This window comes from Sporosarcina sp. FSL K6-1508, from assembly GCF_038007465.1.
Taxonomy (GTDB): Bacteria; Bacillota; Bacilli; order Bacillales_A; family Planococcaceae; genus Sporosarcina; species Sporosarcina psychrophila_B.
In genome coordinates this window covers 2,860,072-3,090,757 of the sequence record NZ_JBBOXF010000001.1, presented here as the reverse complement: position 1 = coordinate 3,090,757, position 230,686 = coordinate 2,860,072, and the positions used below count along the sequence as shown (strand labels likewise).

General features: G+C 39.7%; 258 protein-coding genes, 7 pseudogenes and 1 riboswitch (2 of these 266 running past the window's edge). Of the genes and pseudogenes, 36 read left to right on the top strand and 229 right to left on the bottom strand.

The genetic code is table 11. The features are described 5' to 3' along the window. The 7 genes from MKZ11_RS15540 to MKZ11_RS15510 all read right to left on the bottom strand — a co-directional run. Positions 1 to 429, bottom strand: partial view of a YesL family protein gene (locus MKZ11_RS15540; protein WP_340795294.1) — the 5' portion only. 126 nt of this gene lie to the left of the window's left edge; 429 of the gene's 555 nt are visible here — the first part of the coding sequence; its start codon is at positions 427 to 429; its stop codon lies off the left edge, out of view. A gap of 61 nt (positions 430 to 490) precedes the next feature. Beyond that, entirely contained in the window at positions 491 to 1,675 is a 1,185-nt protein-coding gene (locus tag MKZ11_RS15535; RefSeq protein WP_340792598.1) for an IS256 family transposase, read from the bottom strand. Positions 1,676 to 1,768: 93 nt separating this feature from the next. Next, complete coding sequence (locus tag MKZ11_RS15530) at positions 1,769 to 1,927, bottom strand: hypothetical protein (RefSeq protein WP_340795293.1); 159 nt, start codon at positions 1,925 to 1,927, stop codon at positions 1,769 to 1,771. Between the two features lie 258 nt (positions 1,928 to 2,185). Next, positions 2,186 to 3,085: an ROK family protein gene (locus tag MKZ11_RS15525; protein ID WP_340795292.1), complete on the bottom strand. Its 900-nt coding sequence runs from the start codon at positions 3,083 to 3,085 to the stop codon at positions 2,186 to 2,188. Between the two features lie 199 nt (positions 3,086 to 3,284). Continuing rightward, on the bottom strand, positions 3,285 to 4,037 hold the full coding sequence (locus tag MKZ11_RS15520; RefSeq protein WP_340795291.1) for a hypothetical protein: 753 nt from the start codon (positions 4,035 to 4,037) through the stop codon (positions 3,285 to 3,287). Positions 4,038 to 4,057: 20 nt separating this feature from the next. After that, entirely contained in the window at positions 4,058 to 7,918 is a 3,861-nt protein-coding gene (locus MKZ11_RS15515; protein WP_340795290.1) for an AAA domain-containing protein, read from the bottom strand. A 262-nt stretch (positions 7,919 to 8,180) separates the two neighbouring features. Beyond that, a complete protein-coding gene (locus MKZ11_RS15510) occupies positions 8,181 to 8,582 on the bottom strand; it encodes a hypothetical protein (protein ID WP_340795289.1) in 402 nt (133 codons plus the stop codon). A 174-nt stretch (positions 8,583 to 8,756) separates the two neighbouring features. Here MKZ11_RS15510 and MKZ11_RS15505 point away from each other — a divergent pair, with 174 nt between their 5' ends. From MKZ11_RS15505 to MKZ11_RS15495, 3 genes are all read left to right on the top strand, one after another. Beyond that, positions 8,757 to 9,698 (top strand): urea transporter, encoded by a 942-nt coding sequence (locus tag MKZ11_RS15505; protein WP_340795288.1) that lies wholly within the window; start codon positions 8,757 to 8,759, stop codon positions 9,696 to 9,698. 169 nt (positions 9,699 to 9,867) lie between these two features. Continuing rightward, positions 9,868 to 10,560 carry a YjjG family noncanonical pyrimidine nucleotidase gene (locus tag MKZ11_RS15500; RefSeq protein WP_340795287.1) on the top strand — a complete coding sequence of 231 codons (693 nt, stop codon included), beginning with the start codon at positions 9,868 to 9,870 and terminating at the stop codon, positions 10,558 to 10,560. Between the two features lie 254 nt (positions 10,561 to 10,814). Beyond that, positions 10,815 to 12,188: an amino acid permease gene (locus tag MKZ11_RS15495; RefSeq protein ID WP_340795286.1), complete on the top strand. Its 1,374-nt coding sequence runs from the start codon at positions 10,815 to 10,817 to the stop codon at positions 12,186 to 12,188. A gap of 91 nt (positions 12,189 to 12,279) precedes the next feature. On the opposite strand, the gene sspL is transcribed toward MKZ11_RS15495, so the two are convergent. The 4 genes from sspL to MKZ11_RS15475 all read right to left on the bottom strand — a co-directional run bounded on the left by sspL (position 12,280) and on the right by MKZ11_RS15475 (position 15,489). After that, the gene (sspL, locus tag MKZ11_RS15490; RefSeq protein ID WP_340795285.1) at positions 12,280 to 12,426 is read right to left on the bottom strand and encodes a small, acid-soluble spore protein L; all 147 of its coding nucleotides are present in this window, start codon (positions 12,424 to 12,426) and stop codon (positions 12,280 to 12,282) included. Between the two features lie 208 nt (positions 12,427 to 12,634). Continuing rightward, entirely contained in the window at positions 12,635 to 12,802 is a 168-nt protein-coding gene (locus MKZ11_RS15485; protein ID WP_340795284.1) for a hypothetical protein, read from the bottom strand. Between the two features lie 154 nt (positions 12,803 to 12,956). Then, the gene (locus tag MKZ11_RS15480; protein ID WP_340795283.1) at positions 12,957 to 14,747 is read right to left on the bottom strand and encodes a S9 family peptidase; all 1,791 of its coding nucleotides are present in this window, start codon (positions 14,745 to 14,747) and stop codon (positions 12,957 to 12,959) included. A gap of 133 nt (positions 14,748 to 14,880) precedes the next feature. Continuing rightward, complete coding sequence (locus MKZ11_RS15475; RefSeq protein WP_340795282.1) at positions 14,881 to 15,489, bottom strand: zinc dependent phospholipase C family protein; 609 nt, start codon at positions 15,487 to 15,489, stop codon at positions 14,881 to 14,883. Positions 15,490 to 15,831: 342 nt separating this feature from the next. On the opposite strand from MKZ11_RS15475, the gene MKZ11_RS15470 reads away from it, so the two are divergent. Continuing rightward, positions 15,832 to 16,539: a BclA C-terminal domain-containing protein gene (locus MKZ11_RS15470; protein WP_340797020.1), complete on the top strand. Its 708-nt coding sequence runs from the start codon at positions 15,832 to 15,834 to the stop codon at positions 16,537 to 16,539. Between the two features lie 115 nt (positions 16,540 to 16,654). On the opposite strand, the gene MKZ11_RS15465 is transcribed toward MKZ11_RS15470, so the two are convergent. The 11 genes and pseudogenes from MKZ11_RS15465 to MKZ11_RS15415 all read right to left on the bottom strand — a co-directional run bounded on the left by MKZ11_RS15465 (position 16,655) and on the right by MKZ11_RS15415 (position 27,693). Beyond that, a complete protein-coding gene (locus tag MKZ11_RS15465; protein WP_340795281.1) occupies positions 16,655 to 16,993 on the bottom strand; it encodes a DUF3992 domain-containing protein in 339 nt (112 codons plus the stop codon). 91 nt (positions 16,994 to 17,084) lie between these two features. Beyond that, on the bottom strand, positions 17,085 to 17,738 hold the full coding sequence (locus MKZ11_RS15460) for a CotZ-related putative spore coat protein (RefSeq protein WP_340795280.1): 654 nt from the start codon (positions 17,736 to 17,738) through the stop codon (positions 17,085 to 17,087). Positions 17,739 to 18,235: 497 nt separating this feature from the next. Further along, entirely contained in the window at positions 18,236 to 19,498 is a 1,263-nt protein-coding gene (locus MKZ11_RS15455) for a PTS ascorbate transporter subunit IIC (protein ID WP_340795279.1), read from the bottom strand. Between the two features lies 1 nt (position 19,499). Beyond that, entirely contained in the window at positions 19,500 to 19,775 is a 276-nt protein-coding gene (locus MKZ11_RS15450; protein WP_340795278.1) for a PTS sugar transporter subunit IIB, read from the bottom strand. 68 nt (positions 19,776 to 19,843) lie between these two features. After that, positions 19,844 to 21,892, bottom strand: a complete 2,049-nt coding sequence (locus MKZ11_RS15445) for a BglG family transcription antiterminator (RefSeq protein ID WP_340795277.1) — start codon at positions 21,890 to 21,892, stop codon at positions 19,844 to 19,846. Positions 21,893 to 22,395: 503 nt separating this feature from the next. Next, positions 22,396 to 22,689, bottom strand: coding sequence for a hypothetical protein (locus MKZ11_RS15440; RefSeq protein ID WP_340795276.1), 294 nt, complete (start codon positions 22,687 to 22,689; stop codon positions 22,396 to 22,398). Between the two features lie 320 nt (positions 22,690 to 23,009). After that, entirely contained in the window at positions 23,010 to 24,452 is a 1,443-nt protein-coding gene (locus MKZ11_RS15435) for a vWA domain-containing protein (RefSeq protein ID WP_340795275.1), read from the bottom strand. Positions 24,453 to 24,467: 15 nt separating this feature from the next. Next, entirely contained in the window at positions 24,468 to 25,652 is a 1,185-nt protein-coding gene (locus MKZ11_RS15430) for an AAA family ATPase (RefSeq protein WP_340795274.1), read from the bottom strand. Then, positions 25,618 to 25,965: pseudogene (locus MKZ11_RS15425) on the bottom strand (DUF6744 family protein); the annotation flags it as partial. The pseudogene MKZ11_RS15425 and the gene MKZ11_RS15430, both read right to left, overlap by 35 nt. 443 nt (positions 25,966 to 26,408) lie before the next feature. After that, positions 26,409 to 26,912: a hypothetical protein gene (locus MKZ11_RS15420; RefSeq protein WP_340795273.1), complete on the bottom strand. Its 504-nt coding sequence runs from the start codon at positions 26,910 to 26,912 to the stop codon at positions 26,409 to 26,411. 151 nt (positions 26,913 to 27,063) lie between these two features. Then, complete coding sequence (locus MKZ11_RS15415) at positions 27,064 to 27,693, bottom strand: alpha/beta hydrolase (protein WP_340795272.1); 630 nt, start codon at positions 27,691 to 27,693, stop codon at positions 27,064 to 27,066. A 349-nt stretch (positions 27,694 to 28,042) separates the two neighbouring features. Between MKZ11_RS15415 and MKZ11_RS15410 the strand changes: the two genes are divergently transcribed. From MKZ11_RS15410 to MKZ11_RS15385, 6 genes are all read left to right on the top strand, one after another. Beyond that, positions 28,043 to 28,483, top strand: a complete 441-nt coding sequence (locus MKZ11_RS15410; protein WP_340795271.1) for a hypothetical protein — start codon at positions 28,043 to 28,045, stop codon at positions 28,481 to 28,483. Then, complete coding sequence (locus MKZ11_RS15405) at positions 28,471 to 28,761, top strand: YxcD family protein (RefSeq protein ID WP_340795270.1); 291 nt, start codon at positions 28,471 to 28,473, stop codon at positions 28,759 to 28,761. Before MKZ11_RS15410 ends, MKZ11_RS15405 begins: the two co-directional genes overlap by 13 nt. 257 nt (positions 28,762 to 29,018) lie before the next feature. Further along, positions 29,019 to 29,062: riboswitch (PreQ1 riboswitch) on the top strand. A 7-nt stretch (positions 29,063 to 29,069) separates the two neighbouring features. Next, positions 29,070 to 29,735: a 7-cyano-7-deazaguanine synthase QueC gene (gene queC, locus MKZ11_RS15400; protein ID WP_340795269.1), complete on the top strand. Its 666-nt coding sequence runs from the start codon at positions 29,070 to 29,072 to the stop codon at positions 29,733 to 29,735. Next, on the top strand, positions 29,732 to 30,157 hold the full coding sequence (gene queD / locus MKZ11_RS15395; protein ID WP_340795268.1) for a 6-carboxytetrahydropterin synthase QueD: 426 nt from the start codon (positions 29,732 to 29,734) through the stop codon (positions 30,155 to 30,157). The genes queC and queD overlap by 4 nt, the downstream gene beginning before the upstream one ends. Further along, the gene (gene queE, locus MKZ11_RS15390; RefSeq protein ID WP_340795267.1) at positions 30,154 to 30,861 is read left to right on the top strand and encodes a 7-carboxy-7-deazaguanine synthase QueE; all 708 of its coding nucleotides are present in this window, start codon (positions 30,154 to 30,156) and stop codon (positions 30,859 to 30,861) included. The genes queD and queE overlap by 4 nt, the downstream gene beginning before the upstream one ends. 248 nt (positions 30,862 to 31,109) lie before the next feature. Next, on the top strand, positions 31,110 to 31,670 hold the full coding sequence (locus MKZ11_RS15385) for an integrase (protein WP_340795266.1): 561 nt from the start codon (positions 31,110 to 31,112) through the stop codon (positions 31,668 to 31,670). A gap of 8 nt (positions 31,671 to 31,678) precedes the next feature. Here the strand turns inward: MKZ11_RS15385 and MKZ11_RS15380 are convergent, their stop codons facing one another. The 17 genes from MKZ11_RS15380 to MKZ11_RS15300 form a co-directional block, all read right to left on the bottom strand. Next, the gene (locus MKZ11_RS15380; protein ID WP_340795265.1) at positions 31,679 to 31,825 is read right to left on the bottom strand and encodes a hypothetical protein; all 147 of its coding nucleotides are present in this window, start codon (positions 31,823 to 31,825) and stop codon (positions 31,679 to 31,681) included. Positions 31,826 to 31,842: 17 nt separating this feature from the next. After that, on the bottom strand, positions 31,843 to 32,169 hold the full coding sequence (locus MKZ11_RS15375) for a KGG domain-containing protein (protein WP_445327003.1): 327 nt from the start codon (positions 32,167 to 32,169) through the stop codon (positions 31,843 to 31,845). Between the two features lie 98 nt (positions 32,170 to 32,267). Next, positions 32,268 to 32,522 carry a KGG domain-containing protein gene (locus MKZ11_RS15370; RefSeq protein WP_340795264.1) on the bottom strand — a complete coding sequence of 85 codons (255 nt, stop codon included), beginning with the start codon at positions 32,520 to 32,522 and terminating at the stop codon, positions 32,268 to 32,270. 97 nt (positions 32,523 to 32,619) lie between these two features. Further along, positions 32,620 to 33,003 carry a general stress protein gene (locus MKZ11_RS15365; protein ID WP_340795263.1) on the bottom strand — a complete coding sequence of 128 codons (384 nt, stop codon included), beginning with the start codon at positions 33,001 to 33,003 and terminating at the stop codon, positions 32,620 to 32,622. 455 nt (positions 33,004 to 33,458) lie between these two features. Further along, on the bottom strand, positions 33,459 to 34,298 hold the full coding sequence (locus tag MKZ11_RS15360; protein ID WP_340795262.1) for a hypothetical protein: 840 nt from the start codon (positions 34,296 to 34,298) through the stop codon (positions 33,459 to 33,461). Between the two features lie 266 nt (positions 34,299 to 34,564). Next, positions 34,565 to 34,927: a DUF378 domain-containing protein gene (locus tag MKZ11_RS15355; RefSeq protein WP_340795261.1), complete on the bottom strand. Its 363-nt coding sequence runs from the start codon at positions 34,925 to 34,927 to the stop codon at positions 34,565 to 34,567. A 599-nt stretch (positions 34,928 to 35,526) separates the two neighbouring features. Continuing rightward, on the bottom strand, positions 35,527 to 36,477 hold the full coding sequence (locus MKZ11_RS15350) for a GNAT family N-acetyltransferase (RefSeq protein ID WP_340795260.1): 951 nt from the start codon (positions 36,475 to 36,477) through the stop codon (positions 35,527 to 35,529). 28 nt (positions 36,478 to 36,505) lie between these two features. Continuing rightward, positions 36,506 to 38,098, bottom strand: coding sequence for an FAD-dependent oxidoreductase (locus MKZ11_RS15345; RefSeq protein WP_340795259.1), 1,593 nt, complete (start codon positions 38,096 to 38,098; stop codon positions 36,506 to 36,508). A 30-nt stretch (positions 38,099 to 38,128) separates the two neighbouring features. Continuing rightward, positions 38,129 to 39,829: an alpha-glucuronidase family glycosyl hydrolase gene (locus MKZ11_RS15340; RefSeq protein ID WP_340795258.1), complete on the bottom strand. Its 1,701-nt coding sequence runs from the start codon at positions 39,827 to 39,829 to the stop codon at positions 38,129 to 38,131. A gap of 258 nt (positions 39,830 to 40,087) precedes the next feature. Further along, on the bottom strand, positions 40,088 to 41,062 hold the full coding sequence (locus MKZ11_RS15335) for a Gfo/Idh/MocA family protein (protein WP_340795257.1): 975 nt from the start codon (positions 41,060 to 41,062) through the stop codon (positions 40,088 to 40,090). Continuing rightward, positions 41,059 to 41,778 (bottom strand): hypothetical protein, encoded by a 720-nt coding sequence (locus MKZ11_RS15330; protein WP_340795256.1) that lies wholly within the window; start codon positions 41,776 to 41,778, stop codon positions 41,059 to 41,061. The genes MKZ11_RS15335 and MKZ11_RS15330 overlap by 4 nt, the downstream gene beginning before the upstream one ends. A gap of 21 nt (positions 41,779 to 41,799) precedes the next feature. Continuing rightward, positions 41,800 to 42,636, bottom strand: a complete 837-nt coding sequence (locus tag MKZ11_RS15325) for a sugar phosphate isomerase/epimerase family protein (RefSeq protein ID WP_340795255.1) — start codon at positions 42,634 to 42,636, stop codon at positions 41,800 to 41,802. A 28-nt stretch (positions 42,637 to 42,664) separates the two neighbouring features. Then, entirely contained in the window at positions 42,665 to 44,221 is a 1,557-nt protein-coding gene (locus tag MKZ11_RS15320) for an FAD-dependent oxidoreductase (RefSeq protein WP_340795254.1), read from the bottom strand. Next, positions 44,222 to 45,274 (bottom strand): Gfo/Idh/MocA family protein, encoded by a 1,053-nt coding sequence (locus MKZ11_RS15315; protein ID WP_340795253.1) that lies wholly within the window; start codon positions 45,272 to 45,274, stop codon positions 44,222 to 44,224. Positions 45,275 to 45,424: 150 nt separating this feature from the next. Next, the gene (locus tag MKZ11_RS15310) at positions 45,425 to 46,429 is read right to left on the bottom strand and encodes a zinc-dependent alcohol dehydrogenase (protein ID WP_340795252.1); all 1,005 of its coding nucleotides are present in this window, start codon (positions 46,427 to 46,429) and stop codon (positions 45,425 to 45,427) included. A 12-nt stretch (positions 46,430 to 46,441) separates the two neighbouring features. After that, positions 46,442 to 47,497 (bottom strand): dihydrodipicolinate synthase family protein, encoded by a 1,056-nt coding sequence (locus MKZ11_RS15305; protein ID WP_340795251.1) that lies wholly within the window; start codon positions 47,495 to 47,497, stop codon positions 46,442 to 46,444. After that, positions 47,498 to 48,514, bottom strand: a complete 1,017-nt coding sequence (locus MKZ11_RS15300) for an NAD-dependent epimerase/dehydratase family protein (RefSeq protein ID WP_340797018.1) — start codon at positions 48,512 to 48,514, stop codon at positions 47,498 to 47,500. It abuts the gene before it with no gap. 261 nt (positions 48,515 to 48,775) lie between these two features. Between MKZ11_RS15300 and MKZ11_RS15295 the strand changes: the two genes are divergently transcribed. Then, entirely contained in the window at positions 48,776 to 50,131 is a 1,356-nt protein-coding gene (locus MKZ11_RS15295) for a hypothetical protein (protein WP_340795250.1), read from the top strand. A gap of 103 nt (positions 50,132 to 50,234) precedes the next feature. Here the strand turns inward: MKZ11_RS15295 and MKZ11_RS15290 are convergent, their stop codons facing one another. The 4 genes from MKZ11_RS15290 to MKZ11_RS15275 all read right to left on the bottom strand — a co-directional run bounded on the left by MKZ11_RS15290 (position 50,235) and on the right by MKZ11_RS15275 (position 54,437). Next, on the bottom strand, positions 50,235 to 51,149 hold the full coding sequence (locus tag MKZ11_RS15290; protein WP_340795249.1) for a Gfo/Idh/MocA family protein: 915 nt from the start codon (positions 51,147 to 51,149) through the stop codon (positions 50,235 to 50,237). 140 nt (positions 51,150 to 51,289) lie between these two features. Further along, positions 51,290 to 52,093, bottom strand: a complete 804-nt coding sequence (locus MKZ11_RS15285; protein WP_340797017.1) for a carbohydrate ABC transporter permease — start codon at positions 52,091 to 52,093, stop codon at positions 51,290 to 51,292. 36 nt (positions 52,094 to 52,129) lie between these two features. Then, complete coding sequence (locus MKZ11_RS15280) at positions 52,130 to 53,047, bottom strand: carbohydrate ABC transporter permease (protein WP_340795248.1); 918 nt, start codon at positions 53,045 to 53,047, stop codon at positions 52,130 to 52,132. 94 nt (positions 53,048 to 53,141) lie between these two features. Beyond that, entirely contained in the window at positions 53,142 to 54,437 is a 1,296-nt protein-coding gene (locus tag MKZ11_RS15275) for a sugar ABC transporter substrate-binding protein (RefSeq protein ID WP_340795247.1), read from the bottom strand. Positions 54,438 to 54,874: 437 nt separating this feature from the next. On the opposite strand from MKZ11_RS15275, the gene MKZ11_RS15270 reads away from it, so the two are divergent. Then, the gene (locus MKZ11_RS15270; RefSeq protein WP_340795246.1) at positions 54,875 to 55,492 is read left to right on the top strand and encodes a YesL family protein; all 618 of its coding nucleotides are present in this window, start codon (positions 54,875 to 54,877) and stop codon (positions 55,490 to 55,492) included. A 255-nt stretch (positions 55,493 to 55,747) separates the two neighbouring features. Here MKZ11_RS15270 and MKZ11_RS15265 read toward each other — a convergent pair whose 3' ends face one another. Both MKZ11_RS15265 and ltrA read right to left on the bottom strand, forming a co-directional pair. After that, on the bottom strand, positions 55,748 to 57,535 hold the full coding sequence (locus MKZ11_RS15265) for a sulfatase-like hydrolase/transferase (RefSeq protein ID WP_340795245.1): 1,788 nt from the start codon (positions 57,533 to 57,535) through the stop codon (positions 55,748 to 55,750). A gap of 172 nt (positions 57,536 to 57,707) precedes the next feature. Continuing rightward, positions 57,708 to 58,970: a group II intron reverse transcriptase/maturase gene (ltrA, locus tag MKZ11_RS15260; protein WP_340792415.1), complete on the bottom strand. Its 1,263-nt coding sequence runs from the start codon at positions 58,968 to 58,970 to the stop codon at positions 57,708 to 57,710. Positions 58,971 to 59,352: 382 nt separating this feature from the next. On the opposite strand from ltrA, the gene istA (MKZ11_RS15255) reads away from it, so the two are divergent. After that, entirely contained in the window at positions 59,353 to 60,648 is a 1,296-nt protein-coding gene (istA, locus tag MKZ11_RS15255; RefSeq protein ID WP_340796980.1) for an IS21 family transposase, read from the top strand. Further along, positions 60,638 to 61,390: an IS21-like element helper ATPase IstB gene (gene istB, locus MKZ11_RS15250; protein ID WP_340794546.1), complete on the top strand. Its 753-nt coding sequence runs from the start codon at positions 60,638 to 60,640 to the stop codon at positions 61,388 to 61,390. The genes istA (MKZ11_RS15255) and istB (MKZ11_RS15250) overlap by 11 nt, the downstream gene beginning before the upstream one ends. A 388-nt stretch (positions 61,391 to 61,778) precedes the next feature. On the opposite strand, the gene MKZ11_RS15245 is transcribed toward istB (MKZ11_RS15250), so the two are convergent. Further along, positions 61,779 to 62,657: a patatin-like phospholipase family protein gene (locus MKZ11_RS15245; protein ID WP_340795244.1), complete on the bottom strand. Its 879-nt coding sequence runs from the start codon at positions 62,655 to 62,657 to the stop codon at positions 61,779 to 61,781. A gap of 331 nt (positions 62,658 to 62,988) precedes the next feature. Then, positions 62,989 to 64,707: an AAA family ATPase gene (locus MKZ11_RS15240; RefSeq protein ID WP_340795243.1), complete on the bottom strand. Its 1,719-nt coding sequence runs from the start codon at positions 64,705 to 64,707 to the stop codon at positions 62,989 to 62,991. A gap of 214 nt (positions 64,708 to 64,921) precedes the next feature. Here MKZ11_RS15240 and MKZ11_RS15235 point away from each other — a divergent pair, with 214 nt between their 5' ends. From MKZ11_RS15235 to MKZ11_RS15225, 3 genes are all read left to right on the top strand, one after another. After that, positions 64,922 to 66,169, top strand: coding sequence for an MBL fold metallo-hydrolase (locus MKZ11_RS15235; protein ID WP_340795242.1), 1,248 nt, complete (start codon positions 64,922 to 64,924; stop codon positions 66,167 to 66,169). A gap of 2 nt (positions 66,170 to 66,171) precedes the next feature. Beyond that, positions 66,172 to 66,435: a DUF3006 family protein gene (locus MKZ11_RS15230; RefSeq protein WP_340795241.1), complete on the top strand. Its 264-nt coding sequence runs from the start codon at positions 66,172 to 66,174 to the stop codon at positions 66,433 to 66,435. A gap of 116 nt (positions 66,436 to 66,551) precedes the next feature. Then, positions 66,552 to 67,484: an LCP family glycopolymer transferase gene (locus MKZ11_RS15225; RefSeq protein ID WP_340795240.1), complete on the top strand. Its 933-nt coding sequence runs from the start codon at positions 66,552 to 66,554 to the stop codon at positions 67,482 to 67,484. Between the two features lie 102 nt (positions 67,485 to 67,586). Here the strand turns inward: MKZ11_RS15225 and MKZ11_RS15220 are convergent, their stop codons facing one another. The 7 genes from MKZ11_RS15220 to MKZ11_RS15190 all read right to left on the bottom strand — a co-directional run bounded on the left by MKZ11_RS15220 (position 67,587) and on the right by MKZ11_RS15190 (position 75,484). Continuing rightward, positions 67,587 to 68,834, bottom strand: coding sequence for a glutamate-5-semialdehyde dehydrogenase (locus tag MKZ11_RS15220; RefSeq protein WP_340795239.1), 1,248 nt, complete (start codon positions 68,832 to 68,834; stop codon positions 67,587 to 67,589). Positions 68,835 to 68,851: 17 nt separating this feature from the next. Then, positions 68,852 to 69,952, bottom strand: coding sequence for a glutamate 5-kinase (gene proB, locus MKZ11_RS15215; protein ID WP_340795238.1), 1,101 nt, complete (start codon positions 69,950 to 69,952; stop codon positions 68,852 to 68,854). A 370-nt stretch (positions 69,953 to 70,322) separates the two neighbouring features. Continuing rightward, positions 70,323 to 71,393: a YkvI family membrane protein gene (locus MKZ11_RS15210; protein WP_340795237.1), complete on the bottom strand. Its 1,071-nt coding sequence runs from the start codon at positions 71,391 to 71,393 to the stop codon at positions 70,323 to 70,325. Positions 71,394 to 71,533: 140 nt separating this feature from the next. After that, positions 71,534 to 72,646: an o-succinylbenzoate synthase gene (menC, locus tag MKZ11_RS15205; RefSeq protein WP_340795236.1), complete on the bottom strand. Its 1,113-nt coding sequence runs from the start codon at positions 72,644 to 72,646 to the stop codon at positions 71,534 to 71,536. Continuing rightward, entirely contained in the window at positions 72,643 to 73,485 is an 843-nt protein-coding gene (locus MKZ11_RS15200; protein WP_340795235.1) for a GNAT family N-acetyltransferase, read from the bottom strand. The genes menC and MKZ11_RS15200 overlap by 4 nt, the downstream gene beginning before the upstream one ends. A gap of 5 nt (positions 73,486 to 73,490) precedes the next feature. After that, a complete protein-coding gene (locus MKZ11_RS15195; RefSeq protein ID WP_340795234.1) occupies positions 73,491 to 74,627 on the bottom strand; it encodes a M20 peptidase aminoacylase family protein in 1,137 nt (378 codons plus the stop codon). A 2-nt stretch (positions 74,628 to 74,629) separates the two neighbouring features. Next, positions 74,630 to 75,484, bottom strand: coding sequence for a MurR/RpiR family transcriptional regulator (locus MKZ11_RS15190; RefSeq protein ID WP_340795233.1), 855 nt, complete (start codon positions 75,482 to 75,484; stop codon positions 74,630 to 74,632). A 777-nt stretch (positions 75,485 to 76,261) separates the two neighbouring features. Between MKZ11_RS15190 and MKZ11_RS15185 the strand changes: the two genes are divergently transcribed. Then, positions 76,262 to 76,801, top strand: coding sequence for a transcription repressor NadR (locus MKZ11_RS15185; protein ID WP_340795232.1), 540 nt, complete (start codon positions 76,262 to 76,264; stop codon positions 76,799 to 76,801). 426 nt (positions 76,802 to 77,227) lie between these two features. On the opposite strand, the gene MKZ11_RS15180 is transcribed toward MKZ11_RS15185, so the two are convergent. The 8 genes from MKZ11_RS15180 to MKZ11_RS15145 all read right to left on the bottom strand — a co-directional run bounded on the left by MKZ11_RS15180 (position 77,228) and on the right by MKZ11_RS15145 (position 82,403). Further along, positions 77,228 to 77,836, bottom strand: coding sequence for a hypothetical protein (locus MKZ11_RS15180; RefSeq protein ID WP_340795231.1), 609 nt, complete (start codon positions 77,834 to 77,836; stop codon positions 77,228 to 77,230). A gap of 857 nt (positions 77,837 to 78,693) precedes the next feature. Next, a complete protein-coding gene (locus MKZ11_RS15175) occupies positions 78,694 to 78,912 on the bottom strand; it encodes a hypothetical protein (RefSeq protein ID WP_340795230.1) in 219 nt (72 codons plus the stop codon). Between the two features lie 122 nt (positions 78,913 to 79,034). Continuing rightward, the gene (locus MKZ11_RS15170) at positions 79,035 to 79,487 is read right to left on the bottom strand and encodes a hypothetical protein (RefSeq protein ID WP_340795229.1); all 453 of its coding nucleotides are present in this window, start codon (positions 79,485 to 79,487) and stop codon (positions 79,035 to 79,037) included. A 130-nt stretch (positions 79,488 to 79,617) separates the two neighbouring features. Beyond that, positions 79,618 to 80,082, bottom strand: a complete 465-nt coding sequence (locus MKZ11_RS15165; RefSeq protein WP_340795228.1) for a GNAT family N-acetyltransferase — start codon at positions 80,080 to 80,082, stop codon at positions 79,618 to 79,620. 161 nt (positions 80,083 to 80,243) lie between these two features. Further along, complete coding sequence (locus tag MKZ11_RS15160; protein ID WP_340795227.1) at positions 80,244 to 80,618, bottom strand: hypothetical protein; 375 nt, start codon at positions 80,616 to 80,618, stop codon at positions 80,244 to 80,246. A gap of 28 nt (positions 80,619 to 80,646) precedes the next feature. Continuing rightward, positions 80,647 to 81,117, bottom strand: a complete 471-nt coding sequence (locus tag MKZ11_RS15155) for a GNAT family N-acetyltransferase (protein ID WP_340795226.1) — start codon at positions 81,115 to 81,117, stop codon at positions 80,647 to 80,649. 376 nt (positions 81,118 to 81,493) lie between these two features. Beyond that, positions 81,494 to 81,985, bottom strand: coding sequence for a hypothetical protein (locus MKZ11_RS15150; RefSeq protein WP_340795225.1), 492 nt, complete (start codon positions 81,983 to 81,985; stop codon positions 81,494 to 81,496). A 139-nt stretch (positions 81,986 to 82,124) separates the two neighbouring features. After that, positions 82,125 to 82,403 carry a hypothetical protein gene (locus MKZ11_RS15145; RefSeq protein WP_340795224.1) on the bottom strand — a complete coding sequence of 93 codons (279 nt, stop codon included), beginning with the start codon at positions 82,401 to 82,403 and terminating at the stop codon, positions 82,125 to 82,127. A gap of 187 nt (positions 82,404 to 82,590) precedes the next feature. On the opposite strand from MKZ11_RS15145, the gene MKZ11_RS15140 reads away from it, so the two are divergent. Beyond that, positions 82,591 to 83,949 (top strand): IS1182 family transposase, encoded by a 1,359-nt coding sequence (locus tag MKZ11_RS15140; RefSeq protein WP_340792672.1) that lies wholly within the window; start codon positions 82,591 to 82,593, stop codon positions 83,947 to 83,949. 391 nt (positions 83,950 to 84,340) lie between these two features. Here MKZ11_RS15140 and MKZ11_RS15135 read toward each other — a convergent pair. The 9 genes and pseudogenes from MKZ11_RS15135 to MKZ11_RS15095 all read right to left on the bottom strand — a co-directional run. Beyond that, positions 84,341 to 84,474 (bottom strand): annotated as a pseudogene (locus tag MKZ11_RS15135) (enoyl-CoA hydratase); the annotation flags it as partial. A 220-nt stretch (positions 84,475 to 84,694) separates the two neighbouring features. Continuing rightward, on the bottom strand, positions 84,695 to 85,219 hold the full coding sequence (locus MKZ11_RS15130) for an AAA family ATPase (protein WP_340795223.1): 525 nt from the start codon (positions 85,217 to 85,219) through the stop codon (positions 84,695 to 84,697). A gap of 206 nt (positions 85,220 to 85,425) precedes the next feature. Then, positions 85,426 to 87,027, bottom strand: a complete 1,602-nt coding sequence (gene tnpC, locus MKZ11_RS15125; RefSeq protein ID WP_445327036.1) for an IS66 family transposase — start codon at positions 87,025 to 87,027, stop codon at positions 85,426 to 85,428. A 27-nt stretch (positions 87,028 to 87,054) separates the two neighbouring features. Further along, complete coding sequence (tnpB, locus tag MKZ11_RS15120; RefSeq protein ID WP_340793818.1) at positions 87,055 to 87,411, bottom strand: IS66 family insertion sequence element accessory protein TnpB; 357 nt, start codon at positions 87,409 to 87,411, stop codon at positions 87,055 to 87,057. Continuing rightward, complete coding sequence (gene tnpA / locus MKZ11_RS15115) at positions 87,401 to 87,724, bottom strand: IS66 family insertion sequence element accessory protein TnpA (protein ID WP_340793820.1); 324 nt, start codon at positions 87,722 to 87,724, stop codon at positions 87,401 to 87,403. The genes tnpB and tnpA overlap by 11 nt, the downstream gene beginning before the upstream one ends. Before the next feature lie 79 nt (positions 87,725 to 87,803). Further along, positions 87,804 to 88,193, bottom strand: a pseudogene (locus tag MKZ11_RS15110) (VOC family protein); the annotation flags it as partial. Positions 88,194 to 88,241: 48 nt separating this feature from the next. Further along, entirely contained in the window at positions 88,242 to 88,631 is a 390-nt protein-coding gene (locus tag MKZ11_RS15105) for an NUDIX hydrolase (protein ID WP_340795222.1), read from the bottom strand. 33 nt (positions 88,632 to 88,664) lie between these two features. Continuing rightward, positions 88,665 to 89,354, bottom strand: coding sequence for an LrgB family protein (locus MKZ11_RS15100; RefSeq protein WP_340795221.1), 690 nt, complete (start codon positions 89,352 to 89,354; stop codon positions 88,665 to 88,667). After that, entirely contained in the window at positions 89,345 to 89,728 is a 384-nt protein-coding gene (locus MKZ11_RS15095) for a CidA/LrgA family protein (RefSeq protein ID WP_340795220.1), read from the bottom strand. Before MKZ11_RS15095 ends, MKZ11_RS15100 begins: the two co-directional genes overlap by 10 nt. Before the next feature lie 134 nt (positions 89,729 to 89,862). On the opposite strand from MKZ11_RS15095, the gene MKZ11_RS15090 reads away from it, so the two are divergent. Beyond that, on the top strand, positions 89,863 to 90,231 hold the full coding sequence (locus tag MKZ11_RS15090) for a DUF2500 domain-containing protein (RefSeq protein WP_340795219.1): 369 nt from the start codon (positions 89,863 to 89,865) through the stop codon (positions 90,229 to 90,231). A gap of 183 nt (positions 90,232 to 90,414) precedes the next feature. Here MKZ11_RS15090 and recO read toward each other — a convergent pair whose 3' ends face one another. The 15 genes from recO to mtaB form a co-directional block, all read right to left on the bottom strand. Further along, a complete protein-coding gene (gene recO / locus MKZ11_RS15085; protein WP_340795218.1) occupies positions 90,415 to 91,209 on the bottom strand; it encodes a DNA repair protein RecO in 795 nt (264 codons plus the stop codon). A gap of 131 nt (positions 91,210 to 91,340) precedes the next feature. Further along, on the bottom strand, positions 91,341 to 92,255 hold the full coding sequence (gene era, locus MKZ11_RS15080; protein ID WP_340795217.1) for a GTPase Era: 915 nt from the start codon (positions 92,253 to 92,255) through the stop codon (positions 91,341 to 91,343). Next, positions 92,239 to 92,649 carry a cytidine deaminase gene (locus MKZ11_RS15075; protein ID WP_340795216.1) on the bottom strand — a complete coding sequence of 137 codons (411 nt, stop codon included), beginning with the start codon at positions 92,647 to 92,649 and terminating at the stop codon, positions 92,239 to 92,241. Before MKZ11_RS15075 ends, era begins: the two co-directional genes overlap by 17 nt. Before the next feature lie 17 nt (positions 92,650 to 92,666). Then, complete coding sequence (locus MKZ11_RS15070) at positions 92,667 to 93,017, bottom strand: diacylglycerol kinase family protein (RefSeq protein WP_340795215.1); 351 nt, start codon at positions 93,015 to 93,017, stop codon at positions 92,667 to 92,669. A 6-nt stretch (positions 93,018 to 93,023) separates the two neighbouring features. Continuing rightward, positions 93,024 to 93,494, bottom strand: coding sequence for an rRNA maturation RNase YbeY (gene ybeY, locus MKZ11_RS15065; RefSeq protein ID WP_340795214.1), 471 nt, complete (start codon positions 93,492 to 93,494; stop codon positions 93,024 to 93,026). Between the two features lie 22 nt (positions 93,495 to 93,516). After that, the gene (locus tag MKZ11_RS15060; protein ID WP_340795213.1) at positions 93,517 to 95,643 is read right to left on the bottom strand and encodes an HD family phosphohydrolase; all 2,127 of its coding nucleotides are present in this window, start codon (positions 95,641 to 95,643) and stop codon (positions 93,517 to 93,519) included. Positions 95,644 to 95,712: 69 nt separating this feature from the next. Further along, complete coding sequence (locus MKZ11_RS15055; RefSeq protein WP_445327051.1) at positions 95,713 to 96,657, bottom strand: PhoH family protein; 945 nt, start codon at positions 96,655 to 96,657, stop codon at positions 95,713 to 95,715. 4 nt (positions 96,658 to 96,661) lie between these two features. After that, positions 96,662 to 97,762 carry a sporulation protein YqfD gene (locus tag MKZ11_RS15050; protein ID WP_340795211.1) on the bottom strand — a complete coding sequence of 367 codons (1,101 nt, stop codon included), beginning with the start codon at positions 97,760 to 97,762 and terminating at the stop codon, positions 96,662 to 96,664. Continuing rightward, positions 97,752 to 98,009 carry a hypothetical protein gene (locus MKZ11_RS15045; protein ID WP_340795210.1) on the bottom strand — a complete coding sequence of 86 codons (258 nt, stop codon included), beginning with the start codon at positions 98,007 to 98,009 and terminating at the stop codon, positions 97,752 to 97,754. Before MKZ11_RS15045 ends, MKZ11_RS15050 begins: the two co-directional genes overlap by 11 nt. Before the next feature lie 50 nt (positions 98,010 to 98,059). Further along, the gene (locus MKZ11_RS15040) at positions 98,060 to 98,569 is read right to left on the bottom strand and encodes a hypothetical protein (RefSeq protein ID WP_340795209.1); all 510 of its coding nucleotides are present in this window, start codon (positions 98,567 to 98,569) and stop codon (positions 98,060 to 98,062) included. 37 nt (positions 98,570 to 98,606) lie between these two features. Next, complete coding sequence (floA, locus tag MKZ11_RS15035) at positions 98,607 to 99,620, bottom strand: flotillin-like protein FloA (RefSeq protein WP_340795208.1); 1,014 nt, start codon at positions 99,618 to 99,620, stop codon at positions 98,607 to 98,609. Next, a complete protein-coding gene (locus MKZ11_RS15030; protein WP_340795207.1) occupies positions 99,620 to 100,951 on the bottom strand; it encodes an NfeD family protein in 1,332 nt (443 codons plus the stop codon). Before MKZ11_RS15030 ends, floA begins: the two co-directional genes overlap by 1 nt. 188 nt (positions 100,952 to 101,139) lie before the next feature. Then, positions 101,140 to 101,313 carry a 30S ribosomal protein S21 gene (gene rpsU, locus MKZ11_RS15025; protein ID WP_067208368.1) on the bottom strand — a complete coding sequence of 58 codons (174 nt, stop codon included), beginning with the start codon at positions 101,311 to 101,313 and terminating at the stop codon, positions 101,140 to 101,142. A gap of 105 nt (positions 101,314 to 101,418) precedes the next feature. Continuing rightward, entirely contained in the window at positions 101,419 to 102,090 is a 672-nt protein-coding gene (deoC, locus tag MKZ11_RS15020) for a deoxyribose-phosphate aldolase (RefSeq protein ID WP_340795206.1), read from the bottom strand. A 117-nt stretch (positions 102,091 to 102,207) separates the two neighbouring features. After that, the gene (gene mtaB / locus MKZ11_RS15015) at positions 102,208 to 103,563 is read right to left on the bottom strand and encodes a tRNA (N(6)-L-threonylcarbamoyladenosine(37)-C(2))-methylthiotransferase MtaB (RefSeq protein WP_340795205.1); all 1,356 of its coding nucleotides are present in this window, start codon (positions 103,561 to 103,563) and stop codon (positions 102,208 to 102,210) included. A gap of 212 nt (positions 103,564 to 103,775) precedes the next feature. Between mtaB and MKZ11_RS15010 the strand changes: the two genes are divergently transcribed. Next, on the top strand, positions 103,776 to 104,303 hold the full coding sequence (locus tag MKZ11_RS15010) for a DUF4352 domain-containing protein (RefSeq protein WP_340795204.1): 528 nt from the start codon (positions 103,776 to 103,778) through the stop codon (positions 104,301 to 104,303). A 120-nt stretch (positions 104,304 to 104,423) separates the two neighbouring features. Here MKZ11_RS15010 and MKZ11_RS15005 read toward each other — a convergent pair whose 3' ends face one another. From MKZ11_RS15005 to MKZ11_RS14715, 59 genes are all read right to left on the bottom strand, one after another. Then, the gene (locus MKZ11_RS15005; protein ID WP_340795203.1) at positions 104,424 to 105,707 is read right to left on the bottom strand and encodes an N-acetylmuramoyl-L-alanine amidase; all 1,284 of its coding nucleotides are present in this window, start codon (positions 105,705 to 105,707) and stop codon (positions 104,424 to 104,426) included. Then, a complete protein-coding gene (locus MKZ11_RS15000; RefSeq protein ID WP_340795202.1) occupies positions 105,707 to 105,973 on the bottom strand; it encodes a holin in 267 nt (88 codons plus the stop codon). The genes MKZ11_RS15005 and MKZ11_RS15000 overlap by 1 nt, the downstream gene beginning before the upstream one ends. A gap of 14 nt (positions 105,974 to 105,987) precedes the next feature. After that, complete coding sequence (locus MKZ11_RS14995) at positions 105,988 to 106,392, bottom strand: hypothetical protein (RefSeq protein ID WP_340795201.1); 405 nt, start codon at positions 106,390 to 106,392, stop codon at positions 105,988 to 105,990. Between the two features lie 53 nt (positions 106,393 to 106,445). Then, the gene (locus MKZ11_RS14990) at positions 106,446 to 106,643 is read right to left on the bottom strand and encodes a hypothetical protein (RefSeq protein WP_340795200.1); all 198 of its coding nucleotides are present in this window, start codon (positions 106,641 to 106,643) and stop codon (positions 106,446 to 106,448) included. A 3-nt stretch (positions 106,644 to 106,646) separates the two neighbouring features. Further along, a complete protein-coding gene (locus MKZ11_RS14985) occupies positions 106,647 to 106,805 on the bottom strand; it encodes an XkdX family protein (protein ID WP_340795199.1) in 159 nt (52 codons plus the stop codon). Beyond that, the gene (locus MKZ11_RS14980; RefSeq protein ID WP_445327002.1) at positions 106,802 to 107,023 is read right to left on the bottom strand and encodes a hypothetical protein; all 222 of its coding nucleotides are present in this window, start codon (positions 107,021 to 107,023) and stop codon (positions 106,802 to 106,804) included. The genes MKZ11_RS14985 and MKZ11_RS14980 overlap by 4 nt, the downstream gene beginning before the upstream one ends. 6 nt (positions 107,024 to 107,029) lie before the next feature. Continuing rightward, positions 107,030 to 109,315: a glycoside hydrolase family 78 protein gene (locus MKZ11_RS14975; protein ID WP_340795198.1), complete on the bottom strand. Its 2,286-nt coding sequence runs from the start codon at positions 109,313 to 109,315 to the stop codon at positions 107,030 to 107,032. After that, positions 109,302 to 110,366, bottom strand: a complete 1,065-nt coding sequence (locus tag MKZ11_RS14970; RefSeq protein WP_340795197.1) for an RNA-directed DNA polymerase — start codon at positions 110,364 to 110,366, stop codon at positions 109,302 to 109,304. Before MKZ11_RS14970 ends, MKZ11_RS14975 begins: the two co-directional genes overlap by 14 nt. A 128-nt stretch (positions 110,367 to 110,494) precedes the next feature. Then, entirely contained in the window at positions 110,495 to 110,623 is a 129-nt protein-coding gene (locus MKZ11_RS14965) for a hypothetical protein (protein WP_340795196.1), read from the bottom strand. Continuing rightward, positions 110,624 to 110,974 (bottom strand): diversity-generating retroelement protein Avd, encoded by a 351-nt coding sequence (gene avd, locus MKZ11_RS14960; protein WP_340795195.1) that lies wholly within the window; start codon positions 110,972 to 110,974, stop codon positions 110,624 to 110,626. 20 nt (positions 110,975 to 110,994) lie between these two features. After that, positions 110,995 to 111,369: a hypothetical protein gene (locus MKZ11_RS14955; protein WP_340795194.1), complete on the bottom strand. Its 375-nt coding sequence runs from the start codon at positions 111,367 to 111,369 to the stop codon at positions 110,995 to 110,997. Then, complete coding sequence (locus MKZ11_RS14950) at positions 111,356 to 111,691, bottom strand: hypothetical protein (protein ID WP_340795193.1); 336 nt, start codon at positions 111,689 to 111,691, stop codon at positions 111,356 to 111,358. The genes MKZ11_RS14955 and MKZ11_RS14950 overlap by 14 nt, the downstream gene beginning before the upstream one ends. Before the next feature lie 4 nt (positions 111,692 to 111,695). After that, entirely contained in the window at positions 111,696 to 112,553 is an 858-nt protein-coding gene (locus MKZ11_RS14945; protein WP_340795192.1) for a phage tail protein, read from the bottom strand. Further along, positions 112,546 to 113,679: a baseplate assembly protein gene (locus tag MKZ11_RS14940; RefSeq protein WP_340795191.1), complete on the bottom strand. Its 1,134-nt coding sequence runs from the start codon at positions 113,677 to 113,679 to the stop codon at positions 112,546 to 112,548. The genes MKZ11_RS14945 and MKZ11_RS14940 overlap by 8 nt, the downstream gene beginning before the upstream one ends. Continuing rightward, the gene (locus MKZ11_RS14935; RefSeq protein ID WP_340795190.1) at positions 113,666 to 113,974 is read right to left on the bottom strand and encodes a GPW/gp25 family protein; all 309 of its coding nucleotides are present in this window, start codon (positions 113,972 to 113,974) and stop codon (positions 113,666 to 113,668) included. Before MKZ11_RS14935 ends, MKZ11_RS14940 begins: the two co-directional genes overlap by 14 nt. Continuing rightward, positions 113,974 to 114,381, bottom strand: coding sequence for a phage tail protein (locus tag MKZ11_RS14930; RefSeq protein ID WP_340795189.1), 408 nt, complete (start codon positions 114,379 to 114,381; stop codon positions 113,974 to 113,976). The genes MKZ11_RS14935 and MKZ11_RS14930 overlap by 1 nt, the downstream gene beginning before the upstream one ends. Further along, positions 114,378 to 114,764, bottom strand: a complete 387-nt coding sequence (locus MKZ11_RS14925) for a hypothetical protein (protein ID WP_340795188.1) — start codon at positions 114,762 to 114,764, stop codon at positions 114,378 to 114,380. The genes MKZ11_RS14930 and MKZ11_RS14925 overlap by 4 nt, the downstream gene beginning before the upstream one ends. A gap of 1 nt (position 114,765) precedes the next feature. Further along, positions 114,766 to 115,788 carry a phage late control D family protein gene (locus MKZ11_RS14920; RefSeq protein WP_340795187.1) on the bottom strand — a complete coding sequence of 341 codons (1,023 nt, stop codon included), beginning with the start codon at positions 115,786 to 115,788 and terminating at the stop codon, positions 114,766 to 114,768. Continuing rightward, positions 115,785 to 115,985 carry a tail protein X gene (locus MKZ11_RS14915; RefSeq protein ID WP_340797015.1) on the bottom strand — a complete coding sequence of 67 codons (201 nt, stop codon included), beginning with the start codon at positions 115,983 to 115,985 and terminating at the stop codon, positions 115,785 to 115,787. Before MKZ11_RS14915 ends, MKZ11_RS14920 begins: the two co-directional genes overlap by 4 nt. A gap of 14 nt (positions 115,986 to 115,999) precedes the next feature. Next, positions 116,000 to 118,576 carry a phage tail protein gene (locus MKZ11_RS14910; protein ID WP_340795186.1) on the bottom strand — a complete coding sequence of 859 codons (2,577 nt, stop codon included), beginning with the start codon at positions 118,574 to 118,576 and terminating at the stop codon, positions 116,000 to 116,002. A 175-nt stretch (positions 118,577 to 118,751) separates the two neighbouring features. Continuing rightward, positions 118,752 to 119,051: a phage tail assembly protein gene (locus tag MKZ11_RS14905; RefSeq protein ID WP_340795185.1), complete on the bottom strand. Its 300-nt coding sequence runs from the start codon at positions 119,049 to 119,051 to the stop codon at positions 118,752 to 118,754. Between the two features lie 24 nt (positions 119,052 to 119,075). Then, positions 119,076 to 119,591: a phage major tail tube protein gene (locus MKZ11_RS14900; RefSeq protein WP_340795184.1), complete on the bottom strand. Its 516-nt coding sequence runs from the start codon at positions 119,589 to 119,591 to the stop codon at positions 119,076 to 119,078. 2 nt (positions 119,592 to 119,593) lie between these two features. Beyond that, entirely contained in the window at positions 119,594 to 121,048 is a 1,455-nt protein-coding gene (locus MKZ11_RS14895; RefSeq protein WP_340795183.1) for a phage tail sheath family protein, read from the bottom strand. Positions 121,049 to 121,051: 3 nt separating this feature from the next. Further along, positions 121,052 to 121,372 (bottom strand): hypothetical protein, encoded by a 321-nt coding sequence (locus MKZ11_RS14890; protein ID WP_340795182.1) that lies wholly within the window; start codon positions 121,370 to 121,372, stop codon positions 121,052 to 121,054. Then, positions 121,369 to 121,833 carry a hypothetical protein gene (locus tag MKZ11_RS14885; protein WP_340795181.1) on the bottom strand — a complete coding sequence of 155 codons (465 nt, stop codon included), beginning with the start codon at positions 121,831 to 121,833 and terminating at the stop codon, positions 121,369 to 121,371. Before MKZ11_RS14885 ends, MKZ11_RS14890 begins: the two co-directional genes overlap by 4 nt. After that, the gene (locus tag MKZ11_RS14880; RefSeq protein WP_340795180.1) at positions 121,830 to 122,399 is read right to left on the bottom strand and encodes a phage tail protein; all 570 of its coding nucleotides are present in this window, start codon (positions 122,397 to 122,399) and stop codon (positions 121,830 to 121,832) included. Before MKZ11_RS14880 ends, MKZ11_RS14885 begins: the two co-directional genes overlap by 4 nt. After that, positions 122,396 to 122,710, bottom strand: coding sequence for a hypothetical protein (locus MKZ11_RS14875; RefSeq protein WP_340795179.1), 315 nt, complete (start codon positions 122,708 to 122,710; stop codon positions 122,396 to 122,398). The genes MKZ11_RS14880 and MKZ11_RS14875 overlap by 4 nt, the downstream gene beginning before the upstream one ends. Then, positions 122,697 to 123,014 (bottom strand): hypothetical protein, encoded by a 318-nt coding sequence (locus MKZ11_RS14870; RefSeq protein ID WP_340795178.1) that lies wholly within the window; start codon positions 123,012 to 123,014, stop codon positions 122,697 to 122,699. Before MKZ11_RS14870 ends, MKZ11_RS14875 begins: the two co-directional genes overlap by 14 nt. A 15-nt stretch (positions 123,015 to 123,029) precedes the next feature. Beyond that, positions 123,030 to 123,356: a DUF2190 family protein gene (locus MKZ11_RS14865; RefSeq protein WP_340795177.1), complete on the bottom strand. Its 327-nt coding sequence runs from the start codon at positions 123,354 to 123,356 to the stop codon at positions 123,030 to 123,032. 18 nt (positions 123,357 to 123,374) lie between these two features. Beyond that, positions 123,375 to 124,829, bottom strand: a complete 1,455-nt coding sequence (locus MKZ11_RS14860; RefSeq protein WP_340795176.1) for a phage major capsid protein — start codon at positions 124,827 to 124,829, stop codon at positions 123,375 to 123,377. After that, a complete protein-coding gene (locus MKZ11_RS14855) occupies positions 124,826 to 125,419 on the bottom strand; it encodes an HK97 family phage prohead protease (RefSeq protein ID WP_340795175.1) in 594 nt (197 codons plus the stop codon). Before MKZ11_RS14855 ends, MKZ11_RS14860 begins: the two co-directional genes overlap by 4 nt. Next, positions 125,391 to 126,881: a phage portal protein gene (locus tag MKZ11_RS14850; RefSeq protein ID WP_340795174.1), complete on the bottom strand. Its 1,491-nt coding sequence runs from the start codon at positions 126,879 to 126,881 to the stop codon at positions 125,391 to 125,393. The genes MKZ11_RS14855 and MKZ11_RS14850 overlap by 29 nt, the downstream gene beginning before the upstream one ends. Before the next feature lie 4 nt (positions 126,882 to 126,885). After that, complete coding sequence (locus tag MKZ11_RS14845) at positions 126,886 to 127,101, bottom strand: peptidylprolyl isomerase (protein ID WP_340795173.1); 216 nt, start codon at positions 127,099 to 127,101, stop codon at positions 126,886 to 126,888. A 12-nt stretch (positions 127,102 to 127,113) separates the two neighbouring features. Beyond that, a complete protein-coding gene (locus MKZ11_RS14840) occupies positions 127,114 to 128,946 on the bottom strand; it encodes a phage terminase large subunit family protein (protein WP_340795172.1) in 1,833 nt (610 codons plus the stop codon). Next, on the bottom strand, positions 128,924 to 129,448 hold the full coding sequence (locus MKZ11_RS14835; protein WP_340795171.1) for a hypothetical protein: 525 nt from the start codon (positions 129,446 to 129,448) through the stop codon (positions 128,924 to 128,926). Before MKZ11_RS14835 ends, MKZ11_RS14840 begins: the two co-directional genes overlap by 23 nt. 380 nt (positions 129,449 to 129,828) lie before the next feature. Continuing rightward, positions 129,829 to 130,374, bottom strand: coding sequence for a site-specific integrase (locus tag MKZ11_RS14830; RefSeq protein WP_340795170.1), 546 nt, complete (start codon positions 130,372 to 130,374; stop codon positions 129,829 to 129,831). Next, entirely contained in the window at positions 130,374 to 131,003 is a 630-nt protein-coding gene (locus tag MKZ11_RS14825) for an HTH domain-containing protein (RefSeq protein ID WP_340795169.1), read from the bottom strand. Before MKZ11_RS14825 ends, MKZ11_RS14830 begins: the two co-directional genes overlap by 1 nt. 16 nt (positions 131,004 to 131,019) lie before the next feature. After that, positions 131,020 to 131,355: a hypothetical protein gene (locus tag MKZ11_RS14820; protein WP_340795168.1), complete on the bottom strand. Its 336-nt coding sequence runs from the start codon at positions 131,353 to 131,355 to the stop codon at positions 131,020 to 131,022. A gap of 307 nt (positions 131,356 to 131,662) precedes the next feature. After that, a complete protein-coding gene (locus MKZ11_RS14815) occupies positions 131,663 to 132,184 on the bottom strand; it encodes a hypothetical protein (RefSeq protein WP_340795167.1) in 522 nt (173 codons plus the stop codon). Positions 132,185 to 132,356: 172 nt separating this feature from the next. Continuing rightward, the gene (locus tag MKZ11_RS14810; protein WP_340795166.1) at positions 132,357 to 132,704 is read right to left on the bottom strand and encodes a hypothetical protein; all 348 of its coding nucleotides are present in this window, start codon (positions 132,702 to 132,704) and stop codon (positions 132,357 to 132,359) included. After that, positions 132,704 to 132,985, bottom strand: a complete 282-nt coding sequence (locus tag MKZ11_RS14805; protein WP_340795165.1) for a hypothetical protein — start codon at positions 132,983 to 132,985, stop codon at positions 132,704 to 132,706. Before MKZ11_RS14805 ends, MKZ11_RS14810 begins: the two co-directional genes overlap by 1 nt. Before the next feature lie 169 nt (positions 132,986 to 133,154). Further along, positions 133,155 to 133,364, bottom strand: a complete 210-nt coding sequence (locus MKZ11_RS14800) for a hypothetical protein (RefSeq protein WP_340795164.1) — start codon at positions 133,362 to 133,364, stop codon at positions 133,155 to 133,157. 29 nt (positions 133,365 to 133,393) lie between these two features. Continuing rightward, positions 133,394 to 133,813, bottom strand: a complete 420-nt coding sequence (locus MKZ11_RS14795; RefSeq protein WP_340795163.1) for a YopX family protein — start codon at positions 133,811 to 133,813, stop codon at positions 133,394 to 133,396. A gap of 29 nt (positions 133,814 to 133,842) precedes the next feature. Continuing rightward, entirely contained in the window at positions 133,843 to 133,971 is a 129-nt protein-coding gene (locus MKZ11_RS14790; protein ID WP_340795162.1) for a hypothetical protein, read from the bottom strand. A 33-nt stretch (positions 133,972 to 134,004) separates the two neighbouring features. Beyond that, positions 134,005 to 135,006 carry a DNA cytosine methyltransferase gene (locus tag MKZ11_RS14785; RefSeq protein WP_340795161.1) on the bottom strand — a complete coding sequence of 334 codons (1,002 nt, stop codon included), beginning with the start codon at positions 135,004 to 135,006 and terminating at the stop codon, positions 134,005 to 134,007. Between the two features lie 73 nt (positions 135,007 to 135,079). Continuing rightward, the gene (locus tag MKZ11_RS14780) at positions 135,080 to 135,394 is read right to left on the bottom strand and encodes a hypothetical protein (RefSeq protein ID WP_340795160.1); all 315 of its coding nucleotides are present in this window, start codon (positions 135,392 to 135,394) and stop codon (positions 135,080 to 135,082) included. 46 nt (positions 135,395 to 135,440) lie between these two features. Further along, positions 135,441 to 136,145, bottom strand: coding sequence for a hypothetical protein (locus MKZ11_RS14775; protein ID WP_340795159.1), 705 nt, complete (start codon positions 136,143 to 136,145; stop codon positions 135,441 to 135,443). A 15-nt stretch (positions 136,146 to 136,160) separates the two neighbouring features. Then, entirely contained in the window at positions 136,161 to 136,409 is a 249-nt protein-coding gene (locus tag MKZ11_RS14770) for a hypothetical protein (RefSeq protein WP_340795158.1), read from the bottom strand. Next, positions 136,406 to 136,747, bottom strand: coding sequence for a hypothetical protein (locus MKZ11_RS14765; RefSeq protein ID WP_340795157.1), 342 nt, complete (start codon positions 136,745 to 136,747; stop codon positions 136,406 to 136,408). Before MKZ11_RS14765 ends, MKZ11_RS14770 begins: the two co-directional genes overlap by 4 nt. A 2-nt stretch (positions 136,748 to 136,749) precedes the next feature. After that, positions 136,750 to 137,277, bottom strand: a complete 528-nt coding sequence (locus tag MKZ11_RS14760) for a Holliday junction resolvase RecU (RefSeq protein ID WP_340795156.1) — start codon at positions 137,275 to 137,277, stop codon at positions 136,750 to 136,752. A 14-nt stretch (positions 137,278 to 137,291) separates the two neighbouring features. Further along, on the bottom strand, positions 137,292 to 138,275 hold the full coding sequence (locus tag MKZ11_RS14755; protein WP_340795155.1) for a ParB/RepB/Spo0J family partition protein: 984 nt from the start codon (positions 138,273 to 138,275) through the stop codon (positions 137,292 to 137,294). Further along, the gene (locus MKZ11_RS14750; RefSeq protein ID WP_340795154.1) at positions 138,262 to 139,062 is read right to left on the bottom strand and encodes a ParA family protein; all 801 of its coding nucleotides are present in this window, start codon (positions 139,060 to 139,062) and stop codon (positions 138,262 to 138,264) included. Before MKZ11_RS14750 ends, MKZ11_RS14755 begins: the two co-directional genes overlap by 14 nt. Beyond that, complete coding sequence (locus MKZ11_RS14745) at positions 139,040 to 139,960, bottom strand: rolling circle replication-associated protein (protein ID WP_340795153.1); 921 nt, start codon at positions 139,958 to 139,960, stop codon at positions 139,040 to 139,042. The genes MKZ11_RS14750 and MKZ11_RS14745 overlap by 23 nt, the downstream gene beginning before the upstream one ends. A gap of 361 nt (positions 139,961 to 140,321) precedes the next feature. Beyond that, the gene (locus MKZ11_RS14740) at positions 140,322 to 140,528 is read right to left on the bottom strand and encodes a hypothetical protein (protein WP_340795152.1); all 207 of its coding nucleotides are present in this window, start codon (positions 140,526 to 140,528) and stop codon (positions 140,322 to 140,324) included. Positions 140,529 to 140,543: 15 nt separating this feature from the next. Then, on the bottom strand, positions 140,544 to 140,807 hold the full coding sequence (locus MKZ11_RS14735) for a hypothetical protein (RefSeq protein ID WP_340795151.1): 264 nt from the start codon (positions 140,805 to 140,807) through the stop codon (positions 140,544 to 140,546). Between the two features lie 11 nt (positions 140,808 to 140,818). Continuing rightward, positions 140,819 to 141,061 carry a hypothetical protein gene (locus tag MKZ11_RS14730; protein ID WP_340795150.1) on the bottom strand — a complete coding sequence of 81 codons (243 nt, stop codon included), beginning with the start codon at positions 141,059 to 141,061 and terminating at the stop codon, positions 140,819 to 140,821. 49 nt (positions 141,062 to 141,110) lie between these two features. Then, entirely contained in the window at positions 141,111 to 141,281 is a 171-nt protein-coding gene (locus MKZ11_RS14725; protein WP_340795149.1) for a hypothetical protein, read from the bottom strand. A gap of 5 nt (positions 141,282 to 141,286) precedes the next feature. Then, on the bottom strand, positions 141,287 to 142,171 hold the full coding sequence (locus MKZ11_RS14720) for a hypothetical protein (protein ID WP_340795148.1): 885 nt from the start codon (positions 142,169 to 142,171) through the stop codon (positions 141,287 to 141,289). Between the two features lie 56 nt (positions 142,172 to 142,227). Continuing rightward, the gene (locus MKZ11_RS14715) at positions 142,228 to 142,401 is read right to left on the bottom strand and encodes a hypothetical protein (protein ID WP_340795147.1); all 174 of its coding nucleotides are present in this window, start codon (positions 142,399 to 142,401) and stop codon (positions 142,228 to 142,230) included. Positions 142,402 to 142,645: 244 nt separating this feature from the next. On the opposite strand from MKZ11_RS14715, the gene MKZ11_RS14710 reads away from it, so the two are divergent. Beyond that, positions 142,646 to 143,125, top strand: a complete 480-nt coding sequence (locus MKZ11_RS14710) for a helix-turn-helix transcriptional regulator (RefSeq protein ID WP_340795146.1) — start codon at positions 142,646 to 142,648, stop codon at positions 143,123 to 143,125. Positions 143,126 to 143,191: 66 nt separating this feature from the next. Next, complete coding sequence (locus MKZ11_RS14705) at positions 143,192 to 145,138, top strand: recombinase family protein (RefSeq protein ID WP_340795145.1); 1,947 nt, start codon at positions 143,192 to 143,194, stop codon at positions 145,136 to 145,138. 135 nt (positions 145,139 to 145,273) lie between these two features. Here MKZ11_RS14705 and MKZ11_RS14700 read toward each other — a convergent pair whose 3' ends face one another. From MKZ11_RS14700 to hemW, 7 genes are all read right to left on the bottom strand, one after another. Then, positions 145,274 to 146,014 (bottom strand): 16S rRNA (uracil(1498)-N(3))-methyltransferase, encoded by a 741-nt coding sequence (locus tag MKZ11_RS14700; protein WP_340795144.1) that lies wholly within the window; start codon positions 146,012 to 146,014, stop codon positions 145,274 to 145,276. A gap of 4 nt (positions 146,015 to 146,018) precedes the next feature. After that, a complete protein-coding gene (prmA, locus tag MKZ11_RS14695; RefSeq protein WP_340795143.1) occupies positions 146,019 to 146,963 on the bottom strand; it encodes a 50S ribosomal protein L11 methyltransferase in 945 nt (314 codons plus the stop codon). A gap of 15 nt (positions 146,964 to 146,978) precedes the next feature. Further along, complete coding sequence (gene dnaJ, locus MKZ11_RS14690) at positions 146,979 to 148,103, bottom strand: molecular chaperone DnaJ (RefSeq protein WP_340795142.1); 1,125 nt, start codon at positions 148,101 to 148,103, stop codon at positions 146,979 to 146,981. Positions 148,104 to 148,330: 227 nt separating this feature from the next. Further along, the gene (dnaK, locus tag MKZ11_RS14685) at positions 148,331 to 150,151 is read right to left on the bottom strand and encodes a molecular chaperone DnaK (protein ID WP_340795141.1); all 1,821 of its coding nucleotides are present in this window, start codon (positions 150,149 to 150,151) and stop codon (positions 148,331 to 148,333) included. Positions 150,152 to 150,183: 32 nt separating this feature from the next. Beyond that, the gene (gene grpE / locus MKZ11_RS14680; RefSeq protein ID WP_340795140.1) at positions 150,184 to 150,759 is read right to left on the bottom strand and encodes a nucleotide exchange factor GrpE; all 576 of its coding nucleotides are present in this window, start codon (positions 150,757 to 150,759) and stop codon (positions 150,184 to 150,186) included. Next, the gene (gene hrcA, locus MKZ11_RS14675; protein WP_340795139.1) at positions 150,759 to 151,811 is read right to left on the bottom strand and encodes a heat-inducible transcriptional repressor HrcA; all 1,053 of its coding nucleotides are present in this window, start codon (positions 151,809 to 151,811) and stop codon (positions 150,759 to 150,761) included. The genes grpE and hrcA overlap by 1 nt, the downstream gene beginning before the upstream one ends. A 95-nt stretch (positions 151,812 to 151,906) precedes the next feature. Continuing rightward, positions 151,907 to 153,040: a radical SAM family heme chaperone HemW gene (gene hemW, locus MKZ11_RS14670; RefSeq protein WP_340795138.1), complete on the bottom strand. Its 1,134-nt coding sequence runs from the start codon at positions 153,038 to 153,040 to the stop codon at positions 151,907 to 151,909. A gap of 553 nt (positions 153,041 to 153,593) precedes the next feature. Between hemW and norA the strand changes: the two genes are divergently transcribed. After that, the gene (gene norA / locus MKZ11_RS14665) at positions 153,594 to 154,757 is read left to right on the top strand and encodes a multidrug efflux MFS transporter NorA (RefSeq protein WP_340795137.1); all 1,164 of its coding nucleotides are present in this window, start codon (positions 153,594 to 153,596) and stop codon (positions 154,755 to 154,757) included. A 170-nt stretch (positions 154,758 to 154,927) separates the two neighbouring features. Here norA and MKZ11_RS14660 read toward each other — a convergent pair whose 3' ends face one another. The 12 genes from MKZ11_RS14660 to MKZ11_RS14605 form a co-directional block, all read right to left on the bottom strand. Continuing rightward, a complete protein-coding gene (locus tag MKZ11_RS14660) occupies positions 154,928 to 155,479 on the bottom strand; it encodes a GNAT family N-acetyltransferase (protein ID WP_340795136.1) in 552 nt (183 codons plus the stop codon). 396 nt (positions 155,480 to 155,875) lie between these two features. Next, positions 155,876 to 156,643: a nucleotidyltransferase domain-containing protein gene (locus MKZ11_RS14655; protein WP_340795135.1), complete on the bottom strand. Its 768-nt coding sequence runs from the start codon at positions 156,641 to 156,643 to the stop codon at positions 155,876 to 155,878. Positions 156,644 to 156,837: 194 nt separating this feature from the next. Then, complete coding sequence (locus MKZ11_RS14650; protein WP_340795134.1) at positions 156,838 to 157,461, bottom strand: hypothetical protein; 624 nt, start codon at positions 157,459 to 157,461, stop codon at positions 156,838 to 156,840. A 648-nt stretch (positions 157,462 to 158,109) separates the two neighbouring features. After that, positions 158,110 to 158,352 carry a hypothetical protein gene (locus MKZ11_RS14645; RefSeq protein ID WP_340795133.1) on the bottom strand — a complete coding sequence of 81 codons (243 nt, stop codon included), beginning with the start codon at positions 158,350 to 158,352 and terminating at the stop codon, positions 158,110 to 158,112. Between the two features lie 241 nt (positions 158,353 to 158,593). After that, positions 158,594 to 159,151, bottom strand: coding sequence for an isochorismatase family protein (locus tag MKZ11_RS14640; protein ID WP_340795132.1), 558 nt, complete (start codon positions 159,149 to 159,151; stop codon positions 158,594 to 158,596). 934 nt (positions 159,152 to 160,085) lie between these two features. Beyond that, entirely contained in the window at positions 160,086 to 160,400 is a 315-nt protein-coding gene (locus MKZ11_RS14635) for a hypothetical protein (RefSeq protein WP_340795131.1), read from the bottom strand. A gap of 514 nt (positions 160,401 to 160,914) precedes the next feature. Then, positions 160,915 to 161,181, bottom strand: coding sequence for a hypothetical protein (locus MKZ11_RS14630; protein ID WP_340795130.1), 267 nt, complete (start codon positions 161,179 to 161,181; stop codon positions 160,915 to 160,917). Next, positions 161,178 to 161,681, bottom strand: a complete 504-nt coding sequence (locus tag MKZ11_RS14625) for a helix-turn-helix domain-containing protein (protein ID WP_340795129.1) — start codon at positions 161,679 to 161,681, stop codon at positions 161,178 to 161,180. Before MKZ11_RS14625 ends, MKZ11_RS14630 begins: the two co-directional genes overlap by 4 nt. A 316-nt stretch (positions 161,682 to 161,997) precedes the next feature. Continuing rightward, a complete protein-coding gene (locus MKZ11_RS14620; protein WP_340795128.1) occupies positions 161,998 to 162,363 on the bottom strand; it encodes a hypothetical protein in 366 nt (121 codons plus the stop codon). Positions 162,364 to 162,509: 146 nt separating this feature from the next. Next, the gene (locus MKZ11_RS14615) at positions 162,510 to 162,665 is read right to left on the bottom strand and encodes a hypothetical protein (RefSeq protein WP_340795127.1); all 156 of its coding nucleotides are present in this window, start codon (positions 162,663 to 162,665) and stop codon (positions 162,510 to 162,512) included. 344 nt (positions 162,666 to 163,009) lie between these two features. Continuing rightward, a complete protein-coding gene (locus MKZ11_RS14610) occupies positions 163,010 to 163,252 on the bottom strand; it encodes a hypothetical protein (protein ID WP_340795126.1) in 243 nt (80 codons plus the stop codon). Between the two features lie 126 nt (positions 163,253 to 163,378). Continuing rightward, entirely contained in the window at positions 163,379 to 163,537 is a 159-nt protein-coding gene (locus tag MKZ11_RS14605; protein ID WP_340795125.1) for a hypothetical protein, read from the bottom strand. 276 nt (positions 163,538 to 163,813) lie between these two features. Between MKZ11_RS14605 and MKZ11_RS14600 the strand changes: the two genes are divergently transcribed. Next, positions 163,814 to 164,254 carry a helix-turn-helix domain-containing protein gene (locus MKZ11_RS14600; RefSeq protein ID WP_340795124.1) on the top strand — a complete coding sequence of 147 codons (441 nt, stop codon included), beginning with the start codon at positions 163,814 to 163,816 and terminating at the stop codon, positions 164,252 to 164,254. A 31-nt stretch (positions 164,255 to 164,285) separates the two neighbouring features. Here MKZ11_RS14600 and MKZ11_RS14595 read toward each other — a convergent pair whose 3' ends face one another. From MKZ11_RS14595 to MKZ11_RS14570, 6 genes are all read right to left on the bottom strand, one after another. After that, complete coding sequence (locus MKZ11_RS14595) at positions 164,286 to 164,441, bottom strand: hypothetical protein (RefSeq protein WP_340795123.1); 156 nt, start codon at positions 164,439 to 164,441, stop codon at positions 164,286 to 164,288. A gap of 70 nt (positions 164,442 to 164,511) precedes the next feature. Further along, complete coding sequence (locus MKZ11_RS14590; protein WP_340795122.1) at positions 164,512 to 164,643, bottom strand: hypothetical protein; 132 nt, start codon at positions 164,641 to 164,643, stop codon at positions 164,512 to 164,514. A gap of 5 nt (positions 164,644 to 164,648) precedes the next feature. Beyond that, positions 164,649 to 165,197, bottom strand: a complete 549-nt coding sequence (locus MKZ11_RS14585) for a hypothetical protein (RefSeq protein WP_340795121.1) — start codon at positions 165,195 to 165,197, stop codon at positions 164,649 to 164,651. A 76-nt stretch (positions 165,198 to 165,273) separates the two neighbouring features. Next, on the bottom strand, positions 165,274 to 165,471 hold the full coding sequence (locus tag MKZ11_RS14580) for an XtrA/YqaO family protein (protein ID WP_340795120.1): 198 nt from the start codon (positions 165,469 to 165,471) through the stop codon (positions 165,274 to 165,276). 134 nt (positions 165,472 to 165,605) lie between these two features. Beyond that, the gene (locus MKZ11_RS14575; RefSeq protein ID WP_340795119.1) at positions 165,606 to 166,190 is read right to left on the bottom strand and encodes a hypothetical protein; all 585 of its coding nucleotides are present in this window, start codon (positions 166,188 to 166,190) and stop codon (positions 165,606 to 165,608) included. A gap of 285 nt (positions 166,191 to 166,475) precedes the next feature. After that, positions 166,476 to 167,690: an ISL3 family transposase gene (locus MKZ11_RS14570; RefSeq protein WP_340795118.1), complete on the bottom strand. Its 1,215-nt coding sequence runs from the start codon at positions 167,688 to 167,690 to the stop codon at positions 166,476 to 166,478. A 227-nt stretch (positions 167,691 to 167,917) separates the two neighbouring features. Between MKZ11_RS14570 and MKZ11_RS14565 the strand changes: the two genes are divergently transcribed. Next, positions 167,918 to 169,033, top strand: a complete 1,116-nt coding sequence (locus MKZ11_RS14565; protein ID WP_340792764.1) for an IS4 family transposase — start codon at positions 167,918 to 167,920, stop codon at positions 169,031 to 169,033. A gap of 145 nt (positions 169,034 to 169,178) precedes the next feature. On the opposite strand, the pseudogene MKZ11_RS14560 reads toward MKZ11_RS14565, so the two are convergent. The 6 genes and pseudogenes from MKZ11_RS14560 to MKZ11_RS25090 all read right to left on the bottom strand — a co-directional run. Next, positions 169,179 to 169,391: pseudogene (locus MKZ11_RS14560) on the bottom strand (GNAT family N-acetyltransferase); the annotation flags it as partial. 154 nt (positions 169,392 to 169,545) lie between these two features. After that, positions 169,546 to 170,118 carry a GNAT family N-acetyltransferase gene (locus tag MKZ11_RS14555; RefSeq protein ID WP_340797014.1) on the bottom strand — a complete coding sequence of 191 codons (573 nt, stop codon included), beginning with the start codon at positions 170,116 to 170,118 and terminating at the stop codon, positions 169,546 to 169,548. 258 nt (positions 170,119 to 170,376) lie between these two features. Continuing rightward, on the bottom strand, positions 170,377 to 170,655 hold the full coding sequence (locus tag MKZ11_RS14550; protein ID WP_340795117.1) for a CD3324 family protein: 279 nt from the start codon (positions 170,653 to 170,655) through the stop codon (positions 170,377 to 170,379). A gap of 524 nt (positions 170,656 to 171,179) precedes the next feature. Continuing rightward, positions 171,180 to 172,166 (bottom strand): S-layer homology domain-containing protein, encoded by a 987-nt coding sequence (locus MKZ11_RS14545; RefSeq protein ID WP_340795116.1) that lies wholly within the window; start codon positions 172,164 to 172,166, stop codon positions 171,180 to 171,182. Positions 172,167 to 172,454: 288 nt separating this feature from the next. Continuing rightward, a pseudogene (locus MKZ11_RS25095) lies at positions 172,455 to 172,562 on the bottom strand (class A beta-lactamase); the annotation flags it as partial. A gap of 176 nt (positions 172,563 to 172,738) precedes the next feature. Beyond that, complete coding sequence (locus tag MKZ11_RS25090; protein WP_445327001.1) at positions 172,739 to 173,026, bottom strand: hypothetical protein; 288 nt, start codon at positions 173,024 to 173,026, stop codon at positions 172,739 to 172,741. Positions 173,027 to 173,543: 517 nt separating this feature from the next. On the opposite strand from MKZ11_RS25090, the gene MKZ11_RS14535 reads away from it, so the two are divergent. From MKZ11_RS14535 to MKZ11_RS14520, 5 genes are all read left to right on the top strand, one after another. After that, complete coding sequence (locus MKZ11_RS14535) at positions 173,544 to 173,801, top strand: hypothetical protein (protein ID WP_340795115.1); 258 nt, start codon at positions 173,544 to 173,546, stop codon at positions 173,799 to 173,801. Next, complete coding sequence (locus MKZ11_RS25085) at positions 173,768 to 174,010, top strand: N-terminal phage integrase SAM-like domain-containing protein (protein WP_445327000.1); 243 nt, start codon at positions 173,768 to 173,770, stop codon at positions 174,008 to 174,010. The genes MKZ11_RS14535 and MKZ11_RS25085 overlap by 34 nt, the downstream gene beginning before the upstream one ends. A 151-nt stretch (positions 174,011 to 174,161) precedes the next feature. Next, on the top strand, positions 174,162 to 175,448 hold the full coding sequence (gene istA, locus MKZ11_RS14530) for an IS21 family transposase (protein WP_340792502.1): 1,287 nt from the start codon (positions 174,162 to 174,164) through the stop codon (positions 175,446 to 175,448). Beyond that, positions 175,445 to 176,203: an IS21-like element helper ATPase IstB gene (istB, locus tag MKZ11_RS14525; RefSeq protein WP_340792503.1), complete on the top strand. Its 759-nt coding sequence runs from the start codon at positions 175,445 to 175,447 to the stop codon at positions 176,201 to 176,203. The genes istA (MKZ11_RS14530) and istB (MKZ11_RS14525) overlap by 4 nt, the downstream gene beginning before the upstream one ends. A 92-nt stretch (positions 176,204 to 176,295) precedes the next feature. Next, positions 176,296 to 176,901 carry a site-specific integrase gene (locus MKZ11_RS14520; RefSeq protein ID WP_340795114.1) on the top strand — a complete coding sequence of 202 codons (606 nt, stop codon included), beginning with the start codon at positions 176,296 to 176,298 and terminating at the stop codon, positions 176,899 to 176,901. 92 nt (positions 176,902 to 176,993) lie between these two features. Here the strand turns inward: MKZ11_RS14520 and lepA are convergent, their stop codons facing one another. The 21 genes and pseudogenes from lepA to MKZ11_RS14420 all read right to left on the bottom strand — a co-directional run bounded on the left by lepA (position 176,994) and on the right by MKZ11_RS14420 (position 196,334). After that, positions 176,994 to 178,817 (bottom strand): translation elongation factor 4, encoded by a 1,824-nt coding sequence (lepA, locus tag MKZ11_RS14515; protein ID WP_340795113.1) that lies wholly within the window; start codon positions 178,815 to 178,817, stop codon positions 176,994 to 176,996. Between the two features lie 482 nt (positions 178,818 to 179,299). Beyond that, complete coding sequence (locus tag MKZ11_RS25080) at positions 179,300 to 179,443, bottom strand: terminase small subunit (protein WP_445327050.1); 144 nt, start codon at positions 179,441 to 179,443, stop codon at positions 179,300 to 179,302. Positions 179,444 to 179,565: 122 nt separating this feature from the next. Beyond that, positions 179,566 to 179,691: a hypothetical protein gene (locus MKZ11_RS14510; RefSeq protein ID WP_340795112.1), complete on the bottom strand. Its 126-nt coding sequence runs from the start codon at positions 179,689 to 179,691 to the stop codon at positions 179,566 to 179,568. An 86-nt stretch (positions 179,692 to 179,777) separates the two neighbouring features. Beyond that, the gene (locus MKZ11_RS14505; protein WP_340795111.1) at positions 179,778 to 180,008 is read right to left on the bottom strand and encodes a hypothetical protein; all 231 of its coding nucleotides are present in this window, start codon (positions 180,006 to 180,008) and stop codon (positions 179,778 to 179,780) included. Between the two features lie 92 nt (positions 180,009 to 180,100). Beyond that, positions 180,101 to 180,751, bottom strand: a complete 651-nt coding sequence (locus MKZ11_RS14500; RefSeq protein WP_340795110.1) for a hypothetical protein — start codon at positions 180,749 to 180,751, stop codon at positions 180,101 to 180,103. A gap of 345 nt (positions 180,752 to 181,096) precedes the next feature. Then, the gene (locus MKZ11_RS14495; RefSeq protein ID WP_340795109.1) at positions 181,097 to 181,345 is read right to left on the bottom strand and encodes a hypothetical protein; all 249 of its coding nucleotides are present in this window, start codon (positions 181,343 to 181,345) and stop codon (positions 181,097 to 181,099) included. Between the two features lie 192 nt (positions 181,346 to 181,537). Then, complete coding sequence (locus MKZ11_RS14490; RefSeq protein WP_340795108.1) at positions 181,538 to 182,485, bottom strand: DUF2971 domain-containing protein; 948 nt, start codon at positions 182,483 to 182,485, stop codon at positions 181,538 to 181,540. Positions 182,486 to 183,422: 937 nt separating this feature from the next. Next, positions 183,423 to 183,620, bottom strand: a complete 198-nt coding sequence (locus MKZ11_RS14485; protein ID WP_340795107.1) for a hypothetical protein — start codon at positions 183,618 to 183,620, stop codon at positions 183,423 to 183,425. 147 nt (positions 183,621 to 183,767) lie between these two features. After that, entirely contained in the window at positions 183,768 to 184,088 is a 321-nt protein-coding gene (locus MKZ11_RS14480) for a hypothetical protein (protein ID WP_340795106.1), read from the bottom strand. A 192-nt stretch (positions 184,089 to 184,280) separates the two neighbouring features. Continuing rightward, positions 184,281 to 184,604 (bottom strand): helix-turn-helix transcriptional regulator, encoded by a 324-nt coding sequence (locus MKZ11_RS14475; protein ID WP_340795105.1) that lies wholly within the window; start codon positions 184,602 to 184,604, stop codon positions 184,281 to 184,283. Between the two features lies 1 nt (position 184,605). Then, complete coding sequence (locus tag MKZ11_RS14470; protein WP_340795104.1) at positions 184,606 to 185,091, bottom strand: hypothetical protein; 486 nt, start codon at positions 185,089 to 185,091, stop codon at positions 184,606 to 184,608. A 73-nt stretch (positions 185,092 to 185,164) separates the two neighbouring features. Beyond that, positions 185,165 to 186,607 (bottom strand): VWA domain-containing protein, encoded by a 1,443-nt coding sequence (locus MKZ11_RS14465; protein WP_340795103.1) that lies wholly within the window; start codon positions 186,605 to 186,607, stop codon positions 185,165 to 185,167. Positions 186,608 to 186,684: 77 nt separating this feature from the next. Then, positions 186,685 to 187,851, bottom strand: coding sequence for an AAA family ATPase (locus tag MKZ11_RS14460; protein WP_340795102.1), 1,167 nt, complete (start codon positions 187,849 to 187,851; stop codon positions 186,685 to 186,687). An 87-nt stretch (positions 187,852 to 187,938) separates the two neighbouring features. Continuing rightward, positions 187,939 to 188,133: a hypothetical protein gene (locus tag MKZ11_RS14455; protein WP_340795101.1), complete on the bottom strand. Its 195-nt coding sequence runs from the start codon at positions 188,131 to 188,133 to the stop codon at positions 187,939 to 187,941. A gap of 24 nt (positions 188,134 to 188,157) precedes the next feature. Further along, on the bottom strand, positions 188,158 to 189,051 hold the full coding sequence (locus tag MKZ11_RS14450) for a DUF6744 family protein (RefSeq protein WP_340795100.1): 894 nt from the start codon (positions 189,049 to 189,051) through the stop codon (positions 188,158 to 188,160). Positions 189,052 to 189,939: 888 nt separating this feature from the next. Then, positions 189,940 to 191,580: pseudogene (merA, locus tag MKZ11_RS14445) on the bottom strand (mercury(II) reductase). A 16-nt stretch (positions 191,581 to 191,596) separates the two neighbouring features. Further along, positions 191,597 to 191,995, bottom strand: a complete 399-nt coding sequence (gene merR1, locus MKZ11_RS14440; RefSeq protein ID WP_340795099.1) for a mercury resistance transcriptional regulator MerR1 — start codon at positions 191,993 to 191,995, stop codon at positions 191,597 to 191,599. Positions 191,996 to 192,286: 291 nt separating this feature from the next. Beyond that, on the bottom strand, positions 192,287 to 192,850 hold the full coding sequence (locus MKZ11_RS14435) for a YdhK family protein (RefSeq protein ID WP_340795098.1): 564 nt from the start codon (positions 192,848 to 192,850) through the stop codon (positions 192,287 to 192,289). Between the two features lie 253 nt (positions 192,851 to 193,103). After that, positions 193,104 to 193,430 carry a four-helix bundle copper-binding protein gene (locus MKZ11_RS14430; RefSeq protein ID WP_340795097.1) on the bottom strand — a complete coding sequence of 109 codons (327 nt, stop codon included), beginning with the start codon at positions 193,428 to 193,430 and terminating at the stop codon, positions 193,104 to 193,106. Positions 193,431 to 193,557: 127 nt separating this feature from the next. Beyond that, positions 193,558 to 194,640, bottom strand: a complete 1,083-nt coding sequence (locus MKZ11_RS14425) for a stage II sporulation protein P (protein ID WP_340795096.1) — start codon at positions 194,638 to 194,640, stop codon at positions 193,558 to 193,560. A gap of 182 nt (positions 194,641 to 194,822) precedes the next feature. Beyond that, complete coding sequence (locus MKZ11_RS14420; protein ID WP_340795095.1) at positions 194,823 to 196,334, bottom strand: multicopper oxidase family protein; 1,512 nt, start codon at positions 196,332 to 196,334, stop codon at positions 194,823 to 194,825. A 347-nt stretch (positions 196,335 to 196,681) separates the two neighbouring features. On the opposite strand from MKZ11_RS14420, the gene MKZ11_RS14415 reads away from it, so the two are divergent. Then, a complete protein-coding gene (locus MKZ11_RS14415) occupies positions 196,682 to 197,071 on the top strand; it encodes a cupredoxin domain-containing protein (protein ID WP_340795094.1) in 390 nt (129 codons plus the stop codon). Between the two features lie 253 nt (positions 197,072 to 197,324). Here the strand turns inward: MKZ11_RS14415 and MKZ11_RS14410 are convergent, their stop codons facing one another. From MKZ11_RS14410 to MKZ11_RS14380, 7 genes are all read right to left on the bottom strand, one after another. Next, positions 197,325 to 198,746, bottom strand: coding sequence for a multicopper oxidase family protein (locus tag MKZ11_RS14410; RefSeq protein ID WP_340795093.1), 1,422 nt, complete (start codon positions 198,744 to 198,746; stop codon positions 197,325 to 197,327). Between the two features lie 219 nt (positions 198,747 to 198,965). Then, complete coding sequence (locus MKZ11_RS14405) at positions 198,966 to 199,091, bottom strand: hypothetical protein (protein WP_340795092.1); 126 nt, start codon at positions 199,089 to 199,091, stop codon at positions 198,966 to 198,968. A gap of 11 nt (positions 199,092 to 199,102) precedes the next feature. Next, complete coding sequence (locus tag MKZ11_RS14400) at positions 199,103 to 199,429, bottom strand: P-type ATPase (RefSeq protein ID WP_340795091.1); 327 nt, start codon at positions 199,427 to 199,429, stop codon at positions 199,103 to 199,105. Positions 199,430 to 199,624: 195 nt separating this feature from the next. Then, positions 199,625 to 199,957, bottom strand: a complete 333-nt coding sequence (locus MKZ11_RS14395) for a hypothetical protein (protein WP_340795090.1) — start codon at positions 199,955 to 199,957, stop codon at positions 199,625 to 199,627. A gap of 182 nt (positions 199,958 to 200,139) precedes the next feature. Beyond that, positions 200,140 to 200,373, bottom strand: a complete 234-nt coding sequence (locus MKZ11_RS14390) for a hypothetical protein (protein ID WP_340795089.1) — start codon at positions 200,371 to 200,373, stop codon at positions 200,140 to 200,142. 102 nt (positions 200,374 to 200,475) lie between these two features. After that, positions 200,476 to 201,540 (bottom strand): sensor histidine kinase, encoded by a 1,065-nt coding sequence (locus MKZ11_RS14385; protein ID WP_340795088.1) that lies wholly within the window; start codon positions 201,538 to 201,540, stop codon positions 200,476 to 200,478. Beyond that, a complete protein-coding gene (locus tag MKZ11_RS14380; RefSeq protein WP_340795087.1) occupies positions 201,537 to 202,229 on the bottom strand; it encodes a response regulator transcription factor in 693 nt (230 codons plus the stop codon). The genes MKZ11_RS14385 and MKZ11_RS14380 overlap by 4 nt, the downstream gene beginning before the upstream one ends. A gap of 208 nt (positions 202,230 to 202,437) precedes the next feature. Here MKZ11_RS14380 and MKZ11_RS14375 point away from each other — a divergent pair, with 208 nt between their 5' ends. Further along, positions 202,438 to 202,809, top strand: a complete 372-nt coding sequence (locus tag MKZ11_RS14375) for a cupredoxin domain-containing protein (RefSeq protein WP_340795086.1) — start codon at positions 202,438 to 202,440, stop codon at positions 202,807 to 202,809. Positions 202,810 to 202,932: 123 nt separating this feature from the next. Here MKZ11_RS14375 and MKZ11_RS14370 read toward each other — a convergent pair whose 3' ends face one another. The 9 genes from MKZ11_RS14370 to MKZ11_RS14330 all read right to left on the bottom strand — a co-directional run bounded on the left by MKZ11_RS14370 (position 202,933) and on the right by MKZ11_RS14330 (position 210,704). After that, positions 202,933 to 203,067 carry a hypothetical protein gene (locus tag MKZ11_RS14370; protein ID WP_340795085.1) on the bottom strand — a complete coding sequence of 45 codons (135 nt, stop codon included), beginning with the start codon at positions 203,065 to 203,067 and terminating at the stop codon, positions 202,933 to 202,935. A 174-nt stretch (positions 203,068 to 203,241) separates the two neighbouring features. Then, on the bottom strand, positions 203,242 to 203,580 hold the full coding sequence (locus MKZ11_RS14365; protein WP_340795084.1) for a metal-sensitive transcriptional regulator: 339 nt from the start codon (positions 203,578 to 203,580) through the stop codon (positions 203,242 to 203,244). Between the two features lie 26 nt (positions 203,581 to 203,606). Next, positions 203,607 to 204,254: a nitrite reductase gene (locus MKZ11_RS14360; RefSeq protein WP_340795083.1), complete on the bottom strand. Its 648-nt coding sequence runs from the start codon at positions 204,252 to 204,254 to the stop codon at positions 203,607 to 203,609. Further along, positions 204,251 to 205,273 (bottom strand): ABC transporter ATP-binding protein, encoded by a 1,023-nt coding sequence (locus MKZ11_RS14355; RefSeq protein WP_340795082.1) that lies wholly within the window; start codon positions 205,271 to 205,273, stop codon positions 204,251 to 204,253. Before MKZ11_RS14355 ends, MKZ11_RS14360 begins: the two co-directional genes overlap by 4 nt. Then, positions 205,257 to 206,240 (bottom strand): ABC transporter ATP-binding protein, encoded by a 984-nt coding sequence (locus MKZ11_RS14350; protein WP_340795081.1) that lies wholly within the window; start codon positions 206,238 to 206,240, stop codon positions 205,257 to 205,259. The genes MKZ11_RS14355 and MKZ11_RS14350 overlap by 17 nt, the downstream gene beginning before the upstream one ends. 3 nt (positions 206,241 to 206,243) lie before the next feature. Continuing rightward, a complete protein-coding gene (locus tag MKZ11_RS14345; RefSeq protein WP_340795080.1) occupies positions 206,244 to 207,101 on the bottom strand; it encodes an ABC transporter permease in 858 nt (285 codons plus the stop codon). 1 nt (position 207,102) lies between these two features. After that, on the bottom strand, positions 207,103 to 208,071 hold the full coding sequence (locus tag MKZ11_RS14340) for an ABC transporter permease (RefSeq protein WP_340795079.1): 969 nt from the start codon (positions 208,069 to 208,071) through the stop codon (positions 207,103 to 207,105). 65 nt (positions 208,072 to 208,136) lie between these two features. Continuing rightward, positions 208,137 to 209,909 (bottom strand): ABC transporter substrate-binding protein, encoded by a 1,773-nt coding sequence (locus tag MKZ11_RS14335; protein ID WP_340795078.1) that lies wholly within the window; start codon positions 209,907 to 209,909, stop codon positions 208,137 to 208,139. A 45-nt stretch (positions 209,910 to 209,954) separates the two neighbouring features. After that, entirely contained in the window at positions 209,955 to 210,704 is a 750-nt protein-coding gene (locus MKZ11_RS14330; RefSeq protein ID WP_340795077.1) for a PIG-L deacetylase family protein, read from the bottom strand. Between the two features lie 415 nt (positions 210,705 to 211,119). Here MKZ11_RS14330 and MKZ11_RS14325 point away from each other — a divergent pair, with 415 nt between their 5' ends. Next, entirely contained in the window at positions 211,120 to 211,311 is a 192-nt protein-coding gene (locus MKZ11_RS14325) for a metal-sensing transcriptional repressor (RefSeq protein ID WP_340795076.1), read from the top strand. 13 nt (positions 211,312 to 211,324) lie between these two features. Then, positions 211,325 to 212,701, top strand: coding sequence for an MATE family efflux transporter (locus MKZ11_RS14320; RefSeq protein WP_340795075.1), 1,377 nt, complete (start codon positions 211,325 to 211,327; stop codon positions 212,699 to 212,701). A gap of 90 nt (positions 212,702 to 212,791) precedes the next feature. Here MKZ11_RS14320 and MKZ11_RS14315 read toward each other — a convergent pair whose 3' ends face one another. From MKZ11_RS14315 to MKZ11_RS14270, 10 genes and pseudogenes are all read right to left on the bottom strand, one after another. After that, on the bottom strand, positions 212,792 to 215,209 hold the full coding sequence (locus tag MKZ11_RS14315; protein WP_340795074.1) for a heavy metal translocating P-type ATPase: 2,418 nt from the start codon (positions 215,207 to 215,209) through the stop codon (positions 212,792 to 212,794). 153 nt (positions 215,210 to 215,362) lie between these two features. After that, a complete protein-coding gene (gene copZ, locus MKZ11_RS14310) occupies positions 215,363 to 215,566 on the bottom strand; it encodes a copper chaperone CopZ (protein ID WP_340795073.1) in 204 nt (67 codons plus the stop codon). A gap of 92 nt (positions 215,567 to 215,658) precedes the next feature. Further along, positions 215,659 to 215,946: a metal-sensitive transcriptional regulator gene (locus MKZ11_RS14305; protein ID WP_340795072.1), complete on the bottom strand. Its 288-nt coding sequence runs from the start codon at positions 215,944 to 215,946 to the stop codon at positions 215,659 to 215,661. Positions 215,947 to 215,964: 18 nt separating this feature from the next. Beyond that, positions 215,965 to 216,381: a rhodanese-like domain-containing protein gene (locus MKZ11_RS14300; protein WP_340795071.1), complete on the bottom strand. Its 417-nt coding sequence runs from the start codon at positions 216,379 to 216,381 to the stop codon at positions 215,965 to 215,967. Positions 216,382 to 216,731: 350 nt separating this feature from the next. Then, positions 216,732 to 217,547, bottom strand: coding sequence for a ZIP family metal transporter (locus tag MKZ11_RS14295; RefSeq protein WP_340795070.1), 816 nt, complete (start codon positions 217,545 to 217,547; stop codon positions 216,732 to 216,734). A gap of 222 nt (positions 217,548 to 217,769) precedes the next feature. Then, positions 217,770 to 218,861 carry a C40 family peptidase gene (locus MKZ11_RS14290; RefSeq protein ID WP_340795069.1) on the bottom strand — a complete coding sequence of 364 codons (1,092 nt, stop codon included), beginning with the start codon at positions 218,859 to 218,861 and terminating at the stop codon, positions 217,770 to 217,772. Positions 218,862 to 219,197: 336 nt separating this feature from the next. Continuing rightward, positions 219,198 to 219,779, bottom strand: coding sequence for a redoxin domain-containing protein (locus MKZ11_RS14285; protein ID WP_340795068.1), 582 nt, complete (start codon positions 219,777 to 219,779; stop codon positions 219,198 to 219,200). A 29-nt stretch (positions 219,780 to 219,808) separates the two neighbouring features. Then, positions 219,809 to 220,054, bottom strand: a complete 246-nt coding sequence (locus MKZ11_RS14280) for a hypothetical protein (protein ID WP_340795067.1) — start codon at positions 220,052 to 220,054, stop codon at positions 219,809 to 219,811. A gap of 680 nt (positions 220,055 to 220,734) precedes the next feature. After that, positions 220,735 to 221,271: pseudogene (locus MKZ11_RS14275) on the bottom strand (stage II sporulation protein P). Positions 221,272 to 221,599: 328 nt separating this feature from the next. After that, positions 221,600 to 222,523: a plastocyanin/azurin family copper-binding protein gene (locus MKZ11_RS14270; RefSeq protein ID WP_340795066.1), complete on the bottom strand. Its 924-nt coding sequence runs from the start codon at positions 222,521 to 222,523 to the stop codon at positions 221,600 to 221,602. A 232-nt stretch (positions 222,524 to 222,755) separates the two neighbouring features. On the opposite strand from MKZ11_RS14270, the gene MKZ11_RS14265 reads away from it, so the two are divergent. Continuing rightward, positions 222,756 to 224,792: a copper-translocating P-type ATPase gene (locus tag MKZ11_RS14265; protein WP_340795065.1), complete on the top strand. Its 2,037-nt coding sequence runs from the start codon at positions 222,756 to 222,758 to the stop codon at positions 224,790 to 224,792. A gap of 119 nt (positions 224,793 to 224,911) precedes the next feature. On the opposite strand, the gene ftsX is transcribed toward MKZ11_RS14265, so the two are convergent. The 6 genes from ftsX to MKZ11_RS14235 all read right to left on the bottom strand — a co-directional run. Further along, positions 224,912 to 225,796: a permease-like cell division protein FtsX gene (gene ftsX, locus MKZ11_RS14260; RefSeq protein ID WP_340795064.1), complete on the bottom strand. Its 885-nt coding sequence runs from the start codon at positions 225,794 to 225,796 to the stop codon at positions 224,912 to 224,914. Beyond that, positions 225,786 to 226,469, bottom strand: coding sequence for a cell division ATP-binding protein FtsE (ftsE, locus tag MKZ11_RS14255; RefSeq protein WP_340795063.1), 684 nt, complete (start codon positions 226,467 to 226,469; stop codon positions 225,786 to 225,788). The genes ftsX and ftsE overlap by 11 nt, the downstream gene beginning before the upstream one ends. 83 nt (positions 226,470 to 226,552) lie before the next feature. Then, positions 226,553 to 227,362: a prolipoprotein diacylglyceryl transferase gene (lgt, locus tag MKZ11_RS14250; RefSeq protein ID WP_340795062.1), complete on the bottom strand. Its 810-nt coding sequence runs from the start codon at positions 227,360 to 227,362 to the stop codon at positions 226,553 to 226,555. 335 nt (positions 227,363 to 227,697) lie between these two features. Next, complete coding sequence (ccsB, locus tag MKZ11_RS14245; protein ID WP_340795061.1) at positions 227,698 to 228,882, bottom strand: c-type cytochrome biogenesis protein CcsB; 1,185 nt, start codon at positions 228,880 to 228,882, stop codon at positions 227,698 to 227,700. After that, positions 228,882 to 230,528 carry a cytochrome c biogenesis protein ResB gene (gene resB, locus MKZ11_RS14240; RefSeq protein WP_340795060.1) on the bottom strand — a complete coding sequence of 549 codons (1,647 nt, stop codon included), beginning with the start codon at positions 230,526 to 230,528 and terminating at the stop codon, positions 228,882 to 228,884. The genes ccsB and resB overlap by 1 nt, the downstream gene beginning before the upstream one ends. Positions 230,529 to 230,625: 97 nt before the next feature. Then, on the bottom strand, positions 230,626 to 230,686 hold the end of the coding sequence (locus MKZ11_RS14235) for a cytochrome c biogenesis CcdA family protein (RefSeq protein ID WP_340795059.1). 650 nt of this gene lie beyond the right edge of the window; 61 of the gene's 711 nt are visible here — the last part of the coding sequence; its start codon lies beyond the right edge, outside the window; it ends in the stop codon at positions 230,626 to 230,628.

The following is a 230,686-nucleotide window of genomic DNA, read 5'->3' as shown; positions in this document are numbered from 1 at the left end:
GACCAGTCCACTGCTAATCGCCACCGCCATAAATAAAACAGGGCTTCCTATCGTTAAGAGAAAAGCATTTTTTAATGAAGTAAGCAACCTCATGTGATAATGAACAGTAATTGAAAAAAGGTTGATTGAAAAGACAAATAAAATAATACCCATAATCAAAAAGAGAAACATCATACTATTATTTTTATCAAAAAGGTAAAAGACATCTACCGCCAAAATCAGCCAAGCCATTGTTAAAATAAGACCACTCAATACACTTTTTTTATAATTATCTTTATAGTACCCCCAATAGGACCTAAAAAGTTGTCCATTATCCTCATCATTAATAATCCACTCTCTTACCATTGCAAACATCGCAGTTGTTGCTGGAAAGAATAAGATTGGTATCAATATGATTAATGGAATTAGTAAAAGAGGCAATTCTTCCATGGGAGTGTCAATATTTATGTGTAAATGACAATCCAACCTCTTCTTAAAGATCATCACACTTTTATTCTTTCACTTCAAACAACTCAGCCAGCTTTGCACGTGCTTGATCGAAACCGATATGGCATCGTACGGCGAAGCGTTGGTTGTACTCTTCAAACTGCGAGACTAGGAAGCGTTCGAGTGCTTCTTCATTCGGAAACTGTTCTTTGCGCTTTGTATATTTCTTGATTTGCTTGTTAAAGGACTCGATTAAATTCGTTGAGTAGATGCTGCGCCAAATTGCCTTTGGAAAGTTATAGAAGGTAAGTAGATGATCATTTGTAGCGAGTGATTTTGTTACCTTTGGATATGATTTGTTCCACTTGGAACAGAAATTATCTAACGCGACTTGCCCAGCTTCCTGATCATCTGCTCGGTAAACTGTTTTGAAGTCATCGCAAATCTCAGCACGATCTTCGACACGTACTTTATGTGAAATATTGCGTGCCACATGCACTAAACATGTTTGGAATTGCGCTTTAGGAAATACGCTTGTAATCGTGTCAATCATGCCTGCTAAGCCGTCTGAAAGGAAGAGAAGGACTTCTTCTACGCCACGCTCTTTTGTTTCCAGTAAGAGCTCTTTCCAATTGAATGCTGATTCTGTTGGAGCGATTGTGTAAGCAATTACTTCTTTTGATCCATCTTCGCGAATGCCCACAGCTATATAAACAGCTTCTTTAGAGACCGTTTCACGTCGAACAGAAATATAGGTTGCGTCTAAATAAACACAGACATAGCGCGCACTGAGTTTCCTTCTATTAAAGGCTTCTACTTGTTCGCCCACTACCTGTGTCATGTTAGAAATGGTTTGACGTGTGTAATGATGACCGTACATTTTCTCGATTAAATCTGCGATTTCCGACATGGTAACGCCTTTTTGAAACATGTGAATGACAAATGATTCGAGTGTATCGTTTGACCGCTTATAAGGCGCAACTGTCTGTTGTTTAAAATCACCGTTGCGATCACGGGGAATCGTAACTCGGAGGTCACCATATTCCGTGTGTAGCGTTCGGTCATACGAACCATTACGTGAATTCCCTGAATTAAAGCCTATTCGGTCGTATTTTTCATAATCTAAAAAAGCTGTCAGTTCAGTAGTCAGTAAACTATTAACCGCTGTTTCTAAATGCGAACGAAAAACCTCGGTAATATCTTGTTTTTGTACTAGTGCTTGAACAATATCTGTTGTAAACTGAGTCATAGGGAAGGCCTCTTTTCTAGGATTGGTTGTGGTGACTTAATTCTACCAAGAAAAGGTCTTCCTTTTTGTAATTATTCATTTACACAAGATATTTTACACTCTCTCTTCCATCCGTTCAACAAATAATATATTTAAAAGTAGAAAAACAATGGGTATATTAAAGAGTATCCAAAATAGATTAATCAAAGAAAATTTCATAATCCATTCACTGATAATATACAATCCGCCCATGAAACCTGACTTGCTATTCATACTGGTATCCTCCTTTTTCTTTATCCTATTTTTTTATCAAAGAAATTTTCCTTTTACAACGACGGACGCTGAATGGCAACTTCTCTTCCTTGTTCTGAAGTATTCCTCAGCTTCGTCCATAGCAGTTTAAAGTTAAAAAGCCAAAAAAGAGAGTCAATCACCTAATGTGATTACTCTCATTCTGCAAAAAACGAAAAGAGCTGGCTTCTCACACATTCGCTTACTAATGAGGGGCATTCACGAACGGGTTAAGACACTCTAGTCTCTCATCGGTAAATGAAGTGATGCCGCCCCTAATACTCCAGCTTTGTTTCCAAGAGAGGCCCTCAATATCTTCACACCCGAAAAACTCCTCAACATTAATTCTTTTACTTTACTCGATACCAATGACACTAATCTTTCTTGCTCCATAACCCCGCCGCCTATAATAATAGCAGGAGGATTAAAGATATGCGTTAAAGAAACGAGACCATAAGCTACTTCAAGCACCCAGTCATTAAGAACTTTCTCAAGTTTTTCATCACCTTGTTCAAGGCCTTCAAAAATCGTTCGACCGTTAATATACTTTTTATCCAGTTCCAATGCTTTTTTCACTAAGGCTGTAGTAGATCCATACATCTCATAACATCCTACACATCCACAATTACACTTCTTACCGCCAGGATACAAAATCATATGACCAAATTCGCCTGCACCTCCATTAAGCCCTTTATAAACAGAGGAATCAATTACAATTGCACCGCCTATCCCTGTTCCGTAAGTTAAGCATAAGAAATCCTTGAACTTCTTACCAGCTCCAAAATGTTTTTCCCCTAAAGCGGCCGCGTTCACATCGTTTTCAACTTTCACAGGGACACCAAACTTCTCTTCAAAAATTGCTTTCACTTTCATTCCTGTGTAATTCGGAAAGTTTTCATTCGCATAAATGATTGAACCATCTTCACTGTTTACTTGACTAGCAGTACTAATACCAATGGCCTCATATCCCGAATAATTTTTAGTAATTATCTGAATAAGATTGTCGACTAAATATTGTCCACCCTTTCCTGCTTCAGAATCGAACTCGTTAAACTCAGAAATGATCCCTTTTTCAGTAGCCATACAAACTTTAAGAGATGTTCCGCCAATATCTATTGCCAGTATTTTCATATGCTTCATCCCTACATATCTTATTTTATTACTTCAAGAACTTTTTTTGTAATTGTTTGCAAATTAACTGTAGCACAAGGTTTTGATTCTATCCACCCACGGAAAGAGATTTTATAGTTTTGCAAGAAAATAATAAAGGAAGATTCCTAAATATAGGAATCTTCCTTTATAGTTAAAAAGCAGTGTAGCAATCAAATGTTATCTAGTATTATAAATAATTCTCCCGCCACTTTTTTCGTTCTTTTTCGTTTAATAGGTTTTCGAGCGTTTTATCCCATTGTTCCGTCAGTGTATTCCAAACCCGTGCGTATACTAGATCTTCCACCTCGTTATACATATGAAATTCAATACAAGGTACCAAGTTGGTTTTTCGGTCAGATGCAGTTACAATTTCTGAAACTACAATCTGGACGTTTCCTTCACTCGACTCCACATCCATCGTTTTTAGCCCATCTATTAAAAAGCTGTCATCAAGAGACTCTACGTCCCAATCGTCAAATTCATCTTGATAGCGATAAACTTCCTTTTCATCGTATGAAATATGCTTCACATCGCCTTTCATAAATGACTGATGATAGGGACTATAAAGCATCAGTGCTGAATCCATTTCTTGCTCATGCACAAAAATTCCTGATTTAAGTTGCTGAACCCCTACCTCTGTCAATGAAAAAAGGCCTTCCCTTTTTTCAATTACACCTGTTTTAGACATTTTTTCGATTAAGTCATTAATAAAAAGTTGTTCAACAAGAAGAATTTCACTTAACTCTTCAGCAGCAGCAATTTCTGCTTTCCCGAAGGCGATTAGCATCATCTTCATGAGAATATCCATCTTTGTCCGTTTTACAGTATTGTATTCAATCTCAAGAGAATGGACGGGTAAACTCCATGACAAGGAACCCATGATTTTCACATTAAAGTCCTGTTGAAGCTCCTTTGTTAACCGTCCTTTTAACTCATTCATAACAGGAGCCTCCTATCGAATCATAATTTACTATTTCCTTCATGATCCCTCAACCCATTTTTCTTTTTGACATTCTCGAGCAGTCGTCCATACATTTCTTTTGAACTTGGGTGTTTCGCCCGTACTGCGAACATATCTGCACTTCCCACAATGATGAGTAGTTCCCTTGCACGTGATAAGGCAACATTTAAACGTCTGTAATCTCTCGCAAATCCGATATCACCGCCCTTATCCTGGTGGTTTCGAACAAAGCTCAAAATAATGACGTCCATTTCCATTCCCTGAAACTTATCGACAGATCCCGTTCTACAATTTAAATGTTGCGGAATCAGCTCTTGTTGTATCAGCCGATCAATTCTCTTCACCTGTTCGCCATAGAAACTGATTACACCGACACTTTTTTTGACCTCCTGTTTCATCGTTCCATCCTTTTTCGCTTTTTCGGAAGCGCTCTCTAAATCCAAGAGAATTTTACTCGTCATGTTCAATTCTGCTTGATTGAAGCGACTTGTACCGCCTTTTACCTTCTCCTCGAAATACTTCGGTTCATTCGGCATATCAAACCATAGGAGATGATCATTTCTTTGTACGTAACGAGAATCGATCATATGGTCACGAACAGCATCTGAATCCGTTAAACCGCACTGGAGGCTGTAATCGCCTTCTTGGTAGAAAGGCGTAATCGTTTCCATAATACTTTCATGCATACGGTACTGGATGGCCAGCATCGTTTTGTTTTGCTTTGGCAAGGTTCTGAATAGACGTTCGAATAATGATTCTTTCAATAGTTTTTCTAGTTCACTTTTTTCTTCCTGATTGTCGCTTTCCTCCAGCAACTCTTCAAGTGTCGCTTGTCCCATAAGTGGTGGCAACTGGTGATGATCCCCGACTAAAATTATCTTTTTCCCTTTCAACATCGGCAACAGCAGTTCAGGTGGTGTCGCTTTAGAAACTTCATCAATGATGACCACATCGAATGTCGGATATTCCTCCATGAAATCACGTCGAGCAGATGCTACGCAAGTTGTACCGATTACATTGGCATGCTCCACATACAATTTCCGAATTTCATCAAGATCATATTCGTTGGCTTCTGAGAGCAGTGAAATCCATTCTTTCTGAAGTTTAAGCGTGATTGGTAATCGTTTTTTATCCGCTTTAAGTTTTTCTGTCTTCGTTTCCAATTGATGAATGGAAGTTAGTGTAAGTTGACGTTCTTCTTCGGGATTTTGTGCCACTAATTCCGCCAAGGGTGCCAGTTGTTTTTCCTGTTCAAGTCGTTCTTCATTTACCGATCCAATTTCCTCTTCTATAGACTGAAGAGTAACTAAATTCTCCTTCGATTTTTGAGCATTAACTTCAGCATCGTCCATTTTAGTTTTCAGCTCCTGCTCATATTGTTGCAGGGTAGCCTTCTTTTTTATATAATCGGCAAAGGTTTTTTCTTTCTGTTCCAATTCTTCTTTTACTGACTGGATTGATTGGATTTCATCAATAATTCCGATTCGTTCTTTACTTTTTGAAGCTGTTAGCTGAAGACTGCTCAGTGTCATTTGTTGACTTTCAAGATTGTGCTGTATAGATTTTCTTTCATGTTCGATTTCTAGTATCATCTGATTAATCTGTTCGGCTAGTTCCTTTTTAATGACAGTAAACATTTTCTTCGACTCTAACTTGACTTGATGTTGTTTTTCAAAACTTGCACCTTGCAATTGCGCATAGTTCTTCCTTTCACGTAACAGCGCCAAAGCAACGGCTATTTTTTCAAGATTATCATATTTTTCAGCCGAATAGTTCCTTGTTTCCAAGCTACGTTTAGTCGAAGGATCAATTAGAAATAATCCTATCCGGTCAATAAGTCCGTGGATTTCCTTGACTGAATTGTATTTTTGGTTATTAGTTGTTTTCGCCGACTTTGTAAGAAATCCATTCTCCTTCAACAGACCCTCAATCATGTTTATAGCAGTTGAAAGTCGGTTATTCAGTTCTTGCCATTCGCTATACCCTTCACTAGAAGTATCAGATTTAATCGTGTCAATTAATTGAGTTAATTCGGTCATTTTCCAATTCGTGTTAAATGTAGGGACAATTTCGAAAAACTGCATCCGATTTTTCAATAAATCTATTTTAGTTACGGAATCTAATGCTTTCAAAAATAAATGTAGACTGTTAATTTTATCATTTTTTATTTCTAGGTTTTTATGAGAAATTGCGATAGAATCTTCCGTCTCATTTAGCTTTTTTACTGTTTGACGATAGCTTATGTACTGACGAAGTTGCTCTATTTGTTGTTCTAATTTTTCCATCTGATCAAGTGCTGTTGAGCTTTTGATTTCTGTTTGTATGATTTGTTCAAGTCGATTGATTTCAACACTTAAATCGTCAGCTGATTTCTGTAAAACAGCCTGACTTTTTGACAAGCTTTCATGTTCATTTTTAAATATCACTATTTTTTTATTAAGCTTTGTGATTTCATTTAAATACAAAATGTGTTGTGCTTGAGCTTCTTCTTTCAACTTCACTTTTTTGTCTAACTGTAACAATTCATCTCGAAGTTTTTTCAGGTCATCTTCAGCACTAGCTAAATTGTTTTGAAGTTGTATTTCTCTCTCAGCATGCGACTGTAGTTGATTATTTACAGCGTCTAAGGTTACGTTTTTCCAGTTAAGCGCCACATTTTCTTCGATAAACTTTTGACCTTCTTCTTCAATGCTATCTGTCCGGCCATATCGTAAAATCCGGATATCTTGGTGAGATAGTAATCGGCCTAACGCGTTGTCCACAGCTAAGTTTGCTTGGGATGCTACGAGTGTACGCAACCCTGCCTTGACATTTTGATGACATATTTCTGAAATAACCGTAGTTTTCCCAGTTCCTGGAGGTCCTTGGATAACGTACAGATCATTTGATGTCATTGCTCCCGTCACGGCTTCTTGTTGGAACTTATTTAACTCGTTATGGAAAACAAGCTCCTTCTGTTTCTTAGAAATACGAACAACTGGACGCTCTTCAAAAAGGACCTTTTCTAAATTCGGATTGGCTGCCAGTCCATCTTGAAGATCTTTAAATCCTTTTCTCAACCTCTTCACTTGGCTAAGTGCGGCAAAATTACTGAAGACGACTTCCTTATATGAATTCGGGTGCCATTCATTCCTTCTTGCCATTTCTCTATAATTTCGACTCAGTTCGATTTCGACAGTTTTTTTGGACTTATCAGTATTAACCACATTGCCGATATCATTTTGAAGCCCTTTCATTTTTGCACTGAATCCTTTGATTGTATTCCATTCATTCGCTTTTAATCCGTTACAAACTAGACTCAACTTACTAAAATCTGCATTTAAGCTGGCCCTTGAAAAAGTGACAGTCACATCTGCGACATCTGCATTTATTTCTTCTATACGTAAATAGCCTTCCCAGCTGGCAATTCTTTTCTTCACATATTCAGAACGTTCCTGTGCAATCGGCAATTCGCGAATGCTTGTGTACAGCTCGATGGGCATCACAACGCCGGTGTTGCGGCCCACTAGAAATTTTAAACGTACAGGAAGACGCCGATTTGTTCGCACAGGTTCTCTGCGACCTCTCACATGAAAACCGGTTGCTAGAAAACCATCATTTTGATAAACACATTCCAATACGGCTACTCTATTGTTTATACGATTCGCTAAAGCTTCATTCGAATCATTATCAAAGAAAATTGAAAACGACATATTGCCATGTCTATTGTTTGGCCGTTTTTCAATATGTACATTAAAGGCAACTTGCATTGAAAAAAAGGCGTGCTCATCCGTTGACCATTTCATGAGTTCTTTGCGAGCATTAGCTGTAATTTCAAGGTTGCATCGCATTGTTTCATGTAAGGTTGATTTATTTACCATCAGCATGCCTTCCTTTCGTAAATTGGTACCACTCCTAAGTATGACACTGTACTACAGATAAATGTATGCAAACATGCAAATACCTCAATACTATTACGGTGAGATAACTATCAGATTTCCCTGCATTACCTCACCTATTCCTATATTTGGACAACCAAAAACTGATTGCTCCATATGCGGAGACAATCAGTCATAGTTTTTTACAATCTTATAATGAAGATGTGAACATTGCACCTAAAACCTCTTGCATGCTTCCATTTTTTTAAGCAGAGGTCATAATACTCTTAGGAATTTTGTATTCGATTTTTAATTCCTTTGTTGAAACAGCTTCTTCTATAATTATTTTTAACATATCCCCACCACTTAGTTCGGGAATAAATGTGTCAAAAATGATATAATCCTCTTTTCGTTCGGACTTTCCAGTAAAATACTTGTTGTTCCTATCGATTACCGTTATACGTGAAAACTTAAATTCTTTGGTCGGCTTTACAAATTCCAATGTTAAATTACCGTCATTCACGTTATAGGATGATGAAGCAATTTTAATACTAGATTGATTTCCAAGTTGCTCGGCAGTCTTTTTGTTGCCGATGTTCAACAGTCCAAATACTATTATAAACAATACCCCTGTGCCAATCAAAACATTTTTTTCCGATAATCTCATTTGGACACTCCTAAATGTGTTCATTTTTATTACCAATTTAATATTGTACGCTTTTTTTTATATAAGTAAAGTTGTTTTTGTGGTACTATACTTAAATAGTAATTGGTCGGTACTTTTTTTATTGGCAAACTGGCCAAGAACTTGCTTACAAAATATTACAGAGAAGGTGTCCAGATGCAGCAACTAAATCCTACTCCCAATCCATTCCATAAGCTTTATGAGCTTATTTCTGCTTCTTTAAAAGGTTTTTCACAAGTTATACTTGTCGAAAATGCTGTTTCGGGATTTCTTATTCTGATTGGTATTACGCTACATTCCCCTAGTCTTGGTGTTATGGCATTTCTTTCAGCTCTAGTCGGAACGATCACAGCGAAATATTGCGGTGGAGATCGTACGATGATAAGTGCAGGGATCTATAGCTTCAATTCTGTATTAAGCGGAATCACTGCAATTCTTTTTTTATCTGGGGATAAGCGCTGGTTTCTTGCTTTGCTTGCCGCTGCGTTAGCTTCTTTAGCAATGGCAATACTTTCGAAGTGGTTTGCTAAATGGGGAGTCCCTGTATTAACGATACCATTCGTTTTTATTACATGGATCGGGTTGCTTGTTGCTTATCGCACCGATAAGCTATATATGAACCCCGATTTTGTTACAAGCTCCCCAGCACAATGGAATTTGCCGATCGAAGGGACACCGACTTTATTAGTTGGACTGATAAAAGGAATCGGTGAAGTATTCGTCATTGACTCGCTATGGACAGGATCATTCATACTTATAGGGCTTTTCTTGGCAGGATGGCGATTTGGTGTCTATGCAATTATCGGCACGTTTGTCTCCTGGCTGGCTGCATATTTTATTGGCGTAGATACACAATCCTTGAATTTAGGTTTGTATAATTACAATGCGGTTTTGACAATTATAGCCGTCAGTCTCGTATTTGATAATAAAGCCGAAAAAACTCCGCTGACTGGAATAATAGCCGCAACCTTGACAGTCCCGGTCACAGCAGGATTGGAGCTCCTTCTCAATCCATTAGGACTTCCCGCATTAACATTTCCCTTTATCTTATGTACTTGGCTATTTATAGGCGCAAGAAAGTTTTTTCCAAAAATATAAAAGTTGCAAGTGCGGAGCTACCTCTGCACTCGCGACTTTTTTTGATGACTACTAGTAATTAGCAGGCTGATACAGCTACCGGGATGCAAATAACGCAAATGATACAAGGACAAGCCATGCTATACTATTAGCACAATAAGCAATTTGGTTTGTAAAGAAGGAGATGTTTGTGTTGTATGAAGTATTTCTTTTTGATTTAGATGATACGTTATTTGATTTTCGCGAAACGGAAAGACGCGCATTTTTTCATTCGTTCCAATCAAGCGGATTTCCAAATGGATTAACGGATTACAGGGATAGTTATAACGCTATCAGTAAGGTACTTTGGAATGATTTGGAACAAGGCCAGATTACACTGACAAATTTGAAAACCGAACGATTTAAGCGATTGTTCATGCAACACGACCTTGATATAAATCCAGAAGTATTTAGCCAGACCTATCTTGAAAATCTGAGTAAAGAAGTCCATCTCATAGACGGTGTGACAACTATGCTTAGTAACCTTTCAGATTTCAGATTAGCAGTACTAACGAATGGCTTCAAAGATGTTCAACTAGCCCGAATCGCTGGTTCCATTTTGAAAAATTCATTCGAAGCTATTATTACATCTGAAGAGACAGGTTTCCAAAAACCTCAAATTGAGATTTTCGATTATACCTTCAATAAATTGCAAATAACGGATAAGTCCCGAGTTCTAATGATTGGGGATTCACTTACGTCCGATATTCAAGGCGGGAATAATTTTGGAATCGATACATGCTGGTTTAATCCACAGCAAAAGAAAAACTCGACTACCGCAAGACCTACGTACGAAATTCAGAATTGGAATGAATTCAGTTTCGGTCATCAGGTCATTTATTGATCTAGAAAGTTAGTTATTAAAAAAAAGCGTATTGGACAGCCAAAGTTGGTTGCCCTATACGCTTTTTTGATTAATTTAAAGGTCAAGGTAGGCAACTTGACGTATACATTTAATTATTTATCATTTGTTGTCGATTTAACTGATAATATGTTAAACTTTTATTAGGATATTAATTTGCAATTGTATGATATTTAAAATACTCAAAATGTGCAAAAATGCAAACATCCTAGAACAGTAGAGAGTGGGAAATACATATGCAGGAACAGCAACAATTATCAAGAGGCCTTAAAAACAGGCACGTACAACTCATCGCCATTGGAGGGGCAATCGGAACAGGATTATTCCTAGGCGCTGGTAAATCGATTCATTTAGCGGGACCATCAATTTTGTTTGCTTATTTGATTACAGGGGCAGTTTGCTTTTTAATCATGCGCGCACTTGGGGAACTGCTCCTCTCCAATTTGAACTATAGTTCCTTTGTTGACTTTGTTCAAGACTACTTGGGGAATATGGCAGCGTTTATCACAGGATGGACTTACTGGTTTTGCTGGATTTCCATCGCCATGGCTGACTTAACTGCAGTTGGTCTCTATACCCAGTTTTGGTTTCCTGATGTGCCACAGTGGATGCCAGGCTTAATTGCACTTGTTATTTTGCTAATTATGAATCTTGCAACCGTAAAACTTTTTGGTGAGATGGAATTCTGGTTCGCCTTGATTAAAATCATTGCGATTCTTGGATTAATTGTTATCGGTGTTTATATGATTATAAAGGGTTTTTCCACTGATTCAGGGCCATCAAGCTTCTCGAATCTATGGAGTCACGGCGGCATGTTCCCTAACGGCATTCATGGATTTATCCTTTCGTTCCAGATGGTTGTATTTGCATTTGCCGGCATTGAACTCGTAGGATTAACAGCAGGGGAAACGGAAAATCCAGAAAAGGTTATTCCAAAAGCAATTAATAATATCCCTATTCGAATTTTAATATTCTATATCGGCGCACTGATTGTCATTATGAGTATTTATCCGTGGGATGCTATCAATCCAATGGAAAGTCCATTTGTCCAGGTTTTCGTTGCAGTTGGTATCGCTGCAGCTGCCGGAATCGTCAATTTCGTTGTCCTGACATCCGCAGCTTCGGCATGTAACAGTGCCGTCTTCAGTACAAGCCGGATGATTTACTCACTAGCTAAAGATAATAATGCACCTGCACCATTTACAAAACTAACTTCCCATAAAGTCCCTTCCAATGCATTGTTCTTTTCAACTATCATCATACTAATTGCCGTTGTCTTGAACTATATAATGCCTGAAGGTGTTTTTACACTGATCACAAGTATTTCTACGGTGTGTTTCATTTATATTTGGGGAATCACAGTCATTTGCCATTTGAAATACCGCAAAACTAGACCAGAACTTGCGAAAGCGAGCAAATTTAAAATGCCGCTTCACCCATTTTCCAACTATCTAATTCTTGCTTTCTTGGCATTCGTTCTTATCGTGCTAGCACTTGTCGATGATACTCGTGTTGCCTTGTTTGTAACACCTGTTTGGTTTATTTTATTGATTGTTATTTATTTGATACGGAAAAGTAAATACCAGCGAAAAGAAATACAAGTTCCTTGAAACCTTGATTGTGGTTTATAGTGAAGATAGAAAATGCCCCGTCTCTGTTCTCGAGACGGGGCATTTTCTATCTTCAAAGCGCACTTGAAAACTATTTTGTGTTTTTCTTTTTAGCTGCTTCTTCTAGTTTACTTTTAGGCTCTTCAGCGAATTCCGTATCTCCATAACCTTGGGGCGTTACACTTGTGGCTTTTTTTCCTTTATCGTTATTGTTATTACTATTTTTTTCTTTCGCCATTTCTTTCACCTCCATTTAGACATTACTTCAATTATTCAGTTCAAATTGTAGTATGTCCAAAAGGGATATATACACTCCTCTAACTTTTAAATTCCCCTATAGTTTTAAAGCTGTACAACGGTCATTAATAATCGCAGCTAATGAGCTTTCTCTTTCGGAGAAATCTGTAAAAGTCGTATAATATATAAGTGAAGAAATTATTCTTCCTTTAAAAGTTGTCAATGAATCGAAAAATAGTTCTTACACCAATAAACAACAAACGAAACGGAAGGAATAATAATTCCGGTATCCAGAGTAATAAATCCATGAAGAAATCACCGATTGTATAGCGTTCATTATTCTTCTTTCTACTTTCTTTCCTTCGCCATTTCAACAAGTAATAATCCCACCCTTAACTTTACAAAAACAAGTATCCGGGACCCGACAGAAACTGTCCCTAGTAAACATTTCGTCCATACCAATTAACTAATAACCGCCAGAAGATTGATTTTCTTTTCTCTTAAAGTGGCTAGCAGTATTGAATTAAAAATCTATGCCTGATGTTTTTCCAAAAACGCCAACATCAAACTATATACTTTAATTTCATTCTCTTTTTTCGAGAATCCGTGTCCTTCATCTTCTAAAACGAAGTACTCGACATCACGGCCCTTTTCTTTCAATTTCGCCACGATTTGGTCGGACTCCTCTTTGACAACTCGTGGATCTTTAGCCCCTTGAATAACGAGCATTGGCTTTACCATGCTGTCTAAGTATGTGACTGGCGAGTCTTTGATAAAACGCTCTTTATCCCGCTCAGGATCTCCTAACCACCGTTCCATGATTGGCTTCCAATGAGGAGGAACAGAGTTGATGAAGGTGAACAAATCAGATGGTCCAAAAATATCAACAACCGCTCTGAAATAATCCGGGTGTCGACCGTGTAATAAAAGTGCCATGTAACCTCCATAGCTACCGCCAACAAGGAACAGCTTCTCTCGATCTGTAAATTCATTCTCGAACAACCATTCAATTCCCGCAACACAATCGAGTCGAGGTCCTTCACCCCAATCTTGTTCAACTAACTTTGTGAAGGCTGATCCATAACCTGTACTTCCGCGGAAGTTAGGGGCAAAAATCGTATAACCTCTATTAATGAAGCATTGGAACATAGAACGGAACATTTTACGCTCAGCTGCTTGCGGACCACCATGTGGCCAAAAAATTGTATAGCCATTATCATTTTCTGGCTTCGCTTTAAATAATAAAGCCTCGATTTCCATTCCATCAAATGTGGTGTAGGAAACAATATCGGGCTCTACCATATCCTTCTGATTTAACCCAAGAACCCGGTTATTCGTCAGTTGCTTCCACTCTTCCCCTTCGGATGATTGATAGACATTATGCGGAACGGTAGCACTTCGTCCTAAAATATAAAGCGCACCAGATTTCGCCACTTGAAGTTGTTCGATAATATCAACTGGCAAGGATTTTTTTTCAGTTGTTGAATTAGCAATATCATATCTATATAAGACATCTGTAACGCCTTTGGCAGTGATAAGATAGAACGCATTGTTATCCTTGTCCCATTTAAGCGATTGTATGCTCTCCCCATCAAAGGAGAGGACTTTTGTAAACGTTTTTGAATTCAACTCAAACTTTGCCAAATACGTTTCATCGCTGTCATAATCCGTTACAAAGTAAATGGTTTCATTATCAGTAAAAATCGGTTCGAATGCTACGTGAACCTTCTCGGGATCTGGAGTGATGTTGAAGGTCTCTTCTCCTACCTTCACAAAGCCAACGACATACGTATTGGCAAATGATCGTAAATAGACAAATGCTTTTTCATTCTCGGATACTGCCGCTAGTTCAGTAGTTGACACTTCTCCGACATTTAGCAACGTATCTTGTCCATTCTGTAAACTTCGAACTCGTGTATTTAAAAAGGAAGGATTCTCTTCAGAAGTTTCATAGTACACACGTTTTCCATCATCACTTAAATGGCTAAAATAATACTTTTCTGATGCCTCTCCTGTAATAGTCGGCTGCGGTAAACCACCTTCGCTCGGTATCGCATAGATTTGATAATTCTCATCTCCATCCTTATCATATCCCGCTAGCACATACCGATTCTCTGGGTCGAATTTAATGAAATTGCATGATTCATCTTGATGAGCAAAGAGGTACGGGTACGTGTCAGGTAAATCCATCGCCCATAAATTCATTTTGCCATTTAAATTGGCGTTAAACACTAACCGCTTTTCATCGTTACTCACTGCAAAGTTTGTAATGGTATACGTACGAAAAAATTGTTCAACTTTCGGTTTTGGAAATTTAATCATTGTTGACCCCCTGAATAGTAATAAAAGCAATTCTATTTCTTCTGAGTAATTATAGCATTCATCTGACGAAATAGAATACATGAAAGGTTCTGTTTTTTAAAATGAGATACATTCGTTTTTGTATAAGAGTAGATTATGTAAGAATAGGTTTTATACTCATTAATCCCTTATCAACTGATGTCTCTATATAACCAATTATTTGATTAAACGTAAATACATGTAGTTTTTCATTTATGACTTCCTTACCGTACTCCATATCCCCTACTACATAAGGAATGAATTCTTCGACATCTTTGGACTTTACCTCCTGTAAATTCAGGATTGCCGGAGTATCACATAGCATTTCTTTAAATTCATCTTTAAAACCATAGTAATCTAATAACTTTCCATTTAGTAATCGGAAATCATTATGGTATAAACTTAATATTTCTTTATCAACTTCCATTCTGTTTTTCAACCAAGGTAAATAAAAACCCTTTAGCCATATATCATCCGCGATTAAATGTGTAAAATATCCTAAAATATAATGACTTTCTGCTAGCGAACTATATTTATCTAGAAATCCTTTATAGTCAATACTTCTAGAATAGTCCTGTTCTTCACCTTTAAAGAAATGTGATAAGTCTTTAGGTGAAACTGCGTCTGGAGCAATACCTCCCAGTAAAAATGTTGTTTTATCTTCAATTGACAGCTGTTCTGCTATTCTATTAGCGATAACCAAGTGCATTATTCTTGAACCCATAATTCCCCTCACCCCTCAATGATTTCTTTAACCAGTATGCTCCGTTAGTAAATAAAAGTTTAATTTAGTTGATAAATTCGGATAGTTTTAGTCTAGCAAAAAAATCTTTCAAGCGATACTTTTCAGCATTCTGACTTCTCAGTATTATCCTTTAATGCCACCCTAAGGAAACCTATGATTAATTAATTAATTAATTAATTATTTACTCACGCTGCGGAAGGTGCATTCCCATTTATTAAATAGCGACTGAACCGTTTAGCATAGCTATTTTAAAAAAACACAAGCAAGCTGTGCAAAAAAAAATACAATAGAGAAAGGACTTAGAAAGTAGAGATGATTACTATGTGTGCTAAACTCTTTGCAGCTGGTTGCTGTACAGGGAATAACGGCCCTACTGGGGCAACAGGGCCTACTGGGGCAACGGGATTTACTGGAGCAACAGGGCCTACTGGAATAACGGGACTTACTGGAGCAACCGGGTCTACTGGAGTAACGGGACTTACTGGAGCAACCGGGCCTACTGGAGTAACGGGACTTACTGGAGCAACAGGACCTACTGGAGTAACGGGACTTACTGGAGCAACAGGGCCAACTGGAGTAACGGGACTTACTGGAGCAACAGGACCTACCGGGACAAGTGTGACCGCCAATTCTATGTACGCTTCTAATACTATTGGTAGCACTATTTTAGTATTACTTGGGGGTACCAGCGTTCCGCTTCCCAACAACCAAAATTTAGATGGTTTTTCTGTAAATGGTGCGAACACTATTTTCACCGTTCCTGTTACAGGTCGCTATTATCTGACGTATCAAATAAGTACAACCGTTTCACTACTCGCGGGTTCTCGCTTAATACTAAATGGTACTACTCCTATACCCGGTTCAATTGTATCCCCAGCAGTAGCTGCATCGAGTTTCAATAATGATTTGATTGTGTCTTTAACAGCGGGTAATACAATTTCACTCCAATTTTTTGGTTTATTAGCCACCGTAATCTTAGTAGGTGGAGGGTCCACAGGAGCTGCCCTAACAATCATTCGTTTAAATTAAGGTTCAGTTTTTCTAGCCCGACGGTAAATAGCGGGCGATACTAAGAAATCAAAAAATCCAGCACTGGCCTACCATAGGCTGATACTGGATTTTCCCTTTACGAATTATAGCAGACTTAAAAATTATAGTTTAGTGAGAAAGAAACTTTGACAGGTGTGTTAACTGTTCCGGTACCTGAGCCCTGAACTTCAATACTGGTTAGATTATTCACAGTAATAGAGTGTGATTCCCCGGGTGCAGCTGTTATAACAGGAGCCACTACTCCATTTATTATAATTCCAGCATCCCACGCATTTGTTAGCCCGTTGTTCTCTACAAGGATAGTGCCATTAATCATAAAATTAGTGGTATTTTCCCAAATAGGAATCAACGTAGTAGCATCAACAATAGATACGGTAGCACAAACAGAATCATTTACACTACTTGAGCTTGAACAACATCCCAAATTCGCCAAAATAATTACCTCCTCTAATCATTTTTTCATGTACATTACATTCTATGTCCAACATTTCTTAGATTAGGGGGCACTTCATTCAAATATACGATTAATAATAAATAATCTTCTTTTCACAATAATTAAGTTGCATTTCAATTGTTCCTTTTACTTCTTTAATTGGAGCAGCAATTTCAATTGATTGTAATTTAAAAACAGTAATAGAGCGAGACTCGTTTTTAGGGACTATTAATGTAATTATTCCTTCATATGTATATACGGTCAACCTAATTTGTGAATCTTCTCCATCGTAATAGACGGTAATTGTCGCCGTAAGTTGGACATCTTTTCGATTTATCCTGCATATCGTTTTCGTGATATCATTTTTCGTTAACATGAATGGCAAACATACCAGATCTTTCGTTACATGGGATAGAAGTAAAAAGTCAAAAACAGGTTTGTCTACAATTTCAATACTGCAAAAACAATCTAGATTAACAAGAACTCTAGCCTTTGTATGGAATAGATTATTTCCACACCCGCAAGAAGCAAGTACTTCTAACACAACACAAAGGTTTTCTTCATCCACGGATAGTACTGTAAAAAAAGGGGATCTAAAAAAACAGCCTTTAGAAAAACCTAGTACAGTAAAAGGGGTTCCATCTTTCCTTACTAATATAAAAGGCAGCGCAGTCTGAAGTCCAAGTAATTGTGTCTCTTTTTTAGTAACCATTTCCTTTAATACGTCGGTAATCCGACTTGGCATGAAATCATCCCCCCTTTTTTTATTGCCATATAACTAGCATTCATTGTTATAGTACGTAGAAGTGGATGTCACGGACACAATGGTTTGACATAAGACGAACGAATGATTAGTACCATAAAAATTTTGTATTGTTTTCTCAGAACACTTTGTAAGTGAAAAAGGAAATAAATTCTGAAGTCAAAAGAACTCTGGTAATCTTAAATTGGGGCAGTATTGGCTCAAGCGGTGGCATCTCTGAAATTATCATGACCTTTCTCATCTTATTAATGACTTTCCTACATATACATTCGACTAATTCGCAGGGAATCAATCTATTCGCTTAACGATTTCTCACATTGTCGTTGATTCAGATGGTGACTGAATCAACAACAAGATAAACAGCACAAATTCCCTTTTCTTGAGTGAGAAACCGAAATCCAAAAATTTCATCAAGGGAATTCCATATATATGAACAGAACCAAAAAGCGCTCCACAATGTAGTGGAGCGCTTTTTGGTATTAGCTGAAAAGGTTGATAATATAACCAATAATAATACCTACAATACCAAAATCAGAATCACCGAAAGTTGTTCCTTCAAATCCTAGCGACCCCAGAACCGGCATCAACATGGCTGGAAGGAAACTGATTAACAGTCCCTGGACAAAAGCACCAATTATAGCACCTCTGCGGCCACCAACCGCGTTTCCAAATACTCCGGAAGCAGCTCCACAAAAGAAGTGTGGAACGAGTCCAGGTACAATAACAGCTAAGCCTGCAAGTGGTAATAAAAACATACTTAACAATCCTGCTGCAAAGCTTGATAAGAATCCAATGATAACTGCGTTTGGTGCAAATGGGAATACGATCGGAACGTCTAATGCTGGTTTCGCATTTGGAACAACTTTATCTGCGATTCCCTTAAATGCAGGAACGATTTCAGCAATTAACATACGAACACCCGCCAAGATAATGAATACACCTGCGGCAAACGTAATTGCTTGTAGCAATGAGAATACTAAGAAGTTTGCACCATCACTCAGGTTTTCTTCAATGTAGGTAGGACCAACAACCATAGCCACAACAAAAAACATAATTGCCATTGTTAATGCCAATGCTACAGAAGAATCGCGTAAGAATCCAAGTGATTTTGGAACTTTTACATCTTCAGTCGATTTCGTTTTGTCTCCAGTCAATTTAGCAACTTTAGCTGCTACGAAATAACCAAATGAACCGAAGTGACCTACAGCAATATCATCCGAGCCCGTAATTTCTCTTACTGTTGGCTGCAGCATTGCAGGTAGAAGAACCATTAATGCACCTAAGATAATTGAGCCGACGATTACGATCATTGCACTACCCATTCCTGATGTTGAAAGAACAGCAGCAAGTAAACAAGCCATAAACATCGTGTGATGCCCTGTTAAGAAGATGTATTTAAACCTCGTATACCTTGCTATAACTATATTAACTAGCATACCAACTAACATAATCATGGCTGTCTCAGCGCCGAAAGCATTTTGCGCCATAGCTACAATTGCTTCATTGTTCGGAATAACACCTTGAATATTAAATGCTTTTTCAAACATATTTCCGAAGATATCAAGTGAACCTACTAATACCGCCGCACCTGCTCCAAGAATAATGAAGCCCATTATGGTTTTTAATGTTCCAGAAACAACATCAGTAATTGCTTTCTTCTGCAATATTAAACCAAATAAAGCGAACAAGCCGACTAAAATGGCAGGTGTTCCTAAAATGTCCTTCATTATCAAATCGAACATATTATTGCTCCCCAATGATATGAGAAGTCAACGCTTTTTGGATTTCATCCGCACTGACCATATTGATGATGCTAATTGTTTTTCTTTGACCGTCTTGCAATTGTTCCATAATTTCAGGGGTACCAATATAGTAATCAGCTACCTCTGATTTTGCGCTCGCTAAGTCCATATTTTTGCATTCAGCGTCAATGTTCAATTCTTTTAGTGCTTTATTTACGTTCATTGACAGAATGAAACTCGTTCCTAATCCATTCCCACACACTGCTAAAATTTTCATCTTTTCTTCCTCCTATGATTGTTAGTTTTAATCGTACTTTTCAATTTCTTATATCGAACGTTACAAACCTATTGAACTGAGAACTCTGAAACCAAGTCAAGAATGTCCTGTTTTGTCTCCGCCTCCTTTAAATATTTCAATTTAACAGGATCACTTAACAATTTTGTTAATTGAGCCAACGCTTTTAGGTGTGTTTGATTATCAATCGCAGCTAAGCAAATAAATATTTCAACTTGATTGGCTTCACTGTTTAATAAGTGCGCGGATTCTTTTAATTTCAACAAGCTCATCCCTAATTTTTTGACGCCAAATTCTGGGCGCGCATGAGGGATTGCAACTTGTTCGCCAATGATAATATACGGTCCAATTGTTTCAACGTTCTCAATCATTACGTCGATATATTGATTTGTAATGGAATCATTTAATAGTAACGGTTCTGCTGCTTTCTTGATGGCATCTTTCCAATTCCCGATTTTATCCGCAAATTGAATATTTTCTTCGATTAATAAATCTTTTAGCACCGGTTGTTTCCTCCTCGTATTCAAGCTATCATTTTGAAATAACACTTGTTGCAATGCGCTTTTTAACAACTCTGGCTGTTTGATTTCCGCATATTGGCGAATAATTTTCATTAACTCATCTGAAGTTGGAGTATGATAAGGCTGTTGAAACGTCATCCCTTTTACCATTTGGATGAGTTCATTCTTTTCCACCTCACTCATAATCGGTCTAATCATATACAACGGTTTTTTTGTTTTAAGTAAAACAGTGGAGAATACTAAATCATACTTCGCTTCATCGAGTTGCTGAAAATCATAGGATGAGAGCGATGAAGTCCATTGAAATTGTGGAAAAAGCGATTTCAATTGATTTTCCAGCATGATGCTTGAACTAATCCCATTTGGACAAACAATTAAAGCCCTGAATACTTTGCTTTGACTCTCACTATCCAGCTTAAGTAACCCACCAAAATGAAGGGTAAGGAAACCAATCTCATCTTCAGGTATTTTAATATTCAGCATTTCTTCAATAGGTTTTAGTACTTCCTTTACAACTGTAAACAAATCATGATGCTCTTCCTTAATATCAGCAAGCAATGCATTTGTAATAGGTATTTTAAAGAGCATTCGGTAATAAGCCGGTTTAAAATGCAAATATAACGTTTCAATTGCTTTGTTTCTATCTAGCAACTGGATACACGCAAAACGTTCAAAACTAACAACAATTTGTTCCGTGATCTCAAGTAGCATATCAGTCCTAGTAGGGCTGACTTCTCCTTGACATATACCGAGTAGTTGGATCGTTAGAAAGGAAACTTCTTCAGAGTGGGTCGTGTACCCTAAACGTTGCTGAATCAATCTCGATACTTTGAAGGCTTTTTTCTTTTCTAAAAAACTCACCGTATCCGGATATATCAGCACCCATTTTTGTTGCTGTTGACGAATATGGACCATTTGAAGTAAGTAAATAAATTCATCCAATCTTTCTTCAATAAATGTGAATGAATATTGCCGTTCAAAATCCTTCAAAATTTGTTGATAAAGATTATATTGATTCTCGAACTGTTGCTCTTGAAATATAAAAGTGAATTTCTCATGTGCATGTGGCTTAACCTTCAACACCGAAATCGCCTTGAGCATCAAATTCCGCTTATCTTCTTCTGACCCTTTTAAATGATATCCTTGCTCACGTGTATAACGAATCTCAACTCGGAAATCGACACAAAAGCGATTGACCCGTTTTACATCTGCACTGACAGTGTTTTTACTAATTCCAAAAGTATTTTGGAAGTGAAAATTGGAGAGAGGTTCGCGTCTGATAAAGGTGTATAACAAGAAAATAATCACACGTTCTTCCTGATCAAAAGAAAATTGATTCGCCACAAAGTCTGTGCTGTTTTCTCTCCAAAAATTAATGACCTCAGTGGGTATCAGAATGCGGTCTGTTGAAATCCGGATGGGTGACACCCCCTCGTCACTTAAGAAGCTATTAATTTTTTCTACATCATATTGAAACTGACGTCCGGATAAGTTCAGCATGTCAATAAACCAGGATAGTTGCACTGGCTGCAATTTCATTAATTGGTAATATGTATTCAAGCTTCTGCTCTCCAACATAGCTAGCTCCCCCTTACAAAAACTATAAACGAAAACGCTTTCACTTCACATTACATTTGGTCACAAAAGTTGTCTAAGTCTTCGCACTGCATTGGTATTCAGGTTTCCATTACGCTTATTTTCAGATATAATTCCTCAATTATCCTTTACATTGCCCACTATAAGTTGAAGTATTGAATCCCGTGTAGAAATCGAGCGAAGGCGCATTAACAGGGGTAGCCTCTCGCCATAAGACTGGCGGTGAAGCTGCCTGGCATATGGCGGGAGGCTACCCTAGCACCGCAGCGGTTCAATGGAATTCTTCATCTCACCATATATAATAGAAGGAGTCCAATTCAGTTCCCCACTCTTTAATGAAGAGGTGATTTTACAGAGATTCAAAAACACCTCAGTCTATCGAATTTGCAGTCTGAGGTGGTTCTGGAATTTAGAATATGTCACCCTAACTATCGTATTCATAGCGACTAAAATTCACTTCACAATTAATTGTCCTAAACTTAATTTCACATATAGTTCAAGTAATGAACCTCGACTCTGTAAATCAAATGATCTATCTGTTTTTGCAGAAAAGGCTTCACTTTTCCATTATAATCCTCAAGTGATTTACACTCATAATTTTCATTTAGAGAAGCTGTATAACGACAAGTAATCTCTAAAGATTTTGTTCTGTTAGTAGTTGAATACCGCTCAGTTATTTCAATAATCTCCATATGTACAAGGTCATTCTTCATATAAGTATTTGATGTAGGCACTATGTCTTTTGACAAAAAAGATATAATTCCTTCCGCATAAATCATTCTACTTTCCCCCCCTCAATACACGGCCCAATTGGTACCATACTGATGCATTTTTACACATTTATTATATCATAGCCACTGCTCGGATTTGTTACTATGAGGATAGAGGGTGGTAGCAATTAGCGTCCATTTTATGGTAACTTTTATCTTGGATTTCGTTTTTTGTGTGCATTTCTATCCAAGGAAAAACAACCACCAATTCATCCAATTCTATAAAAAACCAATATGGATTAGATAAACATACACTTCTTCAATACCTATTTCATTCGCATATAATTGGCATGCATTATCCAATTAATGTCATGTATATGCACCCAAAATTAAATTTCAAATGCGGTAAAGCTTCCCTCGTCATTAAAATCTTTAACTTGGACCACTTTATCGGAAAACTGTGCAACAAAATTTGTGTTGCAACCTATTACGAGGGAAAGCACATTGAAGTCTTTCTCTTGTTTCTTTATATTGAATGCTTCTAGAAATGAGTCCCTTACTTGGTCTTCTCCATCTGTAACAAAAACTAGATCTGCTTGTTTAAAACGACTTTCGTTTATTATGTTCATTGCTTCGTCAAGTGGAAGTGCAAAGTTCGTTCCTCCACCTAAAAAGGTGCGAGCCAAACTAACCATATCAGAACCTTTAATTTTCCCTTTTTCATATTTATAGATTTGTGTACGTGTAGAGAATAATACTAAGCAAAAATCCCTTCGCTGCTTTCTTGCGATGGACATAAGGGCTAATATAAAACCTTTGGATTGGGTATCAAGTTTGTTCATACTACCTGACTGGTCTAGACAAAATACGATTGGACCCCTCTCCAATACTTCACGCCCTTTCTGCTCATATTGCATGGTCTGGCCTTCCACAAACCGACGAAGGAAATCGTTCTTCGTTATTGAATGCGTGTATAAGCCAAATTCCATCGGAAGCAACCTCTCAATATCGTTACCTAACGTAACTCCTCTTCTTTCCATGGATTCGCTATGTTTGGATTTCTGCTTTTTACGCGCGATCTGTTTGAACCGACCCGCCCAATCTGCTATTTCTTTCATCTTTTTATCAGAAGCAATTTTCTCAGCTAAAGATAGTTGGTCGCTTAAAGGAATTTTTTTCAAATCTGCATCACCACTCCCAGCAATTGAGCCACCAAGTAACGATTTCAGACCAACTTTCACCTGTTTTGTTTCTTGCATGGCTCGAGCCATTGCTTGTGAAAAGCTATGGCTGTTGTATAGAAGATTCTGTTGCAATTTCTTATTCAATTTAGCCATCGCTTGTATAAATTCATCATCTAACTTCTGATTGCCATCTCCACCCCATTCTTGTCTTTCCTGCTTTTGAAGTTGTCTTTGCATTGTATGGATTTCCCGCATCTGTTGTTGAAGGTCTTCATCTTGCACTTTTTGGTCAAGCAGCCATTGATTAATCTTCTCTCCGAATTTCACTGTGCAGATGGCTGAAGACAAATCATCCAATCGGGTGTAGCTCCGATAGATTTCAAAGTATTCATCCGCCATGATTCTTTCCATCAGTGATTTATTAACCTCAAGAACGCTTTCTACGTCCACTGACTTAATTTCCGGTTTCATCTTATATAAGGAAGCCCAAATATCAGCCAGTAATGGTTCGAATGTTGGCAACGCCGCTTCACCTGCTATCTTCTGAAGTCCTCGTGACATCTCAAAAATTTCTTGGAAACGTCTTTTATCGAATGCGTCCGTATTCATTACTGAACGATTATCATTGTGACTTCTAGTTCTTATCACGAAGAACACTCCCTTTCACATTTTAAAAAAGATGCCACTGGACTCACTATCGATTGTCTTATTTTCACTTTGATTATCAAAATCCATAGGTTCTAAAACACTGTCGAGGATTTCTTGATGCATTGAATTCACTTTATAAAGTAAAGCGTCGATTTCAGCCTCTCGACTTTGATTGTGTTTTTTAAGCTTATTCATTTCAGCCACTAAGTCTTTCATTTTTTGAGTTGCTTCCATTCCGGCATCTGTCGAATTATCCTGTTGTATGTAATAGAACACTTCATTTGCTTCATTTTGTATGGAATCGAGGGCCCGAGTTACAACATCTTGTGCGTGGCTACGAACAATGAATGACACCGCCTCCTTTTGGTCTAACGTATCCCATAGGACATTTTCAAGGATAACAATATCATCTACGTTCACGACTTGCCTTTGGTTAATCAACGCTTTCGCTTGTAGGACACTTAAACACTGCTTGAACCGTCTATCTGATGGGCGGACTCCTTCATCCCGCAACTCTGTACGAATCTTCGATAGGGTCTCGTATACTTCATCAGGAATGGCTACCATGTCCGTTAAAAACTGAAGTTCCACCAATTCTTCCATTGTTATGGATGGCATTTTCTGATGTTGTCCAGCACCTTTCATCATTGAAGCAAAATTCGTTTCATCTGCAATATAGTCAATTTCAAATCGTAAAAGAAAACGATCGAATAAGGCTTCAAGCCCTTCTCCTTCCTCGGGATATTCATTTGAGGCACCAATTACAGACATTAAGGGAACTTGAACTGGCGACCCGTCATTATAGAACAGCCTTTCATTAATTAGAGTGAGTAAACTGTTTAAAATCGCGCTATTCGCTTTAAAGATTTCATCAAGAAATACCAAATTTGCCTCTGGCATTTTTGTTGCCGTATTCCGCTTGTACACACCTTGTTCTAGGTCTTTCAGCGATAATGGACCGAATACCTCTTCAGGTGTACTGAACCTTGTCAGCAGCCATTGAAAGTATTTTGTGCCTTGTACAATCTTTGAGATTTCTACTGATAATGCGGATTTTGCAGTACCAGCCGGTCCAATCATAAGCATGTGTTGACGTGATAATATCGCTATCAAGATTGCTTCCACCACGTTTTCGCGTTCAAAGAACTTGTCATTCAGCGCATTTTTAATTTCCTCTAGTATCGAAAAATTGTTCGTCATAAATAATCCATCCCTTCATCTGTAATTTTTTATAATTAAGAATGACCGCATTAGCATATACAATGATTACTTTGACCTCTCCTATCCTAAGATTCCCACTTGTTTTACAATCACTGAGTTCGGCTTTAACCACATTTCGATTGTCGACTGGGATTTTAAAACCTTCACTGTTTTCGATGGATGATGTGAATTTAATTAGCTTTCCCAATTCTTCCAAAATCGAATCTGGAACAAAATATATTCCACAGTTTATACGCACAGGCGTACGCGTAAGGAGCTCTAGAGTTTTATTGACCATGTACTTTAATTGCTGAGCTGAATAATTTCCTTACAAAGCCCTTTTGCTGTTACGTTTTCGGTTATGAACGGCGGGCATGTATTTAAGATTAATTGACATGTGAATCGACTACCTTTCATATTTTTTAGAAATAAAAGCCCCCAAATTGTTAGATAGTGTCTAACAATTTTGGGGGGCGGTTCACTCATGAGGATTTCGTGTATTTAGTCATTATCAGTCGTGGCTTCGAGTTTTTCTGTTTGAAACTCCCTAAGTTTACTAGATGTGCAGACTTGAAGATTGGAGCCAATGTGAAAAACATTTTTGAAAGGTTAACATCCACAGTTATTTCGCACCCGCCTTAATTTCTGCAAAAAAACGTAGAAATATGGCCAATCCCACGGAAATCGACCTCGCTCGGATTTTAAGCCTTATTGTTCTATCATAAAATTGACTCAGTTGATTCGTATTTTAAACCGTTAACACACAACAATAATTTTATAAGGTGTCGTTTGGGCTGGAATACTTCTAGTGGTAGCGCCGTAGATAACAATCAGATTTCGGTTTGCAAGATTTCCAGTAAATGATTGCCCATTCTCCAAGAAAATTTGCGTATTTGGGGGAATATTTAATTTTAACATACCATCACTACTGACAAGTTGGCTGTTAAAATGGGCTGTTTTTACATTTTGATAGGGATTATCTTTTGCCATTACGATGGCTCGATATTGAGGAGGATAGATGAAAGGCACAGGTGCGTTTGCATCATAAAAACCAGTTATCTGATCACCAACTTTAACCATGACATGATCTACAAAATAAGTAGTAGGTGACACTACAAAATTCACTACATTGCCATTGCCATTGCCATTGCCATTATCCACAGAGATTAGTTTGTAACAACCAGTATCTTCACTATTTTGCCCAACCGGAAAATCACTAATCATGGTTACAATACCATTAAAAAATTGAAAGTTAATCATCCTTTTATCTCCTTCATAATTTAAATTCTGATCTATATAGACTATGCATTCATAGACAATCCGTGTAAGTGCTGACAACACAAAAACCAGTCATTTAAATGGCTGGTTTTTGTGTTTTACTTTATAAAATTGAAATCATGTCAGCCACTTACTAACTCTGACGTAAAAATTCTACAAGATTCTGATGATTCTCTGGCGTGACGCCATGGCCGTCATTGTATGTCTTAAAGGTAACATTCACACCTAAAGATTCGAGATACCCCTTACTTTCCACACCCCATTGAGGGGGAATAATATAATCATACTCCCCATGCGAAATAAAGATGTTCAAGTGATCAACGGACTGTTTCCTATAATCCGTTTTTACAAAGTCTGGTATATAGCCACTTAACGCCACAACGCCACGTATTACGCTGCCCATCGTTAATGCTAAAGACTGAGCAAGCACTGCCCCCTGACTAAAACCAAGCACATAAATTCGTTCTTCATCAAGCTCAAATTCCGCAATCGCTTCGTGAATAAATGCTTGAATATACGTGAGCACTTCATCAAATACAACACGAATTGGCTTACCTTCCTCTTCAATTGTAAAAAAAGCGTAGCCTGGATCAAATACAATAGGACCCCGCAAACTGAAAATATGATGGCTGTCTTTAAATTCTCTGACAAGCTGCGGCAAATCTTCCTCATTACTCCCCATTCCATGTAATAAAAAAATAGCCGGTTGCTTGCCAGCCGTCGCTTCTGGTGCTGTATGTATAAACGTAAATGGTGATTTCACTAATAACGCTTCCCTTCAAATCAAAGTATATTCATTTTATCATAATCATTACAGATGAACACTCAGCATAAAGAAAGACCAGGATTACGCCAATGAGGGAAATGTTTTAGAGTCATGTAAGATTAACTTGTGGACCATTAGTACCTTGACTACTAACGATTGATTTTAGATCAGTAATTTCTTATTTATTGGTAATATGTGAGATAGCTACTAAGTAATTTGAACACAACACTGAGGATATAAAAGTTAAACTTTCTTTGTTTTTTTTCTTAAATAGTTTAAACTATTTAAGGTGGTATGTACTTACTTACTCATAAAAATCTCATACCAAATTAATGGAGGGCATAAAATGAAAAAATTATTTGTAGCTTTACTGGTGATTACGCTTTTACTTTCACCTATTGGAAACTATGTTTTCAACGACCATACGACAGCTGAGGCGAAACCTTACAAGTCAGGAAAGAAAAGTTTTAACACAAATAATGATAGTAAGTTTAACAATTCAACTATCCAAAAGAAAAAAGATGTTTCTAACACAAAAAAATCCACAACAACTGCAAAGAAAAAAGGCGGATTCACGTCAGGTGGTCTTATGAAAGGGCTATTTATCGGTGGTCTTGCTGGATTACTATTTGGTAGTTTATTTGCGAACATGGGTATTTTAGGATCTCTTCTTGGCTTCGCAATCAACGCTATTGCGATCATCTTTTTAGTAGTTATTATTCGTAAAATTTTCGTCATGTTAAAAGAGAAAAAGAAAAAAGAAGAGATAAATCAATGGAGGAGTTAACTATTTCGGAGCAGGATATTATTAATGCAATCTGCGTTTATCATTCGCGCAAAAAGTATGTGACTCCTGAAGATGTTCAAGTGGAACTAATGTATGACGATAATGATGGATTTTCTGCGGAGGCTTTTGTAAATGGGCAACAGCAAATTCTCATTACTTACGATATAATTGCAGCTCTGCGTTTATGGCTCAAGGAATTTTTGAATAGAGACCCTTTCGCTGCGGGTATAAAACTACTTTTAGATGACAAGGAAGGTATTATTGCGGCAGTTCATTGAGACTGTTCAATGGAAATGAGTTAGTATTTTTGCACAAAAAAACAAAAAAATTAGACAAATAAAAACACTCCTTGAATCGAGTTCAGCACTTCGCTAAATCGATCATATATGGGAGTGTTTCTTTACTCTCTAGGCCTTTTTGTATTTTCTGAATTGTTTATAATTTGACTAGGTGACTGTCACCCCTTATTATTCATTTGTAAATCCCAATCCCCAGCCCAAACATTCTCTACCTATGCTATTATTAACATTGTTCAAAAAAAGAGGTTCGAAAACTCCCTCTCTAAAAAACTAAGGAGATGTTCAGTTTGAAAAATGAAAAAGCGGTTGTCGTCTTTAGTGGCGGCCAGGACAGTACGACGTGCCTATTTTGGGCATTGAAGAATTTCCGCGAAGTTGCAACGGTCACTTTCGACTATGGTCAGCGACATGTAAAGGAAATCGAGTGTGCTAGAGAAATTGCAGACGAGCTCGGAGTATCTTTCAAAGTGCTAGATATGAATTTGATTAACCAGCTGTCTGCGAATGCCTTGACGCGGGATGATATCGAGGTAAAGGAAGTGGAAGGTGAATTGCCGTCGACTTTCGTACCAGGTAGAAATCATCTGTTCCTTTCATTCGCCGCAGTTTATGCGAATGCAATTGGCGCTCGGCACTTAATTACAGGTGTAAGTGAAACGGACTTCAGTGGTTACCCAGATTGCCGTGATAATTTTATAAAAGCATTGAATGTGACGCTCAATTTGGCGATGGATGGGCAATTTGTCATCCATACCCCATTGATGTGGCTCGATAAGTCCGAAGTATGGGCTATGGCTGATGAACTTAATGCGCTCGAGTTTATTCAGAATAAGACACTTACTTGTTACAACGGAATTCCAAGCACAGGCTGCGGGGAATGCCCTGCCTGTGTATTACGGAATGATGGACTAGCTGTTTATTTATCCAACAAGTCTGTAGGTGTCTTTGAATGATGCAGCAATTTTATCCACAAGTTCAACATTCTTATCGTTTTGAACTGAACAAGGATATGCATTTTTCTGCAGCACATTTCATTCCAAGCGAAGATGCTGGTAAATGCCAAGTGATGCATGGGCACACGTATTTCTTAAATATAACAATTGGAGGCAATGAGTTGAATTCAATCGGGTTTCTGATTGATTTCAAAGAACTCAAAAACCTCATTCATGATAAATACGATCATTCTGTACTGAATGATCATCCTGAATTTAAGAACAGTTTTCCAACAACTGAGCTGCTAGCGGAACAGATCAGCAATTCGATTCAAGAAGTTCTCCAGACGACAAGCAATAAACCTGTGTGCCTTCAAGTTATTGTTCGGGAAACGCCGACAAGTTACGTTATTTACCGTCCGGAACGGGAGGTAAACGTATGAAGATCCCTGTGATGGAAGTATTCGGTCCGACTATTCAGGGTGAAGGAATGGTTATGGGACTGAAAACGATGTTTGTCCGAACAGCTGGATGTGATTATTCCTGCTCTTGGTGCGATTCCAGTTTTACGTGGGATGGCTCAGGAAAGAGTACGTCAAAACAACCGATAGAGATTATAGAGGAACTTAAGGAAATTGGGGGGCAATCATTTTCACATGTCACAATTTCAGGTGGGAACCCCGCCCTTCATAAAGGTATCGGAGAACTTGTCGATTTATGTCATGAACAAGGTTGGAAAGTTGCGGTCGAAACACAAGCATCTTTATGGCAGGACTGGTTAATAAAAATCGATGATATCACGCTTTCCCCAAAACCACCGAGTTCAGGGATGATAACTGACTTCAGTAAACTAGATTCATTTATGGAGAAACTGATTGATTCGAACACTAGCCTAAAAGTCGTCATTTTCGACGAGAAGGATTTCGAGTTTGCCGCAGTAGTTCATCTCCGTTATCCGGCGTTTCCTTTCTTTCTACAAGTAGGAAATGATGATTCGACGACAACTGATGATGCCCTTCTTATTTCAACATTGTTGAAACGATACGAGTGGCTCATCGAGCAAGCGATCTGCTCGCCGATAATGAATGACGTCAAAGTATTGCCACAGCTGCATACACTTGTATGGGGCAATAAACGCGGGGTTTAATTTTATAAATAAAAAATACCTGGCATCGAAACAAGTGAAATATGTTTCGGTGCAAGGTATTTTTAAATCACGCAAAGACACAGATGTAATATCTTGAATTACACCCATTATTCCTCTATAATATGAGAGTTGGGAAAACTTAAATATACGAAAATATTTTTGCGAACCTTTACTAATGCCTATTCTTCTATACCCGCTAATAAACTAGAGTAAACATATAAAATTTTAAATGAGAGCAAGGGAAATGCATGAATAAAAGAAACCTAAATAAGCGCATTAAACAAAGTATCAGTGCGACCGCAAAAGCTGTTCACATGGATACCTTGCTAAAGCACCAGCATTCAGGCGTTAATATGAGCTATAATTTCATCCATAACTTTGTCGGTTTTGATGTATTACGTATCAAGGAAGCTAGAAAGAGTATGCAAGAGCCCGTTTCCTTGGAAACATACATTCAGACACTAACGTTGCATGAATTAGGTCACGCAGTTGACCGGGAAGCATTATTGGATTCGTTGCCGCGAACAATTGAAATTTATCTCATGAAGCGAAAATATACGGCTTTCGAATACCGTAGATCTATCAATCATTTTGCAATGATTATCGAAGAACATGTGATGAATATTGAGTTTGAAGAAACAGCTTGGAGAAATGCTGAAATGTTGAACAGATTTTATGGTATTGTCAACTGGGGAGATTTTGAGAAAGTAAAAGCCCATAGTTTGGCAACTTATAAAAATTTGTATGAAAATGATCTACGTCTTTATCAGGCACTAACTGCAGAAATGAGCATACAAGCCGCGGGTTAATAGAAAGTTCATATTTTGTTGAAATAGACTTTTATCAAGTAAGAGTTGATAATATCTATAAGGAATTCATCATCAACTAATACAACTGTTTCCGTCAAACTACAAAACAAAGCCCCGACATTATATTGCAATGTGTCGGGGCTTTGTTTTGCCAATTAGGGCAAAATGATACTTAACTATTCTCTCCGTTACCGGTACTATTACTGTTTTTTCCGCCTTTTCGGCCGGCTTCTGATTTACTCATCTTGCCGTTGTTATTGTTATCGTTGTTATTATTGTCATTTTGTTGAGCTCTGGCTTCTCCGCCTTTTTGACCGATTTCCTCGTAGAATTCTCTGTCATGATTCTTAGAAGTAGCTTCTCCACCTTTTCTACCAATCTCTTCGTAGAAGTCTCTGTCATGGTTCTTCGCTGTTGCTTCTCCCCCTTTACGACCCGCTTCTTCTACAGTCATCCCATTCTGGTTATTATTTCGATTGTTATTATTGTTTTTCGCCATTATTGAACCTCTCCTTTTAAAAAATTTGGTGTATCGGAAAATGATTATCGCTAATATGAAAAAATCGAGACTTTATTTAATTAAGTTTGGATATGACATTAACTATCTTGTCCATTACCGTTACTGTTTTTTCCGCCTTTTCGGCCGGCTTCTGATTTACTCATCTTGCCTTTATTATCGTTGTTATTATTGTCATTTTGTTGAGCTCTGGCTTCGCCGCCTTTTCTGCCAATTTCTTCGTAGAATTCTCGATCGTGGTTTTTCGCTGTTGCTTCTCCGCCTTTACGACCCGCTTCTTCTACGGTCATCCCATTCTGGTTATTATTTCGATTGTTATTATTGTTTTTCGCCATTATTGAACCTCTCCTTTTAAAAAATTTGGTGTATCGGAAAATGAATAAAGCTTCTATGAAAAATCGAGAAATTATTTATTAAGTATGGATATGAATGTTAATTATCTTGTCCATTACCGTTACTGTTTTTTCCGCCTTTTCGGCCGGCTTCTGATTTACTCATCTTGCTACTATTATCGTTATCGTTGTTATTATTGTCATTTTGTTGAGCTCTGGCTTCTCCGCCTTTTTGGCCGATTTCCTCGTAGAAGTCTCTGTCATGATTCTTGGAAGTAGCTTCTCCGCCTTTTCTGCCAATCTCTTCGTAAAAGTCACTGTCATGGTTTTCCGCTGTTGCTTCTCCACCTTTTCTACCAATCTCTTCGTAGAAGTCTCTATCGTGGTTCTTTGCTGTTGCTTCTCCACCTTTACGACCCGCTTCTTCTAGGGACATTCCATTCTGGTTACTGTTACGATTATTGTTGTTGTCGTCTTTTGCCATTACTGAACCTCTCCTTTTAAAAGTTTTGGTCTAACACTCTCTTATATATCCGAACTGGAGCCAAATAAACTAACGCAATAGAATCGAAAGAAAAGTAATCAGATTGTTACAACGTAATTCATTTGTAACAATCTGATTACTTTTCATCATTTTTGAAAGATTACTATAGTAGATCTGTAGTTTACTTTCCTTTGAGGAAAACCAACTCTCTATTTTGCTATCCCATTTACTCACGCTGAATATGACGAAAGAACAAGCAATTTTGTCATACTGCTGTTTTCATTATTAGCTTTTAGCATCATATATCAGTTAACCTGCTAACAGTCAAAAATGACCCCCGAATGGCGTATCCTAATGGAACGCGACGGAAGTCATCAGACAGGTATACGTATTATCTTTCAACTGTGTCCCTGAAACTAGGTTCACGGAAATAGATGCTAAACCTTGCATTTAAATTAAAAAACTTTATTAAGTACTTTTTCTACCCACTCCTCATTTTCTTTCATTCCAACCTGTTCACATAAAGACTTATGAAGCCGTTTAAATTCAGGTATTATTCTTTTGAGTATCTGCATAATTTCATGGGGATCCCTTGACGCGTTCCAACTTCTAAGAAGCTGCAGCTGCCAGTCTTTCAAAGGGCTTCTTTCCCCTTCTACTTTTGCCCAGTCACCAAAAAGATTTGGTTGAAGTTCTGCCTCCATATACCATGCTTTAACAATGGAAAACCGTATATTATCCAGACATTGTAATGCATAGTAGATCTCATTTCTCATGACTCTCCGATATACTTCATGAAGATATGCAAAGAATTTTGATCGCCATATTTCTATAATTTCAGGTGTTAATTCATAAGAAAGCGTCATTGATTTGTCTATGATATCTTCTAACATTTCGCTGGTATCAAAGAAAACTTCAATATTTCGCATCCAAACTGATGGCATAATATCGGTTAAATGATAATAAAACGTATCAACCTTAACAAAGTTATCGTAATGAGCAGTACTGTAGTTTGTATAAGGTAAGTCTTCGTAAAATAACACATTTCCCCATTTGCTAGCTCGTTGCTTCTTATTTTTTCGATATCGATCGTACACCTCATCTTTAACTACGATTCGAAGATCAATATCCGAAAAATTGTCGGTGTTGCGATTCCCAAGAGCCCCCCCATAAAATACAGCAATGATGTCCTCGTCTTGTACTAAGTCTTGCTCAATTGCTTTTTTAATCGCTTGTCGATATATTGGAAGTTTCACGTCTCTTTCCTTATGATTAGAGTCATATCGCTCATACATTTAACAACCCTCCCTAGAAATATAGTAAAAGCACAAAAAGTTGGCACATTGAATATTCATTACTACTTTTCCTTCTTTAGTATCTAACTATTATTAATTACTGTATCATATTCACAACCTAATTATCTGTTAATTAACTTTAGGCAGAGGGTGCTGACTCAGTGTCACAAAAATATGCTATTGTTCAATACAAAATATCCCTTTTGATGTCAATGCTACATCAAGAGGGATATTTACGAAAATATCGCTACTTTGTTCTGCCTACTTTATTTTTTCTCTTTTGTTGAATTTCGATTTTTATTCTCAGGCGATTTCTTTTCAACTGAATCTTCATTAGAGGATTCACGTAACTTCGAAAAATCTGTTTCCTCACCGAATTCAGTGTCGTAGTTGAGATTTCTATAGCTCTGGTGGTTTGTATCTACCTCTACTTCTTCCACTGGATTAAACAAAATACTCAAGCAAGCCAGTCCGCTTAGTCCAACAAGAGCATAGATTACCCTTGACAAAAACGCCCCTTGTCCGCCAAATACTGATGCTACCAAATCAAATTTAAATAATCCAATTAAGCCCCAGTTAATAGCGCCAATTATTACTAGAGCTAAGGCAATCCTTTTTATTGTTCTCATGAATTTACACCTCCTTCACTTTCTAAGCTGTTCCAAGAATTAATCGCCGCCGTAATCACCTGTGGTAGTTCATCAATACCAAGCCTGTAGTTGTAAGGACTTTTCTAAATATTGCAGGGATATTCCCCTTGCGAAAAGTTAGTACAAAAACACTTCTCCTTTTAAGTGCTTGGTTCCTTATTATCTTCTGCCAAAAAAGTGTTTTAATACATAAAATATAAATTGAGTGAGTTTATAATACCTTTATGTTATTAGTTCATGAACGTTTTCTATATCCTAATTCAAGCGCGCTAAATAATTGAGAAATAAAAAATCCGAACAGGAAGGATTCAGCTCAAGACATGAATGCTGAACATTTCCTCTCGGATACAGAGTTAAAATAGCGGAATTCTTGTACAGTTTTTCCGTTCATTAGTTGGTTAATCTGCTGTTCGATAATATTAGTAGTCTAACGATATATCATTGGCAGAGAAATTTGCAATTGCAGGAGATAACAATAAGCCTAGCTGATAACGATTAATCTCTCCAAGGTGAATTGAATGATTCAAAAAGTAACTCCAATATTATTTCTACGTCAGTTTATCCATAGTTGGTAGATCTCACTTTAAATCTTTTAAATAAACACCATAAATTTTCCATGGATTAAAGTCTAGTTTTTTATAAAAATCCACTAAAATGGTCCAATCAATAATGATTGTTTCGATATTTCGTTCTTGCAAATAAGCCATTGCCGCTTGAACAATCGCTAATCCGTACCCTTGCTTTTGTTCATTCGCATCAATCCCTAATGGACCTATCCCTCCAACTTTTTGTTCAAAAAAAGGACTCCAGTAAACGTTTTGTGCGATGAAAGGCGAGTGGCTATCATTAATTCTACAAAACCCTATGATTTGACCTTTCTTTTTGACGACAACAAATTCTCGTCCATCCCCATTCATTTCAAAGTACTTCATCGTTTCATAGACCCATCTTCCGGGAAAACATCGTTCTAGAAATGAAATTAGTTCTTCTTGTTCCGCCTTTTTAAGAATTGTAAATGCAACTGAATTATCAACAGGTAAGTCATATTTTTTATCCAGGTGATTAATTAAATCATATGTGTTTATTCTTTTATTGAAACCATGTTTTTCTGCCCATTTTTGTGCATCCTTATATTGATCGGGTATACCTGAAAAATAGTGGAAGGGATCTCCACCCAATTGTATCTCCTCAACACCATTTCTCTTGGAATCTGCTTCTACACGTTCAAGAAGTGTTGTACCGATACCTTTTCCACGATAGGCACTGTCTACTAATAGCACTTGGATCCAACCCTTTTTAGTATCCATTTTCACATCTATTTTTTCTTGCCATCGTTTAGCAACTACAAATCCAATCACACGATCTTGTTCATCTACCGCGATATAAGAACTGTCATAGCTAACGTTCACGTCATCGAAGCTATTCTGCATAAATAGCTCTTCACGCATCGGAAAATCAACGGCTAATTCCTTATTCCATAACTCTACCAGTTCTTTTAATCTACCGCGTTCCCAAGCAATGATTTTCATCTAGACCCCTCCACTATTGTATTGTTTATCACTTTCCGAACGTTTCTTCCATTCGTTTAATTGGGTCATCCACCATATCATCGCCCCATTCGACAACTTGGCCTGCCTTAAGAAGTTCTTGTTTTAATTCTTCGTAATCTACATCTTGAACAGCTATTTTTTGTTTATAAGCTAGGGCTGCTGCTGTGCCCGCCGTCTGTCCTAGAATCATAAATATTGGCTCCATTCGAATCGATCCATAAGCAATATGTGAACTTGATAAGCAAACCGGGACAAGTAAATTTGTACATTCCTCAATCTTCGGCCGAATGGAACGATATGAAATTTCATAAGGAGCAATTGGTACCTGAACGTCTCCCTCATTCACACACCTGCCATCAATCACGACACGTCGGCAGTTATGGGAATCCATATGGAATGACGCCAAACCAATTGGATCATCAACAAATGTCTGCTTTAGACAATTATGATCTGTCATAACGTAATCAGAAATCATTCTTCTCCCTTCACGGATATACAACTGATGTGGCCAATGCCCAGTTTTTTCAAACTCATCTTTCGGTAACCCCCAAGCAGTTACTTCCTCCCGTATAGCTGCTGGTACACGTAAATCATTCGCTAAAAAATACAACATCCCCAAATCATAATTTAGATGATCTTGAAAAATCTCCTCACGTCTTTGATAACTCCCTTTAGGCCAATCGTAATTCATTCCAAGATTGTCCGTCGATATTGCACCGTAATTATTTAAATCCGATTTTCCGTTTGGCAACATCGTGTGAAGGTTCATCGCATCCCAAACACCTGCTTTTATATAACGCAGAAGAAGCCGGTATCGATCTGCTTCATAATGTGGTGGCTTAGGAAATGGAATACGATTCTCTTTATCCCTCGTCAAACAAATCCGGAAATTATACGCTTGGATTCTATGATCCCCTTGCCCTTGATAGCCCAATTGTTCAGAATCATCCTCTGTGATTCCGGGCAACAGACCACTCTCTGGCTCCCCCTCCACAACATAGGGATCAACCCACTTTTCGAATTTATGATGAGGTGCACCAAACTGAATCCCATTATAAATTTCCTTATACGTTGCATTCGACTCTCGTCCAACAAAAAAAGTGACATCTGACTGAGCTAATAAATCACCTTCATAACTACAGTCCATAAAAACTTTTCCTTTAAAACGGTTTTCATTCTCCATTACAATTTCAATAATTTTTCCATTCTCTTTAGTAACTTCGGCTAAATGTTGGTTCAAATAAACCGGAATATCATAGTCTTTCATCCATTTATCAAACACATACTGAGCCGCTTTCGGTTCAAACTTCCATTGTTTTTCTTTTCCATAATAATTCGCGATTTCTTGATAAAACTCTCTCGAAAGCCCACCCACCGCATCTTCTGCGCCAAGATCTGTAGCACCTAATCCACTAGCAGTCATCCCGCCGATATGTTTGCTGAACTCAACGATTACGACAGTGAGCCCCATTTTCGTCGCTTGAATAGCTGCTGTGATACCGGCTGGTGTCCCCCCGTAAATAATTAGATTTTTTTCAATTAACATTGGTTCGTTGACTTTTTCTGTTGGTACATAATAATGCAGATTGCTAATATCCATTAGTTATACCTCCGTATATTCTGCTAGGGTTTATTTTTCACCTTTTAGTGCCCATGCATTTGTATAAATTTCCGTTCCTTTTTTTAGATAATAAAAATAGATCAACATCATTTCTTTTGCCGAAAATGCTCTAAAGTTATCCTTTGTTTGAATAGCTAATAATGAATCTATTTCGCTTACATCCCACGCTGATAAACAATCATATACTTCCTTTAAATAAGCCTGAACCATTAATTGAGTCATTGGTTCATGAACTTTTTCCGGATCAACTACTCTAGCGGGAAATAGGGGCGCATTCCATTTCGTATGCTGTGAAACAAGTTTTTCTACTTCAATAAGCATCTCGTGAATTGCTGCTTTATCTTCATTAAAAACAGCGAAATAATCCTCGGCAATCATCTCATATTGCTCACCCCAAGCGATCCTTGTGTATACGTAATTATTAAAATGATTGATCCACTTCCAAGGATAGTTGACCTCTAACTCTGGATATTGTTGTTTTTGATGTGTGGGTACAATTAAATTTAAAACACCGTTTATATTCAATTGTTTATAATCATGTAAATCCTGCTGTATTCTCATAAGAAGTGGCGGAAAGAGGTCTGTTAACATAAAATGATCACTATAGTACTCAAGAACTGTTAACGATTTCCCACCTTTTTTCGTTTGGTTGTTCCAGTCTTGTAATGCTTGATGGGCTCTAATTTGCCTAGGATCACTTGAATCAATGGCTGACGAATAATCCCTTCCCCAATAGGCGTATAAAACGTCGACTTGATCAGACGCTTCAGTTTGACTTTCCCTCTCCAACATACTCCAAGACAACCCAGCATTGTACACAATATATTCTACTTCTACGTGTAACCCTTCTTTACCAAGCCCTTCTTTCAATCTATCAGTAAATCGAATATAGGTCGGCAAAAATCCACTCGCGTTTTTTTCGTCGATTCCGATATCTTCAGGCCACAACGAGATTCTAGTAATTACTTTGTTTTCCAAACAGATAGCAACTATTTTTTGAATGACTTTATCCTGAAGATATGTATTTTCAGCAAAGAACTTTAGTTTTTCATCTTGCTTAAGCATGTTCTCATCCGTATTCTTTTGTATCTCTCTAAGCAAGTAACTTAAACTATGACCGCCTAATGTTACTTGAGCATTCCGTTTTTTTAATGTCTGAGTCACGTATGATTTAATCTCATCCCATAAGAAGAACGTGAAGAAATATTCATTTTGTCCATTTTTAACACCCCAATCTATGAGGGAATTGATATAGCCGGGATCGTTAATGGTTTCAATAATATTTCCACGTCTAGCAAACATCGGTTCATGTATATATAATTCTTCTTTCTTTGGTGAATGAGGGTGAACGATTGTTTCTTTGTCCAATTCAATCCACTGGTAGCCAAACTGCTTTTTACAATACATATAAACGCCATAGAGAATAGAACGGGGCTCATTCCCAATAATCCACATATCATTTTCTGATCTAATCAATGCAAAACCATCTTCAGTTAGCGTGATTGTTTTTTTTATATCCACCAAAGAATGATATTCGTTTGTTGTTAGCAGGATAATCCTATACATATTTTCATTAAGCACAGTGAATGCCGCTCGAGCATCGATTGTACTTTCATGTCCTGCCTCTCTCATTAACCTTCTTAATTCTTCAACAGCAAACAAAACCGTTTCATGATCATTCCAGTAAATAATTTTGTCTATGATGATCAACGCCTTTCCTAAATATATGTTGAATTAATGATCCCCATTGAATCCGCTTCGGCGTCAGGGGATGCCTCCCGCCCTAAGCCTGACCGCTGCGCTATCAATCTTTGGGCATCGGCTACCCCTTGAAAGGCGCCTTCGCTCAGTTTATGCAGGATTCTTACGTTCGATATAATTAGAAGTTTTTACCTTCTTCAAATAAACAATAAAGGACACTACAGCTTCCTATCATAATCGATGAAAACTAGTGCCCCCTATTAACGTTTATAACCTAATTGCCTTTTTAAATTTACTTGATTCGTACGCTGCCAATGAAACCGCTAATGATTTTAGTCCGTCATAACCTGTTATAGATGGTTCTCTTCCTTCCTTTACACAGTTAATAAAATCACGAATCAATCCAAAGTCCATGTCGTTTCCATAAAAAATATGTTCCAATGATTTTTTTCCACTACTGAACATCTTAACGTGTTCGTTAAATGCATCGACTTTCACTGTTTGTTTCGTCCCAATCACCTCAATCGTTACATCTCCCCATGTTGGGTACTCTGTAAAACGAGACCAACTTGCATCATGGGAAGCAATCACGCCATTTTCGAATTCTAATGTGAGAAGCCCCGCATCATCAATAGCTATATCATGAAAATAGGAATCAATAATCGCCTTTACCTCTGTGACTTCTTCATTTAAATACCATCGCATAATATCAACCATATGTACGGTATGATCTAGTACAGCACCACCACCTGATTGCTCTTTATCAATAAACCAGCCACCAGGATTTTGACCCCGATTGGTCGTCCGAAAAGCTACAATATCACCTAATTCTCCGTTATCAATCATTTCTTTTACTTGTTGAATTGGCGAGCTAAAGCGGACTGGATAAGCAATCTGCAAAATAACGGCATGATCTTTACATACTTGAATTATTTCTTTAGCGTCTGTAAGATTTGTTGCAATTGGTTTTTCACATAGGATATGCTTCTTTGCTTTCGCAGCATTTACAACCATTTCTTTATGGCGATTGTTTTCACTGCAAATAATGACAGCTTCTATTTCCAATGATAGAAACTCTGCTTGATCACTGTAATGGACCGTATCATATTTTCGGGCAGCTTCTTGACCTCTTTCAACATTTTCATCAAAAATGCCTACTAACTCAACGTTCGGTAATCTCTTTACGCCATCCGCATAACTGTATGCGTGCATATGTGCAAAACTCATCATGCCAAGTTTCATGAATGTGCACCCCCATTGATTAAGTTACTGAAATAATTCAATCGAGTAATGAGCTCCTGATTTACTTTCTGTGCTGATGCTAAAATGGCATCGACCGAAATGGCTAATGGCAAAGACGTTATACTACCTGATTGAATCGGTCTCATCTGATTACTATCAAATTCAATAATCGTTTTAATCCCACTCCACTCAAGCTCAATTCGCTCTTGGTCAGCTACCGTATATTCAATATGCGCCATTGTTCCTTCACCAAAGTCCATCAAGACAATTGTATGTGTCGGAGTCACAAATTGATCGGTTTGTTTTACTTGAATGCCTTGGGGTTCGCCAAGTAATGAAGATAATACATATAGATCACACGCGAGTAACAAATTATTTTCATCTTGTTTCACCATTCGTCTAAATCGGAAAACGCCTTTAGGTTTATCTTCCTTAGCGATCATCTCTTTTACCTTTTGATAAAATGGATAGTTTACTAAATCAAAATAAACATACCAGCCCAGTCTTTGATGATCAGCAGTTAGCTCAGTGAAGGGAATATACACCTCATTATCGCTATTTTCCACAGCTTTCAACTGCTCTTCAGAAATGGCTAATACATATGTAGTCTCTTTGCTGTCAGCTCTTTTTAACTGTTCAACCGACTCAATTAAGCTTACATTTTCTAATGAGTTACGAAAGTCGATTTTATCTAAACTAGCAAATACAATTCTCATGATTATTTCTATCCCCCTATCTCAATAGGTTTTTAAACGACGTACCGCTTCTTCGTTAGCCATTTTCGCGTCGTCATGTCCTTCATATTCTATAGATAACCAGCCATTATAATTACTATCTTTTAATCCATTTACAATATAAGCGAGATCAACTTCACCATCACCAGGAATAACCCCAATTAACTCTACTCCTTCTGTGGAACGAAACCCACGGAGTGGCTCATTTTCTTCTTTTTTACGAAAGTCTTTAAAATGAACATGAACGATTTCGTTTTTCAACTGTTCAAATGCTTCTGTCGGCTTTTCATGGACAAGTAAAAAGTTTCCCGTATCGAACGTTGTTTTTACATAAGGATTATTCACTGCCTTTATAATTTCGTTAACTTGTTTACTTTTCCCCGCTAATAAACCGTGATTTTCTATCGCTAAATAGACTTGCTCTTTTTCAGCAGTTTCTGCACATTTTTTCAAGCCTTCGATAATCCAAGCCGATCCATTTTCATATGTGTTATCACCATGGATATCGCCGCAAAAAACGCGTACAATACTCGTTCCTATTTTTTTTGCAACTTCAATACCGTTCAATACCTTGGCCACTTCTTCAGCACGTTCTTCAACCGATTCTTTCACAAAATTATTAGTGATATCATATGCTGCCACTTGTAAGTTATAGCTTTTCAATGCAGTAAGCACTTGCTCGATTTCTTCGTCTTTATCTTCTTTATTCGCCCAATAAATATCAAGTAATTCCACCCCATCTATTCCAATACTGCTTGCATAGTCTATGAAATCGACAATTGACCACTTTTCCTTGCTTATAGTGGATGCCAAACTATACATACTGATACTAATATTCATTCGATCCCTCCACTTTAATTTTTCACTATCAATAAAATTCTGCCGGCCACTCTAATTCGAAACCATCTGCTCGTAGGGTATCTTGAAATTCTGTTAACATCTTTTTATTTGCACGGACTGTTTTTGGATCTGTGCTATTTTTTATACAGAATGCAATTAAAGCGCCACATGCTTCACCGATATTCCACTCTGTTGGATGGAGGCGATAGCATCCATTTGTTATATGTGTTGTTCCGATATTTTTACAGCCTGCTAACAGATTATCTGTATCTGTTGGAATCAGTGCACCTAATGGAATATGGTACGGTAATGCTTTTATATCTAAATAGGTTCTCCCTGCCATGCTGGGATGTAAATCGATACTATATGAGCCAATTCCTATCCGATCAGCATATAACTTCCCTGTCTTCCCTTCATTAAAATCAGGTGAAACATCTTGCTCTACAATTGTATAATCTGCTTTTATGCGCCTTGATTCCCTAATATAGGCTGCTTTTGCTAAACCATCTTCAGTTGTAAATAGATCTTTACGTAGTTTCAACCCTGGATATCCTTTACTGCCATCAGACCGTGGTGCTTCGGTTTGTAACCAGTACAGCAGGGACATGCTCAACTGTTTTGCTTGATAGATATGTTGCTCTTTTTCTGCTTCAGTTACATCATAGATATTCCCTAAAAAGTAATCACTTTGCGGCCAATTCATTAAACTGACATCACCAGCATCGACTGGCGTATTAAACTGTTGCTTATCAAAGCTACGTCGATATTCCCAGAGAGGGAATCCTGTCTTTTCACGGAAAAGCGTATATTCTCTTTTCTCTTTCGTAATCGGATGTGGCGCGAAAAAGCTTAAATAGTTATCGGGCCATATAGCTGGATGAAATTCTTTCCAAAACTCGTACATCTCCGGCTCCGGAATCGTATGATTTTCTCCTTGCCTGTACTCCATTCCTAGTACATATGTGAATGCTTGAATATCGGTAGAATCCGCGACTTTCAATGCATGCGGTTCATGAGTATCTGCTTTTGCTTCCGCACCTGTTACATAATCGACACTAGCTAATGGTAATAGATCCCCGGCTTCTGTAGCATCGATGAAATAGAGTGCAACAGCCATTTCTTCTTTTCCAGTCACAGTATTTTTATAGGTTATGTTTGTTACTGTTCTGCCATTTCTTTTAACCGAGGTAACTGCCGTGTTCAATATAATCGTAAGTTGGTTTGTTAAGATATATGGCAGAAGCATTTCATTCAATACATGCAGACTAACCCTCGGATCATGGCAAATGTTGCTGACCAATCCATTCCCTGGATTAAACAGTGTTTTAGTACCTTTTACATCCATTGTTCGTAAATAAGTGTCTCGAACTTTTCTACGATACACTTGATATCTCTGAGTCGATCCAAACTCTTCAATCCATTGATGTTCATCGGGTGGCACTCCTTGCGAGGTAACTTGACCACCAATCCAGTCTGTTTCTTCAGTTAACAACACTTGTAAGCCATTAGCGCATGCCGATAATGCTGCTGCACACCCTCCTAATCCACCACCTACGATAACAACATCTTTATCTATCATTTTCATTTATAAGTAAACTTCTCTTCCCATTTTTGCTGACTCATAGACTGCATTCAATATCCTCATGATTTGCACGCCATCAGCAACAGGTGCAATTGTTTCTTTTCCTTCTATACAACAGTCAACGAAATGATTGATTTCGTTTCTAAAGGCACCTTCAAAATCAAAACTAAGTTTATCGATTTGTGGCGTAATATTTAAAATCGTATTGTTTTTCTCTGTTACCATCGCTAACTTTGGTTCAATTTCTGCGCCACCTTTTTCCCCGAACAATTTAACGTATAACTCATCTTCTTTGGCATGAAGTGTATAGCTAACATCAATATATAAAGAAGCACCATTGTCAAAACGAATGAGGGCATTCGCTAAATCTTCCACATCGTTTACGGTCGGATCATAGTCAGCTGCTTGATAGAAGGAAAGGTTTTTAATATGGCTACGATTGCCCAACTTTGAATATGTATTGCCACTTACCGAAACAGGACGTGGTTTCCCCATCAGATACCAACTGATATCAATCATATGAACGCCTAAATCAATGAGCGGTCCCCCACCTGATTTCGACTGATCACTAAACCACCCACCGGGATTACCAAGCCTTCTTAAACAGGAAGCCTTTGCGTAATAAATTTCACCAAGTTCATCTTGTTCGATAAATTGCTTAAGGAGCTTTGTATTATCACCGTGACGTCTAACGAAACCGACTTGTAGGACTTTTCCGGTTTCTTTAACTGCTGCTTCAACAGCTAATGCTTGAACGACAGTCATACTTAATGGCTTCTCTACTAAGACATGCTTTCCTGCTTCTAATGCTGCAATCGCAATCGCTGCATGTGTATTATTCCACGTACAAATACTGACCGCATCGATTTCCGGATTTTGCAACAACTCAACGTAGTTGTTATAGAGTGCAGTGACACCATATCGTTCACCTGCTAGGGCTAAACGCTGTTCATTGCTATCACACAACGCGGCTAACTCTACTCCCTCGTTTTTCATATAGGGTTTAATATGAAACTCAGAAATAGAACCTCCACCAATAACGCCAACTTTCAACATACACATAGCTCCCTTCTATATAATACGAAAGTACTCGACTCTATAGTTCAGCTTTTCAATATACTCATTCATATATATTGAACATGAATACCTCTATAACTGAGCGAAGGTGCCTTACAAGGGATAGCGAATTCAATGGGGTTATTTATTTCAAACTATATAGTTAATAATCTTCGTCAATGCAGTTGACTTTTTATTGACCAATTCATCATATGCAGCCGGCGCATCCTTAAAGTCGACTTCATCCGTTAAAAAAGATTGGACATTAATCCGTTTGTCATTTACTAAACGTAAATACTCTGCTACATTTCTGCCCTCTGTCCAGCGTACATAACCGTATGGATAATCGATTGCTTGTTTTTCATACATTTGATCATAACGGCCCGGGCCACCAGCCCGTGAAATAAGTATTTGTGCTTCCTTCGCAAACAGTAGGTTCCGAGGGAAATCCGGTTCGATATCCCCGACAATTACAACTTTACCTTGTGTACGAACCCATTCTAAACTTTGATTTGTAAGTGTGGATCGTTTACCGCCTGCACATAAAAGAACTGCATCAGCGCCCTGGTTTTTCGTACACTTCGCTATCTCACTTTCCATTTCTTCAATAGTAGAAAAAGAACAAATACGGTCTTCTTCACGAAGCATTGCTGCCCGCTCTGCTTGAATATCGAAGGCAATCACATTATATGCAGCGGCATTGGCTATTTTAGCAATCATTTGACCAAGTAATCCCAAGCCAATAATAACAATCGTTTCACCGAATTCGAGTTTTGCAATCCTTAGGGCATGAATCGCGATTGCGCCAATCCCTGCTAAAGCAGCTTCCTTCGATTCTACGCCAGCTGGAACCTTTGCACATAACGTAGTTGGAACTACTAGACATTCAGAATGCCCTACATATGGGGCTCCATAACAGGCAACAATATCTCCTTTTTGATAATCATCTACACCTTCACCACATTCCGTAACAATTCCAACCGCACTATAGCCTAATGCGATTTCTCTTTCCCCACTAATTCCAATCAAGCTCAGCTCAGTCCCGGGTGAAATGACCGAGTGCAGTGTTTCAATTGATAGATAAGAAGGTTTAATCGTTGGCTTCGTGCGCTTGATAATATGGACTTTTTGACTCCTTGCCACAATTGATTTCATTTCAATCGCTCCTTACTCTTTCAACCAGTTGGCTAAGTTCTCTTTTACAAATACATCGTCATGCAAATGCGGATAGTCGATATACACACGATCTATTTCCTCCAATTGATTTGGGCTTAATCTTTCCTTATCAAGTAAACACCATCGTCCCTTCAGAAGCCCTTGTCTTGTTAACACCTCATTAATGCCAGCAATGCTCCCTTTAAATTCATTATTCGGATCAAAGAACGCAGCATTCGCATCCGTAATTTCTTGTCCTAAGGTTAATAATTCACTTGGAATCTCGCCTTTTGATCGAGTGTCTGTTATTTTATTAAAAATATCCACCGCTGTTTTCGTCCACACTGACCAATGTCCGAGTAGTCCCCCTACAATCCGTTTCTCAATCTTTTTACCATCTACATTAATTCGATAGACCGTTAGCAAGTCATTTACGATATTGTCATCATTTCCGGTATAAATAGCAATTTCTTCATTTCTTTTAGAATGGCATACTGCTCTTATTACATCGAGCGATTGATATCGATTAAAAGGTGCAATCTTTATACCATGAATATTAGGTATATCAGCAAGCTTTCTCCAAAAATCATAAGAAAGAATACGTCCTCCTACAGCCGGTTGCAAGTAAAATCCAATAACAGGAATAATATCGGCAATTTTTTCAGTCCGATTAAGTAGCTCTTCCTCGGAAGCACTTTGTAACCCTCCCATGCTTAACAACCCAAGATCATAGCCAATCGCTTTAATAAATTTCGCTTCTTCAATCGCCTGCTCAATCGGTCCACTAATTCCACCGATTTTTATGAATGAATCCGGAACTTGTGCCTTCTCTATCTCTTCAATCGCGAGGGTCAATACTTTTTCAAATAAATTGAACTGAGGGTCCCGAATTTCAAACTGAGTCGTATGGACGCCAACTGCAACCCCACCCACCCCCGCATCAATATAATACCGAGTAAGTGCCCGTTGACTCGTTTCATCAAGCTGCCGGTCTTCTGTTAATGCAAGTGGATGCGCTGGAATGACCGTTCCTTCTTGCAATTGTTTTTTTACAGCAGGATTCAACATTTAAAATGCTCCTTTTCGCTCTTGAAAATGGGTTGGTTTATTATATGTTTCACCCTTATGCGTCAACCATTCTGCCGTCATATCAATCATTTGTTGAAGTGTTACTTTTGGATAGCCAAATAATTGATGTGCTTTTGAGGCATTATTTAATAATGCTGTCGGCTGCTCTTCATTTACAAATAGTGGTTTCTTTTCGAACCGCATCCCAAATTCCTCTGCCAACCAACGGACTGAAATGGTCTCAGGTCCAGTCACATTTACTATTTTTGGCGGTGTATCACAATGGAGTAATGACCGCACTGCGTACTCGTTGGCATCTCCTTGCCAAATTACGTTTACACTTCCCATCGTTAAATCAATAGCATTGCCTTCTAAAACATGTTCAGCGATTTCTACTAACACACCGTACCGCATGTCAATTGCATAATTTAATCGGAATAGGAGCATTGGCGTTTCGTTATTACGCGAAAAGTTTGTAAGGACACGCTCTCTTCCTAAACAAGATTGGGCATACTCCCCAATTGGACTCGCGGCTGTCTCCTCAGAACAATTTCCACTCACCACATTCGTTAATGGATAAATATTACCAGATGAAAATGCGACAATACGAGAATTTTTAAATTTCTCTGCAATTCTGCCAGGTAAGTAGGCATTCATCGCCCACGTAAAATGCTCATTTCCAGCAGTTCCAAATTTATTGCCAGCCATTAAAATAATGTTTTTAACATCCGGCAACGATTGTAGTTGCTCGTCATTTAATAAATCAACTGCAATTGTCTCAATTCCAAAGTCCTCTAACTCTTCTTTCAAACTGCCCGATGAAAACCTAGAAACCCCTATCACCTTTTTATCCAAACCGGCTTGAGCAATCGCTCTTTTCGTCATTTTCGCTAATGTTGGTCCCATTTTCCCCCCAACACCCAAAATTAAAATATCACCCTCTACTAATTTAAGATCATTAATCAATTGTGAAGATGGTTTCGTCAAAAAGTCTTCAAGCTCTGCAATCGTTCTCATTCCATCACTCCCTATTTGTTTTAACGCAAACCAGTTAACAGATATATCTAAATTGCTATTCAATAGTATTGTATGTATACTTTCATTAAAAGACAAGTCTTTATTAGGTCTTTTAATATCGAATCTCTTTTATCTTGTATCAGCGCTGTAAATTCTCAACTTTGACAGAATTACTACAAGAAAGTATTATAAACAAAACATCAGATTAAAAGACACTAGCCCAATATATTACTTTTTCACGAGACAAGGAGGGAACTGTTCATGCATAGAAAAAATAACATACAAGACAATTCAGACATTAATATCGGAATCATCGGATCTAAAGCACTTATTGACCAAACGCGTGAAACTTTGAAAACGTTTCCAAACTTTAAGCCCGTTTTTCAAATTATAGAACCTACCAGTCAAATCAGGGAAATAACAAAGGAATTAATGAATGATGTCGAAGTTTTAATGTTTACAGAATACCATTCATACAATATCGTCAAGCAAGTTATAGATTTTATAATTCCTGTGCATCATATGCCATTAATGGGCACTGGGCTTTACAGATCCTTATTTATCATTAAAAGTGGCTACAGTTTAAAATGCTTATCTATTGATACAGTTGAAGAAAAGTATGTTGAACAAATTTTATCAGAACTTGAAGAAGTTAATTATGAACTCCTTGTCTATAAAAATCCTTCACAAAGTATAATCATTGAGGAAGTAGTCCAATTCCATGTGGACAATTACCAAAAACATAATGCAATAGCGCTCACTGGTATTCAGCACGTAGCTAACCGGTTATCAACTCTCCGTATTCCCCATGAATGGGTTACGCCTACACAACAAGATATGATTGTTTCATTAGAACGAGCGCTATTAGCAACGAATACACGAAGAAATAAGGAATCGCAAATTGTATTCGGTTTAATTAATATCGATAACTTTAAAGGCGTTACGGAGAAATATTCTTCTGAGCATGATGTTCAATTATTGAAATTAAATATCCAACAAATGTTGCTTGATTATATTAAACTGCTTGACGGACATCTGATTAATTTAGGCGGAGAAGAATATTCCTTCATTACGACTCGCGGTATTTTCGAACGTGAAACAAGAGGCTATAAATTCATTCCCTTGTTACAAGACATTAAAAGTGAATTAGGCATTACGATCAGTCTTGGTGTTGGCTTTGGCCGCACAGCTGCGGAAGCAGGCAATCACGCACGATTAGCACTTCGTCAATCAAAAGATTTAGGCGGAAATGTTTGTTATATTGTTCGTGAAGACCGGAGTGTCTTGGGGCCTGTCGATATAACGACTCATAAACAATATGAAAGATATAATTTAGCCATCACCGACCCGCATCTACTAGATAAAGCTGAAAAAGCTGGGATGTCAGCCTCCTATATGACAAAATTAATGGCACGTGTTTCCAGGCATAAAAAGATTGACTATACAGCTCAAGAATTAGCTTCAACACTCAATGTAACCATTAGAAGCGCCAACCGAATTCTTTTAAAATGGATGGATGCTGAACTGGTTACTATCATTGGCGAAGAGAAGTTAGCCCATAAAGGGAGACCCCGCCGTATTTATCGACTAAGCTTTATTGAGGAAGAAGAAAGTTAACGAACACGTTACATGCCGATGGAAAAATCACTGTAGTTTTCATCGGCTTTCACTCGACTACTAAACACTTCGACTCTTAAACATGTAGTATTTTCACTTTGAGTTAAATAATTATCATTTTTCCAGAATGACTACTTTCATTAGCCGCCTCAACGAAACGGATAACCTCCTTTGTTTCACTTAAAGGAACCCTCGAAATTCCATCGCGAAAAAAGCCCATAATCTGCTCCAATAAACTAGCATAATAAGGTTTTTGAATTAAATTAATATCGACATATTCGGTAGCTTGTTCAAAGTGAATCAATGCACCAAACTGAGTATTTCCTTTTCGATTACCTCTAACCGTTCCTATACGCCCATCCTCCCAAACACCCGTAATAACGTCATAGTCTTTGTCCGTAATGGCCTTCACCGACTTTGAACCTTGGCCTAGAATAGTAATAAGCATTTCTATCATATGAATGCCATACCAAAAGAAACCTTGTTGCTTACCCTGCAGTTCCATTGGACCAAAGCAATCAGCACCAATAACTCTTCCTTTATCAGTATTTCTAAGGACTTTTGATAAACTTTCTGCATAACGGAGCGCGGATGTACTCATAATGGGTGTCTGATTGCCAGCAGCTAATTGAATCATTTCGATAGCAACTTTTGAACTTAGACTAAAAGGTTTATCGATAAAAATAGGTTTTTTAAACGCAACAAGCTTTTGTAATTGCTCATGATGGGCTGCCCCATCGACTGATTCCAACAAAATCGCATCACTTTCATGCGCAACTTCCTCAATAGAATCCACAATTTCAACATCAAAGCTATCCCTGAGCTCTCTAGTAAAGCCTTCAATCCGCGACATGCTAAGCTCAAAATCAGGTGATCCTCCTGGAAAAGCGATAACTACTTTTCCACCTTGCACATGGTATCTTTCACTCGGATCATTTAATAACTTGGTAAATGCCACCACATGCGATGTATCTAGCCCAATAACGCCAATTTTTAAAGTACAAACGATATCCTCCACTCCTTTCTAATCATTTCTACCTATATAAGTTGAACAAATGAATATCTTATATAAACTAAAGCGAAGGCGCCTCACTAGGAGTAGCGTATTTAGTGGGACACTTTATTTCAACTTCCTCTATAAACTAGTTTCAGCCGCTATTATTTCAATCCTGACATTTGAATTCCTTCCGTAAAGTAACGCTGGAAGAACAAGAATATGAGAAATGTCGGTATAAATGAAACTGTTGATCCAGCCATTTCAATACCAAAATTCCCTTCTTTTCCAAGCATTGAAGCTAAACCTAGTGTCACTGGAAACATTTTTTCTTGTGTTAAGTAAATTAAGGGTTGAAATAAATCATTCCAGTTCGAGATAAATGAAAATGTGCCTACTGTCGCTACGACTGGGACCGAAAGCGGCAAAATGACTTTGAAAAATATTTGAATATCGTTCGCACCATCAATATAAGCAGCTTCTTCTAGATCATTAGGTATATTTTGCAAAAATTGTCTAACTAAAAACACGCCCATAATTCCCCATAGTTCTGGTACAATCAACGCCCAATATGTATTGATCCAACCGAAATTAGAAAACATAATGAACTTCGGAATAATTAATAGTTGCTGGGGAATCATGATAACTGCCATGAAAATCCAGAATACAGTTTCTCTTCCCGGGAATTGTTTCTTCGCAAAAATATAACCTAAAACTGCACAAAATATCATCTGACTTGCTACTGGAATGACGGTAATGACAACAGAGTTAAAAATCCATCTGATAAACATCCCGTCTCTCATTATATAGAGGTAGTTTTTCATTGTAGGATGATCCGGAATCCAAAATAGCGGATCTAATTGTGCGAACTGAACGTCTTTAAACGATCCTAAAATCATAATAAGAAAAGGCAATAGAAAACAAAAACCTAAAACAATTAAAGCTATATAAGAGATCACTTTTTTCAGCATTTTTTCAGTCTCCTTTCTATGGACATTTAAAAGTTAGTAATTATTGGATTCTTGTCCCAGATATTTTCGCTGTATAAGTGAAATAACAAGGATAATAAAAAATAATACATAAGAAAGGACAGCAGCATAACTTAAGTTAAGGCTTGTGAATCCTTGTTCATACAAATAATAGACAATAGTTGTCGTAGCGTAATTCGGGCCACCACCCGTCAGTAAATAGGCCGAATCGAAAATTTGAAAAGAGCCAATCGTTGTCGTTATCGCCACGTAAAAGTGGATAGGCTTTAATAACGGAAAAGTTATAGTCCAAAATATTTTAAATGCAGATGCACCATCAATCTGTGCAGCTTCATACAATTGTCGATCAATTGACTGAAGTCCTGCAAAGTAATAAATCATCGTGCTCCCGGCAACCTTAAAAATACTTAAACCTGCTAATACTGCTAATGCTTGGCTAGAATTCGCCAAAAATAATTGCGGTTCAATTCCTACAAAGCTTAGAAGATAGTTGATCATCCCCGCCTCTGTACCGCGAAATAACCAGCCCCAAATCCCTGCAATAATTACAAATGACGTAACAACTGGCAAGAAAAAGACTCCTTTAAAGAATCTAGCTGATTTAACACCAGAGTTAATAATTAACGCTAAAATTAGCCCTAAAGCCATCGTTGGAACAATATAATATACCGAAAACTTCACTGTATTCCAAATGGCCTTCCAAGCCAATGTATCACTAAGAAAATACTTCCAATGTTTAAGTCCCACAAATTCTGGGTCACCAATTACTTTCCAGTCCATAAATGTTAAATAAAAACTTAAAAGGAAAGGATATATCTGAAAAATAATAAAATGACCTAAGACAGGAATTAGAAAGATATATACAATCGCATTACGGTTCCACTCACGCTTCACCCTCTCCCTAAGTGGCAACTTACTCTTTTTAGAAGTCAATGCATTACTCAGTGTAATCACCCTTTCATATGTATGTTAATAATAGAGAGTTTGATCGAAAAGTGATCAAACTCTCTGTTTTGCTACCTTTTCATTAATTTATCTTTCCTTCAATTGCTTTCGCTGCAGCATCGGCTGCTTCTTGCGGCGTTTTCTTACCTTCCATCATTGTTTGGAGTTCTGCTTGAATTAATGGCATAATTGTACGTCCTTCTGGATGAATAACGCCAGGTAACGCAAATTCAGTATAAGTCGCTAGCTGCGCAAGGTATTTTTGCTCTCCAAAGATATCTTTTGCGGATTCCCTAGTAGGTATATACTGTGTGACCGTATTGAATTTCTTCTGATTATCTGAATTTGTTACTACTTTAATAAATTCTGCGGCAGCTGCTGGATTATCTGTATTAATCGGTGCAACAAACATCCCAGTTGTCCCATAAGTTAATTGTTCCTTATTTTTCATCGGCGGTGCAATAACAAATTCAAAAAGATTTTGGCTTAACATACGACTTACTGAAATACCTGAACCCTGAACTGCTAACATTTTACCGCCTTCCCATAGCGCATCATGTTCTAATGCTGTAATTGAATCTTTCGGAATCCATTCGTTGGTATACATCTTATTGATAAACTCAAATGCTTCTACTCCTGCTTCGTTATTAATTAATACTTCATTGTCTGCCGTAATAACATCTCCACCGGCTTGCCATAAGAAAGGATATAACGTTCCATTCATAGATCCTCCACCTTGAAAACTTGTTGCATAAAAACCTTTCTCTTTTGCTTTTCCAGCCCACTTTTCAAATTCTTCCCAAGTTGCCGGTAAATTTTCTGGATCTTCGCCAATCGCTTTGATTACATCGACATTATATAAATATGTGTACGCTTCTTGTAAAATCGGAAGTCCGTATAATTTATCTTTCCAAGTTGTTGAAACTAACGCTGTATCTACAAAATCATCAATATCAAAACCTTCTAAATAGGGATCTAGTTCTAGTAACATACCTTCATCCGCATATTGGGGCATCTGGTCTGGTATTACGTAGAACACATCGGGACCATTGTTTGCTGCTAGGGCTGTAAGTACTTTTTGATCACGATTTGCCCATGGAATTTGTTCGAAGTTTACTTTTACACCTGTTTGCTCTTCATAAGAAGCGATAATCTCATCCCACATTGCCCCTTCAGTTTCTTGATCGCCCGTGAACGGATGTGCCCAAACTGTTATTTCTCCAGAAAGTCCTGTTTCTTCTCCTGAGTTTTCGCCACTAGCTTCTCCTTCTTTTGTTCCAGCTCCAGTTTCTGTTTCTGTTTCTGTTTCACTTGCATTACACCCGACGATTAATGCTCCAAGTAAAATTAGTAATAGAAAGAATCCAAATCTTCTCATCTAAATGACCCCTCTCAATTTTTATTGATTCAATTGCAATCATCCTATTAAACTACTGCTAAATGATTTACACCCCCTTTACTATTCAACAGGCATTATCTTTTGAGAATTTATTTATATCGGCTAACTGACCGATCGGGTGAAAGCCATGTCATGTTTACCATTTTTCCATATGCTCTCTGCTGTGATTAGCGTTATGATACTTGGTAGTTGACTCTTAATTTACAATACAAATTGATAGAATAGAAAGAGGTAATTGAATTGTCCGTCTATTTTTATCAGCTTACATTAATTCTCAACAACAGACAAGTCCCTAAAGGGTCTTTAAATATCGAAAGGCAATGATTAAATTTTACGGATCATTCACGATTTTTATATAATATCTATTGCCTTTTAGATTGTTTCTAATATATAGTAAACTTTACGAGGTGATAAATTTGAGCGGTTGGGAAAAGTTTAATAGAATTTCTTACAGAATGATTGAATTAGCATATATTAATATACTGTGGATACTTTTCACATTAGTTGGACTAGTCATTTTCGGCATCTTCCCAGCTACAGCAGCCATGTTTGCCGTTACTCGTAAATTAATTAAAGACGAAGAGAAATTCGATATTTTTCCTGCATTTTGGACTTCCTTCCGTAGTGAATTTTTAAGAACAAATGGATTAGGTTTCATTTTTTTAGCCAGTAGCTATTTCTTTTATTTCGACTTTTATTTCTTACAGTTAAATAGTGGTGAATTGCAGTTTTTATTCCCTGTATTAATTTTCATACTTATTTCAGGAATCCTCACATTATTATTTTTCTTTCCGGTCTATGCTCATTTCAATTTAAAGTTCTTCCAATACATCAAACAGTCTTTCTTAATAGCAATTACTTCCCCCATTGAAGTCATAACTTTAGGGGCTGCAGCTGGAGGTATCTTTTTTATTGCTACACTATTCCCCGGAATTATCCCGTTATTCACCGGAAGTGTATTTGCATATGTAGCTACACTAATAAGTTTTAGAGCATTTGCGCGAATAGAGAGAAGACAAAAAGCACAAACATGACGCTTTTTCCAGGGTTTTCACATTAGCCGTTTGTTGGTGCTACTCTTTCTGAATAGTAAACATTCACGAGACTTTTCAAAGAAATTTTTGTGAACTAATTACTAATAAAAAAGCCAGCAGTTCAGTCGATTAGCCCGACTGAACTGCTGGCTTTTTGGCACTGTTTACAGTGATATCTGTCAATATTCGGTGCCAAATACCGAAACAACTTGTAATCATTTCAATACGATTAGCCTTACCCCTTACACCTCTTAATTATTCACCATTCCTACTACAGCCCGGCATGCCAGGAACCTTTCCGCTCGCTGGTGTAAGCCTTTTTTGTCGGCGTTGTTCTGTAAGTAGCTTTGTTAACATTCGTTGAATAATGGCTGATTCGATTGTTGCAAATGCTGGATCGGCTAGATTTGTTTTTTCCAATGGATCCTTGGTGAGATTATAAAGTTCAAATTGCTCTGGAACTGGATGTGTTTTTGTCATCGGCACACAACAACCATCTTGTTCAGTTATGACTGTATCGCTTACACCTGGATCCGTCCAAAACTTGGGGTTGTCAAAATAACGGGCGAATTTCCATATCTCTTCACTCTTATCTATTCCAGTTTCAAGCGTGGTAATCACCGCCTCAATGTCATTCGGTTCAATTACTGATTTATAAGGCTTTCCTGTAATAGCATTCGTTTGATGTGAACCTTTAAATACATCATCATCTGTCATGAAATAGATCGGTTCATTTGCACCGAAAAACTTTTCATACCCATAGAGGAGTGGTGTCAAATTTCGACCGACTAACGGAAGTGCTTCCGTGTGATCTTTTGAAAGCTTTTTCCGGATTAAATCAGCATTTATTCTCGATAATCCCAGCAATGTAGGAAGTACGTCAACATGGCTTGTTAGCATATCTGTACATTTACTATCCTTAAATAAGATTGGGCTATGAATGATCAATGGGACATGAATGGATTCTTCATACATATTATACCACTTTTGATAGAGGCCGCCGTGTGCACCCAATTGTTCTCCGTGATCAGATGTAAATACAACGATTGTATTGTCATAAAAACTCGAATTTTGAAGGGCGACTAAGACTTTCAGCATTTCATTATCGACCTTTTTTTGTAAGCTGTAATACAATTGGCGATAAAAATTATTGTCAATTATCGGCTGCAATGCTTTTGGATATGTAACACGATAACTTTCCTGGACAGATGGTTTAGTGAGCAATGACTCCCCTACTGTTGGAGCTGGGGGAATGTACGGAAGTGTTGTGTCGACTTCAAAGTTAAAATTCGGAGAAATTGCAGATAGCACGCCATATAACGCAATATCGTGTGGATTTACGAAGGAGCACTTGATAAACCAAGGGGTCTCGTCATTGGTACATTTTGAAATTTTGTCGAGTGATTCGATAAGTGCTACTGTTTCAGCCGCGTATACTTCGTCCCTTCCATTTGTGCCTATTCCTGCAGACGAACCGGAATTTCGTGGGTTCGCTCCATGGGGTTCGGGTCCAATCCAATCGGAATATCCAAAAGATTCGAGGCGGTTCGCTTTTTCATATAATTTTTCTTTCTCTTTATTTGGAACTCCAGTTGCTGGATTATAGCTAGGTAATGCGTTATGTGTACCCGGTACTAGGATATCCTCGTCTGAGGCATGCCACTTCCCTTTCCAAAAGGTATCATATCCTTCGGTCCGAAAATAATCTCCCATCGTCGGAACAGTATTAGGGTCAAGCCAAAACACATCAGGGTCAAACGAATCCTTAGCAGCACCCGGCGTTTGAGTAACCCCGTGAAGCGAAGGATATTGCCCTGTATATAATGTTGCCCGACTTGGTGAGCAAGCAGTGCTTCCGGCATAATGATTTAAAAATTCCAACCCGTTTTTCCGTAATAATTCTTGCGCAACTAAGTTTTCTATTCTCCACTCCTGCAATTCCTTTGTTTCATAGACAGACGGAAAACGTTCCTGATCAACCATTAAGAAAAGAATATTTGGCTGTTTCTTCTTATAGGAATATTTTCTTTTGTAGTAATCCATTGTCTTTGCCTTCCTTTCTAAAATCATAAGTACTTCTATACTATATGTAGAAAGGTGTCGTATTGTATGAGTGATTTGCACAAGCATACCGTACTTCAATCGAGTAGGAGGGAGTGATTAACTCCCGACCTCTCACACCACCGTACATACCGTTCGGTATACGGCGGTTCAATTAAGATTGATGACGCAAAATTTCGTAACGTGATAGTAGACTTTTGAGCCCTTGGGAACTCCAATAGGAGTTTCCGAGGGTTCTATGTAATACAGGACTTTTAGAAATTCTCCAGTAACTTTTACGCGAGTTACCCCATTCGTATGCCTTATCTTTCGGCGCACCTAATCCAATGAGCTTCCTCACCTTCGTACTTGGTTTCTTCCAGTTTTTCCACATACACATTCGAAGTCTTCTTCTAATCCATGAATCGAAAGCTCTGAAAACGCTTGGCGTATCCGCCAATGCAAAATAACCGCACCACCCCATAAGGTATTGATTTAGTTTCTTGATTCGATAATCCATCGGATAGGGTTTCTTCCTAGAGGTTATCTCTCGGATTTTATTCTTCATCCGTTTCATACTTTCTTTGGCAATCCGAACCTTTGGTTCTTTATGTAAAGTAAAGCTGAATCCAAGAAACTTCCTCTTCCAAGGGCGGTCTACCGCAGATTTATTCAGGTTAACTTTCAACTTAAGCCTTCCTTCAATAAACGAAGTGACAGAACCCATGACTCGATTTCCTGCTTTCTTTGTTTTCACATAGATGTTGCAGTCGTCAGCGTATCGGACAAATTTATGTCCTCTTTCCTCCAATTCTTTGTCTAGATCATCAAGGACAATATTGGAAAGTAATGGACTGAGTGGGCCACCTTGCGGCGTACCTTCCTCATTGGTTGTCACGATACCATTTATCATAATTCCTGATTTCAAATAGTTACGGATTAGCTTAAGCAGACGTTTGTCTTCGATTCGTTTCGAAAGTGTTCCCATTAACCTGTCATGGTTCACTTTGTCAAAGAATTTCTCCAAGTCTATATCGATTACCCACCGATTACCTTCCTGCATATATCCTTTCGCTTTCCTTATTGCGCCGTGGGCGCTTCGCTTTGGTCGAAATCCATAGCTATGTTCTGAAAACGTTGGATCATACAAAGTAGTTAATACTTGGGCAATGGCTTGCTGAATGAGACGATCCGTCACGGTAGGGATACCTAATAACCGCACGCCACCGTCAGGTTTCGGGATTTCGACCCTGCGGACAGGTTGCGGCTTATAAGTACCCTCAAGAAGTTCCATTTTCATGGATTCCCAGTGTTCCAAGATGTGCTTTCGTAGGTTTTGTACGGGCATTTCATCTACACCATGGCTCCCTTTATTGCGTTCTACCCGTTTCAGGGCAGAAAGCAGATTTTCACGCGACAGTATTCGTTCCATCAACATTGGTTACGCCTCTTTCCGTGAACAACGCTTCTTCTTATGCCAGCTCTGCTCCACCATCTCGAAGTCCCCCATGGGATTCACCACTTCCTCCTTCAAGCATGCCTTATCGGTTATCTGTGTTCTTCGCAGGTTACTGAATGCCAAGATGTTGTTCTCTCTTAATTGTTCAGCCCTTCCCATTCTGCTCGAGTTCGAATGGTACTATGGCTTCTGCTGACTTCTGATTGTTCAGCTACCCATCACTGAGTAGGTTACCAAGTGTACTCGGCGTTTCAATCAGACCTCCCCAGGTATAAATGATAGTCTAAATATGTACATAAGTGCTTGAATAGATATGTACATATCCGAGTCACTTCTTCATACTAATCAAGAGGTGATTGGTGTGTATTTGCAGCTAGATATTCAGACGGAAATTGAAGTGAAGAATCTTTTCGATCTACCAAAACTACAGCAACTAATGGGGAATTTAAAAATGAAAATAAATAAAAGCCGGTTGGCTAGAGAATTAAATGTAGATCGTCGAACGATTGAAAAATATTTAAACGGTTTCACACCAAAGGAAACTAGAAATAAAGCTTCTAAAATTGACCAATACTATGAAGTCATCGCGTTACTTTTATCCACCGATTCCAAACAAATCTTTTATTACAAGCGAGTTTTATGGCAATATCTTACGGATAATCATGATCTACAGTGTTCGCAATCTGCTTTCCGTGCATATATAAATCGAAAACCAGAATTCAAGGCCTACTTTGATGATGGAAAGCGTACAACATCAAGTGCTTCATCTGGGATTCGTTATGAAACGAAACCTGGTGAACAAGCACAGCTGGATTGGAAAGAGAGTATTCGCTATGAAATGAAAGATGGTGAAATTATCTATGTGAATGTGGCAGTGCTCCTACTTTCTTATTCAAGATTTAGAGCCTTTCATCTAAGTATTTCAAAATCTCAAAGTGTCTTATTGTCATTTATGACAGAAGCGTTTGAAGTATTTGGAGGCGTACCAAAAGTGATTGTGACAGACAATATGAAAACCGTAATGGATGAGGCAAGAACAGATTATTTCAAGGGAGTTGTGAATAACAAGTTTACTCAATTCGCGAAGGATTTCGGCTTCAAAGTCCAACCTTGTGTTGCAGGAAGACCTAGAACAAAAGGCAAAGTAGAAGCACCTATGAAGCTGTTGGATGAGATTCATGCTTATCAGGGGAAATTCAACTATGAAGAGTTACATCAATTCATACAGAAGCTCTGTACACGTATTAATCAAAGTATCAATCAAGGGACGAATAAGATACCACTATTTGCGCACAAACAAGAAAAGAACCTCTTACTCCCCCTACCACAGGACAAAGTAAAAGATTCTTACAGAATCAAGCACACACTTGTAAAAGTCAATGCTTCAAACATGATTACCTACAAGTCTAACCAATATTCGGTTCCAGCCAAATATCAAGGGAAGACGGTCGGGTTACAAGTATATGATGATCAGTTATTTGTCTACTATACCACGGAATTAATTGTGCAGCATCAGATAACTACATCGAAATTAAATTATAAAGAGACGCATTATAAAGATACGCTAGCCAAAGCAATTCCCTATTATCCAGATATCGATGCTTTAGCCAAACAAAATCTAGCAGCAATCGGTGAGGTGTATAGCGATGAAGAATAGTTATCAGCAATTAATCCAAAACTTAGAGTACTTAAAACTGAAACAAATGACGCAACATTTAGGAGAAGTCGTGGACTTCAGCATTAAAAACGAATTGTCATTTATAGATACTTTAGTCAAACTTACAAATTATGAGATTGATGTGAAAGAACAAAATATGATTCACTCAATGGTTAAAGTGGGTGCCTTCCCACACCGAAAAGAAATCACTGAATTTGATTTTGAATTTCAGCCAAGTATAAATAAGCAGCAAATTTCAGATTTTATTTCATTACGCTTCCTTGAGGCGCAAGAGAACATTGTATTTTTAGGCCCCAGCGGGGTCGGCAAAACTCATTTGGCGACATCGATAGGTATAGCGGCCGCAAAGAAACGTACCAGCACTTACTTTATAAAGTGCCACGACTTAATCCAGAACTTGAAGCGTGCAAAGATAGAGAATCGCTTAGAAGTCCGTTTAAAGCATTATACGAAGTATAGACTATTGATTATTGATGAGATTGGTTACTTACCAATTGAAGCAGAGGATGCGAAGATGTTCTTCCAGCTCATTGATATGCGTTATGAAAAAAAAAGTACGATTTTAACGACGAATATTAACTTCAAAGCATGGGATGAAGTTTTCCAGGATACCAAATTAGCGAACGCCATATTGGATCGTGTTCTGCATCACGCAACAGTTGTAAGTATCGTTGGACAATCCTACAGAATAAAGGATCACCTCAAAAAAGAAGATGAGTGATTTTGTACATTCTTAAACAAGCAAAACTGTACATGTTTAGATTGACATTTATACCCAGGTAAGAACGTAGTCTTTCCCTCCACCTATCTGCTTCATTTACTGCATATGACCTTCGGCAGAAAGGGCTTTGTTTTGTTAAGCAAACTCACCCAATCATACACAGCCTTATATGAAGTTCGTGTTCCTCAGACCGGAGGTTTGCCGCTCGCTTCCTTCAGATTCCACGTCGCCATGGACACCCTTGCGTTAAGCTAACTGTTACTTCTGCCTTCACAGTTCGGGACTTGCACCCTATAGACTACGCCCATGCTGGGCGCACTTCAAAAAACTGACGTACCCGTAAAGAGGCCGCCAGTTTTCTAAGTTTCAATCATTTTCTAAATTCCATTTACCACGTTTTCAAAAACTGAATCGTACTGATGCGTCCCGCTTCCATAAGCGCCTCTTTTGTTTCTTCGTCCATATCAAACTGAGTTGCGCTATAATCATCGACTGGGATAAAAATGATATTTCTTTCATGTTTTCGAGAAATATACTTTTCATCATGTGCATTCTTCATCGTTGAAAATAACGATTCAAATAAATCTAAGGCATTGTCAATTTTATGTCCCGGCATTTCATCTTGGCTACGGCTTAGCTTTAATCCAACAACTGGACGTTCTTTATTTCCATGCTCATCCTCAAATATCCACATCGGAAAGTTGCTCAATACCCCCCCATCCACAACGATTGTTTCCCCTTTCCCTACTTTTAATTGTACTGGTTCAAAGAAAAAAGGAATCCCACAACTCATGCGTAAAGCTCGAGCAACTGGAAAAGTTTCTGCCGATATTCCATAGCCCTCCAAATCGTCGGGAAGTACGATCATTTTTCCATGCGTCAAATCCGAAGCAACGAGTTTTAGTTTTCCTGGCGGTAAATCTGAAAATGTATAAACATTTTTTGCTGCTAGCTTTTCTAAAAACCAATTCTCTAATGCTTTTCCCTGGTATAAACCAAGTCTCCAATAGAGTAGAAACCATTTCATTAACGGTAAGGGGATAATCGTTTTTCGCGGATCAAGAAGTACCTGAAAGTCTTGTTCATCCAGCATCTCCTCAATTTCCTTAGCCGTATAGCCAGCCGCTATAAAACTGGCAAGAATTGCGCCCGCGCTCGTTCCAGCTACCCGACTAAAACGATACCCCTTTTTTTCTAACACTTGAAAAGCCCCGACTAACGCAAAACCTTTTAAACCCCCTCCTGAAAACACCCCGTCTATTAACACAGTAAATCTCCCCCATTTTCATGACTTGTTATACTGTAGGAGAAGCGGGAAGAAATTAGAACGAACTAATGGATTCATGTGCTATGTAAAGGATAACAATTTAGATATGATCGGTTGAGAACCATATAAAATCGGTCTATTTAAATTTATGATTGGTAGGGATACATATATAATCGGTCAGACCGGACATATGATTGGTCGTCTTAACCAAATGATTGATTCGAGCTGTTATATAGTCGGTCCCCATTTTAAGGAAGTTAAACGTTTCCAAAATCATATAAAAAAAGAAGAGACAAATGTCTCTTCTTCTGATTACCACTTTTCAACAAGTTTATAATTCGACTGGATTCCTGCTGACAATCTGCTGAATTTCTGAACCATCTAGCGTTTCTTTTTGCATTAATAGGTCCACAAGCTGGTCAAATTCGGATGCATGTTCTTGAATTAGACTTTCTGTTTTTCGGAGTGCATCATTAAACAGCATTTGCATTTTCGCTTCTTTCTCCTCTTTGTTAAAGGTTAACGTGAAGCCGTCTTGCAATAATCCTGTGTCTACCATCCGTTCAATGATTTCCTTTGCTTGCTGGACGTCGCCGCTAACACCAATACTGTGCTCGCCGAGATATATGCGTTCGGCAACGCCACCAGCAAGGATCATGCTAACTTGGTCCAATAATTCACTATACGTAGATAAGTGGAGCTCCTTTTGAATCGGCGCAACATATCCCAATGCTTGGCCGCGCGGAATAATCGTCGCTTTCCTTACAGAACCCGGTTTAGTTACTGCAGCGACAAGTGCATGCCCGGACTCATGGATAGCTACTCTTCTTTTCGTCTCCTGGTCGTTCATTGAACGGGAGGCACTTCCCAGAATCGTACGGTCAATCGCAAAATCAAGGTCACTCTTAGCGATCTGTTCGCGGCCATCTCGAATTGCTCTTCTGCTCGCTGTTTTAAAGAGGGAACTCAGTTCAGCCCCTGAAAATCCTGTTGTACTTTCAGCTAGCACATCCAAGGATGCAAAGACTTCATCTGCCAGCAGCTTGCCCTTCGTATGAATATCGATTATTTCTCTTCTTCCAGTCGTATCAGGTAGAGGCACTTGGAAGGAATAATCGATTCGCCCCGGGCGCAGAAAAGCATCATCTAACATGTCTTTTCGGTTTGTTGCTGCAATGAATAACACACCTTCATTATCATTTCCGCCATCCAGCTGAACGAGCAGTTCCGTTAATGTTTTTTCTGCTTCTTCGCCTCCATGGGCTTTCCGTTTACCTGCAAGCGCATCGACTTCATCAATAAAAATGACTGCCGGCTGTTGCTTTCTTGCAATTTCAAATAGAGAGCGAATGCGGGAGGCACCAACGCCTACAAATAACTCATTGAATGCCGAACCGCTCGAGGAATAGAATGTAGCACCGATTTCGCTTGCGATAGCTTGCGCCAACAATGTTTTCCCCGTACCAGGTGGTCCATATAACAGAATCCCTTTTGGCGGCTGAATGCCGACTTGTGCTGACCGTTTTGGATCTTTTACAATTGATAACGTCTGCAAAATCTCTTCCTTCATTTCTTCAGGAAGCCCACCAATATCTTCTAATGTTATATTTGGTAAAGGTGTTGATTTTGCAGCGCTATTTTTCATAGCAGAGGCACCTACACCAATCTTCCCTTTTTTATGAAGCACAAATAATGCAACAAGTAGACCAAGGAACAGTCCACCAATAATCAAACTGCTGTACTGGCTTTGATCGGAATATTTATATGAAATATTATATTTTTCTACTAATTGTTCAACTAGCTGGCTTTCAGGGCGTACTTGAGTCATGTATCGCTCATCTTTCGTCTTCAAATATAATGTCCCATTAGACGTTTCTTTGAGCGAAACAGCTTGTTCATTTTGCGCTTGAATTGTTTTTTCAAATTCGGAAAATGAGATTTCGATTCCCTTATTTGCATCAAAGAAGTACCACCCTACACTTGTTGCTGTTCCAATGACTAAGAGGACGAGAACCAGAATCTTTGTTGCAAACTTCGAAATAAGCTTCAAGCCTACGACAACTCCTTTTAGAATATACAACTATTATAAAGGCTAACAGACGATTAAAACACGTTAAATATTGGATGTTTTTGTACAAAAAACGAACATTTACTTATCTGCACTAAATTCTCATAATTTATTTTAAAATAATATTATTAACCGTAGCGGTTTTGTCTGCTACACTATATATTGTAAGAAAATAACCGAATGATAGAGGGTAAAAATGATTAAGAATATTTTCATCGGTCTTTATTTATTGGCTGGTCTACTTATTTTTTCGGGCTGTGGCCAAGGGACGACACAGTCGCCCATTCCCGATAACCTTAAAGAAGATTATGGATTATTAGAAAAGCAAGCAAATGAGGAACAGAGTGAAGTTATAGAAGTAGCAGACACAATTCCTGTTGAACAGCAAGGGCTTTCTCTACCGAAAATGAAAGTTCATTACATAGATGTCGGTCAGGCGGACGCTACATTGATTGAATACAGTCAAGACGGAGAAGTATTCACCATTCTCATTGACACGGGAGATTGGAATGCCACAAACGTTGTTTCCTATCTTCAAGCACAGAATATAACAGAAATCGATATTATCGCAGTAACGCATCCCCATGCAGATCATATCGGCCAATTAAACAAAATCATTAATGCTTTTCATGTAACTGAAGTATGGATGAATGGCGAAACATCGGATTCCCAGGTTTTTGCTGATGCACTTGCTGCCATTGAAAATAATGGCGTCGATTACTATGAGCCTGAAGTTGGTGAACTATTTGATATAGGCCCGCTCGAAGTTGCAGTTCTTCATCCAAAAACGCTTTCAGGCACTACAAATAATAACTCGATTGCAATTCGTTTGCAGTACGGCGAAATTTCCCTCCTCTTTACCGGGGATGGTGAAGAAGACGCAGAGAATGAAATGCTTAGCAGCGGCGGAAACCTCGAGGCAGATATTTTACAAGTTGGTCATCATGGTTCCAAAACATCAACAACAGACAGATTTTTAAATGCAGTTAAGCCAGACGTAGCGATCTATTCCGCTGGCGAGAACAATCAGTACGGCCACCCGCATATCGAAACAATTAATAGGCTTAAAAAAAGCGGTGCCCTCGTTTATGGGACGGATATCCATGGAACAATTATTATAGAAACAGATGGCAAGACATTTAGTGTCCATACAAATGACCAAGGAACTATAAAGCACACGCCGCCCCCTGTGGAAATAATAACAGAGCCTAATTCAGATCCCGAAATGAAAACACCGTCTGTATCAAGTGGCTCTTGCGTTAATATCAATTCAGCAAGTGAAGCCGAGATCCAGCGTATTATTCATATTGGTCCTGCTCGTTCACAAGATTTAATCCAGCACCGCCCCTACCAATCAGTAGACGATCTTACTAAAATCCATGGTATCGGACCCGCCCGGATAAAGGACATACTTACGCAAGACATTGCATGTACAGGAGGCTAATTATGTATTCAGCATATCTCGACCGGTTTACAGACAACGAAAAAGCACTATTTTTAGTTGAAGAATTACAGAAAGAATTTCATATCGCTATATCCTCCCTCCCCCCCGGCAGCACTGCGGATAAATGGTTTTTAGTGGAAGTTCAAGAGGATGAAATCATTTCCATCCAAGTAGACGTTAGAAAATCTGCGGAAATGAAACAAGAAGTAGAGAACAGAATGAAGCGATTAAAATCCAATAAAACCAGCCGGTTCAAACGCAACTAATTGTGTGGGAATTGTAGTGGTGACTGTCACCACTACAATAATTGAAACTTAGAAGTAAGGTAATGCGTCTATATCATGGTACACTTTTTCGAATGACGCCTACTGGAGGAAATTTTATGAATCGAACAGATATGAAGAAGATGAAGAAACGGAAAAAATGGCCATGGGTTATAGCAGTGATTGGTCTTATAATAGGCGGTTTTGCTTTGAGTGTTTATTTCGACTTGACGTCTACATTGAAAGGCATGTATAAACCGATTGACCGTGAATTATCGGAGAAGCGAGAAGAAGGAATTGCCTTGGGTAAACAGGATCCCTTTTCAGTACTCGTTTTGGGAGTCGATGAACGTGAAGGCGATAAAGGTCGCTCGGATACTATGATTGTTTTGGCAGTCAATCCTAAGTTAAAAACAACAAAGATGATCAGTATTCCTAGAGATACGTATACAGAAATAGTAGGTCATGGTACCACGGACAAGCTAAATCACGCATATGCTTTTGGTGGCATTCAGATGTCGCTGGATTCGGTCGAAAATCTATTGGATATTCCAATTGACTATGTTATGGAAGTCAATATGGAAGGGTTCCAAACAATTGTCGATACCGTCGGTGGTGTGAGCGTAAATAATCCTTTTGATTTTACACAGGACTCAATTCATTATGCTGCTGGGGAGATTACGTTGGATGGTAAAGAAGCATTATCGTATGTACGGATGCGTAAAGGAGATCCCAACGGTGACTTTGGACGACAAGAACGTCAGAAACAGGTGATCGAGGGTGTATTGCATGAAGGGACTTCCTTGAAAAGCTTGTTAAAATACCGTAGTGTCTTCAACGCATTGGGTGACAATGTAAAAACAAATATGACTTTCGATGAAATGGTCGACGTTCAGAAGAACTACCGTGATGCCGCAGGTAAAGTCGAACAGCTTCACTTTGAAAACGGCGAAGGCAAGCGAATGAACGGAAATATATGGTACTATATTATGGATGAAACAGAATTACTAGGAATTACGACTGCCTTAAAACAACATCTGGAACTGAATTAAAGAAAGCCGTGGAGTATTTTTAATCTCCACGGCTTTTTTGATGTTGTTATTCATGGGGAGGATCCGTGTTTTTGGGCAATTACCTGCGATTCAAAAAGCACTTTATTCCCTTACTTGCCCATTCCCACGAATGACATATTTCGTTGTCGTCAACGCCTTTAATCCCATCGGACCCCTCGCATGTAACTTCTGCGTGCTGATACCGATTTCTGCCCCATAGCCAAATTCGAAGCCATCTGTAAATCGGGTAGAAGCATTATGATACACAGCTGCAGCATCGATCGAATTCAAGAAAATCACAGCATTCTCTTCATTACTAGTAATAATGGCTTCGGAATGCTTTGTTCCATATTGAGTAATATGTGCAATTGCTTCATCAAGACCCCTGACTATCTTAATACTAACTGTTAACCCCAAATACTCCGTCGACCAATCAGATTCGGATGCAACTTGCACATTTTCACATTCCCGAACGACAATTTCGTCCCCGAAAATCTCGACATCGTTCCTCTGTAATTTATTGATAAGCTCTGTTCCATATTGGTTAAACCATTTCTTATGAATTAAGATGGTCTCAATCGCATTGCAAACAGATGGGCGCTGTATCTTTGCATTCAATGCAATATTTGTAGCCATTTCCTGCTCTGCTGTTTCGTCAATATAGATGTGACAATTTCCCGCCCCCGTTTGAATGACCGGTACTGTCGCTTCGCGGATTACTGTTTCAATAAGTGTTTTACCTCCCCTTGGAATGAGCACATCCAAGTATTCATTTAGCCGAAACAGTTTCTTTGCAGTTTCTCTGCTTGTGTCTTCAATTAACTGGATTGACATTTTTGGAATTTCACTTTTATCAAGAGCTGTATGAATCGACTTTATAAGCGCCTTGTTTGAATATTGCGCAGAGGAGCTTCCCCGTAAAATGACCGCGTTACCTGTTTTAAGAGCAAGTGCTGCCGCATCAACAGTGACATTCGGTCTTGCTTCATAAATCATACCGATAACTCCGATCGGTACCCGCTTCATTTCAATTAGCAAGCCATTCTCTTTTTCAATGGTTTCGACTGTTTCACCAATCGGATCTTGTAATTCGATTAATAAATGAATCGCGCTTGCCATATCTTTTATTCGTTTTTCGGTGAGCAGAATGCGATCAAGAATTGCATCCGTTAGCCCTTTTGCTTTTCCATCATCCAAATCCTTCTCATTTTCAGATAGAATGGACACTTGATCAGCCATTAATTGTTCGGCAATCAACGCTAATGCCTTGATTTTTTGATCGGTTGTGACGTTCACCAACGAATAACTTACTTCTTTTGCAGCTCTCCCTTTTAAGTGTATCTCGCTCATGCTAAATCCCCCCCTTTTTAAATTTGTGCCCAGCGGTTCCGGTGAATGACTTCAACTGTTGATGAAACTAATCCCCCTTCTTTTTCCTTGTTTCTGTCTTCAATTGTGTTTCTTAATTCACACGAAGAATAACTTACTTCTCCCTTACCTAAAATTCCATTCAAGCCAAACACTTCAACAACGTCACCTTTGTGAAAATCCCCCTTCACTTTAACAACACCTGCAGGTAATAAGCTTTTTCCTTTATACAAAATAGCCTCTTCCGCCCCTTGATCCACGTAAAGTTCGCCTGTCGATTCGGAATGCAATACGATCCATTGTCTGCTCGTATTAATCTTCGCGATATCTGGATTGGAAATATAGGTACCGTCGCCTCCTCCTTGTAAAATCGTTAGTAGCTTATTCGAACCTTCTCCCGTTCCAATGAAAACGGAAACGCCAAGTGATGTTGCTGTTTTTGTAGCAAGCAGTTTTGATTTCATGCCACCAGTCCCGACTTTCGATCCTATATCGGCAGCACCTTTTAGTAAGTCATCTGTAATCTGTTCGAGATAATTAAGTCGTTTCGCTAATGGGTATTTGCGCGGATTTGAATCATATAGTCCATTGATATCCGTAAGAATAATAAGGTGGTCTGCATGGAGAAAGCCGCTAACAAGTGCTGACAGCATATCATTGTCACCGAAAGTCAGTTCTTCAACAGAGACGGTGTCGTTTTCATTAATAATGGGAACGATTCCCCGCTCTACCAGTTCAGTCATCGTCGAAAAGGCATTCCTGTAGCGTTCGCGATTAGAAAAATCGATTCGTGTCAATAAAATCTGAGCTGGTACGATTCCATGCATACTAAATTTTTCAATGTAGGATTGCATTAATAATCCTTGGCCAACTGCCGAAGCTGCCTGTTTTCCTTTGATCGTTACAGGTCTTGATGAATAGCCCAATTTTGCAAACCCTGCTGCGACTGCACCAGAAGAAACAATAATCACTTCATGTCCTGCTTTACGCAGTACAGCAAGCGCTTCGATATGATCATTAAATTTCACTTGATCAATTTCACCTTTAACATTTGTTAAAGAACTGCTCCCTATTTTCACAACAATCCGCTGTTTTTCCATTCCAATACACCCGCCATTCCACATAATTTCGACAAACAAAAAAGCCTTTTCATCCTGATATTAAGGACGAAAAGGCTTAGTTTCCGCGGTACCACCATAATTGGATGCTTGTGAACACATCCCACTTAACCTCATAACGCTGAGGGCCGCGCCCATGTTTTGCACAGGACTACGAAGGCAGGTTCTACGATTGTTATGACGGAATCTTTCAGCTGATAAATTCCGCTCTCTTTCACAACTTGTTATCGTATACTAATCCTTCATCACCGTTCAAATTTTAGAAGATTTTAAACTATCATACACCAGATAACTGAATTGTCAAGCTAATAAAGAGGGTCACCTTATACTAATAACAAGGTGTCTCTCCTTATTAATTTATTGCTTCTACTTTACTAGGTGTTCTTTTATTTTTTACCCATGCGAAAATAACCGCAGCAATTAATGTGAAGCCAAGATAGCCCATCACTGGATAGACAGTACCAACAAGTTGGATGAATCCGATAAAACTTGCGCCGAATGCCACTGTACCAAAAAGTGTAACAGCTCCTTTAAAGCGGACAGTTTCCGTTTTAACTATACGAGCAGAAAATGCATATAACATACCGACCGCTGAGTTATAAATCATCCCCAATAAGATAATGGCCATGATTATGCCAATTGTCGGGTTTATATTATTTGCTAAAAACAGCATTGGCATGGGCAGACTTGCAATTTCCTTCAACTGAGTCAGCATTGAGATATTAATAAGTAAGATGAGAAGTCCAAGACCTAGACCACCAATGATACCTCCCCATGCGGCCACTTTCTCATCCTTTATAGTTCCCCCCATAACCGTAAGCATCGCTGCTCCAGCCGCTAAGTTATAGGATACATACAAGATTGCACCTAAAAACCAATGAGAAGCGCCACGATTTTGAGCGGCAACCGCTCCTGTTAAATCGGCAGATGAAAAATCGAAATGGATTACCGAGTAAACGGTGATTACGATAACTAATAACAATAAAAATGGTGTGAATGCACTAATGAATGCGATAACTTTCTGAACACTCAAAGTCACTGTCAAGATTGTCACAACCGCCATAAGAATACTTCCTATGAAACTAGGTATGCCGAATTGCTGTTCAAAAATTGCACCAGCTCCGGAAAACATGACAACTGTAACACCAAAAAGGAAAAATGTGATGACGATATCAACGATTAGCCCTAAATAGCGTCCGCAAATATGATAAATTACATTTTGATGCGATTTTGTTTGCAAACGACTTCCTAACTGGGTCAAGTTCATTCCTAAAAAAGCAAATAAAGCAGTTGCGAAAAGCGATCCAACGATACTAATCGGTCCAAAACTAGTGAAAAATTGTAAAATTTCTTGACCAGATGTAAATCCTGCTCCAACAATTACTCCGATAAAAGCTCCAGCGATTTGAAAACTTTTTCTCATAACCCATCCCCCGTTTTAGCCGCAGCGTCCCACTTTATAGTCAAATCACTTAAAATTGATTTTATTTTCTGATTTCAATAGACGGAAAGGATGATTTAATTCATCCTTTCCTACACCTATTTAGCCTTTTTATTTAGGCATCATTCAGCTTTGTAATGAATCTCCTCTACCGTGAATTTATCCATAGCTCTTAAATTCGGTTCGTAACCTATACCATAGGCGGTTGGAACAGTAATATAACCGTCCTCCACGACAACTTCTGGAGTAATAACGTCTTCCTCCCAGTAACGTGAGGATCCAGCGGTGTCCCCTGGTAAGATGAAGTTTGGAAGTGTTGTAAGCGCTACATTATGCGCACGACCGATTCCTGATTCCAGCATTCCGCCGCACCAAACAGGTATTTGACGTTCCATGCAATAATCATGAATTTTCTTCGCTTCAGTAAGACCTCCAACACGACCGATTTTAATGTTAATGATTTGCGTACTACCAAGTTCAATCGCTTTTCGTGTATCTTCAAGGGAGTGAATGCTTTCATCCAAACAGATTGGTGTTTTCAATTGTTTTTGTAATTTCGCATGGTCGATAATATCGTCTGAAGCGAGCGGTTGTTCAATCATCGTCAAGTTAAATTCATCCAGCTGTTTGAGAAGTTCGATGTCTTCTAAGGTATAGGCCGAATTGGCATCTGCCATTAGTGAAACATCTGGAAAGTTTTTTCTAAGCACGCGTATCACTTCAATATCATAGCCAGGTTTAATTTTAACTTTAATTCGCTTATATCCCTCTTCCACAAAACCACGTACCGTTTCGACCAGATTAGCAATATTTTCATGGATTCCGATACTGATACCCACTTCAATTTTATCGCGTTCGCCACCAAGAGCCTGCGCCAATGTCAATTCGTTACGCTTTGCATAGAGATCCCAAATAGCACCTTCCACAGTGGACTTTGCCATATTGTTTCTGCGAATCGCAGCGAACAATTCACTTACTTCGTCGGGATGCCCGATTTCCCTTCCTAATACGATAGGTATCAGAAAATCCCGGATCATATGTAGGTTTGTTTCCAGTGTTTCTTCGCTGTACCAAGGCGAGTGAAATGCCACCGACTCCCCCCACCCTGTATTACCCAACTCATCTTTCACTTCAAGTAACAGAAAATCTTTGTCTTGGAACGTACCAAAACTAGTTGTGAACGGGTGCTTCATTCTCATTTTCATTTTTCGGATGTTGATTTCTTTTATGATCATTCGGATTCTCCTCTATTTTTTATTGTCAGTGGAATTGTGTTTCTTTTTACAAATTGATAATAATGAACGCCTTCTTCCGACCTATTCACTCCTACTAGCGCATAGCCAGAACCAAATAACGTTTGAAAAACAGTCCTTATTTTCAATCGCCAGTCGAGCGCTAGTTCAGGTTCATTCTTTTTGATCAACTGAAATTGTTCTGGTACTGGAACTTCAACACCAACACTGTTTAACAGGACATTTTTCGAATCCACAACTAGCGTTGGATTTCCTTTATGGGATTTCTCAACTATAAATGGTCGATCATAGTCGGAAACTTGCGGTGTCCACTTGTCCTCGACCCTTTCGCTCGAAACCCACCATTCGACTTGAAGACGGTCTGATGGTAATCCTTTGTTCAAACCATCTTCCATTTCACCGTAACAATTCACTAAATAAGTATCGCAAATTGCGTACAGTTTCGACACATTTAAATAAGCATTGCGACTTTCCAATGGATCGAATGTCCAAGTAATCAAATTGTACCCCATTTCCTTGGCAATTTTACGCTGTTCATCCTTTAGCAACTTTCCGATTCCCATCAGTTGATTGTTCGGTAGAATGCCAAGCATATGCGAACATAAATAAGGCTTACCATTGGTGAAACCCGGAAAACCATATGAAAAGCCAACGATTTCATCACCTAAGAAAGCGCCTAACAATAACCCTCCATTTTTCGCTGCTGTATAGGTTTGATGAGTCGGTATCGGATCAAGACCCCAGATTGCTCGTTCAAGCGATTGGACCAGGCGCATGTCTTCATTCGTTTCTAATTTGCGAATGGATAGGTTGACGTCCATTTGGTTCACTTCCTTCTCTCTAACTGCCCGAATGAATGGATGACCGTTCGAACGAGTATTTCAATTCCAGTCAGTATACTATTTTGATTGAATGTCATGTTGGGATGATGAAGGCCTGGCGTTAAGTCGCAGCCAAGACCGAGCATTGTCGCTTTGACAGAAGGTCTTTTTAATGTGTAGTAATGGAAGTCTTCTCCGCCTGGTGTGACAAGAGGCGGTACCAAAAATTGTTCCCCGACTGTTTCCCTTATCGCTTGTGCCATCAGTTCGACAGCAGTGTCATCGACTTGGGCAGCTGCAATTTCCGCGATTATTTCATAATTAATGATAACATCAGACAGTTCTGCAACCGAACTAATCGCTTTATCAACTAAATTCATCAATTTGTCCATAACCACGTTTGTTTGGGCGCGTAAATCCAGACTAAATACTGCACTTCCAGGAATGATGTTGGCTGACTCTCCACCCGCTTGGAACATCGTCATTTTTGCAGAATGCGGGACCATTGGGTCAACGTGAATGGAGTGAATTGCCTGTACGAGAAGTGCCATCACTTCTATGGCGTTTTGTCCAAGTTGCGGTCTTGCTCCATGCGCATCCGTCCCCACGATTGTCCCTTTAATCATTTTTGCAGCACCATGCATAATGGCTGGGGATGCGTAGCCATGACCGATTTCTTGAATCGGACGGAGATGGACACCATACAAATAGTCGATATCGTCAACGATCCCTTTTTCCACAAATGATAATGCGCCCGTCCCTTTTTCCTCAGCTGGTTGAAAAATCACTTTTAGTCGTCCGGTTTTCGGATACCTAAGCTTTTTCAAAACGAGTAAAGCGCCAATTGCAATCGTCATATGCGCATCATGTCCGCATGAGTGGTTCGCTTGAAAGACCCCATCCACTTCCTGCCAGAGTGCATCGATATCTGTTCGAAGTCCAATACAAGGATTGCCAGACCCCACTGTTGCTACAAGTCCCGTTGAATCGTCGAATGTAGTAACTTGAAATCCTTCACTCTCTAACAATTGTTGCAAATACCTAGTCGTCTCAATTTCCTGCCAACTAATTTCAGGATTTGAGTGTAAATGGTTAAAAACCTTTTCAACAATCGGCTTCATTTCTTGTAACACTGCCTTCATTTTCAATCAACTCCTTCAACAAATAAGAAATCGCTTGGTATCGATTGATACGTTTCACGTCTTTTTTCGAAACTGTCCTTCTCCTGCACGGACAATCCTGCAATAATTGCATTCATGAATGAAAATAGAGAAGCCGTTGCATCGAGCGTCGACTTGTTAGGCGAATAAATTGGAAATAACAAATCACTGAATGCATGAATTGGGGCTAACATAGAATCAGTAATGCCGATAATGAAAGCTTGTTGTCTATGTGCCAATTGCGCAATTTGAATTGTTTCTTTCAAGTATCGATGAAACGAAATGGCGATAACGACGGACTTATCGTTCATTTGACTGAGCGTTTGGATTACATCCTCCGTTTCTGGTCGTAACAGTCTGACATTTCCTTTCACTAAACCAAGCGTGTATGAGAGCCAATTGGCTGCGGTATACGAAGAGCGAAGGCCAAGAATATAAATGGTTTCTGCTTGAGAGAGCTGCTCGATTGCCTTTTCGTAGTCCTCTTCTTTAATTTGTTTCATCGTCTCTCCAATCGCTATACGATCTCGCTCCATCACTTTTGTGAAAAAATGCGGTGCCTGTTCAAGTTCCAGTTTAGATTTCTGATATGTTGTGAAGCTACTCTCTTGAAATAGCAATTGTTCACGGATGACCTTTTGTAGTTCGCCATAACCAGAGAGATGCAGGCTATAGCAAAAGCGAATGACTGTCGTTTCGCTGACACCGATGCTCGACCCAATTTCTTGTGCCGTAGACATCGCAATATTTCTTGGGTTATCGATTATATAAGTCGCGACTTTTTTCTGGCTTTTTGACAGTTGGTCGTAATACTCGTGAATCAGGTCTTTTAATTTCATCTTCACTCTTCCTTTTTGAAGTTCTTCCGTCATTACCTTTTTAAATGAAGTGTTGACTTCATATTAATTATTTTATTACCTTAACATACTTGTTCGCGGAATACAATGTATTTTCTGATACCTCACCTTTTCAACGAACCTTTAGCTTCTCGAAAATTGCTTGCTATATATGTTGAATTAAAGGGTCCCATTGAATCTGTCGTGTCGCTCAATAAGGATAGAATTTTAATTCGGAAGCCACTGAAAAAGAAATTTTCCAGTTTCCTCTTAATTCGGGGAGTGGATTGTAGAACGCTTGGCGTTTTAGGGATACCTTTGCCGCGCCTGTGCTAGGGTGTTCATTATCGAGAGAAATGTAATTTTGAGATGTATATACTGAGATTTTAAGGTGATTACTAGTTGATGCTAATTCTATTCAAGAAAGACGTACTCCAGCTGGCAAATTTCATCACAGCTAATGAAACGCTCTTTCTCACATAGACCATCTAGCGAAGGCACGACTTCGTGGTAGCCAGAGTGATAAGACTAAGGAGGGATGCAGTTCAATCCCTCCCAAGCGGTCTTCTTTCTGGCTTATCGCGGGAGGCATCCACAAAGCGTCGAAGCGGTATTGGTGGGATTTCTATTTCGTTGCAAGTATTAGAATTTTTCATTGGACTCCCAAAAGCCATTGTACAGCGCATACGCCGTATTCATTTGACCAACATATATAGAGCTATCATTTAGGGTTATACATACGTTAAATATGGTAAAATAGCTATGCGAGGTGGTTATATAATGAATGAAAATGAAAAAATTCTTGGGGATGAGCGTCGCCAGCTTATCATCGATACATTACAGACATCTGATAAACCGATTACAGGAAGAATTCTTGGAGAAATGACTAATGTCAGCCGTCAAGTGATTGTCGGGGATATTACATTGCTGAAGGCAAGAAATGAACCGATTGTCGCAACAAGTCAGGGCTATATTTATATGCATGTGCAAGCGGGACCCCAGAGAATCGAAAAGACGATTGTTTGCAAACATACTCCGGACCAAACGATGGAGGAATTGAACATCCTTGTCGATAATGGTGTTACTGTGAAGGACGTCAAAATCGAGCATCCAGTCTATGGAGATCTTAGTGCTTCAATCATGGTTTCCAATCGGAATGAAGTAAAAGAATTCATCAAGCGAATCAAAGAGGCAGATGCTATTTACTTATCGAAGTTAACAGAAGGTGGTATACATCTGCATACGGTAGTTGCGGACGACAAAGCACATATCAAAAATGCGGAAGAAGCACTTAGAAAAGCTGATATTCTCGTCGAATGATGTAATGAATCGGGTGTTATATTTACAATAGGTGCAAATAGCATATAAACTTGAAAAGGTCGATTTTCTATATAGGAAATCGACCTTTCTTATTTAGTTTTCTTAAACTGAATCACCCATTAGTTCAGAAAAAGTAATTCTATAGTTAAAAAGTCTACTCATCGAGAGTGTATGCATCACTAAAGAGGCCCATCACGCATCAATTAAGATATAGCTACACTACCCACTTTCTAGATTACGGAGCTCGGATTGAAATTAATAGGACATAAAAAGAGTGAAGTCGCTCGTAGTAATGCCCAATTAAACGGTGGGCTGTGATAAGAATTTTATCCTTTTTTTAGAAACGAACTTAGCTAACTCCAAAATTCTCAGAAAGGATATATTATTAACATGCCGTATAGCTAGCTTAGTTGCAGTCGAGTTTCTTCACATTACACTCTTTACATCGACTAAGACATTTAGCAAATCGCTTATCGGTAAAAGGTCTTCTGTTGTATCATACATTTCCATTTTTATTTCAGTTATCTTCGTTCCGAGCATGTATTCACCAATGACAATTTCAAGCAACTCGAAGACTGGTTCGAAATAAGTGTCATAGTCCCCTTTGTATCCTTTGATATACAACGTAAGACAGGAATTTTTCTTTTTCTGATCTTGATTATAGGTGAAAAAGACATCATCCCGAGTCAACTCGATTCCATTGATGTTCACACCGTTGTTAAGATCTTGCCGCTGATTGAATGCCACGATAGAGAACCTGTCTAAACGTGGTGCAGCATCCACCAACCGAATTACATCCGGAAAGTTTTTCCCTATACCAGCCGCACGAATGGTGAACTCCCGTTTACCATCAATTAGTTCTTCAATAAATGAAAATACTAATTGTGGATTCACCTTCACAATCATCCGATTCAACCCTCCAAACAATTTCTCAACATCCTGTTCTCGAAATATATAAAGCTCATCTTCATGGTTTTCGAACCACTCCCAAAATGTGATAACAGGATCTTTCTTTTTAAATAAATTTCTAATCAAAATAAGCATCTCCTTAAAAAAAGATATATAAATTCAACTTTTTCAAGTTGAGTCAATTTAATACTATATACGTTGAAATAAAGAATCCCGTAGAATCTACGGTGGCGCTCAATAAAAAGAGAGTTGTAATTCGGGGTGTGGATAGTAAATCGCTTGGCGCTTTGGGGATGCCTTTGCCGCGCCTGCGCTAGCGTATTCATTATCGAGAGAAATGTAATTTTGAGATGTATATGCCGAGATTATAAGGTAATTACTTGTTGATCTTACTTATATTCAAGAAAGATGCACTCCAGGTTGCAGATTTCATCACAGCTAATGAAATGCGCTTTCTCAAATAGACCATCCAGCGCAGGCGCGACTTCGTGGTAGCCGAAGCGATAAGACTGAAAGTGCTCTCCTTTCCGGCTTATCGCGGGAGGCATCCACAAAGCGTCGAAGCGATATTAGTAGGATTTCTAATTAACCCCAAGTGTGGGGACTTTTTCAGTAGCCTTCCAAAAGCCCTTGTAAAGTGCATACATCGTATTCATTTGTTCAACATATATAGAGGATTTTGTATTAAAATCCAAACGAGGTTGATTTCCATTTCAGGCGTACGCTTTCCCACAGGAATCGCCGCCTCCTGTTACAATCAACAGACCTCATCCATATCAATGAATAATTAATTGCTAAAATACGTTAATGTTCGCATTTACATATAAAATAAGCAATCATGAAATTGATTCAGTTATCGCGAAATAAAAATCATTACATTCATAATCATAATTTTTTATCATCTCTTACCTCTGAAGAGTACCCATTATTTTAACTAGGAAAGACCCCAATCAATCCTTCCAGAATAATACCCATAAGCAACTTCAAATAACGGAAGACTCTTTCTTTTGTTTCCTTCTATAAAAATAACGCCATATATAAAATATCATCCAAGCTATTACAGGAAAAGAACTTGTAATATATTGCTGTTTAGTTTCAGCAAAAAGCATAATTAATACCCCTGCTATCATGGCTGGTATCATAATAACAAGCCATATCCTAACTTCCTTATTTTTAAAATTCAGTTCAAATCGGTCACTCATATCCTTCACCTCTTTTTTCTTTAACTTAACCTACCTGTTACTTGAAGAAGTAAGGGAGATTATTGATTCTTGAAGTAATGCACCCGTAAAAAAAGCATTCACCACTTTATACCATCGTTAAATCATAATTGTTCATCCACACTATGCCATTTTAAATCTTCACTAATAGATACATTTGTATCTTTAGGATAACCGTAGTAATAAAGTTTTTTTCCATCTTTATTATACGCGGTAGGATAAAGAAAATTTATTTGTTCACTGAATGGAAACAAGAAAGAGATCCGCTCTCCCTGTTTTATTTTCTTTCTTTCTATATTAGATCCTACACCAGCTTCTATATATGCGACTTCTTCATCGTTTGATACAATACTCAAAAAAGCGCCAGTATCATTTTCAGTTGTATAACTGATTCCACCGACCGGTTGAAGTTCATCTGAACTATACGGAATACTTGTTGATACACTACTTCGAAACCTCCCCCCAGACTTTTCGGATAATACGGTTTGGTATAACTCTTTTTCGTCACTCTTAAATAAAAAAATAATAGATAAGCCTGTATTATATTCCTCTATCAACTGTGCATCTTTTGGAAGGAAGGAGTGACTTTTGGCTGCACTTAGTGCCGTGAACCTGTATCCACTAATAAAAAATATTAAAGTATTAATTCAGTAAAGTTTGTAGTTGAATAAGGACTAACTTTCTACATTAGCATTGATAAATCATTCTCATAAATTCAAATCTACTTCCATTTGTGTCCTGTATAAATGTATCAACTTCTTTAAATCCAATTTTTCTATATATCTTTATAGCCCTTCGATTGAAGGTTGCGACTGATAATGTTATTTTTTCTGGTGTGAATTTTGATTTGGCAAACTCCAAACCTGCTTCGACAAATTCCATTCCATCTCCATTACCGGTTAAATTCGGTTTCATCCCTAGCCCAATATCAATAGTATTTTTACCAACGTTATTAAAAGTAAAGAATCCTATCGCATCGTTGTTTTTAGTAACAAAAAAGTATGAGTCACCCCGTTTTTGAGGTTCTAAGAACTCAACTAAATCTTCATTATCCGCTTCTATATCGTAAAAAGCATATTCGGCATCATAGTGCCAATTATATGCAATCTCTTCCGCCTGTTCTTGTGTCAAAATCTCAAAATGATACCCCAACATTATCCCCCTAGTAGTAGTTCTACATCATTCTCCACCTATTTCCCCTGTTCCGCATGAAAGCTATTAGTCTTCTTGCAATCTGTTTTCCACCTAACGATATGTAGTAGATCATGCATTCCAAGTTACTTATAAAATCGGCATTACCTGACTATCTACCATTACATAGAGGTAATTCCTAACAGTAAAAGCATAAGGACCGCTAAACAAACACTTAACAATAAACACAATGTGGCTGCTATAGAATTATTTTTATAATCCTTTATCCCAAAAATAAAGCCGGATAGTACTGTCCCCCACCATACTATAGTAAAAACTGATTCTGGAAGGATTCCTAATATATTGGAGAAAAACAATGTAAATACAAGTAATTGTAATGCAATCACAACTAGAACAGCCCTGCTTGGTTTATTTCGAATATTTTTGTTTTTTATTGAAAAGAGTACAGCGGAAATACTTGCAATGAAAAATATAAAAATGAGAACTAATGCTATATTCATGGTCAAACTACCCACTGGATCCATCCCTTCAATCATTTTCCACTTAGCAAAAACCGGAAACTTTTCACAAAATCTTCTTAAAATAAACAAGTGTCGTTCGTTCATTTATGTTTTTAATTTTACCTGTTTTTGAGAAGCCCATCTTTTCATATAAATAGCAATTCCGTTTTTCTTCCGCTATTGTAGCTAGTTCCCAACATACTGCTTGAGGAAAAATTTTCTCTATTTGCGTTATCGCTTTCTGTGCAATTCCTTGTCCCTGATATTTCGGCAGAATAAACATTGGACTGATCCAAAATTGAGTTTCCTCTTTCCAAAATACACAAATAGAACCTACAAGAGTAGTATCCGTTATTATTTTATACACAGCTCCCGATGGAGTGTTTATCCTTGTTAGCATTCTTTCAATCGTTTCATTCGCTGGATTGGTATTGTAATCCTCATAAATATCAAGTAAAGGTGAAAATGCATTTACTTGAATATCGAAAATGGATTGCGCATCAGATTCGATTGCCTTTTCTAACAGAACCTTCATAACTCTTACCTCATTTCTATAATTCAATAGGATTACGGTGATAAACAGTTTTAAGACATATAGTTCTTTCAATTCTCAGTTTAAAAGGATTTTTTCTTTCTTTTAATATCTGCTATCAAATAGGAAATGATAACTACAGGAAGACTTATCCAAAGCAACAGTAATTCGAAAATCAACTAGAAAAGTGACGACAAAAATTACTCAACTTTAGGGATTTGTTTTTCAAAAAAGGGATGAAACTAAATCGCTTACTATATAAGTTAACGATTCATATAAGAGAATGACTGGAAAATTGCAGTTATTATTTTCCTCGGCAATGCTCTATTAATAATTTCTTTTACGCTCAATTTTTCCATCTCTCTGATAAGCAATTGCATCAGGCATTCCGATTAACCATTTCTTCTGCATAGTTTACTAAAGTAAGATAAGATGATTCCCCTTTTAGAAATTGAGATGTTTCCAACAAAGGCAGTATAATTGCATCTTTCTTTTTCGAGAACAAAAGGCTTTGTTTTTCATCATCACCATCAAAATCATCCAGTTTTGTTGTAAGTTTGTAGATAGACTCAAATTCATACCAGTGAAAGTCTTGCTGAATAGTACTTTTTATTACTTCTCCAATATAAGCCCCTATACGCGAAGAAAAGTTTTCAAAGTGCTTACTCAATAATTGAGTGCCGTTTTCGGTATTCAATAAATTCACTGCATACTGATCGATATATCTCAGGCTGTCCATCGTGAAATCTAGCTTCTCTTTAGTAAGGTTTTCTCTGTCCCAGGCTTCTTCTGAAACGTCTTGAAACAGAAGTTTTGCAGTTCCTTTTAAATGGTCTTTTTTTAAAGTTGTTGCTTTTAGAAAATTGAACAATGTATGTAAATCCCCCTCTATCTCATTGAAAAAGAATCATTTTTATTGAGTCTACTCGAGGACTTACGTCGTTTCTTTTCGACGTTCAGCGTAACTACTCAGTCGCTGCTATCATCTTTTCCGAGTACAAGTTCTTAATTCACAAATTTCCTAGAACGAAACTTTCAGTTAGCCCATTCCATTCTACTTTCAAAACTAGCTTCTCTTCTTGCTTCGTTGAAGGGCTATTTGAACTTAAACTTTTGTTATGGTACATACCATTTTCATTCAGTGATACATTGTTCGCACCAAAATTTAGCACTCCATTGGTTGTTGTTTCAACAAAATAATCAAATGTTTTAATGCATTCTAACTCATTGCCTTTATAGCTAATCTGAATTTTATATTGTTCATCCCCGTCAGTCTGTGTAACAGTCACTTCCGCCGACCAGTTTTCACTCTCACCAACGAATTTCAAATCTTGATTTTGACATGCACTTGAGTTAATTTCATAATCCTAAGCCCTTACGTATCAAGGCTTTCAAGACATAAAAAATAGAGCACCTCCCCAAATCCTGTATAATGTAAGTTACGACACATACATAACAGACTGGAGAGATGCCCCTATGTCCATTATACGACAACAAAGCCTGTTTGACATGCATGAATTATATAAGATGGAACCCACCCATCATTTTGAAGCAGTTTTTTCAACAGTTAACTTAAATCCTATCTTGAATCTATTCGATAAACCGAAAAAAGTAGGTGCACCTAGAGAATTGAATTACGGTGCCATGATCTATTCACTTATCGCTCGCGTCGTCGAGCGTATTGTGACAATCAAGGATCTTGTCAGACGGTTGGATCGTGACCCCATTTTTCGTTATGACTGTGGTTTTCTTCATTCCGACCAAATCCCATCCGAAGCTTCTTATTCCAGGATGATTACCGTCATCAGTGAATCAGATACGATGACCCAAATTCATGACAATCTTATTTTGCTGGCCATCGATGAAGGGCATATTGGCGAAGAAAACATCGCCATTGACGCCACCCATTTCGAGGCGAGGGATCGTGCCCAGGCTTCCGAAAAGAAAGAAAAGCCGGCTTCGAAAAAGCGCGGTCGCAAGCCAAAAGCCGAACGTGAACAATGGTTGAAAGAAAAACAGGCGGCGGAGAAAGCGCGTCCGATTTATGAAAAAGAGATTGTACATCAGCTATCCGAATCAGTAGAAACGTTGTTTAAAGAGGCCCCTATCGATCCGAAATGGGGAATCAAGAAAAACAGTGATGGAAAAAACACCTTCTGGTTTGGTTATAAAGGTCATTTGGCCGTCAGCACAAAAAGCCAATATATTCTTACGGGTATGATGACGTCCGGTAGTCTCAATGACGGGAAAGCAGCCATTCCATTATTGAAGAAAATTGATCGGGACCTTCCAGCTTTATTTAACACAGGTCTTTTCGATGCCGGTTACGACTACGAACCGATTTATCAACAATTGACTGACCAAAATCTACAAGCCGTCATTCCGTATAATCGACGCAACGAAGGAGAGATGGTCGGTTACGACGAGCATTTCGCACCGACGTGTGTCGTAGAGCATTCCTATCTTTACGATAGCTTCGATCCGAAATACAAGACACTGAAATATACACGCCCGAAAGAATGTGCGACCTGTCCATTACAACACGACACCCTTTGTCAAAAGACCTATAAAATTAGACAATCCACGGATTTCAGGAAGTACACCAATCCAGCCAGGGGATCGAAAAAGTGGGATGAACTGTACAAGGAACGTACCGCTGTCGAACGGGTCAATGCGTATTTAAAAGAATTCTTCGGGCTCAATAATGTCCGTCATCGAACTGGAAAGAAAGCGAAGCTGCACTTCCAATTGGTGACGCTTGTTTATAATGCTTCAAAATTAGCCACGGATCGGATCAGAGTAGTAATGAAGCAACAGTCGTTACAAGTAGCTTAACTACATCGAAATTTTATTTTTAAAAAACTTGAAAATCATCAAGGGGCTACTCTACACATTTTTAAAAATGGCTATTATGAAATTGATTCACTTAATAATATAATCATTGAAACTATGTGAATGGATACTAACTTTTTCAAAGCTTCCCCTACCTAACTATGCAATATAGTAAAATAAAACCTGCAATTGCAATCAAAGCAATGATGTCTACGAATATACGAAAGTTGGATATACTAATCTTCTTATACGAGCACCTTCCTTTTATTTATTCGACGCTTCTTGTACTTGAAAGTTGCATATTAAGAATTATTAGATAACCAAATAACTGAAATAAAAAAGCAATTCAAATTGTAACTGAATCGCTTTCTTGATCCACTTTATTACGGGATAGTTAATCTCGAATAATTCCATGACTCGTTCCAACAAGAACTTCTTTTCCAATTTGGTTGCGGTACACAGTACTCATTGCTATTTTTTAAGTCCATCCATTTGTTCAACTTGTGTCATCGTCAACTCACACGTTAGCGCCCTTTTTCATCCCGTTCCATGTGAAAATATCCCCTACTTTTAGCTCCATTATTCAATCACTCCCTCAATGAATATACCATACTATTTATAGGCATGAATGAATTGTCACTCATTTTAATGTATTGTTTAAAGTCGGATTTCATTTGGCTTGTTTTATAGTAGCCACCATTAAAAAAATTTATCTTATCTTTAATTGTCCCAATTTCAGAACGAATTTTTAATTTTTAATATACAAAAAAGCCTTGTCTATGTAACTGTCTATTGGCTTCCCGGAATCAATTACCAAACATTCAAGATTAAAAGGCTTTTTACTAGCATCTACCTGTTCCCTGAATGCACACTCGGAGTTAACTTGACTTATTTGGCTAATCATCCGTGTGCGTTCCTTTAGCCTAATTTGAATCTCCTTAATATCATTAAGATAACATTCAACATACTTATACTTAACATTATGTTTCTTAGATAATCCAACCCCCTTTTCAACCATTTCCGTATAAAAACAGGGACTATCAAATATAACACTTAAGCCTTGAGATAAATGAAAATCTATGAGTGCCCATTCGATATCGTACGATATTTTACCCACATTATCCGCTACTACATTAGTAGACTCCAAAGATTTTAATAAAGATGATTTTACAATATCGTGATCTATTATAATCGCACCGGTTAACTTTGCTAGAACTCTGGAAAGAGTTGACTTCCCTGAACCCGGAAATCCTGACATTTGAAGAAAAAACATAAAATCCGCCTCCGTTTGTCCACGTTAGAATCTAAGATTTTTTTCAACTTATGCACCTTTTTTATATTAATTTAATCTATATCTCGTTAAGTCGCTCCCATACACTTAAATACATCCGTTCAGTCAATCTTTTCGGATTTTCTATTTTACAAATGTAAGCGTCAAATAGCGCCCACCTGTCTTTCAGGGGGCGCTTATTATATGCTTTATTTAGTTTTATTGGGAACGTGGCAATTTGTCGGCAAGGTCTCCGACCATGGAAGTAGTTGATCTAGCGCCTTTGAATCCTCCAAATCTATTAAAGGAAGCTGTTCAAATACGTGGGTTAAATAAACCAATGGATTTAACTGATTTTCTTTAGCAGTTTCCACAATGCTATAAGCAATTGCGCTTGCTTTTGCACCTTTCATAGATTGAGAGAATAACCAGTTCTTGCGTCCAATTACGAAAGGTTTGATAGCACGTTCGGCCCGGTTATTATCGATTTCCAAACGCCCATCCTGTAGAAACATTGTAAGGCGTGTCCATTGATTTCGGCAATACTTGATGGCCTGCCCTAACGCACTTTTAGGCGCGACGCGCGGACTTTGTGTTTGTAGCCAAGTTGAAAAGGCATCCAGCACAGGCTGACTGCGTTCAAGTCGCTCTTTATAGCGTTCTTCAGGGCTGTGATCCTTTAGCGCGCGTTCAATCGCGAATAATTGGTTACAGAAACGCAGCCCTTCCTCCGCAGCACAAGGAGTTTCCTTATTTTTGGCTTCCGCTGGCAAAGCAGTTAAGGCCTCATCGAATTTTCGACGCGAATGTGCCCAACACCCCACCAATTTCACCTTCGGTATATCATTATACCCTTGGTATCCATCGACGTGCAGATATCCCTTAAAGCCTGAAAGGAAGGCTTTCGGATGTTTGGCTGCCCTTGTTTGTTGGTAATCATACAACACTGCAGCCGATGCATCACGCCCCGTCCGATATAACCACATATAGGACTTGGATGTCGCTGGGCGTCCAGGTTCGGCCAGTACTTGAAGTGTTGTTTCATCCGCATGAATAACATCCTGCATCAATAGATAGGTACGGATATGTTCATAAAGATGGATTAGCCAATGAGTTGCCCCGTACATCATCCAGTTCGCTAAAGTCTGACGTGATAAAGGGACACCTAGACGTTCCAATTGTTTTTCTTGTCGGTAGAGAGGCATACCCTCTACGTATTTTTGATTCATGATATAGGCCATCGCCGAAGGCGAAGCCAAACTACCTGGATACATAGGTGCTGGCATCTTCGCTGTGACAATTGGAGTTTCAGTGCCTTCGCGTTCACAATTTCGGCAGCTGTAGACATGGCGTACATGTTCAACGACCTTCACTTGAGCTGGAATGACTTTTAACTCACGTCGTACTTCTGTACTCATTTCGTGTACTTGTTCACCGCAACACAAACAAGCCTGTTCCTCTTCTGATAAACGATAGTGAATCGTTTCAGTTGGCAGGTTTTCAAGCATCGCCTCGATTTGGCCTGTACGTTTTTTTCGACGATAGGTAATCGATTCAAGCGTTGGTTCCTCTACCTTTTCATCCGCTGTGACTTCAGCTTCATTGAAAAGAGAGAGTGCGAGTTGATCTGGATTGGTTTTTTCACTAGAAGCGCCAAATTTTCGTTGTTGGCTGAGGCGAAATTGTTCTTCTAACCAGTTGAGTTTAGCCTGTAGCGCTTCATTTTGTTTTTCCAACTCCATGTTTTTCGCTGCGAGTTCTTCAATTGTAGATGAGATAACTGCTACTGATTTTTCCATAATAAAAGGAATTCGACATGACTCGACGAATTCCTTTTTTTAAATAATGATTTTTGCAGAAACTTTTGGATGAGCTTGTTTTTGTTCATGTGGTAAGCCATCAAGTAGCCAGTGTAATTGTCGATGGCTAATCGCAAGTGGCTGGGTTGTTTGTCCATCGGGCCACTGGAATAGACCGTTTTCCAACCTTCGGTAGTAAAGCCAAAATCCATTATGATCCCAATGTAGGATTTTCAGTTTGTCGCGCTTTCGATTACAGAAGACAAATAAACTAGGGGAAAACGGATCAAGCTGAAAGCTTTCTTGAACGATGACAGCTAATCCATCGATAGATTTTCGTAAATCAGTACGTCCGCAGGCTAAATACACACAATCAACGGGTGTTTTACTTAACATGCGTTTGAAGTACCTGAAGTACTTCCCCTAAAAGTGTAGGGTTGAATCCCTCTTCAATTTGAATGGAAACAACACCTATCGCAAGTGTCAATTGGGAAGGCATACTTACCTTTGGAGCGATTGTATCAAACGAAACCCACTGCTGGGCTGTAGGTGCAGTATCTACTTTTTGCCATTCCTTTTTAAGCCAAGTATACATACTTGGAACACAGATATTATTTGTAGCACACCAGGCTGTTACACTAGATTCACCACTCGCTTTAAATGCTTCAATCCGTGCGTGCCACATGGCTCGCCGTTCGTCTCGTGTCATGAAAAAACCTCCTAACATTGTTAATGTGATTATCACATAACACGAAAGGGGTTAGAAGGTGGGGAGTATTTGACGCTTACTTACAAATGAACTCCAAGCTATTTCCATCGGGATCATTAAAATGAATTTTAGCGTGTGCATAATCGGCGTGAGGCATTACAAAGGCTTCTGTTGGTTCAAATCCAAATGCCTTTCTTGGCTCGCATCCTCGTTCCTTTAACCAACTTACTGATTCCTTCAGATCCTGCAAAGAAACTTCAAAGGCGATATGCCTTATTGACGGATGATATTCCAATTCGACTTTCTCAGTTTCCCATAAACCTAGCCAACTTTTATCTTTTTCAATCCATAAAAAAGCTAATCTATCTTCCACTTTGTGGTCAAATTGTAAACCTAATTCTTTGTAAAATTCCACTGAACGATCCAAATCCCTAACAGGTAAATGTGCTTCATATAAGCCTTTAATCATTAACATAGTCTGCCTCTCGTCTCTTCTTTTTACTATTAATCATAATCCTTATTTCATTAAATCCATTAAAAATGCTAGATCTTCCGGGTAACCGTGTTTAATACTTTGAATTTCAGAAAGTGATTTCCAGTCGACTTCTATAATGAGTTCATCAGGGTCATTAATTCCTTCGCTTTCTCCAAAATAATTTACTAGAAAGTAATAAGTTTTCACTTTATACTCTTTGAGCTTCACTTCTTTAATAAACAGTTTTTCTACTATCTCAACATCATATCCAGTTTCCTCTTTCACTTCCCTAATACAACATTCTTCCGGTGATTCACCTACTTCTATGCCACCTGATGGAACAGCCCAGGCTTCAGACCCAACGCTTTTCACCATTAAAAGATCTTTATTTTCATTTATACAAATTGCTGCGGAACCAAACCACTTTTTCATCTAATCCTCCTTTAAAATTTCATTTTATTCTATTCAATAAAAAAACCAAGCCATAACCGGACCAACGATAGACCCAATTATAGCAGAGAGCGTCATAGCGATGGAACTATAGGAGGCTTCCTGCTCCCCAAGTTCAATCGCTTTCGATGTCCCAAGAGCATGGGCCGCTGCTCCCAACCCGATGCCACGGCCAATGGCAGTATCGATGCAAAACCATTTCAAAAATGTCGGTCCTAGTATGACACCTGTAAATCCTGCAATCATCACAAAAGCGATAGTTAACGAAGTTACTCCTCCCAATGCCGTAGCAATCTGTATGGCTATAGGCGTTGTAATCGATTTAGGTATTAGTGAAAAAACAATTTCTTTTGGGAATCCCGCCAGCTTCGCAAAAAGCATACCGCTTGCCATACCAACTAGAACGCCCACCGCTATACCTCCCACTATTGGCAACATATTCTGTTTGATTAATTCTCTTTGTTTATATAAAGGTATGGCCAATGATACGATTGCTGGCCCTAATAGCAAGTCAATCCACTTTCCACCAAGCATGTATGTATCATATGGGACTTTGAAAAGAACGAGAATCAATATAATCCCAATAGTCGTTGTTAAAATTGGGATGAAAAACGCTTTGTGATATTTAAAATATAATAAGTTCATTGCAAGATAAATGGCAATTGTTACAATGACAAAGAGGATTGAATACATCATTATTTGCATGAAACTTGGTCCTCCTTCTTAGCAGATTTCTTAGCAAGAAATTGACTTATAAAACTAGAAATCCACATCGTCAAAAACGTACTGATTATCGTGAATGGTATTAGCAGGAATCCTTTTCCCGCAAAGACATGCCCGTAATTCATTACGCCGACAGTCGCTGGGATAAAATATAAGGGCAAATAAGATAAAAGGAAGTAAGAGCCCGATTCAATCCATTCAAGCCGAACTAGTTTTAATGAAAGAGCCGCTAACAAAACTAAGAGTCCAATTATGCTACCTGAAAGTGGTAAATGGAGAAAATCTTTAAGCCAGTTCCCCATCAGAACAAAAGCATATAAGCCTATGATTTGCAGAATTATTTTTATGTACTTCATAGACGGTTCTTTCCTCCTTTCGTATCAGTATAAAGATATATAAGTAAAACATCAAAGACGTTATGAAACTATTTCAGAAATAGAACGTATAATATTTATCACACCCATTTAAAATACATAAGGAGGTATTATACATGTTTTCACCTTTTGAAGATGCTATGTTTACCTTTGTTCCCATCTTTATCGGTATAGTTGCGATTATAGTTTTTGGTGGAATTATTTTCGCTATTGTGAAATCTATCAGTACGTGGAATTCAAATAATAACTCCCCGAAACTGACGGTACCTGCTGAAGTCGTAACAAAAAGAACACAAACTTCCGGCGGATCTGGTGATTCATCGGCCAGCACTTGGTATTATGCCACATTTCAAGTGGAGAGCGGAGATCGTATGGAACTAGCAGTAAACGGTTCCCAATATGGTATGTTAGCCGATGGTGATATAGGGATGCTAACTTTCCAAGGTACTCGTTTTGGTGCATTTGAACGCGTCAATAATGTGTAACTAATTATTTGTAAAGGGAATCGAAGTATTCAAGATGATATATAAACCGAACATAGGCGCCTTACCAGGGATAGCCGAAACGGATTTGAAGGATTTATTATTTCAACTTATTTATAATACAAAAATCCCGGATCTAGACTCTATTTCATAGAATCCAAGGTCCGGGGTTTATTGTAAAGAGAACTATTCGCCACTCTCTTTAGGTTTTTCTTTTTTAGGGAGCAGTTCGGGTGTCGAGTCAAGCTGATCAAGAAATGATCTCGATTTTAATCGAATCCCTACTTGCTCATCATATATTGTTCGGATTAGTTTTTTCATGAATTCTTTTGTCGTCTTCTTCAATGTTAAATTACCGACCCGATTTATGGGAACGTTATAAAAGGTCCGAATCAACTTCAATTGACTGGGTGAAATCCGTATCGCATGCTTATCTACATGGAAACACCGATGACAGATGAAACCAATTTGCATAAAGGAAAAAGCAAATTCGCCCTCTGTCGCTCCACAATTTGCACATTGATGGAGAATTGGATGGATGCCGGCGACCGGTAACATTTTCCACTCGACGAATAATGCTATGGCTTCCGGATCATATTGCTCGTTGATGGCATGAAGTGCCTCATAAAGTAATCCATAGATACCGGCAACACGCTCATTATCCTCTGTCAGCTTATCAATAAGTTCAACAACGTAACTCGCATAGGCTGTTGCTTCCAAGTCCTCGCGAATATACCGCATTGAATCGATAGGCTCTCCTTGTTCAAGCGTTCCCATCCCTTTGCCGGTACGAATTAGAAATGAACCGTGTGTGAACGGCTGCGTCACTGCAGCTAGTCTACTCGCCGGTTTCTTCGCTCCCCGGGCCATCGCCGTCATCTTTCCGCCTTCACGGGTAAATAGCGTGACAATTTTGTTGGATTCACCGTACGGAATACCTCTTAGAATGATTCCCTCCCATTTGTTCAGCGAAGCAATCACCTCTTTACTCAGCTTCAGCGGCTAGACTCTCGGGTTATAAGTCAGGCTGGCTGTGCAGCAAAATGCGCACTGCTTCGCCAGCCTGACTTATACCTGTCGTGTCTGAGCAAGCCGCTTCCGCTTTTCTTTACTTAATACTCGTCATCTCTGAATCCGAATTCCTTCAGATGGCCGGGTTTATTGCGCCAGTCTTTCTGCACTTTTACCCATAATTCAAGAAATACTTTTGAGCCAAGCAGCATTTCGATATCATGTCTGGCATTCGTTCCGATTTCTTTTAGCAAGGCACCTCTTTTGCCAATAACAATTCCTTTTTGAGAATCACGGTCGACGACTATTGTCGCCATGACATTGACCATTTCCCGGCCTTCTTCGCGTTCAATCTTCTCGATTACAACGGCTACGGAGTGTGGGATCTCTTCTCTTGTCAGATGTAATACCTTTTCACGGACTAATTCAGAAATGATGAATCGCTCAGGGTGATCTGTTACCTGATCATCGGGATAGTATTTAGGCCCTTCTGGTAAGTATTTAATCATCGTTTCAAGAAGTCGATCGACATTATTACCGTTTTTCGCTGAAATTGGTACGATTTCAGCAAAGTCATATTCGGCTGTATACGAAGTGATGATTTTGAATAAGTCGTCCGGATGAACAAGATCAATTTTATTAATAATCAAGAAGACCGGTGTTTTTGAGTTTTCAAGAAGTTCGATGATGAAACGATCGCCTCGGCCAATCGGTTCATCCGCATTGACCATGAACATAACCACGTCAACTTCTTTCAACGTATTGCGGGCAGTTTTCACCATGAAATCACCAAGCTTATGCTTTGGTTTATGGATTCCCGGTGTATCGATGAAAATGATTTGAGACTTGTCTGTTGTGACAACACCTTGTACTTTATTGCGAGTTGTCTGTGGTTTGTCACTCATAATCGCGATTTTTTGTCCCACCACATGGTTTAGAAACGTTGATTTCCCTACGTTCGGTCGTCCAATAATTGAGATGAAACCCGATTTGAAAGCTTTATTGTTTTGCTGCATATGAAAGATCCTCCTTAGAAAATGCGCCCGGCAGCAATTTCGCGACCGTTGTTTCTTCTACATCCCCTTTTAAGTTCGTAAGATAGACAGGCATTGAGCCCTCGCAAAACTCAGCAATAACTTGTCTGCATGCACCACACGGGGAAACAGGTCCTTCGGTGTCTCCAACCACTGCAAGTGCTCTGAAGGTACGAACGCCGTCGGAAACCGCTTTAAAAAACGCCGTGCGTTCAGCGCAGTTCGTCATACTATAAGCGGAGTTTTCAATATTGCAGCCATGATAAATAGTCCCGTCATCGGCCAATAACGCCGCCCCGACTGGGAACTTTGAATAAGGGACATACGCTTTCTCTCTTGCTTTTTTCGATTCAGCCAGTAATTTTTCTACATTCATAAAGACACCTCTTCAATTTAATTAAACCATTTAGGAATAAATAGGATCAGTCCGATAATTGCGCTTCCAATTGCATATATTAAAACCGCGCCAGCAGCAAGATCTTTCGCTTGTTTCGCAAGCGGATGACGCTCTGTTGTTAACAGATCTACAACACGTTCAACCGCAGAATTCATCAATTCAAGCGCTAGCATTCCACAAATCAGAATAATAATGACAAACCACTCTAACTGCGATAGGCCCGTCATAAAACCCGCTACAATGACAATAATTGCGGCTGTTAAATGGAACTTCACATTTCGTTCCACTTCTACTCCGTGACAGATTCCATTCCAAGCGTACACGAAAGATTGTAGGAACTTCTGCATTGAAGTTCACCTCTCAAGTCCGAATAAAGCAAGAATCTCCTTTTGCCTGCCGAACATCTCTACTTCATCTTCTTCAGTCATATGATCATACCCCAGAAGATGAAGGAAACCATGAAGAGCAAGAAATCCAATTTCACGATTGAAATCATGTCCGTATTCCTCAGCTTGACGCGCGGCTGTTTCTACAGAAATAAGTATATCACCTAACACGGTCGGCATGCCTTCTTCCGGCACAATTGCCACTTCGCCTTCCGTTAATTCTTCAAGTGCGAATGAAATGACATCTGTCGGTACATTTTTACCTCGATAGGTTGCATTCACTTCCTGAATGTCAGTATCCGTCATAAATGTTACCGAAACTTCCATTTCGCCCGTTAATCCTTCTTCTGTAGCGGCATGGTTTAATAGCTTTCGGATCATATCCTCAATTTTTTTATCGATTTTAGTCGTTTCGTCCTCAAAATATATTTCTAGCATCTACTCGTATCTCCTTTCATACTCACTTTGGGTATTCAATCCGGTTATGGAATATCCCATTTAGCGTTTCACAGATAATCTTTTCAGCTTTTTTTAATTCCTTCATGGAAAGATCACATTCATCAAATTGGCCGTCATTCAATTTATCGTTAACGATAGATCGAACGAGTGCTGCAATTTTTTCTGATGTTGGTTCTTTCATCGACCGAACCGCAGCTTCAACGCTATCCGCAATGGAGATAATCGCGATTTCTTTCGTTTGAGGTTTTGGGCCTGCATAACGGAAATCTTCTTCTTTTACATCTTCTCCAGATTCCTTGGATTTAAAGTAAAAATATTTTAAAGTGCTCGTCCCATGATGCTGACGCGCGATATCGATGATTTCTGCTGGCATTTTATGCTTTTCAAGAAGTTTCGCGCCGTCCTCGGCATGGGCAATAATAATATCCCTGCTTTTTTCAGGCGGCAAAGCATCATGCGGATTTTGTCCGGCATGCTGGTTCTCTATGAAGAAGCCAGGTCTAAATGTCTTGCCGATATCATGATAATAACTTCCCACTCTTGCAAGAAGACCATTCGCACCAATCGATTCACATGCTGCATCGGCCAGATTTGCAACCATAACGCTGTGGTGATAGGTGCCAGGCGTTTCAGTTAGTACTTTTTTCAAAAGCGGGTGATTTGGGTTCGATAGTTCGATAAGACGCATGTCCGATAATAACCTAAATGCAGACTCAAAAAATGGCATCAGCCCGATTGTAAGCGCTCCTGATAAAATTCCGGAAACGACTGCCGCTATCATATAATACACTAATTCATTCAAAGTATAAGATGACTGTGTCATCAATAGGTAAAATGCGATGAACATCATATTTGAAACGGACACTCCTAAGCTCGTCCTTAAGATGTTCGAACGTCGACCATTGTCGCCAAGTAAATACAGGCTCATAATCCCGCCAAAAAGTATGTACAGTGCAACTTCCATCTGAATGATTGCCGCGTATCCCTCCTGCAGAAGAATTCCCGCCGTTGCCGCTGTGATAATTGTCGTCATTAATGCGAGCCGCTCGTTCGTTAATAACTTAATGAGCATCGGTGCGAGTGCTGTCGGAAATAGAAAGGCCAATAGGACATCAAAATCCTTTTCAATGAGGGATAAGAGTTTCATCATAATCACGAGCAGGAAAAAGACAGCTAGTACAATGAGCAAAGCCTTTTTCTTCACAACCCTATTTTCATTCCATGACAAGAAATGCATGTATATAATCGCGCCAACAAACAGCACAAATAAAATGAGGCCTGCCAGCGGTTTCATGGATGACTGATTTGACAATACGCCCGCAAGCTCTAATTGCCTAAATACTTCTTTATCTATAACCTGGCCTTCACGTACTATTACTTGTCCTTGCAAGATACGGGTAGGTTCAACGGTTTCCTTCGCCCTTTCAATCCGTGCCTTTGTTGACTCCTCATTAACCGACTCTGTTTCAACCACAAGCGACCTGCTAAGTGTTGTCAAAGTTTGTAAGACAGATGCGGGCAACGAATCAGTAAGTCGGATCTTCCGCTCCACTTCATACCGGACAGTCGATAAATCAGCCGTTCTGATCGGTTTTGATAATTCCTCTCCCATTACGCTAACAAGAACTTGTTGCATTTCCAGCAAAGCATCCGTCTTTTGGGCTAAAAGACTAGAGATTGCATCGTCACTTAGCCGCAGACTAGGCTCTTCCTTTTCTAAATTGGCCAATTTAGCACGCATTTCAGCAACTTGTTCCTTTACAGGCTTAACCGGCACTTCTGATTCAGTCTGATCTGGCTCATTCGCGTTTTTCACTTCGATAAGGAAGTCAAAAAGTGATGTTGCGATTGCCTGCCTGTTTCTTGCAATGTCTTCTGAAAATACATACGCGGGGCCTACTTCATGAGCAGCGCGTTCCTTTTCCTGTTCCGTTTTCACAGTATCTTCAACCGTTTTCAGTGAACGGATGGTATCAGGAGAAATTTGAAATTCCTCTAACTCATACGTTTCTTTCTTTACACTCCCATACATAAAAGAAAAAAGAAGTATAGTCGACAATCCGATGAGGAATAATGAGAAATAAGTAAATTTAATGGATTTAAATAGTTTCCAAATTGGCTGGAACATTGAAATCTCTCCCCTGCCTCTCTATCTATTAGTAGAGCAGCTAGATACTAAAGAAAAAGCAGTCACTTACTATGACTGCTCTTGTTCATATGCTTCAATTATTTTAGCAACGAGCGGATGGCGCACAACATCCCCTTGCTCCAGATATTGGAAATGGATATCGCCGACTTTTTTAAGTATTGATTCTGCAACAATCAATCCCGATTCAGTACCCCTCGGTAAGTCGATTTGCGTTTTATCTCCATTGATCACCATTTTCGAACCAAAGCCCAGTCGTGTTAAAAACATTTTCATCTGCGCTTTTGTCGTATTCTGAGCTTCATCGAGAATAATAAATGCATCATCGAGCGTCCGTCCCCTCATATAAGCGAGCGGTGCAATTTCAATGACTCCCCGTTCCATAAGCCTATCCGTTTGTTCTGCTCCCAGGACATCGTGCAGTGCATCGTAAAGCGGACGCAGATATGGGTCCACTTTTTCTTTCAAGTCGCCAGGAAGGAAGCCCAGGCTCTCTCCTGCCTCGACTGCAGGACGCGTCAGAATAATTCGTTTCGCTGAACCGGTCTTCATGGCAAGAACAGCTAGTACAACCGCTAAATATGTTTTCCCCGTTCCAGCAGGTCCGATACAGAATACCAGATCTCTCGTACGGACAGCATTAACATATTCACGCTGGCCAATTGTTTTGGCGCGAATCGCTTTCCCTTTCATATTCCTTGAAATTTCTTCATCGTACAATTCTGCAAAGTACTCGATTGTGCCGCTTTTCACCATCTCGAGCGCTGTCGAGACGTCCCGTTGATTGATATTAATTCCTTTACGGATTACTTTCAGCAATTGTTCTAAAAGCACTTTAGCTGAACTCCTATTTTCTTCTTCACCATTGAGCGAAATCGTTTCTCCGCGTGTCATGATTGAAACGTCCAGCTCTTCTTCGATCAACTTCATATTTTGGTCAGACATTCCGAGAAGCATGACCGCTTCATTAGGGTCTTCGACATGCAGTTGAATCATTTGCTCATCCAATAGGCTCAGTCTCCTTGGGAATCAGTCTTTTGACAGCAATATTGTCATTGATAAGAAACAATATAGTCCCACTAACTTTATCATTATCGAATGTCACGTGTAAAACTTTTTCATCTAAAATAATTGCTTTTGAAAAAGAATCTGATAAAAGTTTGTTTTTTAGCAGTGGAATAAGCACTGTTTCCTCCATGCCTTTTTTCAATTCAAACTGTCCTGCTGTTTCTTTCATATACCTATCGGTCTTAACAAAGGACCAAGGAAAACGCCCCGTTTCGTCCTGCTGATCCCACGGCAGTTTAAATGTGTAGTCGACGATTTCCTCGCCTTGCAATTGGAAATCTATCTTTTTTGGTAAACTAAATGAATATTCAACCCAGTAATCTGCATATACGGCTCCATCTGCTCCGACAATTGTCGTTTTATCACCCTGTTCAAGTATGCCCGTGGCAAGCACGTCCCCTTCCTTTACAGTCTGATGAACACGTCCTACCCTTTCCCCCTTTTTTAATTCAAAACGGGTTATAACGCCCCCTGTACGTGCTACAAGATCTGATGGTGGTCCATCTTTTTCAATTTTGTCATTTGAGGGAGGAGAAAGCATAGGGATCACTGTGAGTGACGTACCCACTCGTTCAAATCGAACCCAAGATAAAGCTGGATCATCAAGCATCAGTTCACGTCGAATTTCCCCCTCATCAGGAATCGATGCCAAAGGTTTTAACGGAACAATTGATATTTTATCTAATTTCTTATCAATTCGATCCACGACTTCCGGTATATTCGATTCGATATCTACAGTCCACAGGAAGAATGAAGCACCGAATGGAATAAGACAGGCAATCAGGAATCGTTTGGAAGAAAAGATACGGTTGGAGCCTGACTCAATTCCGGCAACTTTAATCTCCGCTTTTAAACGATAATGTCTTCTGTTGCGGCGGATAACCCTAAGCCCATTACGGTCAGTCTGAAAACGCGCTACACCATCTACGACAGATAACGATGCAATTTTTGTCCTTGTTGTAATAAGTTTAGTTAACAATCCCGGCAGATTCCCATCACCTGATAGTTTAACTTCAAATCGTTTACGCATCATATGCGGATTCCCTGTCTGTACCCGTCGTCACATTCATGGAAGTAATTGAGGTGAATGTAAAGACAGCTACTTCTTCTGATAGCGTTTCGACCGTCAAGTCACTGCCTGAAGCTTCAATTCTGTATTCTCCACTGCTGATGATTGCAAAATCGGGGCCAAGTTTCAACAAAGAGTAAGGACCATTAACCCTTAAAGTAGTGAAATCTTCAATCGTAACTGATGAACCCGTATTAAATAGTTTCCTCAAAATATAAAACCCCCTATCCACATCGTATGATTCGGATAGGGGGTCAATGCTTATTGTTTTGATTTTGGCGGACCAAAAATTTCAGAGAATACAATGCCTTTCAATAGGTCATTCTGATTTTTCGGCATTAAGTTATGCGACTCCATAGCTGTGGCAGGTTGACGTTTACCGCCATGTGCAGACAATCTTCCACTATGTCGATTTACTGAAGAATCGGGACGTTCGGTGTGACGATTCGACGAAGAATCAGTCCGTTCTTTTCTCTCATTAGTTGATCTCGAAGGTTTTGCCTCTTCAATAGCAAGTGGAGTTGGTGTCTTTTGCTGTCTTTGCAATTGGCGACTAGGTGGTTCTGGGTCTTCCCCTGCCATCTCTTTCTGCAATTCACGGTACAACTCTTTAGACATCTCTTTTAATTTAGTTGTCGGGCTGTCAGGAGTACCGCCTGTTGCCGTGAATGGCTTAGACTGCGGCCCCTTTGCCGGTTCCTTTTTCTTGCTCTTACTGTTAAAAATAGATCCGACAACAGCCATAATGATAATAATGATTATCTGTTCCATCCGTGCATCCCCTTTCCAGGAAATGGCTTCTCAATTATTAGTCCTTCTTAATTTCTGAATCATCTCGATTTCCACCAAAGTTGCTAATGGAATCTCGCATTCCTGTGTCTGCCTGGATATTTTTATAATTCACATAATCCATAACACCAATATTACCTTGACGTAACGCTTCTGCCATAGCGAGCGGAACTTCCGCTTCAGCACTGACAACTTTCGCACGCATCTCTTCAACTTTCGCTTTCATTTCTTGTTCACTTGCAACAGCCATTGCACGGCGTTCTTCAGCTTTTGCCTGCGCAATGTTTTTATCGGCCATTGCTTGTTCAGTTTGTAGTTCCGCACCGATGTTTTTGCCGATGTCAACGTCTGCAATATCAATTGATAGAATTTCAAATGCAGTACCGGAGTCAAGCCCTTTTGCTAAAACAGTTTGAGAAATCATATCTGGGTTTTCTAATACTTTTGCATGGTCAATAGATGAACCGATTGTTGAGATGATCCCTTCACCAACACGTGCAACGATTGTCTCTTCACCAGCACCACCGACAAGACGGTCGATATTGGCACGTACTGTAATACGAGCTTTTGCTTTTACTTCAATCCCGTTCATTGCCACACCCGCGATGAATGGTGTCTCAATAACTTTCGGGTTAACCGACATTTGAACTGCTTCCAAAACGTCACGGCCAGCAAGATCGATAGCCGCTGCACGTTCAAATGTAAGTTCGATATTTGCACGATGTGCAGCAATTAACGCATTGACGACACGGTCAACGTTCCCTCCTGCAAGATAGTGACTTTCAAGCTGATTAATTGAAACATCAAGTCCAGCTTTATGAGCTTTAATGAGTGGATTAACAATCCGACTCGGGATTACCCGGCGAAGACGCATACCAATCAGTGTGAAAATACTTACTCTGACGCCTGCCGCCATTGCTGAAATCCACAGCGTCACAGGGACGAGTGTGAAAAATACCGACAATATGAGGATTGCCACAAATGCTATTGCAATGATTGTAACTACACTTCCTGCACCAAAAAGTTCTGCCATTATTTAATTTCCCCCTTTTCTACTGATTCCCTTACTACAACCCGGGAACCTTCAACCTTTACAATGATAACACTTATTCCTTTAGCAATGTAGCTTCCTTCAGAAACGACATCGATTCGTTCACCATCTAACTCAATTGCACCCGATGGTCTCAGCGCAGTCGATGTTTTTGCAATGCGCCCAAGCAATTCAATTCTGTTCACATTCGAAACATAGCCACTTTCTGTATCAGTTGTATCCATCAATACAACTTTGTTGAGCAAGTGCAATTTTTTACCGAAAAATTTCATAATAATCACCATCCCTATAACAGCGATAGCAACCGCGATAAGGACAGAAATCGCCATATACACAGGATTGCCGCCCGCCATAATGATACTACCAATAATTGCGAGCGTTCCAATGACCCCTGCTATACCATGGGGCAAGAAGAATTCCGCTACGATGAGAACGACCCCTATTAGAAACAGGATAATCGTTTCATAACCTGCAAGCCCGGCAACAAGGTGCCCGTAGAAAAATAAAATTAATGAAATCCCTGCCATCGTTCCAGGCACACCGAATCCTGGAGAATACAGTTCAAGTACAAATCCCAATCCAGCTATTGATAAAAGGATAGGTACCACGACTGGGTTCGTAATGAAACGCGCAATTTTTTCAGTAAATGTTTCACTAGTTGAAATGATTTCTGCGTTTTCAAGACCTGTAACTTTTCGTAATTCATTGAAAGATGCCACTGTTTCTTCACTATATCCGACCTTTTTCGCTTCATCTGCTTTAAGCGTCAGCAGTTTTCCTACTCCAGCCCGGTAATCATGTAAATCTATGTCGGGATCTGCCATCGCCTCTGCGTATATCGGTTTTCTTCCTTTTGACTCAGCGGCAGTTATCATATCTGCAACCCAGGCACTCTGCGCTTTGACACCGGCCGCATTTCCTTCAGAATCGATTACTTGTGCAGCTCCCATTGTTGCGGTTGGCGCCATATAAATCTCATCTGCATGAAGGGCAATGAAAGCACCGGCAGACATCGCTTTATTATTAATGTAAGCGATTACTCTCAAGTCACTCTCATCCATAAGCTTGGCAATTTGGTCAGCTGCATCAGTAAAGCCACCCGGCGTATTAATCTCTAGGATAATGGCCTCTGCCTTCGCCTCTTTAGCTTCAGTGAATGACCGTTGCAGAAAAGCATACAATCCTTTCTCAACCACATTTTCAACTGGAACTTTATATACCTTAGAAGTTGCAGCTCCTGTTTCTAAGAGTGGGAACGCGAACACGGAAACGAATAAAATGAACAGAAGAACTCTTCCTATCATTTTACGCATAGTATTTTTCACCTCTCTCTATATAATCTATTATATATCTTTATACGTTCCAAAAGCTCGGAAGTTTCATTTTCTTTAAAAAAGATTATGTTTCTTCATAAAACAAATAAACCGGAAAACCCATAAAGGATTTTCCGGTTTACCAAATTTTAAATTTAAAACAAGGTCGAACTCATCACCACAGGAAATCAGAATTTACGTTTCCTTGCAGCTTCAGATTTCTTTTTACGTTTTTCACTCGGCTTATCATAAAACTCACGCTTTCTTACCTCTTGTATTGTTCCACTTTTGGATACAGTACGTTTGAAGCGGCGAAGAGCATCTTCAAGCGATTCGTTTTTACGAACAACAGTTTTCGACATATCTCTTGTCCCTCCCTCCAAACACACTTCTAGAACACGACCAAGTGCCATGTACTCATAAATTATACCGCGGATTTAACTATAGGTCAATATAAAACTTTCAAATTAATAATCGGATTTAGATTCTAGCCCTTGCATAATCTGGACCCCAGAACTTGCACCGATTCTTGTAGCCCCTGCATCAATCATTTTCTTCATGTCTTCTAAGTTTCGGACACCGCCTGATGCTTTGACGCCCATATCTGGTCCGACCACTGCCCTCATTAGTTTAACGTCTTCTTCTGTCGCACCGCCTGTTGAGAAACCTGTCGATGTTTTCACAAAATCGGCACCTGCAAGGACCGAAAGTTCACATGCTTTTCTTTTTTCGATATCCGTCAAAAGGGACGTTTCGATAATCACTTTGACAATGGCTTTCCCTTTTGCCGCATGTACAACAGCTTCAATATCTTTTTTCACAGTTTCATCATCGCCACTGCGAAGAGCACCGATATTAATAACCATATCAATTTCAGTTGCTCCATTTGTAATTGCATCTCCAGTTTCGAACGCCTTAACTTCGGATGTTGAAGTACCTAGAGGAAAACCAATAACTGTACATACTTTCACAGGTGATCCTTCTAGCATATCCGCTGCTGTTTTAACCCAAGTCGGATTTACACAAACGGATGCAAATGTGTATTTTCGTGCCTCTTCACATAGTGCTGTAATTTCTGTTTTCGCCGCGTCCGCTTTTAATAATGTGTGATCAATATAAGTTGCAAAATTTGTATTCAAATGAATACCTCCTCGAGTTGTCCGTACTTCTCACATCATATCAAGAACAATTGATTTCTGCACGGAAAAAGCTGAGCTACCCATAAAAGGGCCTGCTCAGCTTTCAAAGGAATGTAATTAAACAAGCTGAGTTTCTTCCTCAATAACGCGGACAAACTGTCCTTTATTGTATGGATAGCCTGCTTGTACAATTTTCACACGAACAATTTTACCCACCATAGATTCATCAGCGGGAAGAACAACTTTTAAATAGTTATCCGAATATCCTTCATAAAGACCGCTGTCCGGATCAAGTTTGTATTTCTCTTCTGGAATAACTTCAAGCACTTCATTTTCAAATGTTGACGCATACTGTTTCGCCAGCTGATCGTTCAATTCAATCAAGCGATGAACACGTTCATTTTTCACATCCTCAGGAACCTGGTCATCCATTCTTGCAGCAGGAGTCCCTGTCCGTTTTGAATAAGGAAATACATGCAGTTCTGAGAATCGGTGGTCACGGATGAAGTTATACGTTTCCATAAACTCTTCTTCCGTTTCACCAGGGAAACCAACGATGACGTCCGAAGTGATTGCCAGTTGCGGTAGCGCTTCACGAAGTCTGTCCAGACGTTCTGCGAAAAATGCCATTGTATACTTCCGCCGCATACGTTTCAGAACTGTATCAGAACCCGACTGGATTGGAATGTGTAAATGGCGGACGATGGTAGTTGAATCGCGCAAAACATCAATTACTTCATCCGTCAGCTGACTCGCTTCAATCGAACTGATACGAAGACGCTTCAGTCCTTTGACTTGTGCTTCAAGATCACGGAGCAAACGTGCAAGATTGTAATCTTTCAGATCTTCTCCATAGCCGCCCGTGTGAATGCCCGTTAAAACAAGCTCAAGATACCCAGCATCCACAAGTTGTTGCGCCTGACGAATGACTTCTTGAGGATCGCGCGAGCGCATAAGTCCCCTCGCCCACGGAATAATGCAGAACGTACAGAAGTTATTGCATCCCTCTTGGATTTTGAGAGACGCACGCGTGCGATCCGTAAAAGCAGGGACATCTAGTTCTTCATAAACCCTGTTTTTCATAATGTTGCGGACAGCATTGATTGGCTGCCGTTCCGTACGGAAGTCATCGATTAGTCCAAGTAGTTTTGTCCGGTCTTGTGTGCCGACAACGATATCTACACCTGGAATCGCCATGATTTCTGCAGGAGATGTTTGTGCATAACAACCTGTTACACAAATAACAGCATCCGGATTTTTTCGAACAGCACGACGAATGACTTGTCGGCTTTTCTTATCACCAGTATTCGTCACAGTACATGTATTAATGACATAAACATCGGAGTCCTTTTCGAAATCACCGCGGTCGTATCCGGCTTCTTTGAAAAGTTGCCAGATTGCCTCAGTTTCATAATGATTCACTTTGCAACCTAAAGTAAATAGGCTCACTTTTCGTACGCTTTCATCTTTCATGTATAATGACCTTCTTTCGTTCTATTCTATACGTGGATTATGATAACATATTCTATTTGAAATCAATAACTAAAACAGGTGGTCGGTCGCGGCTGCCTGTTTTTATTTGCAGTTATCCACAACAGGAAGCGGATTTCTTTTTCACCAAGTATAGCCAATTAGTTTTATTTGTCGTACTATGTAACTATCAAACTTTTGGAGGAATGACAACGATGAAGAAACTTATGATGTTATTAATGCTATCACTGGTACTTGCTCTAGCGGCTTGCGGGGAAACGGAAGGTACAGATAGCGCAAGTGCTCCTAAAGCGGATGACAAGGCTCCTGCGGAAACCGAAAAAGTAGATGCGCCAGCTGAAGAGGTAGAAGAAAGCAAGAATCTGAAAGTCGGAGACGCTGCTACTATCGATGATATTACTGTTACAGTGACGAAAGTGTCAGTTACAGACGAAAGAAATGAATTCGACGAAGTTAATCCTGAACGCGCGATTATCATCGACTTCACGGTTGAAAATAATTCAGATGCAGATTACCCGGTAGGCATGGACTTCTCATTTTATGTTGACGGGAAAAAAGTTGAAACGTTAGCGGTCGGTAATGTTACGATGGACGCAATTTCTCCTGGACGTTCAATTGACGGCCAAGTAGCTTATCCAGCCGACGGAGAAAAGTTGGAATTGGAATTCAAGCCGATGATGCACTTCGGAAACGAAAAATATATATACGACATCGAGCTGTAAAACAAAAAAGGCGACCATTCCGGAATTTCGGAGTGATCGCCTTTTACTTTGTTCTTATTTAACTGTGATGTGGCCACTTCGCAAACGTCGGTGTAACAGCATTCTTCTGTTGGCCAAGTGTCACTTAACGCGGGTATCATTATTCGCGGCAGCGCCAGCAATTAATGTCGCGAGATACACAGCTTTCGAAACAGTCATCTTTCCGGACTTCACATCAGTTTCATGTTCCTCGGATGAAAATATTCCTTTCGCGCGCGCATGTTTATAAACTTTTGCCATCTCGTCTTTTTGTGATTGCGCTAGTTCCAAGTAACCTACCTCCTTTTTTGGCGCTTCCGACTTCGCAGGTTCAACTTCTTTCGGTTGCAACTTGAAGTGAGCTACCAAACCTTCTGCAATTGCTTCGCCCTGGGCTTTTAACCTGGCGTCATTTCTTAATGCATTTATGTCTGTCGTGGAATCCATGAAACCGCCTTCCGTCAAGATCGCTGGCATACTTGATTCTCGTGTCATGTGCAAATTCTTCACTTTGACACCACGATCACGCAGCCCCATCGCTTTAACGATGCGAGGCTGTACGAGTTTAGCGATTTCCTTCGACGCTTTACTGGCTGTTGGGTCTACGTATGTCTCTACGCCTCCCCATGTTCCCCATTTACCCGTATTGGCATTATGATGGATTGAAACAAGGGCATCCGCCCTCCACGCGTTGGCTTTGTCCGTGCGAGTTTTTAAGGGTATATCCGTCTTACCTGTTGAGTCATCGAGTCTAAGGATCTGCACGCCCTGGTAGGTGTTCAACTTTACTTCAGCAGCACGCAGCACCTTATCATTAAACGTCCACTCCCGTTCTCCATCCGGCGTACGCTTGCCCGCTGTGTTAATTGCGTGCCCGGCGTCAAATGCGATTTTTACTGTTTGCACCACTTGCACCACACCCTTGTCGTATTTATTTAGATCATACTGTTCTATCAATTTATTAAGTTTGATCGGGTAGTTAACGTCTGTCGCATACCCTGCCGCCTTTACTGCTGCTGTCGCTTTTTTATAATCCCTTTGATTGAGAACGGCCGCATATCTATTGTGCGATTCCCAACCCGTGCCATTGGCGTATTTATGGACCAAATCTATTACGCAGCCTTCATAACTTGGATATTTTCTAAAATCAGCAATAATTGGTTGGACATTTCCGTTCACGTCATGTTCTAAGGTCCCTTTTACGTAAGTTTCTCCGCCCCAACCACTTCCTGCCTTGATACCAAAAAGATTATTCGCATTCTTAGCCAATTCACTCGTTCCACTTGCACTTTCCAGTATTCCCTGCGCTATTATCAACGACGGCAAAACGCCGTTCGCAATTCCGTGTTTGGTAGCAAACGGCGCTAATTCATCAATAAAGCTCATTATTCGTTTTCCTTCGTATTTCCGTCATGTTTATTTCCAAGTTCGAATAACCCTGTCGCTGAAAGTCCGGCTAATCCACCCGCCCATAATCTCAATGTCAGATCCAATTCAGTGAACGGTGACGCCGCGAACCCGATAGCAATTCCGATTACAAATGCAATAAGCGGAATATAGTTCTTTTTAATGTTCATTGTTTGTTTAGCCAACTGAACTGCCGCTAAAATAACCGGCGCAAGAACAGTCGCAAAAATTAATACCGCTGCCAATGTCCTCTCTCCTTTCAATTAACAAATGATTGAAGCAGAATATAAATAATTCCGCCCGCGCCAACTAGTTTAAGGATTATGTCACTCCATCTTTCGAATTTCGTTTTAGCTAATTCTTGCTTTGACATGGTGACTTCATGTTTTTGGGAATCGCGTAGTGTAATCAACTGCCATTGCTTATCCATTGTCGTCTGAAAAAAATTGCGAGTTTCTCTATTTTCAGTGAGTATTGTGTTTTCAAGTTTCGTGTAGTTTTGTTCAACTTCGTTCAAACGACGCTCCTGTTGTTCATTGTCTACTTCTACGAGTTTCAAACGCTTGTGTTTGTCCTTATCCCACATTTCCAATTGTTGCAACCTGTCGCTATGCTGTTGCAATCGTTTATCATGTGCATCTAAGCGTTCGTTTGCAGGCATCATCTAATCGCCCCTTCCGAGAAATTTAAAAAGAACGCCCCTCGAAAAGGGCGCCTTCAATCATCTGACTTCTTTTTCATTAATTCATTAATTATGGCTTCCTGTTCCATCGTCTCGTTAAGCAAGCTGCACATAGCTTCGTTTTGCGCGTGAATTAAATCTTCTTGGGCTGTTATCACGTTGAGCAAAAGCGCTTTAGAGTCTCCTGGAACCTTTTCTCTCAAAACGTGTTCAGATAAATCAACTATGGTCATTTTTTACTCGGCCGGAACTTCTGAATCGAAGTCTTCCCCCGTGATTCTCTTGAAATCTTCTTTCGTGATTTCCCCGAATGGCATTTGTTCTGTTTTTACAACCATCCGAAGCAGCGCGACATCTGCCCAACCCCACAAGAAAGCATTCTCCCAAAAAGTCATTGCCCTACACTTCCCTTCAGCATCAATATATCAATCTTCATTTGTGTTAATTCTTGCCCCAATTGACTGATTTGAGCATCCTTCTGTAAACCCTTTGCCTTTTCTTGCGCAAGGGAAAAGCCCAAACTTTGCAGCTGGGCGTCTTTCGCTTTCAATTGTTCTTCCTGGTGCCGGATAGTATTGAGTTCCGTTTGTACAATCGGACGCATTTTATCCACTCCTTTTTAATCGAATGTAAGTCCAATCGCTTCGACGCTAATCGGAGCCGTTGAATCGTTTGCTTTTATCACCAATCTCACACCAATCGCAAAATTCGTTGCCGTTTTTTCGGTGTTCGTGAAATTATAGTAGTCCATTGATAAAAATTCCGCCGTTGCGTCTTCCCACGTCGGAGTTACGTCAAGCGCATTGTTAGAAAACTCAACTTCAATCGTCGCCTTGTTACTGCCATCCGTCGGCAATTGGTAGTCCGCCGCAAATAAGATACGGCGAGCTGCAACAACTTGGGTAGAAATCGGATTCTTTATTTGGAATTCCAGTCGGTTTCCTGAACGAATACGGCGAATAGCGGACCATTTGCCCCGTGCAAGCGTACTCGCGTCGACAGCTGCCATCCTCCAGTAGTACGTCTTGTTAGTATCGAGATCGAGCTGCATCGCGTACGTAACTGATTGGCCTTGTTGGTCGTTCTTTACGCCTTCTTCCGGAATGTCGAAGCCATTCACTTGCCAACCGGCGCGATTTTGACTGCTGCGGAATTCAAGCACCCCTACTTCAAACGATTCATCTTCCGCTACTTGCACAGCGAAGTGTTGTCCATCGTTTTCGGGATCGGTACCAATAATTCCGGCAAATGTCGGTTTTGAGCTTGTACGATAGTTATCAACAGGTCCGGTTTGTATTGGAGCTGTCGGAGTCGCGTTGGTTCGGATATACGCTCTTTCGCCGTCTTTTGAAAGACCGTTCGGGTCCCAAGCGGTAACAATTGCGTAATACGTTACACCATCCGCAAGTACGCCTTCTGGCACCTGGTGCTTTTGCAGATTTTTGTTGATCTTTGCAGAGTCATAAACCAAGCCATCGTCTGATTTTTTGTAAACGCGCAATCTATACGCCGCTTGCGCTTCCAGGTCTAAGTCTTCGAAATGCCAAATGAATTCAGGAGAAAGCCCTGCACCCATCGGAGCTTCCGGATCATTACTACCTGGCTGAACATCCGTAATATTCGGCGCTCGGTTCGGCAAGATGAATTCAGGGAACGAATACTCGCTCGCGACATCGAATTTATCCCAAACGCGCACTCTCCATTTGTAGCGACCGCCCCAATCCAGTGGAGACGGCAATTGATAGAACGATTGCGCCGATTGTTGCTTTCCTGAATCATGGATAACATTATCTTCAAGATCTTCTACGATGAATTGATACGCAGATTGCATGTCGCCAGTATCGACGTCATGGAATCCCCAAACGAAAATAGGCGTCGTCGTAGCGACTATTGCCAGGTTAGCGAGATCCCCTTTCGGCTCAACTGGCACCGCCGTTGGTGGCGCGTTAGTTTTAGTAAATGTATAAACGCGGGTCGACTTCGCTCCTTTTGAATCGGTCGCCTCGACAGTAATTGTCGATTCGACATTCAAAGGAATGGACGCCCATTGAGCTAACGTGATATTTATTTCTTGATTCGCTCCTTGTGCAACCCCTGCCGCAGTACGGATGACTGTCGTGTTCAGTTTTTCAACAACATTGACCGCGTCATTTTCTGGGTCAGAGACCTGGTAAGTCACCGCAAAAGGACCTGTTTTATTCCCGAGGTTTTGTGTTCCGCCTGAGATCACAGGGGCAGAATTCAGAACTTCAAGTGCGGGGCGCCAACCGATACTCGCACCGCGAGTCGACGACGTACCGTTGTTCCACCGACGAGCCGAACCGCCACGGACAGCGCGGTACGAGCCATTTGCCGCGTACGTCTCTTGCGCCCAAGAATACATGTAGTACCAATTCCAGAACTGGTTGTGCGCTCCGGTTCTATCAGCTGCAACCAGGGAAGAATCCAAGTCGGTTGCCACAGGTTTCGGAAGTCCTGCATAATTTGCTTCATTGACAATAATTTGATCCCATTCATTATCGGTTGGAGTTCCGCCAGCATATGAATCGCCACTTCGATAATTAGAACCGCCTGTTAATGCACGCAATTTGTACTGTTGTCCATCAATCGTAATTTCTTTACCGAAAATTAAACCTTGAGCATTCAAGTCGTCCCAGGATACCTGTTCAAGAATATTTCTGTCAGCAACTAAAAGTTTCTTCGCGCCAACAATCACTTCTCGCCACTTGATTTTATAAGCGTTGTCCGGATCTGTGTTACGTATTTCTAGCGTTTGTCCTGCGCTAAAAATAGGGATATTCCCAGCGCCTGGGGTAGACCCGCTGCGCCACGGATTTGTCGGATTCAGCTGCTTCGCTCCAGCTTTGTAGAAAGTACCTAGTAAATGCAAATCACCGTTTGCCAAATTTCTCATCTCCTTCAATTTTCACATAAGAGTAGGGCGCGAATATCTTTTTCGTCAGGTTGTAAGAGTTCGAGTGGCGAGCGTGTCCAATCCATGAATTGACTGATTGTTTCACGTCATGCAGCTCTATTTCTCCGTTCTCCAACTTCCGATTCATCGCCTTAATTCTCCTCTTAACTGCACGCTTAGATTGATCCCGTACAAGTCGGTGCGTCGTCCAAATCTTGTACCCATAGGCGTTCACACCCTGCGCTAAGGGGAATATTTGAGACTTCTTAGGGTTTTCAATAAGATTCAATCGATCACGCAAAAATAAGCACATCGCCGCCTTGAGGGCCTGTGCTGCATCTTTTCCTTCAACTACGGCAATCATGTCATCCATATACCTCGTATAATATCTAATGCCTAAATGCCGTTTTACATACTGATCGATTTCATTCAAATAAATGTTTGCGAAATCTTGTGACGTGACATTGCCAAGAGGTATGCCTGTTTCACCTTCGGGGCTGCTGTCGATAATTCGATCGAGCAACCAAAGCGTCTTGGCGCACTTTATTTTCTTTCGTAAAATCTTTTTAAGAATCTCTCTATCTATCGAATAGAAAAACTTCGAAACGTCCACAGAAACAATCCACGGTTCGAGAAATTCCCTTTCCACAATCCGCATATCCCGCTGAACTGAATGAACGGCTGCATGTGTACCCCGCTCTTCCAGGCAAGCGAATGAGTCCGAAATGAACACATTTGCATATACGTGTTTGATAATGTGGTGCGTCGCGTACTGAACGACCTTATCACGCACTCTAGGAGCGCTCACCCAGCGCCTCTTAGGCTCATATACTTCAAATCGGATGTATTCACCCACTTGGTACTTTCCCCACTTCAGGTCGTGCCACAAGTCCACTAGATTCTTGTCTAAAAGCATAGAAAAGAGGATTGCATCCTTTTGGTATTTGCGATCCCCTTTCGTAACTTGCGAAAATGCGTATTCGAGATTTTTAAAAGAAATTATTTTGTTATATAAATTATCATATTTAAAAGCTTTCGCCATAACGGCTCCTTTCGGTCGGCGCTACGACTATTCATGTGTTTACGTCAAAGACGAAGGATTACGACTCCCTTGAAGTTAAGTCAAAGCCATGTCAACACATCCGTAAACGTGCTGATCGTAAAGTGGTTCTAGCTAACAAGGCGGGGCGCCAACCGATATTCGTATTGCGATTCGACGACGTATTGTTGTTCCATTGACGAGCCGAATTGTTGCCACGGATAGCGCGGTTCGAGCCAAACAGTCATAACCCTATGCATTCAATATTTATTCGATTTCATCCAACCGCCTAAGATACGACCGATCTCAGCAATTTGTTGCTGAATTTGGGTATTTTTCTTTTGCGTAATGAATTTCTGTTTCTTGGCAACGCCAAACAGGACGAGTAGGAGTTTTAGATAAGCATCTACCTCTTCCTGATATTGCCGCCTCTTATGCCGGACGTTGTTCGCCAACATGATACAACGCATTGCAGCATAAAGCGCTTGTTTGATTTCTTGTGACAAAGCAAATTTTTCCGCTTTCGGAAAGTTGACCAGCAGCGGGTACGAAAAATATAGCAACGCTTCGGTCTTTTTATAAATAACTAAATCCGCGGATGGAAGTGACAAAAACAATCTCCTTCTTTCTTTTAAGGCAAATAAATTCGTTGTAGCTCAGTATCGTGTGCTCCGGCATTCAAGTCGATTCCATCTAACGTCTCAAAATTATCGACGAAGATATTCGAAGTGAGTCCACTTGTAACGGATGCTTTCAGCAAAAGAAATTCGAAGCGCAAGTTTTTCTGCGTGCGATCCGAATCTTCAAGATAGTCAACAACGTCATTAATTCGGTCGTGCGCAAGATCTGCTCCTGTTTCTAAATTATTACCGCGTTTAGCGGTGAATTTCACCCCTGGATGGCTGCGGTCTTTTTCCGGATCATCAACCTTATCAAACCATTCGGTGGGTTTATAGTCATATTTAGCGTCCAATAAATCTTGTAATTCAATGTTATGCTCCGGCATCTTCGCTCGCCTCCTCTTTCAATACAACAAACAACTTAATGGCGATTTGCCAGCCGTCGTCGCCTTTTTCGATGTAGCCATTTCCGGAACCCAACGACGCTCCACTTTGCGTAAACAGCTCAATACGCTCGATATTGCCGACAGGTTCGTCTTCTACTTCGAAGTAGTGTTTAAAAAAACCGTCTCGCTCAACTGTTGCAGCAATCGGATATTCGTATCCTTCTCCGTCTATCGTTATAATTGCGTAATCTGCAATGCTGGCGAACCTTCGTCGTCCTTCTTCGATGTAGTATTCATTCGGGATAAACTTAAATTCATCCATTTGGTTAATCTCCTTCCGCATAAAATTCTCCGCAAATCGGATAAACAAGATTGAAATCATATGCTTCGACGCTAGTTTCCGCTTCAAGGCTCACAGTGGTTGTTCTTTTAAACAACAGCTCTATTTCTCCGCAAACAGGGAATGCCTTCGGAAAATTATAAGCGCCGTCTATCACGCTCACATTGCCGCTATCGACCTGCGCGAATTCTTTTTCTGACAAAGGGTACTTGACGCCGTATTGATACGTATCATCAATTAGACTGATTTCCCCGCCCTCCATTTGGATGAATTCTTTTTCTCCGCCAAACTCTCCGCAAATCGGATAGAATACAGGGTAATTATAAGTATCGTCCACAATGTAGATGACCCCGCCAGCAATCACAATTACAAACCCGTCAAACCACGAGCGGAGATTTTTATAAATCGCGACCATTTTATTCATGCTCTTTCTATCTACGACGCTGAAGTTCGGAGCCATTTCCACCATAAAATGATATGGAGCTGCGTCATATTCGAACCACTCAATGACCTCCGCCTTAACGCCCACATTCAAAAGCGCCCGTTCAATAGACCCTGCTGTCCCTTTTAACATATGCAGTATCAATGAGCTGTCCAAAATATCGCGTTTTACATCAGGAAGGAAACTTTTATCATAGAAATCCACATGTGAATCCTCAGCCCAGGCATCCAATATATGATCGTCTTTAATTTTCGGGTCTGACCGAAATCCGAGTTTCCCACTAAGTGTGAATATAGAATCAGTAGAATTGTCAACGGCGAAAGCAGCAGCAATAATGTCTTCGTCTTCCCGCAAATTTACTGGAATTAAGTCATATAATTTAGAATCTCTAATGTCAATCATCTTCGACACCACCAAAAACCAAATTGACCAAACGCTCCTTCGCTACCTCTGTGTCACTAACGACAATATGCGTTGGAAGTGTCACTTCGACTCTTTTTGCCCCTGCATCCCTCAATTTAAAGATAAGTTCAGACGGATTGACGTCCCTGCCTATCTTTAATTTTTGCCACTTCAAAAACTCCTGAAATGCGGTTTCTATTTTGCTTTTAACCGCTGCCGTGTCGGTAACTTCGCTCGGAATGTAGTAAGTAACCTCTGCATCGTATACGACAGCCGATGGCGCGTGCGTTTTCACTCTATCAGTTAATGGGCGTATATCTTTGCTAAAGTGATTGTGAAGCCCATCAAGGAACCCTTGTGAAGGAAGTTCACCATCCGCCAAAAGGACATAAAGATCCACCACGCCGCTGCCCTCTTCACTCAAAGGCTTAACGTCAATAATTAACGAGCTGTACGACTTGGCGTGGTAGATATAGGCGCCTTCTGGTCCTGCGACACTAAAACCCTCCGGCGCTAAATGAACCCTCTCTCTGAACGGCTCGTCGCCCTCTTTGTCCACTCCACCTTGCGTGGCATCTAAGTTCAACGCCGAGATCATGAAAGGTAACTGCTCCACCATGACGTTGATCTCTCCAGGCGAGTAATCATTGCCGACGTCGCCAAACTCTTCGCACACGACCGGCACAATGATTTCTGATTCACCAGCATTCAATACGTAGTCTTCTTCAGTGGAGAAAAATAAACCATCGGCCGGCGTGAACCTTTGACCGCTTGGAATCAATCGAGCAGCCTGCCCACTTTGCGAAGCTGTTATTTTCATTCTAGTTTTGGCATAACCAGGCTTTCCTCTGAAGGTCTTTACACCGGAACCCAAATGGTCAAGCTTATCGCTTCTGGCGTATTTCACAAAGTTTTGCTTTCCTACATCATTGATTATTTGCCTTAACTGAATTTCTCTTAAAGCCTGGGTATAAAGAAAAATACGCATCGGATCTCCAGGATAAAGTTTCGCTTTCACTCCTGTGGATTCGAAATACGCATTTTCATAATCACTAATTATGTTATTCAGAATCAACTCCGGATTAGTTTCGACGAAATCGAAATCCGGAAGATCACTCAGCTTCAATTTGGATCACCACTTTCGGATATACGACGCCCTCAATTGCATCGTGCGAAAACTCAACAGCAACCACGGACGCCCTCGGTTCGTACCTTCTTACCTTCGTGACACATTCCACGGTGTATAGCCCTTTCACCTCGCCAGCTGGCAGGTCTAATATTTCTCCTCTGATACCGAATTCTCGGTCATAAGGAACTGACCCTTCCGGAGTAGTCAATATCACTTTTACATTTCTGAATACCTCCTCATTAAGCGTTGAATCAGCAGCAAGAATAACTTGTGTTTCTCCGTACTCCGTCATCAAAACACCTCCACGTATTCTTCCAACGTGACATCAACGTCGCAGCTATAAAGTTCACCTTTGTTAAATATGACATTCCATGCCTGGGAAACGTTTTCGACGGTCCATTTGTCGAGACCGAGCGCCCTTGTGCCGACGACTAATACGTGCGCTTCGCCCGCCCTATTCATCCGCAGCCATCTTTCAGCGTCAACACGAGGGTTCACACCATTGGCAGCTGACAGATGGATAGTGAACGTAATTACATCCAATTCAGGGCCAAGAAATTCTTTAACAGGCTTACGCCCTATAACTGCGTGCTTCTCTGAACGGACAGAAGACTCGCGTTTGAAGTCGTTGAAAGTAAGTATTCTTTTGTCTCCAGTCACGAACTTTATTGGGCCGTAGTAACCTATCACTATAATCACCCACTTTTAATCGTTCCTTTTACAAGCAAATTACCGTTTATCACAACGTCCTTTGCATTTTCGATTGTCAATTCTTTGATTCTGTAATCATATTTTATAGACAAATCATCATCCAGTTTTTTTACGTATATTTCTTTATCCTTAATTGGAGGAGGGTTTTCATCATGATAGTACCCCCCTAAACAAAATCCTTGCTCCGTCCCGTTAGGCAAAAACAAGCACAGCGCACTTTCGCCTATTCTCGGATAATTTTGCTCATGGCACATTAAAGGGATGTCCGGGACAACCTGGTCGTCTTTATCCGGAAACATAACACGCACCGTCCCTTCTTGATCGTTCGCGCCGTCTACGATGCCTACTCTGATTATGTCCGAAAGTTCCAATTCAGTATCCCCCTTTCAGGACTTTGTGTAGTTCCAACGTCGTCTTGTATCCCGCTAAAGAGTGGACCGCTTTATCGATGTAGTATTTTCCGTCGAAACTACCAAACCCTATTAAGTCGATTGTAGACGAAGAAAGCAGCCTTGTGTCCCCGACCAATTCCAGCGTGGCTTGCGTCTCTTTTTTATTCAATTTCCGCAACGTATTTTTCGCGAGTCGCTCGGCTTCTTCTTCATTCGCGACGCGTCTGTTGATTTTATGGATACGATCCTTTTCTTCGTCTATTTCCTTTGTGGCATATAAATACTTGATCGTCTTTTTCGTTTTTGAGTCAAAATAAGTCAAACGGACTCCAGCATAGGCCGTGTTCGTGTACGTCGTTTTGAAAGAATATCCCGTGACCGAACTGTCGTCTTCCCTGAATGTGGCGACTACCTTTTTCGCTTCGTATTCAACTTCTCTGAACACGATTATTTGTTTATCTGTTACCTTCAACGAAAAGCCTTCATCTTCGCACAACTTTTGCAAGAATGCAGCATCCGATTCATCCTTTTGCGCCTTGTCTTTGAAACTCGGATTCAACTTACTATCAAAGAACAATTGTAATTTGTATCGAGCTGCTATGTCCGACGCTATGGCTTTTATCGTGATGTTTTTCCAAGACTTACTTCTTTTCAAGTTCATAAAATTACTGCTCGCGGGTACAGAAATCCCGTTTAAACTAATGACAGATGGACGACCGCTATACTCCGGTTCATCCACGACGAAAAAGCCACACGGCAACCTCTTTTTCTCTCCGTCTTTCCGCCAATTCACCGTGACGATATTCGCGGTGAATGTATCCCCTTTGTCAAACATCCAATTAGATATCCATTTCCTTTTAGCGTCAGATATCTCGATTGCTACATCATCCGCAGCGCCGCCCGCATTGTCGGTATAGGTGAAAGTTTTTAAATCAGACGCAAGATCGTGAGTGATGTTGACCCCGTTATATTCCAGTTCGACGTATGCTCTTCTTGTTTTCACGGAGTTCCCCTCTTCCAAGGTGGTAAGTTGGAGAATTGTTGGGTTTCTTCGAGTTCTGGAACTATTAATTCTACGCCAGAAGAAAAAAGTAACTCACTGGCTAAGTCCGGATTAGCTTTCATAAGCAAGTCTGTATGATACTCGCTACCGTAAATATTTTTAGAAATCGTATCCCACATATCACCCTGAACCGTCACATATACCAATTAAGTCACCCCCTATTGAACGACAATCTTTCTTCGTCCGATTTAACTTCCTTCGTCCACCGCTTGAATTCTTGGAATCCTTTTCCGCTAACTTCTTCGACATCCTTTTTCGTTGCGTTCCCGTGAATAATATAATTTGGGCTATACACGTATTGCGCATTCGAGTCCCCTTTACCAGAACCGCCTAACAAAGCCTGAAGCTTCGACAAAGGAAGAACCGCTTCCTGTTCAGCCCCTTCACCAATCATCGCCAAAGTCGGTCCAGTCGTAATTCCACCTTGTGCAAGCATAGGAATTTTAGGAAGGTTGAACCCTATTGTTTTTCCGCCAATCCCAGGAACCCAATCAGGTACATTCAACTTAATTTTATTCACTCCGCCGATCATTGCGTTGGCAGCCATAACAAGACCGTTTATAGCGCCTTTCCCGGCAGCTGTAACACCTGTAAATAGTCCGCCCACAAGACCAGACACTGCACTTACTACGTTTTGTACTAAAGTTTGCAAAAAGCTGAACGGTGCAGCCATTGCGGTTTGGATATTTAAAAATACAGTCGAGATATGGCCCCAAAGCATCCCCATAAACCCTTGTATAGATCCGATGAAGCCGCTGACCCTAGCAAGTACCGCCCCTATCACGCTAGACACCGTGTTTCCGATAAATCCAAAGATTCCCGAAAAAACACCACGAATAGCCGAGACGATTGACATGAAGATATTGACTCCGAAAGTTCGTGCCATCTGGAAGATAGAAACAAATCTCGTTACTGCATCTCTAGCAACTCCCACCACTTTACCAATAGAGCTTGAAATGGTTCGCAAAATCCCTATGCCGATTTGATAAAACTTATCCATGAATAGGTGATAGTAATATTGCACGCTTGTAGCAATTCTAGGACCAAGCCCTTTCAGGAATCCCCAAAACGCTTTCGCTATCGTTGCAATGCCTTTTACCAACTTCCCCATCATCATGAGATTCCAAAGATTCCATAAAAATTGAATAGCTCCCGAGAATAATTGTTTAACGCCCGTCCAAACGCCTGCCCAATCGCCTGTAAATACAGATGCAAATATTTTCACTACACCAAGTATTATTTTTAAAGCACCTTGAATAACACCCTTTACGTTGTTCCAAACGCTATTTAGGATGAACATAATCACCGGAGCCAGCACTTGTACAACTTTATTGATTCCGGCAAAAACATTTTGGACGGCCTGCATAATTTGCGCACCGTTTTCGTTCCAAAAAACAATCAGTTGTTCGAATATCCCCAAAAGAAAAGCAACTATTTTCTCCACGAAAGGAGATATGATTGCTATAACGGTTTTTACGATTCCGATAACGGAACTAAAAACAGTGCCTACGATTTTAAAGACATTTGACAATGCGGAAATGTATGACGACCCGTTTTTATTCCAGAACTCCGAGATCTGCCTGAACACATTCAGAACTACCTGTCCGATCCGAACAAATATTGGTCGAATGTTGTTGACGATGCCTAATGCACCTTGAATGATTTGTGCGCCATTTTCGCTCCAGTAAGTCCTAATCTTAGTGAATACACCTTGTAAAGAAGATGCCGCTTTCGAAAATATCGGACTTAGTTTGCCGAAGGCTCCAAATGCGACATCCCTCACAGAACCGAGCGCTCCCGACACTTTTTTGATATCCGGTAGATAACTTGCGAACTTTTTAAAGCCTTCAATCACTTTCTCGACATCTATTTTCTTAATTATTTCTGTTGCATTTTTCAATTGTTTAATCACAATAGGCAAAATAGGCGAACCGAATTTCACCAGCATTTCGTTGTACGTGTTCTTCAGCATTTTCACGTTGTTTTCGTACGATTGAGCTTCCCTCGCACCTTGCCCAAGGACACCGGAACTAGTATGTTGCTCCAGGGCCACCATTGTTTTAATGGTTTCCTGCTGCTCTGCTGTTAGATTCGCCCACTTCTTCCCATATTCTTTCAGCCCTCTATCGCTCATCATCGATGCGGATGTATTTACCATCGCCGTGTCCACTGAAGTGTACTCGCCTTTTATCATACCCATGAAGCGAGCGGTAGTATCGGCCATTCCTTCGTTCGCAAAAGCATTAGCATCGACAGTTCTATCTAAATACTGCTGCGCGATCCCGTGTGCCTTTCCCTCTTCAATGCCTTTACCTTTGAGGATGGCGACATATTGCATATATGTTTCTTGCAATTCTACAGGGTGCTTATTCCACGTAGCCGACATAGAGTTAAGATACTTGTCCGTCGAACCCTTCATTTTCCCCATAACTTGAACGTACTGCTCCTGCTTCGCTTCGATATCCGCAGTCGTCTCAATCATTTTCTTTCCGAATTCGACTATTTTATCAACGGCGAACGCAGATGCTACAACCGCTCCGATGCCGATTATCGCGCCTTTCATCGAACCCATTGAACTAGTCAACCTTCCCGCTCGACTATTAAGATTGCCTACGTTGTTGTTCATATTACTTAAATTCTGATTGGCGTTAGCGAATGCGGTACGCATCGATGAATCCATCCGAGCACCTAGTCGAAAAGCGATCTCATATGGTTGTCTTCTGCTCATCTGCTTTTGTTCGCCTCCTCAATCTCATCTATTACTAACCTCAGCTCATCAGTTCTAAGAGCTTCGAAGTATTCGATGCTTGTGTGAGTTGACATAGAAAGACGAACACACACTTTTCTAAGTATGGGTCCGTCTGTTTGCTTTATATATTTGTCGTTATCCCGTTTGACGAAGCCTATTCGTTCAAAAAACTCATCACGATATTTTTCACTTTTAACCCTTCTCGCGCAGGAAGTCCTTCAAAGAACTCTATCGGTTTCCCTGTCGCTTTCGATGAAAGAATGCAAGCATAGCCCGTCGTCAGTTCGTTCATGACTGAAAATTGACCAATTTGGCTGAATTGGCTGTCCGCCTTAATTAAATCGCCTGTTGAAAGTTCATCAAGCTTGGACAGGTCTACTTCTTTGTAATCAGTCCCCTCGAACGGGTACGGCTTTTTAAACACAACTAGCATCTCGTTTTCTTTTTTTAACAAAATATTCTCCTCCTAATAATTAAATTAAATAGCGTTTCGTACATCTTCCATTAGGTCTGTACCGTTGACGATAAAAATAAAGTTAAGCTTATCGAGTTCTAATAGCGTGACGCCGTTTTCTTCGATTTTAATGTACAAAATTTCAATTGTGTTTGTTGTTTCTGTCGGGGTTCCCACGCCGACTTTACCGAGATTCAAACCTTTCGGCAGACCCTTTATCGTCACTTTTAAAGGTCTGATATTCGTTTTCCCGCTAGAAACGTCGTAACTTTGTTGTGCTGCCCGCAAAATGATAGTCTGCCCTCTGTTTTGAAGGAATTTGAAAGAAGGGTCGCTAATAGACCGAAAAGGAATTTCGATAGTTTGCGAACCGAAGTGACCAGGCGTTGCGGATTCATATTCTCCCGCAATGCCTGCCCCCGATATCGTTTCTGTCATCGCTTCAAAGTCCGGAAGCGTAACCTCTGCCGCGACGCCTACAAGCTTATCGGCATCGCTGTACACGTTAAAATTGACAATCTTTTCTGGAATAGTGCTCATCTTCAATCGCCTCCGAATAATGCATTATTTAATATAGTGGGGTCGAACTCAAGCACGTTGACAATGTGTTCAGCTGGTGGGAAGAAAGCCACCTTTTGAAGAAATTGAATACGGCCGTTCAAGAGATTTGTAACCGGGTTATCCTTTTGAAGGAATTCGATTTTAGCGCCAGCAATCTGCTGCTGCGATTGCAAACCATTCCCGCGAATGTTTTCACTATCTACAACAGATTCAATTAATCTCAAATTCGTCGGATCGTCCACCTTATCAAAATAAGTTTGGATGAACGTGTTCCCCCACCAGTTGAACATACGTCGAACTGGCACAAAGCGATCTTTAATGTCAGAAGTAGACGGGTAAGCACCAGTGTTATTACCCCAAGTTCTCCACCCCTTCATATTGATGGCTGTAACGATTCCTGCGCCATTTAAAAAATTCCCTTGCAATTGGTCCAAGAAGACCTCTGTTCCGTCTGCGAGCAGCGTCCCGGTAATCGGCAAGCGTTTGTTTGACGGAGAAACGTATGGCACGTCGTCATTTATCGCATCCGTGAAAGCCGTTTGCGCCGCCACCAAAGCACTCATCCAATAAACTTTGTTACCGACTCGTGCTTTCGGCCAACAAATGATGGAATCTTTGCTAGTGTAGCTGTTCATACTTTTCCACGTAGGGGCATCTTGGTAGTTTTTAACTTCTCCACTGTCGATATCTAAAACGTTCATAGCGTTAAAGCAAGAATTGATGAATCTGCTCTTAGCATCAATAACAGCTGCCACTACGGGAAGGTGCGACCATCCTGGTGCAAGAATAAGGCCTGGCACATCATTTAATCTTGGATAGACCTGATCTATCACTTCTGAACCCTCGTACTTGCCAGTTGCGACGTCGTAGCCCCCGACAATATCATTCTCGGTGACTTTTGCCGGGTCCAATTCTTTGTAACTAACATCCAACTCCGCCGCTGAAGCAAGGTCGCCCGTTTCGTCCAAAATCGTGATTACAACAAACCCATCGCGATCAAACCCTACAGAGAAATCCTTGTCTCGCTGATAACCGACACTAGCAACTTTTACCGAAATCGAATCTAGCAAGATGCCCGTCTTCTTAATTAAACCTTCGCTTTCCTTGACTGGAACAACCGCGTCATCCACTTGCGTGAAGTGGCGTGCCGGATCTAGTACATTGATAAAAATAATAGGAGCAACATTAAACACTCTAAAAGTCGCATCCATCGATTGGCATAATGTGTACTGCTCCCAATCGTCGCTGTACCCGACCTTTTCCGTCGCCTCTTTCCAATCTGTCGCCAAAATAGGTTTATTTACGGCCGAAGAAGGATCTGCAACCATGTTTACAGGAGCCGTTCCGATAACCACTTGTATTCCAGCGCTAGACTGAATCGGTGGAATAATAGAAGTGGGATTTTCCAATATTGTAATTCCGTGATTGTAAGCCATCGATTAATCCTCCCTTCCAATGTGTTTCAATACATTTCGATAAAGTTGGTAGTCTCTCGACCCTTGTTTATTTATTTTTTCCCTGGTCGAAGCTAGTTCGGAGATGGGCTTAAAAAGAAGGACAATCGACCGACATGCCTCCTCCATCGCCGCAGCGTGTTCCGGTATTCCGTTTTTGAAAACAGAAAACTGTTGAAGCCCTATCTCGGTGATAGTCGGTCCGCAATAAATCAATTGTTGGCCAACCTCTTTCTCCGGCTCCTCTGTCAGTGCTCCAGCAACCATTTCTTTTGTTGCTTTTTTATCAGTAATTTTCGTACTCATATCATTGCCTCCACATCTTCGCGTAAGGACCGCGGTATTTCGAAACTGGTTTCAATCCATGCAAAATAATAGGGATAGTTGTCTTGCTCGTTATAGAACCATTTGGGTTCTTCTTGTATTTCGTAACGCCCATCGACTTGCGGGTTTCTTCCCAAATCCTGCATGATCTTTTCAACGATATTCATTGCGTCTTGATACCCCTGGTTATCCGTTTCCTCGTCATGCGTCGCGACGATAAGCAAAACTTTTACTTTTCCATTTTCCCCTTCGTCCAAATAAACGATGACACACGGATAAAAGGTGTTTCCGGGATTTCTTGACGTTGATTTCGTTTTCCTCGGCAAATGCTGCTTAAATACTTGTATTTCCTTCGATTCGCCCTCCTGCGAAGAAAGCAACATGCCTGATAAAGCTTGTTCGATACGCTTTTTTAACGTTTCCTGCAATTGCAAAGACGTCATCCTTGCGACCTCCCAACGTCGAGAATCCTAGTGATTTCGTGTTCCAGCCGCTCCTCGAACTTTTCCCTTCCTTGCGACTCAACCACGTCTCGAATTTCTTCATTTCCGAGCATTTGAGGAACAGACGGGCCGAACAGACGCCGGATTGGCAATCTTTTTTTAGTAGAACGCATAAAAACTTTTGTTCCGTTAATGTCAGCGTTAAAAGCACCTTTTACTTTTTTCATCCCGTCTTTTTTTACAGCGATAGAAAGCAAGGATTTACGCTTCGGGTTCACCGTTTTTGGTGAAACTTTAAATTTGTCCAGACCGATCAATGGACCCTTTGACTCGACGTTGGCGCTTAAAGATCCCCTGCTTGCCCTATGTTTTTTAAGAGTAGCCGAAACGTCCCCAGCCTTGACGTGATACTCTTTGCGTATTTCCTTCTTGATGTTCGTATTGATATTATCCGCACCACGATTTAGGGCATTAGCGATTGCGTTTGGGGCTTTTTTAGAAAACTGCCCCAAGCGCAACTGGACTTCTTTTAACCGTCTTTCATCGACTTCTACAGAAACCCTCATCCGCTCACCCGCTCCGCCGTGACTGTAAGTAAGCCCGCATCTTCTTGCACCTGTGACACCTTCCAAACAACATCATCAAACCGGACGACGTTGTCCGGACGCGGATAGAAAGATAGTTTTGATTTTTCGACATAAAAAAGAAGCTCCTCATTATGGAGCTCCAACTGTTTGCCGATTTGTCGTTCGACCATTTTATCATCGTCAAGCACTACAACGACAAGTTCGTCTTCTATGGTCAACTTTGTTCCGAATTCACCTTCATTGATGAAAATTCCTAGATCACTGTTCAAAAAATCTTTAAATGTCTTCATCGAATTTCACACCCGATTCAATGAGCTTTTCTACGATGTCATCCTTTTTATCATCTGCCGAAAGATTCACATCGTTCTTTTTCGCCAATGCCTTCAGTAACGGGACCGTTAAACCTTCTAACTTCACGCGCTCCTCTTCGTCCGGCGATACAGACGCTTCCTGCGCTGCTGCTTCGCGAACTTTCGCTGAACCGCCCTGGATGAGTTTCTTTCCGAATGCATCATCAGCAGAAAAAACCTGACCAGGTGGAATCATGCGACCTGCAAACCATACGTGCGTAATTGCTTCCAATACAATAGCCATATGGACTCCCTCCGTTTAGTCAATTTTTACCCGCGCAACGGTTCCTGTTTGCGTTTTCGGTTCGACGATCCATCCAGCAGGAACGGCATCAGTTACCGTCGCTTGGATTTTCCCATCTTTAAAATAAACAGCTTGACCAACTGTTAAAGCTTCAGTTCCAAGCGCTGGTAAATCATACACTCCCATTACATTCAGAGCACCCTTTGCCCCAACTGGAATCTCAGTCGCCGCCACTCCGACGCGCGTTCCTAGCGCCACCACTTCACCAGCGGCAACAATGACGCTGGTGCTGTTGATATAATCAATTGTTTCGCCGCGTTGTACATAAATTGCTTGTGTCATTATCTGTTATCCCCTTTCTTAAACCCCATCATTTTTAACAACTGTTTGGTAATCGACAACTGTTACGCCGTAGTCCATGTAGATATCCCACAAGAATCCGAGTTGGCCCGCCGGAGCCTGTTTCATAACGATAGTAGGCATGTCTTTCCCGTTCAGGAAATCTACCTGGATCGGCGAACGTAATTTATCAGACATGACGTACCATTCTTTCTCGCCGTTTACTGTTGCGTCGTCAAGTTCCGCGTCTGAAACGACTTGGAATTGATTATAAAATGGATTCTGGATGTTCGGATTGTTTTGCGATGGATCTACAGTCGAACCAATTAACTGACCCGCTCGCGTTTCCATCGACGTCGGCACAAGCAAGTAACGCGCCGGGATGTTTAACTTCACGTCGCCGCCTGGTGCTTTTTGCTTTCGTAGCAAGCGACGGGCTTCGGAAAGTGTATCCACGGATGGCGCTCCGCCCGTTTCCATAATGTTGTTGTGATCCGCGTGGAACAGTGTCTTGCCATCCCAAATCGCCGGATTGTTTGCTAACGTCTGATACACCAAGCGATTAATGCCCAGACGTGCGGATTGTGCATATAATGCCGGGATCGTTTCAATAAAGCTCACATCATCGTTAATAAATGCTTGTCGAGACATCGAAAATTGACGTCCATATGTTAATAGTTGGCGCGTTGGTCCTTCTACGCCATTCGGGTCATCGTGTTTCAGCTCGCCGTTTTCCGAGACAAGTAACAAATCACCAGCCGTCCCGACCTGGTATGTTTTCGTCGGACGGAAATCTGTCAAAGTACCACGACGTGTCCAGTGTTGATACGTCGTTTGTGCGTCAGTGTACGCTTTCTGGAAAACAGTACGCGCCGTTTGGTCAATGATATTGGTAAAAAGTGAAGTCGGCGTTAGGTGTTGACGTAATAATTCATCATCACTCAATCGGTATGCGTTGTTCACACCTTCTATCCGTAATGTTTCTTTTGCGATTTCTCGTAAAGAAAGATTGCGCAGCTGTTCGGCTCCTTCATTCGGCTTTTCTACAGACATTCCGACGCGCAACGCTAGTCCATCCGCTACCGCATCACGAAACTTGTCGCGCTCATCCTTACCTAAATAGATTCCTGAAGGTTGTGGCGAGCGATCCTTGATTTGCTTTTCGAGTATCATTTTACGAACGTGATCCACCGAATCTCCCGCTTTAATATGTTCGTCTGCTTCCAGACCAAACTCGCGGCACAGCGTTGTGATTTCCAACGTGCGTTGACGCTCATCTTCAATCGTGCGCTGATTATCTGCCGGCGCTGGAATTGGTGGAGCTGGTGGCGTCGGGTTCGCCGCACGAATAGAGTCAATTTGGGACTGCAATTGGTCGAATTCCGTTTGCTCTTCTGTCGTTAATCCACGTTGATTTTCAGCTCTCGCAGCATCCACAATTGCTTGTTGACGCGCTAACATTTGTTCTAAAGTCATATGATGATACCTCCAAGGTTTTTATTTAATAAAATTTGTCTTTCGTAATACGAGTAATCTCCCTTTTCAAACACTTCCGGTTCATGCTCCATTTCGCGTCCTACCCCTACCGTCGCATCCGCCGGAACCGAAACAATGCTAATCTCATAAGGTTGCCACTTTAAAGCCACGCTGCAAGGTCCTGCGTGTCGTCCGTCTGAAGACTTTTTCCCCGCGGCTACTTCTTCCCACGAATCTACTGTATAACCTACGGAAACGGCACGCAGAGTACCAGACTTCGTTTTTTGATAAATGACATCCGCCTCTTCATCATCATCAAAAGTAACAGTCGCATATGCTCGATTATCTTTCACCCAAGCCTTGTCTATTCGCCCTAGCACCTTATCCCGATTATGGTTGTATAAAAGGACTCCGATTTCGTTTAGACGGCTTAAATCGACCGCATTCGGCTCATGTGACAATATTTCAGAGCCAAACCATCGTTGATATGCTTCTTCGGATGAAAAAGACAACTCAAAGTTTCGCTTTTCGTCATCCAAAGCGCGAATATCGAACGACAAATCACGTTGCATCTTCTGTTTTTTCGTCATCGGTTTCTTCGATGAGTTTGTCGATTTCTCCCGCGTCATCACCACTATTCATCACCCCCTTTAACTGCATGAATTCAATTTCTATCGCGCGTTGCTCAATCACTTCGCGCCAATCTTTCCCTGTCGACGCCGCAATTTCCGCAAGCGTCGTCAAATTGTTTTCAAGCATGACCTTGTTCGCATTCGCCTCTTTGAGAGGATCAATCCATTTCATCCCTGGAGCAATCCAGTGATGTTGCAAATACCGTTCTTTTTGGGCATAAAAATCTTTAATATGCAATTTATCTGCTAGTACAGCAGATTCGATAAAAGCCTCATATACAGGTATTAAAAAATGATCTATCAAGTATTGTTGTTGCATTAAATACGTCTTTTGGTCTTCCAGTAATCCCTGCCTAGCACTAGAATAGTTGACTTGCGACATATCACGCGCCGCCACTTCATAAGAAATACCCTGGGATGCCCCGGACAGTCGTTGTTGCAAACGAATAAATTCTGACGAGTTGGCCGCTTGCGCTGGTGGCTGCACGACATGCACGTCGTCACCCGGATTGAGCTCCATAATCATTCCAGGACTCAACATTTTCCCGTTATATCCGCTGCGCTTGTCAGAAATCCCGCGCCCAACACCATTCCCCCCGCCAGGAATCACCCGCTTAATCAGGACCGCAAGCAATGCAGCTACGCGTTCTTTTACGCTCACAGCTTCCATAAATTGATTCATATCTCTGACTCGTGGCAAAGTAGATGACAGTTCGCTGATTTCTCGTAATTGACTTGGTCGCTTTTTCTTGTATAAAAAAAGGACATCTTTCGCATCGATGCGTTCAGATGATCCGTTATAGTTGCCGTATGCATCATATTTTTTCAAATAATACGCAACAGGTCGGTTATAGGCGTTATATTCGATACCATTCACAACTTTTGATTTGGTCGTTAATGGGATCATCGTGTCTAAATCATCTACTTCATACATCTGTAAAGATAATGGTACAACGCCATCGTCAATGTACCTCAGAACGACGATAATACCTCCGTCTACCTTCTGACGACGTACAAGCATTTGGCAAATCTCCGAAAAACTTTGCTGCTGCGTCACATCGCAGTTCTTAGGTCGGCTCCATATCTTGAACAGGTTTTCGATTTTCGTGTCAAGTTCCTCATCTTCTGTCTTCGCCTGTAAATTAAATCCACCGCCAACGACATTTCTTTCAAAAGCAAGCACTACACTTTCTAAAATATCGCTATTTCTTTCTAAATCCCTAGACCGCGCACGAATCGTATCGCGATACATACCGTCTGTCGCTTCCGCTTTCTCATTAACAGCACGCCAGCCAGCGTTCAGGTGATCGTCACCCGCTGCGTCATACGACCGCATTTCATCGACTGCTCGTTTGTAGCCCATACGCTCATACGCCGCTTTTGGTGATATCCAAGCAATGGTTCTATCTAAAAAGTTCACTCCATTACCTCCTATCAAAAGTAGCAACAGACGTATTAGCCAAGACTAGACCGTCTGACTGTTGAGCTTCCACTTGCGCCTGCAACTCTTTTTGCCGCTGGTAAAGCAACGACAAATCCGCACGCTTCAACCGCCTTGAACCGATTTGGTACTCTTGCCCTCCGATTTCAATGGCAGCAATCGCATTATTTATTTGTTGTAACTGCTCCGACACATTCATCATTCTCACCTCCTACAACCATTTTTTCCCGACGTCTAACCAACCGTTGTTAAATTCTTCAGCTTGACTATTCACATCCTGCTCCGGCTCATCTTCCTGTGACTCCTGCATCAAATTCAAACTTCTTACGCCGAGCACATCGGCTACAGCAAGCGCGTATACTTCGCAATCCAAATAGTGATTATCTGCATGTGAAGTTTTCGGAACCCATACCTCTTTAGTGACTCCGGCGCCGCCTTTTACTTTAACTTTGTGTTCGGCCGTAACCTGCTCGGCGTATTCACGATCACAATCTTTATACACCATCCAGCTACCCTCACCGTTAGGTTTCATCATCCGCGAAGCGATCATATCTTTATATTTTCCGCCATCAACGAGCAACAGACGCATCCCGTAAGCGGTGGAGTGCGCTTTGTTGATTGTGCTGATTTTGAAATACGAATGCCCTCCACCTACCCCTTTCACCGGGATTGCCCACTCGCTATTTTTTGCACAAAAATCGTACACATCATCGGTCTGGTCTCCCGAGTCAACGCCACAAAGATTAACTATGAAGGTCTCTCCGTTCCGGTTTTTGAATTCCGAGTTCATAACTCGCTCGATCTCTTTCCAGCTGAATACGTGGCCATGTAGTATGTTTTGGCTCGTGATATACGGCCCCCATGCTCTTATCGTGAAATACAAACTTGTTTCCTGGACGTCAACGCCTGCTGTTAGGAACTCTGTCCATTCCGGAACTTCGAATTGCTCGAATTCAGTTTGACGTTCAAGCACCATGTCGGCATTCGTCCTTAGTTTTGTGGACTCCCAAGGTTCAGCGAGCCACGAATTTACGAAGTTTTGCAATGCTTCATCATCGTGTTTCGTGCTAAGGAACTCCTTCGCTATCTCGCTAAATCTGACGAACGGAGAATATAAAGTATTCATCCAATAAGCGACCTTTCGAGGAAACTCGGTTTTTTTCTCAACGACTTTCCATTGTCCATAACGAACCATCTGGGCTTTATGACGATCATTAATAATATTCCCGCACATCTGACAAGCGTAGAATGCATGTTCAGCTCGATCTACATCGGACATTTCATCGCCTTTAGGCCACTTCACTTGCTTAAACACCAACTCGATATACTCTCCGCAGTGAGGACACGGGACAGTATAGTGTTTTACGATATCCGCGTTTTCTTTCGCTTTCCAAATGTGGCCCGTGCGCAAAGTTGGCGTTGAAGTAATGAATATCTTTTTATTAGTGGTATAAGTCTTCGTACGCTCTCGTGCTAATCGAATAGGATCTGCTTCCTTTTTCGTAGCACCAGGATACTTATCGACTTCATCCATGAATAAATATCGAATCGGCTTCGAGGAAAGCGCAGCTGGCGAATTAGCACCCTCTAAACTTATATACATATCCTCGCACTGAAGTTCTAACTCTTCTGATTTATCGTCATAATATTTTTCACGCAGCCCTTTGGAAATTCGCAACATTGGACGCAGTCGGTTTTTCGATACACTCTCTGCAAGTTCTTTCGACGGGTACACGATCATCGTAGAGTCTGGATCTTGCATAACGATATATCCAAGTGCATTTTGTAACGCTTCAGTTCCGCCTACTTGTGTCGGCTTAACAAAAATAATCTCTTCCGTGTCTACATTATTAAATTCATCCATTATTTCAACTAAATAAGGCGTGACTTCGTTACGCCATGCCCCAGGAATAGCGCTGGACTTACCATCCAGCACTCTATGTTTCTCTGCCCATTCGCTTACTTTCAATTTCTCTGGTGGTTTTAACGATGTGAGCGAATTAGTAATAAAGGATGGCCATTCACCTTTTCGTTTTCTTTGCACTATACACACCATCCACGCTCATCTGATCGAGTGCATCAGCTATAGTTTCCGACAATTCCTTTTCAACTCGACTCGCTTCAATCGGCTCTACGTAGTCAGCTACAATTTTCGATAATTTTCGCGACAACGACATTGCCGATTTTCTAAACACCATAAAGAAGCGTGTAAGCTCCGCTTCTACCGTTTCTCTATCAATATACTTACCATCCGCAAGATCCGTTTTTATTCGCGTCAATTCCGCCTGGGCTTCTTTGTATGCGACTTCTGCCACAAGTTTTTTCTGCTGAAGGTTTACGGATTTTTTTGCAACAGGATCATCTTCATTAGCCTGAATTACACCACGCCATTTTATTACACTTTGTAAATCCCACCATCCGCGACTATGCTGCGGGCATCCTTGGCGACGCCAGTTGGTTAATGTCTTATCAGTAACTTCTAGAAATTTGCATAGTCGGTTCGATGTAATCAGCAACCTGCCTTCATCTTCACGAAAGCCGTCCATGCACTGATCCCCCCATTCCGTAGTTCCGTAGTATTTTTTTTCAAATAAAAACGGTCGATTCCCGGGACTCGTTAGCCCCGTATAGGGCCACCCCCTGGGGAAGGACCCGTGAAAAAATCCAGAGCCAATAAACCCAATGGCATCAAGGCTTTACGTTGCTTCAAAGCCACCTAATGACGCACCTATTGTCGTTACGTTCTTCTCACTCATATCCGTAGTCGCAACCCCTTTCCTATCAATCTAACATATCTATATATTCTGTTTGGTTCATGCACCTATCCTAAAGCGTTGGTAACACTGACTTTCAAATTTATTTCATCGTCAGTCTAACGCTTGATAAATTATGTTTGATTGTAGCGGAAAAGAAAGAGCACTACGGTTTATAAGTTCGTGTGCTTTAGATACTGTTCTCGTATGAAATCATCTTCTATTCCGATGTACCTTTTCGTGATCTCTTCATCACTATGACCCAGCATTTTACATAGCGTTTGGATGTCTTTAGTTCTCCTGTAATAGTTATAGCCAAACGTCTTGCGCATACTGTGTGTTCCTAAGTTCAGCAGCCCTACCTCAACGCCCGCGTCTTTGATGATCTTCCAGGCTGTCCACCTACCTATCGGCTGGTTCATGCCCTCCCGGCTCTTTATAAGATAATCGTTATCCTTCTTACCTCGCACATATACATTCAATGCACTCTTCAAAGAGCTGTTAATCGGAATCTGTCTGAGCTTCGCAGTCTTCTGTTCAATCACTTCGATATATTCCCCTCGCACATCTCGAACGCGCAAGGGTAATATATCTGACACTCGCAGCCCTGCATTAATACCGATCATGAAAAGTATGTAATCTCTTTCGTTCTTTTTCTTCAAATAAGCTTTAATCTCCCGCACTTTCTCTTTGTCACGAATCGGCATTACACGCTTCATCACAGATCCGCCCTTTCGATTCCGATACTTTCCAACTTCCTTCTGATGCTTTTAATCCTCTTAGAAACAGCTTGCCTTGTGATTCCTAATTCTTGGCCCATTTCCTCTTGCGAGAAACCTTGTTGATGCGACAGCAGCATATATATATCATCACGACTTAACACCGCCTGCGCTTCTTCTAACTTTATGAACAGCCCTTTTTCGATTGCTTTTTCTTTCGCATCAAGTATTTCGTCCTGCTCTTTTTCCTCTACTGTTCTTGTATCTTCTTCAATCACGTTCACGAAAGGCAGCCGAGCTCCTTCATCCTCGATATAATAATCCATCAAGTAAGGATCTACTGCGTGCTGGTAACTTCTCGTCCTCTTAATCTTTGTAACTCCGTTGGCTATTTCTCCTAAATTGTACGCATCCAATTTCTCAATTCCGCGAAAATGCGTATCTTTTCGGTATCCCCTTTCTAACCACTGCACGACGAATTCCAAATCGACAGCAGCGGCAGTCAAAACTTTATAGTCCTCTTCACTTTCACAATAACCCTCCGCTGTCGATTTCATATATCGCAAGCGCTCTACCTGATCCACAACGTCTTCCAATGTGTTTCTATACGTTTTCAGCAGCTCTTTCAAAGCGCTCACCGCCTTGTCAGTGAATAATTTTTCGTACTGTGAATTTCGGCTTTCGACATGTTACCTGGTGTCTGATTTCAGGCCTTTTAAAATCTATTTTAAAGCGTTGTTTCTTGTTCTTTCGGTCTTTGTCCCTCCTGGCATTCTCTTTCAATCCTTCGTAAACTTGTTCCCCGAATTCCCTTAAAATTCCCAATGCCTTGCCTATAGCCTCCGCGACAGCAATAAAACTACGCGTTAAAATCGCTACCGATTCCGTTAGATGTTCAACGCTCACTCCCGCCGCCACCGCCGCCTTTTCTATTTCGCCACGGTTCTCGTTTACCACTCTTTCAATTTCTTCTTTCCGCATTTCGATCGCCCTCCCGTTACGCAAACAGCAAGCGAGCAGAAAACGAGCGCCCCCTTGCCTTTTGCTTTACTTGTCCAAAATTCCTTTTCTGACAAAATGGTTGCGAAATCCTTCAATAAATCTTTTTCTCCTTTGCTCCCTGGCACGTTTCTTTAACCACCGTTTTTCCCTTTGTTTTCTCCGCTGCCCCTTTTTCATTCACTTCGCCCTCCCTCGTGCTACAATATTGTTGTTGAGTTGGCTGAGTTGGTTACTCGGTTCAAACGAAGCAGCTGGGTCCTTGGCGGTCCCTGGCTGCTTTTTCTTTTCAAAATAAGCTCATCTGCCCGTTCCGAAATCCTTCTAACTCGCTTTTTAATCCTTTGACCTCCTTCTTCAGTCGCTCATTCTCCTTTTCAAGCTCTAAATTTCCATCTATGACCTCTTTTACTTTGAAGTAGAACCCTTTCCCGTTCATATCTTCTTGATCTAACGACGACGGCTCCATTATTTTCATATTTATCTCGAACGTTTCGCGCTTTTGCCTCATACGGAGGTATTCTTCTTGCTGCTCCACCTGCCCCATTAACTTTTGATGATGCGGGCATAAGTGCATGTCCCCGTCTTGTTCCGCTGCGCAGTCGCTGCACATCGGCAAATTGCATTGCTCGTTTTGCGCACCGTAAGCGTTAGCCTCTTTAAAATCTTGGTACCTTCGAAAGAATATCGTGTTGTGCGCATACTTAATCGTGAAATCGCACCAACGGGCAACGGGCTTTTTCTTACAAATTGCGCATACGCCTTTCTTGAAGTCGATGTCCACCGAAGATATTTCTACTATCTCCGCCAAATCCTCCCCTCCCTTGTCAATGATTCATTACGCGCTCATATATTTTCGTTAATTCCTCATCACTTAAACTTTCCAAATAACTTTCAGAGTACATTGTCGTCATGCTGCAAATCAGAATCATTTCATCCCTTTCGATTTCAACCGCCGCCTTTCCGAAATCGATTAACGTTCGTCATCTATAGACAATCCATTTACCGATATCAATCATCTGTTGAGCGTCGTCCGGCTCTATTTTACCTACGGAGCCATCCGGATAAACAACCTCAATTCTGCCAGTAGGCGTCCCCCACTCCCCGTCTGTTTCCAGCGAAATAATCGCTTTCCCGATTGATGTGTCATGAATGAATTCGCATCCATCAATATCATCAATGCAGAAATCTTCATCGACAGCGAAGGACAATTGTTTAACATCATGCGCAACGCCTTTAAGCATCGCCTCCGATTCCGCCGCACTATAAACTTCGTCTTCCGTTTCGAACTTTGCCATCAAGCTTTCGTTTAAATAAAGTCCGTATTTCATCAATTTTCGCCACCTTTCCGAAATCTCCTCAATTTGCCTTGGTAATCATGCAGTCGTTGTTGGATATCTTTAAGTTCCCCCTTCAATTCTGCGGGTATTTCTTCATCACCCCTCAAAACCGTCGTCCCTAACGACAATTGATGAGATCCGTTCCCTAAGAACACCAAAGCCTGAAATACGAGGTCATCCGCTTTCCCCATCTCTTTAAAGCGATCCACTAGCAGCATTTCATCCAAGCGTTCCGCCGCCCACTTCTCAGTTTCCTCAAAATGATTACCCATCATTTGTCCTCCCTCACATAGCCGAATACACAGGAATGTCATTTGTTTTTACATGGTTCTAAAATAGCGAAGATAAGCTTCCATACTCCCAATCTTCCTAATACCACAATTAACAATCGTTTGATTCTGTTTAATTTAAAACTCAACGTGTCATGAATATTAATAGGAATCACTCCAGTACTTGAAACACCACATTTGAAAGTTTCACTTCTTTTATTTTTCCGTCCATTTTAACAACCGCTACCGGGTACGCGATCACTCCGCCCGAATGTCCCCCAATCATCAAAGAAGGTTCTATGACGTTTGAATACTGAAACACCCCTACAAATTCAGCCTCTACCCAATTGCCGCTTTCTTTTACATAACACTCTTTATCCAACTTGCCACCTCCTTCGCTCGATGGTCCGATTACGCACCGATTAAATCCGGATTCTCGTATTTTTTACCTACCACAACGCCAAACAGATTAATAGATGACAACAGTTGCCTCGCCATCAAATCGTTACATCGAGCATAAAAAGCACCTTGACTATAAATGACTTCCCAAACGAAATTCTCATCATCTTTAATTAAATCGCTGTTATATATTTGATTGCCTTTTATATCTACCAATCCCGTACCCTGCCCGACTGAACCTGGTTCTACAGCAGCCCAAAATTCATGATTTATATACTCGTCAGTCGCTTCCGTGAGATCACCAACGATATAAGGCTTTCCGCCATTTGTAATCAAATTTCCGACCATCCACCCATCTGCATGCTCAACGCCTATCATGTCTAAATAATCGATTGGCATAATTGACTTACCGCGAAACTTAGTCTCTATCATTCTCAAAAACCTCTCCTCCAGTCTGCGTGTTAAAGTTCTTCATCCTCTTCATCAAAAATATCCCCGTCAATCATTGTTCCGCATTCTTTGCATTCATAAATCCCTTGATTCCAATGCTTCATTTCTTCTCCGCAAGAAGGACATAAAATTTCGTCCATTGTTTTTCCTCCCTCACTTTATGTGCCACATGTTCAGTAAATCAGCCGTAGTTGCCCCGCGTCATCAGATATAAAATCAGATGCATAATCACCACTTATCAGCAATTCAAAGATTGCTTCCAGCACCTGAACATCAATACTGTTGCCGGCAAGCGCGTATAATGTCGCGCTCCGATAAATTTCTTTGACAGGAAACTCCTGAAGCATTAGATCAAAGTCTGCATCATCAAAGCCCATCAAGCGCCAATACTCTCGTTCCGTTGGATAACGATAACGACCATCACTTGTCTTCAATACTCCCGGACCCGGACATCTATCCGGGCGCTCGGTTAACGTCCCGAAATGCGTTTTCACTGTCTCGACGTACCGGAATTTGCTTTTGTTAGCCTCTATCAATTCAGGCGTCGCTAAATCAGCTAACCTACTGAGCATAGAAGGGATTTTGACGACGTATTTTTCAAGATCAATTTCATCTTCGTCTTGCAAAAACTCATCTAACGGACGCATCGGGCGTTTTCTTAATTTCGAAAAGTCGAAAACTGAATCACCTAATATCGAAATACAAAATAATCGCTCTCGACTTTGCGGAATACCGAAATCCAACGACGACAACACATCCCATGAATTTGTATAGCCCATCTTCTCCATTTCTTCTAAATACTGATCGAAGATAGGACGTTTCTTTTTGAACGTTGCCCCTTTGACGTTTTCCCAAATCACGAACAAGGGACGCCATTCACCCATTTCACTGATGATTCGGAGCGTTTCAAGCATTAGTTGAGAACGCCCTTTATCATCATTTAGATTGGCCGCTGAATTATCCTGACACGGACTACCATGGACAAGGATGTCGGGCTTTAAATCCCAGGTTCGCACGTCTTGTGTTTTGTAACGAAAAGGATTCATAGCATTGTAGGCTTTGACACGATTCGCTTTCCACTCGACATAATCAATAGTTTTAACTTCTTCACCCAAATTTTTCAGCGCTTTAATATCAGCCCCTATCCCGCCAAAGAGTGATAGTAATTTAACCAATCATTTCCCCTCCCACTGTTACGCCTAATGTGTCTTGATTGAAGCATTTAATTGGTCGTTGGGCGCTTCTATCCTATGAAGCTCCTAATGCTTGGCGTGCTTTTTCTCCACAGTCGCGTTCAATATAAATTTCTGTTTCACCATCATATCCCTCTATTTTTTCGTACTTTGTTTCATCTGCATAAAACTCCAACGCTTGGCGTAGGTGGGCGCTATGACCTCGGGCAACTAGCACATCGCGATGTAAATCTACGAACTGCGCCTTGATTTCTTCTACACTCATTCCATCATTGCCACTCAACATCTTTTCAAGTTCTTGAATTTTGTCTTCTAGCGCTTTTTTCTCCATCCTTAAATTTCCTATTATTTGCGCCTGCATTTTCTCCAAGTCCGGCATTCCGCTCCCTCTTTTCGTTGAATGTATTTCTGCCGCCTTACGCAAATACTTCTTCGTAATCTGATTCCCACATGAAATATCCTTCTTTTCGCGACTGTACTTTACCATTGCAACGATCATTCAATGCCTGGTGGCTCATGAAGCTCTCCAATGCCGCCTTACGAGCTGATTCCCACCAATCGACAACCTCCAAGGTCCGTTGGTCTACCAATACAACCGCTTGACTCCTCGATTTTCCGCCTGTCTTCCTAGCAACTTCCGTCCTGGACATTCTCGCTATGTTCCAAACGCTGCAATCTCCATAATTCCCGTTCTTATGCACGACGCACTCTTTGCCGTCTTCTTTTTTCAAGAATGTATCTGCTATGATGTCACGCAGCCGCCTTTCTTCCCGTTTCCCACCCTCTTCAATCTTCACGACCATATACTTCTTTTTCTTGTATGGCAGAAGTATGGCCGTAGTGGTTTTGTAGTTCTTCCTGACTCTTCCGAAGTTAGACGCTTCATAGCATGTATTTTCATACCGTTTCCAAACTTCCCCCTGGTATATCTCGCTGTTATACAGCTTCCTTTTTTCCGCAAGGGTAGGTTTTTCTTTGAACACATAGCAATTTATATTCTTTGCTTTGCCTCTTCTTTTTGCCATCCTGCTAATACTTGATTCGCTTGTCCCGTTTATTTCCGCAATTTCATTTAGCGACATTTCTTTCAAAATGTTTGTACATGGATCGTATAACCACATGAAAGCTCCCTCCCGTTAGAAATAAGTACATACGATGTGCGGTTCGTCTAAATAGGCCCGTTCAAGTCTCACGAATCCCGTTGGTATCTTGCCGACAACATCGACTTCGTGCGCACCCTTTGCGTACCACTTTGTTGGTTTCACTCCGTCAAATAACCGCCCTACAAATTCCCCTGGAAAGTCTTTCGGATTTTCATAAATGACAATCACCGGTATTTCGACCTTTCCGAAATCCATCCCCACAAACGTTTGCACCTCACTCATTCCGCTCTCTCCTTTCCGACTCGCTCCGCCTCCGCTCCACAAACTTCGCACAACCTAGCCCCTCCGGTGTGAGTCATGCCGCAGCACCAACATTCCCATCGCGTCACTTCTGAAGACAGAAATCCTTCTTCTTCGCTTACGCACCCGCGTTCCATTTCAATTTTCCTTTTAGCAATGGTTTTGTTACATTCCAAATGCAGATGAAATCTCATATGCTGCTCATCCTGTTTAGCGGTAATGCACACTGCCACTTCACCTTTATCGACCGTCTTCAGGCATCCGAAACATTCATGCTCCTTGCGAGTCGTCACCATTTTCCTTTTTGTGATATCCAGCATCGTTATTCCCTCCACCCTTTTAAATGTTTCAAGTAATGCAGCACAACGCCGCCTTCGCTCCTAATTAAGTCACACCGCTCGACAAATGCGCTGTGCGGTATAGACTTTCTGCCGCCCGCTTCACGGGCATTCCAGTATTCTTGCAATATCTTAAATGGCAACAGATAGATTTCTTCATGCATTTTCGCGAACTCGACAACCAGGAAAGCAATGGCGCCTTTTTCATGCCAAGACTTTAACAATTCGTATTGATGTTCTTGCAAGTTATCCAGCGGTAAATTTTTCACACTTGTTTCTTTCGCGTCGAAAACGATGGTCCGGCCATTGTACACACCAACATAGTCCACCCACTCCCCACGCGTTACATATCCAGTAATGTTGCCTTTGTTATTACTCTTGATTTGTACAGGCGTCGGAACTTTCCTGATGTCGGCAACGCCTTTGTTTTTATACTGTAAATGTGTCATATCAAGCAGTCGTTCTAATCGCTTTCCTAGATTGGCCTTAGATTGGTTATATGTTTTTCTCATAATGCCCCCCGTTTCTATTTTCGAGCGGTCAATTCATCAAAAATGGTCACTTGACGCTCTTCAAATTCCTTGTCCGCCATTTCTTCCGGCTTGGGCAAGGCTGCCTCTATTTTCGCCACTAAGTCAGACATTTTTTTACTGTATTTAGTGCGCTTCTCAGGATCGCCCACGTCATTCAATGCTTCAAGCACACTCGCAAACTGTTTTACTAGCGAGCCGAAGCGCTCTTCGAACATCTTTTCTGCGCCCTGGTTACTCTTTTCAACAATAATGTCCGCAATCGGCTTCGCATCATGTTCAGCCCGCTTCTCTTTCGCTGTTGTCGGCGTCAGTGGTTGTCCTTCCTCTTGCTCTGCAACCACTTCTTGCTGCTGTTCTTCCGGCAACCTTGAAATTTCATACGCAGTCGTGATATTGACGTTGCCCTCCTTGAATTCCTCTTTCAATTCAGGCACCAGCTTATTGTTTATACTTTCCATCCGTGCGACTTGCGAGGTAGATACGCCCATTAACTGCGCAACAATTTCCCGCTTTCTCCCCTTGATTTCATGCCCTCTATCTTGCAATTCTTTCAGCAATTCATATAGTCGCTTCGCCTGGTATGTTTTTTCGTAGTCCGTTAGTTCTCGCGAGGTTGAATTCGCAAGGATCAACTGCAATTCAGCTTGAATGTCGTCCGCCGCTCGCGTAATTTTGCACGGAGCCGTCTTGAATTGCTCGTTCCCCTCGTCATATAGCTCCACCATCGCTTTCAGCCGCCTGTGACCACTCAATACTTCGTATCCATCCCCTTTTGGTCGTACAAGCAAGTTTTGTTGCAGCCCTGTTAGTTCTATGCTCGATTTCAACTCTCTAATGTCCTCGACGATGTACTTGTTCATCTTTGATGGGTAAAGCTTTTCCAACTGAATGTGCTCTATCTTAAACGGCGACTGTTTAGTTTCCGCCGCCCCCTTCGACTGCTCACTCATTAAGTCCGTTAAGCTAAATTTCGCCATGTCGAGCACCGCCTTTTGTGTCCGAAACTAGCACTTCCCCCAAGTATTCTCGCACTAGACTTTCATAGTCCTCTCCAGCGGTTGACTTCCTGGTAGCAAGTAAAGGCAGCCCCTCAAATGTCGATTGATCTACGCGAACAGTCTTGCGGATAACTGTGTTGAAAAGTGGATAACTTGTGTGTTCACGCAAATACTTGTCCCCTTGCTTATTCACCGTGTTTCGCTGGAACATCGTGACGAAGCATCCGCGAAGCACTAATCCGGAATTGAATTCTTTCACATCCTCAATTTGCTCGACGAGTTGTTCCAATCCATCGAATGTGAAACGGTCAATCTTTACAGGCACCAATACGTCATCTGAAGCCACCAACGCATTAATGACGCTCATGTTGATATCCGGCGCGTTATCAATCACACAATAGTCGTATTCGTCCTTTATTTGCTCTAAGGCTTTTCTCAAACGTGTTTGTTGCGGCCTGGAAACATCCAACAATATTTCTTTGTCCGCTCTTAGCAAATTCATGTTAGCGGGAAGGATATACAGTCCCTTGAATTCTGTCTCCTTTATCGCGCTTTTCACGTCGAAGTTTCTTTCTGTGAGTACATTCGCAATGCTTGGTTCATCGTAACCATGCACCTTAAAGAATTTTGATGTGTTTCCTTGCTTATCGTTGTCGATTAACAGCACTTTCTTTCCGTGTTTCGCCGCCAATGCGTGCGCTATATTGATTGATGAAATCGTTTTTGCGACGCCGCCTTTTAAATTAATAATGCTGATTGTCTTCATCGTCGGACACTCTCCTTCTTTTTCTTGTGAAACCATCTAAATGCTTCATGCGCACATACAAGTACGCCCCTGATACAAACTCACTAAATTTCACCTGTATGTCATTGAATTTATAGCCTTTGTACATCTTTTCGAAAGTCTCCTGGGCTGAAACTTCTTCCGTCGCGATCTTCCCAGCACGCCTACGTGTCAATTTGCTGTCCGCTATTGTTACTGTCGGTTTTTTCAGATTACGACTCACGGTATAACGCTTTGCCGGATTATCTCTTTTATCTTTCAGGATGTACCGAGCTAATCCCTCGAACCCGTAATCATCTTGCTGCAATCTACGTGTTTGCGTGCGTCCGCCGCCGTTCCATAACTCCTCCAATGCGTCTCTATCAGGGAAGTTAGTTATCATGTGATGATGGACGCGCACCTTCCCCTTCTTTTCGTCGCTGCTATGCTCGGTCACGTATATATATTTCAATTCGAAGTCCTTGTATTTCTTTTGTTTTTTCAACGACCTTTTCATACGACGGATAAGGTTTGTCATATCCTTTTTCGCCTGCTCGGGATCTGCTGGCAATCTATCATTCGTATATGTGAAATCCGCCTTAATATCATCTTCCGTGAAATTTGCATGGATCAATCTAATTACGTGTTTTTTTGTATTCTTATCGTTCAGATTTTGTTGCGCCGTGCTGCTCTCATTCCCTATCTTTTTACGCTGCCCTCTCGGAATGTTCCAAAAAGGATACGCTTCGACTTCCAACATCGGTCCGCTTTTGATAGTCTTCACACGATACCCAGCCAATTGCACATCGCGTAATTTCTCTATGCACTCCTCTTGGCTGTCCTCGTATTCCTTCTTTACCATCGCAAACAATTCTTCGTAGTTTTCCCTAACGTATTTCATGGCTATCTCTCCTGCTGGGGTAATCTATTAGTCTTCTTGCTAGATATTAGTCGTGGTCGTAAATCTAATATCCATTACAAGGACGCTAATTGACTGTTTGCCATGAAAGCTGTTATACTAGCTTTAGGTTGTTTGGCAATAGTCAAACTTGCCGCATTCGCTTCCCCAAGCTGATGCGGCTTTTATATTCACGCGAAAACCTCTGCATTTTTTTTGCGGAGGTTATTTTATTTCGAATTGGATATATCCTCGTTCCCACTCTTCGACAAATTCGTAAAACTTCCACCCTCTCTCTACGAGTTTCTGTTCCACAAAATAGTTTCCTAGAATGTCTAGTACGTGGTCCGGCATCAACTTTCACCTACTTTTCTCCTTTGAACGGATGTCTCGCCACAACTTTCTTCGGAAGTCCGAACTTTTCCTTGATTTCTTCGCGTTCCATTCCATGCGTTCGACAATGTACCTTTGTGATAATTGGAGCAGCATGTCCACAATCAGGAACCGGACATTTCAGCAATCCCGAACCCGCTGCGTACCAACCATTTGTTTGTTTTCCGCCAAGTATCATCCCGCCACCCCTCCTTTATCGCCTAACTGCATCCAATCTCACCACGTTCGCTTTCCAGCCGTTCCGGTTTAACTCCCTGGCGACTTCGAACAGCTTATTTCGGTTTTGCTCTTTCAGCTCATTTTCTAGCACTTCGATGTAATTGATACTTTTCTGCAAATCGTTCATACGGGTTTGCGCCAAGGGATATTGCCTGTCTTCCAGGTGCCTGTTGATCGCCGTCATGACGTCCCGACAACAAGCTCGCTCCTTATTTATTTCGAGTTCGATTTCTTCCATGCCGCCCCTCCTCAATACCATTGGCGCCCTGGCGTATAGTGCCACCATTCGCCGTCTGCATAATGCACTTCTAGCGTTCCTGGCTTCGATTTTGAACGTTTCACCTTCACGACGTTTGCGAGATTGTATTTCTCTCGCATTGCTAACCCCATCGACCGATTATGCGCCGCATACGTTTCGAGTAATTGTTTGTACTCTTCTTCCGTTAAGCTTTTTGCGACTGGCAAACGTTTATTACTACCGACAAATTCCATTGACATATTCCCACCCACTTTTATAATTTAGGATTTGAAGCAGCCATATCTATACAGCCGCTTCGCTTCCGTTTCGCACAGATACCATACAGCCGATGTTTAGGGGTTTCATTTTTTTAACCGCCTCTTTTAGTTCCGCCTCGGTATGAATTCCGTACTTTGCGAGCGCCTTCCAAATCTTTTCGACCTGTTGCGCTTCGTTCGCATTCGTTTCATTCATAACCTTCATCCCCTTTCAAATTCACTCAACGTTTTTCCTGTACGACAAAGTTCATGGATATTTTTAATGATCGCGATCTTTTTATGCACATTCGTTTCTTCTTTCAACTTTCGTAATTCTTTATTGATTATTTGCACTAATATTTTTCTGTTTTCCTGAAATGTTGCTGCTACGTCCACTTCTTTTGTATCTTCATTCAAATCTCCAGAATTCATCGGAGCAGAATCCAGAACTTCAAGAGCGGGGCGCCAACCGAGACTCGTACCGCGACCCGACGACGCACCGTGGCCCCACTGACGAGCCGAAAAGTAGCCACGGACAGCGCGGTACGAGCCAAGGTTATCGTATGCCTCCTGGCAAATGCTGAATGTGTATGCCCAATTCCAAAATTCATTATGATGGCCATTAAAGGAATCTTTGTTCACATACTCCGTGAGATCATAGTCCTGCGGTGTCGGCAGTGATTCCAATTCCGCCAGGTTTACGATGAAAGCATCCCACTCATTCGTTTGCGGATAGCCACCCAATTCTGCGTCACCTTCATTTGCATTACTGCCGCCTGTTAAAACGCGCAAATTGTACCGTTCGCCACCCAACTTAACTTCGCGGCCGAATATCAAGCCTTGTTCATTTAATTGGTCCCACGAAATTCGCGTGAGCAAGTTCCGGTCTGCAATAAGAAGTTTCTTTCCATCTTTCTCGACCGGAACCCATGAAATTAATGCTTCCGGATCATCTGATTCAACAATTTCAATAAAGCCGCCTTTGTATTCCGGAATATCTCCTGCGCCAGTGGCGTAATCACCTTCATAGCCCCAAGGTTTTTGGGTATGCGGCAAAAACAATCCCTCTACACTAAGCGCCCCTAGCTTCACCTTTTCAATTAACATTTCTGAAATCACCACTTTCTAATTAATCTTGCAATAGATGAGCGTTTCCGCCGTTATCACGCAGTACCTTGTACATCTTCGTGCGCTGTTTTTTCAACATATCGACGCGCTAGTTGGAAGCCGCGCAATACATCCCTAACCGATTCTTGTTCACGTTCCGACATGCCCTTTAAGATGTGAACCATTTCGTCGAATGCTGTTTCTTCTTCGATTCTATAAATCGTTTCCATGTTTCCCGCCCCCTTTCAAAGTAAATTGGCGTTGCTACCGCCGTATCAGCTATCAATTCGGATATTGACGTTGCTACCGTCGCGTTAGCTATCAGTTCGAATAAGTGACTCCAAATGAACCCTTCGTGACTCTATGAATCAAATATAATCCTCTTTGAGTCATAAGTCAACACTTTTAAACATAAAATTGTTGCAAAGAGTCATATTGTGATATACGATAGATTTAGGAAGGAGGGACGCAGCCTTGAATGAGCGATTGAAACAACTAAGAAAGCAGCTGTCGTTAAATCAAAACGAAATGGCCGAAAGAATGAATTTGTCTCGCTCTCACATTTCTTCTTTAGAAAATGGAGTGAGGGAAATCACAGACCGCATCATTAATGATGTATGTCGAGAATTCGACATCAAGGAAGAATGGATTCGCACTGGCAAAGGAGAAATGTTTGTTCAATCAGAAACGTTTTCGTTGGATGAAAAAGCACAAAAAAACAATCTCACAGAATTGGAGATTGATATTATTCAGAGTTATATGGAGTTAAACAAGGAAACGCGGTCGGAGATTATCGGTTGGATAAAGTCTAACTTCGCTAAACATGCGGAGACGGCTGCGACGGTAGAAGTCGATCCGATTGAAGCGAAGGTTGAAAGCTATCGTCACGAACTGGAAGTGGCGAAAAAAATCGAAACGTCATCAGCTTCACGGATAGAAAGCGAGCCAAGTTAAAAAAATACTAATAGAGAGAGGAGCAGGCCGTTGCCTCGCTCTTTTTTCATAGATAGGGGATTCTTTATGACATTCATGCCACCAGAGAAGAAGAAAAAGGCAGCCTTATATGTACGCGTGAGCACACACCACCAGATTGACAAGGATTCCTTGCCATTGCAGCGTCAAGATTTAATTAACTACGCGAAGTATGTACTACACATTGAAGATTACGAGATATTTGAGGACGCAGGATATTCCGGAAAGAATACAGATCGGCCAATGTACCGCGAAATGATGGATCGCATTCGTAAAGGTGAGTTCTCGCACCTACTTGTATGGAAGATCGACCGCATTTCAAGGAACCTACGAGACTTTTCGGACATGTACGACGAATTGAAGAAATACAAGGTAACGTTCATTTCCAAGAACGAGCAGTTTGACACCAGTACCGCGATGGGCGAAGCAATGCTAAAGATCATCCTGGTATTCGCGGAATTAGAAAGGCAACTAACGTCTGAACGCGTGACTGCGGTCATGTTATCGCGTGCAGAACAAGGATTGTGGAATGGCGCGACGGTCCCGATTGGCTTCGCGTGGTCGGAGGAAGAAGAATACCCTGTTGCTGATGATGAAGAAACGGCAGTCGTCCGTTACGTTTATGATCTATATGAGAAATTAATGTCTACTGGCGAAGTGGCTTTTCAGCTGAACGAAGAAAACGTAAGAACAAAACGCGGTGGGCAATGGACCCCGAAAACCGTTCGCGACATTTTACGCAATTCATTTTATATCGGCACGTACTCTTACAACAAACGCGAAAGTGATGGCAGCCATCGTTTAAGACCTGAAAGCGAGTGGATTGTTAAACCGAACAATCACCCTGCTGTCGTTTCGGAAGAGCAATTTGAGCGCGTCAATAAGATTCTAACAGACAACTTTAAAGGCATTATCGGCACGCAGCGCGAGAATATCCATACGCACGTCTTCGCTAAAAAGTTGTATTGCGGCGTTTGCGGATCTCTTTTGACTGCTGGATTAGACGCAGCGCGTGCGGACGGCTTTCAACCATCGCGTTATACATGCTCGACCAATAAGACAACGCGCAACATTCACAGTTGCAACAGCTTTGTAAGTGACATCTTAGTAGCTCCGTTTATCCTGAACTATGTTTCTAATTTGATCCGGCTGCAAGATAGCTCAAATCCGAGTGCCGCTTCCAAACGTTCATTGACGGATATTAGTCGCATGTTGCTACGTGGCAGCGCATTTATTGACGTTGCCGGGATTGATCGCGAAGCGCTCCAAGAAACTTATTTAATGTCGGTTGATGGCTATCAGAAAGAGGCATATTCTATGCCGGAGGGCGAGGAAACTGGTGGTAGTCTAGCATTGGAGAAAGCTAAGAAGGAGCGCGATCGGCATACGAAGGCACTCGAACGATTGGACGAACTATATTTGTACGGCGAAGAGGCTATGAGTCAAAAGGATTTCATATTAAAGAAAAATAAAATCGTCGAGAAAATCGAAGAAGCGGAAAGCGAGATTCGACGTTTGCTAACAGCTTCCGGCGTCATTACCGATCACTCATTTTTAAATGACGCACGTAATTTCCTGATTGCGCAAGCACTGAATCACAGTCGAGACATTGACTTTAAAGAGTTGATCGACGGAGTAGGTAAAGAAGCACTCGCGGACTTCGTGGATTCGGTCGTAGACAGGGCTACAATCTCCGATAAGTGCGTAATGTCTATCACGTTTAAAAATGGTATTACACATAGCTTCACCTACTTTCCGAAAGAAGAACGAAAAACGCAGATACAAGAACGCGGAAAGTATAAACAGTTTATCGACACGGTGTTGATATACCTAAAAGAGCAAGGCCCGGCGTCGCGAACGGATATTGAAAAGCTGACGAATTTAAAAAGAAGCAGCGTATACACGCTACTTCAAGAATTGATGGATCAAGATTTAGTTGTTAAAAAAGGCAATTCGGTTGCCATCAGGTACTTTTACAACGGAGATGACGCCTAAAACGGCCATTTTAGGTGTTTTCTCCACAGCGCGCGAAGCCATGCCCCGCGTGAAGTCATACGCTATCATGAACGAGTATACACACGCACAGCCCAATGTATGGAAAGCGACCGAAGACACAACTGCTCACCTCTTTCACTCAAATTCGTAAGACATTGCAGACAATAAATACAGTGGTGCCGTTTCTGTCCGCAGTATTCGCGGACCCAGCGCTATTGGTAGAAAACCTGCTAAACGTAGTGTTTCGGCTTCTAACCTAGACAATCCGCCTTCAGGTCCAAATACAACAAGTACCGTTTGTTCATGGTAGACGTTTTTCAGACGGTCCGCAATTTTATGCGGCTCCCCACTTTTTGCGTCTTCTTCATCCGCAAATAGAAGTACATCAAATTTTTCTGATTCTGCGATTAACTGCTTAAAAGAAAATGGAGTCCGCACTTCTGGGATAATCGTACGATGACATTGCTCTGCGGCCTCTTTAGCAATTTTACGAAGCCGTTCAACTTTTTTATCACCTTTTTTGTCATCCCATTTAACAATAGATCTTTCGGCTTGAAAAGGGAAAATCCCTGCCATACCAAGCTCTGTTCCTTTTTGAACGATTAAATCGAGTTTGTCGCCCTTTGGGAGGCCACAAGCAATCGTTACTTTAACAGGCATTTCGTTTGTCTGAAGGGGTTCCCCTTTGCGCTGAATTACAACGCCGTCAGGCAAAATTTCTATGATTTTCGAAACGAAAGCTTCACCTTTAGTAACTGCAACGACGTCATCATCAACTGTCATTCGCATAACACGCACGATATGTTTACCGTCATCTCCAGTAATTATTGCATTACCTTCTCCATTAAATGTAGATTGCAAAAAATAGCGTTGCAAACCGTTACACGCTCCTTTTTCGAGCGATAATAGCAACCCAATCTTCCATTAGAACGGATTCGACAATCTCAAAACCTTTGCTGATCAAATCTTCTTTAACAAGATCGCGTTTCTGTCCGATGATTCCCGAAACAATAAACAAGCCTTCTTCCGGCAAAATTGAATATGCATCCTGTGAAAAGGAGATGATAACTTCTGCAAGGATATTTGCAATGATAATTTCAGCTGGCTCTTTCACAGAATCCAATAGATTTCCATGCATTACTTTTACCGTTTCCTCAACATGATTCAGCGCAATATTTTCTTTAGCAGCTACAACTGCAACCTGATCCAAGTCAAGTGCATGGACACGCGATGCCCCAAGGAGGGCTGCTCCAATTGCCAGTACTCCCGAACCCGTTCCTACATCGACAACGGTGTCACTTGGCTTGACATACTTCTCAAGCGCTTGTAAACACATGACCGTTGTAGGATGGGTGCCCGTTCCAAACGCCATGCCTGGATCAAGTTCAATAATCAATTCATCTGATTCAACAGGTTCATATTCTTCCCATGTCGGTACAATCGTAAAACGGCCGGAAATTTTGACAGGATGGTAGTACTTTTTCCATGCAGTTGCCCAATCTTCCTCATCTACTTCATTTGTTTGAATCACATTTTGACCGGCGTTGATTCCAAATTCCGCCAATCCATTGATAGACTGATCAATGTCTTTCATCGTCTCGATAAGGAAGCTATTAACAGGCAAATATGCTTTTAAGATGACGCCATCTTTAGGGAAATCATTTTTGTCGAGTGCCCATATTTCACCATAACGGTCTTCGTGGATCCGATTAGGCTCTGCCGAATCTTCGATAACAACTCCACTTGCACCTGCTTCGTGTAAAATATTTGCTACTGCTTCAGTTGCTTCATGCGTCGTGTGAATAGAAACTTCCGACCACTTCAAATGAATTCATCCCTTTCAGTCGCCTTTAATTGAACGTTTGATTTTATCGAACAGTGAACTTGAATATTCATCAAGTGAGTCGCCGCTAATCGCTGCAAATTCACGCATCAGTTCCTTCTGTTTTTCAGTCATCTTCTTAGGCGTCAACACTTTCACAACTACGTGCTGATCTCCGATACCGCGACCATGGACGTTTTTAACGCCTTTGCCTTTCAAGCGGAATCGTGTTCCCGTTTGTGTGCCTGCTGGAATTTTCAAATTTACATTGCCGTGCACAGTCGGCACTTCAATTTCATCGCCGAGTGAAGCTTGCGGGAAGGAAAGGTTCAGTTCTAAATAGATGTCATCGTCTTCACGGATAAATTTCTCATGCTGTCTGACACGGAATACGATATACAAATCGCCCGCAGGTCCTCCGTTATGACCAGCTTCACCCTGTCCAGACACCCGAAGCTGTTGACCGTCATCGACCCCTTCAGGAATCGTGACTTTAATTTTCTTCTTGTTCGTCACTCTACCTGCACCATGGCAAGTTGAACACTTTTCAGGAATTATTTTACCAGTTCCTTGACAGTGCGGACATGCCCGGCGGTTGACCATTTGGCCAAGCGGCGTATTTTGTGTAACACTGATTTGCCCTGAACCACCACAATGTGTACACGTCTTAGGCGTAGTCCCTTTTTTGGCACCTGAGCCATCACACGTATCACATGTTTCTTCTTTCGGTATTTCAACTTCCGTTTCCTTGCCGAAAACAGCCTCCATGAAATCAATATTCATCGAATACTGTAAATCGTCTCCTTTTCTTGGGGCATTCGGATCACGTCGACGGGTATTTCCACCGAAAAACGTACTGAAGATATCATCGAAACCAAAGCCATCAGCTCCACTGCCACCACCGAAACCGCCAAATCCTTGATTAGGATCAGTATGGCCAAATTGGTCATAATTCGCTTTTTTCGAGTCATCGCTCAATATCTCATAAGCCTCGGTCACTTCTTTGAATTTCTCAACTGCATCATCCGCTTTGTTCAAGTCTGGATGGTATTTTTTCGAAAGCGAACGATATGCCTTCCTGATTTCATCTTTTGAAGCGGATTTTGACAATCCCAATACATCATAATAATCTCTTTTACTCATTATTTCACTCTCCCGAAATACTTTGGATATCGCCTATTGTATCATTAAATATTGAAAAGCGTAAGCGTATGGTTAGCCCCGAAATGTAGATGGGATGCAGTTCAATCCCTCTCCATTATATGATTCAAATCGTATGAAGTAAGGTGCTGAAATCTATATTGCACAATAAAAATCGGAAAAGCCAAAGCCGGAATATCGGACTTTGACTTTTCCGTCAACAATTACTCTTATTTATTTTCTTTGTCGTCTACTTCTTCAAAATCAGCGTCAACCACACCATCGTCCTGAGGTTCGCCTGCATTTTCAGCGCCTTCAGCCGCTGCTTGTTCATACAACTTCATAGTCATTTGTTGAACAATTTCATCCAGTTTTTCTTTCTTAGTACGAATTTCGTCAAAATCAGCTGCTTCAAGCGCAGTTTTCAACTCTTCTTTCGCTTCTTCGACACTTTTCACTTCTTCTTCGGAAACTTTTCCTTCGAGATCTTTTAATGTCTTTTCAGCCATGAATACAAGTTGATCTGCTTCGTTTTTCAAGTCCGCTTCTTCCTTACGCTTTTGGTCAGCTTCAGCGTTTGCTTCTGCATCTTTCACCATACGTTCGATTTCTTCGTCACTTAGACCTGAGCTTGCTTGAATTGTAATATTTTGTTCTTTTTGTGTACCAAGATCTTTCGCTTTAACTGTAACAATACCATTTTTATCAATATCAAATGTTACTTCGATTTGTGGAACGCCACGTGGTGCTGGCGGAATGTCAGTCAATTGGAAACGACCAAGCGTTTTGTTGTCCGCAGACATTGGACGCTCACCTTGCAATACATGAATGTCAACCGCTGGCTGGCTATCCGCCGCTGTTGAGAATACTTGTGATTTGCTTGTCGGAATTGTCGTGTTGCGTTCAATGAGTTTAGTGAATACGTTCCCCATCGTTTCAATACCAAGTGAAAGAGGTGTTACGTCTAGAAGAACAACGTCTGTAACGTCTCCGCTTAAGATTGATCCTTGAACAGCTGCACCAAGAGCAACTACTTCATCCGGATTAACGCCTTTATATGGCTCTTTACCCGTTTCTTTCTTGATTGCCTCTTGGACTGCTGGAATACGAGTCGATCCACCAACAAGAATTACTTTATCAATATCAGATGCAGCAAGCCCTGCGTCTTTCATTGCTTGACGTGTCGGTACCATTGAACGTTCAACAAGGTGAGCAGTCAATTCATCGAATTTCCCGCGTGACAATGAAATTTCAAGGTGAAGTGGACCTGCATCGCCTGCTGTTATGAATGGTAGCGAAATTTGTGATGTTGTTACACCTGAAAGATCTTTTTTCGCTTTTTCAGCAGCATCTTTTAAACGTTGCATCGCCATTTTGTCTTTTGACAAGTCAATTCCGTTGTCTTTCTTGAATTCCTGAACAAGATAGTCAATGATAACTTCATCAAAGTCGTCTCCGCCAAGTTTATTATCTCCGGCAGTTGATTTAACTTGGAAAACACCATCGCCAAGTTCAAGGATTGATACGTCGAACGTACCGCCTCCAAGGTCATACACTAGAATTGTTTCATCATCATCTGTTTTATCAAGACCATATGCAAGTGCTGCTGCAGTTGGCTCGTTGATGATCCGTTCTACTTCAAGACCAGCAATTTTACCAGCGTCCTGTGTCGCTTGACGTTGTGCATCGCTGAAGTAAGCAGGGACAGTAATAACCGCTTTTGTCACTTTTTCACCTAAATACTCTTCGGCATAGCCTTTCAAGTACTGAAGAATCATTGCAGAAACTTCTTGAGGTGTATATTCAGTGTCTTCCGCTTTCACTTTGAAATCCGATCCCATATGCCGTTTTACTGACATGATTGTGTTTGGATTTGTGATCGATTGGCGTTTCGCAACTTCTCCGACTTGACGCTCGCCGTTTTTGAACGCAACGACAGATGGTGTCGTACGGTTACCTTCCGGATTTGGAATAACTTTCGGCTCTCCGCCTTCATAAATTGCTACTACTGAGTTTGTTGTCCCTAAGTCAATACCGATAATTTTACTCATAATCAAATTCCTCCTATATATGTGCTACATTTTTATTCGTTTACTTTAACCATTGCTGGTCGAAGAACACGATCTTTCAACATATAACCAGCTTGCATTTGTTCAAGTACAATTCCCGATGGTTTGTCTTCATCTGACCCTGTCATAATCGCTTGGTGGAAATTCGGATCGAACTCTTGATCCAAGGCTTTGATTTCAACGAGTCCTTCATCTTCAAGGGCTTGAACGAATGTACGATAAATCATGTCTAATCCCGCCATCATCGTTTGCGCTTCTTCAGTTTTCGCTTCGACGGTAAGTGCCCGTGCAAAGTTATCAAGAACTGGAATCAGATTTGTAACGACACTTTGGGCGCGATACTTTTGCAGTGCTTCTTTATCAAGCGAAGCTCTTCTTTTGTAATTTTCATAATCTGCTAGAAGCCTGAGCCGCTTGTTTTCCTCTTCTTTCAGTTTTTCAGTTAGTTCTTGCACAATAGTGTCTTCCCCGTTTTCAACGAGTTCAATCTCTTCAATAATTTCATCTGGTTCGATTGTTTCGTTTGCATGTTCGGAAGTTTCTACTGCAACCTCTTCATTTTCTTCAATTTCATCGTTTACATTTGTCATTAGTCGTTCCTCCCTGCTGTTCCGCCGCCGATTGTCAGCCTTGCCAATTCTCTGGACAAATCACTACTCATTAAATCAAGCATCGTAATGACTCTTGCATAATCCATCCGTTTGGGACCGATGATGGCGATGGAACCCGTCATATTGTCGCCGGCCGAATACGTCGCTGTAATTACACTGCAATCTTCCATTGCATTGTGATTATTTTCAGAACCGATACGGACATGAATGCCTGTCATACCTTCCTGGAAAAACGTCATCGCTGGTGCACCTTTGTCCATTAGCTCGAAAAACGTTTTCATCTTGTGAATGTCATTGAATTCAGGTTGTTTCATCATGTTCATTTTACCGCCAAAATATAGGCGTTCCTCCGGTTCGATTGAAATCGCCCGTTGAAATGATGCAAACAAATCGCCTGCGTGATGAATATGACGTTCCAATACCGATTTCGTTTCCATGGCAAGTATCCTCTGAATATGGACTAGCGGAGTACCGATAAGCCGTTCATTCAGGATGTTCACCATTTTTTCGATATCTGATGCGGTGAAGCCTTCTGGAACATTGAATAACCTATTCTCAACACGACCGTTGTCCGTGACAATAATGGCTACAGCTGTCTTCTCATCCAATGGAACGATCGAAAAACGTTTCACCGCATGGGACGATGTATCGGGGCCGAGAAGAATTGACGTATAATTCGTCAAGTCGGACAAAATTGTTGCCGATTTGCGTATTAACTCTTCCGTCTCAACGATTTTTTCCCGAAATATCGAACGTAAGTGGATGCTGTCTTCTGTGTTCAGCTTTTCAGTCGATAATAGGTGGTCCACATAAAATCGATATCCTTTTTCGGATGGTATTCTGCCGGATGAAGTATGGGTTTTTTCGAGATAACCCATCTCTTCAAGGTCAGCCATTTCGTTCCGTATTGTCGCAGGACTAAATGGAGCTTCCGGCTTTTTGGATAGCTGCCTCGATCCGACAGGTTGTGCGGATTCGATGAAATCGTCAACCGTCAGTTGCAAAATTAGCAATTGTCTGTTCGTCAACATAGTCATCACTCCTGTTAGCACTCTATAACTGCGAGTGCTAATACTACTGATAATTTAACAAATACAGATCGAAGTGTCAACGGATTGACTCAAGATTATTTAAGAAATTGCTGGAACACATCGTTTCCTCTGTAAACACCACGATGCGTTAATTTGACCGCATCGTCCAATTGCTCAACAAGCCCATCTTTAATAAGAGAGTGCAGAGTTTCCCCGTATACATCTTCTAGCGATTTCCCGAACTTTTCTTGGAATAATGAGATGGATACTCCATTTGACTTGCGTAGTCCAAGAAACATTTCTTCTTCCATCGCTTCTGTTTCTGTCACTAGATGCGTCTGCTGCAATGGACGTTCTCCCACTGCTGTTTTCTCCATATATTTAGCAATCGGACCGATGTTGGAGTATCTTATTCCATTTACATACCCATGTGCACCCGCTCCGACACCTGCGTATGTTGCATTTTCCCAATAGATAAGATTATGGATTGATTCATGGCCTGGAATAGCAAAGTTACTAATTTCGTAACGCTTGCGTCCTTCACGTTCCATCTGCTCGATTAACAGTGTAAACATTTCCGTTTCAATATCTTCCCCCGGCAACGGCAATCTGCCTTTATTCATCAAATTATAAAAAACTGTTTTCGGCTCAACGATGAGTGAGTACCCAGAATAATGGGGAAGATCTAGGGAAAGCGCCTTATCAAGCGTATCTTGCCATTGCACGATTGTTTGCCCCGGCAAACCGTAAATTAGATCAATACTTATATTATCGAAACCAGCTTTTCTTGCTTCCCCGACAACACGTGTGGCGTCATTAGGACCATGCGTTCTGCCGATTTTCGTTAATAGTTCCGCGTCAAATGACTGGACCCCGATGCTCAGCCTGTCCACTCCGCCATTTTTTAGGACAAGTAGTTTGCCGTACGTCAGCTCGTCCGGATTTGCTTCTGTTGAGAACTCTTTCAATGAACTGACATCTACATATTCGTGGATAATCTCAAGCAGCCGTTCTAATTGTTTTTCAGACAGCGAAGTCGGCGTACCGCCCCCCAAGAAAACCGTTTCAACATCTTTGAATGAAATGCCTTCCTGCTGCATGATTGCTAGTTCCTGCCCCATTGATTCGATATATTCATCGACAGGCTGATTTTTGAAAAATACTTTATTGAAATCACAGTAATGACAAATTTGATGGCAAAACGGAATGTGGATATACATACCCCTCATACCGTCACTTCCTTCCTTTAGTTAGAAAATCGTAAACGCCTTATATAAGAGGCTTATGGCCCCTAGTTCTTAGACTTTGGAGTCCTTACACGGAAAAAAGAGGGCTCGACGCCCCCTTCTCCGTTTATTAATTCCTTTTTCATCACTAATACAGCCATAAGAGCATCTTGTTAATTAGGCTTACTAAATAGTATCATACAGTATTATGAAGTATCCTACAAACGTTGAGCTGATAAGTGTTTACGACGCTCTTTATTATCAATCATCACCGTGGATATTTACGTATAATTAGGTTTATTTGCGTATGTAGCTGAATACTTTTTTCATCCACTAATAGCCAATTTTCACTTAATGTCGTACCATATGTCTAGAAGATATCTATTAATGAAAGTGCTCATTTCTTTTTGTATAAGTACATGACATTCATTGAAAGTGCTAAAACAATTTAGCCCTGCATTCGGGTTATCGTCGTATCATTTCTCGTAACAATTTTCCTTTTTGAATCTGAGGAAGCGAAAGAAGTGTTTTATACCAACTTAGAGGAGATTTGTTTATGAAGAATCAAAAAGTCACATTGGCCATCTTACTAATGAATTTATTTATCGCTTTTCTCGGCATCGGCCTCGTTATTCCGGTACTTCCTACGATTATGAATGAGCTTAGGATCAGCGGTGAGGTCGTCGGGTATATGATGGCGGCATTCGCAATTACACAACTTATCGTCTCACCGTTTGCCGGGCGGTGGGCTGACAAATACGGTCGCAAAGTAATGATTGTAATCGGCCTATTTGTATTCGGTTTCTCAGAATTTTTGTTTGGATTCGGTAAATCAGTTGAAGTTTTATTTGTCTCGCGAATGCTCGGCGGAGTCAGTGCAGCATTTATTATGCCCGCTGTAACCGCCTTTATCGCAGATATTACAACGAACGCTACAAGACCAAAGGCAATTGGCTATATGTCTGCCGCTATTAGCACAGGTTTTATTATCGGGCCGGGGCTTGGTGGGTTTCTAGCTGAAATTGGCACTCGTATACCATTTTACTCAGCGGGTGTACTCGGAGCGCTTGCTGCGATTCTTTCATTTATCCTATTAAAAGAACCCGAACGCAGGGCTGAAGAAGCACCTCTTCCAGGACAAAAAACTGGATTTCGCCGTCTTTTCATACCGATGTATGCCATTGCGTTCATTTTAATTTTCGTGTTGTCGTTTGGTCTAGCGGCTTTTGAATCGTTCTTTAGTTTATTCGTCGACCACAAATTCGGCTTCACACCAAAAGATATCGCCATCGTCATTACAGGCAGCGCGATTGTCGGTGCTCTTGCACAGCTTTTACTATTTGATCGCCTGTCAAAAAGCATAGGTGAAATCAATCTTATTCGTTACAGCTTAGCTATATCAGCCATCCTTGTACTACTGATGACCTTCGTGAGCTCATACTTCACGATTTTACTAACTACATTCTTTCTTTTCGTTGGATTTGATTTGATTCGTCCAGCCATTACATCGTATCTATCGAAAATTGCGGGCAATGAACAAGGCTTTATCGGTGGCATGAACTCAACCTTCACAAGTATTGGCAATATTTTCGGCCCAATCGTTGGTGGTGTTTTATTCGACGTCGACTTAAACTACCCGTACTATTTTGCAGCAATCGTATTGGCACTCGGCACGATTATTGCGCTGTTCTGGAAGAAGCCAAAGCATGTAATTTTATAAAACAGAATCGACATTCGATATACAGGACATTTTCAGTAAAAAATAAACGTAAAAAATGGCGAGCAATCCAATGGAATGCTCGCCATTAATTTTATACACTTTACCAATGTACAAGCACATCCCACGATGCTGTATTCTGACCAAAAAAGTAGCTGCAATGACTCCAATCTTTACAAAAAATTGATTTCTTCTTTTATGATTGAGTACATATATAGATCATCGAATTTACCACAAGTAAATTCATATCGTCTTAGCAAACCCTCTCTTTTAAAGCCTTGCTTTTCTACTAGTTTTTGTGATGCTAGATTAGATGGTTCAATTAAAGCTTCAATTCTTTCTAGCTGAAAGTGATTATAACCATACTTAACAACGGCTTCCAATGCTTCACTGGCTATCCCTTTACCCCAGTATTCTTTGCTTAATTCATATCCAACTTCGGCCCGATAATGTTTACTTTGCCTATTAAGAAAACCGCAACTTCCTATAACCTCACCAGAATCTTTTAGTGTAATTCCCCATCTAATTCCCGTATCCTCTTCGAATATCGATTTATACCATTTAATTTCATCCCATACGTCTTTTACCGTTTGGCAAGGTACCAATCCCATCGGTTTCACAACATCTTTATCGGATAGATAGGTAAACATTTCAGTTGCATCCTCTGTTGTTACTTCTCTTAAAATCAATCTACTTGTTTCAATTATAGGAAATACTTTTTCCATAAAAATAACCTCCTTTTAAATTCCATTAATAGAACTAACAACAAGTATCCGATTCCGTTATTTATTCTTTTAAGTGATTCAATCATTATCTAATTAAAACCATTTATCAACTCTATTTTACTGATTGAAGCCTATAAACCTAGATAAAGGTGCTTTACATGTTGCCTAACAAAATAATCTGCTTAAATTTACACGGTCATTTCATTAGGGATAATTCGCCTCGCACATGTTCGTATTGCAAGCAAATAAAGACCGTCAGAAGATAATTTCCTGTTATCCAACTACTGTGCCTGTTTTCTCGCATAAGAGAAATACTCTCATTTACACGTAAAGGAATATCTATTTGTTGGACTATTATGTATTTCTATTATGACTTCTTCACTTTTCTCATAACATCTATTCATTTAAATATTTTATAACTTCACTCCAAAACAATGAGATTTTTTCAGGATTTTCCAATTCAGAAAATATCCATTCTTTTTCTTGTTTTAAAAATTCGCTAATTAAAATTGCTGCCTCTTTGTGAGTATCAACTGTATTTTTATTTAGTATTAGATTTAATTCATCAACAATTTCTTTGGACAAACACTTTTCGACCGTTTTCAAGCCTAATAGCGCTCTTTTTGGACAATACCGATACAGCAAAATAGATACTAAATATGTAAACGACAAATGCAATAAATGACAGCACCAAATATCATTTCTACGCTTCGAAGATTGCATATATTGATATAGAAACCAAATAACATCATCTACTGCGTCTACAAATTGATCATAAGATAAACTAAGTGACGAATGTTCATGGTAATCTTTCAATAAACCCTTTGGGTCATATAAAATACGTATTTCATCATTTTTATTTATAGTTTGCTGAGTAACTGTATATAAATCAATATGAGTAAAATCCTCATATACAGCTAAAATTTGTGGCGCAACAATAAAAATATTATCCAGAAAAATTAAATCCTTGTATTCCTTGAGATGCTGAATTCTTTGCGGTAAGAATTTTTCTAAATCTTCCTCGTTCACGAGGCAATATAAGTCAATATCAGAGTAAATATCATGTTCATTTCTAGCCATTGACCCTTTTAAAAATATCGCCTTTACTAGAGTGTTTTTCTTGAAACTTGAAACTAATATTTCTACAATTTGTTCCAAATTCATCGCCAAACCCACTTCCTCTATAATTCTGCCCTTTAGTTAAATAATAAATCTTAGTAACCCACCCGTTTTATATTCAACTGAAAACGGAATTGGTATTTTCCTCTATTTTAAAATAACCATTACTTTATATAAAATGCTACACTAGTGAGTATTTATATAAATTTTTAGTGGTCTATATTGAACTGATCCCGTCGTTAGTTCAAGAAGTAAATCTGTTTTGCGTATGACTCCCAATCTTTATCGTCAGTATTTATTTCAATTGTAGGAATGATTGAGTTTTCAGCTTGATTTCTATATTCTTGTTGTTGTTCTAGTAATAAATCACAAGCCACTTTCATTTCTTTTGTAGTTTTCCCAACCCATTCATCGGGATTTCTACTACTTATTCTTCGCTCTATATTATTGGAAGATACAGTTAACAATGTGCATCTTGCTCCCATCCCAAACAATTCGGCTTCTAATTGCTTGATTTCGTCTGATATATGATGCGAGAATGCTACCCGATGATTTAAATGAAACCTTTCCAATATAAAGAATAGACCTTTTGAACGTGGGGATGATTGGCTAATTTCCCTTGCCCAATTGTTTAACTTTTTCAACATCATAACTCTTTCATTTAAGAGTCGTAAGTGCTCCTCACGACTCAACCATTTTAGTTCATCATTTACTTTGTATAATACTTGCGAATAATGTTCACTGAGAATAATGACACTGCGTTCCGCCTCATCACATGCCTGAAGTTGTTTCAATGATTTTAAGACTGAAGTTTTTCCAGCATTCGAATAGCCTTCTAGGATTATTCCTCTAAATCGACTCATTTGCTCCCCCCCCTAAATTACTGCTGTTTCTAATTAAAGAACGGCAAGCGCCATTATTGTTATTTCAGTAATGCACCCGTTAGCCACACATCGCCTCTGAAGCAGCCACAGTCTATTCAAAGAGCACTCGAATGTTTCATGCCTGGGGTAATGGCTATAGATATTGTCCACTGCATCCGCTAGGGGCAAAGCGCCACTGCGATACGGATCCAGTAATGCAAATCGGCTAGCTCTTCCTCATTCTACCAATAATAGACGGATTGAAACAAACTCGCACAATGTTTACATCCAACTATAATCCCTCTCCAGACATTATAGTGACCTGGACGATGAATTGAGTATTGTTCGAAATAGAGTTCACAGAGTCATCCAGGTAACTTTTTCTGAATTAGAGAAAATCTTCACTAATAAGTCCAAGTTGTTTCTTAATGTAGCTAAACTCTTTCCACATCCGAATATCGTCCTTACCTATCCGAAGACGATTTTCAAAAAAACTTAAACACCTCCGCTAACAGATCTGTATTTGTGAGCGTATTATTTCCTAGCTTGTCCGCCTATGATGAATGAGCTCCCACCCTCCTTTGTTTTTGAATAAACAAAAAGAACGCCTGGGTGGACGTTCCTCTGTTAATCGCTTAGTACATGCAGTTATTTGTTTTTGATATAGTCCATACCTTGCGTTGTTATAGCTAAAACTAGATTATCTGTCCCTTGCCCACTATCTGTGGCATATTCCTTTTCGATAAGGTTTTCAATAGCTAGTTTGCTTTTTACGTCGGCATTTATCATTGCTTTAGGTAAATTATAGCTTCCCCCATTATTAGCAAAATGATAATCATACAAACTTTGTAACAGCATATCAGATAGTTGATCTCTTTCTTCATTAGTCATGAATAATCCCTCCTCCTTTGCATTATTCTACAAAAGAGGAAGGAATCCTTCAAATGAAAAGAATGCCCTGATGGACATACCTGTTTTACCATTCAATATTTACAGTAAACACCACGTAGTTTTATTCCGAACTATTCTCAATAATTCTAATCCCTTAAACATACCAGTTTCTTAATTACAACAGCAAGAAATTGGGCTATTGTTCTTATTATGATTTTCCGATTAGTGCTATATTTTTAAATTATCTATATGAATCATGAGTTGGATGAAACAAATCTTCCTCTGTGCTTCTGACAATTGAAAAGTGTTCTACATTGTAATGACCATGAAGAGTTTCATTATGATGCTTTATAATTTGTTCTGCACTTAAAACATCACTGTCTGTTGTTGAATGTCCATCACTGACTAATGTGACATCCAAACTACTAACAGTAGCTGTTCTGACTGCGCTATCTATGCAATGTTGTGTTGCACAGCCCATAATAACAACGTGCTCGATCTCTTGAGATCTTAAATGATTTAGAAGTCCTGTTCCATGGAAGGAATTTGTTGCAGTTTTATCGAAGATTTCTGCATCCATAGGTACATTAATTTCATTGTGAACTTGAAACCCCTTTCCTTTGCCTGCAGCAACATCTAAATCCCTTACAAAGACAATTGGAACACCGAATTCCTTTGCTTTTTCAATCACTAAATTGATATTCCTAATAAGTTGCTCTTTATTAAAAACCGCTCTTTCTTCTTGGTTCCCGTCAATTAATTCTTGTTGGGCATCAATAATTATCAATGATTGATTCAAATGATTTCCCCCTTTCAAATGTGAGGCAACGCTATCTAATTCTGTTGAAAAAATGAGTGCGGCATAGGCGCTTTACAATGGATAGAATCAGAATTCCTGCCAATACCGCTTCGGCTCTTTGTGGATGCCTCCCTCGAAGTCGCGTCTTCGCGGGATGGTCTATATTGAGAAAATGTATTTTGTTTTCGGGGATAAGATCTACTACCTGGAGTGCCATAAATCGAGCGAATGTGATCAACAAATGTCCCAATACACGAGGATAGAATTAGAATTCCTGCTAATATCGCTTCGACGCTTTGTGGATACCTCTCGCGATAAGCCAGAAAGGAGATCACTTTCAGTCTTATCGCTCCGGCTACCACGAAGTCGCGCCTTCGCTGGATGGTCTATGTGAGAAAGAGCATTTCGTTAGCTGTGATGAAATCTGCAACCTTAAGTGCGTCTTTCTTGAATCTAATTATATATGTTGAACTATTGAATCTGGTGTATAAACTGAGCGAAGGCGCCTACTCGGGGGTAGCGGTTCAATGGAAATTTTTTCAATTTATATAGTATCAGATAGTAATCACCTTATAATCTTGGCATATTACATCTCAAAATCACATTTCTCTCGTTAAGGAACACCCTAGTGCAGGCGCGGCAAAGGCATCCCAAAAGCGCCAAGCGTTCTACAATCCACACCCCGAATTACAACTCGCTCATTATTGAGCGCCACAGTAGATTCAATGAGATTCTTTAATTCAACATCTATAATTAATTTATTTAGACGTTTCCCCTTAGTAGGTTTCAAGCCTCTATATTTTTTATTAAGAGAGTTTCGTAGTCATAAACTTCTTCACTAAACTACCCTTTACTTTAAAAACAGAAGTGTGGATTAATCCTTTTTGCGTTATGAATTTAAAATTCCAATCCTATAAAACTGGAATTTGATATCCTACTTTGCTGTTCTGCCACGATATACAAACAGGGTAATTGCATTTAATATGATGGTAACGATGAGAAGAACTGCCGCGACGAACGCTACAGCACCCGTTGTGTCCATAAGAGCAGACCAATCCTCAATCTTTACCAGATGATAGTTATAAAAAATCTGAAAACATAACGAGATAGCACAAGCACTGATACTCATAATGGATAGGGCGGCCCAATTCCTATAGTTATGTTTTTCATGTCGCATGAGGGCAACTACAGGAAGTATCCAAGCAATTACCCCAAGCATTAGGCTTCCAACATTAAGCAAAACAATCATATCTGATCCCCCTTTGCATTTTTATCTATTCTTGTTCAAAATCCTGTCCGTTAGCACAATAAGAAAACATTTCTGCCGTTCCAATAAAGCCCACGTTATTTAATATAGGTTTGTTAATCTTTAGTCAAATTATTTAATAAAAATATTTCCGACATACTGAGCACTACCTGCCAAAGACGCAAAATTAACTTCTAAAACGTATTTGCCCTCGTCTGTCGGGAAGCGAAATTTATTAAAATCAATCAGTTCCCATTCTAATCGTTGATTGTCTTTCCATAGTGCAACAGTAATTTTCTCATCTGTAAAAATATCTCCACCATTTTCATTATTTTCTTCAAAACTTAAAGAAACTTCTTGGTCTGGAAAAATTTTTATTTCATCTTTTGATAATGCAAACTCCTGAATATCGTCTATCTACCTAGCAACGTCTGCAACAGGTACAGCAACTGGTTTCGGTGCTTCTGTGCTAATCATTGATGACTTAATCAAAAACTCCCTTGAGGCCTACAATGCTCTAACACTTATTCTCGTTCTGATTTTGTCCGAATATCCATTGTGCAAACATGACAGCTGTTCTGGACTTGCCATAACGAGGTGGTACGTTAACGATTAATACGTCATCGTCCGATTCATAGAACACCTGCATCTCATTCCAAAGGTCAATTAAGTACTGACGGTCTGCCGCATAGAAGTCTGGAGCAAGCAAATGGCAAAAATAAAAGAACTCACGGTTAGCGAGTTCTAACTTGGCCATTTGTTTTATTTTCTCTAAATCAGTCATTTGTCTATCAGCTTCCTTAGTTCCTCTGTTGTGAGGCCCTTAACTGGGTTATTGATGTCCATATTGCCACTGTGTTGGATATCCTGTTTATCACGCCAGTCTTTCGGTTTGCGGTTCTTCAGCCAGAAGATTTGAGCGGTCGTATCTGGATTGACTTCTTTTGTGGCAATCTTTGTTACTGGCATCTCATATATCCCTAGTTCGTCACTCCATGTTTTTTCTTGTGTAACTTCGTTGTATTGATATCCAAGAGCCCGTTTAAGCAACGCATTCTCAACTTGACGGTCAACAACTTCCTTGCCCCTTTTTAAGGCGTCCGATATGTCCGAATACTTCTTTTTCCATTCATTCAATGTCGAACGACTAATACCTATGTTTGTAGCGATCTGTTCATCTGTTAAACCATCGCGAACCCAACCTTCAATCTTGATTAACCCTTCTGGTTTTAACCATTCAACGAATTTCCCTCTGCTTCCTCTTTTCTTTTTCTTCACATTCAATGGCATCACCTCATTATGCTAATCGCTTAATTTTTTTCGGCATAGAAAAAAGCACCCAATATATGAGCGCTTAATTTCATTTCTTATTTTATGGCTTATTCCCAAAAAAGAAATTTATTAACTTTAGTTGGAACAACTGTGGCTTCTTTTTTTCTTCTCTTGGATTAAAAAATAGTAACATAATCACCAAAATGAAGAGACTTAAATATAAAAGGTATCCAACTGATAAACTAATTATTTAAGTAATTAGTAACAGAGAACGCAAATTAGCGTTTTCTGCTACCAAGAAGATATTATTTTGTTGAAACCATTATCATTATGCTTGAAGCATATTTTTTAATTCTTTTACTGCATCAACAGAAAGACCTGTCCCTAATGGTCCCTGTAATAATAGTGCCACGGCAACAGCTACCGAAACAACATCGACAGTATTTGTAACAGTGATTGTTGGACTTCCAATATTTTCGAAGGTACTTGTATCAGTATCAACTTGAGCTTGAGCTTGTTTTTGATCTTGATCTTGATCTTGATCTTGATCTTGGAATTGATTTTGATACTGACCTTGCCACTGCTTTTGTTGTTGAAGTTGTATCAAAATATCTTCCAATTTTGCTTCCATGCGTCTAAAATCCATGTCATTATCAGAGTGATGACAATCACATTTTTTTGAATAAGATCCCATTTTTTTCACCTCCTTCTCAATTACAATATGACCCTAAATCTTTCGCGCAAGGGTGATTGTCTTCCCTTGTCCTTAAAATAAATAAATAACCTAATTCAAATTAGGAATTAAAAAGGAGATTTTAATAGATGGCTAACTTTGTAGGATCACTTCTTTTCTGATGTATTACCATTTGTTGCTGTAATACCAACAGTTGGTCCCTTGCCTAACTCCCCGAATCCCATCGTCACTCTAGAAGGTGGCTTGATACCGATATTGAATGATGGAAACAGTACACGAAATAATGCTTTAAGAAATGTCATTATCATCACCACCTTTAATTTTATGTAGAAGAAAAAGCCCACTCGATTGAATAGACTTTGAATGCATTAGTTATTCAGTAGTAATTGCTCTTGCTTCGTCCATACTTTGTTTAATTTTTGCTTTCAGTATATTTTCTTCTAGGTAGAATCGCGAAGGACCAATGTATCGTATTAATACATGTAGCTTACGCATTTCCTTCTGAAGCTTTAGTTTCTCAGCACTTGCATAGTAAGTAAGCAACGAATGCCGTTCTTAACTTTACGCGTAAGGAACTTATTGATTGTGAATTCCTTTTTACATCCTGCATTGCAATGTGCAGCTATTGGTTTGTTTGTCGTTTTCATCACCATCCTTTTATGTAATAGAAAAAGCACCTCAGAAGAGATGCTAAAACTAATTCGTACCCTAATACTTTGATATTTGAAATAGATCTATTAATTTCTTTTCCTATCGCACCACCCACTGTTTTTAAGCTTTCGTGTTTATCAAGTTCAACATCATTATCAATATGGATTGTTTGATATCTATCGCCTTCAGACACTAACATTCCTTGACTAGTATCAAACAGATGATATTTAACTTTCATGCGCATTTTCCTCCCCCGCTCATACGACAACATTCGCCAAGTAAGGTGTAAATCATTTTAATCTCACTTTTTTAGGTATATAAAAAAGCACCGATCATTTTAGAATCGATGCTTTTTCTGAATCAATTAATACAATGGACAAGGCGCTTTTACGCACGATGTTGGTGGTGGCTTTGGAGGATCGGGATCAAAATCAACTGGTTTTGCGCCTGCACTGCTACCAAACGATAAACTTAAAACTAATAAAATACTCATGATAGAAAACGTCGACTTTTTCTTTTTCATCAATTCCCATCTCCTTTATTTAGATATTTCTTCGTACACCGTTATATTCTGCTCTATTTACTAAAACCCTTTTTATTTTTTTATTTTTTCGAATATTTATTTTGTACATTCAAGATACTCAGTCTAAACCAACTAATTTTTTAATTACCTATGTATCAGGGCTGGTAAGAGGGGTCATGTCGCTCGCACGCACGCACCCCCTCTTTTATTCTCCACCTATACGGATAATCGGATATAAGGTAGAATTACCTCATCATTTACTCGGAGTTGATTACATTGGCTGAGGTTGAAATTGTGTCAAATCAAATCCTTAAAGAACGAAATATGACTCAACTAAAACTTCCGAATTTAACAGACATCCGTTACGAATCTATCTCTAATCTTAATAAAAATAAAACTGAACGCTTATCACTTATCCACCTCCAGAAAATCATGATCTTACTTGAGATAACTGATGTCGGGATGCTATTGAAATTTGTAGACAACACTGTTGTCGAGCCTATCTTTGAACCTGTCGTCGAAATCAAACACAATCCACTAGATGATGAGATCGAGCTACTGAATTTACCGCCAGTCGTCTTCAACAAAATAAGGCGCCACGCTACTTACGTTGGGGATCTCATGAAAATAGATTGCTCAAAAATCCCTCTCATGGATCCGAAGAATTTAGAGATATTGAATGTTGCGCTTAAGGAGCACCTAGTAAAACATAAATAATCACTTGTATGTAATGGGGACGTCGGCGTAGTTAAAACCACAAACGCCGCTTTCGGCATAGCTGCCTCCAATCCATATTGAGCCGTAAAGTTCCACCAACATCATTCAATCCCTCGCGCATTATCTTCACACTATTAATCATCCAGTGATAATCTTTCAACAACTGCACAATCTGCTTCTCCGTCATAAGCCCGAACCCTACTATCGTTTACGAATTGACCCGTTAACCCTTTTGCACGTTTGCCGATTTGTACCCATCAATTCAGCCCATTCCCTATCAGACAACTGTTCCGACGACTTACCCCTTGTCCCAGTATCTTTTCGCTCCACTTCGCCTGTCCGAGCATCAGCGGATCCTTTTTCAACCAGTTCAGTTGCAACGATTTCATTTCTCTCACTCCTTTTTTTGAAATAAAAAAGAGGACAACAAATGACACAGCGCAATGCTGTAATCATCGTTGTCCTCTAGTTGACTTGCGGGGACTATTTTTTTGATTCCGGAATGTCTTTCTTTTAAGTAATCCATCATTTCCTTTTGATTTTTGATATTCAAAAATTCCTCGTCTACTATTTTATCTATACTTTCCAAACTAGCAATCTTACTTAATACTTCATTATACTTTTCCTTCTCTTCATTGAATATTTTAGCTTGGTCAGTTATGATATTCACAATATACAACAGCAGGTATTCAGTCTCTTCCATATTAACAGAATCATTTTTACTAACAATAAATTGAATTATCGGTATTAAGATTGATACCAGAATAACATACGAAGCGAAAAACATCATTTTTTCATCAATGGTGAAATCTTTGCTGTTATTAACAAAACCTAAAAACGCTAAAAGGTGAAAAATAACCAGGCCAACCATTAGATAAGAAAACAATTGGGCAATTTTGTCGGAATTTTTCGTTTTTTTGCAACAATACAAAGATCTGTCCATCCGAGATTGTGGATCGTTACGGAGAAACTTTAAAACACCTTCAACATCGTTTGAATTCTTATTCTTTTTCTTTTATTCAAAATAGCTCCCCCTCATCCCAATTAACACAAGTTACTATCCCTTTATACGTCTTGATTATCGTATCAGCATGTGGAGGTAATTCTGATAATTTGACTTTACCGTCACTGATTACAATGACGCATGATCCCGATAGTTCCTTTGTATCAAAATTCAAGACTCCGTTGGAACTAATCTGTAATTCTTTCATTCTCATAAAGAGATCCCCTTTGCTAGTCAGTATCAAACCATCTAGGTGTTGTATTTTTCAAGGATTTCGCTATTTCATTAAAACCGCTCAGCTTACCGTTCGATGGCCTGTTTGAAATAAGATCCCCGCAATAAACACTCTTAACAACTTGAAGTAATTCCTCTTTCTAGTAATCCAGCTAAACCATGAATACCCCGATGTGAAGTTTTAGGTGAAATCCGGATATAACTTCGAACTGCAGAAATATCAGCAGATATGTTATTTAAGTTGTCGAATTCACCATTCGCCATCACACGCTCATTGACCTCTTTGAATAAATCAGCATCACCATTAGAAGCGAATGAGTATAAGAAACCTGTTGGATCTGGATTATCCAAATTTACTTTATCAACAAAATCAACGAACGTTGGATAAACTACGTGAGTTTCTGTTGCACATGCGTTCTTGATGTAGTTTTTTAACTGACCAAGATATTCTGTTAGCGCTAAACCATCACTAGACTTAGACGCATGATGCATTGCGATAGGATTGTTAAGTGTCTTGTTACTTAGCTTTCGACGGTACTCGTGGCCAACCTGTTTAGCAACTGTGAAAGCAGTTCCACTTAATTGAGATGTCGTAGCATATCGATCAGTTACAGTCCCGGTCCCAGACGCATGTGACATCCATACTAATGCCATAGCTACGTATGAATCGTAACCACTTGAGCCTAAGAAACCTCTCATATGATCTTGAGAGTAATAAGTATTGCCATCGCTTGTACTGGAAGAGTTCAACTGAGAAACAGAAGAAACACCAAGTTCAGTAAGACGAGCCGCAGATATTTGAGATGAAATAAGAGCGAACGTTTGACTTACACCACCAACACCAAGAGCAAGACCAGCTATCGAATCGAAAGTTGTTGGATTACCGATCTTATTAAGGTAGTCAGGAAATTGTTCGAAGTATTGATTTAATTGACCAGTGGTTCTAAGTCAAATGTTGGGGTGATGTGATTTGCACGTCACCCTTTATCCTAAATGAACACCGATATCTTTATACTTAATGTTCAATAATATCTTTGCTTTAAAGTGATCGAAGCGCCTAAAACCATACGCGTTACGCTTCATCACTTTTGTTTTGTTATTGATTCCCTCTAAAAAACCATTCGAATACGGGAAGATAAAACTATTTAAAATCTCCACTTGCCAGTTCTTAAACGTTTTTATGGCCTTTAGAAACGCTGGGATCTGAGCTTCCTCTACCTTACGGTAAAATTCCTCTAGTCGGCTTTTCACTTCTGCCACATCTTCTGTCGTTTTAGCCCAATCAAACCATTCACAGTAAGCCTCTTTCAGTTCATACGCCTTCTCCAATTCTTCAGACATCCCTAAATAGCGATCTAAATACCATCGATTCTTTTCGGTTAATTTTTCACTTCGCTTATACAATACATGACGCATTCGTTTACATTTCTTGCGGTCATACGCATGCCACTCTTTCTGTACTTTCCGTCGTACTTCATCAATGGCCCAGTAAATGTACCGACAATAATGGAAACGGTCCGCGATAATCAAAGGGCGTCCTAATACCTGTTTCACCGCTGCTTTAAAGCTTGGGTTCATGTCCATCACGACTATTTCAACATCCGCCCCATGCTGGTAGAGATATTCTTTAATCGTCTCTTTTCTACGATTTGGTAAAATATCAATGGGTTCATGCGTTTCCGCATTTGCGATAATCAGTTGGTACGTTCCAGCATCGGTGTCACCTTTATATTCATCAATGGCAATGATTTTTGGTAAACGAACTCCGCTTGCGATACGGTCTTTCGCCACCTCTTTAAAACGACGTATAACGGTCGAACTAGATGTCCCTAGTACTTCTCCTGCTTCTTTAAAGGTTTTCGCTTTAACCGAACGAATACGCACTACTTGATTCCATTCTTTTGTGTAGCGCTGATATTTATCCACGAAAGGAGATTTCTCTGAGAAGCGTTTTCCGCATGCGCAAGCATAGCGACGACGTTTATAGAAGAGAACAGTCAAGCGCTCGAACCATTTCAAATGCTTAATTTTTTGCATACGATAGTCATGGACTTTGGTTGTCATTTCACCGCAGCTAGGGCATTTATGCGGTTTTTTAGGAAGTGAAACATGAAGTGCGGTTCGTTCTCCAACTTCCTCTATTTTTTCAATCACTACATCTTTTAATCCAGGAATATTCATGTTAAGATTCATATGCACGTATCACCTTTCTTTTACTTGTTTCTAGACAATTCAAGTATAAAAGAACCGGTGATTACGTGCATTTTTTTCTTTAAAATTGTATGGACACCCCAACAAATATTATAGAACCAATATAAAAAGTTCCCGAAATGTTCACTAACTTTATTTTCTGCATAAAAAAATTCCTTTATAATGGATAAAGTCAGGTGGTAACCCGTCCAAATCCACTAAAAAAGGAACTACTCATGGACAAGATTACACGAAAAACTTCATTTGGACAATGGTTTTCACCTATTAATATTCAATTAGTTGAAGAAAACGTGAAAACAATGAGATTAGATGCTTATACGAAGAAACTTACGACAGATTCATTCTTAAAATTACTGCTTTTTGCACAGCTTCATGAAACGGAAAGTCTGCACGCGCTGAGTGATTGTCTTTTTAATAAACATCTTCAAGTCAGCACAAACCTTGATTCTATAAGCGTTTCTCAATTATCCCGCAGGCTCAATGGAATGAATCCCGTGCTATTTCAACAACTTTTTCTTGATTTAGTCGCGCAAATTCATCAAAAAACAAATTATGCCAAAATCACTATGCCTTTAAAAATCATTGATTCGAGCACATTGCCACTCAATTTAACCAATCACCGATGGGCTAAATTCCGCAAAACGAAAGCTGGGGTAAAGCTTCATTTACGTCTTGTGTTTATGGAAAAAGGAACGTCCTATCCTGAAAAAGCTGTGCTTACAACAGCGAATGAACATGATCGTAATCAGCTTGAAGTCATGGTTGATGACAAGGAATGCATGTATGTTTTCGACCGTGGATATTTAGATTACGAACGTTTCGATCGCATGACAGATGACGGCTACTTTTTCTTATCCAGACTACGTAAAAATGCAGTAATCCATGAATGTGAAGACTTCCAATTGCCAGAAGGCACAACGGTATTATCGGATCAAGCGGTGTTGATTGGTACAACTCAAAATCGTGCTGAAAACATCTTTCGCTTACTCAAAGTAATAGACTCGAAAGGGAATGAACTACAACTCATCACCAATCGGTTTGACCTGAGTGCAGACGAAATCTCCGAGATGTACAAATCACGCTGGGCAATTGAACTGTTTTTTAAATGGATCAAACAACATTTGAACATCAAAAAGTTCTATGGTCAAAGCGAATGGGCCATTCATAATCAGGTATATATCGCACTCATCGTATATTGCTTGAATGTGTTGGTGCAAATAAAGACACGGAGTAAACATAAAATCTTGAAAATTAGTCGCTATTTAAAGGCTTCTCTTTGGAAACCTGCACATATTTGGATTCGTAAAATCAAAGGGACAGCAGTCCCGTAACAACTAAACTGTCGTTGCCGCAAATGTCTAATTGTAAATAAAAACCAAATGGACGGACCACCTTTATTGGAGTGTATATCTTTTTGGCTCAACGCCGTAAAAATAAATAGTAAGAATTTTAAATCATTTTTTATGCAACACTAGTGATCATAAAAGTATTAATTACCAACCAATTCCAGCACACCTCAGCTAGTATTCCACCCCGAACTATACCGTTTTCATCCTTAAGATATAAACTAATTTCTTCGTATCTGCCCCCTAAATCTACTGGGAAATGCTTTAAGTTAAACTTATAAAGCTCATCATCAATATATTGTTTATCCTTCTTATTTAATTCTTTAGTAATATGCAAACTCATTATTCATTTCTCCTTTTGTATTAGAATTATATATCTAATAAACCTATTTTTGAGCATATTCTTTGTTTTTCAACTAACCTACCATTTTAGTTCAATAAGAAAAACATTACTATCCTTCCACTGAAGCACCCATTTGTTCAATATTTCAATAGCCTTATTGATTATTTCCACTTTTCCAATCTTCTTTGCTAAGAGTGTAATGATAATGCGTTTGGTCTTCAATTTCAATATCACCATTAAAATGGAAACCACATTTTTGAATAACTTTACTTGAGCTTATATTGAGGGGCAGAACAGCTGTATTAAGTTGTTCTACATCTGTATTCTCAAACAGATATTTTATCAATCCTTTTACTGCTTTTGTTGAGTATCCACGATTTCTGTAATGTTTTGAAATAGCATAAGCAATTTCCCGGTTTGGTTCACTTAGCTCTTCTTTAATCCCAGTATTGCAAAAACCTATAAATTCGCCAGTTTCCTTTAATACAATTCCCAATTTCAAATAATTTTGACCATCGATATTAGGGACGGCTGACAAAAACTCTTTATTGGATGGTATTTCATAATTTGTAACCCAGTTCAATCGTTGTTCTCTTGTTGAATGCCAATCAGGCAGAAATTCATAAACTTCAGGTTGTGAGGTGATTTCATAAATCCTATCTACATCTTCAATTCTAAACTCTCTCAGTAATATTTCTCCACAGTCTATTGTAAATAAATTGTTCATATCCATCTCCTATCTTCTCCTTTGTAAAAACTCATTTTGCATTAAGTTAAATGATCCCTTCTTCAACAATTCTGCCACTTTAGTTCAATAATCTAGATAGACTAAGAGTGAGTATTCAAATACTATTAGCTAGTTGATTTTCTCTCATCATTTATAATAGTTGATTAGATTATATCCCCTTTACATTACTGAAAAAACCTCATACTCATTTTGTAAAAGAAAATAAGCCAATGCGGCATAAAACCACATTGGCTCACTTCAAAAGTTTGCTCTTTTTTCTTTAAGTACAATTCTTTGAATACTCTTTGATGACAAATAATATTTTCTACCCAAAGTATCCATATCCATTCCCGTTAGATAATCGTTATAAATATTACAATTTCTCAAATTCAATTCCCTTATTGTATCAGTACTGGATCCCCAACTCTTTTTATTATCTTCTATTCGCGGGATATATATATATTCACCGTCCACATAATTTTGTATTAACTCTACCAACTCGGCTGGTAGTAGATTCTTTGCATTTTTATAGCTCATTTCCGCACTCCTAAATGTTAATATTTCTTTTAGGAAGAGCAAAGGCTATTTTTTCAATTTATTATGCAATAGCCTTTGCTATGCAAAAATAGTTTTCCTTGTCATACAATCAATCCTCCTTGCACTTCAGCTTATTTTTTTTCCTATAACTCCGTTTTAAATTTAATCCACACTATACGATATTCATTCAAATCATGTTAGAAACCGAATCCCTTCATCCATTTCAATTTAAGTTGTTTCAAATTAAACTTTAACACTTTGTTGTTAACTAACTTGTCCGTTAGTTGAATAAGAACAAGGCACTCTATATACTAATACCGATACCGTATGTATGGTTTGCCATAACCTATTGTCGGCAACAGGATGAAAAATCGATAATTTCATAAATACCTCATACTACAAACCCCATATTTACAGTCTTTATCTTCGTGCAGCTAAGGCTGTATCTATATAGATCATATTCATATTAGAACTTGATACAAATAAGACTATGAAAAGTATTTTAAAGACCTTACTCTTTAACTTCAACGATGATCTTCTCCGACCATTATCCCGTGAGTAGAATACTGGTAGCTAACAAAGTATTTCTTACCATTGTTTCCGTCAAAGTATACGATTCTACCTATCTTAGCAGATTCATCTATATACCCTGCAATAGTTACTTTAGATATTCCTGATGCTTTCTCTATTTGATTTAATACAGAGTCATAGTACACTGAACCTTTTGCTGATAGTTTTCCATGATAAGCGCCTTTAGGCATGAGAGATACTAATTTATCATACTCAGCAACTTGTATTTCATAAGTAACTCCTACTGGTGTAGGTACTTTGCCAGCTCCATATTTTCCAATGTAAGAGCTTCCGTAGATAGATCCTTTTTCCGATTCAGTAATCCCTGCTTTATAGTTCAATGTACGATACAAAAAGGCAGAATAGTGAGCACGAGATAATCCTTTGTTTTCTCTGAATGTATTATCTTCAAAGCCTGTTGTTACTTTAGAGTTTACTAGAACTGTGACAGCGTAGGCGTATTTAGAAGATACATCTTTAAGTCCATGCTTTTTTCTTTCATCTGTTAAGCCTGCAGCGCGTGATAAAGCAATTGCCATTTCTCCACGTGTGATTGTATCACTTGGACGAGCCTTCCCATTAGGCGCTTCTAACCAACCATTACCCACTGCTTGTACCATATCTTTATAATAAGAATTCTTTGTAGACATGTCAGTGAATTCTCGTGTATAGTCTCCTGATGGTTTGAAGGCACGCGCTAATAGAGCTGCTGCATGTTGACGAGTAATTAGTTCATTGGGTTTAAACATCCCATTCTCGTAACCGTGGATAATGCCTTTACTTGTCATCTCCGAAATCTCATTGTAGTATGCGTGAGATGAAGGAATGTCCTTAAACTTTTTTACCCCTGCAGAATTATCTGCATGTACTGGTGTCGATATAACTAAAGCGGGAATAGTTACTGCAGTTGCCAGTGTTAGAAAGAATAAGTTTTTCTTCATTTTTACTACCTCCTGATTAACCATTATGAATTCATGATACAAGAGTATCTAGTAATTGGCTATACTTGGCTGGAATGGCTAATAGCTAGCTTCGTTTTGAAATTACCCTCAAATTTAAAAGGCGACCACTCAGAAATGAAGTGACCCTGTAGTTTCGTGCTCTTTCTATAAAATGTTAATCTATTTGTTGGTAGAAAACGTCTGCAATCATTTTCGTAGCCTTTGTGATGAGTTCATCATTAAAATTGGCATCCTCTTCATTGCGACTTGATATGATCGCAATAATAATTGGTTCTCGATTTGGGGGCCACACAATCGCTATATCATTTCGAGTTCCATAGCCACCGGCTCCACTCTTATCTCCCAACCTTCTGGTACACCAGCTCGAATGAGGGAATTACCTGTAGTATTTCCCTTTAGCCAATTTGTGAAAACTTCTTGCTTATCGGCAGAAAGATACTCACTGATTCCAAACACCCCAAGGGATATTGCCAGTGCTTTAGGGGTACTTGTATCCCATGAATCCCCAGGAATAGATTCGTTCAATTCTGGTTCAGCTATCTTTCCTAGACTCATCCTTTGTCCACAAAGTCTTCTGTAATCGGAGAATAGTTAACAATATCTTCATTAGTGAATGTCCTTATTTCCTCAAGCACTGCTATCGGATTTTGCTTTAATAAAACAGCTGTGACTAAGTTCTTGGATGTAGATGCGTACGCAAATCGTTCGTCCTCACAAAATTCCGTGGTTTCTTTTGCCGTTATATTTTCTGACGTTTGATTGGTTCCCTCTTTTTGTTCTGTTGCTGATTGTTGTACAACCTGTTTTTTCTCATCTGAGCAGTATACAGCCATAAGCATCAAGCCTATCAGTGATAGTATTTGATAAAACTATCTTTTATTCAAGTTGTAAACCCCCTAATTATTTGATTAGACTCTTATGTACGAGTGGCTTTCCCTTCAAGAGGATTAGACATTTCATCGGTACTGTACCCCCAACATTCATTGATATAAAAATAAGCTATACAATTGTTTTCCTAATTATCGTTTCTTCCGGAGTTAGCCCTCTGCGTTATCAGCTTACAACGTTGCCAAAACTTGTCTCGCTACCCCGATAGTTGAGTAAAAACAGAGCTTTGTTCTTTATTCGTCCTTATTCATACGAATTCCTCTTTAATTCGACAAACAAAAAAGCGACACGTTCAAGCATGGAATGGTCTTTGGCCGTGCGACGATTCATACGATCATATTTCGTGGCATTCATACGATGGTGGATGTGGTGCCTTATTAGAAGGGTATTCTAGATTTTGTGCTATTTGTGATTCGACCTCAACATACAACCAAGAAATTTTATTGGAAAAAAGGGAGGATGAAAAGAATGCGAAAAAAGAAAATATGTGCGACGAATTTCGAAAGCACTGAAAGAATTGGGACTACCGATTTGATATGGGGATTGTGGATTGTGGATCGTGGAAGGCAACAAGTTGAAACAGTCGTAGGGCCAGATAAAAGAGAAGTGGAACGGACAATACGTGAAGCGATTTCTAATTACGAGAAAACAGGAATGTATTTTGAGCCTTCCACAATTACAATGGCGACTTCATGGATTATTGGCATCAAGAATATACGGAAGTAAATTTGAAACACAACACGTTACTTGCATATGAGCGGGCAATTCGACTGCAAATTAAACCAGCGCTCGGAAAATATCGAATCAGATCATTGACCGCCGCTATCTTGCAAACATTTGTGAAAGATTTATATCGCAAGAATTATTCAAAGAGTTCCCTTGAGATATTCGTATGCTTAGTAAATAACGCCTTAAAACACGCTGGACACCCGTGAAGCTATCTCAAGGAGAATCCTATGCAAATAATTCATTATGCCGAAGTATGTCGTAAGATATAAATGCTACGATATTTATGTACAAATGCGCTAACTTAAAAATGTACACTTTTGCCTCATTTTCTAGCATACTAATCATGAGGTGATTGGTATGTACATAACGCTAGATGTTCAAACGGATTTTGAAATCAATAGTCTTTCAGACTTAACAAAATTCAAACAGTTAATGGAGAATCTAAAAATGAAAATTAACAAAAGCCAATTGGCAAGGGAAATGGGTATAGATCGGCGGACGGTTGATAAATACCTAAGTGGATTTACACCAAAAGAAACAAAAGAGAAAATAGCGATTTTAGATGAATACTACGAAATAATTGCAGCACTTTTATCTGAGGACTCGAAGCAAGTCTTTTATTACCGACGCGTACTTTGGCAATACCTAACGGACAATCATGGGTTAAAATGTGCTCAATCTACTTTTCGTCGTTATATTTCAAAAAAGCCAGAGTTCGCTGCCTATTTCACAGAGCAGGTGCGCGTGCCTTCACCTAAAGGGACGACAAGATTTGAAACACCGCCTGGCCAACAAGCACAATTCGATTGGAAAGAAAGTATTCCATTCGAAACAAGTGATGGAGAAAAAATAGAGGTAAATGTAGGAGCGCTTGTGTTAGGGTATTCACGTTTCCGCGTATTCACTCTTACATTACGAAAAACACAAGATGTTTTATTCTCCTTTTTGACGGAGGCATTTGAAAAAATAGGAGGTGTTCCGAAGGAAATCGTAACTGATAATCCAAAAACGATTATGGATGTGCCACGAAGAGAAGATAATCCAGGGAAAGTAAATAGCCGGTTCGCTGCTTTTGCGAAGGACTTTGATTTCAAGGTTAGGCCGTGTATTGCAGGTCGTCCCCGTACGAAAGGGAAAGTAGAAACTCAAATGAAATTTATAGATGAAATTCATGCCTATCAAGGTCAGCTGACCTTGAACGAACTCTATCAATTCATTGAAAAGTTGATGAATCGAGTCAATCAATCCTTTCATCAAGGTTCAGGGAAAATCCCAGCATTTGCGTTAGAAAAAGAAAAGAGTTCCCTTCTTCCGCTACCAGCAGAAAAAATAAGGAACTCTTACCGTATCAAGCATCAGCTTGTACAGGTGAATACATCAAGTATGATCTCCTACAAAGCCAACCAGTATTCAGTGCCCACTAAGTACATCGGCCAAAAGGTAGGGATACAAGTACTAGATGATCAATTATGGATTTATTATAACATGGAGTGCATTGCGCGCCACCCTATATCGAATCGGAAATTAAATATTCGTCCTTCAGATTATAAAGAAACGCTGCAAATATCAGCTCCCCATTATCCAGACATTGAGGCTTTAGCTAAAAACAATCTAAAAGCCATTGGAGAGGTGTATGACGCATGATGCAGCAAACAAATTATCAACAGCTTCTGAAGAACTTGGAGTATTTGAAACTGAAACAAATGGTAACGTATTTAGACGAAGTCATCGACTTCGGTATCCACAATCAGCTGTCATTTATCGATACATTAATTAAACTGACAAACTATGAAATCGATTTACGTGAAAAAAACATGGTTCACGCGATGGTAAAAGTGGGTGCATTTCCAAATTTAAAAGAGGTAAAGGATTTTGATTTTGAATTCCAACCCTCGCTAAATCCACAGCAAATTCAAGATTTTCTTACGCTACGTTTTATTGAAGGGAACGAAAACATCGTATTTCTGGGACCTAGTGGAGTCGGAAAAACATTTTTGGCTTCAGCGATTGGCATCGCAGCCGCTAAAAAACGTACTAGCACTTACTTTATTAAATGTCATGACTTGATTCAGAACCTGAAGCGGGCCCGCTTAGAAAACCGTTTAGAAAGCCGCTTGAAACACTACACAAAGTATAAGTTACTCATAATCGATGAGATAGGCTATTTACCGATTGATGCGGAGGATGCAAAACTATTCTTCCAGCTGATAGATATGCGTTATGAAAAACGTAGCACAATCTTTACTACTAATGTTAACTTCAAATCCTGGGACGAGGTATTTCAGGAAACCAAGTTAGCAAATGCGATATTAGATCGTATTTTACATCACGCAACGGTGGTTACCATCGTTGGAAATTCTTATCGTTTGAAAGATCATCTAGCTCCAGAAGGTGAGTGATTTTGTACATCATTAAGTGAGCGTTTTTGTACATAGATTGGTTGACATTTGTAGTAAGGCAGAGAACTGTGAGAGATTTAAAGATACTTCCGATGAAAAGCTTGCAAAAAATTAGCGAATACTGCATCGAGGGACATCCCCTTGTAATTCCCTTCTTCATAGGGCTACACGCAGGTTTAAGGGTAAGTGAAGTTTGTAAGCTGCAATGGGAACATGTTGATTTAGAGAGAGGAACGCTACGGGTAGAACAAGCAATGATAAGTCAGGATAGTGAATGGGTATACGGAACGACAAAAACAGCAGCGTCCAAACGACAGATACAATTAGGTGTATCTATCATCAATATATTAAAAAAGCACCGCATTTGGGTTATGAAAAACAAACTCAAATACGGCACTCACTATACTGAATCAGATCATGTATGCACGAAAGAATGTGGGAGCATCATCACGCCGTCTGTTATAAAATATAATACACGAAAAATGCAAGAAAAACTTGGAGTTGAATTCAACTTCCATTCGCTACGCCACACCCATACAACAATGCTCATGGAGAGCGGCGCAAAGGTGAAAGACATCCAGGCACATCTTGGTCACAGTAGATCCGCCATCACAATCGATTCGTACTCCCACTTAACACAAAAGAAGCAAAATGAATCGGTGGATATATTTGAACAAGCCATGCGCGATTTAGATTAACTCGCCCCCGACTTTTTCCTATGGGTGCAACAGGGGAGCAAATCACTATATTTCCAATATCGCCGTAACCTTAAACGTGATACCTACGCCATTTAATCCTCGTCCATCTTCAAGACAGCCATAAATGCTTCTTGTGGTACTTCAACTGATCCTACTTGTTTCATACGTTTTTTACCTTCTTTTTGTTTATCAAGAAGTTTACGTTTACGTGAGATATCTCCGCCATAACATTTTGCTAGGACGTTTTTACCCATCGATTTGATTGTCGAACGAGCAACAATCTTTTGTCCGATAGCTGCCTGTACAGGCACTTCGAACTGTTGTCTCGGTATTAGTTTTCGTAATTTTTCAACAATCGCTTTTCCACGGTCATACGAGAAGTCTTTGTGAACGATGAAACTGAACGCATCGACTTGTTCGCCATTTAAGAGGATGTCCATTTTGACGAGTTTCGATTGTTTATAGCCAATTAGTTCATAGTCAAGTGATGCATACCCTTTCGTGCCCGACTTCAGTTGGTCAAAGAAGTCATAGACGATTTCTGCAAGCGGCAATTCATAAATGATATTGACACGTGTTGAATCCAGATAATCCATTGTCATGAAGTTTCCACGTTTTTGTTGACACAATTCCATTACAGATCCGACATAGTCATTCGGTACCATAATAGATGCTTTTACATAAGGTTCTTCAACATAATCGACTTTTTGTGCATCCGGCATCATTGCAGGGTTGTCCACCTTTAACTCAGAACCGTCTGTCAGAATGACATTGTAAATAACACTAGGTGCAGTCGTTATTAAGTCGATATTGAATTCGCGCTCAATCCGTTCCTGGATAATCTCCATATGCAATAGTCCTAGGAAACCGCAACGGTAGCCGAAACCGAGTGCCTGTGATGTTTCTGCTTCATATTCAAGTGCTGAGTCATTCAACTCTAATTTCTCAAGTGCATCACGCAGGTCATTGTATTTCGACGTATCGATCGGATACAGTCCGCAGAATACCATTGGATTCATCCGACGATAACCAGCTAGCGGTTCACTCGCTGGATTTTTCACACTTGTAATCGTATCCCCAACACGTGTATCTCCAACATTCTTAATCGAAGCGGATAAATAGCCGACATCTCCGACAGTCAATTCTTCTCTAGGTGATATTTTCGGTGTAAAGACACCGATTTCGAGGACTTCGAAATCTTTGCCGGTCGCCATCATATGAATCTTATCGCCCGGCCTAACTGTACCTTGCATGATTCGGATATTGACGATTACACCTTTATACGGGTCATAATGCGAGTCAAAAATCAACGCTTGGAGCGGAGCTTCCGGATCACCTTGTGGCGCAGGGACTTTCTCTACGATTTGTTCCAGAATATCTTCGATTCCGATACCTGCTTTTGCAGATGCAAGGACTGCTTCGGATGCATCCAATCCGATAACATCCTCTATTTCTTTTCTCACACGTTCCGGATCTGCTGCGGGCAAATCAATTTTATTGATGACCGGTAATATTTCAAGTTCATTATCAAGTGCCAGATAAACGTTTGCCAACGTTTGTGCTTCGATTCCTTGTGCCGCATCGACAACAAGGATTGCACCTTCACAAGCTGCAAGACTTCGTGACACTTCGTATGTAAAGTCGACGTGGCCCGGCGTATCGATCAGGTGGAATGTATATTCCTGCCCGTCTTTAGCTGAATACGTCAACTGTACTGCATTTAATTTAATTGTAATTCCACGTTCTCTTTCAAGATCCATCGAATCCAACGTTTGAGTCTTCATTTCTCTTGAAGTTAACGTTTGGGTCTGTTCCAGAATACGATCCGCCAATGTTGATTTCCCGTGGTCGATATGAGCAATGATGGAAAAGTTTCGGATATTCTTTTGACGTGCTGCTCTCTGTTCATGATTCATAGTCAGTTCACTCCTATTTTAGCTATATGAATTATACCAGATATCCGTTCATCATGTTATATATTTGTGTTAAAACCTTTATGGAACGGGATTTAGAATGACCTGACTTGATAAAATTTATACTGTTTTATATGGCTTTATATAACTCATGGCACCAAAAATGGCATCATGGCATCAAAAGTATTTATCATCCTGAATTGAAATAGCCCATTTTTATCAAGTAATGTTTTCTACTTCGGGCTATTTCATTTTTATCAACTATAAAATCGACTTTCTATATTCTTGATCACACAATCAAAATCTTGCCTATAATCCATTCGTTTAACCGTTCGACTTCCTCCTGGTAAAGTACATTTTTGCAATACTTCTACTTGCAGCTTAGAAACGCGTGAAGTATCTATGAAGTGATCTACTTGTAACTTGTAACTCGTAAGCGTTGCATAGCAACTACCGAGCGCTTGTTCAACGAGCTAAAACTCCACCTAAACAGTTGCTTGCTCATCTTTCATACGGTCGATTTCTCTGGATATCTTAGGATTTCTTAGATGCCTGTATCCTTCAACCATCCCAGTCGAATTCGCACATCCATAGGCCTTCTGATAAGCCTTATTAGCATTTAATTTAATGTAATGAATAACAAAAATCCGATGTTTTTTAGTCAGTTCATCCGACCAACAAAAGGCTCTTTTATCGCTTTATTCGGTTACATCCTTTTTCTCTTTAGTTGCATCTTTATTAGATGGACCTCTTACCAAGCTTCACGGCTTTTTCTACTCTTCAATGTCCCAATTTTCACATTATGGTATTCCGCTAATGCGCCAAAGGTTACTCTTGTCGTTTCCCATTCCTTCTGAATCTCTTCCCAATTAGGCACATCACATCATCGTCCGCCTCCTTTGTTTTGCATAAAAAAAGGCACCCCGCTTGAGATGCCGATGTTTGGTTTCACAAAACTAAGGTTCACTTCACCAGAATTAGTTTGTATTTATTTTCCAGCAAAAATGTATCCCCCTCACCTCTAAAGTTAAGTTGTTTATTCCAACCAAATGAGGATTCAACATCCACTATATATCCTTCTGCAGGCATCCCAATGCTTCCGGGATCTTTCATTAATGCATACTCAAACTTTTGGTTATCTCTTGTTTTTACTCTTCCTCTTCCCCCAGAAATACTTAGTTCAACTAATTCCATAATAAAAACCCCTCCTCACTGACACATTTCGCCAAAGATGGCGTAAATCCTTTTTTGTGCGTAGAAAAAGCACCTCCGAAGAGATGCTTAAATTAGTAATCAAGTTCTTCAATAAGTTGATCATGTTTTAATGTTAATTGTGTATGTATATCGAAGTAAATCATGTGAAGTGCAAAAGCGAATTCTCTATTTTGCTTAAGATAGAATCTATTAAGTTCCATACGTTTTTCAATAAATTTCACGTCTTCCTGCATTATGACGATATTAGTCTTGTCCATAAAATCGGTATTGTCATTACCTATTGTTTCGTCTCTAAAATCATGCAATTTCAATTCAGCATTGTTAAGCAGGTTCATCCCTAGTAACTGAACATTACTTTTAAATTTCAGGTACATTCGATAAGCTTCCGAATCAATATAAATAAAATCTTTTTTTAATTCTTTCGGAACCGTTCCGGTGAATCTATCGAAATCACTAGAGCATTCTATATTAAATAAATTGGTTAAAGTAATAAATTTCTTGGTACCTGATTCAAAGACCAAATCATTTTCGATTATCTTACCTAATGTATTAAGCGCATTCTCAATGTGATTAATTTTATCTGGCAAGTCATCCTTAATCCTTAACTTTTCATTATGATTAATCGACAATACTACACCAACCAACGTAATCGCACCTCCAATAATGGCACCGAAAAAAGCGATCACCCCAGCTATTATTGTATCTTTATCAACAAAAAACATACTTATGATTCCTGCGCAAAGCAGAAGATTCATTAATATAATTGATATCACTATTATGTACGGTATCGATTTATCGATATTCCCTTTAACTTTCAAATAATAACTCTCCCTTCATCGACAATATTCGTCATGAAAGGCTCAATATCCTCTATCAAAACAAAAAGCTTCAATAGGGACGCCTTATCTGCCCCAAGTGATCGAAATCTCTTTCCATATTTTCGACTTCATTGACTTCATACTCGATTCCTGCAACATCCACTTTTTCCGGTATCAATGTATCACCCCTATCATGCTAGTTGCATTTCTGAACATAGAAAAAGCACCCCCGTCTGTGGATGCAGTTCGTCATTGTTGCATTAAATTCATTAATAAGTTTAACGCTTCATCTTTTCCATCGAACCATTTCTCGATTATTTCATCTGTCGTTAAAACAAATAAATCTCTAACAAATTGTCCTTCTAAATCGTTTTCACCAGGTGATATATAGTCCTTCACAGTATATTGAACCCTTTTGTGATTCGCTTGGAGTGACGCAAGTGGTAATCTAAGAGCCATTTCCCCAATTCTATCTTTGTTGAGTTTTTCAAATAACATTATTTCCCCCTCCCCATCGATTACTATACACCAAAGAAGGCTTAACCTCTCAAATATTATTAATATCGACCGTATGTATCGGGGCTGTTAGGAGGAGGTATGTCGCTCGCACGCATCCCTTCATGCTAGTTGCATTTTCCGATTGAAAAGCCTACACAAAATAGTACATATTTTTCCAGTAATTCCCGAAATCTATATGAGAAGTTCATTTACTAACAAGCCATATTTAGTTCTATCTAGTTGAACTTGTTTCAGAGGAATATTTTTAGACTTAGCGATATCTACTATTAATTCTTTATCTTCTACACTTATCCTAGAACCCAAAATGATACTTTTTGGTGTCACTAATTTACTATTAAAAGATTCATTATGTTTATCTTCAAATAAAATTATTCTCCATTCTTTTTCATACTCCCACTCCAATGATTTTGATATTGCAGCAAGAGTAAGGATAGACATTTTTTTTCGAACCTCTTCTGAATACTCGTTTATGTCTAATAAATCATATATATACTTTACCGGATGGAGGTCCCATACTAATTTATTTTTGAAATCAAGAGCAGCAAAATCATACTCGATACACATACCTGTATGATTCCTTGCATAATGACTCCACATTAACATCGAATCATCTTTCTCACTAAAACAAGATACAAAAATCCTTTGTTGGTATTCCAAACTAATATCAGAAATGAACTTATCGTAAATATCTGAAGTTCCATTTTTAATTCTATCGACTTCTTTTCGTATACTTTCAGCTTGCGAATCACTGGCATCAAGAGTTTTCATTAATACAGTAATACTATCATCCAAACTCAAGCAACTACATATTTTAGCAATTTCTTCAAATTCAACATTAAATTTCACGCTAAATGCCTTTAAAAAGTCTGCTTTTATTTTTTTATAATGAACCATTTCTTTATTAATTGTTAGTCCACTGTCATATGGATCATTGAATTCAGTAGCTTTGCTAAACCATGCTGTATCATTTTTCAAGTTATCTATTGAAAATTCGTTAATTGCTCTGAATTTGAACAATGATGGCGGTATCTTGGAGTATTTCAACATAAAAGCTTCTGTTGGATTTATCTTCTGAATATCTTTAGAATACATTAATTCATGATAGTCTTTTTTCCACATAACCGCACCTCCACTTCACAAAATTCGCCAAGAAGGGTAAATATCCTTTATTTATCACTCGTATGTATCGGTGCTAGTTTCTTCAATTACTGCCTGCCCTCGAACCGCTCTTTCCTACGCCTTATGATCGTATTGCGTATTAATATGAAATATATACCGTAATACACTTTTTCCATTCAAGGTTATCAATATGGGCTTCTTTCACATCAGATCAGTGCGTTTCACCCCTTCGCTTTGGAGTTATAATAATCTTTGCAAAGCATACACTAGAACGTCACAAACCCCTTTGAGTAAGGAGGTGGAAAAATTGAAGGTTTTTTTAATTAGATTAATTTTATTAATTACCGAAGTGTTACTAAATTTGATGTATTAACAAATCCTTCAACGAACAATCCAAACCAAGGCAAAACGACTTGGTTCGGACTAGGAATTAAATTAAAATATGAAATGTATACATACATAACATATCAACTGTTCAATTGCTCAATCGCCCATACGTATATCCCGACAGCATCAACAGCACGCTTGTTAACAAAAAAATGGCGACCACGGACGGGTCGCTTCTTACACATTCAAATGTGTAATGATACCCACTACGTACTGTCAGTGACATTTTTCATTTTCACGTATTCCCCCAAAAACGAAAAGCGCTTTAAACTTGTTCTATCTGAACCTAGATTCCAGGAGGACGTTGATAAAGGCATTAAAAAGCCTTCCTATCAAGCTTCTTATGGGGTCTTGAGTAAAATATATGTAAAACTTTATAAGTCTTATCCATTATAATTATTTTCCGGAAGAACCCCTATTCCCCAAAGTATTTGAAGTGCATAGCTCAATAAGTTGGGATGATATGAAGCTAGTTGATTTGAATTCATGAAAAACACATTCGATTCAAGTTCTTGTAGATGCTCATCTATTTTCCGAATCAACTTCTATGTTAATCATTCTTCTTCACCCATTCATTCAACCACTCAATGTCCTCTTGCGACAAGCTCTGTTCTTCGGCTTCTCTATCTACTACTTTGTGCCAATTTTCATCTTCCCATTCTAAGTGAGCTTCCCACTCACGCATTACTCTTCCTGCCTTTTCTGTTTCCAATTGTTGTTTCGTTTTGAATCGAATTATCTGAGCCATAGTTACCACCTCATCGTCCTAATATGTTACTTCCATATTAGATGTTTCAATAGGATTAATCAAAAATAAAAAAGAGCCAAAACCGATTTGGTCCGTAGCTCTCTTTGACATTTGACAAAATTCGGGTGAACTCACAATCAATATAATTTACCAACTATATTTTTCAACTTTACGTCGAGTATGTCTAGTTTTTTTCAAAAATCCTGATTTAATCAATTTATGTAGATCTCCCGTAGGTCTACTTTTGATAACGTTCGATATATCTTCTTTCTCAAAAGGTTGACCATCATTCGAATAACCCAATTCATTTACTTTATTCGCAACCTTTTCAACACTACCTATGTATGCGTACTCCTTAATGATTTGCTCTTCCAGCGTCTTCGGATGGAAGGATTCAACTAAATCAACAAACCCTTGTAATTTCTCGATTTCTTTTTTTGCTTGTTCTACAGTTTTTAAGTTCTTCATCATCTCTCCCCCTTAATCAGAATATTCTACACGTAGTGCTAAAAACCCTCTTATTTATTTATATCTCTAATTCCCTAGTATTTAATTTCCTTGAATGAATCTCGTCATAAAAAAACTGCCTCGAAGTCGGAATTGACTTCTGAGACAGCACTGTTTTATTCCCTTTTTTATTGCTCTGACTTCTCGCAATGATTAAATCGTTACGGCTTGCTCATCAATACCAAGCTGAATCATAGCCTCTGCAACATCTCTCACGCTAAGTTTTAGAGCATGAAAGATTTTATTGTATGTTTCTGTTGATAAATTATCAAAACCGCCTTCTGCTCGGGATATAGTCTTTTGTCCGACGTTCGCTATATCAGCAAGTTCTCTTTGAGAGTAACCGAGTGCAATCCGACGGGAGAAGATAATTTTTGCGTAAACGGGTGATAACCCGTCTAAAGTTTCTTTCAAGTCGGGATGACCCTCTTTTAACATCGAGGTAGTCATGGCTAAGAGATCTTTTGTCCGTTTCAATTCAATCAGTCCCTTCTAAATAATATTCAGGATTAAGTCGTACTCTTTTGTACATTTCATAGGTTAGGTCTCTCATATTATCAGTTTCATCTACATTTGGGATCAATGTTTTTTTGAAGTACTTCACAAAGACATAATTGGAAGCCTCTTTATAAAGGTATGGAAAGAACAAAAATCGTAAATGTTCATTTCGATTCATTGCGTATCGAAGTTCATAAATCGGAACAACTTTCAAAGGTTTTACCAACTCATATCTTTTTGTCCTCGGATAGCCATTGAATGTAATTGTTATTTCCGTCATTGTATTAAGAAGATTTTCTAGCGGCTGCACACTCAATAAGTTAAATATACTTTGCAAAAACATTAAATGAAGTTTTGCATCCTCAGAGTATTGAGATTCCAGGGATAATTGAGAAAGAAATCCTCCCACTACATCTTGACTGTTTTCATCCAACAACGTGATAATGTTATGTTTATCTATACTCATATTATGCGTATTGTATCACATATGACACCAATTATCTAACAACTGAAGTCATAAGCGACTCCTCCTTTTTCATTTAGATTTCAAATGCAGTAAAACTTCCTTCATCATCAAAGTCTTTGACTTGTACAACTTTATCGGAAAACTGTTGCACCGTATTTGTACTACTACCTATTACAAGGGAAAGCACTTTGAAGTCTTTCTCTTTTTTCTTCTTATTGAATGATTCTAAAAATGAATCCCTTAACCTGTCTTCGCCGTCCGTAACAAACACGATATCTGCTTGTTTAAAACGGCTTTCGTTTATGACATTCATCGCCTTATCCAGAGGAAGTGCAAAGTTCGTACCTCCACCTAAGAAAGTCTGAGCAAAACTAACCATATCAGAACCTTTAATTTTCCCTTTCTCATATTGAAAGATCTGTGTACGCGTAGAGAACAAGATTAAGCAAAAATCTCTTTTTTGTTTTCTTGCAATCGACATAAGAGCTAACGTAAACCCTTTTGATTGAGTATCAAGTTTGTGCATACTGCCCGACTGGTCCAGACAAAGTACGATCGGCCCTTTACCTAGAACTTCTTGCCCCTCCTGTTCATACATCATTGTCTGACCTTCGACAAAGCGACGCAGGAAGTCGTTCTTCGTTATTGGATGTGTGTATAAGCCTAATTCCATCGGTAACAGTCTTTCAATGTCGTTACCTAGCGTAACTCCGCTTCTTTCCATTGAATCACTATGCTTAGATTTTTGCTTTCTACGAGCTATCTGTTTAAATCGACCAGCCCAATCTGCAATTTCTTTCATCTGTTTATTAGATGCGATTTTTTCAGCTAAAGAAATTTGGTCCCGTAAAGGAACCTTTTTCAGTTCTGCATCCCCACTACCAGCTCCAGAGCCACCAAGTAACGATTTCAGACCATCCTTCACCTTTTTTGTTTCCTGCATGGCTTGAGCCATTGCCTCTGAAAAGCTGTGACTATTGTTTTGGAGTGTTTGTTGCAGCTGACTGTCTAAGTCAGCCATCGCTTGTGCAAGGTCAGCTTGAAGCTGCTCCACGCCATTTCCTGCCCCTTCTTGCTGTTCCTGCTTTTCAAGTTGTCTTTGCATCGCCCGGATTTCCTGCATCTGTTTTTGCAGGTCTTCATCCTGTTCTCTTTGGTCAGCCAGCCATTGGTTCGTCTTCTCTCCGAATTTCAATGTGCCGATGGCTGACGACAAATCATCCAACCGTGTGAAGCTTCGATAGTTTTCAAAAGATTCATCCGTCATGATTCTTTCCATCAGTGATTTATTAACCTGAAGATCGCCATCAACGTCCTCTTCCGTGATTTCCGGTTTCATCTTATATAAGGAGGCCCAGATGTCAGCCAATAATGGCTCGTACGTTGGCAACTCTCCTTCAAGGCTTATCTTCTGGAGTCCTTGTGACATCTCATAAATTTCTTTAAAACGTCTTTTATCGAATGCGTCCGTATTCAATACAGAGCGATTTTCATTTCGAGTTGTATTTCTTATCACGAAGAACACTTCCTTTCATATTTTGAAAAAGATGCCGAAGAACCCCCCTCGACATCTCATACTTTCACTCAACATATTTAGAACGGCATCTCGACTGCCTTCTTTTCATTTGGAGTATCAAAATCCATCGGTTCTAAAATACTGTCGAGGATTTCTTGTTGCATCGATTTTACTTTATTGAGTATTGGATCGATGTCCATATCTCGACTCTGATTATGCTTTTTAAGCTTATTTAAATCAGATACTAACGATTTCAATTTCTGAGTCGCTTCCATACCAGCATCTGTCGAATTATCTTTCAGCATGGAATTGAATACTTCATTTGCTTCATTTTGTATGGAATCAATTGCCCGAGTCACTACATCTTGTGCATGACTACGAACAATGAGCGATACTGTATCCTTTTGATCAACTGTTTCCCACAGTGCATTTTCTAGGATGACAATATCATCGACCTTTACTACTTGCCGTTGGTTAATTAGGGCCTTCGCTTGTAGAACACTCAACGATTGCTTGAACCGGCGATCTGATGGGCGAATCCCTTCATCTCTTAATGCCATGCGGATTTTTGAAAGTGTCTCATAAACTTCATCAGGAATGGCTACCATGTCAGTAAAAAACTGAAGTTGAACCAGTTCATCCATCGTCATAGAAGACATGACCAGATTTTGACCGCTCCCCTTCATCATAGAAACAAAATTCGTTTCATCAGCAATGTAGTCTAGTTCGAACCGAAGTAAGAACCTATCGAAAAGCGCTTCAAGACCTTCTCCTTCTTCCGGGAATTCGTTCGAAGCTCCAATGACAGACATCAAAGGAACCTGAACAGGCGAACCATTATTATAGAAAAGCCTTTCATTAATAAGGGTCAACAAGCTATTCAAAATTGCACTGTTCGCTTTAAAGATTTCATCCAGAAAAACAAGATTGGCTTCCGGCATTTTGGTTGCAGTATTCCTCTTGTAAACGCCTTGTTCAAGGTCTTTAAGCGATAGGGGACCGAATACCTCTTCAGGTGTACTGAACCTTGTCAGCAGCCACTGAAAGTATTCTGTACCTTGCACAATCTTTGCAAGTTCAACGGATAATGCAGATTTCGCAGTTCCAGCTGGCCCAATCATCAGCATGTGCTGCCTAGAAAGTAGAGCAACAAGAATTCCTTCAACTTCCTTCTCACGTTCAAAGAACTTGGCATTGAGTGCATTTTTAATCTCCTCTAACTTTGCAAAATTAGTGTTTGTCATTTTGAATAACCCCTTTATTTTTTAGTTTAAATAGAAAAAGGAAGCCGGTTTCTGTTGCAACCGTACTTCCTTTCATAAGAATTATTTTCAATATTTCGCTGAAAGAATAAACAATTCTTGTTCTTTTATCGATAACTCCCTCATTTTCATCTGCAATTCTTGTTCTTTTAATTCATTTGAACGTTCGAGCTCTTGTGCAATCTTTTTAACATATTGCACACAATCGACAACATCCCTTTCATAGAACTTTCTCCCCATTATTGTTTGATAAAACTCAGTCATTTTAATCTCTCTATTCCGCTATTTTTAGAGATCCGCAACCATTTTCGAAACTGCAGCACGAATCGTCATAATTTTATTTTCTAGTGTTCCTGCTTCACTCGCGACAATGCCTTTGTAATTTTGATAGTTCGCAATTACAGACTTAGCGTTTTCGATAATCTCTTTCACTTGCCCCTTTTTCAGCCTTGAACTCGATTTACAATCATTTAAAATGGATTCTAAATGGTCATTTAGCTTCGTGTTCACCATTTGTCGGTTATCGAATGTATTAACAACAGGTATCTTGAACCCTTCACTATTCTCAAGAGAGGACGTGAAGCTTACAAGCTGATTCAGCCCTTCCGTATGTGAATCTGGGACAAAGTAAATCCCCCCGTTTGGGCGTACAGGTGTGGGTGCTAAAGACTGTAAGATTTTATTGACCATTACTCTTATTTGCTGGGCTGAGTAATGGTTCCTATAAATATTAAAATTGCGTTCCGCTTCATAGCACAGCCCTTTTGCAATTTCGTTCTCCGTTATAAACGTTAGAGAACTATTCTGCTTATCTAGCGTGATTACTCCCGCTTCACTGTTGTAATCAAGACGTTTACCTGCCTGATTTACTGTTTCCACTACAATGTTTCTTTGGACGTGGCTCTTGTCCGAGAACACTTCACGTATAAGGAAGTTCTCGAATATCCCAACATGTCCAGTAGATTTTCTAGTCTCAATCTCTTTAGTACTTCTTCGGAAAGCATCGGCTGGACGAATCGCATTCGGCATCCATTCAACAGGTAATCCTGATTGAACAAGTGCTTTCTTTAAATCATCCATTTTGACTAATTGCTTGCCAACCGAGAACCACATGAGATGACCGAGAATACCGTCTTGCCGCTTGTTTTGAACAGCCGTCATATTATCGAGATTAATTGACATACCTAACAACCCTTTCTAGTTTTTTATTTTGAATAAATAAAAAAACGCATTTACACCTAGCGATTGCTAAGTACATGCGTTTTAAAATAACCCGATTTGTTCTATTTCAATAGATTCTCTTCCATCTCCCTTCAATATCTTTTTGAAAGCAAAAAAACCGACATCTCCTGAATAGGAAAAATCGGTTTTAATATATATCACGCAAAATGCGTAAGTATCTCTTTTGATATGCCAAAGCAATTTTCTGAAGTGTAATACGTCTGCCTGACTTCTCTCTTAAATAAGGAGTACAAAGGCTAAACATTTGCGCCGAGTCACTTTCTAAAAAAGACAAAAAGTATAACGGCTTTCACTAGTAGAACAGTGACTTAATAAGATGAAGAATATACTTTTACTTTAACAAAACCCTGGGCTGATAGCAAATTTATCCGAAATGACCACCTAACTTTATCGTGGATTTCTAGTTAAGTTAAGCGTCTTAAATAATTATGATTACTACAAAAACGCCCCCCTTTAGCTTAAGAGGAAGTTTGGGTGAATCATACTGGTTTTTAAACGTACATTTGAAGTTTATTTCCCATAACTATCAAGGAGTAATAACGCCTGATGAGAATCAATCGATAGAAGCTCGGTTTTTTAAATTAGATCAATTACCAGAGAAAACAAATCCTTTTATTAAGAACAAGTTATTTGAATTAAAACGGCAACTTAAACAATATGCATCACAGTGAAATCTCCGTCATCTTATAAACGGCCGATGAAAGAGGAGGTCAATACTTTATAGGATATTACCAACAATATCACGTATTTACCACACTAAAATAGTTTCGATTTAAAAAGCCGATTTCCTTACTTTAAGGAATATCTGCTTTATTTGAATTAATATTGCTATCCTGCACAACAAGATAATTTGGATACATCTTTATCAAATGTAAGGGCTGCTAATTTCAATCCTTCTGCCATTGCTAAATAGGGAGCAAGAGTTACTCGTAGATCTTCTATTGTCAATCCGAATTTTACAGCTAATGTTGCCGCATAGATAACCTCTCCTGCGTTTTCTGCTACTATATGAACCCCTAACACTTTTAATGTTTTTGCATCTGCTACTAATTTAAAAACACCTGTTGTTTCCCGATTAACGAGGGCTCTTGGTACGGCATCTAACGGCAAGACAGACGTTTTAACCTCAAGACCTTTTTCTATTGCTTGCCGTTCAGTTAAACCAACCGTTGCAATCGATGGAGTAATAAACGCAACGCCTGGAACAACTTCTAAGTTTACCATTTGATTTAGTCCTCCGATTGCATTACGCGCAGCAAGTCCACCTTGATATGCAGCTACATAAACAAATTGTGGACCAAGAGTTACATCTCCGGCTGCGTAAATTTGGGAATTGGTCGTTTTTGAATATTCATCAATGACGATTTCACCACGAGGCCCAACGCCAACACCTGCTGCATGTAAGTTCAGAGATTCTGTATTTGGTTTTCTTCCTGTTGCTACAAGCAATTGTTCTGCTTCAATGATTCGCTTCTCACCATTTATCTCTACATGAACTTTTTTAATGTCTCCATCTTGTTCTACGCGTTCATAGGTTGCTCCTGTAACTAAATTAATTCCCTATTCTGTTAATGCCTGAGTAATAGCTTCTGAAATTTCAGGATCGGATTCTTTTAATAGACGCTTGCTTCTTTGTATCAAAGTTACTTCTGCGCCTAAATTATGAAATAGTTGTCCTAATTCCAATCCGATATATCCAGAACCAAGCACCGTAAGACGCTTTGGAACCCTCTTTAATTCAAGTAAAGTAGTGCTTGTTAAATAATCTACTTCATTCAATCCAGAAATATTTGGAACAGATGGAGAAGCACCTGTAGCTATTAAAATTCGTTTTGCAGTTATTTGGTTGCCATTCACTTCAACTGTATTCCCATTAACAAATCTCGCTTCACCATTTATTAGTTCAAAACCGTAATCGTCAATTAAATTCACATATTTTTCATTTCGAAGTGTACTTACTAAATCATCTTTTTGTTTTACTAATGAGGCTAAATCAACATCTTGTGCTGTAGTGTGTAATCCTGTAAATGGATTATTTTTTGCTAAATGATTGATTTCCCCTACTCTTAACAAGGTCTTTGAAGGAACGCATCCGATATTAACGCATGTTCCCCCAACCGTTCCACGTTCGATCATAGCAACTTTTGCGCCATAACCCACAGCTTCAATGGCAGATGAAAAGGCCGCTGCACCAGAACCAATGATGATGTAGTCATAATCATCTTCGCAACTTAAATCAACTTTTACTTGCGATTGTACATCTTCAACTTCACCTGGTTGATATTTTGCTTCTGCAATCGCATTTTTCGCGGTTTCAACCTCTACGTCATTTTGAAGCTCAAATACAGCTTCTCCAGTACGAAAATCAACTTCAATACACTTCGCACCTATATTTTCCAAGGCAACTGAAACGTGATGTTCACAACCTGTACAAGTCATTCCTTGAACGTTAATCCGATATCTTTTCAATACTATTCCTCCGTCCTTAAATTTCTAGTAAAGTTTCAATAATGGGGCATTCATAAATATCTTTGTTTTCGGGACATCTTTCTTTTAGGTCGATAAGCATTTGTTCGATTCTTTTGAGATCTTGAATTTTCCGTTGAATGTCCTCTATCTTATAAACTGTGAAATCATACATATCACGGCACTTTGCTTCATCACGATCTACCACACCTAAAAGCTTATCAATTTCATTTAAAGTAAAACCTAATTCCTGGATGCGCTTGATGAAATTTAACCGGTCAACGGTTTGTTTTGTGTATATTCGATATCCTGACTCTGTACGAGAAGGCTTCGGAATTAATCCTAATCGTTCATAATATCGAATGGTTTCTTTATTAACATTACATTTCTCGGCTAGTTCTCCTATATGAAACTCCATTTGTTTCACCTCATACGCAGTATAAACCCTGTACCTAAGTCCATGGTCAATAAATAGCTTCCCCAAAAAAATAGCACCACCTAAGAGGGATGCTAATTCGTGTTCTATTTTGACATTATTTGGCTTGGTAATTCAAATTTAGTATTTCTGAAGTTAATGTGTTACTGATAATGGAAGGTCCATTTTAATTTACCCTTTTACAGATTTGACATCACCAAAAGGGTATACTTCTTATGTGAGCAGGTATTTGAAAAAGATTTCTCGATTTTTTAATGCATCTTTGTTCAATCTTTATTTAGCAGAAAGTTCACTTTCCGTTACCCATTCATGATTCATAACTTTTTCCCCGCCAGTAGTAGGAGTGTAGTCAACCATATATACAGTAGTTTTTTCGGCTGAATCAATTTCCGCTTTTGCCCCTTTCATCCCTTCCATATGGTCTGCCTCTATGGTAACTTCAGTTCCTTTTTCTAAAGTTTTGTCACCAGCATCTTTAATCTCTTCTTGGATAACCCATTTATGATTTGTGACTCTTTCTCCGCCAGTTACCGGGGTATACGATATAGCGTAAGCTGTAGTATCATAAGCACCCACGATTGTTGCCACAGCACCGTTCATCCCTTCCATATGATCCGATTTAATAATTGCTTCGCTTCCGACTTTATAGGTTGGATTTTTCGCCTCTTTCAAATTTTCAGGGACTTCACCTGAGCCAGAATGGTTCATCTCCATCTTCATGTCTTCCTTTTTGGTTTCATTAGTGTTATTTGGACTTTTCTCGTTGCTCGTATTATTTCCACATCCACTTAGACCAATAATTATTGCAGCGCCTAAAAAAAGTAATTGCTTTTTCATTTGATTTACACTCCTCTGATTTTTTAAACTTTATTAATAAAATTGGTCTGCCAGGTATTCATATAAAACCAATCAATAGTATTGATTAACATATCAAATCCGTTTTTTACTACTCATGAATTAGTCTGTTCATTATCAAGATGTAAACCTGCAATACATCCTGGCTAATCCATAAATAGAAAAAAGCTATTCCTAGAAATATTTTCAACTTCTTGAAATAGCTCCATCGCTGGTTACATTTTCTGCATATCGATTAAGCTACCATTTGTCGGCATGCCTCTGCACACCTTCGGCAAGATTCAGCACAGCGTTGGCAATGACCGTGATCATGTTTAGCACACTCTTCTGCGCAACGTTCGCAAATTTCTGCACAGAGGGCTAAAATTTCGTTTATAAATGGACTATTTCGCGTTATAGCTTGCGCTGTAAAGGCACATATATCTGCACATTCACGGTCCAAACGGATACAATCGGCCATCATTTTCAAATCTTCCTCTTTTAAACATGCGTCGAAACAGGTGTTACATGCCTCTAGACATTCTAAACATGCTTTTAGGCATTCTTCGTATTTCTTATTCATTTACTTACCTCCTGTCATATTTGCAATCAGTGGTATTTTCCCCTTAAAAGTCGTTTTAAAACTAAAAATAAGAAACTCCTTAAAAAGTCCTTATTTTTCTTTATGTGTTGGACTCCCAAAAAAATGATTACTTTTCTCTGTGCCAGTAATAGTCACTAAGTACACTAGCTAATGCTTCTGTAGTCCGATTAAGTTCTTCTAACGTATTATCGACACCACCAATTTCTACAATAACTGAGCTTGGAGATACATCTTGATTATAAACTCCGTTCCCTTGACTGCTATCTTTTTTAAGTATTCCTTTTGACAACCCCGGATACTGAGTAGCAAGAAGTTTATCCAAGCCTTCTGTAAACGAAAGATTGCTTGCATAATTTTCATGCCCAGTACCAACAACAAATAACAGACGTGCAAAATTTTCTCCATTCATTTCTTTAGTGGTAGAATCTTTACGCAATGAATCGCGATGTATATCCAAGAAAACTTCCAAGTCTTTGTTTTCTGCACGTGCAGACCGTACTCGTTCCCCCGATACCTTGTAAGAACTATTAAAGTCTAACCCTCTCAAACTTAATTCTTGTACAATATCAGTTGAATCCACTTTCGTCCCTACTCCTCTTTTTTCCAAAGCTTTTCCAAGCATTTCACCTACTAACGTAATATTCGCTTTCGAGTGGTAAGCATCCTCCGGTTTATCAGTTTCTTTAAAATACGGTAAAAAAGATTCCCTACTATGGGAGTGATAAATATAAATGACATCCTTGCCAAAAGTAGAGTGCAATGAATCTTTCGGGATTATTTTGGGTGATTTCATGTTTTCAAAAATCGCATCGAAACTCTCCCTGTCAAAGCTTCTATCTTTTAAAAGGTCTTTCATAGCAGGTTTGAATTCATCTCTATCTGGTTGATCCAAACGAATTTTCGGCTTATCTATTCCATTGAATGTTCCGTCTGAAGAATCGTTTATTTTACCAAACGGATTAGGTATACCTGACGAGCCCTTCAACGTATCCATTTTGAAATCGGATATAAAATACAGTTTATCCAGCAAAGAATTTTCTTTAATTTCTTCACGCGAAAAAAAGAATGTTAGAAATAAGACTATGAGCAACCAAATAACAAATAGAATAGTTGCTATATATAGTAAAATTAGTAGTAGAGCCTTTTCCTTCTTATCTTTCTTATTGTCTTTATTGAGTGTTGGAAACATTATGTAACTCACCTTTATTAAAGAACAATGAAAACACTGACCTTTTTATTTTATTATTAATGCAAATTTAAAAACAGCCAGTGTGAGCTAATACACACTGGCTGTTTTAATAATGAATTACGTCCTTTTTCTACATGCTTTGGCGTTAATTTTACGGACTTCCACACATTATTGGATTGAGTTTATTCCACCTTTACCTGTCCCATCATGCCATTGTCCTCATGTTCAAGAATATGACAATGGAACATATACACGCCCTTATGCTTAAACTGTATTGCGATTTTCACTCTCTCATCCGGCTGTATGGATATACTGTCTTTCCAACCTCGTTCATTTTCCGGTGGCTCTTTCCCGTCTCTTGAGATTATTTTAAATTGCGTTCCGTGAATGTGGAACGGATGGTTCATTCCGCCCATCTCGTCCGGTTTATTGTAAATTTCCCATACTTCCGTGACCCCTTGCTGTTGTGTGAAGTCAATTCTTTCCGGATCAAATTTCTTTCCATTTATCGTTACCTGATCCATCATCCCAAACAGTTCCACTTTCTTTGTGACTGGCAAATTCTTCTCTTCTTCCGTCAATGCAAAATCATTCAACTTTTCCGGAATTCCACTAATCACTTCGCCTTGATCAGAAACCTCAAATGGTAAAAGGATAGATCCATCCTCATTTACTAGCGCCAAGCCATTTACTGTATTAAGCTGTGAAAAGTCAACAATAATTTCCGCTCTTTCTGAAGGCGTAAGTGTTACTTCATTTAAAGTAACCGGTTCATTCAAGAAACCACCATCCGTTGCGATTTGAACAAAGGAATCCTCTGTATTCAATTTAAATGTGAAATTCCTCGCATTCGATCCATTTAATAAACGGAGACGTACTTTCTCTTTGTTTACAGTCAACTTGGGATTGAGTGTTCCATTGATTAATAACGTATCCCCGATTGTTCCGTCATCATTCATTGCGGTGCTGTAATTCAATTGTTTCTTATCATCAAATGTTTTATCTTGAAAAATCAACGGAATATCATTCTTCCCATAATCATTTGGTAATCCAAGACTTGTCGAATTATCATCTTCGATATAAATCAATCCTGCAAGACCGTTATATACCTGTTCAGCGGTTTTCCCTTCTGGATGGGGATGGAACCATAGTGTTGCCGCTTCTTGTTCCACTTTAAATTCAATGATCTTTTCTTCTCCCGGTTTAATCACATCATGCGGCCCACCATCTACATCTGCCGCTACTTCCAGTCCATGCCAATGAAATGTTGTATTCTCATCGAGCTCATTTATCGTTCTAATTTTAACTGTATCACCTTTATCCAAACGAAGCATCGGTCCTAAAAACGTCCCATTGTAGCCATACGTATTTGTTTCAATACCATCAAATATTTCAGTTTTCCCTTTTTGTGCTCTAACAGTGTATGCGACTTCTTCCTTATTATCACGTTCAAGCATGGAAGGGATTTTTAATTCATTTTCCCCTGTTGAGTCGTTTAAACTTACAACCTCATCATGACTCATATGCTCATTTTCCATCATGTCGTCATCCATATCCATCATTGAATGATCCATCTCTTCATCATTCATCATGGAATGATCCATTTCCTCATCTGGTTGTGAATTAGCATTACTACAACCGCTGATAACCAATATACTAATCGCCAACGCGGTAATCTTAATTTTTATTCCCATTACTTATTTCCCCTCTTCTCTTGATTATTTCTTTTGTAGTGTAACAAAAGAATATGAAAAAAGTATGCAGATTAAGGGTGTGTATGAAAATCGTCATAATAAATGCATAGATTTTGCATATTTTATGGGAACGCTAAAAGGCAGATTAAGCCCTTAAATACTTGGGGTATAAAGGGCACTTTGTTTCATCTGATGCAATATTGAATGAAGGTAAGATTTACTGCCCAATAATAATCGTTCATAATTTTGTCTTATCTTCTCCATGGAAAATGGATATATGATAGATATCATTATGTATAAGAGGGATACAAGGAAATAAATCCCCAAACAAATAGGAGGTATTCATTTTGAAAAGATGGTTATTGGCAACAGTTTTATTAAGTGTTTTGTTTGTTCTTGCTGCTTGTGGCGGAAAAGATACAAGTGACGAAACGGGGCAGGTAGATAATACCGGCTCTACGGAAGGATCAACCGCTAGTAATGAAATAAATATTACAGCAGTAAACTTTGAATTTAATCAGGAAGAATACACTGTCAAGGCTGGAGAAGAGATTAAAGTAATATTTGCAAACGAAGAAGGAATGCACGGGATTACTATCGCTGGTCTTGATGTTGACATTAAAGGCGATGGAGAGACAACTTTCACACCTACCGAACCAGGTGAATATACAATTTATTGTAATCTTCCCTGTGGTGCTGGACATGCCGATATGAAGTCAATACTTATTGTTACATGAATTTTATTCGATTTTCGATAAAAGGAATGTCAAGTGCAATTTTAGATGGGGTTCCGTGAGTGATTTTCTTAATTTCTTTGGTTGAGTCTAACACAGCTTCCCGTCTCCTTTCTTAAGTTATTAATTAAGTGATCAGTATTCGTTTTAGCAAATATTAAAATAGCCAGTGCGAACTAACACACTGGCTATTTTAATATTTATTTTTTGCATATTTAGTGTTATATTGGACCATCACATATTTTTGGATTGAAGTTTATTCCACCTTTATCTGAGCCATCATGCCGTTGTCTTCATGTTCAAGAATATGGCAATGGATCATATACACGCCCTTATGCTTAAATTGTATAGCAATTTTTACTCTCTCATCCGGTTTTACGGAGATACTGTCCTTCCAACCCCGCTCATTTTCCGGTGGCTCTTCCCCATTTCTTGAGATTATTTTAAATTGAGTTCCGTGAATGTGGACTGGGTGAATCATTCCTCCCATAGCGTCCGGTTTATTGTAAATTTCCCAAACTTCAGTGACCCCTTGCTTTTGTGTGAAATCAATTCTTTCCGCATCAAATTTCTTTCCGTTTATCGTTACTTTGTCCATCATTCCAAAAAACTCCGCCTTCTTTGTAACCGGCAAGTTCATCTCTTCTTCTGTTATTGAAAAATTATTCATCTCTCCTGGAAGGGTGCTGTCCTCTCCGCTTTGATCAGAAACCTCAAATGGTAAAAGGATCGATTCATTCTCATTTATTAACGCCAAGCCTTTTTCTGTATTAAGCTGTGAAAAATCAACAATTATTTCCGCCCGTTCAGATGGGGTCAGTGAAAGTTCTTTCAGTGTCACTGGTTTATTCAAGAAACCTCCATCCGTTGCAACTTGCACAAAGGAATCCCCTGTATTCAATTTAAATGTGTAATTCCTCGCATTGGACCCATTTAATAGACGAAGACGAACCTTTTCTTTCTTTACAGTCAGTTTCGGATTCAACGTCCCATTGATCAATAACGTATCACCGATTGTTCCGTCTTCATTCATTGCCGCACTGTAATTCAATTGTTTCTCATCATCAAATGTTTTATCTTGGAAAATCAAGGGAATATCATTCTTCCCATATTCATTTGGTAATCCGAGACTCTTTGAATTGTCATCTTCGATATAAATCAATCCTGCAAGTCCATTGTATACCTGTTCAGCGGTGTTTCCTTTTGGATGGGGATGAAACCATAATGTTGATGCCTCTTGTGAAACTTTAAATTCGATCAACTCTTCTTCTTCCGGTTTTAGAACAGTATGTGGTCCACCATCTGCTTTCCCCGGTACTTCCAGCCCGTGCCAATGAAAAGTTGTCACCTCATCCAGCTCATTTATCAATCTAATTTTCACCGTATCACCTTTACTAAAACGAAGCACCGGTCCTAAAAATGCCCCGTTGTAACCATACGTTTTCGTTTTAGTACCATCGAATATTTCAGTCTCTCCTTTTTGGGCTCGAACAGTATATACAACTTCTTTTTTATTATCGCTTTTAAGCACGGGAGGCATTTTCAATTCATTTTCCCCTGTTGAGTTATTTAAACTCACCACCTTGTCGTGGCTCATATGCCCCTCCATCGTGTCTTTATCCATCTTGGATTGATCCATTCCTTCCATATCCATCTTGGAATGATCCATTCCTTCCATGGAATTTGAGCCTTCTTTACTCATATCCATATTTTTATTTGCTTCATTCTTCGTATCGGCGTTATTATTGGGGGCTGTTTTATTTTCATTATTTCCAGCACAAGCCGATAAAACAAGAGCTGCAATTAAAGTTAATTAGAAATATTGTGAATTTTTTATTTCCCATTATTCATATCCTCCATTCATAAGATGATTCTCTGATGGTATCCGCTAGTGCAATCATTCAATCACCACCTCTACATTTTCAACTGGATAAACATCTGTTACTCCAAAGTTTCCTACCGTTAGTTTTGCCGTTTTATCAAAGACGATTCGGTCCAGTTTATGGGAACTCTTAAAAGTCACCCGATTACGAATTAGTCATCCTTTTTTCGCTGCGATGGAAGTAGATCTTGAAGTTCTAACGGTCCAGCTAATCCTAAAGCATGAGGGCATGCGATAATCAAAACGGTAACCATACGTTCCAACGCAAACTCAAAATCACCTGTTGTTGCCCAATAAGCCAGTATAATATTTCCAGACACTACTGCAACATAAAACAGCCATTTCGCTGTAATATCTGCATAACCTTGCGCTTTTGACTTTGTATTTTCTGCCTCGATTACCAACTGAATAACCTGTGAAAGATAGGTATTATTACCGGTTTTGCTAACCCTTATTTTTAATACAGCAGAACCGTTCACGGAACCACCAATCGCTTCCAGAGCCTTTTTGCAAAGTTGGACGCCTACTTTTCGAGAAAGTTAAATTAGAAAGAGCCTATGCTAACTTTTAAAAAGTCAGCATAGGCTCTTTTCTTTATTAATGCCTTACATTTACCTTCTGAAGACGCAGCGCATTCAACACCACGGATACTGAACTGAACGCCATCGCTGCATCTACAGTCGCGAAATCTTACGCTGTTGTTGTTGCTTACGCAATCCATACCAGGTCATCCCTCGCGGTTTGTATACCGACAGTATCGTTATCACAAGCAACACCAGCAGACCGACTCCGGCGTGAAGGAGTTCCCCCCTCATCCCGAGGAGTTCGGTACTTCCCGTTTCTGCCGCTACGTCTGCTAGGAAACTCACTGTCTGCATGTTCAGCAACAAGACGACGGTAGAAATGATAGTTAACAGGAGTTTAAAAAGGACCCAATAGTGCCGAAACAAACCCCACTTAGTACCTAGTGACATGACAAGTCCGGTTAGCAGCGAAACAAAGGCCAAAGGGACGATGGCGAACCAGCCAATCAACTCCATCGCGATCCAAGCTGCATGCACGGTCTTAGCATCTTGGGTAGTCAAAGCGGCGACAACGAGTACTAGAAAGCCAACGACCGCGCCGATCCAGCCGACTGAGGAAGTGACATGTACGGTGAGAGCGAACTTGCGGAGGCGAGGTGTCATCATCATAATTGCTGCATCTCATTTTCTATAGGTGTCATTTGACTGCCAGTATCATCAGACTTAAAATGGCGACCTGGACCGTGATCACCACCGCTAATGAGCATTATGATGACAACGAGCAGGACCACGACGATTGCGATGATTCCAAACATTTTCACCCAGCTTGGTGTGTTGCTGGTCGATCCGCTTCCTGACTTGTTCTTATCTGTATTGCGTCCTGATTTTAATTTTCCCATTGAGAGATCCTCCCTTTTTTTCAAAATCTCTAAGTAGGTAAAATCAGTATAGCAATGTAATATGAACGGAAGATGAACATAGCGTTTCCCTTTTTCATGTCTTTACGATTTGTTCTTAGCAATCGGGAGCGTAAAGGTAAAAGTAGTTCCTATTCCTACTTCGCTTTCCACTTGAATGTCGGTTTGATGAAGGACTAATAAGTGCTTAACAATAGACAGTCCAATGCCTGTACCCACCTTTTTAGTACGGGGCCTATCTGTTTTATAAAATCTTTCCCAAATGGATTGAATATCCTCTTGACTGATTCCCGTCCCATAATCCCGAATAGAAACCACCGCTTGTTGTCCTTTTTTCAAAATAACTTCTACGGAACTACCATTTGAGGAAATTTGCACTGCATTCTGTATCAAATTAACGATTACTTGATCAATCCGATCCGGATCAGCATATACGTGGATGTCTTGTACTTCCTCAGAAATCAATTCCACATTCAGTTTTTTATTTACAAATTCAGTTTCCATACGAGCCATGACTTGGCGAACCAACTCTGACAAATTAAAGAGTACAGGGCGAATTTCTAACTGCCCCGATTCAATTTGAGCCATATCGAGAAGATCATTGACCAGCTTAATCATTCGCTCAGTTTGTTCTTTCATGATGGTAAAATAATGATGCTTTCGATCATTGGGGATTGTATCATCCAAAAACGCCCTAGCAAATCCATGAATCGAGGTAAGGGGGGAGCGTAAGTCGTGGGAAACATTGGCAACAAAGTCCTTTCTCATCTGGTCTAAGCTGCCCAACTCCTGTGCCATATAATTAAACGTCTCGCCCAATTCCCCAAGCTCGTCACGCGTCCCGATGTTGACTCTTTGATTAAATTGTCCCCTAGCGATTAGAAGGGCAACCCGATTCATTTCCCGAAGTGGAGCAGTAATTCTTTTAGTAATGTAGTAGGTAAATAAGCCTGTAATGGTTATCGAAATAATAGAGGATGATATAAACAAGTATTTCATTTGGTTAAAACTTTCGGAATTTAGGTGCATATCAGTTAGGTTGTTCTGAAATAACAAATATGAAGCGACAGCAAAAACGAAATGCGACACAATTAATATGACGATATATGTGATAAACAGCTTCAAAAAAATACTTTTTATTCTAATCACTGGTTGTCCACCTCAAATTTATATCCAACTCCTCTTATGGTTTTCACCCTCCAATAAGAGTTGGGATCTCCCAATTTGTCTCGAATCCTTTTGATATGCACATCGACCGTTCTAGGATCCCCCTCAAAATCTAAACCCCATATTTGTTCCAACAGCTGCTGACGTGTGAATACTTGATTCGGATGTATGACAAGAAAATGCAGCAACTCCATTTCTTTAGGTGGCAACACAATCTCCTTTTTATCATAGATTACCTTGTATTGTTGAAGATCAATCTCCAACAAGGGAAGTTCAATAATCTCATTTGTACCTAACGTCGGATTGGCTCGCCGCTGTACCGCTTTTATCCGTGCCATTAATTCGTTCGGATCAAAAGGCTTCACCAGGTAATCATCTGTTCCTAGGTTGAAACCTTTTAGTTTGTCGTAGCTTTCGCCTTTCCCTGTCAACATAATAATGGGCGTTTTATCATATCTCCTAATTTCCTTACAAACTTCCCAACCGTCCATTTCAGGCATCATAATATCCAGAATAACAAGATCAGGGGGACTATTAAAAAACATCTCTAATCCTGCCATTCCATTGTTTGCAATGCTAACTATATAGCCACTTTTTTCAGCGTATAAAATAATCAAATCACAAATGTAAGGATCATCTTCAATGACGAGAACTTTAATTTGCTTGTTCATTCATCGGCCTCCTAAATCATTTACATCTATATTAGCATCTTTTTATGAACGAACAGTGAACACAATAACAGACCGCCAACTTCGGCCTACTAATAATCGTCATAACTTTGTCTTACTTTCTCCATAGATAATGGATATTTGATAGCTATCATTATGTATAAGAGGGATACAGGGATATAAATCCCCAAACAAATAGGAGGTAGTCATTTTGAAAAAATGGTTATTGGCATCAGTTTTATTAAGTGTTTTGCTTGTACTCGCTGCTTGTGGCGGAACGGGGAAGGAAGATAATACCGGCTCTTCGGAAGATGCAACTGCTAGTACCGAAGTAAATATTACAGGGAAAAACTTTGAATTTGATCATGCAGAATATACTGTCAAGGCTGGCGAGAAGGTTAAAATAACATATAAAAACGAAGAAGGAATGCACGGGATTGCCATCGATGGCCTTGATGTGGACATAAAAGGCGATGGAGAGGCAACTTTAACACCTACAGAGCCGGGTGAATATACAATCTACTGTAATATTCCATGCGGTGCGGGACATGCCGATATGAAATCAACACTGATTGTCACGTAATCTAACAACCAATCAAGAAACCACATATTCTTATTAGGTAATTTCACCAAATTATACTGGAACATAAAATGGGTGCACATCCTTATAAATAGGATGTGCACCCATTGCTTGAAGTTAGAAGATTCATTTGTCGAAAATTACGCTAAATACAGCAGCAGAGAATTCTGCAAGGAATGTTTCTTTTTCTGGCTTAAAGTTCGATTTTTTAAATACTTTTGTTTGATCAAGTGTCTTTAATGCACTGTGTAATAGTCCCAATTGAGCTTTACACATTGTATCAAAGAAACGCATTTTATTCGTAGAGTATATGTCAGTGTGAAAATCCCTTTCACATATTGAAAAGAAGTTAAACCGAAGTAAATCCGCTAGTTGGGATGTAAATTTCCACATATAAAGATAAAGTAGTATTTAGGGTTGGGAATAATTGATTCCTCATTTTCTCATAAGTTTTTGGAATGTAACTAATACTTCATCTAACACTTCTTCATCTCCAGCTTGGAGACGTTCCAGTACACAGGTTTTTAGATGCCCCTCCAGCAGTATTGTCGCTACGCTATTCAGGGCAGCCTGGGCAGCTGAAATTTGGGTTATTACGTCATCACAATATATATCACGCTCAATTAAACCCTTAATTCCTCTTATTTGGCCCTCAATCCGGTTCAATCGGCTGGTTAAATTAGACTTCACTTTTAGAGAATGGTGACTTCTACGTTCATTTTTTTCGCAGGATGACTCTTCGCTCCTAATAGACTCCACTTCTACAATTTCCATTCTTACTCACTCCTTCTTCCAACATTCTAATTAGCATCATTTTTTTCAAATACAATTGCATTGTCCAGAAAATCTTGTAAACCAATTCGTTGAATAAATTTCGAAAAGGCCTCCCGACGCCTTCCATTCTGAGCATAATAATGTATCATTTTCTCTGCATGTTCAAATAGTTCTTCCGGGGTTAACTTCTCATATACAAGCACCCCAACCGAAGCATCAAGGCCCTTTGATTTACCACCGACATAGAGGTTATAGCTATTCTGCATTTTCATTACACCAAGGTCTGCAACCATTGGTTCTCCGCAACCAATTGGGCACCCTGTATATGCTGGCTTAAGTGTAAATGGTACAGGTATTCCTGCAATTCGACGATTCAATTCGATTGCAACAGGCATGCCTTCTTCCTCATAACCCTTGCAAAAATTACAGGTTCGCAAACTCTTAACATAATTCCCTACAGGATAACAGTACAATCCTTCTTGCTCGAATTTCTTAATTATTTCATTTACTCGTTCTTTAGGAACCCAGATATACAATTGTTGGAAAGTTGTTAATTCAATTTCCGTGTCTATAGAAAGATACGTGCTTAACATTAGTAATTGTTGAGTGGTCAATTTTGAGCCAAAAGAAATTCCTCCATTAACTGCAATTTGAACCGAATTCGAAGAGGTCATGTTGAAAGATGCTCCATTTCTTGTGAAAGATTTTCATGGAAACTTTGGTGAAAATGGCAGGCGACGGAGTGATTTTCTGATAACGTCTCCATGATTGGCAATTTTGAATGACATATATGCTCCTGGTTCGGACACCTAGATACGAATATACATCCAGATGCTCTCTTCGTAGAATCTACTTCACCATCCAGAATCATTTTCTCGCGATTTTTAATGAAATGATTTAAATCTTTCACAACCGAAACTAGTGCTTTCGTGTATGGATGTTTTGGAGAATTTATAATTTGCTGAGTTGATCCAATTTCAACAATACTCCCCTGATACATAACAGCAATTCGATTACACATATAACTGGCTGTAGATAAATCATGTGTGATTAACAACATCGTCAGTCCAAATTTATCACGTAAATCCAAAAGTAAATTGAGAATTCCGGCTCGAACAGAAACGTCTAACATAGAAGTAGGTTCGTCTGCCGCAATGAAGGAGGGCCTTAAGATGACAGACCTCGCGATGGCAATTCTTTGACGTTGCCCACCACTTAATTGATGTGGATATCGCTGTAAGTAATCTTCAGCAGGTATCAATTCAATTGCTTCTGTTATTTCTTTTACTTTTTTATACTTCCCTTCTCTTGATAAACTCGATTCATGCACATTCAGTGGTTCCATCAAGATATCAACAATTCGCATACCTGGATTTAATGTGTCATAGGGATCTTGAAAAATCATTTGCATATCTTTTCGAATCTTTGTTATTTCCGAATCAGATGAAGCACATAAGTTCTTTCCATTGAAGATAATGTCCCCGTTCGACTCTTTCATAAGTCGCATAATCATTCGAATTGTTGTTGTTTTACCGCAACCACTTTCCCCAATAATACCAAGTATTTCTCCTTTTCTGATTGAAAAAGATATATTATTGACAGCATATACATCTGTTTTCTTTCGTTTAAACATTGACCCTGTTTTTTTAATAAAAACTTTTTCCAGTTCTTTCACTTCAAGTAGCAAGGGCATTGTCATAATCCTCCTCTAGAAAACAAGCAGTAAAGTGACCGGTCTTTACTTCTTTAAATTGCGGCTCTTCCACGCGACAACGATCAAATGCATAAGGACAACGAGTATGGAATCTACAACATGGCTCAATGTTCACTAAATTCGGAACTGTACCTGGTATCGATACTACTCTTTTTTCTGGATTGGCTAGATCTGGAGTTGCATTCATTAATGCTTTTGAATACGGATGTCTAGGAGCATTCATAATATCTTCGGTTGCCGCCCATTCGACTATTTTCCCCGCGTACATAATGGCAATTTTATCTGAAATAGATATTACCATCGGAAGATCATGTGAAATTAACATAACAGCCAAATCCATTTTCAACTGTAAATCTTTTATCAGTGCAATGACTTGTGACTGGGTCAGAACATCTAAACCCGTAGTTGATTCGTCAGAAATGATCATTTGGGGATTGCATGCGAGTGCCATTGCAATAGCTACTCGTTGTTTCATTCCTCCACTGAATTCATGTGGATACGACTTCCAACGTTCCTTATCAATTCCGACCAATTCAAGTAATATCTTCGTTCGTGCCAAAGCGTCTTTTCTTGGAACTCGCTCATGTAATAGAATGGCTTCCATTACTTGATTACCAATAGAGTAAACAGGATTAAGTGCATTCATTGCGCTTTGAGGAATCACCGATATCTCTTTCCAACGAATATTGTTTAATTCAGATTCAGTTGCATGCAGCAAGTTTTTTTTATTTAAAAACACTTTTCCTGAAACCACTTTTCCAGGGTACTCAATCAATCGTAAAATAGATTGTGCGACCGTTGACTTCCCGCAGCCTGACTCTCCAATAAGACCTAAAATCTCACCTTTGTCCACTGTGAATGAAACATTTTCAACAGCTCTTGAAATTCCTTTATCAGTTTTATAATAAGTGGAAAGATTCTCAACGGAAAGGACAGTTCTGTTCATCAATTAACGCCCCTTTCTCAAACGTGGATTTAATATCTCTTCCAATGAATAACCTGTAAATGCAAATCCAATGATTAGCATCGTAATAAGTAACCCCGGTGGTAGAATCCACCAAAGCCATGCATCAGTTAGAAACGCACCCCGAGCTTGTGCATAATAAAGGATGGTTCCCCAACTTTTTGTAAATGGATCGCCTAGGCCAAGAAAGCTTAGTGAGGCCTCAATTAAAATAGCATTACTTGCAGCCATAACAAATTGAGATAATGCAATCGGAATGATACCAGGCGTAATATGTTTGTACATAATCGTTGACATCTTAGTTCCAATTGATTTTGCCGCTTCTACATAACCCTTAGTTTTTAAATTTAACACCTGTGAACGTATGACTCGTGCTGGAGACGCCCAGGAAATTAAACTAATGACAAGAATAATATTCCAAAAGCTTGGTCCAACAAACGCTGCCAATAAAATCATTAACGGTAAAAATGGGATAACTAGTACCAGATCAACCACCCGCATTAGGAAAGAATCTACCTTTCCACCATAATATCCGGAAACTACCCCAATAATTACACCTAATGAGATGGAAATTAGTGCAGCAATTATGCCAATCAGCAATGAAACACGAGATCCATACAAGATCTCACTTAATATATCTTGCCCTATATCATTTGTACCAAGTAAAAACTTGCCGTTCGGTTTGGTAAATGGAACACCTACTCGATCCATTGGGTCAAAGGGAGCCAAAAATGGTGCGAAAACAGCAATTACAAGAAAGAACCCAAGCAAAAAGAGTCCAAGAATACCTAATTTACTAGAAGATAAAACTTTCCAATAATATGACCATCTATTATTTCCCATGCTATTTCCCCACCTTTGGATCAATGAGCGGATAGAGTAGATCCGCCAATAGATTCGCAAATACCACACTGAATGTAATAATTAGAAATGTTGCTTGGATTAATGGATAATCCCTACTTAAGACAGACTCGAACATTAATCTTCCGACTCCCGGATAAGCAAAAACGGTTTCGATGACAGTAGCTCCTCCAAGTGTGAATCCGAGACTCAACATGAAAACTGTGGAGACCGGAAGCAATGCATTTCGCATTGCATGCTTGTATTTAATTACTTTATCTTGGACGCCTTTCGCTTTGGCCATCATAATATAATCCTCACCTAAAACAGTCAACATGGAGTACCTCATTGTCATGAATGTACTCGTCACGGAAATAATGACTAATGTCGCCAAAGGTAATACTAAGTGATGGATAATATCAATCCAACGTTCTACACCCAAAAAGTTTGCCCCTGGAGATTCAGCACCGAAAACCGGAAACCAGCCTAATTGTGCAGAAAAAATCGAAACCAAAATCATTCCTACCCAAAAAGAAGGCATCGCACTTAAAAACATGAACAACGTCAAGAGTTTAGCGTCAGTAGATGACCCTCGTCTCCATGCGGAAATTGTACCAAATATGACCCCGATAACTGTTGAAATAACCAATCCAAGACCGGTCAGTAGTAATGTCCACGGTAATCGTTCTTTCAATAAGTCGGAGATTAAACGTTTTTGTTGATAAGAATAGCCAAAATCACCCGTAACTGTATTCTTAAGATAAGTAATATATTGAATTCCAATTGAATCATTCAAACCATGTTTATCTAAGATTGCTTCCTTTTCAGCCGTGGACATAAATCCAACGTCTTCTCCTGCCAAATACATTAAAGGATTCCCTGGCATTAATCGTGGCAGTAAAAAATTCAGGGTCAGCATCAGTACAATGACGATAAAATATTGCAAAAGTTTATTCGCAAAAAACTTCACCATCTTTTCACCCCCCAAAAAAATTCAATCGTATTCATGCACAATTTGTGCAGGAATACAAACGAAACTCATATATCAAATTCATCTTTCTTTGTTTCTTTCTTTTTATTTCTCATAAACATGTATACTACGATTAATGCTACAATCAATATCCCAAAAATATAAATAAAGTTGTTATTACCGTCGGACCCAGTTTTAACTGCTACATCTGTTTTCATGTCCGTTTTGTTATCGTCGGGCTTTATAGAATTCGTAGCTACTTTTCCACTCCAATCTCCAGATACAAAGGACAGTTTATTGATGATCCCTTTTCCTACTTGAAACACATATTGATCGAAAACTTCTGGATTAAAGGCATTTACAAGTTCCTGATAATACAAAGTGATAATCGGTGAATCTTTTGCAATAAATGCTTGCATCTCCTTTATGACTTTCCCACGTTCTGCTTCATCCAATGTATCAATCAGCTTCTGACTTAACTCATCGAATTTTTCACTCTTATAGCCTCCAATATTTGTAGATCCGATAGTAGGATCTGAATGAAAAAGATCAATCATACGATCTGGAAATAACTGCATTGTATTAGACCAACCCCATATACCTATATCGTAATCTCTGCCTTTACTTACATCAAAATCAGGCCACATTAACGAGTCTACGGTTGTTGAATCCATTGCTTTTACAGTATTTTTAATTCCAATAGCATTTAGTCCTTCCGAGATAATCTCCGCTGTACGAATCCTAATAGGATTCCCCGCATAAACGAGTAGCGTCAAGTCAATTTTCTCGCCATTTTGACCTTCTATGAACCCGTCACCATTCGTATCTTTAAAACCTGCATCCGCTAGCAGCTTTTTCGCTTCTATCTGATCGAAAGAAGCTTTCAAATCAGTATTATATGCTTGTGATGACGGATGGATAAAGCCTGGACTACCTACTTCTGCAAAACCGAGAAGTACAGTATCCACCAAGTATTGCTTATCAATTGCATTGTCGATTGCACCGCGAAATGCCGATTCTGACATTGGATACTTTTCTGAATTAATTTGGAATAATGTAGTCCCATAACCTGGGCCTCTTGCAACTTGTATTTTCTTATTCGATTCAAATTGTTCCACGAGTTCTGGTGATATACTGGCAGAGACAACATCAATATCTCCTGTTTGCAGCGCCGTAAACATAGCCGTGGTGTCTTCAATTATAGGGAAAATAATTTCTTGAATATGTGGTTCACCTTTAAAATAGTCTTCATTCGCCCCAAATTTGTAATATTGCCCTGACTTGTGTTCTACAAATTTGTATGGACCACTTCCTATATTGTTAGTTTCATCGTCTGGAGCTGTAATAGATGACCAAATATGTTCTGGTAAAATAGGTAGATCCGCCAAAGGTTGTATCATGAAGTTTGGTTCTGCTTGCGAAAGCATCAATGATAACTTAGAATCTCCATCTACCTCAATTGATTCAATCGATTTTAAAGGATTTGTAAAACGTGATTTTGGATATTTAATAAAGTACTCCATTGTAAATTTGATATCGTTTGCGGTAAGTGGCTTTCCGTCATGCCACTTCACATTTTCATGCAGTGTGAATTCATATTTCATGCCATCATCACTTATTGAAAAGTCTTTAACGAGCCAAGGAATCGGTTCATTATTTTCATCCAACTGAAATAAATTATCATACAGTAAGCTAACTAGATCCAATCCCGGATATCCTGTTATATAAGTATAAGGATTTAATGAATTTTCATCTTTCGTAATCCCTACACTAAGCTTTTCAACACTTGGGGCGGCTTGTACAGGCATAATTGTAAGAGCTAACAGTATTGTTACCGTCAAGAAGCTTAACAAATTCCTCTTCAAATCAAGCACCTCTCTTCCTTTTTATTCAGTCAATTGTTGCAAGTGAAAATTTCCTTCGCGTCGATATGCTTCAGCTAATGCAAAATTCCCATGTGACGGAAATCCATGGTACAAGTGAACAGCTTTATCCAACGCTTTATGAATAGCTCTCCCTTTATCTGCATGACTCGTTAAATCCCTATATCCCGGAGACAAAATTTCAGCTGTTTTACTATCAAGCATTTGGTCGAAATGAGCCCCACTAAATGCCAATTGACTTTCCAATTGCTCCATCGCTTTTTCTTTCTTATCCCAGACTTGTGAAATGTCGACAACCGTATTCGGATGATGAGGTGTCATATAATAAATGGTCGGAATTGAGTGGGGTTCCAGACCCTCCATTTCATTTAATGCAAAATCACGCGATGCAAGTGCTATTGACTCAAGTATTAATATCATTGCTGGACGACGATCCGGATCTAGATCATGATAAGAATGCTCTGGATCTTGGGTAATGATAATATCAGGTTTAACTTCGCGAATACGGCGAATTAACTTCACTTTCGCTTGATAGCTCAAATCTACCATTCCGAATTCGAAATTTAAAAAGGTAACATCGACATCAAGTTCAGCGGCTGCCTTGAAAACTTGGGATTGACTCGTTTCACTACATAACATGATGGATGCATAGGATTCTCCACCATTCAATACATTCTTTGCTAACGCCCCTCCACACTCCACTACTTCCATGCCATACACACCTAAGAATAATAACTTTTTACCCTTCGACATCTTTCTCATCCCCCCTAATATACAGTACCCTCCTATAGTATAAAGAGTGCTTGAAAGTATCTTACCACCTAAAAATCCTAAAGTAAATACAATTTTTAGAATAAGTTAAACATTCCGTGTATAATGAAAGCACACTTATCCTTATCGCATAAAAAGTGGGTTTATCTAAAGGAAAGCCTATTTTTCCCTATGCTACTATCAGAAAGTCGCTTCTACTTCATTCATAATACTGGACATGTATTTTGTAAAGTTTACTTATGCCAGGAAAAGTTGATAGAATATCTCCCCTGTGGAGAATATATTCTATCAATAGGAGGGATAAAAATGAGTGAACATCAGCATGAATATAAACACCGATAACAAGTTGTAAATCGCCTAACCCGCATTGAAGGCCACGTAAAAAATACTTTAAGTAATGACTCAAAATGAGCGTGACCATCCCGATATCTTACTGCAAATTGTTGCCGTTAGAAAAGCGTTGGACAACACGGCAGAAATCATTTTTTCAGATTTCATAGAAGGTTGTATAATCAATGCTGTACATGAAGGATACGAAAAAGAAGTTATAAAGGACATAAAAAAAACTTTAGACCACTATATTTGCTAAAGGTTGTGGAAAAATGGCTTTAGAGAACCTTGTTAAAGAACAGTCCCTGAAACAGAAAGTTATGGTTGTTTTAGCTTTGGCTGTACCCGCTATGATTGAAAATATACTTCAGACCGTTGTTGGATTCGTAGATACCTTATTTGTTGCTCAATTAGGATTAACGGAAGTGACGGCTGTAGGAATAGCTAACGCAATCATTGCTGTATATATCGCAATTTTCATGGCCATAGGTATTGGCACATCTTCTTTAATTGCTCAAAATATAGGAGCAGGAAACATTGCTGGAGCTAAAAGAGTAGCTAAACAGTCGACAATTATTTCATGTATAACTGGAATACTATTTGGTAGTTTAACATTTTTTTTCGCCGAACTATTATTGTCCATAATGGGAGCCGAACCTAATGTAATGAAAGAAGGAGTCACATATTTACGTATTGTCGGGGTTCCTTCTATATTTATTGCTTTAATGTTTATATTCGGTAGCATATTACGGGCTAGTGGAGATACGAAAACACCTATGAAGGTTAGCCTGTGGATCAATATCCTGCATGTAGGGCTTGATTTTTTATTAATCTTCGGAATCGGTAGCTTTGCTGGTTGGGGAGTAGCTGGCGCCGCCTGGGCTACAGTTATTGTACGAATTATTGGAACTGGTTTGTTATTTTATTATGTACAACATTCAAGTGTTTCTTTTTCCTGGTCTCGACAAAATCAAGGTGAATCTATGATGACTTCTATTTTAAAACTTTCAACACCCGCAGCGGCGGAGCGCTTATTCATGAGAGTCGGTCAAGTTTTGTATTTCAGTTTAATTGTACACATTGGTACAGAAACATATGCTGCTCATACCATTGCTGGGAATATTGAAACCTTTTCATATATGCCCGGCTACGGTTTAGCCATTGCTGCTACAACCCTTGTTGGTCAATGTATCGGATCTAAAAAGTATCAAGAGGCCTATGTATATGGCTTATTAACGACCGGCATTGGGGTCTTATTTATGAGCGTGATTGGGGTTTTTATGTTTATTCTTGCTCCTTGGTTAGCTAGCTGGTTTACTACAGAAGCTAGTGCCATTAAAATGGTGACAATTGCGCTACGAATTGACGCTTTTGCGCAACCTGCATTAGCTGTAGGTCTAATTCTGACGGGGGCTTTGCAAGGGGCTGGCGATACCAAAACCCCGATGTATAGTACGGCTGTAGGAATGTGGGTTGTTCGCATCATTGGTATTTATGTGTTAGGAATAAAGTTAGATATGGGGATAGCGGGTGTCTGGCTTGCGATTGCTTTAGATATTTTTGTTCGTGCAATCTTTTTATTTTGGAAATATCACAATCTCTTTCAAAAATTTAATCATTCAATATCAGGGGAAAAAGTATCAAAATAGAGTAGGTGCATGAATAAATTCATGCGCCTACTCTATTTTGTGCTAATAATACCCTAGTATCAATTTAATAAATCATTTTCATTTGATCTTTTATTTCTTCAAATTCACTTTCTGTAGACGCAACGCATTCAACACCACGGATACCGAACTGAACGCCATCGCTGCACCTGCTACCCAAGGGGCTAAAAGGCCAACTGCTGCAACTGGTATCCCGATTGTGTTGTAAATGAAAGCGAAAAACAGGTTTTGCTTGATGTTCCGCATTGTTTTTCGGCTCATGATAATCGCATCCGCAACACTATTTAAATCTCCCCGCATCAGTGTAATGTCAGCTGCTTCTATGGCGATATCCGTTCCGGTTCCGACCGCCATTCCGACATTTGCCATCGCAAGTGCTGGAGCATCATTGATACCATCCCCGACCATCGCTACCTTCTTGCCTTGTTTCTGAAGCTTTTTTATCTCTTCACTTTTCTGTTCCGGTAACACTTCCGCAATGACGTTAGACAGACCGACTTGACGGGCAATGGCCTCTGCGGTACGTTGGTTGTCACCCGTAAGCATGATGACCTCCAGACCCAGCTCCCGCATTCTGGCAATCGCTTCTTTTGATGTATCCTTCACTGTATCGGCTACAGCGACGACACCCGCAAGTTCTTGATCCACAGCAATAAGCATCGCTGTTTTTCCTTCGCTCTCTAGTTTCTCCATCGATGCTTCCGAATTCAAGATTACGATGTTATGCTCATTCATCAATTTTCTTGTTCCAACTAACACTTCCCTGGCATTTACTTTAGCCCTTATTCCATAGCCTGGCAAAGCTTCAAAATCAGTTGTTTCAAGAAGTGCAATGCCTTTTTCTTTTACGCCATTAACAATCGCCTGCGCCAAAGGATGTTCGGATTGGTTTTCAGCTGTTGCAATCAATTGGAGAACTTCCTCTTCTGTAAAGCCGTTAGCCACCGAAATGTCTGTCAATGCAGGTTCACCTTTTGTAACGGTTCCTGTTTTATCCAGGACTACGGTATCGATGGACTGCGTGTTTTCCAAATGTTCGCCGCCTTTAAAGAGAAGTCCCATTTCAGCAGCTCTACCTGAACCAGCCATAATTGACGTCGGTGTTGCTAGGCCTAATGCACACGGACAAGCAATAACTAGAATCGAGATGGTTGGAATCAACGCGGAACGGAAATCACCTGGTGTTACTGCAAAATACCAAATAAGGAACGTGGCAATTGCAATAACGACAACTATCGGTACGAAAACTCCGGAAATCCGGTCTGCCAAACGTTGAATATTCGCCTTTGATCCTTGTGCTTCTTCAACCACTTTTACAATTTGTGCTAACGCTGTATCTTTTCCTACTTTTGTCGCTTTGATTTGCAATGAACCATTTTTATTAATAGTTGCGCCAATCACTACGTCACCGGCGACTTTATCAACCGGAATACTCTCACCTGTAATCATCGATTCATCGATTGCGGAGCGCCCTTCGATGATAGCTCCGTCCACCGGAATCTTTTCACCAGGTTTCACAAAGATTGTATCTCCTGCTACGACTTCCTCAATCGGCACTTCTTTTTCAATGCCATCTCTCAGAACTCGGGCTGTTTTAGCTTGCAAGCCTAGCAACTTTTGAATAGCTTGACTCGTTTTCCCTTTTGCACGAACTTCAAATAACTTACCAAGTACGATTAATGTGATAATGACAGCAGCTGCTTCAAAATAGAGCTCAGGCATTCCTGTGCTACCTGCCATCATCCATTCCAGCGTAAGAAAGAGGCTATAGAAGTATGCCGCACTCGTACCAAGTGCAACCAATACGTCCATGTTGGCACTTTTATTTCTTAAAGCGTTAAAGGCACCTTTATAAAATTGTCTCCCTACGATAAATTGAACGGGTGTTGCAAGCACAAGTTGTACCCATGGGTTCATCAGAATAGCAGGCATATAAATGAATGATAGAAATTCAAAATGGGCAACCATCGTCCATAGCAACGGAATCGTCAAGATCAGTGAAAATATGAACTTTCTCTGTTGCTTTTTGATTTCCTGTTCTTTATGATCCATCTTTTCTTTACCATCTTGCTTGGGAATCAATTCATAGCCCATTTTCTTAACAGCCGTAATCATTTCAGCCGTTTCTACTTGTTTACTGTCATATTCTACCGCAATCGTTTCTAGCGCAAAGTTGACGTTTGCGTTGGAGACACCATCCATCTTATTGATTCTTTTTTCAATTTTGGTTGCACATGCCGCGCAAGTCATACCTGAAATATCAAAAGCTGCTTTTTCTTGAACCACACTATAACCGAGCTTTTCAACTCTTTCCTTAAACTCATTGACATTCGTTTTAGCTGGGTCATAGACGACTGTTGAACGTTCCAATGCAAAGTTGACATTTGCCCGCTCAACGCCTTCTATTTTGGAAAGCCCTTTTTCAATTCGGTTTGCGCATGCCGCACAAGTCATTCCATTAATTTGTAGCGTTTTTTCTTTAGTTGCCATTTATTATCACTCCTATACGTAATGGGGGTATATTCTTTTGAAAAAGAAAGACCATACCAGAAGGTACGATCTTATCCACCGCCTTCTACCCCCATGTGGTATAAGCGGAAGATTCTTTGTTGACTAAAACCCTCTAATACATAATGCACGAAATCAGACGATGTCATACCCTTGCTCTTCAATCGTCTCCTTGATCTGCTCCAATGTTGTTACCTGATTGTCATACTCTAATGAAACTTCACCACTACCAAGATCCACCTTTACGGAAGAAACACCTGAAAGATTGCCCACGCTTGTTTCGATTGAATTGACGCAATGATTGCATGACATCCCTTGTACTTTTACTATATCTTTCATTTTGACGACCTCCTGTTTAGTTATTACTTTAAATTTACTATACCCCTGTATAGTATGTCAACTATTAAATAAAAAGTTCTTTCTATAACCTTTTATTTCGTCATCGTTTTCATGACATCCATCAATTCCTTAATCGCGTTTTCACCGTCTTGCCCTTTAATCGCATTCGCTACACAGTGGTGCGTGTGATCTTCAAGCAAGGCCAAAGACACCTTATTCATCGCTGATTGGATGGCACTGATTTGATGTAAAATATCCACACAATAGCGGTCATTATCGACCATCTGATGGACACCTCTCACCTGCCCTTCGATTCGCTTTAATCGATTGAGAAGCTGCTGTTTATTTGGTTGAACGGTTGTTTTATTGGTCTCCTGCATGTCTACTCCTCCTTGTAATTATTTTTCCAACTCTCCTGTCCATTTAGCAATACCGCCCTCGAGATTATAAACTTGCTTGAAACCGTTCTCTAACAAGAGATTCCCGCTTTCCATTCCCATACGCCCTGTATGACAAACAAAGACAATTTTCTTATCATTAGGCAGTTCAGTATATCTCGACGGAATCTCCTCAAATGGGATGTTTATTGAGCTGGGTACTCTACTTTGCGAAAATAATTCCGGTTCCCTTAAATCGACAATAACCATATCTTCTTTACTGTTGATCATTTTCGTAAGCGTCTCCGTATCAACTATATGTGGTTCAGTAATATTTTCTGAAACTCCTTTTGATGTTCCATTTAAGGAGGCCACTACCGCAATAACAATGGCTACAATCAATCCAGATAATATCAAAAGCCTGTTTTTTCTATTCATATACATCGCTCCTCACACGATACAATATACCCCATACCCCATACCCCATACCCCATACCCCTATATTATCATTCCCCTGTTATACGGTCAAGTATTAACTGGTGGTCCAGGTAATTCATGACTTTAAAGTACCAGAGGGTTCCCATGTCTTGTCGAATCAGATGGTAGTGATCGGAAGCACATGGAATAGGGCAGAAAACTATTTATGTTTACCTTTTGTTATGCAAGGAGTGCAGGCGAATTGTGATCAACGCGATGATTTTTTTAAACACGATACAAAAAAGGGTAAATTCTGTTTTTACTTATGCAATGCTAGTGATCTCTTCCCACTTTACAATTTCTATATGCCCTTATCCGAATGCCACATCGAGTATCATCATTACTGTAAATCCTAACATCAAACAAATTGAAGCTAGATCTTTATTTCCGTTTTCTTGTGAGCCTGGAATAACCTCTTCTACCACTACAAATATCATCGCCCCTGCCGCAAAGCTTAAAGCAAATGGGAGAAGTGGTGTCATGAACGTTACTGCAAGAACGCCTACCACGGCAGAAATCGGCTCAACCATTCCCGAGAACTGACCATATAAGAAGCTTTTTCGACGAGACATCCCATCTCTTCGTAAAGGCATTGATACAGCTGTACCCTCGGGGAAGTTCTGAATCCCTATACCAATCGCTAAAGCAATCGCTGCTGGTAAAGTAGCAGACGGAAAACCCGCGGCTACAGCACCAAAGGCAACGCCAATCGCAAGACCTTCAGGTATATTATGAAGTGTAATGGCTAGAACAAGCAGTGTGCTGCGTCGCTTATTTTCAGGTTTTATCCCCTCTGCGTCTTTCATTGGGGAAGTAGGATGTACGTGTGGAATAATCTTATCAGCCCCCCATAAAAAAAAACCACCCAATAAAAATCCAACGGCTGCTGGAAACCACGAAGGCAAAGAACTACTTTCTGCCATTTCAATGGCAGGCGAAAGCAACGACCAAAAACTCGCTGCAATCATAACACCTCCTGCAAAGCCTAACATTCCGTCCATTAACTTTTGGTTTACCGTCTTAGTTGTAAATACTAAGGCAGCCCCAATTGCGGTCATTCCCCATGTGAATAAGGTTGCTATCAATGCCTGGGTTACCGGACTTAACGCCGCAAAAAATTCAATCATATTTTTGTCCCCGCACAGAAAATACATTGTCTGTCATTTATCGATCCTCTTTCTTTATCAATTGTAGTGTCATTATATGACAAGTGTTTCCCTAACGCAACACTTTATTATTTGAATATTAAAACATAATGTTACTGACATCCTTTCTTCTAGTTCACCGAAACACAAAACGGGCGCACATCTCTTATCATAAGATGTACGCCCGTACTCTGAAATAAAAACTCATTTGTATGAAATTGCAGTGAATACAGCTGCGGCGAATTCTGCACGAGTTGCTTCTTTTCCTACGTTAAACCCCGGTGTCTGAAAGACTTTTGTCTGATCAAGTGTCTTCAACGCATGAATTGCTTCTGAGGCCCAGTGACTTGTTGGGACATCATTATAATTTGATGCGACTTGTACTTTTCCATCTATTTGTCCTTGAAGATCAAATGCTCGATCGACGATGGCCGCAAGATGTGCGCGTGTAAGTTTGTCGTTAATGCCGAATTCACCTGTTGCATATCCTTGAAGGATTCCTGCTTCATTCAAGGCCGCTATGTCAGCCGCAAATTGGTGATTTGGAGCGACATCCTTAAATGTCACTTCGGTTGATGCTTCTAATTTAAGCTCGCGATTTATCATTGCAGCTGCTTGTCCACGAGTAATTGATTTTTCCGGTTTGAATGTGGAGTCTTCGTAGCCAGTTATAACGCCGATTTCGTTTAGCGTAATGATTGCCTCAAAAGCAGGATGTTTTATCGATAGATCTTTAAATGCTTCACTCATATGCTCAGCGGGTTTTACCTGTACAGGCTCAAAAGCTACTTGGGTGTTTGATAGACGTTTTGCTCCTGCATATTTAGGAGCCCAATAAGGATCTGTCTTTAGATTTGCTTTTAGGACTCCACGGCTCTTAGCCGAGATGAACTCGTTGTTCCCTAAATAGATTCCCGTATGTGAAATACCTTTTTTATATGTATTTGCAAAAAATACAAGATCCCCAGGTTGCAGATTGTCTTTACTTATCGTAGTTCCCACCCTAAACTGATCCTCTGATGTTCTCGGTAGGCTCATGTTGAAATTATTGAATACATATCTGATATAACCCGAACAGTCAAATCCAGACGTAGTTGTCCCACCAAATTTATATGGCGTTCCATATAAATTTTCAGCATACGTTGCAATCTCATTCGAAGTTGCCGCACTAACCTTATTTGACGACATAAAGGGTATTGTACTAATAAGAAACACAGCCATTAGTATTTGAATAACGCGATTTTTCATTTTCCACCCCAACTGTTTTATTGATGTCTTTTTTTCTTTGTTCGACATCTTTATTTATCACTTCCTGTATAACTTTAGCATAATAACTATGATTATAGTTTTACAATCACAATACATTCGCATTACAAAACTAAGGATTAATTAAGGAGAATTAGTGCAATGTTTTAGCAATTCATCTTGCATTTTCGATATGGTAAGCACAAAAAAACGCCTAGATTCATAATCTAGACGATTTTTATATCCACGGGATCAGAAAGTTTCAACAATTCCTTAATCGCTTCTTCCATATTATTTTCATTGACGGCGCTCGCCACACAATGTTCCTCCCTTGTCTACTAAACGAACAGAAAAAGAATTTTATAATAGGTAAGATACTGGCTGCATTTAATCAAGATTATCAACAAGTTCTTTTATCGTTTTTTCGTCCATCGGGCCAATAATCTTATGCATAATTTTCCCATCCGTGCTAATCATATACGTCGTCGGAATTGGCAAAATATTATACAAATCCATTACTTCACCATCATTGTCAAGTGGAATTGGAAATGTTAGACCATAAGCATCGACAAACTTCTCGATACCTACGAGTCCACCCCGCTCTGCCGTAGTCAAATTAACCGCAATGATTTCTACGTTCGCAGAATCCTTATTTTTTGCATAATAATTTTGCATATGTGGCATTTCCGCCTTGCACGGACCACACCACGACGCCCAGAAATTAAGAATAACTTTTTTTCCTTTATAGTCCGTCAGCTTTACCATGTCACCCGAAAGCGTAGAAAGTTCAAAATCAGGCGGTGTATTTCCTTTTTCAAGTCCAGGCTTATACTCAATCGTTGTACTATCCGCTCCAGCAAAAACTGTATCGATTGGCTCCGCTGTTTCTATATTCGATTTAACCATCATAACAATCAACGTACCGATAATTAAAGCTGTTATTACAATACTTACGGTTCGTTTATTCACAATTGTCCCTCCGATTCAATTTTTCTGTCTCAGCCCCGCAATAATAATTTCACGAAAACCAAGGCGATGAAAAACGTCGACATGACAGTTTTACCCGTCAGCTCTTTCGGTTGGAAAGAGGCTGCAAAAAGATGTATTACCATGAACAGGAGTGCAGGTTGTTGTGACCTACCGACTGCTTTCCCAGTGTTCAACCATACGAGTAAAACGCTAATTGTCAAAACAATATTTGTTCCAACCTCTGCACCCAACCTATTTCCATTTAATATCACCATCAATAATTGATAACTTGCTTGCAAAAAAACCTTTCTTAAAAAATAAAGAGTGTAAAATAAGCTATCACAAATCCAACCGTTGGCGCTATCCACGACACTTAATTTAAACCATCTCCAGGTAATTACCCTATACACTGATTGAATTATTGCATTGTAAATACAATTGAACAATATTCGGATTCATCATTTCGCTGATCGATGCATTTACGAAAAGCAAATTACTACTTTTACAATATATTCTCCTCCTTCAAATTTGAGTTTACTCGGTATTTATGCATTTTTAATGAAGAAGGTAAGACGAATAGTAAAGAACCTTCTATCGAACCAATATTGAACTACCGAACTCGTATGGTTATCTTTAATATCAAAATAAATACGGCCATTCGATTGATTTTGCAATGACATTTATACCGAGTAGGAAGAAATCAAATACACGCGAACATATCCTCAAGGAAGTTTCAACTTTCTTTTTAAGCTTTATCTTCCATACATATCACCATTCTCTTACCAATAAATACCGAAGATGAAATTCTTAAAGCCCTCATTATCTACTTTTGTAGTTACTGAGGGCTTTAAGAGTGAAATTATTATCTACTGTTTTCAACTCAAGTGTTGATCCTCCATCGATGAGCATTCATTCCGATTGAAGCTATTTGTATTATTGCAGGGTACAAGCGCAATTAATTTCGGGTTAGATCTTCGCTAAGTAACATCCGAGAAACAGCTTTTGCGAATACAGCAGATGTCCTATTTAGTCCCGTTTCATCATTTCCAATTCCGCCTATTTCAACGAGCATATGACGCTTATGAAGATCCTGATTATATTTTCCATTCACGCCAAGATCTAATTTGAATACGATATTCTCTGTTATATTTAGCACTATCTGTTCCATCCCGGCCATTAGTTTCTCAGCTAACTCTTGATTCAATTTAAAATTAGCATGATCACCAACGATAACAAATACGACTTATGCAAACTTTTCCCCTTCATAAGTGACTGTCGTCCTATCCGCTTTAAGTGAAACCCGATGAATCTCGAGTATGATGTCGTAATCCTCATCGTTCAACGCTTTCTGCACATATGGCCTAACAATATCAAACGTTTTATGAAAAGGGATTCCTACCTTATTCATTTCTGCTGTAATGTCAATGTCGATAATATCTGCACCTACTCCATAAAACTCCAACTGAGTATTTATCTTTTCTCTAAGACTCATAATATTCTCTTCCGGATGGTAAACCGCAATTTCCCCGTCATGTTTTAGAGTGATGGGTTTCAAATGCTTCATGTGAATCTGTAGTGTATAAAAGTGCACTTATTCCTGTTTGGACTTCGGGTTCCATTTCGATAATATTTGCTGCTTAAACTAATTTTCGCTCATCGATTTGAACAACTAATTCCTCTACCGGTATTTCACGCGGAATCTTTTCCAAAATGATAGGGAATTAGAAGTGCGCGAAGATTAGTGAACTCCAGATTTTCAACGACTTTTTCAAAGACTACCCCCGGCAACTAATATATGTAGCTTAGGCAGGTTAAAGTATTTAACTTACAATAAATTGTCCAATCATCCCTAGTTCCTTATGCCCTGGGACGGTACAATAAAATTCATAAACTCCAGATTCAGTTAAGGTAAATGTTAGTGTCTCCGTATTTCCAGGTGTAGCATGTAGATGCAACAAATCTTTATTTCCCCCATGATTATGTTTGGATCCCATTACCATGTTAAAGGAGGAAGTCCGTATTTCAATGTCATGCTCAACCTTATCCCGATTTGTGAGTGTTAATGTGACTGGTTTATCTTTCTCAACAATAATTTCATTTTTTGAGTACTTCATATCGACGGTTTCCAGAACAATCATTTGACTTTCACTATCGGAATTATCGGTTGATCCTGGCATCGCTGAATGATGACTTTCTGGCATCTCTAATTCCTTTTGATTTCCATATTTCTCAGCAATAGAATTGCCGCCTATTATAAAAAAAACTACAAAAGTTGAAAGTACCAAAGGTTTTAATAACCACTTTTTAGTAAGCACTTTCGAGTTTTGTGGTGTTTTCAAAATAGCTATAATAAAAATTGTACTGATGGATAAAAATAAGAAAATCTGTATCAAACTTATCGACTGATCTACACGAATCATCTCCCCTACCATTGCCCCCATCATGCCTCCCATTAACCCAGCCATTAATCCTTCTAATACAGAGAGGATTCCAAAGCATAATCCGCATAATGAGCCTGCAAGCACACCAATAGCCATTGAAAGTATCGTTGAAAGAAATAGGTTACCTTGATAGGTAACACCTAATAGAACGCCGGCAGTCAATCCCACATTCATCCCAAAGAACATTGAAATCATCATTCCTTGCATCGTTCGAAATTTTCTTTTCCAGATTATCGCTGCTATAACGACTACAAGTGTTAACAAACCAAGTGAACCTAATACAAATAATTGATAGTTCCCCACTAATCCCCCACCTTTTTCTAAATTGAAATAATGCTTATGTTTACATATTGCATGTAATGGTTATATACCTTATAAGGGTATGTAGCATGACCGATCTTCATGAATCGTGCGTAGGAATAATCGTGCGTTTCTTTAATATAGAGAAAACGAAGATTTTGCATAATTCCTGCATATTTAATGGGTATATTGACGATATACCTATAACCCGGTAATTATGAAAGGAGCAAATCGCATGTCTAATCATTCACATCATCACCACGAACCGGAAAAGCATATTGCAAAAGAAGAACACAAAGAACAACATGGTCATGAAGGTCATCACAATCATCACACCCATATGGTAGAGGATTTCAAAAAACGTTTTTACATCTCATTGATCGTAACGATTCCTATTTTGGTCCTTTCACCGATGATTCAAATGTTTCTCGGCGTTGATTGGCGTTTTAACGGAGACATGTACATCCTGTTTGCGCTATCTACATTTGTATTCTCTTACGGTGGTTGGCCATTCCTTACTGGTGCAAAAGATGAGCTGAAAAATAGAAATCCAGGTATGATGACATTGATTTCATTGGCAATTACCGTTGCATATGTTTATAGTACAGCTTCCGTATTCGGCTTGGCAGAAAACGATTTCTTTTGGGAACTGGCTACTCTCGTTGACATTATGCTACTTGGCCACTGGATTGAAATGCGTTCCGTAATGGGTGCATCAAGGGCTTTGGAAGAGCTTGCCAAATTGATGCCTTCAGAAGCCCATCTCATTGACGTTGACGGAAATATTAATGAAGTTGACGTAACGGAGTTGAAACAAGGGGATCATGTACTTGTCAAGCCTGGCGAGAAAGTACCGGTAGATGGAAAGATACTAGAAGGTAAATCGACAATTGATGAATCGATGCTGACAGGTGAATCGGTTCCAGTTGAAAAACAAGCTGGCTTAGAGGCTATCGGTGGGTCCATTAACGGTGAAGGATCACTTATCATTTCTGTCATGAAGACCGGAAGTGAAACGTATCTCTCGCAAGTCATCACCTTGGTTAAAGAAGCTCAGGAATCCAAATCTCGGGCGCAAGATCTTGCCAACAGAGCCGCGAAGTGGTTATTTTATGGCGCACTGGCAGCAGGTCTGATAACTTTCCTAATCTGGATTTCACTTGGCTATCCAGTTTCATTTGCGATGGAAAGAATGGTGACCGTTCTGATCATAGCGTGTCCACATGCATTAGGGCTGGCAGCGCCATTAGTAGTTGCTGTCTCAACATCCATAGCGGCAAAAAATGGACTTCTCATACGAAATCGGGCAGCTTTTGAAGGCGCCCGAAATATTGAAGCGGTCGTTTTCGATAAAACAGGTACGCTGACAAAAGGTGAATTCGGTGTTACGGACATTTATCATTCTATAGATTTCAGTGAAGAAGACGTCATTTCTTATGCAGCTGCAATCGAAAGACAATCCCAACACCCCCTTGCTAAAGGCGTTATTAGAAAAGCAGAGGAAATGGGTCTCACTCTTTACCCGGTAGAGGATTTCCAATCATTGACTGGTAAAGGTCTGAAAGGGAATGTTGATGGAAAGATGGTCTTGGTCGTCAGCCCAGGCTATGTAAATGAGCTGAAACTAGAATATGATAATGTTCAATTCGATGAGTGGTCTTCGGAAGGGAAAACGGTGATCTTCACGTTAATCGACGGAAAACTCGCCGGAATGATAGCCCTTGCAGATATTGTCCGTGAAACGGCAATAGAGGCTATTAAGAAACTTAAAGAAATGAATATCAAATCAATTATGCTAACAGGCGATAATTTGAAAGTAGCACATTATATTGGAAAACAACTCGGTATGGAAGAGATTTATGCCGAAGTGCTTCCACATGAAAAATCCGAAAAAATTGATCATATCCGAAAAGTTGAGGGTCTTCGAACTGCGATGACCGGTGATGGTGTTAACGATGCACCCGCTCTTGCAAAAGCTGATCTCGGTATTGCAGTAGGCGCAGGAACAGATGTAGCCATTGAAACAGCTGATGTCGTCCTTGTAAAAAGTAATCCACTTGATGTTGTAAATATTATTAAGCTTTCAAGGGCTACCTATCGTAAAATGACGCAAAACTTATGGTGGGCTACTGGCTATAATATCCTTGCAATCCCATTGGCAGCCGGAGTTTTTTATAATTTCGGTATAGTTCTTAGTCCGGCAGTTGGCGCTATATTAATGTCTCTGAGTACAGTTATTGTCGCAATTAATGCCCGCTTGTTAAAAATTTGATTTAGAGGTAATGCAAAAACTCGATGGAATAACATTCTCCATCGAGTTTTTGTATACATAGAAGCTATCGCTTATATTTTATTAACTTCCCATTTCTCCTTTTCAAAATTATGTTCCCATTATACTTTAAGAAATTTACGCACTGACATAAAACTGCCCCAAACACCTATAAAGATTCCCATGAATAGGATTAGTCCATTCAATTGAAAAATGAATGGTGTCGTGTTTAGCAATTGGAATAGTTCTCCTTGCAATTTCGGTTCCCAGTATTCAAATAGCTTGTAATAGGATATGGAAATGATGAGCATTGGAGCAATAGCCCCTAAAATGCCAAGCCACATTCCTTCCAATAAAAACGGAATACGCACGAAGTTATTCGTTGCTCCGACCAATTTCATGATTTCAATTTCAGTTCTTCTAGCAACGATTGTTATACGGATTGTGTTCGAAATAAGGAACATCGCCGTGAATAACAATGCCAGTATCAATGCAAGACCAACATTCCGGCTTGTGTTCAATACTTTAAAGAGCTTTTCTATTTTTCCTTCGCCGTATATGACCTCATACGTGTAGTCATATGTATCGATTTTCTTTGCGATGGTCGCGGTCTGCTGCGGGTCCTTCGCTTTTACATACAGTGCATCGCCAAGCGGATTGCTCTGTTTATATAAACTAAGTTCATCACCAAATGATTTAATCATCTTGTCCAACTCTTCATCTCGCGACGAAAAGACTACTTCAAGTATTCCTTCTGTCGAACGGACTTTATCTACTAATTCTTTAATTGCCGACTCGTCTGCCGCAGGATCTGCAATGACTTTAATTTCCACGTCATTCTCGATACTTTGCGCCAGTTGGTTTAAATTCATCATAATCACAATGAATACACCGACAAGCAGAAGGGTGACAGTAACGGCGCTGACTGACGCGAATGTCATCCAGCTATTGCGTCGAATGCTTTTAAAACTTTCGCGTATATGCCGACTAAGTGTTCTAGCCTTCATAGTATTCACCTCCGTATTCATCACGGGTAATGAGTCCGCCTTCTATCGCAATGACACGGTGTTTTATTGTATTAACAATTTCCCTGTTATGGGTGGCCATGACAATCGTCGTACCACGAGTGTTGATCTGTTCGAAAATCCTCATGATCTCCCATGATGTTTCAGGGTCAAGATTTCCTGTCGGTTCATCTGCAATAACAACTTTCGGTACATTGACGATTGACCTCGCGATGGAAACGCGCTGCTCTTCTCCACCTGATAATTCGTTCGGGAACATCCGCGCTTTTTGCGTAAGTCCGACAAGCCCAAGGACGTCATTCACTTTTTTTCGAATCTCTGCTGGTGATTCTTCGATTACCTCGAGTGCAAACGCAACATTCTCGTAAACATTCAATTTAGGTAAGAGCTTGAAGTCTTGAAAAACAACACCAATCTGCCTTCGCAAATAGGGTATACGCTTATTCCGCAATGTTGCTAGATTTATGCCGTTAACAATAACATCTCCGCTTGTTGGTGCTTCTTCACGATACATCATTTTAATGAATGTCGACTTACCAGCACCACTCGGACCGACTACATAAACGAATTCTCCTGGGTCGATTACGACGTTAAGACCATTCGCTGCAACCACGCCATTCGGGTATTTCTTGTACACATTTTTCATCACAATCATGATAAGACCACCTGAAGTTTCATATCCTTCATATATTTTCCCCTATCCCATATTACGGAGCAGCCGCTTCTCCACTCTACTTTTTATTTATCCAAGTATTTCACATCAACTTTTTGCACAAATCTTCTTACGATAAAAATTACTACTGCAGCAACGATTGTGACGACTGATACAAGCTGAGCAGCCCGAAGTTCACCGATGACATATAAGCTGTCCGTTCTCATTCCTTCGATGAAGAAGCGTCCGGCAGAATACCAGACAAGGTAAAAGAGAAACATTTCGCCGCGCTTCAAATTCACTTTGCGCAACAGAATGATAATGATAAGCCCCACAATATTCCACATGGATTCATAAAGGAATGTCGGATGATAGGTTACACCTTCAATAGTCATCTGATTCATGATCCAGTCTGGAATAATCGTCGTTTCAAGAAACTTTTCCGAGACGGGACCTCCGTGTGCTTCCTGATTCATGAAGTTGCCCCAGCGACCGATAATCTGGCCGATTAAAAGTCCAGCCGCTGCAATGTCAACTACTTTCCAAAACGAGATACCTCTGCGTTTTGTGTAAACATACGTTGTTATGAAGGCACCAATCAACGCGCCATGGATTGCTATGCCGCCTTCCCAGATTTGAATAATCTGTCCCGGGTGATCTTTATAATAATCCCATGAGAAAATAACATAATAGATTCGTGCACTGATAATCGAGATTGGAACAGCCCAAATGAGCAAATCCGTCAAAAGGTCCGGATGCATCCCGCGCTTCACCATTTCCTTTTGAACGACAAGGAATGCAAGAACGATCCCAACTGCAATTATAATGCCGTACCACCGGATTGCTAGTGGACCAAATGAAAATGCAATTGGGTTTATTGCTAACAAATCAAACATAAATGTATTCCCCCCTCCTGCCAGCTAATACGGCATTTGACTAATTGTCACATCTTGCTTCTATGTGAATTCATCTACAATAGTATTTCATAGCCTTTTTATCCGGTATTCAATCCTACACAAATAAATTTTATTGAAATCTAGACCATTGCATTTTCCAACCATAACCCATTAACAACAAATGATAATATCAAGTTGCTTAAATCACATTTTTTCAATATCCTCAATTTTGCTGGATGCAAAATCATTCATTTCCCCAAAATAAAATTCTTCAGTCCACATTGATACTAGTGGATATCTAGTTTAGCTAACGAAGTCGCTAAAGCAGAATAGTATCATGCGTATGAATGCAGCCCTGCGATAATCAAGTTAACAGCAATCAGATTAAACATAATAATAACGAATCCGATAACTGCTAGCCATGCTGATTTTTCCCCTTCCCAGCCGCGCGATAAACGTAAGTGAAGGAACGCTGCGTAAAATAGCCACGTAATGAGTGCCCAAACTTCTTTCGGATCCCATCCCCAGAACCTGGACCAAGCTTCATGTGCCCAAATCATAGCGAATATGAGAGCACCCAGTGTGAAAACTGGGAATCCAATCAGAACGGCACGGTAACCGATTTCATCCATCAGTTTGGAATTTGCTTTTTTAGCAAAGGGTTGTAACATAGTCGCAACTGGACGGCGTAAAATAATCCGTATTATTAAGTAGAGTACAATTCCTACCAGTAAAGACCACACAAAAGTCGTCAGTGTTTTCGCATTCACAATAGCTGGCATTTCTGCGAACGGTTTCATTGTATCTGGTGTGAGCGACTCGGATTCGTTCATACCAAATAGCGGCGGATAGTTATAAACGATTTGAGCAGGATTATCATTTTTATCAATAAACGAAAATTTGGCTTCGTAACCTGTAATAGTAAATGTTGTGGATGATAGAACAAAACCGAATACAAGAATCAACGTGAATATGATTGATTCTAACCAGAAACGTTGTTTAGATTTTTTAGTCAAATCAACATTTTTCAATAAATATACGAGTCCCGCAATCGCACTGATTGCGAGTATTGCCTCACCTAGCGCCGCAGTAATGACATGCACCGTCAGCCAGTAACTTTGAAGCGCCGGAATGAGTGGTGCAATATCCCTCGGGAACATACTTGCGTAGGCAATGATGATAATTGCAATCGGTAACGCAAACAAGCCGAGTGACGGTGTTCTGTAAAGGTAAAATAGGAGGATGAACGCACCCACGAGCATCATTGCAAATGCAGTAATAAATTCGAACATATTACTAACTGGAGCATGCCCAGATACAATCCAGCGTGTGATGAAGAACCCGACATGGGAGACGAATCCAATAGACGTAATGACGATTGCAATCTTTCCCCATCGATTACTTTTATAGGATGCCTCCGATTTCGTACCTTTTACCGCTCCACCGAAGAACAGTGTGGCGACAAGATAAGCGACAAATGAGATAAGTAGCAAGTTTGCGCTTAACGACGCAAGTTCCATTATGAATTATCCCCCTTCTGATGTTCAAACGACTCGGTATCATCCCGGTCTTCATACTGTGGTAAGTTTGCATAATCTCTAACTTGATCAAGTTCTTTTCTCAAAGAGAACCAGTTTTTATTTGTATGGCTGGCGAGGAGAAGTTCATTGCCTTCGCCTTTTTGAATCCATATTCTTCTATGGTTCCAATAAGACCCTTGCGAAACGCCAATCATGAAAATGATGCCCCCAAGGAGCAATATATACAATGTCTTGTCTTTCCGAACTGTGAGACCTGAAATATCACGAGTGTCAGCACTGACAAACGACACTTTGTAATCATTTACTTCTGTTTCAAGAGTTTGCTGGATTGCAACGAAACTCATTTCGCCTTTTGGTTTATCCGATGTCACCATTTTAAAAATAAATGCTGGATTGTTTGGTACAGGTGATTTTGTTTTTGGCTCACCATCTTCAATTCCATCGTAATCTGGGAAGTAATCCTTTAGTTCAACACGAGCACCTTCCTCGAGCTCGTATGTAGGTTCTGGATTAGTAAGGTCTACAGTGAATTCACCGAAGGACCTATCCGTGGACTTTTCCGTCAAATGAAATGTCATTGATTTCAATTCATCAAGACGATAGTCCATTTGAAAAACATTATACCCTTCAAAGTTAAGTGGTTTATTGACAATTATCGAATAATCTTTAACAAATTCTAGTTTGTCTGACTGTCCTGGAAGTGCATCTTCCGCTTCTTTATACAATGTGACGTCAGTCTGATAATTTTTTACGATCGTACCTACTCGGTCGATTGCTTCTCCAAACGCCTCGTCTTCTTCTTTCGTGTATAATTCGATCTTAAAATCCTGGTTCTCTATATAGAATCCTGGGGCTCCAGGGATTGCACGCATCTCCCCTTCACGAAGCCAAAGTGTTTCATCTACATAAAAACCTGGGAGTCCTCGTAATAGAACACCAAAAAGAAAAATAATCAACCCTGTATGATTAACGTAAGGCCCCCATCTAGAAAAGCGACCTTTCTCTGCAAGTATTGCTCCATCTTCTATCTTCACATTATATCGGAGTTCCTTTAGTTTCTTTTCCGCTTTAGCAAGTGATACATCCGTATCATTGACCGAACCTATTCCATAAATCCGTTGCCTACTCATGAAGGAAACATGGCGTTTTGTTCGTTGTTTTTTTAATGACTTGTAAAGTGGGATCACTCTGTCAAAACTGGCTATGATGATTGATGTACCAAGCATCCCGATCAGTGTAATGAACCACCAACTATTGTACATGTCGTAAAATCCCAGTTCATAATAAAGAACGCCTGGGACTCCATATAACCTTTCATAATAAGCAGCAATTTCCGCCTCCGTGACAGCAGGGACATATAACTTTTGCGGGAACAACGTACCAAATGCGGAAGTCACGAGAACTGCAACAATAATACTGATTCCAACCTTGACACTTGAAAAGAAATTCCATACTCTGTCAATCATTGACCGTTTATATGTCTGTGATCTTCTTGCTGACCCTTCATAGCGCATATCGACAAGTTTACTTTTCTTTGCTTCGTCCGTCTGCGGCCTTCCGCATCGCTCACAAAGAATTGTGCCAAACGGGTTTTCATGTCCGCAAAGGCATTTGATATTACTCATTTTATATTTACTCCTTATGCAAATTCCATATTTGTATGAACTTCAATTTTTCTAACCTTCTTCGTGAATTTTCTATTAGAAGGCACCTAAAATTAAATCAGAATCCCATAAATCCTCCAAAAATCGGACTAAGCCATATAATAATGTAAGTTAGACCA

Excerpts from the sequence above, each read along its gene's own strand:
- MKZ11_RS14730 (WP_340795150.1), bottom strand. The coding sequence starts at position 141,061 with ATGGAATTTGTCGGTAGTAATAAACGTTTGCCAGTCGCAAAAAGCTTA.
- MKZ11_RS14610 (WP_340795126.1), bottom strand. The coding sequence starts at position 163,252 with ATGAAAGTTAAATATCATCTGTTTGATACTAGTCAAGGAATGTTAGTG.
- proB (WP_340795238.1), bottom strand. The coding sequence starts at position 69,952 with ATGGAAAAACAGCGGATTGTTGTGAAAATAGGGAGCAGTTCTTTAACA.
- MKZ11_RS15005 (WP_340795203.1), bottom strand. The coding sequence starts at position 105,707 with ATGAGCTTTATTGATGAATTAGCGCCGTTTGCTACCAAACACGGAATT.
- MKZ11_RS15470 (WP_340797020.1), top strand. The coding sequence starts at position 15,832 with ATGTGTGCTAAACTCTTTGCAGCTGGTTGCTGTACAGGGAATAACGGC.
- MKZ11_RS15445 (WP_340795277.1), bottom strand. The coding sequence starts at position 21,892 with ATGTTGGAGAGCAGAAGCTTGAATACATATTACCAATTAATGAAATTG.
- MKZ11_RS14755 (WP_340795155.1), bottom strand. The coding sequence starts at position 138,275 with ATGGCGAAATTTAGCTTAACGGACTTAATGAGTGAGCAGTCGAAGGGG.
- MKZ11_RS14295 (WP_340795070.1), bottom strand. The coding sequence starts at position 217,547 with ATGATTGAATTTTTTGCGGCGTTAAGTCCGGTAACCCAGGCATTGATA.
- MKZ11_RS14775 (WP_340795159.1), bottom strand. The coding sequence starts at position 136,145 with ATGTGGTTATACGATCCATGTACAAACATTTTGAAAGAAATGTCGCTA.
- MKZ11_RS15440 (WP_340795276.1), bottom strand. The coding sequence starts at position 22,689 with ATGATTTATGCGGAAGGAATTATATCTTTTTTGTCAAAAGACATAGTG.
- tnpA (WP_340793820.1), bottom strand. The coding sequence starts at position 87,724 with ATGACACGAGACGAACGGCGAGCCATGTGGCACGCACGGATTGAAGCA.
- MKZ11_RS15505 (WP_340795288.1), top strand. The coding sequence starts at position 8,757 with ATGCAGCAACTAAATCCTACTCCCAATCCATTCCATAAGCTTTATGAG.
- MKZ11_RS14490 (WP_340795108.1), bottom strand. The coding sequence starts at position 182,485 with ATGTGGAAAAAAGACTATCATGAATTAATGTATTCTAAAGATATTCAG.
- MKZ11_RS15200 (WP_340795235.1), bottom strand. The coding sequence starts at position 73,485 with ATGGACGTCAACCTATCCATTCGCAAATTAGAAACGAATGAAGACATG.
- ltrA (WP_340792415.1), bottom strand. The coding sequence starts at position 58,970 with ATGTTGATGGAACGAATACTGTCGCGTGAAAATCTGCTTTCTGCCCTG.
- ftsE (WP_340795063.1), bottom strand. The coding sequence starts at position 226,469 with ATGATTGTGATGAAAAATGTGTACAAGAAATACCCGAATGGCGTGGTT.
- ybeY (WP_340795214.1), bottom strand. The coding sequence starts at position 93,494 with ATGCTAGAAATATATTTTGAGGACGAAACGACTAAAATCGATAAAAAA.
- ftsX (WP_340795064.1), bottom strand. The coding sequence starts at position 225,796 with ATGAAGGCTAGAACACTTAGTCGGCATATACGCGAAAGTTTTAAAAGC.
- MKZ11_RS14860 (WP_340795176.1), bottom strand. The coding sequence starts at position 124,829 with ATGACTTTAGAACAAATGTTAGCGCGTCAACAAGCAATTGTGGATGCT.
- MKZ11_RS15195 (WP_340795234.1), bottom strand. The coding sequence starts at position 74,627 with ATGAAGGCAGTGTTACAAGAAATGAAGCCGATTGTTGAAAAGGTTTTT.
- MKZ11_RS15355 (WP_340795261.1), bottom strand. The coding sequence starts at position 34,927 with ATGAGAACAATAAAAAGGATTGCCTTAGCTCTAGTAATAATTGGCGCT.
- MKZ11_RS15105 (WP_340795222.1), bottom strand. The coding sequence starts at position 88,631 with ATGAAAAAGTGGTTTGGTTCCGCAGCAATTTGTATAAATGAAAATAAA.
- MKZ11_RS14630 (WP_340795130.1), bottom strand. The coding sequence starts at position 161,181 with ATGACTGATTTAGAGAAAATAAAACAAATGGCCAAGTTAGAACTCGCT.
- MKZ11_RS14880 (WP_340795180.1), bottom strand. The coding sequence starts at position 122,399 with ATGAGGGTTTCTGTAGAAGTCGATGAAAGACGGTTAAAAGAAGTCCAG.
- MKZ11_RS25090 (WP_445327001.1), bottom strand. The coding sequence starts at position 173,026 with ATGCTTATGGCTGTATACTGCTCAGATGAGAAAAAACAGGTTGTACAA.
- MKZ11_RS14495 (WP_340795109.1), bottom strand. The coding sequence starts at position 181,345 with ATGTTATTTGAAAAACTCAACAAAGATAGAATTGGGGAAATGGCTCTT.
- MKZ11_RS15190 (WP_340795233.1), bottom strand. The coding sequence starts at position 75,484 with ATGAAATTAAAAGACCTGATTCACGAGTATTACGACCAACTGTCAAAA.
- menC (WP_340795236.1), bottom strand. The coding sequence starts at position 72,646 with ATGATCATAAAAGAAATCAACATCCGAAAAATGAAAATGAGAATGAAG.
- MKZ11_RS14950 (WP_340795193.1), bottom strand. The coding sequence starts at position 111,691 with ATGGATGAATTTAAGTTTATCCCGAATGAATACTACATCGAAGAAGGA.
- MKZ11_RS14305 (WP_340795072.1), bottom strand. The coding sequence starts at position 215,946 with ATGCAGGAGACCAATAAAACAACCGTTCAACCAAATAAACAGCAGCTT.
- MKZ11_RS14875 (WP_340795179.1), bottom strand. The coding sequence starts at position 122,710 with ATGAAGACATTTAAAGATTTTTTGAACAGTGATCTAGGAATTTTCATC.
- MKZ11_RS14620 (WP_340795128.1), bottom strand. The coding sequence starts at position 162,363 with ATGGGATCTTATTCAAAAAAATGTGATTGTCATCACTCTGATAATGAC.
- MKZ11_RS15335 (WP_340795257.1), bottom strand. The coding sequence starts at position 41,062 with ATGAAACTTGGCATGATGAGTTTTGCACATATGCACGCATACAGTTAT.
- MKZ11_RS14470 (WP_340795104.1), bottom strand. The coding sequence starts at position 185,091 with ATGAGTATAGATAAACATAACATTATCACGTTGTTGGATGAAAACAGT.
- MKZ11_RS15370 (WP_340795264.1), bottom strand. The coding sequence starts at position 32,522 with ATGGCGAAAAACAATAATAACAATCGAAATAATAACCAGAATGGGATG.
- MKZ11_RS15320 (WP_340795254.1), bottom strand. The coding sequence starts at position 44,221 with ATGAAAATGATAGATAAAGATGTTGTTATCGTAGGTGGTGGATTAGGA.
- MKZ11_RS14895 (WP_340795183.1), bottom strand. The coding sequence starts at position 121,048 with ATGGCTTACAATCACGGAATTACAATATTGGAAAATCCCACTTCTATT.
- istB (WP_340792503.1), top strand. The coding sequence starts at position 175,445 with ATGATGCAGCAAACAAATTATCAACAGCTTCTGAAGAACTTGGAGTAT.
- MKZ11_RS15510 (WP_340795289.1), bottom strand. The coding sequence starts at position 8,582 with ATGAGATTATCGGAAAAAAATGTTTTGATTGGCACAGGGGTATTGTTT.
- MKZ11_RS15520 (WP_340795291.1), bottom strand. The coding sequence starts at position 4,037 with ATGAATGAGTTAAAAGGACGGTTAACAAAGGAGCTTCAACAGGACTTT.
- norA (WP_340795137.1), top strand. The coding sequence starts at position 153,594 with ATGAAGAATCAAAAAGTCACATTGGCCATCTTACTAATGAATTTATTT.
- MKZ11_RS14380 (WP_340795087.1), bottom strand. The coding sequence starts at position 202,229 with ATGAACAAGCAAATTAAAGTTCTCGTCATTGAAGATGATCCTTACATT.
- MKZ11_RS14990 (WP_340795200.1), bottom strand. The coding sequence starts at position 106,643 with ATGACCATAGTTGATTTATCTGAACACGTTTTGAGAGAAAAGGTTCCA.
- MKZ11_RS15460 (WP_340795280.1), bottom strand. The coding sequence starts at position 17,738 with ATGCCAAGTCGGATTACCGACGTATTAAAGGAAATGGTTACTAAAAAA.
- MKZ11_RS14455 (WP_340795101.1), bottom strand. The coding sequence starts at position 188,133 with ATGACTGAGTTTTATCAAACAATAATGGGGAGAAAGTTCTATGAAAGG.
- MKZ11_RS15535 (WP_340792598.1), bottom strand. The coding sequence starts at position 1,675 with ATGACTCAGTTTACAACAGATATTGTTCAAGCACTAGTACAAAAACAA.
- MKZ11_RS15305 (WP_340795251.1), bottom strand. The coding sequence starts at position 47,497 with ATGTTGAATCCTGCTGTAAAAAAACAATTGCAAGAAGGAACGGTCATT.
- MKZ11_RS14820 (WP_340795168.1), bottom strand. The coding sequence starts at position 131,355 with ATGCGGAAAGAAGAAATTGAAAGAGTGGTAAACGAGAACCGTGGCGAA.
- MKZ11_RS14760 (WP_340795156.1), bottom strand. The coding sequence starts at position 137,277 with ATGAGAAAAACATATAACCAATCTAAGGCCAATCTAGGAAAGCGATTA.
- MKZ11_RS14945 (WP_340795192.1), bottom strand. The coding sequence starts at position 112,553 with ATGATTGACATTAGAGATTCTAAATTATATGACTTAATTCCAGTAAAT.
- MKZ11_RS14885 (WP_340795181.1), bottom strand. The coding sequence starts at position 121,833 with ATGACGTCTTTGCAATTGCAGGAAACGTTAAAAAAGCGTATCGAACAA.
- MKZ11_RS14745 (WP_340795153.1), bottom strand. The coding sequence starts at position 139,960 with ATGAAATACGTTAGGGAAAACTACGAAGAATTGTTTGCGATGGTAAAG.
- MKZ11_RS15430 (WP_340795274.1), bottom strand. The coding sequence starts at position 25,652 with ATGACGAACAATTTTTCGATACTAGAGGAAATTAAAAATGCGCTGAAT.
- MKZ11_RS15375 (WP_445327003.1), bottom strand. The coding sequence starts at position 32,169 with ATGGCGAAAAACAATAATAACAATCGAAATAATAACCAGAATGGGATG.
- MKZ11_RS14300 (WP_340795071.1), bottom strand. The coding sequence starts at position 216,381 with ATGAATAGAAAAAACAGGCTTTTGATATTATCTGGATTGATTGTAGCC.
- MKZ11_RS14660 (WP_340795136.1), bottom strand. The coding sequence starts at position 155,479 with ATGGAAAAAGTATTTCCTATAATTGAAACAAGTAGATTGATTTTAAGA.
- MKZ11_RS14350 (WP_340795081.1), bottom strand. The coding sequence starts at position 206,240 with ATGAACAGAACTGTCCTTTCCGTTGAGAATCTTTCCACTTATTATAAA.
- MKZ11_RS14425 (WP_340795096.1), bottom strand. The coding sequence starts at position 194,640 with ATGTTTCCAACACTCAATAAAGACAATAAGAAAGATAAGAAGGAAAAG.
- MKZ11_RS14725 (WP_340795149.1), bottom strand. The coding sequence starts at position 141,281 with ATGAATGAAACGAATGCGAACGAAGCGCAACAGGTCGAAAAGATTTGG.
- MKZ11_RS14435 (WP_340795098.1), bottom strand. The coding sequence starts at position 192,850 with ATGAAAAAGCAATTACTTTTTTTAGGCGCTGCAATAATTATTGGTCTA.
- MKZ11_RS15010 (WP_340795204.1), top strand. The coding sequence starts at position 103,776 with ATGAAGAAACTTATGATGTTATTAATGCTATCACTGGTACTTGCTCTA.
- MKZ11_RS14650 (WP_340795134.1), bottom strand. The coding sequence starts at position 157,461 with ATGAGTCGATTTAGAGGAATAATCCTAGAAGGCTATTCGAATGCTGGA.
- MKZ11_RS14855 (WP_340795175.1), bottom strand. The coding sequence starts at position 125,419 with ATGACGAAAAAACAGAAGATGCAACGTGATTTGTCGTTCGATATTCGC.
- MKZ11_RS14345 (WP_340795080.1), bottom strand. The coding sequence starts at position 207,101 with ATGGGAAATAATAGATGGTCATATTATTGGAAAGTTTTATCTTCTAGT.
- MKZ11_RS15155 (WP_340795226.1), bottom strand. The coding sequence starts at position 81,117 with ATGAAGGTTCTGTTAGAAAAGGCAATCGAATCTGATGCGCAATCCATT.
- hrcA (WP_340795139.1), bottom strand. The coding sequence starts at position 151,811 with ATGTTGACGAACAGACAATTGCTAATTTTGCAACTGACGGTTGACGAT.
- lepA (WP_340795113.1), bottom strand. The coding sequence starts at position 178,817 with ATGAATCATGAACAGAGAGCAGCACGTCAAAAGAATATCCGAAACTTT.
- MKZ11_RS15090 (WP_340795219.1), top strand. The coding sequence starts at position 89,863 with ATGTTTTCACCTTTTGAAGATGCTATGTTTACCTTTGTTCCCATCTTT.
- MKZ11_RS15040 (WP_340795209.1), bottom strand. The coding sequence starts at position 98,569 with ATGGAACAGATAATCATTATTATCATTATGGCTGTTGTCGGATCTATT.
- sspL (WP_340795285.1), bottom strand. The coding sequence starts at position 12,426 with ATGGCGAAAGAAAAAAATAGTAATAACAATAACGATAAAGGAAAAAAA.
- MKZ11_RS25085 (WP_445327000.1), top strand. The coding sequence starts at position 173,768 with ATGGATTATTGGCATCAAGAATATACGGAAGTAAATTTGAAACACAAC.
- queD (WP_340795268.1), top strand. The coding sequence starts at position 29,732 with ATGATGCAGCAATTTTATCCACAAGTTCAACATTCTTATCGTTTTGAA.
- MKZ11_RS14520 (WP_340795114.1), top strand. The coding sequence starts at position 176,296 with ATGAAAAGCTTGCAAAAAATTAGCGAATACTGCATCGAGGGACATCCC.
- MKZ11_RS15345 (WP_340795259.1), bottom strand. The coding sequence starts at position 38,098 with ATGGATATTAGCAATCTGCATTATTATGTACCAACAGAAAAAGTCAAC.
- MKZ11_RS15100 (WP_340795221.1), bottom strand. The coding sequence starts at position 89,354 with ATGCAAATAATGATGTATTCAATCCTCTTTGTCATTGTAACAATTGCC.
- MKZ11_RS14845 (WP_340795173.1), bottom strand. The coding sequence starts at position 127,101 with ATGAATGTGTCGGAGCAGTTACAACAAATAAATAATGCGATTGCTGCC.
- dnaJ (WP_340795142.1), bottom strand. The coding sequence starts at position 148,103 with ATGAGTAAAAGAGATTATTATGATGTATTGGGATTGTCAAAATCCGCT.
- MKZ11_RS14290 (WP_340795069.1), bottom strand. The coding sequence starts at position 218,861 with ATGTCGAACAAAGAAAAAAAGACATCAATAAAACAGTTGGGGTGGAAA.
- MKZ11_RS14970 (WP_340795197.1), bottom strand. The coding sequence starts at position 110,366 with ATGGCGAAAGCTTTTAAATATGATAATTTATATAACAAAATAATTTCT.
- MKZ11_RS14575 (WP_340795119.1), bottom strand. The coding sequence starts at position 166,190 with ATGAGAGGTTTCTTAGGCTCAAGTGGTTACGATTCATACGTAGCTATG.
- MKZ11_RS14605 (WP_340795125.1), bottom strand. The coding sequence starts at position 163,537 with ATGAAAAAGAAAAAGTCGACGTTTTCTATCATGAGTATTTTATTAGTT.
- MKZ11_RS15060 (WP_340795213.1), bottom strand. The coding sequence starts at position 95,643 with ATGTTCCAGCCAATTTGGAAACTATTTAAATCCATTAAATTTACTTAT.
- MKZ11_RS15300 (WP_340797018.1), bottom strand. The coding sequence starts at position 48,514 with ATGAGAACGATTGCAGAGCTTGAAGACTTTTTGACGAAACCATCTTCA.
- MKZ11_RS14485 (WP_340795107.1), bottom strand. The coding sequence starts at position 183,620 with ATGGCTCAGATAATTCGATTCAAAACGAAACAACAATTGGAAACAGAA.
- dnaK (WP_340795141.1), bottom strand. The coding sequence starts at position 150,151 with ATGAGTAAAATTATCGGTATTGACTTAGGGACAACAAACTCAGTAGTA.
- MKZ11_RS15385 (WP_340795266.1), top strand. The coding sequence starts at position 31,110 with ATGAATAAAAGAAACCTAAATAAGCGCATTAAACAAAGTATCAGTGCG.
- MKZ11_RS14330 (WP_340795077.1), bottom strand. The coding sequence starts at position 210,704 with ATGTCGAAGGGTAAAAAGTTATTATTCTTAGGTGTGTATGGCATGGAA.
- MKZ11_RS14315 (WP_340795074.1), bottom strand. The coding sequence starts at position 215,209 with ATGGCAACTAAAGAAAAAACGCTACAAATTAATGGAATGACTTGTGCG.
- ccsB (WP_340795061.1), bottom strand. The coding sequence starts at position 228,882 with ATGGAACTTGCGTCGTTAAGCGCAAACTTGCTACTTATCTCATTTGTC.
- MKZ11_RS14720 (WP_340795148.1), bottom strand. The coding sequence starts at position 142,171 with ATGTTAATTGAAAAGGTGAAGCTAGGGGCGCTTAGTGTAGAGGGATTG.
- MKZ11_RS14750 (WP_340795154.1), bottom strand. The coding sequence starts at position 139,062 with ATGAAGACAATCAGCATTATTAATTTAAAAGGCGGCGTCGCAAAAACG.
- mtaB (WP_340795205.1), bottom strand. The coding sequence starts at position 103,563 with ATGAAAGATGAAAGCGTACGAAAAGTGAGCCTATTTACTTTAGGTTGC.
- MKZ11_RS14590 (WP_340795122.1), bottom strand. The coding sequence starts at position 164,643 with ATGAAATCGTTGCAACTGAACTGGTTGAAAAAGGATCCGCTGATGCTC.
- MKZ11_RS15075 (WP_340795216.1), bottom strand. The coding sequence starts at position 92,649 with ATGAATGTAGAAAAATTACTGGCTGAATCGAAAAAAGCAAGAGAGAAA.
- MKZ11_RS15325 (WP_340795255.1), bottom strand. The coding sequence starts at position 42,636 with ATGAATATTAGTATCAGTATGTATAGTTTGGCATCCACTATAAGCAAG.
- MKZ11_RS14900 (WP_340795184.1), bottom strand. The coding sequence starts at position 119,591 with ATGAGCACTATTCCAGAAAAGATTGTCAATTTTAACGTGTACAGCGAT.
- MKZ11_RS14550 (WP_340795117.1), bottom strand. The coding sequence starts at position 170,655 with ATGAGCTATAAAAATGCAAAGAATCTACTACCAGCCGAGTTGGTAGAG.
- MKZ11_RS15515 (WP_340795290.1), bottom strand. The coding sequence starts at position 7,918 with ATGGTAAATAAATCAACCTTACATGAAACAATGCGATGCAACCTTGAA.
- MKZ11_RS15070 (WP_340795215.1), bottom strand. The coding sequence starts at position 93,017 with ATGCAGAAGTTCCTACAATCTTTCGTGTACGCTTGGAATGGAATCTGT.
- MKZ11_RS14910 (WP_340795186.1), bottom strand. The coding sequence starts at position 118,576 with ATGAGCAGAAGACAACCATATGAGATCGCTTTTCGACTAGGTGCTCGG.
- MKZ11_RS14545 (WP_340795116.1), bottom strand. The coding sequence starts at position 172,166 with ATGAAGAAAAACTTATTCTTTCTAACACTGGCAACTGCAGTAACTATT.
- MKZ11_RS14325 (WP_340795076.1), top strand. The coding sequence starts at position 211,120 with ATGACTCAAAATGAGCGTGACCATCCCGATATCTTACTGCAAATTGTT.
- hemW (WP_340795138.1), bottom strand. The coding sequence starts at position 153,040 with ATGAGGGGTATGTATATCCACATTCCGTTTTGCCATCAAATTTGTCAT.
- MKZ11_RS14635 (WP_340795131.1), bottom strand. The coding sequence starts at position 160,400 with ATGATTGTTTTGCTTAATGTTGGAAGCCTAATGCTTGGGGTAATTGCT.
- MKZ11_RS15175 (WP_340795230.1), bottom strand. The coding sequence starts at position 78,912 with ATGAGTGACCGATTTGAACTGAATTTTAAAAATAAGGAAGTTAGGATA.
- istB (WP_340794546.1), top strand. The coding sequence starts at position 60,638 with ATGAAGAATAGTTATCAGCAATTAATCCAAAACTTAGAGTACTTAAAA.
- MKZ11_RS15225 (WP_340795240.1), top strand. The coding sequence starts at position 66,552 with ATGAATCGAACAGATATGAAGAAGATGAAGAAACGGAAAAAATGGCCA.
- MKZ11_RS14360 (WP_340795083.1), bottom strand. The coding sequence starts at position 204,254 with ATGACCTCTTCGAATTCGGTTCAAATTGCAGTTAATGGAGGAATTTCT.
- MKZ11_RS14715 (WP_340795147.1), bottom strand. The coding sequence starts at position 142,401 with ATGGAAACGATTTATAGAATCGAAGAAGAAACAGCATTCGACGAAATG.
- MKZ11_RS14655 (WP_340795135.1), bottom strand. The coding sequence starts at position 156,643 with ATGAATTTGGAACAAATTGTAGAAATATTAGTTTCAAGTTTCAAGAAA.
- MKZ11_RS15055 (WP_445327051.1), bottom strand. The coding sequence starts at position 96,657 with ATGATTCAACTGCATGTCGAAGACCCTAATGAAGCGGTCATGCTTCTC.
- MKZ11_RS14340 (WP_340795079.1), bottom strand. The coding sequence starts at position 208,071 with ATGGTGAAGTTTTTTGCGAATAAACTTTTGCAATATTTTATCGTCATT.
- MKZ11_RS14265 (WP_340795065.1), top strand. The coding sequence starts at position 222,756 with ATGTCTAATCATTCACATCATCACCACGAACCGGAAAAGCATATTGCA.
- MKZ11_RS14735 (WP_340795151.1), bottom strand. The coding sequence starts at position 140,807 with ATGGAAGAAATCGAACTCGAAATAAATAAGGAGCGAGCTTGTTGTCGG.
- MKZ11_RS14955 (WP_340795194.1), bottom strand. The coding sequence starts at position 111,369 with ATGCCGGAGCATAACATTGAATTACAAGATTTATTGGACGCTAAATAT.
- MKZ11_RS14870 (WP_340795178.1), bottom strand. The coding sequence starts at position 123,014 with ATGGCTATTGTATTGGAAGCAATTACGCACGTATGGTTTGCAGGTCGC.
- rpsU (WP_067208368.1), bottom strand. The coding sequence starts at position 101,313 with ATGTCGAAAACTGTTGTTCGTAAAAACGAATCGCTTGAAGATGCTCTT.
- floA (WP_340795208.1), bottom strand. The coding sequence starts at position 99,620 with ATGGCAGAACTTTTTGGTGCAGGAAGTGTAGTTACAATCATTGCAATA.
- MKZ11_RS15220 (WP_340795239.1), bottom strand. The coding sequence starts at position 68,834 with ATGAGCGAGATACACTTAAAAGGGAGAGCTGCAAAAGAAGTAAGTTAT.
- MKZ11_RS14770 (WP_340795158.1), bottom strand. The coding sequence starts at position 136,409 with ATGAGTGAGGTGCAAACGTTTGTGGGGATGGATTTCGGAAAGGTCGAA.
- MKZ11_RS15455 (WP_340795279.1), bottom strand. The coding sequence starts at position 19,498 with ATGTTCGATTTGATAATGAAGGACATTTTAGGAACACCTGCCATTTTA.
- MKZ11_RS15030 (WP_340795207.1), bottom strand. The coding sequence starts at position 100,951 with ATGCGTAAAATGATAGGAAGAGTTCTTCTGTTCATTTTATTCGTTTCC.
- MKZ11_RS14480 (WP_340795106.1), bottom strand. The coding sequence starts at position 184,088 with ATGAAGAACTTAAAAACTGTAGAACAAGCAAAAAAAGAAATCGAGAAA.
- MKZ11_RS15475 (WP_340795282.1), bottom strand. The coding sequence starts at position 15,489 with ATGGGTTCAAGAATAATGCACTTGGTTATCGCTAATAGAATAGCAGAA.
- tnpB (WP_340793818.1), bottom strand. The coding sequence starts at position 87,411 with ATGTTAAGTAAAACACCCGTTGATTGTGTGTATTTAGCCTGCGGACGT.
- MKZ11_RS14580 (WP_340795120.1), bottom strand. The coding sequence starts at position 165,471 with ATGAGAATGAAAGAATTACAGATTAGTTCCAACGGAGTCTTGAATTTT.
- MKZ11_RS14995 (WP_340795201.1), bottom strand. The coding sequence starts at position 106,392 with ATGATGCCTGCAAACGAACGCTTAGATGCACATGATAAACGATTGCAA.
- MKZ11_RS15365 (WP_340795263.1), bottom strand. The coding sequence starts at position 33,003 with ATGGCAAAAGACGACAACAACAATAATCGTAACAGTAACCAGAATGGA.
- MKZ11_RS14450 (WP_340795100.1), bottom strand. The coding sequence starts at position 189,051 with ATGTCAATTAATCTCGATAATATGACGGCTGTTCAAAACAAGCGGCAA.
- MKZ11_RS14795 (WP_340795163.1), bottom strand. The coding sequence starts at position 133,813 with ATGATAGAGACTAAGTTTCGCGGTAAGTCAATTATGCCAATCGATTAT.
- MKZ11_RS15295 (WP_340795250.1), top strand. The coding sequence starts at position 48,776 with ATGCATAGAAAAAATAACATACAAGACAATTCAGACATTAATATCGGA.
- MKZ11_RS15130 (WP_340795223.1), bottom strand. The coding sequence starts at position 85,219 with ATGTTTTTTCTTCAAATGTCAGGATTTCCGGGTTCAGGGAAGTCAACT.
- MKZ11_RS15275 (WP_340795247.1), bottom strand. The coding sequence starts at position 54,437 with ATGAGAAGATTTGGATTCTTTCTATTACTAATTTTACTTGGAGCATTA.
- MKZ11_RS14890 (WP_340795182.1), bottom strand. The coding sequence starts at position 121,372 with ATGAGTACGAAAATTACTGATAAAAAAGCAACAAAAGAAATGGTTGCT.
- MKZ11_RS15210 (WP_340795237.1), bottom strand. The coding sequence starts at position 71,393 with ATGAGAAAAAGTTTTCAAATCGCTGGAGCTTTTATCGGAGTAATTGTT.
- MKZ11_RS15360 (WP_340795262.1), bottom strand. The coding sequence starts at position 34,298 with ATGTATGAGCGATATGACTCTAATCATAAGGAAAGAGACGTGAAACTT.
- grpE (WP_340795140.1), bottom strand. The coding sequence starts at position 150,759 with ATGACAAATGTAAACGATGAAATTGAAGAAAATGAAGAGGTTGCAGTA.
- MKZ11_RS15420 (WP_340795273.1), bottom strand. The coding sequence starts at position 26,912 with ATGATTAACTTTCAATTTTTTAATGGTATTGTAACCATGATTAGTGAT.
- MKZ11_RS15230 (WP_340795241.1), top strand. The coding sequence starts at position 66,172 with ATGTATTCAGCATATCTCGACCGGTTTACAGACAACGAAAAAGCACTA.
- MKZ11_RS15185 (WP_340795232.1), top strand. The coding sequence starts at position 76,262 with ATGAATGAAAATGAAAAAATTCTTGGGGATGAGCGTCGCCAGCTTATC.
- MKZ11_RS14430 (WP_340795097.1), bottom strand. The coding sequence starts at position 193,430 with ATGAATAAGAAATACGAAGAATGCCTAAAAGCATGTTTAGAATGTCTA.
- MKZ11_RS15525 (WP_340795292.1), bottom strand. The coding sequence starts at position 3,085 with ATGAAGCATATGAAAATACTGGCAATAGATATTGGCGGAACATCTCTT.
- MKZ11_RS14420 (WP_340795095.1), bottom strand. The coding sequence starts at position 196,334 with ATGGGAATAAAAATTAAGATTACCGCGTTGGCGATTAGTATATTGGTT.
- MKZ11_RS14595 (WP_340795123.1), bottom strand. The coding sequence starts at position 164,441 with ATGACGGAGAAGCAGATTGTGCAGTTGTTGAAAGATTATCACTGGATG.
- MKZ11_RS15410 (WP_340795271.1), top strand. The coding sequence starts at position 28,043 with ATGAAAAAATTATTTGTAGCTTTACTGGTGATTACGCTTTTACTTTCA.
- MKZ11_RS15095 (WP_340795220.1), bottom strand. The coding sequence starts at position 89,728 with ATGAAGTACATAAAAATAATTCTGCAAATCATAGGCTTATATGCTTTT.
- MKZ11_RS14555 (WP_340797014.1), bottom strand. The coding sequence starts at position 170,118 with ATGAACAATTTATTTACAATAGACTGTGGAGAAATATTACTGAGAGAG.
- MKZ11_RS14805 (WP_340795165.1), bottom strand. The coding sequence starts at position 132,985 with ATGGGTAATCATTTTGAGGAAACTGAGAAGTGGGCGGCGGAACGCTTG.
- MKZ11_RS15350 (WP_340795260.1), bottom strand. The coding sequence starts at position 36,477 with ATGAAAATCATTGCTTGGGAACGCGGTAGATTAAAAGAACTGGTAGAG.
- MKZ11_RS15160 (WP_340795227.1), bottom strand. The coding sequence starts at position 80,618 with ATGATTGAAGGGATGGATCCAGTGGGTAGTTTGACCATGAATATAGCA.
- MKZ11_RS15315 (WP_340795253.1), bottom strand. The coding sequence starts at position 45,274 with ATGTTGAAAGTTGGCGTTATTGGTGGAGGTTCTATTTCTGAGTTTCAT.
- copZ (WP_340795073.1), bottom strand. The coding sequence starts at position 215,566 with ATGAAAGATATAGTAAAAGTACAAGGGATGTCATGCAATCATTGCGTC.
- MKZ11_RS14505 (WP_340795111.1), bottom strand. The coding sequence starts at position 180,008 with ATGGAATTAGTTGAACTAAGTATTTCTGGGGGAAGAGGAAGAGTAAAA.
- MKZ11_RS14790 (WP_340795162.1), bottom strand. The coding sequence starts at position 133,971 with ATGGACGAAATTTTATGTCCTTCTTGCGGAGAAGAAATGAAGCATTGG.
- era (WP_340795217.1), bottom strand. The coding sequence starts at position 92,255 with ATGCAGCAAAACAATAAAGCTTTCAAATCGGGTTTCATCTCAATTATT.
- MKZ11_RS15050 (WP_340795211.1), bottom strand. The coding sequence starts at position 97,762 with ATGATGCGTAAACGATTTGAAGTTAAACTATCAGGTGATGGGAATCTG.
- resB (WP_340795060.1), bottom strand. The coding sequence starts at position 230,528 with ATGAGTAATATCAAATGCCTTTGCGGACATGAAAACCCGTTTGGCACA.
- MKZ11_RS14500 (WP_340795110.1), bottom strand. The coding sequence starts at position 180,751 with ATGTTTTTTGTTGATAAAGATACAATAATAGCTGGGGTGATCGCTTTT.
- MKZ11_RS15330 (WP_340795256.1), bottom strand. The coding sequence starts at position 41,778 with ATGAGAATTGTATTTGCTAGTTTAGATAAAATCGACTTTCGTAACTCA.
- MKZ11_RS14280 (WP_340795067.1), bottom strand. The coding sequence starts at position 220,054 with ATGGTGATATTAAATGGAAATAGGTTGGGTGCAGAGGTTGGAACAAAT.
- MKZ11_RS15530 (WP_340795293.1), bottom strand. The coding sequence starts at position 1,927 with ATGAATAGCAAGTCAGGTTTCATGGGCGGATTGTATATTATCAGTGAA.
- istA (WP_340792502.1), top strand. The coding sequence starts at position 174,162 with ATGTACATAACGCTAGATGTTCAAACGGATTTTGAAATCAATAGTCTT.
- MKZ11_RS14830 (WP_340795170.1), bottom strand. The coding sequence starts at position 130,374 with ATGAAGCGTGTAATGCCGATTCGTGACAAAGAGAAAGTGCGGGAGATT.
- MKZ11_RS14365 (WP_340795084.1), bottom strand. The coding sequence starts at position 203,580 with ATGGAAATTGTAGAAGTGGAGTCTATTAGGAGCGAAGAGTCATCCTGC.
- MKZ11_RS15265 (WP_340795245.1), bottom strand. The coding sequence starts at position 57,535 with ATGGATTACTACAAAAGAAAATATTCCTATAAGAAGAAACAGCCAAAT.
- queE (WP_340795267.1), top strand. The coding sequence starts at position 30,154 with ATGAAGATCCCTGTGATGGAAGTATTCGGTCCGACTATTCAGGGTGAA.
- MKZ11_RS15480 (WP_340795283.1), bottom strand. The coding sequence starts at position 14,747 with ATGATTAAATTTCCAAAACCGAAAGTTGAACAATTTTTTCGTACGTAT.
- MKZ11_RS14985 (WP_340795199.1), bottom strand. The coding sequence starts at position 106,805 with ATGACTTTTTGGGAGAATGCTTTCTTGTGGGGTTGGGCAGATGTCGCG.
- MKZ11_RS15140 (WP_340792672.1), top strand. The coding sequence starts at position 82,591 with ATGTCCATTATACGACAACAAAGCCTGTTTGACATGCATGAATTATAT.
- MKZ11_RS14740 (WP_340795152.1), bottom strand. The coding sequence starts at position 140,528 with ATGATACTTGGCGGAAAACAAACAAATGGTTGGTACGCAGCGGGTTCG.
- MKZ11_RS14355 (WP_340795082.1), bottom strand. The coding sequence starts at position 205,273 with ATGCCCTTGCTACTTGAAGTGAAAGAACTGGAAAAAGTTTTTATTAAA.
- MKZ11_RS14565 (WP_340792764.1), top strand. The coding sequence starts at position 167,918 with ATGGACAAGATTACACGAAAAACTTCATTTGGACAATGGTTTTCACCT.
- MKZ11_RS14835 (WP_340795171.1), bottom strand. The coding sequence starts at position 129,448 with ATGGACGGCTTTCGTGAAGATGAAGGCAGGTTGCTGATTACATCGAAC.
- MKZ11_RS15310 (WP_340795252.1), bottom strand. The coding sequence starts at position 46,429 with ATGAAATCAATTGTGGCAAGGAGTCAAAAAGTCCATATTATCAAGCGC.
- MKZ11_RS14585 (WP_340795121.1), bottom strand. The coding sequence starts at position 165,197 with ATGGACAGATCTTTGTATTGTTGCAAAAAAACGAAAAATTCCGACAAA.
- MKZ11_RS14390 (WP_340795089.1), bottom strand. The coding sequence starts at position 200,373 with ATGGGAAAATTAAAATCAGGACGCAATACAGATAAGAACAAGTCAGGA.
- MKZ11_RS14965 (WP_340795196.1), bottom strand. The coding sequence starts at position 110,623 with ATGCATAGGGTTATGACTGTTTGGCTCGAACCGCGCTATCCGTGGCAA.
- MKZ11_RS14865 (WP_340795177.1), bottom strand. The coding sequence starts at position 123,356 with ATGACACAAGCAATTTATGTACAACGCGGCGAAACAATTGATTATATC.
- MKZ11_RS14935 (WP_340795190.1), bottom strand. The coding sequence starts at position 113,974 with ATGACGGAGTACGGAGAAACACAAGTTATTCTTGCTGCTGATTCAACG.
- MKZ11_RS15405 (WP_340795270.1), top strand. The coding sequence starts at position 28,471 with ATGGAGGAGTTAACTATTTCGGAGCAGGATATTATTAATGCAATCTGC.
- MKZ11_RS14705 (WP_340795145.1), top strand. The coding sequence starts at position 143,192 with ATGACATTCATGCCACCAGAGAAGAAGAAAAAGGCAGCCTTATATGTA.
- MKZ11_RS14765 (WP_340795157.1), bottom strand. The coding sequence starts at position 136,747 with ATGCTGGATATCACAAAAAGGAAAATGGTGACGACTCGCAAGGAGCAT.
- MKZ11_RS14535 (WP_340795115.1), top strand. The coding sequence starts at position 173,544 with ATGCGAAAAAAGAAAATATGTGCGACGAATTTCGAAAGCACTGAAAGA.
- MKZ11_RS15235 (WP_340795242.1), top strand. The coding sequence starts at position 64,922 with ATGATTAAGAATATTTTCATCGGTCTTTATTTATTGGCTGGTCTACTT.
- lgt (WP_340795062.1), bottom strand. The coding sequence starts at position 227,362 with ATGTTTGATTTGTTAGCAATAAACCCAATTGCATTTTCATTTGGTCCA.
- MKZ11_RS14810 (WP_340795166.1), bottom strand. The coding sequence starts at position 132,704 with ATGAAATACGGACTTTATTTAAACGAAAGCTTGATGGCAAAGTTCGAA.
- MKZ11_RS14410 (WP_340795093.1), bottom strand. The coding sequence starts at position 198,746 with ATGGAAGGAATGGATCATTCCAAGATGGATATGGAAGGAATGGATCAA.
- MKZ11_RS15495 (WP_340795286.1), top strand. The coding sequence starts at position 10,815 with ATGCAGGAACAGCAACAATTATCAAGAGGCCTTAAAAACAGGCACGTA.
- merR1 (WP_340795099.1), bottom strand. The coding sequence starts at position 191,995 with ATGGAGTTTCATATAGGAGAACTAGCCGAGAAATGTAATGTTAATAAA.
- MKZ11_RS15450 (WP_340795278.1), bottom strand. The coding sequence starts at position 19,775 with ATGAAAATTTTAGCAGTGTGTGGGAATGGATTAGGAACGAGTTTCATT.
- MKZ11_RS14645 (WP_340795133.1), bottom strand. The coding sequence starts at position 158,352 with ATGACTAATGAAGAAAGAGATCAACTATCTGATATGCTGTTACAAAGT.
- MKZ11_RS14460 (WP_340795102.1), bottom strand. The coding sequence starts at position 187,851 with ATGACAAACACTAATTTTGCAAAGTTAGAGGAGATTAAAAATGCACTC.
- MKZ11_RS14615 (WP_340795127.1), bottom strand. The coding sequence starts at position 162,665 with ATGACATTTCTTAAAGCATTATTTCGTGTACTGTTTCCATCATTCAAT.
- MKZ11_RS14320 (WP_340795075.1), top strand. The coding sequence starts at position 211,325 with ATGGCTTTAGAGAACCTTGTTAAAGAACAGTCCCTGAAACAGAAAGTT.